We start from the raw sequence: 230,686 nt of genomic DNA, 5'->3' as shown, positions 1-230,686 counted from the left end.
TGGCCGGCAGGTCGAGCCCGAGCGCGGCGGAGAGCCGGCGCCGGTAGTCGACGGCGGTCATGGAGTCGAACCCGATGTCCTTGAACGCCCTGTCGGGCTCGACCTCGTCGCGGTCGTAGCCGAGGACCTTGGCGGCGTGTTCGGTGACGAGTTCCACCAAGGTCTGCTCCTGGTCGGCCACGGGCAGTGCGGCCAGCCGTTCGGCCGACAGGCGCTCCCCTCCCGCGCCTTCGTCCGTCCGCTCGTCCGGTACGGCTGTGCCGTCCCCGGCGGGGCCGGTGGCCTCGGGGAGGGCCCGCAGCAGCGGCCGGGTGCGCTCGAAGCCGTAGACGGCGGAGAAGCGGGGCCAGTCGAAGTCGCCGACGACAAGATGTGTCTCGTCGTCGTCCAGGGCCTGCCGGAGCACTTCGAGGGCGGGTTCGGGGTCCATCGGGGGGACTCCGGCCCGGCGCAGGGCGGCCTCGGCCTCGGCGTCGACCATGCCGCCTCGCCAGGGGCCCCAGGCGATGGCGGTGGCGGCGCGTCCCCGGGCACGGCGACGGTGGGCGAGCGCGTCCAGGTGGGCGTTGCCGGCGGCGTAGGCGGCCTGTCCCGCGCTGCCCCAGACGGCGGCCCCGGAGGAGTAGAGGACGAAGGCGTCCAGCGGCCGGTCACCGAGGACTTCGTCCAGGAGCCGGGCGCCCTCGGTCTTGGCGCGGCTGACGTCGGCGAAGGTCTCCGGTGCCATGTCGGTCAGGTCGACGGGCTCGGGCATGACGCCGGCGGCGTGCACCACGGCGGTCAGCGGGTGCTCGTCGGGTACGTGGTCCAGGAGGGCGACGACCGCCTCCCGGTCGGTGACGTCGCACGCCACGACGGTGACCTCGGCCCCCAGGGCGGTCAGCTCGTCGGCCAACTCGGCGGCGCCGGGGGCCTGAGGGCCGCGCCGGCTCGTGAGGAGGAGGTGACGGGCACCGTGCCGGACGAGCCAGCGGGCCGTGTGGGCGCCGAGGGCGCCGGTGCCCCCGGTGACGAGCACGGTCCCGCGGGGCCGCCACCCACTCGTGCCGGGCCGGGAACGAGGAGCACGGACCAGGCGCCGGCCGAAGACGCCGCCGGACCGTACGGCCAGCTGGTCCTCGCCGCCCGCGTCGGCGACCAGACCGACGATGCGGAGCGCCAGTTCGGGGGCGGCGACGGCCTCGGTCGGGGGCACGTCGATGAGGCCGCCCCAGGTGTCCGGATGGTCCAGGGCCAGGACGGTGCCGGTCCCCCACACCTGGGCCTGGTCGCACCGGACGTCCTCGCCGTCGTGGACGGCGACGGCGCCACTCGTGACACACCAGAGCGCGGCGGGTTCGGCCAGTGCGCGAACCGCCTTGACCAGCGCATGGGTGCCGGCCAACCCTCGGGTGAGACCCGCATGGCGGGCGTGCGGCCTGTCGTCCAGCGCCAGCAGGGAGAGCACTCCAGCCGGGGAACCGAGTCGTCCCCTCAGCACGTCCGGGACGGCTTCGGCGATGCCGGCCGCCGTGTCGTCCGCGCCCGTGCTCGTGACTGTGTCCGCGCCCGCCCCCGTGCTCGTGTCCGTGTCCGTGACGAGTACGGACGGCTTCCCGCCGCTCCGGGTGACGGCGTCCACCAGGGCCGGAACGAGGGGGTGGTCCCGGTGGGTCGCGGGGACCACGATGTTCCACGTCCCCTGGAGCCCGCGTCCCGCGTCCGACGGCACGATCGGGTGCCAGGCGACCCTGTAACGGAGGTGTTCGGGCCCGGCTGCCGCGTCTTGGTGGCCCGGCGTGACGTCGAGCCAGTAGCGCTTGCGCTGGAAGGCGTAGGTGGGCAGGGGCACCCGCTGCACGGGACCGGTGGCGGCGAACACGGCGTTCCAGTCCGGGGACAGGCCACTCGTGTGGAGTCGTCCGACGGCACGCAGCAGGGAGTCCGTCGCACCGCCTCGACTGCGGGCGGTGGCGATGTGCACGGCACCGTCCGTCTCCGGACGGTCGGCGGCGAGCGCGGTCAGCACGGGCGCGGGCCCCAGTTCGAGGAACCGGCGCACGCCCCGGGCCACGAGGCTGCCGATGCCGTCGTGATAGCGGACGGTTCCTCGGACGTGACGGACCCAGTACTCCGGGTCCTGGAGGTCGCCCGGCTCGGCGAGCCGGCCGGTCACATTCGACACCACCGGGAGAACCGGCTCGCGGTAGGTCAGCCCGGACGCCACCCGACGGAACTCATCGAGCATCGGCTCCATCAGAGACGAGTGGAAGGCATGCGACACCTTCAGCCGCGTGGTGCGCTCGAAGTGACCAGCCACCTCCGTGACCGCCTCAACAGCACCCGAAACAACCACAGACCGGGGGCCGTTCACAGCCGCGATGTCCACACCGTCGACGAGGTGCTTGCGGACGTCCTCTTCCGTGCCCTGTACGGCGATCATCGCCCCGCCGTCCGGCAGCGCCTCCATCAACCGCGCCCGAGCCGCCACCAGCGTCGCCGCATCCCCCAGCGACAGCACACCCGCCACGTGGGCAGCACTCAGCTCACCCACCGAATGCCCGGCCACCATGTCCGGCCGCACACCCCACGACTCCAACAGCCGATACAACGCCACCTCGTAGGCGAAGAGAGCCGGCTGCGTGAACCCCGTACGGTCCAGCCCCTCCCCCTCCCCCTCCCACATCACCTCACGAAGAGGAAGCCCAAGCGCCCCGACCACCTCGTCCAGCGCCCGCGCAAAAACCGGAAAGGCGTCACACAACTCCCGCCCCATACCCGCACGCTGACTCCCCTGCCCCGAGAAAACGAACGCCGTGCGACCGGTGACGGGTGAGTCCCCCGGCTGCTCTCCGGAGGCCACCTCGGCCAGTCCGCGCAGCAGTTCCTCACGATCGGAGCCGACGACCACGGCCCTGCGGTCCATCGCGGCGCGGGTGGTGAGTGTGTGGCCGACGTCCGCCGGCTCCAGGTACGGATGACCGGCCAAGTGCTCGGCCAGTCGGCCGGCCTGGGCGCGCAGGGCGGCGTCGGTGCGGCCGGACAGGACCCAAGGCACGGTCCTGCACCGTCCTGACGTCCGGTCGGTGTCCCGGCCGTCGTCCGCCGGAACGTCGGACGTGTCGTCGGGGGCCTCTTCGAGGATGACGTGGGCGTTGGTGCCGCTGATCCCGAAGGAGGAGACACCGGCGCGGCGGGGGTGGCCGGCTCGTTCCCAGGGCCGGGCCTCGGTGAGCAGTTCCACCGCTCCGGCCGACCAGTCGACGTGTGGCGACGGCTCCTCCACGTGCAGCGTCCGGGGCAGCACCCCGTGCCGCATCGCCATCACCATCTTGATCACGCCGGCCACACCCGCGGCCGCCTGGGTGTGCCCGATGTTCGACTTGACCGACCCCAGCCACAGGGGTGCGCGGTCGTGCGGCCGGTCCCGGCCGTAGGTGGCGAGCAGGGCGTCGGCCTCGATCGGGTCGCCGAGGACGGTGCCGGTGCCGTGGGCCTCGACGGCGTCGACTTCGTCGGGGCTCACGCGGGCGGCGAGCAGCGCGTCCTCCACGACGCGGCGTTGCGCCGGTCCGTTGGGTGCGGTCAGCCCGTTGGAGGCGCCGTCCTGGTTGACCGCCGACCCTCGCACGACGGCGAGCACCTCGTGCCCGTTGCGGCGGGCGTCGGAGAGGCGTTCGAGCAGGACCAGGCCCACTCCTTCGGACCAGCCGGTGCCGTCGGCCGCCGCCGAGAACGCCTTGCAGCGGCCGTCGGCGGACAGCGCGCCTTGCCGGCTGAACTCCACGAAGACGTCGGGGGCGCACATCACCGTGGCGCCGCCGGCGACGGCGAGGGTGCACTCTCCGCGCCGCAGGGCGGCGCACGCCAGGTGGATGGTGACCAGGGAGGAGGAACAGGTGGTGTCGATGGTGACGGCGGGCCCCTGGAAACCGAACGCGTACGCGACTCGGCCCGACAGTACGGCGGCCGAGTTGCCGATCATCAGGTAGCCCTCGACGTCCTCGGGCACCTGGATCGGGCGGGTGTTGTAGTCGTGGTACATGGCGCCGGCGAAGACGCCGGTGCGGGTGTCCCGCAGGGAGAGCGGGTCGATGCCCGCGCGTTCCAGGGACTCCCAGGTGAGTTCCAGCAGCAGTCGCTGCTGCGGGTCCATCGCCAGGGCCTCGCGCGGGTTGATGCCGAAGAGGGTCGCGTCGAAGTGGGCGATGTCGTCCAGGAAGCCCCCGGCGCGGGCCAGGCTGGCGCCGGGGGTGTCCGGGTCGGGGCCGTGGAGGCCGTCCAGGTCCCACCCCCGGTCGGTGGGGAACGGGGACATCGCGTCGCGGCCGTCGGCGATCAGCTCCCACAGTTCGTCGGGGGTGCGCACTCCTCCCGGCATGCGGCAGCCCATGCCGACGACGGCGATCGGCTCGTGCTGGAGTTCCTCGGCCTCGCGCAGGCGGCGTCGGGTCTCGCGCAGGTCCGTCGTGGCGCGTCGGAGATAGTCGCGCAGCTTCTCGTCGTTCGCCGTCTCGTTGGACATCGGTCCCACCGTTTCGTCAGGTACCACAGGTGCGTCAGAGCCCGAGCTCGCTGTCGAGGGCCTGGAACAGTTCCTCGTCCGTGGCGGCCGCGAGATCGTCGTCGTGCCGGTCGTCCGGCTGCGGGCGGTCGCCGAGGCGGCCCTGCCAGGTGCGGATCAGGGCTTCCAGCCGGCCGGTGATGCGGGTGGCGTCGCCGTCGGCGGGCGACAGGGCGGCCAAGGCGGCCTCCAGCCGGTCGACGTCGGCCAGCACCGAACGGGAGGCGTCCGCGTCGTCCACGGCGAGTTCCTCCGCGAGGTGGCGGGCCAGGGCGGCGGGGGTGGGCTGGTCGAAGACCACGGCGGCGGACAGGTGCAGTCCGGTGGCCGCCTTGAGCTGGTTGCGCAGTTCGATGCCCGCCAGGGAGTCGAAGCCGAGCTGCTGGAAGGTGACGTCGGGATCGATCGCGTCCGGACCGGTGTGGCCGAGGACGGCTCCGACATGGGCGCGCACCAGGTCGGCCACCGCGTGGGCCCGTTCCCCCGCCGGCAGGCCCGCGAGGTGTTCGGTCAGAGCGCGCGCACCTCCCGTGCCCGCGCCGGCACGGGTACGGGGGCGTCGGCCGTGGCCGGCGGGCACCAGGTCGAGGAGGAGCGCCTGGACGTCCGCTCCGGCGGCCCGCAGTGCCGCCGGATCCAGGGAGACCGGGAGCAGAACGGGCTCGTCGGTGCCCAGGGCCTGCGAGAAGAGCCGCAGCCCGTCCTCGACGGTCAGGGAGTCCACGCCGCCGCGCCGCATGCGGAGGCGGTCCGCCTCGCCCATGTCGCGCGCCATGCCCACTCCGCCCTGCCAGAGCCCCCACGCCAGCGACTGACCCGGCAGCCCCTGGTCGCGGCGGTGCCGGGCCAGGGCGTCGAGGAAGGCGTTGGCCGCCGCGTAGTTGCCCTGCCCGGCGGCGCCCAGCACTCCGGCCGCGGACGAGAACAGGACGAATCCGCCCAGTTCTTGGTCACGGGTCAGCTCGTGCAGGTGCCATGCCGTGTCGGCCTTGGGCCGCAGTACGGTGTCGATCTGCTCCTCGCTCAGACCGCCGATCAGGGCGTTGTCCATGACACCGGCGGCGTGGACGACGGCGGTGAGGGGCCGGTCCTCGGGAATGCCGGCCAGCAGCCGGGCGAGCGCCTCACGGTCGCCGGTGTCGCAGGCCGCGATCCGGACCCGGGCGCCGAGTTCCGTCAGGTCCGCGACCAGGGTGTCGGCCCCCGGGGCTTCGGTACCCCTGCGGCTGACCAGCAGCAGGTCCCGCCTGCCGTGGTCGGTGACCAGGTGCCGGGCGACGAGGCGCCCCAGGTCGCCCGTGCCACCGGTGACGAGTACGGTGCCGTCGGGCTTCCAGCCTTCGGTTCCGCCGATGCCGGCGGTCGCCCCGTCGGGCGCCCCTTCGACGCGGTGGAGCCGCGGCACGCGTGGTCCGCCGTCCCGCAGGGCGAGTTGGGGCTCACCGCGGACCGCGTACGCGGCCAGCACGGCGTGCGGGGTGTCCGGCGTCTCCTGATCGAGCAGGACGACCCGGCCGGGCTCCTCCTCCTGTGCGGAGCGCACGAGTCCCCACACCGCCGCCTGGGCGAGACCGCTCGCGTCGCCGGCCGCGTCCCCCGCGCCGGTGTCGACCGCGCGGTGCGTCACCACGGCGAGCACGGAACCGGCCAGCTTGTCCTCGCCGAGCAGGGCCCGCAGCCCGGTGAGGGCGTGCTGCACGGCCGCGCGGACCCGTGCGGGAACGTCCTCGGCCACGGCACCGGGCCCGGCCGGCGTGATCTCCGTCCGCGTCGCCGATACGGGGAGCAGCACGACGTCCGGCGCGCGCACCTCGCCCTCGCCGACCGCCTCGACCAGGGTCGCCCAGTCCGGGTAGCCGTTGTCGCCGGACGCCGCCCCGCCGACGACCGCCCAGCTGGGGGCGGAGTCCTGCTCGGCCGTCTCCGATACCGGGATCCAGTCCACCCGGTGGAGGGCGCCGCCGTCACCGAGTACCGCCGGAAGTCCGGGCCCCTGCGGGTCGGCGGGCAAGGGCCGGGTCGACAGGGACTCCACCGAGAGGACGGGTGAGCCCGTGGCATCGAACGCCTCCAGGCCGTCACCGGTGAGACGGACCCTCAGCACCGTGGCACCTGCGGAGTGGAGACGTACCCCGTTCCACGAGAACGGAATGGCCGGCCCGTCCGTGCCGTCCGTCCGGCTCCCGCCGTCGACGACTTCCGCCAGGTGAGCGTGGAGGGCGGCGTCGAGCAGAGCCGGGTGCAGTCCGTACGCGCCGCCGTCGATGAGGTGGTCCGGCAGGGTCACTTCGGCGAAGAGGGTGTCACCGTGCCGCCAGGCGGCGCGCAGTCCCTGGAAGGCGGGGCCGTAGCGCAGCCCGTGGTCGGTGAGCGCGTCGTAGAAGCCGTCCAGTTCCAGGGCCGTGGCTCCACGCGGCGGCCAGGTCCGCATGTCCGGTGCCCCGGCGGGCGGTACGGCATCGGTCTCCTCGGCCAGGGTCCCGCCGGCGTGCCGAGTCCACGCCGTCTCCGAGGTGTCGTCCTCGGACCGGGAGTGCACCGACACCGTTCGCCGTCCCGAATCATCGGCCTCACCCACGGTGACCTGCACCATGAGGGCGCCTCGCTCCGGCAGGACGAGCGGAGCCTCGATGGTCAGTTCCTCGACCACCGGGAAGCCCACCTCGTCGCCCGCACGGACGGCCATCTCGACGAAGGCGGTCCCGGGCAGCAGCACACTGCCCCTCACGGCGTGATCGGCGAGCCACGGCTGGGTCTCCCGGGAGACCCGCCCGGTGAGCGTGACGCCATCACCCTGGGGCGCCGACAACACGGCTCCCAAGAGGGGGTGCTGCGCCGATTCGAGGCCAGCGGCAGAGATGTCCGCCCCGGTGTCGAGGGAGTTGATCCAGTAGCGCTTGTGCTGGAAGGCGTAGGTGGGGAGGTCGACGGTGCGGGCACCGCGACCGGCGAAGAACGCCTCCCAGTCGACGGTGACACCACGGGTGTGCAGCTCGCCGAGAGTGGTGACCAGCTGGCCGGCTTCGGCACGCTCGCGGCGCTGGGCCGCAAGGAACACCGCGTCGTCGCCGCAGCCGAGTCCAGCGAGGACGGCCTGCGGGCCGACCTCGACGAAGGTGCGGACGCCTTCACCCTCCAGGGTGCGGATGCCGTCGTGGTAGCGGACGGTGCCACGGACGTGACGGACCCAGTACTCCGGGTCCTGGAGGTCGCCCGGCTCAGCGAGGCGGCCGGTCACGTTCGACACCACCGGGAGAACCGGGGCGTGATAGGTCAGCTCGGCGGCGATCTTCCCGAACTCCGCCAGCATCGGCTCCATCAGAGGCGAGTGGAAAGCGTGGGAGACCTTGAGCCGGGTGGTGCGCTCGAAGTGCGCCGCCACCTCCGTGACGGCCTCCACGGCACCGGAAATGACCACGGACTGGGGGCCGTTCACAGCCGCGATGTCCACACCGTCGACCAGACGCGCCCGCACGTCCTCTTCTGTGGCCTGTACGGCGATCATCGCCCCGCCGTCCGGCAGCGCCTCCATCAAGCGCGCCCGGGCGGCCACCAGAGTCGCCGCATCCTCCAGCGACAGCACACCCGCCACGTGGGCAGCACTCAGCTCGCCCACCGAATGCCCGGCCACCACGTCCGGCCGCACACCCCACGACTCCAGCAGTCGGTAGAGAGCCACCTCGTGGGCGAAGAGAGCCGGCTGCGTGAACCCCGTACGGTCCAGGCCCTCGCCGTCCCACATCACCTCACGCAACGGCAGCCCAAGCGCCTCGACCACATCGTCCAGCGCCCGCGCGAAGACCGGGAACGCGTCGTACAGCTCACGCCCCATCCCCGCACGCTGGCTGCCCTGCCCGGAGAACACAAACGCCGTCTTGCCCGCCACCGGTGTCCCACCGGAGACGACCGTGGCGAGCCCGCTCAGCAGTTCCTCGCGGTCCCGGCCCACGACGACAGCCCGGTGCTCAAACACACTACGGGCCATGGCCAGCGAGAACGCCACGTCCAGCGGGGACAGCTCCTCCCGCCCGGCCACGTACTCGGCCAGCCGCTCCGCCTGCGCCCGCAACGCACCCTCACCACGCCCGGACAGCACCCACGGAACCACCGGCAGCGGAGCAAGAGCCTCCTCCGCCGCCTCTTCCTGAACCGGCGGTGCTTCTTCCAAGACGACGTGCGCGTTCGTCCCACTGAAACCGAAGGACGACACACCCGCCCGGCGCGGACGCCCACCCTGAACCCAGGGCCGGGCCTCCGTCAGAAGCTCCACCGCCCCCGCCGACCAGTCCACGTGCGGGGAAGGCTCCTCCACGTGCAGCGTGCGCGGCAGCACACCATGCCGCATCGCCATCACCATCTTGATGACACCGCCCACACCCGCGGCGGCCTGCGCGTGCCCGATGTTCGACTTCAGCGACCCCAGCCACAACGGCGCACCGTCCTCGGGCCGCTCCTGCCCGTACGTGGCCAGCAGCGCCTGCGCCTCGATCGGGTCACCCAGCGTGGTGCCCGTGCCGTGCGCCTCCACCGCATCCACATCCGCAGCACTCAGCCCCGCGGCCGTCAACGCCTGTCGGATCACCCGCTGCTGCGACGGACCGTTCGGCGCCGTCAACCCGTTCGACGCACCGTCCTGGTTCACCGCCGAGCCCCGCACCACCGCCAGCACCCGGTGCCCGTTGCGCCGCGCATCCGACAGACGCTCCACCACCAGCACACCCACACCCTCGGACCAGCCCGTGCCGTCCGCACCCGCCGAGAACGCCCTGCACCGCCCGTCAGGAGACAGACCACGCTGGCGACTGAACTCCACGAAGCTGTCCGGCGTGGCCATGACCGCCACGCCACCCGCCAGGGCGAGGGAGCACTCGCCGTTGCGCAGCGCCTGGGCCGCCAGGTGAAGGCTGACCAGCGACGACGAGCACGCCGTGTCCACCGACATCGCGGGGCCCTCCAGGCCCAGCGCGTACGAGACACGGCCGGCGACGACACTGCCGGAGCTGCGACCGGTGAGGTAGTCGTGGTACATGACGCCGGCGAAGACGCCGGTGGCGCTGCCCTTCAGCGCGGAGGGCCGGATACCCGCGTGCTCCAGGGCCTCCCAGGCCGTCTCCAGCAGCACCCGCTGCTGCGGGTCCATGGTCAGGGCCTCACGCGGGCTGATACCGAAGAAGTCCGGGTCGAACTCGGCGGCATCGTGCAGGAATCCGCCGTGCTTGACGTAGCTGCTGTGGGGCGCGGCCATGTCCGGGTCATAGAGCCGCTCGACCTCCCAGCCGCGGTCGGCCGGGAACTCGGAGATGCCGTCGATGCCGTCGGCGACCATGCGCCACAGGTCGTCGGGGCCGGTGACGCCGCCCGGGTAGCGGCAGCCGATGCCGACGATGGCGATCGGTTCGTCGTCGGCGGTCGCCCCTCCCCCGGACGCCGGCGCCGTGGCGGGTGCGGCGGTGTCCTCGCGGTCGCCCAGCAGTTCCTCCATGAGGAGGTCGGCGAGGCTTCGGGCGCTGGGATAGTCGAAGACGACAGTGGTCGGCAGCGGGACTCCGCTGACTATCTTGAGTCGGTTCCTCAGTTCCAGCGCGGTCAGCGAGTCGTAGCCGAGTTCCAGGAAAGCCCGGTCGGGGTCGATGGGGTCGGCCGAGGCATGCCCGAGCACCCACGCGGCGTGGCTGCGGACGAGGTCGAGCAGGGTCTCGCGGGCCTTGGGCTCGGGCAGCCCGGCCAGTTGCCCCGCGAGACCTCCGGTGCCGGGGCCGCCCTCCCCCGCCGCCGCGGGGCCGCCGGCCACTGGACGCGCCGCGCGGTGCGCGGACTGGGTGGCCGGTCGCAACAGGGGCGGGAGTTCGGTGCCGCCGCCGATCCAGGCTCCCCGCCGCCGGGTGTGCAGGACGGCGGTGTTGAGGACGAGCGGTGCCAGGAGAGCGTGCTCGGTGGTCAGGGCCTGGTCGAACAGGGAGAAGGCCTGATGCGTCGCGATCGCGGGCACGCCCAGGGAACGGATGCGGTTGAGATCGACGTCGGTGAGCTGGGCGGTGAGGCCGACGGGCGGGTCCCAGGTGGCGTACGCGAGCGAGGTGGCGGGCAGTCCGGTGGCCCGGCGGTTCTGGGCGAGAGCGTCGAGGAAGACGTTGGCGGCGGCGTAGTCGCCCTGTCCCGCCGCCAGGATGAGTCCGCCGGACGAGGAGAACATCACGAACGCCGTCAGGTCCGCGTCCCGGGTGAGGACGTGCAGGTTCCAGGCCGCGTCGGCCTTGGGACGCATGACACGTTCCATGGATTCCGGGGTGAGGGTGGTCACCAGGCCGCCCTCGGCGATGCCCGCCGTGTGCACGACGCCTCTGAGGGGACGGTCGGCGGGAATCGCGGCGAGCACCTCGGCCAGCGCTTCGCGGTCCGCCACGTCGCACTGCTCCACGCTCACCTCGGCGCCCGACGCGGAAAGCTGCTCGACCAGGTCCGCGGCACCCTGTGCGGCCATGCCGCTCCGGCTGATCAGCAGCAGGTGGCGGACACCGTGCTCGGCGACCAGATGACGGGCGACGAGCGAGCCCAGCCCTCCGGTGCCGCCGGTGATGAGCACCGTACCGTCGGGGTCCCACGGCCCCTCCGTCGCGGCGTGCGCACCGGGGTCGATCGCGGAGAGGCGCGGCATCAGCATCCGGTCGCCGCGCAGGGCGAGTTCGCCCTGCCGGCTGCCGAGGGCCTCGGCCAGCGCTGTCGGGTCGGGCGCCTCCCCGTCCTGGCCGGGGTCGAGGTCCAGGAGGCCGAAGCGGCCGGGCATCTCTTCGGCGGCGGCCCGCACCAAACCCCACACCGGCGCCTGCGCCACGTCGACCGCCGCGGCGTCCGCCCCGGCCGCACCGCGCGTCACGACGACCAGACGGGTGGCCGCGAGGAGGTCGTGCTCCAGCCACTGCTGGAGCACCGGCAGGACCCGGCTGGTGAAGGAGCGCATCCGGTCCGGCAGGTACCGGGTGGACTCGGCCGTGTCACCGAGGTGATGGGCATCGAGGACGACCGCTTCGGGGAGCGGGGCTCCCTCGGCGACGGCGGCGACGAGCGCGGCCACGTCCGGGAAGACGGCAACGTCGTGGTCGCCGGCGAGAGGAGACTGTCCCAGAAGCGCCCAGGAGGTGTCCGGGGCGACCGGCCCCGGCACCTGCAGCCACTCCACCTGGTACAGGGCCTCGCGTTCCTCACCGGATCCGCCCCCGAGCCGGTCCGCCGAGACGGGGCGGGCGGTGATGTTCCGTACGTCGGCCACGGGAGCCCCGTGGGCGTCGGCGACCGTGACGGTGCCTCCGTCCGCCGAGACCCGCACGCGCAGTACGGCGGCACCGGTGGCGTGGAGCCGGACGCCGCTCCAGGAGAAGGGGATCGAAGGGCTCTCCTCGCCCTCCTGCTCCTCCAGGATGCTGACGTGCAGGGCGGCGTCCAGCAGCGCCGGGTGCAGTCCGAAGGCGGCCGCGTCATCCAGCGCGCTGTCGGGGAGCGCCACCTCGGCGAACAGTTCACCGTCGCGCCGCCAGGCGGCACGCAGTCCCTGGAAGACCGGCCCGTAGCCGAAACCGCGCTCGGTGAGCCGCTCGTAGAAGCCGTCCGCGGGCAGGGGGACCGCCCCCTGAGGAGGCCAGACCCGCAGATCGGCGGCGTGCGCGGCTCCGTCCGGGTCGGCGGCGGTCAGGACGCCGGTGGCGTTGCGTGCCCACGGCTCGTCCGACGGCGCCGACTCGAGCCGGGAGTGGATGAGCAGGTGCCGGGTGCCGGAGCCGTCGGGCCCTTCCACCACGACCTGCACGGCCACGCCCTCGTGCTCGGGCAGCACGAGCGGTGCCTCGATGGTCAGTTCGTCGAGGACGGGACAGCCGACTTGGTCACCGGCGTGGAGCGCGAGTTCCACGAAGGCGGTTCCGGGCAGCAGTGTGGTGCCGAGGACCGCGTGGTCGGCGAGCCAGGGGTGGGTCGACAAGGAGAGACGGCCGGTCAGCACCACGCCATCGCTGCCGGGCAACGACAACATGGCGCCGAGCAGCGGGTGTTCCGCGGACCGCTGCCCGAGGCCGGACGGATCACCGACGGTGAGGGCGGCATCGAGCCAGAAGCGTTCACGCTGGAAGGCGTAGGTGGGGAGGTCGACGGTGCGGGCACCGCGACCGACGAAGAACGCCTGCCAGTCGACGGTGACACCACGGGTGTGCAGCTCACCCAGCGCGGTGACCAGCTGAACCGCCTCAGCGCGGTCGCGGCGCTGGGCCGCCACGAACACGGCGTCCTCGCCGCAACCGAGTCCGGCCAGGACGGCCTGCGGGCCGACCTCGACGAAGGTGCGTACGCCTTCGCCCTCCAGGGTCCGGATGCCGTCGTGATAGCGGACGGTGCCACGGACGTGGCGGACCCAGTACTCCGGGTCCTGAAGATCACCCGGCTCGGCGAGCCGGCCGGTCACGTTCGACACCACCGGGACAGTCGGCGCGTGATAGGTCAGCCCGGACGCCACCCGACGGAACTCGTCCAGCATCGGCTCCATCAGCGGCGAGTGGAAAGCGTGGGACACCTTGAGCCGGGTGGTGCGCTCGAAGTGACCGGCCACCTCCGTGACGGCCTCCACAGCACCGGAAATGACCACGGACCGGGGGCCGTTCACAGCCGCGATGTCCACACCGTCGATGAGGTGCTTGCGGACGTCCTCTTCCGTGGCCTGCACGGCGATCATCGCGCCACCGTCCGGCAGCGCCTCCATCAACCGCGCCCGAGCCGCCACCAGCGTCGCCGCATCCTCCAGCGACAGCACACCCGCCACGTGGGCAGCACTCAGCTCACCCACCGAATGCCCGGCCACCATGTCCGGCCGCACACCCCACGACTCCAACAGCCGATACAACGCCACCTCGTGAGCGAAGAGAGCCGGCTGCGTGAACCCCGTACGGTCCAGCCCCTCCCCCTCCCCCTCCCCCTCCCACATCACCTCACGCAACGGCAGCCCAAGCGCCTCAACCACCTCATCCAACGCCCGCGCGAACACCGGGAACGCGTCATACAGCTCACGCCCCATACCCGCACGCTGGCTCCCCTGCCCGGAGAACACGAACGCCGTCCTGCCCTGCACCGGCGTCCCACCGGAAACCACCCCGGCGAGCCCGCTCAGCAGCTCCTCGCGGTCCCGGCCCACCATGACAACCCGGTGCTCCAGCACGCTCCGCGTCGTAGCCAGCGAGAACCCGACATCCAGCGGCGACAGGTCATCCCGCCCGGCCACGTACTCGGCCAGCCGCTCCGCCTGCGCCCGCAACGCACCCTCACCACGCCCCGACAACACCCACGGAACGACCGGCAGCGGCGCCGCAGCTTCCTCTTCTGCCTCTTCCTGAACCGGCGGTGCTTCCTCCAGGATGACGTGCGCGTTCGTCCCGCTGATACCGAAGGACGACACACCCGCCCGGCGCGGACGCCCACCCTGAACCCAGGGCCGGGCCTCCGTCAGAAGCTCCACCGCCCCCGCCGACCAGTCCACGTGCGGCGAAGGCTCCTCCACATGCAGGGTGCGAGGCAGCACCCCGTGCCGCATCGCCATCACCATCTTGATCACACCGGCGACACCCGCGGCCGCCTGCGCGTGCCCGATGTTCGACTTCAGCGACCCCAGCCACAACGGCGCACCGTCCTCGGGCCGCTCCTGCCCGTACGTGGCCAGCAGCGCCTGCGCCTCGATGGGGTCACCCAGCGTCGTCCCCGTACCGTGCGCCTCCACCGCGTCCACGTCCGCGGCGCTGAGCCCCGCGGCCGTCAACGCCTGCCGGATCACCCGCTGCTGCGACGGACCGTTCGGCGCCGTGAAGCCGCTGGAGGCGCCGTCCTGGTTCACGGCCGAGCCCCGCACCACCGCCAGCACCCGGTGCCCGTTGCGCCGTGCGTCCGACAGGCGCTCGACCACCAGCACGCCCACGCCCTCGGACCAGCCCGTGCCGTCCGCACCGGCCGAGAACGCCTTGCAGCGGCCGTCCGGGGAGAGCGCCCGCTGGCGGCTGTACTCGACGAACATGTTCGGCTGGGTCATGACGGTGACGCCGCCGACGAGGGCCAGGGAGCACTCGCCGCGCCGCAGCGCCTGAGCGGCCAGGTGCAGGCTTACCAGGGACGACGAGCAGGCGGTGTCGACCGACACGGCCGGGCCCTCCAGGCCCAGGGTGTAGGAGACGCGACCGGAGACGATGCTGGCGACGCTGCCCGCCGCGAGGTACGCCTCCAGGTCCTCGGGGACGGCCGTACCGCCGGAGCCGTAGTCGCAGTACATGACGCCGCCGAAGACGCCGGTGCGGCTGCCCCGGAGTGACGTGGGGTCGATGCCGGCGCGTTCCAGCGCCTCCCAGGAGGTCTCCAGCAGCAGCCGCTGTTGCGGGTCCATCGCCAGGGCCTCACGCGGGCTGATGCCGAAGAAGCCCGCGTCGAACTCGGCGGCGCCGTCGAGGAAGCCGCCGTCCCGCACATAGCTCTTGCCGGACTTGTCCGGGTCGGGGTCGTACAGGCCGTCGACGTCCCAGCCGCGCTCGCGCGGGAACGGGGTGATGCCGTCGCGGCCGTCGGCGACGAGTCGCCACAGTTCCTCGGGGGTGGTGACCCCGCCGGGCAGGCGGCAACTCATGCCGACGATGGCGATCGGTTCGCGTTCGGACTGTTCGGCTTCGCTCAGACGGCGACGGGCTTCGCGGAGGTCGGCCGTGGTCCGCTTGAGGTAATCGAGCAGCTTCTCTTCGTTCGACATCCGCACACCAGCCTCTTCAGTACATGGGTCGGCCAGGCGTCGCGGCGCCGGCCGGTCGTGGCGCGGCCGCCTCCGGCGGCCGGCGTTCCCGTCTTCTCAGTCCGTCGTGCTCGGGGCGCCGTCCGCGCAGCCGGTCTCCACGGCCCAGCGGATGATGCGGCAGACGCCGTCGATCTCCTCCTCGCCGATGACCTCGCCGGTCGGCAGTGCCAGTACCCGCTCGGCCAGTGCCTCGGAGCGCGGCAGCGGCAGGGGGGCGTGGGTCTCGGGCCGGTCGCTGTAGGGGGCGAGTTGGTGGCAGCAGGGGTGGAAGTAGCGGCGGGCGAGCACGTTGTGGCGTTCCAGTACGGCGTGCACCTGGTCGGCGTGGACGCCGGCCGCGGCCTGGTCGATCTCGATGACCAGGTACTGGTGGTTGGCCCGCTCCCCCGGCGCCTGTCCCCGGACGGAGATGCCGGGCAGTCCCGCCAGCCCTTCCTCGTAGAGGCGGTGGTTGCGGGTGTTCTGCTCGATCAGGGCGTCCACGCGTTCCAGGGAGACCAGTCCCATGGCCGCGCTGGCCTCGCTCATCTTGGCGTTGGTGCCGGAGGAGATCACCTCGCGGTCCTCGCCGATGCCGAAGTTGCGCATGGCGCGGGCGCGTTCGGCGACCCGGGGATCGTCCGTGACCAGGGCTCCGCCTTCGAAGCTGTTGATGAACTTCGTGGCGTGGAAGGAGAACACCTCGGCGCTGCCGAAGCCGCCGACGGGGCGTCCGCGGTGGGTGGAGCCGAGGGCGTGGGCGGCGTCGAACAGCAGCGGCAGTCCGTGGCGGTCGGCGAGTTCGGTGAGTTCGTCGATCGGGCAGGGGCGGCCGAAGGCGTGCACGCCCAGGATGGCGCCGGTGGCGGGTCCGACGAGTTTCTCGGCGTGCGCCGGGTCGATGCCGGCGGTCTCCTCGTCGACGTCGCAGAAGACGGGGGTGAGGCCGATCCAGTCGAGGGCGTGCGGGGTGGCCACCCAGGTGAAGGACGGGACGATCACCTCGGCGCCGGCCGGCACGCCGGTGGCGCGGGCCGCGAGCTGGAGGGCGACGGTCGCGTTGCACGTCGCGACGGCGTGGGCGGTGCCGGCCAGTGCGGCGACCCGCTCCTCGAGTTCGCGCACCAGCGGGCCGCTGCTCAGCCACCGGCGGTCCAGCGCATCGTCGATTTTTTCCCGGAGTTTTTCGCGGTCGCCTATATTGGGGCGGCCGACGTGCAGTGGCTCGCGGAATACGGGAAGTCGGAACACGGGGGGAGCATAAAGAGCGGGAACGTACGGTGTTAACCCCTAGCTCTTCGGGGCCACCCCTACGCCGTGCCGCCGTGGGACGTGGTGGGCGAGGTGGCCGCCGGTCGCCACCCCTATTCTTCGGGGGAACACGCTGACGGTGGCGGGGGACGTTATTTCCGGGGTTCTGGAGCATTCCCTGTGCTGTCTTTCCTTGAATAGGCTCGCCGACGAATGGGGAAAGGTACGACCGAAGGGGATCTCCCATGGCCGATGTATTTCCCGCGACGGCGCCGCCGCTCGGACCGCCGGACCGGCAGAGCGCGATGCGCACGGCCGCGCGGCTGGCCGAGTCGGCGCTCGCCGTGGAGGGGGTGGCCACCGGCGACCGGGAGTTCCGGGACTGGTACGCGGGGCGGGTGCGCGACGACGTCGCCGAGGTCCGCAGAATTGCGCTGGACCGGCTGTCCGGCTGGCGCGCCGAGCCGGGCACCGGCAACCTGGTGCACGACTCGGGCCGCTTCTTCTCGGTGGAGGGGCTGGCGGCCGAGGATGTCGACGGTGGCTCACCGGGGTGGGAGCAGCCGGTGATCCGGCAGCCGGAGATCGGCATCCTGGGGCTGGTCGCCAAGGAGTTCGGCGGGGTGCTGCACTTCCTGATGCAGGCCAAGAACGAGCCGGGCAACCACAACGGCGTCCAGTTGTCCCCCACCGTCCAGGCGACGCGCAGCAACTACAGCAGGGTCCACCGGGGTGCTTCGGTGCCGTACGTGGAGTTCTTCCAGCAGGCCGGGCGTCATCATGTGCTGGCCGACTCCCTCCAGTCGGAGCAGGGTTCGTGGTTCGTCGGGAAGCGGAACCGGAACATCGTGGTGGAGGTGGGGCGGGAGGTCGAGGTCGAGGCCGGGGAGAGCTTCCGGTGGCTCACCCTGGGCCAGATCCACCGGCTGCTGGCCGAGGACGACGTGATCAACATGGACGCCCGGTCGGTCCTGGCCTGCCTGCCCTTCGGCGGCGCCGGCGAGGGGGCGCCGGCTTCGACGGCCGTGCTGCGGTCCTGCGTGGAGGAGACGGGCGCCCTGCACCCCACCGGGGAGATCCTGAGCTGGCTGGCGGGTCTGCGGGCGGGCAGCGGCCTGGCGGTGCGGCGGGTGCCGCTGGACGAGGTGCGCGGGTGGAAGCGCACCGAGGAGAGCGTGGCCCACGAGGACGGGCGGTTCTTCCGCGTGATCGGGGTGGATGTGCGGGCCGCGGGCCGCGAGGTGCGGCAGTGGACGCAGCCCTTGATCGAGCCGGTGGCGCAGGGCGTGGTGGCCTTCCTGGTCGCCGAGATCGGCGGTGTGGTGCACGCCCTGGTCAACGCCCGTACCCAGGCGGGTCTGATCGACAAGGTGGAACTGGCGCCGACGGTGCAGTGCGTGCCGTCGAACTACCCGCGGGCGCCGTACCCGCCGCAGTTGCGCTTCCTGGACGAGGTGCTGGAAGCGCCGGCGGAGCGCGTCCGGTTCGACAGTCGTCTGTCGGAGGAGGGGGGCCGGTTCCACCACGCGGTCAACCGCTATCTGATCGTCGACTGGCACGGCGACCACCGGATCGAGGACGACACGTTCCGCTGGGTCGCCCTGCATCAGCTCGCCGGGCTTCTCCGGCACGGCCATTACCTGAACATCGAGGCCCGCAGTCTCGTCGCCTGCCTGCACAGTCTGGCCGGCGGGACCCGGGCGACCGGCACGGGCGAGGAGGTCCCGGCACGATGACGGCGGCACACGACGGTGACGCGGACACCATGGAGTACACCCGGCTGGGGCGTACGGCGCTGCAGGTGAGCAGGTTGTGCCTGGGCACCTTGAACCTGGGCGTCCGCACCACCCGCGCAGAGGCGTTCGCGCTGATGGACGAGGCGCTGGAGCGCGGTGTCAACTTCTTCGACACGGCCGACCAGTACGGCTGGCAGGAGCACAAGGGGTTCACCGAGGAGCTGATCGGCGACTGGTTCGCCCAGGGGGGCGGCCGGCGCGAACGGGTGGTGCTGGGCACCAAGGTGTTCAACCCGATGAGCGATCTGCCCAACGACCAGGGGCTGTCGGCCCGGCACATCATCGCGGGGTGCGAGAACTCGCTGCGGCGGCTGCGCACGGACTGGATCGACCTGTACCAGATGCACCACGTGGACCGCGCGGCCTCCTGGGAGGAGGTGTGGCAGGCCATGGAGGTGCTGGTCCAGCAGGGCAAGATCCGGTACGTGGGGTCGTCCAACTTCGCGGGCTGGCACCTGGCGGCGGCGCAGGAGGCGGCGAACCGGCGGCACTTCCTGGGCATCGTCTCCGAGCAGTGCGTGTACAACCTGGTGACCCGGTACGTGGAGCTGGAGCTGGTGCCGGCGGCGCAGGCGTACGGCATGGGCATCCTGGTCTGGTCCCCGCTGCACGGTGGTCTGCTCGGCGGGGCGCTGCGCAAACTCGCCGACGGCACCGCCGTGAAGACGGCGCAGGGCCGGGCGTCGGTGGCGCTGGAGCAGCATCGGGCCGCGGTGACCCGCTACGAGAAGCTGTGCGCCGAGGCGGGGCTGGATCCGGCGGAGGTCGCACTCGCGTGGGTGCTGAACCGGCCGGGGGTGACCTCGGTGGTGGTGGGCCCCCGCACCACCGCGCAGTTGGACGGGGCGCGGCGGGCGCTCGGCCTGCGGCTGGACGAGGGGCTGCTGGCCGAGCTGGAGGAACTGTTCCCGCCGCTCGGCAACGGTGGTCCGGGACCGGAGGCGTGGGCATGGTGAAACGGGTACTGGTGGCGGGAGGGGCCGGGTTCATCGGGTCGCACTACGTGCGCACCCTGCTCACCGGAGGGTTCCCCGCCTGGGCGGGCGCCGAGGTGACCGTCCTGGACAAACTGGCGTACGCCGGCAATCCGGCCAATCTCGAACCGGTGGCGGGCGGGTACACGTTCGTGAAGGGGGACATCTGCGACAGCGAGCTGCTGGCGTCGCTGGTCCCGGGCCACGACGTGGTGGTCAACTTCGCGGCCGAGACCCATGTGGACCGGTCGATCACGGCGGCGGACGTGTTCGCGCTGACCAACGCGGTGGGCGCGCACCGGCTGGCCGCGGCGTGCCTGGCGGCGGGAGCGCGGCTGGTGCACGTGTCCACGGACGAGGTGTACGGCTCCATCGACGCGGGCTCGTGGACGGAGGAGGCGCCGTTGTCGCCGAACTCCCCGTACGCGGCAGCGAAGGCCGGCGGGGACCTGCTGGTGCTGTCGTACGCGCGGACGCACGGGCTGGACGTGCGGGTCACCCGGTGCGGCAACAACTACGGGCCCTACCAGTACCCGGAGAAGGTCATCCCGCTGTTCGTGACCCGTCTGCTGGAGCGCCGTCCGGTGCCGCTGTACGGGGACGGACTGAACGTCCGGGACTGGATCCATGTGGACGACCACTGCCGGGGCATCCAGCTGGTGGCCGAGCGGGGTGTGCCGGGCGAGGTGCACCACATCGCGGGCGGGACGGAGCTGACCAACCTGGAGCTGACCGACCGTCTGCTGCGGGCCCTGGACGCCGGGCCGGAGATGGTGCGGCGGGTGCCGGACCGCAAGGGGCACGACCGGCGGTACTCACTGGACGACGGGAAGCTGCGGGCGCTGGGCTTCCGGCCGGGTGTCCCCTTCGACGCGGGCCTGGCCGACACGGTCCGCTGGTACGTCGACAACCCGGCGTGGTGGAAGCCGCTGTGCGAGGGGCTGCCGGCGGCCTGAGCGGGCCGAGCCGCACGTACGGACGAGAGCCGCGAACCAGTCGGTTCGCGGCTCTCCCATGTGGTGGCCCGCCCCTTCACGCCGTAGCAGCCGTAGCAGCCTGCCCAGCCGTACCAACCGTCCCGGTCGTACCAGGTACCAGCCATACCAGCCGGCCAGGTCGTACCGGCCGGCCCAGCCGGGTCGCCGCCGCACCGGTCGTCCCGGTCGTTCAGAAACGGGTCGGGTTCAGCAGCTCGGCCGCCCGCGCCCGCAGGGCCTTGCGGTCGGTCTTGCGGTTGGCGTTGAGGGGGAATGCGGGCACGTGGTGGAAGTGCCGTGGGATCATGCGCTCCGGAAGGTGGGCGCGCAGGGCACGGACCAGGACGGCCGGGGAGAGGCGTTCACCGGTGTAGAAGCCGACCAGCGCGTTCTGGCCGTCCGGCGTGGGCACCGCCACCGTGACGGCGTCCTGCACGCCGGCCACGTCCCGCATCCGCTGGTCGATCTCGGCGGGCTCGACCCGCCAGCCCTGTACCTGGACCTGGGCGTCGAGGCGGTCCACGTAGGCCAGCACCTCGCCGCGAACCCGGCGCACCCGGTCGCCCGTGCGGTACCAGCGGCGGCCGTCGCGCTCCAGGAAGCGGCCCCGGTCGTCCGCCGGGTCCAGGTAGCCGGGGGTCGTCTGCGGCCCGGTCACGACGAGTTCGCCCTCGTCGGCCGCGGGTTCGCCGTCCTCGCCGAGGAGCAGCCAGTCGTGTCCCTTGTGCACGGTGCCGATGGGCACCAGGCCGTTCCCGGCCGGGTCCGCCGCGTCCTGCGGTGACCAGCGGTGGCCGGTGACGGTGACGGTCAGCTCCGTGGGGCCGTAGAGGTTCTCCACGTGCGAGTGGGGTGCCGCCCGGTGCCAGTCCCCGGCGTCCCGGCAGGTGAGTGCCTCACCGGCGAAGAAGCTCCAGCGCAGGCCGGGCAGCGCGCCCTCCCCCAGTCCTCCGGTGCGGCGGGCCAGGGCGATGGCGCTGGGCGTGGAGAACCACACGGTGAGTCCGGCCGACGCGGCGAAACCGGGCAGGTCCCGGTAGGCGGCGGCCGGAAGCTGCTGGGCGGTGGCCCCCGCGCCCCAGGCGCAGAACAGGTCGAACAGGGAGCAGTCGAAGTTGAGGTCGAAGGTCTGGGAGAAGACGTCCTCGGGAGTGAAGGGGTAGCGGGTGTCCAGCACCTGGAAGTAGTGGTCGGTGGCGCCGTGCGTGACGCGCACGCCCTTGGGCCGGCCGGTGGATCCCGAGGTGAACAGGATGTAGGCGGTGTCCTCGGGGCGGACGGGGCGGGGCGCGGTGAGCGCGTGCGCGGCGTCGGCCCGGAGGGTGCCGCCCTCGGTGGCCAGCACCGGCGGGGTGCGGACGCCGGGCTCGGTGGCCGCGGCGAGCAGGGCCCGTCCGGTCTCGTCGGCGACGACCGCGGACACCTCGGCCGCGTCCAGCATCTGCCGGATGCGGGAGGCGGGGAAGGAGGTGCTCATCGGTACGACCGTCATGCCGCCGCACAGTGCCGCGAGGACGCCGGTGTAGGCGTCGGGCCCCTTGTCCGCCAGGACCGCGACGGTGCCGGGGCCGCCCCGGGCGTCGCCGTCGGCCGCGCGCAGCAGGGTCCCGGCCCAGGTGAGCGCGCGCTCGTGGAGTTCCCGGTAGGTCAGGGCCCAGCCGGGTCCGCGGACCGCGACCCGCTCGGGGGCCAGGGCGAGGCCGCTCAGGAACCGCGTGTGCAGGGCACCGCCGTACTCCTCGGACATGGATGCGCTCCTCGGGCGGTCGGTCACGCCTCGGCGTGGGGCCGGTTGCGGGGCTGGAGGGCCAGTCGCGGGTTGACGCGCACCACGTCGAAGTTGTCGGTGGTGCAGGCGACCCGGCCGAAGAGGTTGTCGGGTCCGGCGACGTGCACGGTCGCCACGTCGTTCCGGCGCAGCGCGGCCACGACCTCCGGCCAGCGCATGGGCCTCACGATGCCGTCCAGCAGCAGGGTGCGGATCTGGTCGCCCTCGGTCAGCAGGGTGCCGTCGTGGTCGGAGACGACGGGCATCCGGGGGTCGGTGAAGGGCAGCTTGCCCAGCACCTCGTCCTCGGCGCGACGGCGCAGGTCGGCGAATCGCGCCGAGTGCAGCGGCGGGCGCATCGTGTAGAGGGACAGCCCGCCGAGGGAGCGGATGCGCTTCTTGAACCGGTCGAGGCCCTGCTCGCGCAGCGAGACCATGTAGAGGTCGTGGTCGACGTAGCAGGAGATCTCGTACCACTCGTCGCGTGCCTCGAGTTCGGCGAGCATCTCGCGGAGCTTCGGCTCGGGCGTGCGGACGAAGGAGTGGGTGACCACGTCCGTGTGGTGCTCGGCGAAGTAGGCGTCCTGGCAGGCGGCCAGCCGCGTGGTCATCAGCACCGCGTCCGAGAAGGGCAGGGAGCCGGTGTAGGCCGCTGCGGCCTTCCCGCCGAAGCTGGGGCCGGCGCACAGGTCGGGGGCGACGCCGAGTTCCGCCTCCGCCCATTCCGCCAGGGCCAGGCAGTTGACCAGGAAGGCGACCTGGGCGGCTTCGCTGTAGTCGTGCTCGGACTGCCGGTATCCGTCGATCAGTGAATAGCCGAGGACCTCTTCGGCGATGGCCACCAACCGCCGTGCGTAAGGGTTGGCCACCATGAAACGTCCCACGTCCGCGAATGACATCGCCCCCATGCCGGGGAAGACGATCGCGGAGCGGGACGAGGGTGTGGTGCTCGAATCCATCTGCATGGCCGACCGCCTTTCGTTCCTGCCGCAGGCGTCAAAAGTAGGGAACGCCGATGGCCGCAAAAACCCCTACGTGCCCTTGGTGGCCCTAGGGGCAGGCCCCGGACGCTAGGGGTTGGGCGGCCCCGGCGGCCGGAATACGGTGACTGCGCACATGAGGGAAGCCGTGTGGTGCGTTCCCCGCTGATCGGAGATGGGAAAGAGCCGGCGCCGAAGCCCGGACTCGTCGCACCCGGCATTCCGTTCACCAGGGAGATGTCACATGCGTGTCCTCGTCACGACACTCGCGCTCGATTCGCACTTCTACAACACGGTGCCGATCGCCTGGGCGTTGCGCAGCGCCGGTCACGAGGTTCGGGTGGCCAGCCAGCCCGACCTCGTGCCCACGATCACCCGGGCCGGCCTGACGGCCGTCCCCGTGGGCCGGGAACTGAACCTGATGGAGCAGTCCCAGCAGGCCCCGGAGTCGGCGGAGGCCGGCTACGGCAGCGGCTTCAACATCGCGGAGACCGACCCGGCCAAGCTGACCTGGGAGTACGTCCGGGACACGCTCGCCGCCTACGCGCACATCGCGGAGCTGTCCACCAACACCGAGATGCTCACCGACCTGACCCGGTTCGCCCGGGCGTGGCAGCCGGACCTGGTGCTGTGGGACGCGATGAGCTATGTCGGCCCGGCCGTCGCCCGGGCCTGCGGTGCCGCGCACGCGCGGCTGCTGTTCGGTACCGACCACTGGGCCCGGATGCGGGAGCTGTACCTGCGTCTGGCCGCGGAGCAGCCCGAGGAGGCACGGGTGGACGCGCTCGGGGACTGGATCACCGGCCGGCTGGCCGGGCTGGGCTGTGCGCCGGAGGGCGACGGTCGGTTCGACGAGGAGCTGGTGGTCGGTCAGCGCACCATCGACCCGCTGCCGTCGTTCCTGCGGATCGAGGCGGGGCTCAACCGCATCCCGGTGCGTCCGGTGGCGTACAACGGTCCGTCGGTGGTCCCGGACTGGGTGACGCACGAGCGGCCGGAGCGGCCGCGGGTGGTGCTCACCCTCGGGCTGACCCTGCCCGAGGCCTACAACGACGGTTTCCCGATCACCGACCTGCTGGCGGCGGCGGCCGAGATGGACGTGGAGCTGATCGCCACGGTCGGCTCCGCGACGGCCGAGTCGCTGTCCGGGACCACCCTGCCCGAGAACGTGCGGCTGGTGGACTTCGTGCCGCTGAACGAGCTGCTGCCGACCTGCTCGGCGATCATCCACCACGGCGGCATGGGCACCCTGCAGAACACCCTGCGGCACGGTGTGCCCCAGGTGATCGTGCCGGGCTGGCTGTGGGACGAGCGGGCCACCGCGCTGGCGGTGCAGGCGCAGGGGGCGGGGCTGATGATCGAGCCCCGTGAGTTCCGGGCCGACACGTTGCAGGCCGCGGTGGAGCGGGTGCTGAACGAGCCCTCCTTCGCCGACAGCGCCGAGCGGCTGGCCAAGGAGCTGCTGTCCGCGCCGGCGCCGCGGGACATCGTGCCCGAGCTGGAGCGGCTGGCGGCCGAGCGGGCATGAAGGGCATCCTGCTGGCGGGCGGACACGGCTCCCGGCTGCATCCCCTGACGCTCGCCGTGTCCAAGCAGCTGCTGCCGGTCAACGACAAGCCGATGATCTACTACCCGCTGTCGGTGCTGATGCTGGCCGGCATCCGGGAGATCACGGTCATCTCCACGCCGCACGATCTGCCGCAGATCCGGCGGCTGCTGGGCGACGGCTCCGCGCTGGGGCTGCAGCTCGACTACGTGGAGCAGCCGGTGCCCGGTGGCCTGGCCGAGGCGTTCATCCTGGCCGCGGACAACATCGGCGACGATCCGGTGGCACTGGTGCTGGGGGACAACGTCTTCCACGGCAACAACTTCTACGAGATCCTGCAGAGCGCCGCGCACGAGGTCGACGGGTGCGTGCTGTTCGGGTATCCGGTCGAGGACCCGGAGCGGTACGGGGTCGGGGTCACCGACGCGGAGGGGCGGCTGGTCTCCATCGAGGAGAAGCCGGCCCGGCCCAGCTCCAACCGGGCCATCGTGGGGTTGTACTTCTACGACAACGACGTGATCGACATCGCGAAGAACCTGCGGCCCTCCCCGCGGGGCGAACTGGAGATCACCGATGTGAACCTGCACTACCTGCGGCGCGGGAAGGCCAGACTGGTCGACCTGGGCCGGGGGTTCGCGTGGCTGGACGCCGGCACGCCGTCCTCGCTGCTCGCGGCGGGCCAGTACGTGTCGGTGCTGGAGCAGCGCCAGGGTGTGCGCATCGCCTGCGTGGAGGAGGTGGCGCTGCGGATGGGCTTCATCGACGCGGAGGCGTGCGAGCGGCTCGGTGCGCGACTGCCGGCCTCGGCCTACGGCGCGTACGTGCGGTCCATCGCCGCCGAACTGGCCTAGCCGTACGCCCGTGAAGGCCCTCACGGGTCGCGCGCACCGCCCGGGAACCGGGCGGTGCGCGCGCGGTAAGCGCGCGGTGCTCGGGCGGTAAGCGGAGCACCGCAGTCTGGGAGCATGCCAACTCCAGTCAACGGACGCCTGCACAAGGGCCTCGTCCTGGCCATCGCCTGCGCGGCGGTGGTCCTGCTGACGGTGGACCTGACCGTCCTGCACCTCGCCATTCCCAAGCTGATCAGTGATCTCGATCCCTCGGCCACCCAGATCCTGTGGATCGCGGACATCTACGGGTTCGTCCTGGCGGGTCTGCTGATCACCATGGGTTCGGTCGGCGACCGCATCGGCCGCAAGAAGCTGCTGCTGATCGGTACGGTCGCGTTCGCCGGGGCTTCGTTGCTGACCGCTTACGCGCCCAACGCCGAGATCCTCATCGTGGCGAGGGTGCTGCTGGGGGCGGCCGGCGCGACCATCATGCCGTCCACGCTGTCCATCCTGCGCAACGTGTTCACCGACCCCAAGGAACGCACCGCGGCGATCGGTCTGTGGAGCGGCATGTCGGCCTCGGGCTTCGTCCTCGGGCCGATCATCGGCGGGGCGCTGCTGAACAACTTCTGGTGGGGCTCCGTCTTCCTGATCAACATCCCCATCCTGCTGGTGCTGTTCATCGCCGCTCTGCTGGTGCTGCCGGAGTCCCGCAACCCGCGTCCGGGCCGGCTGGACTGGCCGAGCGTGGTGCTGTCCACCGGTGGTGTCATCGGCCTGGTGTACGCGGTGAAGGAGGCCGCGCACGGCGGGGTGGACCAGCCGAAGGTGTGGGCGGCCGCCGCGGTGGGCGCCGTGGCGCTCGCGGTGTTCGTGGTGCGGCAGACGAAGCTGACGCATCCGCTGATCGACGTGCGGCTGTTCCGCAGGGCCGCGTTCAGCGGCGCGGTCTGCGCCAACCTCTTCGCGATGTTCGCCATGGTGGCGCAGTCGCTGATCTTCTCGCAGTACTTCCAGCTGGTCCTCGACTGGTCGCCCCTGAAGGCGGGACTGGCCGGTCTGCCCGGGGCGGCGGCCTCCGCGGTGGGCGGCGGCGCGCTGGCGGCGCCGCTGATCACGGCGATCGGCCGCGGCAGGACCGTCGGGCTGGGGCTCGGCCTGGGCGCGCTCGGCCTGGCGCTCTACACGACGGCGGGCATGGAGTCCAACTACCTGATGCTGGTCGTGGCGATGGTGCCGGTCGGCGTGGGCTTCGGCATGGCGTTCGCGGTCACCGGGGACACGGTGCTGGCCACCGTGCCCAAGGAGCGGGCCGGTTCCGGCGCGGCGATCTCCGAGACGGCGATGGAGGTGGGCGGCGCGCTGGGCATCGCGGTGCTCGGCAGCGCGCTGAACTCCGCCTACACCAGCGGCCTGGACATGCCGGAGGGGGTGCCCGACTCGGCCGTGCCGGCGATCGAGGACTCCATCGCCTCCGCCGTGCAGGTGGCGTCGTCCCTGCCGGCCGACCTCGCCGCGCAGGTCGTCGAGGCCGCACGGCACGCGTTCGTGGACGCCTTCCACCTCTCGGCGCTGGTCGCGGCCGGGGTGATGGCCATGGTCGCGGTGGTCTCGCTGGTGTCCCTGCGCAACGTTCCGAAGGTCATCGAGGAGGAGGAACCGGGCGACGAGCCCGCGGTGCCCCTCACCACGACCCGCTGAGCCCCCGACTCCGGTGCTCTCGACGAGCGCCGGACGCGGCGCCCGCCTTCCCGCGTACCCCCTGTCACGTGGAAGGCGGCCCGCACCGGGTGTCGCCGCCGCGGCCGTCCCCCGTTCCGCGCGCGGCGGCACCCGCTCGCCCCGGACCACTCCCCTGTGGTCCGGGGTTCGGCTCTGCTCCGGGGGGCGCGGGCGGTCAGGCGCGGCCGAGGAAGGCGAGGGCCTCCTCGCCGGTCATGGCACGTCCGCGGCGGTACGCCGCCTCGTAGGCGTCCGGGGAGAGCAGTTCCCGCGCGCGCCTCATGGTCCGTGCCACGTCGGGGTCCTGGTCCAGCGAGATGCCGCGCAGGCCCGCGCCCAGCCCCAGCAGCAGCGCCGCGCTCTCGGGGTCGCCCTCGAGCAGCACCACCCCGGCCAGGGCCTCCACGGCTCCGGCCGCGCCCGCGAGGTTGCGGCTGCCGATCATCACGTTCAGTGCCCGCTGGTGCCATTCCCGGGCCCGGGCCGTGTCGTCCTCGGCCTCGGCGATCCGGCCGAGCGCCACGAACACCCGGGCCCGCAGCTCCTCCACGGCGAACCATCCGGTGGCACAGCCCGCGAGCGCCGCCTCCATCAGCCGGCGTGCCTCGGTGAGGTCTCCGCTGAGCCGGGCGATCTCCCCCAGTCCCCACTCCACGGCGGCGGGCAGGGCGGGAGCCCCGGCCTCCCGGGCGGTGCGCGCCGCGCGCTCGTAGGCGGTGCGGGCCGCGGCGAAGTCCCCGGCCCTCACCAGTCCGTCGGCCTTGCGGCAGAGCAGGTCGGCCAGGTCCTCGACCGCGCCGAGTTGTCCGGCCGACTCCAGTGCCTCGTCGTACAGGGCCATGGAGCGCTGCCCCTCTCCCCGCCACCCGGCCAGCATGGCCAGTTCGGCGAGGCACAGCGCCATGCCCCAGCGGTCGCCGGTGGAGCGGAAACCGGCCAGGGAGTCCTCGAACTGGCGGGCCGCCTCGTCCACCTCGCCGCCGAACAGGGCCATGTGCCCCCTGCCGAGCCGGGTCAGCGCGTCGGACCACGGGTCGGGGCGCCGGGGGCCGCCGGTCAGGGCGGAGGGCCGCGGCGCGCCGGTGCCCATGCCCCACAGGACCGTCAGGAAGGGGTGGCGCGGCGGCCATTCCAGCTCCGCCATGATCTCCTCGGCGGGCTGCCAGTACGGCTGGAGGGTGAAGCCGCCGCCCGCGCCGTCCTCGCCGCCGGCCGCCGCGTTGAGGACGCACAGCACGTACTCCTCCTCCAGGCCCTGCGGCGGTGCGGTGCCGACCTTGCGCAGCAGTTCGGCGGCGGCCACCGCGCCGTGGCCGCGCAGGCCGCGCAGCCACCAGTAGCCGGTGAGGGCCGCGATGAGCCGGAATGCGGTGTCCTGGTCGGTGCGGACCGCCCGGTGCAGCGCGGCCTGGAGGTTGGCGTCCTCGGCGGCCAGCCGGGCGAGCCAGTCCAGCTGGTCGGCGCTGCGCAGGTACGGCTCCGCGGTGCGGGCCAGGTCCAGGAAGTACTCGGTGAACCGGCCGTGGACCTCTTCCTCCTCGCCGGCTTTGGCCAGCCGTTCGGCGCAGAAGGCGCGGACGGTGCCCAGCATCCGGTAGCGGCCTCCGTCGCCCTCGATCAGGGACTTGTCGGCGAGGCCGGTCAGCCGCTCGACGGCTTCGGCGTCGGACAGTTCGCAGACCCGGCCGGCCGCGTCGAGCGTGAAGCCGCCCGCGAAGACGGTGAGCCGGCGGGCGAGCCGCTGCTCGTCCTCCTCCAGCAGGTCCCAGCTCCAGCCGACCACGGCGCGCAGCGTCTGGTGCCGGGGCGAGGCGGTCCGGCTGCCTTGGCTGAGCAGCCGGAAACGGTCGTCGAGGCGGGCGGCGACCTCGTCCACGGGCAGGGACCGCAGCCGGGCGGCCGCCAGCTCGATGGCCAGGGGCAGGCCGTCCAGTGCGCGGCAGACCCGCACCACGGAGGCGACGGTGGCGGCGTCGACGGTGAAGTCGGGCCGTACGGCCGTGGCGCGGTCGGCGAAGAGCCGCACCGCGGGGTACTCCAGGGCCTCGGCCGCGCTGACCCCCTCCGGCGGGGCGGCCAGCGGCGGTACGGGGCACAGGACCTCTCCGGTGATGCCCAGCGCCTCGCGGCTGGTGGCCAGGACCCTGATCCGGGGGCAGGAGGTGAGCAGGCGGAAGACGAGGCGGGCCACCTCCTCCACCATGTGCTCGCAGTTGTCCAGCACCAGCAGGAGGTCGGTGTCGGACAGGGCGGCGACGAGGCGTTCGACGGTGTCCGGGGGCTGGCTCTGGCGGCCGCCGGCGTTGAGCACGCCCTCGCGGACGCCGAAGGCGTTGAGCACCTGGCGGGGCAGGTCCCCGCCGTCGCGCAGCCCGCCGAGGTCCACGAAGGCGACACCGCCGGGGTCGCGGCCGGCGGCCTCGATGGCGAGGCGGGTCTTCCCGGAGCCGCCGGAGCCGACGACGGTGACCAGGCGGGCGCCGCCACCGCGGTCCAGCGGGCCGAGGAGCCGGGAGACCCGTTCGAGTTCGTCGCGGCGGCCGACGAAGGTGGTGAGCTGGGCGGGCGGCCCGGTCCGCCCGACGGTGGCGGGCTCCGGCGCGGCGGGGGCGGGAGCGGGGGTGGCGCGGGTGGCGGGGGGCAGCTCGCCGCGGAGCACGGCCAGATGCACGGCGGCCAGTTCCTCGGAGGGGTCGTTGCCCAGCTCCTCGGCGAGGGTACGGCGGGCGTCCTCGTAGACGGCCAGGGCGTCGGCGCGGCGTCCGGAGCCGTAGAGCGCCCGCATCAGCTGGCCGCGGGGCCGTTCGCGCAGCGGGTGGGCGGCGACGAGCTGCTGGAGTTCGGCGACGAGTTCCCGGTGTCCGCCGAGGGCGAGTTCGGCCTCGGCCCGGTCCTCGGCGGCGGCGAGCCGGAGGTCCTGCAGACGGTGGGCGCGGGCGCGGGCGGTGGCGGCCTCGCCGAGTTCCACGGGCACGGGGCCCTGCCAGAGGTCGAGGGCCTGGCGGAGGGTGGCCGCGGCGGCGGCGTGGTCACCGGCGGCGAGCTGCCGGTGGCCCTCGGCGGCCAGGCGCTCGAAGCGGTGGGCGTCCACGCTGTCGGGGTCGACGGCCAGCCGGTATCCGAGCGGGTGGGACTCGACCAGTTCGTGCGGCGCCGCGCCCCGCAGGTCGCGGCGGAGCCGGGAGACCTGGGACTGCAGGGCGTTGAGGGCGTCGCCGGGCGGATGGTCGCCGTAGAGGCCCTCGATGAGGGAGTCGACGGTGACGGGCCGGCCGGCCTCCAGGGCGAGGAGGACCAGCAGGGACCGGGCTCGCGGGCCGCGGACGGCCACCGAGCTTCCGTCGTCACGACGCACCACGAACTCGCCCAGCACCCCGAACCACATGGCGTCAATTATGGCTTACCGGGGAGCCGCTTCCGCCCTCGGTGATCTCGGTGGACTCCGCTGCCGTGCGGGCCGCGGCGGGGAGCGCGCCGCCGGCCGTGTCGTAGCGGCGCTGCACGTGGTGCAGGTCGGCGAGGAGGCCGGCGGAGTCGACCCGGTGCCGGGCGGTCGAGCGGGTGGCGGAGCGGCCGAGCGGGAGCGCTCCGGTGTGGGCCCAGCGGAGCCGGCCGTCGCCGTCGATGAAGCTCCGGGTGCGGCCTCGGTTGTCCGGGTGCAGGCACCAGGGGACGTCGAGGTAGCCGCGCGCGAACGCCTTCGCCATGGCGACGCCGGGATCGGGGTGCAGGTCGAGCACGGCGTGCACCAGGGCGGCGGCCTCCTGGTAGGTCTCGCTGTCCGCGGCGGCCGTATCCGCCCGGGCGGGCGGCACGGACCCCGGCACGGTGGTCCGCGCGGAGCGGGCGGCGGCCTCCAGCGCGGCGACGTTCTCCTCGATGGTGGGGATGCGCCGGGACTCCGCGACCGTCTTGACGATCAGCCGCTCGGCGCCGGTGTCCACGGCCAGCCGGGCGGCGTCGGAGAGCAGGCCGTAGGCGCCGTGCTCGGTGACCGGGTACAGCCCCATGTAGGCGTAGATCACCACGTGCCAGGTGGGGACGGGCAGGAGTTCCCGGCACAGCCGCCGCAGCGCGGCCACCGCTTCCCGGTCCTGCGCCGGGTGGGTCTGCTGGGCGTAGCTGACGGAGACGTCGCGCACCCCGTGCCGGTGGAAGAACAGGGCCTCCAGCACCGACACCGCCACGAGCAGGCTCGGCGGGCACAACTGGCCGAGCAGGCACCCCCCGAAGGACTCCAGGTGGGGTTCGCCGCCCAGCTCGCGCAGGGCGGCGAAGCGGCGTACGCCCTCGGTCCAGTTGCGCACCGACTCGGCGAGGGGGGTGCGGCCGTAGGGCAGGCAGTAGGAGACCGGGCCTCCCTCGCTGGCGTCGAGCCGCTGGTCGATGAGGGTGGCGAAGATGTGCTGCGGGACGGCCGAGCCGTGGCGGACCTGCACCGGGAAGGTGTGGTCGCGGATGCCCGCCAGCATCCGGGCGGTGACGGCGGGGGCGTGGGCGGTGATCGGGTAGCCGTTGAGTTCGCGGCCCTCGGCGAGGGCTTCGGCGAGGGCCTCGCTCTCGCCGAGCCGGGTGTAGCTGTCCAGGGTCACGGTGCCCACGGTGACGGCGCGGGCCGCCTTGGTGGCGGCGAGACCGGCGCGCATCCGGCCGGGGTCGTCGAAGCCCATGCGGGGCTGGACGACGAGACGCCCGGCGCCGCCCTCCCGCCGTACGAAGCTCCCGAAGTCCGCGGCGTCCGTGGCACCGCCGGCCGGGTCCACGAGCGGGCCGGGGCGGGGCACGGGCCGGCCGTCGGGGGTCAAGGCGCGCCCGGGGCTCCGGACCGGGCGCCGGTGAGGGCGGGCGCGGGCCGGGCCGAGTCCAGGTAGCGGCGCAGGTCGTCCTCCTGGCCGTCGTCGAAGACGGCGTCGAAGCCGGCCTCCAGCAGGGCCGCGGCCTGGCGGCCGCGTTCGGCGGCGGAGGCGGAGACCCCGAGCTTGCCGCCGATGACCACCGGGACGGTGGCGAGGTCGGGGTGGCCGCGCAGGGTGCGGGCCAGCCGCAGCCCGTCGACGTGTCCGTGTCCGTTGACGCTGCTGACCACGACCAGTGCGGGGTCGTGGCGCAGGCACTCGGACAGCAGCAGCGAGTCGGGCACACAGGGCCCGAGGTTGATCACCCGGTAGCCGCGCTCCTCGAGGAGGAGTTGGAGGAAGACCAGGTTCCAGGTGTGGGAGTCGGAGGCCACGGTGGTGACGACGACGGTGCCCGCGGTGCCCGAGGTGCCCGACGGGTCGGAGGCGCTGCTCGGCTCGCCGGGGGCGGACCGGGGCCTGGGGAGGTGGGTCACGGGGTGGGCTCCTCGGCTGCGCGGCCGGCGGGGGCCGGGGCTCCGGCGGTGTCCGGGGCGTCGGCGGCCTCCAGCGGCACGCGCCGGTAGTCGATGCGGGTGGCCGAGACGATGTCCGGGCCGCGCAGGGCGACCTCGGCGGGCGCGGGCCTGCCGAGGAACGCCAGCAGGCTCGCCGTGGGGCCGTAGGCGCCGGTGTTGGGCACCGTGACCACGTCGTCGTCCCGCAGGGCGGGGACGGGCAGGTCGCGGCTGAGGACGTCGCCGGGCGTGCAGAGCGGTCCGACCAGGCGGGCGGGGGCCGTGGGGGCGTCGGCGGGGGCGGTGGTGGCGGCGGGCTCGACGTGGGTGGGCAGGAGCCGGCCCAGGCCGGACATGCCGCCGAAGACGTTGATGCCGCCGTCGAGGATCACGTGGGTGCGTCCGCGTCCCGTCTTGACGTTGGTGACGCCCAGCAGCAGGGTGCCGGCGCAGGCGGTGAGATAGCGGCCCGATTCGAAGGCGATCACGGGGCTGCCGGTGCGCCAGCGGGGCAGGGCGGCGTCGAGCATGGCCTCCAGCTCTCCGCGCAGGGCGGGGTAGCTGTCGCGGGTGCCGGGCGTCCCGTACGGGGCGGCGAAGCCGCCGCCGAGGTCGAGCAGTTCCAGCGGAAGGTCCAGGTCGTCGGCGAGGCGGACGGCGGCGGCCACGGTGTGCCGGAACTCGGCGACCAGGTTCTCCTCGTCCTTGGCGTTGCTGAGCGGGAAGAAGTGCAGGCCGGTGAGCCGGACGCCCTCGACACGGCGCAGTTCGGGCAGGTCGTCGGGCAGGCTCTCGGCGTCGAAGCCGAACTGGCTGGGCCGCCCGGTCATGCGGATGCCGGTGGTGGCACCGCCGGTGTCGGTGTTGACGGCGTTGACCCGCAGGACGCACGCGGCGGTCACCCGGCGCGCGGCGGCGGCCCGGCCGACCCGGCGTACGTCGCCGACGGAGTCGGTGGAGAAGGTGCGCACCCCGAGGTCGAGCGCGTGGCCGATCTCGGTGGTCGTCTTGCCGGGCCCGGTGTACAGGCAGTGGGCGGGGTCGAAGCCGGCGTCCAGGGCGGCGTGCAGCTCACCGGTGGAGCTGATCTCGGCGCGGCACCTGCCGTCGTCGCCGCGCAGGGTGCGGGCCACGTCGGGGTGCGGGTTGGCCTTGAGCGCGTAGTACAGGACGACCCCGTCGGGCAGGGCGTCCAGCAGTTCGGCGCGGGCGGCGGCGACCTCGTCGAGGTCGTACACGTAGAGCGGCGTGCCGTAGCGCTCGACGAGCGCGTCGTGCGGGGTCGGTGCCGTGCCGGTCATCGGGCTCCCTCCCGGACGAGCGCGGCCAGTTCGTGCCGGGCGTTCTTGCCGTGCCCGGTGAGCGGCATGCTGGCGACCACCCGGCACAGGGCGGGCACCTTGGCGGGCTCCAGCCGGCCGGCCAGGGCGCGCAGCACGGCGTGGCCCTCGAGGTCGTCGGCCTCCACCACGAGGGCCAGGTCGGTGCCGTCGGCGGGCGGGACCACGGCCGCGGCCCGCACCCCGGGGACGTCCATCGCGGCGGCCTCGATCTCGACGGTGCTCATCCGGATGCCCTTGCGCTTGAACATGTCGTCGCGGCGGCCCTCGAAGTAGAGGTAGCCGTCCTCGTCCCGGCTGCCGTAGTCGCCGGTGTGCAGGCGCAGTTCGCCGGTGTCCGGGTCCCGGCGGAAGGAGCGCGCGGTCTGCTCGGGGTCGCGCCAGTAGCCCGGCATCACGTGCGGTCCGCTGACCACGATCTCGCCGATGCCGCCCGGGGGCAGCTCGCGGCCGTCCTCGTCGAGGATCAGGACCCGGGTGCCGGGCAGGGGAAGCCCCACCGAGTCGGGCCTGCTGTCGTCCTGGGAGGGCGGCATGACGGAGATCCGCTTGCATTCGGTCTGCCCGAACTGGCGGACCACCCGCACGCCGGGGAACAGGTCCCGCAGGGCCCGGATGGTGGGGGCCGGCAGGGCGGCCCCGGTGTTGGTGAACATCCGCACCGGCGGCAGCGCGTCGGGGTCGCGGCGGGCCAGGGACACGATCATCTGGGCCAGGGAGGGGACGATGGGCACCACCGTGGCGCCGGTCTGCCGCATCCGGTTGAGCAGGGTCAGGTCCGACTCCTCGTCGGCGAGGACCAGTTCGCCCCGGCCCAGACAGGTCAGCAGCACCTTGTAGAGGCCGTAGTCCCAGGACAGGGGGAAGCGGCAGAAGACGACGTCGTCGGCGCGGTAGCCGAGCGCGTCCACGATGGCCCGGGAGGCGAAGGTCACCTGGGCGTGCGGGCAGATCACGGCCTTGGGCGCGGCGGTGGACCCCGAGGTGTAGATCAGTACGGCGAGGTCGTCGGGGCCGACGGTGACCGGCGGGGCGGCCTCGCCCCGTTCGGCGAGGTCGGTGACGGCGGGCCAGAGGTCGGCGAGGTCGTGGACCGGGGCGGGGGTCACCTCCCGCAGCCGCGGCGTGGTCGGCCCCGAGCCGATCACCAGCGCCGGATCGGCGTTGGCGAGGACGGACTGGAGGTGGAAGGGCTTCATGCCGGGGTTGAGCGGCACGAAGACCACGCCGCGGGAGACCGCGCCGTAGAACATGGCGACCAGGTCGCGCCGGCTGGGCGCCTGCACGACCAGGCGGTCGCCGGGACGCAGCCCCCGGGCGTCGAGCCAGGCGCCGAAGGCGCGGCTCGTGCGGTGCAGTTCCCGGTACGTCCAGCCGCCGGCCGCGTCGCGGACGGCGGGGCCGTCGGGCACGGCGCGCGCGGCCTCGTCCAGCAACTCGTGTACCAGAAACGGCTTCGTCGCCGGGGAATCCGGGGCGGTTCCTGAAACCGCGAGTTCCGTCATGGTCTCTCCGATTCGCATCCGCGCGTATTCGCACCGCATTGTTTCCGCTGCTCCGGAACAGTAAGGAAGGACAGGCGGCCGAAACACCCCTAGGCGACCCCTGAGGGCGGTGATAAGGGTTGTCACCGCCGGCGTTCGGGACTGCGATGGGAGCAAGCCATTTCTCGGATGCGGAGACACCATGTGGGACGAGAAGTTCGAAGCGATCGTGCGCCGTCATCTGCCGTTCCTGGGCCATGACGAGGAGCTGACGCCGGACACCGCGCTGCGGGACCTGGGTCTGGACTCGCTGGCCACGGTGGAGCTGCTGAGCGACCTGGAGGGCGCCTACGGCCTGCGGTTCGTCGACGAGGCGCTGACCCTGGCGACGTTCGCCACGCCCGAGCGGCTGTGGCTGACCCTCCACGAGCTCGACGCGTCGGCCGCCTGAGGCACGACCTGAACGAGAACCGGGCCGGGACCCCTGGGGTCCCGGCCCGGTTCTCGTTCAGGTCGTGGCGGTCATCGGTCCCCGTGCCGGGCCGGCGGCACCGAAACACTTTCCAGGAATTTCCCGAGTACGTCCCGGAAACGTTCGGGCTCCTCCAGGTGCGGCTGGTGACTGGACTCCTCGAACAATTCCCAGCGGACGTCGGGAATGTGCTCGGCGTAGGGGCGCACCGTCTCCGGTGTGGCCTCGTCGTGACGGCCCGAGATGAGCAGGGTGGGGGCCTGGATGGCGGAGCAGTATTCCACCACCGACCAGTCCTTGAGGGTGCCGATCACATGGAACTCGTTGGGCCCGTTCATGGTCTCGTAGACCGTGGGGTCGTTGGCGATCTCGTAGAACGAGGCCATGAACTCGCGCGGCCACGGCCGCAGCCGGCACACATGGCGGGAGTAGAAGACCTTGACGGCCTCCCGGTACTCCTCGCTGTCGGTGGTGCCGGCCTCCTCGTGGCGCCGCAGGGTCTCGTCGGTGCCGGGCGGGAGCTGGGCCCGCAGCACCTTCATCTCCCGCAGCCACAGCGGGTAGGAGGCCGGGGAGTTGGCGATGACCAGGCCCCGCAGCCCGGCGGGGCGCTCCGCGGCGTGCCGGGCGGACAGCAGTCCTCCCCAGGAGTGGCCGAAGAGCACGTAGTTCTCGGCGATGCCCAGGCCGTTCAGGAGGTTGGCCAGTTCGTCCCGGAAGAGCTGCACGGTCCAGAAGTCCGGGCCCTTGTCCGGCAGGTGGGTGGAGCCGCCGTTGCCGAGCTGGTCGTAGTGGACGACGGGCCAGCCGTCCTCGGCCAGTTCGGCGATCCGCAGCAGGTAGTCGTGGGTGGAGCCGGGGCCCCCGTGGACGACGACCAGGGCGGGGCGGCCGCTGCCCAGGTCGCCGGTGACCCGGTACCAGGTCTGCCACTCGCCGAAGGACAGCGTGCCCTTGGCGCTGGGGGCGGCGAGGCCGGGAGCGGTTGCCATGGTCGATCACCTCTGCAGTGGGTGGCTTGGCCGGGGCGTCGGACCGCGCGGCGGCGGCTCTTCCCGGGGCTCCTGGGACGCTACGCACCGGCCGGGGCGGCGGCCAACCCCTAACCGGCGCCCCGGCCCCCTACCCCGGCCGGCCGTGCGCCGGCGTGTCCGGTCAGGCGCCCGGCGCGCAGTGCTCGGGCACTCCCGCGCCGACCCCGGCCTTCGTGGCGAGGCAGGCCCGCAGGTCCGCGCGTCCGGACAGGCGGAGCTTGCGGTACACGCGGGTGAGGTGCTGTTCCACGGTGCTGACGGTGATGAACAGCTTTCCGGAGATCTCCCGGTTGGTCTCACCGGCCGCGGCGAGTTCCGCCACGCGCAGTTCCGCCTCGCTGAGCATGGCGGTGTTCAGCCGCTGGCGGGGCATCACCGGGGTCTCCTCGCCGGCGGTGACGGCGCTCTCCGGCAGCAGGGTCCGGGCCAGGCGCTCGGCGCCGCAGCGCACGGCGCTGTGCCAGGCCTGCTGACCGGTGACGCGTGCCCTCGCGGTGTCGTCGGCCTCCTGGTGGGCGCGGCTGAGGTCGGTGAGGATCAGGAAGTGCTCGTAGCGGTCGCGTCCGCCGGCGACCAGTTCGGCCGCGTCGGTGAGCACTTCGCGGCGGCGGCTGCGGTCCACCAGTCGCGCGTACACGCGCAGGTGCGCGGCGCGTACGTGGGAGTGACGGCCGCGGGCCTGGTTCAGCTCGCTCTCGGTCAGGCGGCGGGCCTCGCTCCGGTCGCCGAGGGCGAGGGCGGCCTCGGCCTGGCCCAGCCGCCAGGGGGCGAGGACGGGCGGGGCCAGGCCCCAGGCGCGCACGCGCTCCTCGCAGGACCGGAAGTCCCGCAGGGCCGCGGCGTACTGGCCGACGGCCAGGTGGTGACGGCCCCGGGCCTGCAGATAGTGCAGGCCGTAGAGCGTCTGGTACATCTCCGGGTGCACGCTCCAGGACAGGTGTTCCCCGGCGCGTTCGGTGTTGCCCCGGGCGGTGTGCACGGCGACGAGGACGCTCAGGGGCAGTCCGAGCGCGACTCCCCAGGCGCGCGGTGCCATGTGGGTGAGGGCGCGCTCGGCCAGTTGCTGCGCCGCCGGCAGGTCGCCGCGGCGCCGGGCGATCTCCGCGCAGACGGCCTGGTGCACACCGCGGGCCAGCGGGGTGGCCAGTTGCTCGGCGTCCTGGACGGCCCGGGCGGCCCAGCGCTCGGCGGTCACCAGTTCACCCGCGTAGAGGAGCGACTGGAGGACCGAGCCGGCGGTGTCGCCGGTCAGTCGCCGGTCGGCCAGCACCTCCTGGGCGGTGGCGGGGACGTTGGCGTGGCCCGTCTCGCACAGGGCGAGGGAGAGCGAGGTGAGGGGGCGCAGCGAGTCCGAGGAGGTTTCCAGGAGCCGGTTCAGCAGCTGTTCGTCGGCCCGGCGGATCCGGTCCAGCAGGCCGGGGTGGCTGAGCCGGGCCCAGTCCAGGAAGGTCTGGATCTCGGTGCGGAGGGGGCCGTCGGCGCAGCGGTCGGCGACGTCCAGCAGCATGGTCACGGCGTCCTCGACGTGCCCGTGCCACAGGAAGATCGTCAGCAGGGTGAGCGTCTCGGCGTCCGGGACGTGGCCCTTCTGCTGCAGCTCGAAGCACTCCTGGAAGTGCTTGGTGACCCGGGCCGGGTTCTGTCGCCATCCGACGCGCAGGAACTCGCTGACGACCAGGCCCCGCTCCTCGTCGGTGAGGGCGCCGCGCAGGGCCAGCCGGAGGCATTTGAGGGCGAAGTCCCAGTCGTTGTGGCCGGCCGCTTCCCGGGCCGACTCGCGCAGCACGGCGACGGTCCAGGGCTCGGCAACGATGTCGGCGGCGATCAGGTGGCGGGCCACCCGCAGGGCGCTGTGCCCGTCCGCGTCCAGCAGGGCGGCCGCCGCCAGGCGCAGTTCCCGCAGGTCGTGGAAGTCCGGGTCGGTGAGGAGGACCTGGGCGACGCCCGGGTGCCGGAAACGGAGTCCGTCCAGCACGCCGGCCGCCTCCAGGTCCTGCAGATGCCGGGTGACGTCCTCGGGGGTGCTGCGCAGCAGTTGGCACAGCAGGTCCAGACCGGCGGCGGGGCCGAGCAGGGCCATGCCGCGGGCCACGGCCATGGCCTGCGGGCCGCTGCGGTGCAGGGAGGTGAAGACGGCCAGCGCCGAGACCTTGCCGGGCGCGAGCGTGCCGCCCCTGGCCGTCTCGGGGCCGGCCTCGTCGGTGAACCGGGTGGAGGACCATTCCTGGATGAGGGCCCGCAGCGCCAGCGGATTTCCCCCGCTGTAGCGGTAGTAGTCGGCGGCGGACCGCTCGGCCACCTCGGAGCCCAGGCTGTCCGCCACGACCTCGGCGACGGCGAGGCGGGACAGCGGGCGCAGACGCACCCGCCGGTAGTGCGGAGCGCGCAGCAACTCCGCGTGGAACAGCGGCATTTGCTCGTAGGAACAGTCGGATGCCACGAGCACCATCATGATCCGGGCGGTGCGGCAGGCCCGGACCAGGTGGAGGATGCCGTCGAGCGAGTCGGCGTCGGCGTGGTGCAGGTCGTCGATCACGACGAGCAGGGGCTGCCGGTGCGCGTACCTGGCGATCTCCTCGGCGGCCCGCAGCGGGTTCTCCGCGGCGGTGCCGCCCGCGAGCGCATACGCGCCGTCGGGATTCTCGGGCTTTTCACCGGCGAATGTTCCGGCACTTCGCCCCGGTTCCCTCCGCAGGCTCTCGGCGAGCTGCTCGAATAATCCCCGGCGCCCCTGACCGCCGGGCACACACATGCGTGCTCGCAGGACTTCGAGATCGTCTTCTTCCGCAATCTCGGCGAGAGAATGCGTCAATTCTGTTTTGCCTACGGCGGCGGGTCCGGTGATGACGGCCACGCCACCCCGTCCGCTGTGGACACACCGTATGAGTTCACTCAGTTCGGAAATAGTGCGTGCACGTTCGACCAGCATTTCTCTCCCGTGGTCCCCCTGTTGACCGCGAGTTTCCCCTGTCGTGACACAACTCGCACTCGCGGTCAAACTACCCGGTCATCCGCGCTTATCGATTTACGCACGCGCCGGCACTCCGTGCCGACCGGCGATAAACACCCCCGCACTGCGATGACACATCGTGATGCTCTACCAATCGCAAGCGTTTCGTCAAGGATCTGCAAAGAGGATTAACGCGTCCGACATCGGTGTTCACCGGACTCCGCCCGCGGCCGGGCGCGCCTCTCCCACGGGCGGGCCCGGCGGCCGGGTCCGTCCGTCACGGAACGGGAGAAGGGCGGGTCAGCCGCTCCGCGTCCCGGTTCGGTCGACGGCCACGAAGACTCCGCGATCCGCCCTCCCGGCCGGCAGCAGCGACGCCTCGAAACCCGCCCGGGCGAAGGCGTCCAGGTACTCCTCCAGGGAGTACAGGGCGAGGTCCTGGTGGTCGACGAAGTGGCGCACACCGCCCGGTTCGGAGACCAGGTAGTGCATGTCCACGAGGGAGCGGTCGCCCTCGGTGCGCCACTGTCCCATCCGGGAAATGGTCACCCCCTCGTGCTCGACGGTGGCGTGCGCCAGAATCCCGCCGTTCCACTTCTCCCGGAGGATCCAGGGTTCGACGACGAGCACCCCGCCCGGAGCGACGTGGGCCGCCATGCGCGCGACCGCCGCCCGCAGTTCGTCGGGGCCGCCCAGATATCCGACCGAGCTGTACATGGAACACACGACGTCGAAAGTCCGGCCGAGGTCGAAATCACGCATGTCGGCCTGGTGAACCGCGATGTCACCGAGCTTTCGGCGGGCCACCCGGACCATGGATTCCGAGAGATCGACGCCGGTCACCGAGAACTGTTTGGCGAGGTATCTCAAATGCTCGCCCGTGCCACACCCCACGTCCAACAGACTCTCGGGGTTTTCTACATGCCGCCGGGCCAGATCCCCGATCAGTTCGGCATGGTCGGCATAGTCGTAGAGGGCACAGTAGACGCGATCGTACACATCGGCGAACTGGTCGTCATACAAGCTTGCTCACCCTGTCTCACTGAGAACACGGAGAAGCCCGCGCGTGCACCGGCCGTTTTCGCCAGCTTCCCCCGAAGCGCAACCGCCTAAGCTACTGGCGAGTTTCCTCACCTATAATAAGACTATCACGGGAGTCTCAAGCTGTCACATTGTCAACTTAATTTGAGTCAACAGTGCTTGGGGCGTCGTCGGCCACGGAACCGCCCCCGGCACCGCGCACCACGCGATAGCCGAGGTAGACGGCTTTTCGCCCGAAGGTGCGGGTCTCGACGAGTTCGAGGTCCACCCTCCGTTCGTCCCGGGGGAAGAAGGGGACGCCGCCGCCGACCAGCACCGGGTGGACCATGGTCCGGTACTCGTCGATCAGTCCTTCCGAGGCCGCCCGGGCGGCGAGGGTCGCGCCGCCGATCGCGATGTCGCCCTCCCCCGGTTCGGCCCGCGACCGCTCGATCTCCTCCGTCAGACTGCCGGAGGCCAGGCGGGTGTTGGTGCCCCTCACCTCCGTGAGCGTGGTGGAGAACACCACCTTCGGGAGCGCCTTCCAGAGCGCGGTCCACTCCCGCGTGTCCTCGTCGAGCGACGGGTCCTGGTCGGCGGTCTCCCAGTACAGCATCGTCTCGTACAGCCGTCGTCCCAGCAGGTGCACGCCCGCCCGCCGGATGTCGTCGATCCAGAACCGGAAGATCTCCTCGTCGGGCGCCGTCCAGTCGAACCGGCCGTCCGGACCGACGACGTATCCGTCGAGGGAGACGCTCATCGAGTAGGTGACACTGCGCATCGGGGATCGATCCTCCTCCATCGGCATGCGTCGACCGTACGTCGGCCGCGCGCCCCGGAGGCCGAGGGGCGCGCCGGACCCGCCCGGTTCACGAGCCGGGACGCCTCAGCTCCTCGGCGAGAAGGCCGACGGCCGCGGGGTTGCGCGGGCTCTCGACGAGGTCGACGTAGTCGAGGACGACGATCCGGCCGTTCCTGACGGCGGAGACGTTCGCGAGGGGCGGGTAGGACTCGAGGAACCTCCGCTTCTGTTCGGCGGTGGTGTCCCCGTAGTCGTTGATGACGATGACCTCGGGGTCCCGGGCGACGACCGTCTCCCATCCCACGGTGGTCCAGCTGTCCTCGAGGTCCTTCATGACGTGGTCGCCGCCGGCCTTGGTGATGATGTCGTGCGGGCCGGCGTAGGCGCCGGAGGTGAGCGGCTTGTCCTCGCCGCTGTCGTAGAGGAACACCCGGGGCCGGTCGGCGCCCCGCGGCGCCCTCGCCTGTGCCTCGGCCACCTGCTCGCGGAACGAGGTGACGAGAGCGTCGGCGCGGTCCTCGACGTCGAAGATCTTCCCCAGGTTCCGCAGGTCCGTGTAGAGGGCGTCGAGCGGGGCCATCACGCCGCGGGCCTTGCCCTGTCCGTTGCGGCAGGACTCGCTGAGCAGGTAGGAGTCGACACCCACCCGCCGCAGCGCGTCGGGGGTGAACCCCTCCCCCTCGCTGAAGCCGTAGTTCCAGCCCGCGAAGACCAGATCCGCCCGGGCGTCCAGCACCAGTTCCTTGTTGATGCGCCCCTTGGAGAGCCACTCGGTCTTGCGGTAACCGTCCTTCCACGGCACGCCGGTGAGGTCGCCCTTGTCGTCGGGCATGACGTAGCCGGCCATGTGGTCCTCCAGGCCGAGGGCGAACATGATCTCGGTGATGCCCACGTCGTTGGTGACCACGCGCCGCGGTGCGCTCTCGAAGGTCCTCCGCTCTCCGCAGTTCTCGACGGTGACCGGGTAGTGGCCGTCGGACGTGCGGGCGCCGCCGGCTCCCTCCCCCGTGTCCGGGGAGACCTCGGCCCCGCAGCCGGTGGCGGCGAGGGTGAGGACCAGGGTGAGGGCGAGGGCGGCGGGGCGTGCGGGGATCGGCATGGTGGGGTGACTCCTTGGTGGTCGGGCCGGGAGAACGGGGGTTGCCGGGGCGGAAGAACGGGGACTGCCGGGGCGGGAGAGCGGGGACTGCCGGGTCGGGGAAACGAGGGTTGCCGGGGCGGGAGAACCGGGCTGCCGGGCCGGGAGGGAGGCGCGGCCGGCCCGGCAGGCGAGGGCTTCGGCCGGGAAGGCGCGGGCTACCGGCCCGGAAGACGGTCGAAGAGCAGTTGGAGGGCGCCCGTCTCCGGGTGGCGGACGCGGTGGGCCCGGACGCCGAAGACCTCGGCCAGCAGGGCGGGCGTCAGGACGTCGTGCGGAGCGCCCGAGGCGACGATCCGGCCGCCGTCGACGACGTGGAGGAGGTCGCAGTGGAGCGCGGCGAGGTTGAGGTCGTGCAGCGCGGTGAGCACGGTCGGGCCGCCGGCCCGCACCAGGGCCAGGATGTCCAACTGCTGGGCGATGTCGAGGTGGTTGGTGGGTTCGTCCAGGACGAGGACCCGGGGCTGCTGGGCCAGGGCCCGGGCGAGCAGGACCCGCTGCCTCTCGCCGCCGGAGAGCGTGAGGAGGCCGCGGTCGGCGAGGTGGGCGGCGCCGACTCCCTCCAGCGCGGCGGCACAGGCGCGGCGGTCCTCGTCGGTCTCCCGCGCGACGGCTCGCTGGTGCGGCAGTCTGCCCATGGCCACGACCTCGGCCACCGTGAAGTCGAAATCGGCGGCCGCGTCCTGCGGAAGGGCCGCGAGACGGCGTGCGCCCTCGCGCGGGTGCAGGGCCCACAGGTCGTCGCCGCCCAGCCGTACCGCGCCGGCGGTGGGGCGCAGCGCCCGGTAGACGCACCGCAGCAGGGTCGACTTGCCGCTCCCGTTGGGGCCGACGAGTCCGACGAACTGGCCGCTGCCCGCCCGGAGCGACACGTCCTCCACCAGCCGCGTGCCCGAGATCTCCACCGTGACCGCGTCGAGTTCGACCCGCATCACACGCCTCCGAAGGTGTAGGTGCGGCGCCGCATGAGCAGGACGAAGCAGGGCACGCCGATCGCGGCCGTCAGTACGCCCAGCGGCAGTTCGGCGGGGGCGAGCACCACCCGCGACAGGATGTCCACCCAGATCAGCAGCACGGCTCCGGCCAGGGGCGCGACGGCCAGCACCTTGCGGTGGTCGGCTCCGACCAGCATCCGGGCGGCGTGCGGGACCATCAGGCCGACGAAGCCGATCGCCCCGCTGACCGCGACCACCGTCCCGGTGACGGCGGCGGCGGTGACGAAGAGTTCCTTGCGCAGCCGGCCGGCGTCCACCCCCAGCGCGGCGGCGGTCTCGTCGCCCATCGCGAGGGCGTTCAGTCGCCGCGCCGACCACCCGAGGTGGACGAGCCCGCCGAGCACCGCGCCCGCGGCGATCGGCACCGACGACCAGCTCGCCCCGCCCAGACTGCCGAGCAGCCACATCATGGCGGACCGGGCCGCCTCACCGTGCTCGGCGGCGAACACCATGAACGTGGTGACGGCCGAGAAGCCGTAGTACAGCGCGGTGCCGGTCAGCACGAGCCGCAGCGGGGTCAGCCCGCGCGGTGTCCGGGCGACGGCGTACACCAGCGCCATGGCCGCGAGGGCGGAGACGAACGCGGCGGTGGACAGCGCCCACAGCCCGAGTGCGCCGAAGGCGCCGAAGATGAGCACCGCGTTGGCTCCGACGGCCGCGCCGGAGGAGATGCCGAGGACGAAGGGGTCCGCGAGCGCGTTGCGGACCATGGCCTGGACCGCGACGCCGACGGAGGCCAGTCCCGCCCCGACGACCGCGGCGAGCACGGCCCGCGGGAAGCGGAGTTCCCAGACGATGACGTAGGAGGGGACCTCGTCCGGGGTCAGGGAGCCACCGGTCAGGCCCGCCCAGAGGTAGTGCAGCGTCTCGCCCCACGAGAGTCCCGACGCCCCGATGCCCGCCGCGCAGGCCAGAGAGACGGGGAGGGCGGCGCACAGGCCGGCCACCAGCAGGGGCAGGGGGACGCGCCGGGCGGGTGGGGGCCCGCTGTCGGTGCTGCGGCGCGGGGTGGTGGGCAAGGGGTCGCGGAGCGTGGCCACCGGCGGTTCACTTTCGCCTCGGGCCGTGCACCTACGGGAAGGAAGGAGCGGCTCCGGGCGCCGGGCGCCGGTAGCAGCACCCTCTCGCAGTCCACGGCGATCGACAGGAGCGTCACCACCGCGGGCGATCGGGCTCGCGGACCCCCGTACGGGACTCCGCCCACCGTTGCGGGTCAGCGCCGGATTTCGACCGGACTTCCCCCGCGGGGCGTTGGCAGCTTAACGCCTGACCGGTGCCCCGGTGCCTCCCGTCCGCCCCGTCGCGGGCACGTGAGACCGGTCACCCGCCTCCGTCCGGCCGGGCCCCGTGAGCAACGCGACATTGTAGGGTGAGGCCCGGTCGGACCCTGGCTCGGAGGAGCGCGCATGCCTCATCTCACGTCGCGGGCGATCCCGGCTCAGGCGCATCTGCGCGACCAGGTGGCCGACGCCGTCCGCGCCGCGCTCATCGCCGGCGAACTGCGTCCCGGCGTCGTCTACTCCGCCCCCCGCCTGGCGGCGGAACTCGGCGTCTCCGCGACCCCGGTGCGCGAGGCCATGCTCGACCTGGCCCGGGAGGGTCTGGTCGAGGCGGTCCGCAACAAGGGTTTCCGCATCACCGAGTTGACCGACCGTGACCTCGACGAGTACACGGACATCCGTACCCTGATCGAGGTCCCCACCGTGGGTCTGGTCGCCCGGACGGTGCCGGCCGAGCGCCTGGAGCGGCTGCGCCCCCTCGCGCGGCGGATCGTGACGTCGGCCCAGGAGCACGACGTCCTCCAGTACCTGGAGGCCGACCACCGTTTCCACCTGGAGCTGTTGTCGCTCGCCGGGAACCGGCGTCTGGTCGAGGTCGTGGCCGACCTGCGCAAGCGTTCGCGGCTGTACGGACTGGGCGACCTCGACGAGTCGGGCCGGCTGGTGGCCTCCGCCCGGGAGCACATCGAACTGCTCGACCTGGTCGTGGCCGGACGGGCACGGGAGGCGGAGGAGTGCATGCGCCGTCACCTCTCGCACATCCGCACCCTGTGGGCCGAGGGCCCGGCGGGTGCGGACGGCGGCGAAGGGGATGCCCCTCAGAGGGTGAAGCCCGCCGGGTAGGGGTCCGTCGGGTCGAGCAGGTACTGGGCGGTCCCGGTGATCCAGGCGCGTCCGGTGACCGACGGGAGGACGGCGGGGCGGTCCCCCACCGTGGTGGCGCCGAGGATCCGGCCCACGAAGCGGGAGCCGATGAACGACTCGTTGACGAAGTCCCGGCCGGCCGGCAGCAGGCCCCGGGCGTGCAGTTGGGCCATGCGCGCGCTGGTGCCCGTGCCGCACGGCGAACGGTCGAACCAGCCGGGGTGGATCGCCATGGCGTGCCGGGAGTGCTCCGCCGTCGACCCGGGTGCTTCCAGGTAGACGTGGTGGCACACGTCGATCTCGGGGTGCTCCGGGTGGGCCACCGGGTTCTGGGTGTTGACGGCGTCCATGACGGCCAGTCCGGCGTCGAGCATCCGCTGCTTGTGCGCCCGCGCGAAGGGGATGCCCAGGTCCTCCAGCCGGACGAAGGCGTAGAAGTTGCCGCCGTAGGCGATGTCGTAGCGCACCGGTCCGTAGCCGTCGACGTCGACGACCTGATCGAGGGCGTGGCAGTAGGAGGCGACGTTCTCCAGGGTCACCGACTCGGCGTGGCCGTCGCGTACGCGCACCCGGGCCGTGACCAGTCCGGCGGGGGTGTCGAGGCGTACCGTCGTCTCCGGTTCGACGGCCTCGACCATCCCCGTCTCGACGAGGACCGTGGCGACGCCGATCGTGCCGTGCCCGCACATCGGCAGGCAGCCGGACACCTCGATGTAGAGGACGCCGAAGTCGGCGTCCGGCCGGGTCGGTGGCTGGAGGATCGCGCCGGACATCGAGGCGTGTCCGCGGGGTTCGCACATGAGCAGGGTGCGCAGATGGTCGCGTTCCTCGACGAAGCGGCGGCGCCGTTCGGCCATCGTCGCCCCGGGGAGGGTCCCGATGCCGCCGGTGATCACGCGGGTCGGCATGCCCTCGGTGTGGGAGTCCACGGCGTGGTAGCAGACGGTGGAGCGCACGGTCAGTTCACCCCGGCGTCGACGAGCGCGCGGACGGTGGCGCGCAGGGCCTCCTCCGTCCGCGGGTCGAGCGGCTGCCGCGGCGGCCGGCAGACACCGCCGCGGCGTCCCGTCATGTCCTGGCCGAGTTTGATCGCCTGGACGAACTCCGTCCTGCTGTCCCAGCGCAGGATCGGGTGGAGCCGCCGGTAGAGGGGCAGGGCGGTGCCGAGGTCGCCGGCGAGCGACGCCTCGTACAGGGCGAGGCAGGCGCGGGGGAAGACCTGCGGGAAGCCGGCGACCCAGCCCTTGGCGCCCGCGGTGCCGACCTCCAGCACGGTGTCGTCGGTGCCGATGACGAGGTCCAGTCCCGGGGCCAGTTCGGAGATCTCGTAGCAGCGCCGCACGTCGCCGGAGAACTCCTTGACGCCGACGACGAAGCCCTCGGCGTGCAGTGTGGCGAGCAGTTCGGGGCGCAGGTCGACCTTGGTGTCGACGGGGTTGTTGTAGGCGACGACGGGGAGGCCGGCCGAGGCGACCAGCTCGAAGTGTTCGAGGACGGCGCGGTCGTCGGCCCGGTAGGAGTTGGGCGGCAGGCACATGACCGCCTGACAGCCCGCCTCCTTGGCGAACCGGGCGTGCCGCCTGGCCTCGACGCCGCCGTAGGCGCCGACGCCGGGCATGACGGTGAACCCGTCGGGGGCCGCGGCGAGGGCGGTCTCGACGACGCGGTCGCGCTCCTCGTACGTCAGTGTCTGGTACTCACCGAGCGAGCCGTTCGGCGCGACGCCGTGCACGCCGTCGGCGGCGAGCCGGGCGACGCTCTCGGCGTAGGCGCCGTGGTCGACGGTGAGGTCGGCGTTGAAGGGCAGGCTCGTGGCGACGACGACGCCGTGCCAGGGCTTGCGGTGCTCACTCATGGGCTGCTCCTCCTGTGTTCTCACGGGCGTGGTCCAGGTCGGCGAGGGCCCCGAGGGTGACGGGCGTCGCCACGAGCCGTTCGGTGGGTGTGTAGCTCCGGTGCGGTGCGACCAGGCAGTGCACGGCGGGACCGCAGACGCGGCCCTGGCACCACCCCATGCCGGCCCGGGTCAGTTGCTTGACCTGCCGGTGGTCGCGTGCCCCGCCGTCGGTGCGGGCGGCGCGGACGGCGCCCGCGGTCACCTCCTCGCACCGGCACACCACGGTGTCGTCGGTCAGCCACCGGGACCAGGCCGGCGGGACCGGGTGGGCGCGGGCCAGGGCGCGGGCGAAGGCCCGGTGCCGCTTCACCGTCGCGCGCACGGCGGCCCGGCGTCCGCGCCCGAGGAGGGGGGCGGCTCCGTGGTCGGCGAGGACCGACTCGGCGGCGAGGCGTCCCTCGGCGAGCGACAGGCGCGCCCCGCCCACCCCGCACACCTCGCCCGCCGCGTAGAGCCCGGGCACGGTGGTGCGTTGTCCCGGGTCGACGGCGACGACCGTGTTGCCGTCGTCGGAGTCGGCGAGGGCGCAGCCGAGCGGCACGAGCAGGTCGAGTTGGGGCACGAACCCCCACCCGACCCCGACCGTGTCGGCCTCGACGCGTCGTTCGGTGCCCGGGCGGGGGCTGCCGTCCGCCGCCAGGGAGGCGATCTCGACCGATGTCACGCGGTCGGTGCCCTCGGCCGCGACGATCGCCGTGCGCGGGCGGAACCGGACGCCGTGGCGGGCGAGCGTCAGCCCGTACCGCGCTCCCTCGGCCCCTTTGGCGGGGTTGCGCAGCAGGGGGCCGGGAGACCGCAGCCACGCCGACGGGCCGGCGGCCTCGCACACCGTGACCACTCGCGCGCCGCGGGCGGCGAGGGCGGCGGCGACCGGCAGCAGGAACGGTCCGGTGCCGCCCAGGGCCACCCGGTCGCCCGCCACGACTCCCCCGCCCTTGAGCAGTGCCTGGAGGCCGCCGAGGGTGAGCACTCCGGGCAGGTCCCAGCCGGGGAAGGGCAGTTGGCGGTCGTACGCCCCGGTCGCCACCAGCAGTCGTGGCGCCCGCAGCGTCCCGGCGGTCTCCTCGGGGGCCCTGCGCCGGTCGACGGTGTGCACCGTGAAACCGTCGTCGTCGCGGGTCACGGACCAGACGTGGTGGGCGAGGCGCAGGTCGAGCCGGCCCCGGTCACCGGCCGCCGCCAGCGCCTCGCGCAGGGCCCGGTACTCGCGCAGACCGTGGTGGAGGTCCGCGGTGGGGATCGCCGCTCGTGCGGTGTCCGGCGGGTGCCGCCAGTACTGGCCGCCGACGGTGCCGGCCGAGTCGACCAGCGCGACGCGCAGCCCTCCGGCGAGGGCCGTGACCGCCGCGGCCAGCCCGGCCGGTCCCGCTCCCACGACGACGAGGTCCGCCGTCTCACCCGTCGTCCCCATCGTCGTCCCCATCGTCGTCCTCCCGAGTCGTGACGGTCATGTCCGCGCGGGCCGGGAGCAGGCAGGCCCGCTGGCCCCGCACCCCGTCGACGGTCACCAGGCAGTCGAAGCAGACGCCGATCCCGCAGAAGACTCCGCGCGGGCGGCGTCCGACGCGGGTGGTGCGCCAGGCGACCCGGCCGGCGGCCACCAGGGCGGCGGCGACCGTCTGGCCCTCGGTGAAGTCCAGCGGTTCTCCGTCGACGGTCATCCGGGTCACCGGGAAGCACCTCCCCGGGTGACGAGGCGGTCGGGCAGCAGCGCGGTGTGCGCCGCCGGATCGGCTCCCCGCCAGGGCCGGCCGAGCAGATGGGCCGTCACCAGGGCACCGGTCGCGGGGGCGAGTCCGATGCCGGCGCCCTCGTGGCCGCAGGCGTGGACGACACCGGGGGCGCGCGGGTCCGGTCCGACGACCGGGAGGTGGTCCGGGCAGTACGGCCGAAAGCCCCGGTAGGTCCGGATGAGGTGGGTGCCGCGCAGGAAGGGGAAGAGCCGGCACGCCTGCGCGGCGAGGCGGGTGACGACGGCCGGGTTCAGCGTCGTGTCGAAGCCGACGCGTTCGCGGCTGGCGCCGATGAGGACGGTGCCGCCGCGGGTCCCCTCGACGACGCACGAGGTCTCCAGACCCGCGTCGGACGAGGCGACGCCCGCGACGTAGTCGGCGGAGTACACCTTGTGCCGGACCATCGGGGGCAGGGGCTCGGTCACCAGGACGAAGCCCCGGCGCGGCAGCACCTCGACGGGGGCGCCGAGCCGGCGGCCGACCTCGCCGCCCCAGGTGCCGGCGGCGTTGACGACGGCGTCGGCGGGCAGTACGTCACCGGCCGCCGTCCTGACTCCGGTGAGTGCGCCGTCGCGGCCGGTGACCGCCGCGGTGACCTCGGCCGTCCGGGTGCGGGCCCCGCGCCGCACGGCGGCGTCCAGCAGCGCCACCGCCGCCCGTACGGGCTGCACCTGGGCGTCCTGCGGATAGTGGACGCCGCCCGGGAGTCCCGGTGCGAGGTGGGGTTCGAGTTCCCGGACGCGGTCGACCGGTTCGACGCGGACGCCGGCCCGTGCCTGGCGGGCGGCGAACACGCCCAGTGCCGCGAGCCCTTCGTCCGTGCGCGCCACGACGAGCCCGCCCTTGGGTTCCAGCTCGAAGAGGTCCGCGCCGAGTTCGTCCCCGGCCTCGTCCCACAGCGCGCGGCTCAGCCGGGCCAGGTCGAGTTCGGGGCCCGGTTCCTTGTCGGACAGCAGGACATTGCCCTCGCCGCGGCTCGTGGTACCGGCACCGACGGGTCCGCGGTCGACGACCGTGACGTCCAGGCCCGCCGAGGCGGCGTGGAAGGCGCACGCGGCACCGACGACTCCCCCGCCCACGACGACGACCTTCAGGGTCATCGAGCCTCCTCGGTGCAATGTCACATGCCATCGGATGCCACCGCGCAGGCTATACACCGGCTCTCCCGGAGCACAACGGCCCGGTTCCGGCGGGTCCTCGCCGCGGCGGCACCCCCGGTCGGGGAACCTGATCCGCTCCGTGGCTCGTCCCGACGGGCAAGGACGAGCGGACGGAAGACGCATGGTGGAGCAGGCGGAGGAGCGGCGGCGACCGGAGGGTGCGGCGTGGGCGAGGGGGCTGACGGCACGGGTGACGCGCCCGTCGGGCGGGGGGCCGGACCGGCCGGTCCCGGGGGTCAGGCCGGTCCGGGGGCGCGGCCGCGTGATCACCGCGGCCGCGGTGCTGACGGCGGCCCTGTTGGTGCTGCACGGGGCGGTCCCCAACGCGGTGGGCCGGCTCGGCAGTCTGCTGGAGACGTTCCTGCCCTGGCTCGGCGCGGTGGTCGTGGTGCTGCTCGTCTGCGCGCTGGTACGCCGGTCGGTGCTCGCGCTGGTGGCCCTCCTGCTGCCGGTCGCGGCCTGGACGTACCTCTTCGGGCCCCTGCTGCTGCCCGCGCCGGAGCCCGGCGCGGACGAGCTGGTCGTGGTCCAGCACAACGTCAGCGACGAGAACGACGATCCCGCGGCCACCGCCCGCGCCCTGGCCGAGGCGGAACCCGACCTCATCGCCCTCCAGGAGCTGGTGTCCCCGGCGCTGGAGGTGTACGCCGGGACGCTCGCCGCCGACTACCCGTACCGGACGGTCCGGGGCACGGTCGGGCTCTGGTCGAAGCACCCCCTCACCGGCGCCCGGCCGCTGGACATCAAGCCGCGGGGCATCACGGAGGAGTGGAACCGGGGCCTGCGGGCGGTGGCCCGCACACCGCGCGGCGAGATCGCGGTGTACGTCGCGCACCTGCCCTCGGTCCGCGTCGGCGCGGGCGGCCTCGCGTCGGCCCGCCGGGACGAGAGCGCCGGGCTGCTGGGCGATGCCGTCGCGGCCGAGGAGGTGCCCCGGGTGATCCTGCTGGGCGACCTCAACGGGACGGTCGACGACCGCGCCCTCGATCCGCTGACCTCCCGGCTGGACGTCGCCGAACGCGGCGTGGCCCTGAGTTTCCCGGCCGCCTTCCCGGTGGCGCGGATCGATCAGGTGATGGCCCGCTCCGCGACCGTGCGCCACATCCGCGCCCTGCCCGCCACCGGAAGCGACCATCTTCCGGTCGCCGCGCGGATCCGGCTGGGCTGACGGCGGGCGCCGCCCGGGACGGGCCACCGGAGGTGACCGTCGCGGTGCGGCACGAGAGCAAGCCGTTTGCGGTGCTTGCGTTAGCCTTCCGCTGTGACGCGACGACTTGCTCAGGTGGCGAAGAAGGTTGGGGTCAGCGAGGCCACGGTCAGCCGGGTCCTCAACGGCAAGCCGGGGGTCTCGGAGGCGACCCGGCAGTCCGTGCTGAGCGCGCTGGACGTGCTGGGGTACGAGCGGCCGACCCAGCTGCGGGGCGAGCGGGCGCGTCTGGTCGGGCTGGTCCTGCCCGAGCTGCAGAACCCGATCTTCCCGGCCTTCGCCGAGGTCATCGGCGGCGCGCTGGCCCAGCAGGGACTGACGCCGGTGCTGTGCACCCAGACCAAGGGCGGCGTCTCCGAGGCCGACTACGTCGAGTTGCTGCTCCAGCAGCAGGTGTCCGGGGTCGTCTTCGCCGGCGGACTCTTCGCGCAGGCCGACGCCCCGCACGACCACTACCGGCTCCTCGCCGAACGCAACATCCCGGTCGTCCTGATCAACGCGTCGATCGAGAACCTCGACTTCCCGTGCATCGCCTGCGACGACGCGGTGGCCGTCGAGCAGTCCTGGCGGCACCTGGTCTCCCTCGGGCACCGGCGCATCGGCCTGGTCCTCGGTCCCTCCGACCACATCCCGTCGCGTCGGAAGCTGGCCGCCGCGCGGGAGGCGGCCGCCGCCATGGACGCCGAGCTGCCCGGCGAGTTCGTGGAGCGGTCGATGTTCTCCCTGGAGGGCGGCCAGGCAGCCGCCTCCCGCCTCATCGACCGCGGCGTCACCGGCATCATCTGCGCCAGCGACCCCCTCGCCCTCGGCGCCGTACGCGCCGCCCGCCGCCGCGGACTCGCCGTACCCCACGACGTATCCGTCGTCGGCTACGACGACTCCGCCTTCATGACCTGCACCGAACCCCCGCTCACCACCGTCCGCCAACCCATCGAAGCCATGGGACGCGCCGCCGTCGACCTCCTCTGCGCCCAGATCCAAGGCACCGAAGTCCCCCACGGAGAGCTGCTGTTCGAGCCGGAACTGGTCGTCCGCGGCTCCACCGCACAGGCCACCACCGAGTAACGGCCGCACCTCACACATCACCTTGCCCGCAAAAACTTGCGGGATATGAAAGCCGTGTGCGGCCGTCCGGCAGCGCGCACGAAAGCCCCTGATCCGAGGCCCGCCCCAGGCACCTCGCTGCCACCACGGGGCCCGCCACGGTCATTCACGGGCCAATTTCCGCTGCACCGGCCGTGGACGGCTCAACAATTCTCTGCAACTCTCTGAGCGCTCAGCGTAAATGCCAGAGAACCGAGGCGGAGATCGGGGACAGATGAGAAACCGGAACGGGAGATCACGTGCCCTGTGCACCGTGGTCGCGGCCAGTCTCCTGGCGTGGGGAGGTCCGCTGCTGTCGGCCACGGCAGCCGGTGGTCCCCACATCGCCGTGGGGGACCCCACGGCGGCGAGCAGCTCGCACGCCGAGTACGGCGCCGCCAACATCACCGACGGCAACCAGGCTTCGTACTGGCAGAGCGGCGGTGACGGGCTGCCCCAGTGGGTGCAGACCGACCTCGGTGCCACCGAGCGCATCGACGAGGTCGTCCTGAGACTGCCCGCCGGCTGGGAGCGCCGCGACCAGACGCTCTCCGTGCAGGGCAGCGCGGACGGCACCGGCTTCAGCACGCTGAAGAGCTCGGCCCGGTACACCTTCAGCCCGGGGTCGGGCAACACGGTCACCGTGAGCTTCCCCGCCACCGGGACGCGGTACGTACGGATCGCGATCACCGCGAACACCGGCTGGCCGGCGGCCCAGCTCTCCGAACTGGAGGTCCACGCGGCCGGGGAGTCGTCCGCGAACCTCGCCGCCGGACGGACCCTGACTGCGAGCGGTTCCACCGGGCAGTACATCCCCGGCAACGGCAACGACGGCGACCGGGCCACCTACTGGGAGAGCACCAACAACGCCCTGCCGCAGTGGCTGCGGGCCGATCTCGGCTCCTCCCGGCGTGTCGACCGCGTCGTGCTGCGGCTGCCGGACGGCTGGCCGAGCCGCAGCCAGACCCTGAAGATCCAGGCGAGCGACAACGGAACGGACTTCACCGACCTGACCGCCGCCCAGGCGTACCGCTTCGACGCGGCGGGCGGTCAGTCGGCCACGATCACCTTCGGCGCGACCACCACGCGCTACGTGCGCGTCCTGGTGACGGCCAACACCGGTCATCCGGCCGCCCAGGTATCCGAGTTGGAGGTCTACGGCCCGGCGACCGGCGACACACAGGCCCCGAGCGCACCGGCCGGCCTCGCCCTCACCGAGCCCGCCACCGACCGGATCAGACTGACCTGGAACGCGGCCACCGACGACCAGGGTGTCACCGGCTACGACATCTACGCCGACGGGAACCTGCTGACGTCGGTCGCGGGCGACGTCACCACGTACACCGACACCCGGCCGGCCGGCACGACCGTCACCTACTTCGTGCGGGCCAGGGACGCGGCCGGCAACCAGTCGGCCGACAGCAACTCCGTGACCCGACGGGCCGACACCGGCGACACCCAGGCACCCACCGCGCCCGCCGGCCTCGCCCTGACCGAGCCGTCCACCGGGCGGATCGAACTGACCTGGGACGCGTCGAGCGACGACAGGGGCGTCACCGCCTACGACGTCTACGCCGACAACCGGCTGCGCGCGAGCGTCCCCGGTGACGTGACCACCTACACCGACACCCAGCCCGTCTCCGCCCACGTGACGTACTTCGTGCGGGCGAAGGACGCGGCCGGCAACCAGTCGGCCGCCAGCAACTCCGTGACCCGCACCGGTACCGGGGGCGGCTCGAACATGGCCGTCGGCAAGCCGATCAGCGCCTCGTCGGTCATCCACACCTACGTCGCCGAGAACGCCAACGACAACAGCACCTCGACCTACTGGGAGGGCGCCGCGGGCAGTTACCCGAACACGCTCACCCTGAAGCTGGGCGCCGACGCGGACGTCGACCGCGTCGTCCTCAAGCTCGATCCCGGCACCAGCTGGTCGAAGCGCACCCAGCGGATCGAGGTGCTGGGCCGCGAGCAGGACGCCTCCGGCTTCACCGGCCTGGTCGGCGCCGAGGACTACGTCTTCGACCCGGCGAGCGGCGGCAACAGCGTGTCGATCCCCGTCGGCGACCGGGTCGCGGACGTCCAGCTCAGGTTCACCGCCAACAGCGGGGCGACGGCCGGGCAGATCGCCGAGTTCCAGGTGATCGGCACGCCCGCGCCCAACCCCGACCTCGAGGTGACGGGGCTGACCACCTCGCCCGCCTCGCCCGTGGAGTCCGACGAGATCACCGTGTCCGCCACCGTCCGCAACAGCGGCGCGGCCGACGCCCCGGCGGGCCGGGTGGCCCTGCGCCTGGGCGGCAGCAAGGTCGCCACCGCCGAGGTGGGTGCCCTCAAGGCGGGTGCCGAGGAGACGGTCAGCGCCTCCATCGGGGCCCGGGACGCCGGTTCGTACGAGCTGAGCGCGGTCGCCGACGAGGCGGACGCGATCATCGAGCAGAACGAGACCAACAACACCTACACCCGGTCCGAGCCGCTGGTGGTCAAGCCGGTCCAGAGCTCCGACCTGGTGGCCGCCGCGGTCACCACCTCGCCCTCCAGCCCGGCCGCGGGTGACGACGTGACCTTCAAGGTCGCGCTGCGCAACCAGGGCACCCGGGACACGGCGGGCGGCAGCCACCCGGTGACGGTCGCACTGGTCGACTCCGAGGGCGCCACCGTCAAGACCCTGACCGGCGCGCACGACGGTGTCATCGCCGCCGGCGCGACGACTCCCGCACTGAACCTCGGCACCTGGAAGGCGGCCGACGGCTCGTACACCCTGAAGGTCGAGGTCGCCGACGACGCGAACGAGCTGCCGGTCAAGCGGGAGAACAACACCTCCGAACAGCCGCTCTTCGTCGGGCGCGGCGCCGACATGCCGTACGACACGTACGAGGCGGAGGACGGCACGGTCGGCGGCGGCGCGCAGGTGGTCGGTCCCAACCGGACCATCGGCGACATCGCGGGCGAGGCGTCCGGCCGCAGGGCCGTGCACCTGGACGCGACCGGTGAGTACGTCGAGTTCACCACCCGCGCCGAGACCAACACACTGGTGACCCGCTTCTCGATACCGGACGCGCCGGGCGGCGGGGGCATCGACTCCACCATCAACGTCTACGTCGACGGCGTCCTGCGGAAGGCGCTGCCGCTCACCTCGAAGTACGCCTGGCTGTACGGCGCCGAGGCCGCGCCCGGCAACGCGCCGAGCGCGGGCGCGCCGCGACACATCTACGACGAGGCGCACATCATGCTGGGCGGGACCGTCCCGGCGGGAAGCAAGATCCGGTTGCAGAAGGACGCCGCCAACACCACCGACTACGCGATCGACTTCGTCGACCTGGAGCAGGTCGCCCCGGTGCCCAACCCGGACCCGGCGGCGTACGCCGTGCCCGCCGGCTTCACGCACCAGGACGTGCAGAACGCCCTCGACCGGGTGCGCATGGACTCCACGGGCAAGCTGGTCGGCGTGTACCTGCCGCCCGGCGACTACCAGACGTCCAGCAAGTTCCAGGTGTACGGCAAGGCGGTCAAGGTGGTCGGCGCGGGTCCGTGGTTCACGCGGTTCCACGCGCCCGCCACGCAGGACAACACCGACGTCGGCTTCCGGGCCGATGCGAGCGCCAAGGGTTCGTCGTTCGCGAACTTCGCGTACTTCGGCAACTACACCAGCCGCATCGACGGGCCGGGCAAGGTGTTCGACTTCTCCAACGTGTCGGACATCGTCATCGACAACATCTGGAACGAACACATGGTGTGCCTCTACTGGGGCGCCAACACGGACCGGGTCACGATCAAGAACTCCCGGATCCGCAACATGTTCGCCGACGGCGTCAACATGACCAACGGCTCGACCGACAACCTCGTCTCCAACAACGACGCCCGGGCCACCGGTGACGACAGCTTCGCGCTTTTCTCGGCGATCGACGCGGGCGGCGCGGACATGAAGAACAACGTCTACGAGAACCTGTCGACGACGCTGACCTGGCGCGCCGCGGGGCTGGCCGTCTACGGCGGCTACAACAACACCTTCCGCAACATCCACATCGCCGACACCCTGGTCTACTCCGGCATCACCATCAGCTCGCTGGACTTCGGCTACCCGATGAACGGTTTCGGCACCGATCCGACGACCTTCGAGAACATCTCGATCGTCCGGGCCGGCGGCCACTTCTGGGGCAACCAGACCTTCCCGGGCATCTGGGTGTTCTCGGCGTCCAAGGTCTTCCAGGGCATCAGGGTCACCGACGTGGACATCGTCGACCCGACCTACAGCGGCATCATGTTCCAGACGGACTACGTCGCAGGACAGCAGCAGTACCCGATCAAGGACACGATCTTCACCGACGTCACCGTCTCGGGCGCGCGCAAGAGCGGTGACGCGTTCGACGCCAAGTCCGGCTTCGGTCTGTGGGCGAACGAGATGCCGGAGGCCGGGGAGGGCCCGGCGGTCGGTGAGGTCGTCTTCAACAACCTGACGCTCGAGGACAACGCCGTGGACATCAGGAACACCACGTCCACCTTCAAGATCATCCGCAACCCCTAGACCCGTCCCTGCCTTGTCGGACGGATCGACGACTGGCGCAAGTCTCTTGCGGGGCTTGCGCTAGTCTTGCGTTCGTGACGCGACGACTTGCTCAAGTAGCGAAGAAGGTTGGGGTCAGCGAGGCCACGGTCAGCCGGGTCCTCAACGACAAGCCGGGGGTCTCGGAGGCGACCCGGCAGTCCGTGCTGAGCGCGCTGGACGTGCTCGGGTACGAGCGGCCGACCCAGCTGCGGGGCGAGCGGGCGCGTCTGGTCGGACTGGTCCTGCCCGAGCTGCAGAACCCGATCTTCCCGGCCTTCGCCGAGGTCATCGGCGGCGCCCTGGCCCAGCAGGGACTGACACCGGTGCTGTGCACCCAGACCAAAGGCGGCGTCTCCGAGGCCGACTACGTCGAACTGCTGCTCCAGCAGCAGGTGTCCGGGGTCGTCTTCGCCGGCGGGCTCTTCGCCCAGGCCGACGCCCCGCACGACCACTACCGGCTCCTCGCCGAACGCAACATCCCGGTCGTCCTGATCAACGCCTCCATCCCGGACCTCGACTTCCCGTGCATCGCCTGCGACGACGCGGTGGCCGTCGAGCAGTCCTGGCGGCACCTGGCCTCCCTCGGCCACGAGCACATCGGCCTGGTGCTGGGACCGGGCGACCACATCCCCTCCCTGCGCAGGCTCCAGGCAGCCGTACGGGCCGCGGGCGGCTCCATGCCCCAGGAGTACGTGGAGCGGTCGATGTTCTCCCTGGAGGGCGGCCAGGCAGCCGCCTCCCGCCTCATCGACCGCGGCGTCACCGGCATCATCTGCGCCAGCGACCCCCTCGCCCTCGGCGCCGTACGCGCCGCCCGCCGCCGCGGACTCGCCGTACCCCACGACGTATCCGTCGTCGGCTACGACGACTCCGCCTTCATGACCTGCACCGAACCCCCGCTCACCACCGTCCGCCAACCCATCGAAGCCATGGGACGCGCCGCCGTCGACCTCCTCTGCGCCCAGATCCAAGGCACCGAAGTCCCCCACCGGGAACTGCTCTTCGAGCCGGAACTGGTCGTCCGCGGCTCCACCGCACAAGCCGTCACCAAGTAACCGGCTCTCAACCGACTCTCAACATCTACGGGAGACTGTCGCGCAATTACGAAAACAGCGCGAGATATTGCGTTCACATGTTCACGGTGGTTGAGTGTGCGGCGCCCCACAACGCATCGGCGGTGGGGCGCCTTCCACGTTCATGCCCGAAGGGGACCACCCATGAGAAGTGCTCGGTTCCGCCGTACCCGTCGTACCGGCGCCATCACGCTCGTCTCCGCTCTCACCCTGACCGCTCTGGCCGCCTGCGGCACGAGCAGCAGCGACGACGGCGGCGGTTCCGAAGGCGGGAGCGGGTCCTCCGACCCGGCCGCTCCCCTGGACCCGAAGACCAAGGTGACCATCACCATCGACTGCATGCCCCCGGCGGCGAAGGCGGCCGAGCTGAAGGAGTGGAAGGAGGACGTCGCCGCGTTCAACAAGAAGTACCCCAACGTCACCATCGACGGCCGCTCCACCCCCGGCCAGTGCCTGGAACCCCCGCGCTTCACCGCGATGCTGAAGGCCAAGTCGCAGCCCGACGTCTTCTACACGTACTTCACCGATCTGCCCCAGGTGCTGGACAACGACGGCGCCGAGGACATCACCGCGTACGTCAACGACAGGACCGTGCCGGCCCTCGCGGACATCGATCCGAACGTCCTCGGCCAGCTCAAGCACGAGAACAAGCTGTACGGCCTGCCGACCAGCAACTACACGATGGGCCTGCTGATCAACCGCAAGCTCTTCGAAAAGGCCGGACTGGACCCGGACAACCCGCCGCGCACCTGGGACGAGGTCCGCACCGCCGCCAAGAAGATCTCCGACCTGGGCGACGGCATCGCCGGCTTCGGCGAGTACAGCGCGGGCAACACCGGCGGCTGGCACTTCACCGCCCAGATGTACAGCGTCGGCGGGGACGTGGTCGACGCGAGCGGCAAGAAGGCCGCCTTCAACGACGAGCTGGGCAAGCAGGTCGCCGAGAACCTCCACGCGATGCGCTGGGAGGACGGGAGCATGGGCAAGACCCAGCTGCTCAAGTGGGGCGACCTGCAGAAGCAGATCGCGACCGACAAGCTCGGCATGTTCCTCGCGGCGCCCGACGACATCACGTACATGGTCCAGCAACTCGGCGCCGACTACGAGAACTTCGGTATGGGGCCGATTCCGGGCGCCGAGAACACCCTGGCCGGCGGCAACAGCTACATGATCAAGAAGGGCATCTCCCCCGACAAGATCAAGGCCGCGGTCGCCTGGCTCGCCTTCCAGAACCTCACCGTCGGCGAGGGCCAGTTCAACTGGGAACGCAAGAAGAGGGACGACCTGCCGGTCGGTCTCCCCCAGCCCAACTTCTGGCTGAACGAGTCGAAGAAGAAGGACGACGCGGCCCGCGTCCAGCACGCCACCATGCCGGTCGAGAACTTCAAGACGTTCATGGACAACCCGGTCCCGGGCAAGGCCGAGCCGCCGAAGGCGCAGGAGGTCTACAAGGTCCTGGACAACGTGATGTCCGGCATCCTCACCAACGAGGACGCCGACATCGACAAGCTGCTCGACACGGCCGAGCAGCAGGTCGACCAGGTTCTGGCCACGCAGTGACCGGCTCTCCCGGGGGGCGGGCCGCACCGCTCCCCGGGGCCCATGAGATCAGTACCGAGGAGCGACGATGTCGGCCCCCAGCCTCACCCCGAGCAAGACGGCGAGAGCCCGCCACGCCCAGCCGCCGCCGGACGGCCCGCCCCCGCCCGGCGGCTCCTTCGCCCGCAGCCTGAAGCGCAACCTCACCGCGCACGGCTTCCTGATCGGCGCGGTCCTCTGCTTCGCGTTCTTCTCCTGGTACCCGATGGTCCGGGAGTTCCTCCTCGCCTTCCAGAAGACGGACCAGGGCGAGGTCTCCTGGGTCGGCCTGGACAACCTGCGCACGGTCTTCAACGACCCGGCCTTCTGGCAGGCCTGGCGCAACACCCTGCTCTTCACCGTGCTGGCCCTGGTCCTCGGCTTCGCGGTGCCGTTCGCCGTCGCGCTCGTCATCAACGAACTCAGGCACGGCAAGGGCTATCTGCGGCTGCTGGTCTACCTGCCGGTGATGCTGCCGCCGGTCGCCGCCGTCCTGCTCTTCAAATACCTGTACGACCCCGGTTACGGCCTGCTCAACGAACTGCTCGGCTCGGTGGGACTGCCCGAGCAGCAGTGGCTGCAGGATCCCGACCTGTCCATGCTCTCCGTGGTGATCGCGTCGACCTGGATGAACATGGGCGGCGCGGCCCTCATCTACCTGGCCGCGCTCCAGGGCATCCCCGGGGAGCTGTACGAGGCGGCGGAGCTGGACGGTGCCGGACTGTTCCGCAAGATCTGGCACGTGACGATCCCGCAGACGCGGCTGATCCTGTCGCTGCTGCTGCTGATGCAGATCATCGCCACCATGCAGGTCTTCGTGGAGCCCTTCCTGCTCACCGGCGGTGCCGGCCCCGAGGGTTCGACCACCACGGTCGTCTACCTGATCTACCAGTACGCCTTCAACTTCAACAACTACGGCGCCGCGGCGGCCCTCGGCCTGCTGCTCCTCGTACTGCTCGCCGGTTTCTCGGCGGCGTACGTGAAGCTCAACCGCGCCGAGAACGAGTAGGCCGGGGGAATCCACCGATGTCCACACGCACGCTCATCTCGCCGGCCCAGCTCGCCCGGCCGCGCGGCAAGCGCCTGTACTGGCTGACGTTCGGTCTGGTCGTCACGGTGTTCACCGTGGTCTTCCTCGGCCCGATGTACTGGATGGTCTCCAGCGGCTTCAAGGACACCCAGGAAGCGGTCGCGACCCCGCCGACGCTGGTCCCCGAGTCCTTCCAGCCCGACAACTACACGCAGGCCTGGAACGTCATGGACCTGGCCGGCCTGCTGGGGAACACGCTGTACTACGCGTTCGGCGCCCTCGCCTTCCAGCTGGTGCTGGACGTGGCGGCGGCCTACTCGCTGTCCAAGCTCCGCCCGGTCTTCGGCAAGGCCATCCTCGGCATGATGCTGGCCACGCTGATGATCCCGGCGACCGTGCTGGTCGTTCCGCAGTACCTGACGGTGCTGGACGTGCCGGTCTTCGAGCGCAATCTGCTGAACACGCCGTGGGCGATCTGGCTGCCCTCGGTGACCAACGCCTTCAACATCTTCCTGCTGAAGCGCTTCTTCGACTCGATCCCGAGGGAGCTGCTGGACGCCGCGTCCATGGACGGCGCCTCACCGATGCGCACGCTGTGGTCGATCGTCCTGCCCATCTCCCGGCCGATCCTCGGCGTGGTGTCCATCTTCGCGATCGTGGGCGTCTGGAAGGACTTCCTCTGGCCGATGCTCACGCTGCCCGACCCGGCCAGGCAGACGCTGAACGTCGGCATCTACTCCTTGTCCAACGGTGTGCCCGTCAACGTGCTGATCGCCGCGCTCACCATGGCCTCGCTGCCGACTCTGATCATCTTCCTGATCTTCCAGCGCAACATCATGAGCGGACTCACCGCCGGCGGACTCAAGGGCTGAGGCGCTCCGCGCCGCCCGCTCCCTGGGCCCGTCCCCGTCAACCTTCGCCGCCGGCCCGTCCGACGCCCCGCCCTGTCCGGGCCGGCGGCGAAGATCCGACCTGCCCGAAAGGACCGTCACGTGGCAGCCCCCAACCCGCACCGCACCGACGACTGGTGGCGCGACGCCGTCATCTACCAGGTGTACCCCCGCAGCTTCGCCGACGGCGACGGCGACGGCACCGGCGACCTCGCGGGCGTGAGGGCGAGACTGCCCTACCTCGCCGAACTCGGCGTGGACGCCGTCTGGTTCACCCCCTGGTACGTGTCGCCGCTCGTCGACGGCGGCTACGACGTCGCCGACTACCGCACCATCGACCCGGCCTTCGGCACCCTCGGCGAGGCCGAGAAGCTGATCGCCGAGGCGCGGGAGCTGGGCATCCGCACCCTCGTCGACATCGTCCCCAACCACGTCTCGGACCAGCACGCGTGGTTCCGGGCGGCGCTGGCCGCCGGCCCCGGCAGCGCGGAGCGCAAGCGTTTCCACTTCCGTCCCGGACGCGGGGAGAACGGCGAACTGCCGCCCAACAACTGGCCCTCGCAGTTCTCCGGCCGCACCTGGACGCGGGTCCCGGACGGCGAGTGGTACCTCCACCTGTTCACCCCGGAGCAGCCCGACCTGAACTGGGCCCACCCCGAGGTGCGCCGGGAACACGAGGACGTGCTGCGCTTCTGGTTCGAGCGCGGGGTCGCGGGCGTGCGCATCGACTCCGCCGCCCTGCTCGCCAAGGACCCCGCGCTCGCGGACTTCGAGGAGGGCGTCGACCCCCACCCCTACATCGACCAGGACGAGCTGCACGACATCTACCGCTCCTGGCGGGCCGTCGCCGACGAGTACGGCGGCGTCTTCGTGGGCGAGGTGTGGCTGCCGGACGCCGAGCGCTTCGCCCGCTATCTGCGGCCCGACGAGCTGCACACCGCGTTCAACTTCAACTTCCTGTCCTGTCCCTGGGACGCGGACCGGCTGCGCCGCACCATCGACGACACGCTCGCCGAACACGCCCCGGTGGGCGCCCCCGCGACCTGGGTGCTCTGCAACCACGACGTGACCCGTACCGTCACCCGCTACGGCCGCGAGGACACCGGCTTCGACTTCGCGAAGAAGACCTTCGGCACCCCGACCGACCTGGCGCTCGGGACGCGGCGCGCCCGGGCCGCCGCGCTGCTGACGCTGGCCCTGCCCGGGTCCGTCTACCTGTACCAGGGGGAGGAACTCGGTCTGCCCGAGGCCGACGTCCCGCTGGAACGCATTCAGGACCCGATGCACTTCCGTTCCGGGGGTGTCGATCCGGGCCGGGACGGCTGCCGGGTGCCGCTGCCGTGGACGGCCGACGCCCCGTACTGCGGCTTCGGCTCCGAGACGGCACCCTGGCTGCCGCAGCCCCCGGGCTGGTCGGCGTACGCGGCGGACCGCCAGAGCGCCGATCCGGAGTCGATGCTGAACCTCTACCGGCGGGCCCTGTCCCTGCGGCGCACCACGGAAGGTTTCGGCGACGGTCCGCTCGACTGGCTGCCCTCCCCGGACGGCGTCCTCTCCTTCCGCCGGCCCGGCGGGCCGACCTGCGTGGTCAACCTGTCCCCGGGGCCGGTCGGCCTGCCGGAACACGGCACCCTCCTGCTCCGCAGCGGGCCCCTCGACGCGGACGGGCGGCTGCCGCGTGACACGGCGGTGTGGCTGCGCGCCTGAGCCACGCCCCGGCGGCGCCGGGCCGGCGGGGCCCGTCGGTCACGACGCCGCCGGGCCGGCGGGGCCCCTCGATCACGGCGCCGCCGTCGCCGCCCGTCCCGAGGCGAGGCAGAATCGGGGCAGTAGGCGTGGGAGGAGGCGACGCGTGCGGGAGCGACCGTGGCGGCGCGAGGTGCGCCGTCCTGCGAATCCCCTGGTCGGCGGGCGCCGTGCGCTGCGGGGCGCGTTGCGGCCGATGACGGAGGCGCTGGGCGCGCGGCGCCGGCTGGCCTGGCTGAACGAGGCCGGAACGCGGATCGGCACCACGCTGGACCTGCGGCGCACCGCGGAGGAGCTGGCGGAGTTCACCGTCCCGGAGCTGGCCGACGGTTCCGCGGTGGACCTGCTGGACCGGGTGCTGCGCTTCCAGGAGGGCGACCGCGCCCGGGGCAGCGAACCCCCGCGGCTCAGGGCCATGGCGGTGTCGGAGATCGACGGCCTGGACCTGGCGCCGGACCCGGTCGGCGAACTGTCGGTGCACGGCGCCGACCGGCTGGGGCTGCGGTGCCTGACCACCCGCGAGCCGGTGCTGATACCGCGGATGACCCGGTCGGACTTCGCCGTCGTCGCCCCCACCCCCGAGTCGGCCGACATCATGCGCCGCGCGGGGGTGCACTCCTATCTGGTGGTCCCGCTGGTCGCCCGCGGGGTGCTGCTGGGGCTGGCCGACTTCGTCCGGGCCGGCAGCCGGGCGCCGTTCACCGAGGCCGACGTGGCGCTGGCCATGGAACTGGCTTCCAAGGCGGCCGTGTCCATCGACAACGCCCGGCTCTACGGGAGGGAGCGCGAGCACGTGGTCACGCTGCAGCGCGCCCTGCTCCCCCGGTCCAGTCCGAGCACGCCGGGGCTCGCGGTGTCCTCCTGCTACGACCCCGCGGCCGATCCGGGCGCCGTGGGCGGCGACTGGTTCGACGTGGTGGCGCTGCCCAGCGGGCGCACCGCGCTGATGGTGGGCGACGTGATGGGACGCGGGCTGGCCGCCGCCGCGACCATGGGCCGGTTGCGCACGGTGGCCCGCACGCTGATGGCGCTGGACATCGCGCCCGAGCGGCTGCTGGCCCGGCTGGACCTGGCCGCCCGCGACCTGGAGGAGGACCAGTACGCCACCTGCCTGTGCGCGGTCTACGACCCGTACGGCTCGTCCTTCCGCATCGCCAGCGCCGGTCATCCGCCCCCGCTGCTCACCGGCGCCGACGGCGACGCCGCCTATCTGGACGTGCCGGCCGGCGCCCCGCTGGGCGCCGGGGTGATCCCGTACGACCCGGTGGACTGTCCGGCACCCGAGGGGAGCCGGCTGACGCTGTACACGGACGGCCTGGTCAGGTCGCGCACCACCGGGCTCGCCGAGCGGATGGAGCGGCTGCGCGAGGCGGTCGGCGGCGCCGCGCCCGAGGACGGCACCGCCTGTCGTGCGGTCACCGAGCGGGTCGGTGGCGACCGGTCCGACGACGCCATCGTGCTGGTCGCCGGAGCGCGCCCGCTGGGTCCGGAGGGGGCCCTGTACGTACGGGCGCTGCCGCCCGACGGCAAGGCCGCCGGTCAGGCGCGGACGGCGGTGCGCGAGCAGTTGGCGAAGTGGGGGCTCCAGGAGCTGGTCGACACGACGGAGCTGGTCGTCAGCGAGTTGGTGGGCAACGCGCTGCGGTACGGGAACGCCCCGGGGGAACTGCGGCTGTTGCGGCACGAGCGGCTGTCCGTGGAGGTCTCCGACTCCGGGCCGGACCTGCCGCAGATCCAGCACGCGGACGTGAGCGACGAGAGCGGGCGCGGGCTCCAGCTGATCAACATGCTGTGCCGGCGCTGGGGTTCGTGCCGTACACCGACCGGCAAGGTCGTCTGGGCGGAGCAGGACCTGCCCGTGCGGACCCCTTCCGACGGCCCGCACGGGCGGTAGCGGCCCCTTCCCACCGTTTCCGGCCCGCCTACGCCGCCTTCTCCATCGCCCGCCGGCCGAACTGGGTGCGGTGCAGCTGGGCGTAGCGTCCGCCCGCACTGAGGAGTTCGTCGTGGGTGCCGCGTTCCACGATGCGGCCGGCCTCGACCACCAGGATCTGGTCGGCCGACCGGACGGTGGACAGCCGGTGCGCGATGACCACGGCGGTCCTGCCTTCCAGGGCCTCGGCCAGGGCCTCCTGGACGGCGGCCTCGGAGGTGTTGTCGAGGTGGGCGGTGGCCTCGTCGAGGATGACGACGCGCTGGCGCGCCAGCAGCAGCCGGGCGATGGTCATGCGCTGGCGCTCGCCGCCGGAGAGCCGGTAGCCGCGCTCGCCGACCACGGTGTCGAGGCCGTCGGGCAGGGACCGGACGAGGTCGGTCAGGCGGGCGCGGCGCAGGGCGTCCCACAGCTCGGTGTCGGAGGCGTCGGGCCGGGCCAGCAGCAGGTTGGCGCGGACGGTGTCGTGGAAGAGGTGGCCGTCCTGGGTGACCATGCCGACGGTGTCCCGCAGGGAGCGGGCACTCAGGTCGCGGACGTCGACGCCGCCGATCCGCACGGCGCCGCCGTCGGTGTCGTACAGGCGCGGCAGCAGCTGGGCGATGGTGGACTTGCCGGCACCGGAGGAGCCGACCAGGGCGACGGTCTGGCCGGGTTCGGCGCGGAAGGAGAGGCCGTGCAGGACCTCGTCGCCGCCCCGGGTGTCGAGGGAGGCGACCTCCTCCAGGGAGGCGAGGGAGACCTTGTCGGCGGACGGGTAACCGAAGCGGACGTCGTCGAACTCGACGGCGACCGGGCCCTCGGGGACCGGGCGGGCGTCGGGCTTCTCGTCGATGAGCGGGGTCAGGTCCAGCACCTCGAAGACCCGTTCGAAGCTGACGAGGGCGCTCATGACCTCCACGCGGGCCCCGGCGAGCGCGGTGAGCGGCGCGTACAGGCGGGTCAGCAGCAGCGCCAGCGCGACGACGGCGCCCGGGTCCAGGGTGCCGCGCAGGGCGAAGAAGCCGCCGAGGCCGTAGACGAGGGCCAGGGCGAGGGCGGAGACCAGGGTGAGGGCGGTGATGAAGGCGGCCTGGGCGGTGGCGGTGCGCACCCCGATGTCGGCGACGCGGCGGGCCCGGTCGGCGAACTCGGCCGACTCCTCCTCGGGGCGGCCGAAGAGCTTGATCAGCGTGGCGCCGGGTGCGGAGAAGCGCTCGGTCATGCGGGTGCCCATCGCGGCGTTCAGGGTGGCGGCCTCGCGCTGCATGCGGGCCATGCGGCGTCCCATGCGCCGGGCCGGGAGCACGAAGACGGGGAGCAGGACCAGGGCGAGCAGGGTGATCTGCCAGGACAGGGTGAGCATCACGGCGAGGGTGAGCACCAGTGTGACCAGGTTGGTCACCACGCCGGAGAGGGTGTTGCTGAAGGCGCGCTGGGCGCCGATGACGTCGTTGTTGAGACGGGAGACCAGGGCGCCCGTACGCGTACGTGTGAAGAACGCGACCGGCATGCGCTGCACATGATCGAACACAGCCGTGCGCAGATCGAGGATGAGTCCCTCCCCGAGCATCGCCGACAGCCTCCGGGAGAGGATGCCGAGTGCCGCCTCGGCGACCGCGATCAGCGCGATCAGCAGGGCGAGCCGGACGACGGTGCCCTCGTCGCCGCCCGACACGATCGTGTCCACGACGCGTCCGGCGAGTACGGGGGTGGCGACGGCGAGGAGCGCGGTCACCACCCCGAGCAGGACGAACCGTGCGATGCGGGTGCGGTGCGGGCGGGCGAAGGCGCCGATGCGGCGCAGCGTCGCGCGGGCGAGGGGACGGCGGTCCTGCTCGGCGTTCATGACGCTGTGCAGCTGGGTCCAGGCGGTGGTCTCCATGCTCATGAGGGCGACGGTAGAACCTCGACTTTCCTTGAGGTCAAGCGCGCGGGAGCGGTCCGGGCGCCCGCGGCCCGTAAGGCGTCGTCCGCGCGTCGGCCATCCGTAGTTGGCGCGGGTCGGGGAATCTCTTGTGGTGTGACAGCGGTAGGTATTCCCCAGGAGTCCGCCCCGGAGGGGTCCGTCGCCGGGACGCGGGTCGTCCGACCCGCGTCGGTCCGCGTCCGCCGTGCGGGCCGTGCCCGGCTGGTGCGTCGGGTGTGCTGCGTGCTTCCGCTGCTGCTGGTGACCGTGGTCGCGGTACGGCACCGGTCGGTGCTGGCCGAGGGGTTCGGCCATCTGACGACCGCCCGGTGGCCGTGGCTGCTGGCGGCGGCCTGTGCCACCTGCCTGACCTGGGTCGCGGCGGCCTGCACCCGGCAGGGCGCGGTGGTCCGGCGGCTGCCCCGGCGGCGGCTGCTCGCCACCCAGTTCGCGGCGGGCGCGGCCAACCACCTGCTGCCGACGGGGCTGGGCGCGAGCGCGGTCAACCTGCGGTTCATGACGGTGTGCGGGTTGCCGCTGGCCCGCGCCTCGGCGGCCCTCGCCCTGTACCTGCTGGCGGAGAGCGTCGGCCGCGTCGCACTGCTGGGCGCCCTGGTGCTCGCCTTTCCCGGCGCGCTGCGGCTCGGCACGCTGCTTCCCGAGGGCGCCGTGGGGCCGCTGCTGGTCGCCGCGGGCGCGGTGCCGGTCGTCGCGGCGGGCGTACTGGCACTGGCGCCGCGGCTGCGCGGGGCGGTGGAGTCCTTCCTGCGGACGGCGCTGGGCGAGGCACGCTCGGTGCACGCCCGTCCGGCGCGGGCGCTGGCCCTGTGGGGCGGGGCCCTGGCCTTCCCGGCGCTCCAGACCGCGGTCCTGGTCATGGTGGGCAAGTCGCTGGCGCTCGACGTGCCGGCCGGGCACATGGCGGTGGCGTACCTGGCGGCGACGGTCGCGGTCGCGCTGGTGCCGACGCCGGGCGGCATCGGTTCGGTCGAGGCGGCGCTGGTGGTGGCCCTGGTGGCGGCGGGCGGCCCGGCGGCCGTGGCCACCGCGGTGGTGCTGGCCTTCCGGCTGCTGACCGTCTGGCTGCCGCTGCTGCCGGGGGCGCTGACGCTGGCGGCGCTGGTGCGGCTGCGGGTGATCTGAGCCTCACCGCCGCGCACCGCCCCGCCCTGCCCGGCGACGCGGTACGGAGCACCACCCGGAACGGCGACGCGGTACGGAGCACCACCCGGACGGCGACGCGGTACGGAGCACCACCCGGAACGGCGACGCGGTACGGAGCACCACCCGGAATACGGCAGGATGAACGCTCGCGCCGGTCGAACTGCCTTGCGGACCGGCGCAGTCGTGCATCCCGAGATCCCGAGGTGACCGGTGACGGAAGACCTGACCATGGACCATCTGGTGCCCGCCGGCATCGCGCTGGCGGCCGGCCTGGTGGCGGCGTTCCTGCTGCGCGTGCTGCTGCGCTGGCTGGCCGGGCACGCCGGACGCACCCGCTGGAGCGGCGACGACGTGATCGTGGCCGCGCTGCGCACGGTGGTGCCCTGGGCGGCGGTCGCGGGCGGGGTGGCGGGGGCCGCGGCGGCGCTGCCGCTGACCCGGACCGTGCAGCACAACGTCAACCAGGCGCTGACGGTCCTGCTGATCTTCGTGACGACCGTCTCGGCGGCCCGGGTGATCGCCGGTCTGGTGCGCACGCTGACCACGTCCCGCTCCGGCGTCGCCGGGTCGGCCACGATCTTCGTCAACATCACCCGCGTCCTGGTGCTGGCCATCGGCTTCCTGGTGATGCTCCAGACGCTGGGCGTCTCCATAGCGCCGATGCTCACCGCCCTCGGCGTCGGCGGTCTGGCGGTCGCGCTGGCCCTCCAGGACACGCTGGCCAACCTCTTCGCCGGCATCCACATCCTGGCCTCGAAGACCGTGCAGCCGGGTGACTACATCCAGCTGGACAGCGGCGAGGAGGGCTACGTCGAGGACATCAACTGGCGGCAGACCACCGTCCGTGAGCTGTCCAACAACCTGATCGTGATCCCGAACGGGCAGCTCGCCAAGTCGAACATGACCAACTTCATGCGGCCCGAGCAGAAGCTGACCATCATGGTGCAGGCCGGGGTCGCCTACGACAGCGACCTGGACCACGTGGAGCGGGTCACGACGGAGGTGGTCGCGGAGGTGATGACGGAGATCACGGGCGCGGTGCCGGACCACGAGCCCGCCGTCCGCTTCCACACCTTCGGCGACTCCCGGATCGGCTTCACGATCATCCTGGGCGTGGGCGAGTTCAGTGACCAGTACCGGATCAAGCACGAGTTCATCAAGCGCCTGCACAAGCGGTACCGCGCGGAGGGCATCCGCATCCCGGCGCCCGCCCGGACGGTCGCCCTCCAGCAGGGCGGTGTGGCGTTCCCGCAGCAGCGCACGGGTGAGGACGCCGCCGCACACCTGTGATCGACTTCCTCCCCGACACGGGTCGCGCGGCCGGTTGTCCGGAATCTCCGTGCGACCCCTGTCGAGCCGAGGTCGATCACGAGATATCTTGATGTCGAGCAATGTTGCAGACGTGGAGCGGAGCACCCGGTGACTGACTCGACCATCATCTATACACACACTGACGAGGCCCCGGCCCTGGCGACGTACTCGTTCCTGCCGGTGGTCCGGGCGTACGCCTCGCAGGCGGGTGTCCCCGTCGAGACCCGCGACATCTCGCTGGCCGGCCGGATCATCGCCGTCTTCCCGGAGTACCTCACCGAGGACCAGCGCATCCCGGACGCCCTCGCGGAGCTCGGCGAGCTGGCCAAGACCCCCGCCGCCAACATCATCAAGCTGCCGAACATCTCGGCCTCCATCCCGCAGCTCAAGGCCGCCGTCGCCGAGCTGCAGGCCCAGGGCTACGCGCTGCCGGACTACCCGGACGACCCGAAGACCGACGAGGAGCGCGACATCCGCGCCCGCTACGACAAGGTCAAGGGCTCCGCCGTCAACCCGGTCCTGCGCGAGGGCAACTCCGACCGCCGCGCCCCGGCCTCGGTCAAGAACTACGCCAAGAACCACCCGCACCGCATGGGTGCCTGGAGCGCCGACTCCAAGACCGACGTCGCCACCATGGGCGAGAACGACTTCCGCTCCACCGAGAAGTCCGTGGTGATCGCCGAGGACGGCGCGCTGCGGATCGAGCTGGTCGGCGACGACGGCACCACCACGGTGCTGCGCGAGTCCGTGCCGGTGAAGAAGGGCGAGGTCGTCGACGCCTCCGTGCTGCGCGTCGCCGCGCTGCGCGAGTTCCTGACCGCGCAGGTCGCCCGCGCCAAGTCCGAGGGCATCCTGTACTCGGTGCACCTGAAGGCCACGATGATGAAGGTCTCCGACCCGATCATCTTCGGTCACGTGGTGCGCGCCTTCTTCCCGAAGACCTTCGCGAAGTACGGCGAGGCGCTCGCCGCGGCCGGCCTGACCCCGAACGACGGTCTGGGCGGCATCTACAAGGGCCTGGAGTCGCTGCCCGAGGGCGCCGAGATCAAGGCGTCCTTCGACGCCGAGCTGGCCGAGGGCCCGGAGCTGGCCATGGTCGACTCCGACAAGGGCATCACCAACCTGCACGTGCCCTCGGACGTCATCATCGACGCCTCGATGCCGGCCATGATCCGCACCTCCGGCCACATGTGGGGCCCGGACGGCCAGGAGCACGACGCCCTCGCCGTCATCCCGGACTCCTCCTACGCCGGCGTGTACCAGGCCGTCATCGACGACTGCAAGGCCAACGGCGCCTACGACCCGTCCACGATGGGTTCGGTCCCGAACGTCGGCCTCATGGCGCAGAAGGCCGAGGAGTACGGCAGCCACGACAAGACCTTCGAGATCCCCACCACGGGCACGGTCCGCCTGGTCGACGAGAAGGGCGCCGCCCTCATCGAGCAGGCCGTGTCCGCCGGTGACATCTTCCGCGCCTGCCAGACCAAGGACGACCCGATCCGCGACTGGGTCAAGCTGGCCGTCACCCGCGCCCGCGCCACCGGCGACCCGGCCGTCTTCTGGCTGGACGAGGGCCGCGCCCACGACGCCAACCTGATCGCCAAGGTCGAGCAGTACCTGCCGGAGCACGACACCGAGGGCCTGGACATCCGCATCCTGTCCCCGGTCGAGGCGACCAAGCTGTCGGTCGAGCGCATCCGCCGCGGCGAGAACACCATCTCCGTCACCGGCAACGTGCTCCGCGACTACCTGACCGACCTCTTCCCGATCCTGGAGCTGGGCACCAGCGCCAAGATGCTGTCGGTCGTCCCGCTGATGGCGGGCGGCGGCCTGTTCGAGACCGGCGCCGGCGGCTCCGCGCCCAAGCACGTGCAGCAGCTGGTCAAGGAGAACTACCTGCGCTGGGACTCCCTCGGCGAGTTCTTCGCCCTGGTCCCGTCCCTGGAGCAGTACGCGACGGCCACCGGCAACACCAAGGCCAAGGTGCTCGCCGACACCCTCGACCGCGCCACGGCGACCTTCCTCAACGAGGACAAGTCCCCGACCCGTCGCGTCGGCGGCATCGACAACCGCGGCAGCCACTTCTACCTGTCCCTGTACTGGGCGCAGGAGCTGGCGAAGCAGACCGACGACGCGGACCTGGCCAAGGCCTTCGCCCCGCTCGCCGAGAAGCTGACCGCCGACGAGCAGAAGATCGTCGACGAGCTGAACGCCGTCCAGGGCAAGCCCGCCGAGATCGGCGGCTACTACCAGCCCGACCCGGCCAAGGCCGCCGAGGTGATGCGCCCGTCGGCCACCTGGAACGAGGCGCTGGCGTCCTTCGCCTGATCCTCACCGGGGCCCGCGAAGGGCTCACGGCCGTGACACCCCGTCTCCGCGCACCGGAGGCGGGGTGTCCGTCTGTCCCCACCCCCGCTTTTCCGTACGCACCTTGCGAGGCACCCCATGAGCGACGCCCCGGCGTCCTTCGAGACCGTCCCCGGCGACCCCGCCTCCCCCGTGATCCTCCACGTGCCGCACTCCTCCCGGCACATCCCCGCCGACGTCCGGGCCGGCATCGTCCTGGACGACGCGGCGCTGGAGCGGGAGCTGGACCACATCACCGACGCGCACACGGCCGAGATCGCCCGGGCGGCGGCCGGGCTCGCCGGGCTCACCCCCTGGCGGTTCGTCAACCGGACGTCGCGCCTGGTCGTCGATCCGGAGCGGTTCCCGGACGAGCGGGAGGAGATGACGGCCGTCGGGATGGGCGCGGTGTACACGCGGACCACGCACCGCGAGGTCCTGCGGTCCGACGGCACCGACCCCGAGCCGCTGATCGAGCGCTGGTTCCGGCCCTACGCGCGGGCGATGACCGAGGCGGTCGCGGGCCGGCTCGCCGCCACCGGCCGGGCGGTGATCATCGACGTGCACTCCTACCCCACCGAACCGCTGCCCTACGAGCTGCACGGCCAGGGCCCGCGCCCGCCGGTCTGCCTGGGCACCGACGGCTTCCACACGTCGCCGAAGCTGCTGGCCGCGGCCCGGGAGGCGTTCGCGCCGTGCGGGGAGACCGGGCTGGACAGCCCGTTCGGCGGGACGTACGTGCCGCTGGACTTCTACGGAAAGCGGGCCGAGGTGGGCGCGCTGATGGTGGAGATCCGCCGGGACACCTACATGAGCGAGCCGGGCGGACCGGCCGGACCCGGTCTGTCCCGCCTCGCCGAGGCGCTGGCGACGCTGGTCGACGCCGTGTCCGGCTGATCCGGCGGGCCCGGAGCCCGCGCGCCCACCGGCTGGAGCACTCCCGCGCGACAGCCGCCGGGCGCGCGGCCAGGGTGGGTGCATGACGCAGGAGACCACCACGCTGACCGGTCAGTCCCCGCCCCCGGTACGGGACTGGCCCGCCCTCGACCTGGACGGACCGGAGTTCGACCCCGTCCTCGCCGACCTGATGCGCGAGGGGCCGCTGACCCGCGTACGGCTGCCGCACGGCGAGGGCTGGGCGTGGCTGGCCACCCGCTACGCGGACGTGAAGGCCATCACCAATGATCCGCGGTTCGGGCGCGCGGAGGTGACGAGACGTCAGGTGACGCGGCTCGCCCCGCACTTCAAGCCGCGCCCCGGCTCGCTCGCCTTCGCCGACCAGCCCGACCACAACCGGCTGCGGCGCGCGGTCGCGGGGGCGTTCACCGTGGGCAGGGCGAAGGCGCTGCGCCCCCGGGCGCAGGAGATCCTCGACTGCCTGGTGGACGGGGTGGTGGCGGACGGTCCGCCCGCGGATCTGGTCGAGCGGGTCCTGGAGCCCTTCCCGATCGCCGTCGTCAGCGAGGTGATGGGCGTTCCGCCCGCCGACCGGGAGCGGGTGCACGCCTGGACCCGGCAGATCATCTCCACCTCCGGCGGCGCCGAGGCCGCCGAGCGGGCCAAGCAGGGCCTGTACGGGTGGATCACCGAGACGGTGCGCGCCCGTGCCGGCAGCACCGGTGACGACGTGTACGCGATGCTCGGCGCCGCGGTGGGCCGGGGCGAGGTCGGCGAGACGGAGGCGGTCGGCCTGGCCGGACCGCTGCAGATCGGCGGCGAGGCCGTCACGCACAACGTCGGGCAGATGCTGTACGTGCTGCTCACCCGGCCGGAGCTGATGGCCAGGATGCGCGACGACCGCCCCGGGGTCCGGGGCGCCCTCCTGGACGAGCTGCTGCGCTGGATCCCGCACCGCACCTCGGTGGGGCTCGCCCGCATCGCCCTGGAGGACGTCGACCTGCACGGAACCCGCATCCGCGCCGGCGACCCCGTGTACGTCTCCTACCTCGCCGCCAACCGGGACCCGGAGGTCTTCCCCGACCCGGACCGGATCGACCCGGACCGCGACCCCAATCCGCACCTGTCCTTCGGCAACGGGCACCACTACTGCACGGGTGCCGTCCTCGCCCGGATGCAGACCGAACTGCTCGTCGACACGCTGCTGGAGCGGCTGCCGGGGCTGCGGCTCGCGGTCCGGCCCGAAGAGGTCCGGTGGCGACGCCGGACCATGATCCGCGGCCCGCGCACCCTGCCCTGCGCCTGGTGAGAGCGGCGGTTCAGGCCCGCAGCCACTCCGTGACCACCACGTCCCCACCGGTCCGCAGCCGCAGCGCGAACGGGCCGGAGGGCGGGGCCTCGCCGGTGAAGCGCCCCAGGTCGTCCGCCGTGAGCCGGGCGTGGGCCCGCGGACCGCTCAGCACCTCGACGTCGGCCGGGCCCGGCGGCAGCAGCTGACCGATCAGGCCGTCCTCCGTCACCTCGACGTCGACGGTCACGTCGTCCACGCGGAAGGTCAGCATCCGCGGCGGGTCCTCCGCTCCCCTGACCGGGATGGCGTCGACCAGCGAGTCGAAGGTCAGCTCGGCGACGCGGGCGTCCAGGTCGTGCAGCGCGAAGGCGTCGACGGCGATCCGCCGCAGCTCGGCCGGGACCGGGTCCAGGATGGCGGCGGCCTGCCGCAGCTCCTCCTCCAGCAGTCCGGTGTCGAGTGCGTCGTCCGTGAAGTGCGTGGAGTCAGTGGAGTCCGTGAGGTCCGTGAGGTCCGCGAATGCCTCGTCGGACCCGTCGTCCCCGAACGCCTCGTCGTGCGTGCCGCTCATGTCGTCGTCCCCCGTGCCTCTAGCCGGGCCCGCAGCCGGCGCAGACAGCGCTGGCGCATCGGCCCGATGCTGCCCACCGCGATTCCCAGCGCGGCGGACACCTCCTGGTAACTGGGCGGTGGCGAGGAGATCAGCACGCGCAGCAACTGGCGGCACCGCTCGCCCAGTTCCTCGAACTCCTGCCACAACCGCCGCACGCGCTCGGTCTGCGCCGCGGCCTCCTCGGAGTCGAGCACCGACTCCTCGGGCGTACGCTCCTCGCTCGGCCGGTCGAGCAGCTGCGGGTCGTCGGTCGGGGTCCACCGCTTCGACGCCCTCAGCAGCTTCAGGCACTCGTGCCGTGCCGTGCTCGCCAGCCAGGAACCGGTCTTCTCGGGCTCGCGGATGCGCCCCAGGTGCTGGGCGAACCGGAACCAGGCGGTCTGGTACACCTCGTGCGCGTCGGCGTCGGACAGCCCGTGCGAGCGCGCGACGGACCACACCAGCGGGCCCAGCCCGTCCACCAACTGCTTCCAGGCCGCCGCGTCCCCGTCGGCGGCCAACTGGACGAGCACCCCGACATCTGCACGGTCCACGGTCCCACCCCTCGTGTACGACAGGCCATCGTACGCCGTGGAGTGGGTGGTTCCGCCGGGCATCGGGCCGCTCACGCCCCGTCGGCCGGCACCTCGACGGTGACCGGGTGCCAGGTGGGCGGCAGCAGCGCGGGCACGTGCGCCCCGCGCACCTCCGCGTACTCGGTGTTGGCGGCGAGCAGGCGGCGGCGCGCCACGCGCGGGTCCCGCTCCTTCGTCTCCGTCATGTGCGAGGCGACCAGGCCCGCGACGACGGGGGTCGCGAAGGAGGTGCCGCTCCACTGCGCGTGCCCCTCGAACATCACCTGGTCCGGCTTGGCGGGCGCCTCGCCGGGTTCGCTGAGGACGCCGTTGTGCCGGGGGTACCGGCAGGTGCAGGCGTAGCCGAAGCCGTACCGGCAGGCGTCGTAGGTGGAGTGCTGGTAGACGTAGGGCACGGGTGATCCGAAGCCGGTGAGGGCGCTGGTGAGGCGCTCGCCCGGGGCGTACACCTTGACCCAGCCGCCGTGGTTGCTGAAGCAGGCGCCGAACTCGCCGTCGGCGCGCAGCGCGCCGACCGACAGCACCGAGCGCTCCCAGCCGGGGAGTTCCGCGTAGGCGGCGGGCCAGAAAGGGGTGGCGCTGCCGTTGTTGCCGGCGGCGGCGACCAGCAGGGTGCGCTGGTCGCGCAGCTCCTCCATGAAGGCGTGCACGCCGAGCAGGCCGTCGGTGCGGCCGTTGGAGGTGCCGGCGGAGAGGCTGAGGATCTCGGGCCAGCCGTCGCGGTCGACGGCCTCGAAGAGCTTCTCGCCCAGCTCGGACTCCAGGATGGCGCCCGCGTCGTTGAGCGTGTTGCGGACGGTCACGTGGGTGTTGGGGGCGACGGCGGCGACGAGTCCGGCGATGAAAGTGCCGTGGCCGACGTACTGCTGGAGGACGCCGTCCTCGTCGCACTCCCTGATCTGCGGGTCGCCCTCGGTGTGGGCGAGCATCGGGGAGGACCGGTAGTCGTGCATCAGGCCGGTGTCGATGACGAGGACGCCCACGGCGGTTCCCGCGTCGTACGGCGTGTCGGCGGGCGCCGGGTTCGGCGGTGCGCCCACCGGGACGGGCACGGGTTCGTCGCCGGGGCAGGCGTTCACGGCGATGGAGACGACATGGTTGCGGCTGATCAGCCGGCGGCCCGCGCGCCCCTCCATGGTTCTGAGGGAGCGCAGGGCGTGCGCGACGGTGGGGTCGCCGCTCCCGTCGCCCTCGCCCGGGTCACCGACCCGGATGCGGGTGATGCCCGTCCGGTTGGCCGCGGGGCTCGCCCGGCGCACCTGGTCCGGGGTCAGGCCGTCCGTCGCGGTGAAGTGGTCGCGCACGGCGTCCTCGACGAGGCGGGCCTCCTCGCCGTCGCGGGCCAGGACGACGCCCTTCTCGTAGAGGAACTCGGCGGAGTCGTCCGGCCCCATCACCAGCGGGACGTCCGGCATCGAGCGCTGGATCTGGTCGAACTGCTCACGGAATCGCTGTGGTGCCATGGCATGTCCTCCACTGAGGCGGCGGTGTGACGGCGGTCGTGGCCACGGTGGTGGCGACAGTCGTCAATCAGAGTCCGGGGGTGGCCGATTGATACAGACTCGGCCCTGTGGGGTGTGGTTCCGGACCACTACCATCCGTGGGGTGACAGCGGGAAACGACGCGGTGCTCCAGCTCCTGCCGATGGTGTTCGCCGCCCCCGGCGAAGCGCTGGCCCGCGCGGAGGAACTGCTCGGGGCCGATCCCTCACCGCTGCACGCCTCGGTCGCCCATCAGGTGATCGGCATCTGGCAGCGGGACTTCGGCGACACCCGGCGGGCGCTGGCCCATCTGCGGCGCGCCCGTGAACTCGCGGCCCGCGCGGACTCGGCCGAGCGGGAGGCGGACGTACTGGCCACCCTGGGCGTGGCGCTGGTGCACGCCGGCCGCACCCGGGACGGGCTGGCGGCGTTCGAGCGGGGCGTCGCGCGCGGCACCGGGCACACCCGGGCGCGGGTGCTGTACCGGCGGGCGTACGTCTGGTGGGTGCTGGGGCGGCACGGCGAGGCGCTGGAGGACGTACGCCGGGCGGTCCCGGTGCTGCGGCAGGCCGACGACGTGATCTGGACGGCGCGGGCGCTGACCCTGCGGGCGACCGTGCACCTGGCGCTCGGCGCGGTGGAGCGGGCGGACGCCGACTTCACGGCGGCGGAGGCGCTGTGGGACACCACCGGCCAGGAACACGACAAGGCCGACGCGGTGGAGAGCCGGGGGCTGGCGGCGTTCCGCTCGGGCGACGTGCCGGCGGCTCTGAGGCTCCTGGACGAGGCGGAGGAGCGGTACGCGAAGCTGGGCACGCCGACGTTCATGCTGTCCATCCGCCGCTGCGAGGTGCTGATGGCGGCGGGGCTGGCGACGGAGGCACTGGCCGAGGCGGACGGGGCGATCGCGGCGCTGGACGGGATCGGCGGGCAGTCCACCCGCAAGGCGGAGCTGCTGCTGGTGGCCGCGCGCGCGGCCCGGCTGGCGGGCGATCCGCAGACCTCGCTGGCGCGCGCGGCCCTGGCGGTGCGGCTGTTCGCCGGGCAGCGGCGCACCTGGTACGAGACGCACGCCCGGCTGGTGCTGATCGAGGCGCGGGTGGCGACGGGGCGCGCCTCGGGGCGGCTGGTGGCGGACGCGGCGGCGGTGGCGGAGCGGCTGGCCGCCTTCGGTGCGCCGGCCGCCCCGGAGGCGTCGCTGCTGGCGGGACGGATCGCGCTGGGGCTCGGCTGGACGGCGGACGCGGAGCGGCATCTGGCGGTCGCCGCGCGCAGCCGGCACGGCGGGCCGCCGTTGGCCCGGATGACGGGCTGGGCGGCGCAGGCGCTGCGGGCGCGGGCGGCCGGGTCGGCGCGCGGCGTGCTGGAGGCATGCCGACGGGGTCTGGACGTCCTCGACGACCACCGGATGACGCTGGGCGCCTCGGAGTTGCGGGCGCGGGCCACCGCCCAGGGCGCGGAGCTGGCGGCGCTGGCGCAGCGGGCGAGCCTGGTGTCGGGCGGGCCGCGGCGGCTGCTGGTGTGGAGCGAGCGGTGGCGGGCGACGGTGCTGTCGGCGCCGCCGACCCGGCCGCCGGCCGACCCGGTGCTGCTGAGCACCATGACGGCGTTCCGGGAGCTGGCCGCCCGGGCGGAGGAGGCGCGCACGGACGGCGGCCGTCCCGCGCCCGCCCTGGAGCGCGAACAGCGCCGCCTGGAGCGGGAGATCCGCTCCCGCACCCTGCACATGCGGGGCGAGGGGCGCGGTGACGGCGACGGCGGCCGGTTCGACGTCGGGCGTCTGCTGGACCGGCTCGGCGACGAGCTGCGCCTGGTGGAACTGGCCGTGCTCGACGGGCGCGTGCACGTGCTGCTGTGCGGGCAGGGGCGGGTACGGCGGTTCGAGGCGGGGTTGCTGGCGGAGGCGGAGCGGGAGGCCGAACACGTACAGGCCGGGCTGCGCCGGCTGGCCCATCCCGGGGCGGAGGCCCGGCTGCCCCTGGTGGAGGCGGCCGGCGCGCGCCTCCAGGAGCTTCTGCTCGGTCCCGCCGCCGCTCATCTCGGCAACGGCCCGGTCGTCGTGGTCCCGCCGGGCAGGCTGCACCGCGTGCCGTGGGCCCTGCTGCCCGTGCTGCGCGACCGGGTGCTGAGCGTCTCGCCGTCGGCGAGCAGCTGGCTGCGCGCGAAGGACACCGCCCCGCCGCCCGGCGGCCGCCGGGTGCTGGTGCGCGGCCCGGGGCTGGCCAGCGGCGGCGCCGAGGTACCGGAACTCGCGGACCGCCACGCGGGCCCCCCTCCCCCGGCGCGCTCCGGGGAGAGTCCCCGGCGGGTTACGGGGGCCCGGTCGGGCGGCGCGGGACCGCTCGACGGCCGTCCCGTGCTGCTGGAGGGGGACGAGGCGAGCGTGCCCCGGGTGCTGCGGGAGCTGGACGGGGCGGCGCTGGCGCACATCGCCGCGCACGGCGCCTTCCGCGCGGACAGCCCCTTGTTCTCGTCGCTGCGGATGGCGGACGGGCCGCTGATCGTGCACGACTTCGAGCGGCTGGACCGCAGCCCGTACCGGATCATCCTGTCCTGCTGCGACACCGCCCGTCTCGCCTCGGTCGGCGCGGACGAGCTGCTCGGGCTGGTCACCGCGCTGCTGCCGCTGGGCACGGCCGGGGTGGTGGCGTGCAGCGCGCCGGTCAACGACGCCGCGGTGGTGCCGTTGATGCTCGCGCTGCACAAGGGCCTGGACGCCGGGCTGTCCCTCGCGGAGGCGCTGCGCGACGCGCGGGCCGCGCTGCCGGGCGACGCCGTGCACCAGGCGACGGGGTGGGCGTTCTCCGCGTTCGGGGCGGCCTGACCGGCCGACCGGCCGCCGCTCTCAGGCCGGCTGCGGCTGGGGCGGCTCCACCAGCCAGGGCAGGGCGCCGCGGTCACCGGCACCGAGGCGGGTGTAGGCGCCGTAGAGGTGGTTGCCGACGGTGCGGACGGAGAGGGTGAGTCGCTCGGCGATCTGCCGGTTGCTGAGCCCGGCGGCGGCGAGCGTGACGACCTGCCGCTGGCGGGCGGTGAGTTCGCCGAGGACCAGGCCGGACAGGGCGGGGGTGCGGGCGCCCTCGCAGCGCCGGGCGAGGGCGACGGCACGGGTGCGGGCGGTGCGCGCGGCGCTCGGGTCGCGGTGGACCCGTACCGCCTGGGCGTGGGCCTCGGCCGCGAAGAGCAGGAAGCCGCGCCGTTCCAGTTCCCCGGCCACCTCGTCCAGCGCCGGTCCGTCGCCCCGCGCCAGGGCGTCGGCGTGCGCGGCGAAGACGCCGGTCAGCCGGCCGGCCGCGCGTTCGGGCGCGCCGAGCCGGACGGCGTCGTAGGGGTCGCCCGCGGCGGCCGACCGGACCGCCTCGTCGAGGTCGCCGCGGACGGCGGCGGCCCAGGCGGCGACCGTCCCGGCGCACCGCCGCGGCTCCCGGTCCCCCGCGGTAGCGTCGCCCGACTGCGCCGCTGCCAGGGCGAGTTCGTCGCGGCAGGAGGTGTCCCGCGGGTCGCTCCGCAGGCCCTCCCGGGCCCAGGCCGCCGCCTCGGCCAGCCGTCCGCCCAGGCGGGCGAACCGGGCGCGCAGCGCCGCGTGCCGGGCCGGCAGCGGGACCCCCTCGGCCGCCAGCCACTCCCCGACGGGCGCGGACGGCTCGCGTACGTCGGCCCGCTCGATGCGGCGGGCCAGGGCGGCCGTCTCGGCGTCCAGGGCAGGGCCGCAGCGCTCCGGAGCGCGCGCCAGGCGCCGTGCCCGCAGCCGGCCCGCGGCGGCCCGCAGCACCGGCCCGTGCAGGGGGTGCGCGAGGCGGGTGGCGCCGTGGTCGTCGACGGTGACCAGGCCCTTGCCCTCCAGGCCCTCCAGGACGGACACGTCCAGGGTGTCCAGGCCGAGGGGCAGGGGTTCGGCGAAGGCGAGGCGTTCGAGCGTCTCGCGTTCCTCGGGCCGGACACGGTCCAGTACCTGGGCGGTGCGCTCCCGCACGGCCGCGGTGACCGGCACCGGCCCCCGCCAGGCCCACCGGCCGGTCTCCGGGACCGCGGTGAGCAGCCCCCGTTCGCGCACGGCGGTGAACAGCTCGCGCAGCAGGCGCAGATCGCCCCGGCTCAGCCGGTGCAGCCGGCGTGCGGTGAGGGGGTCGGGGGCGACTCCCTCGGCGGCCGTGAGCAGGTCGGCGGTCTCGTCGCGGGACAGCGGCGGCAGGGAGAGGCGGGGCAGCAGCTCCCCGGACCACAGCCGGGACACGGCGCCCGGCACGGGCACGCCCTCCGCGGCGACGACCAGGAGCCGGGTGCGGCCGTGCACGGCGAGCTGGTGCACGAGGGCCGCGGAGGCGTCGTCGAGCAGGTGGGCGTCGTCGACCAGCAGCAGGCGTACGCCGGACAGGAGCTGTACCGCCCGGTGCAGGGTGACGGACCCGGGCAGGAGGTGGGCGAAGGCGGCGAAGGGGATGTCCCGGGTCGCGGGCGTCCCGGCCGCCCGGGCGCAGTCCGTGCCGCGGACCGCCTCGGTCACGAGCCGGGTCTTGCCGCAGCCGGCCGGGCCGGTCACCACGATGCCGCCGCGTCCGGCGGTCACCGACCGTCGTACCAGTTCCAGTTCGTCCGTCCGCCCGGTGAACGGCCAGGGCGTCCGCAGTGCTCTCACGTCCCGCTCAGAAGTCGTCACGGAAACATGAGTCGGCCTACTCGCCCCTGATACAGGGCGACTTGAGTAGACCCCGACTCAGGCGACCGCACCCGCCCGGACGGCATGCTGGGGGTCATGACCGTACGCTACTGCTCGCTGGCGCGGCACCCCGCTCCCGTGTTGCCACCGGGACTGGCCGCCGAGCGCGTCGCCGCGCTGGTCGGCGGGCAGCGGATGTGGGTCAACGGCACCGTGCTGCACTACTGCTTCCTCGGCGGGGACACCGACTCCTCCGTGGTGCCGATGCCGGGCACCGGCCGCCCGCGGCGGGGGTCGTGGGCGGGGACCGAGGAGCAGCGGGACGTGGTCCGGGACTGCTTCCGGCAGTGGCAGGACCTCGGCATCGGGCTGGTCCTCACCGAGGTGGGCGACCGGTCGGAGGCCGAGCTGCGGATCGGCTTCCAGCCCGGCGACGGCTCGTGGTCGGCGGTGGGCAAGGACGCGCTGCGGGTCGGTCTGAACGACCGCACGATGAACTTCGGCTGGGACCTGACCGCGCCCGGGGAGCGCGCGACGGCCCTGCACCAGATCGGGCACGCGCTCGGCATGCTGCACGAGCACCAGAGCCCGTACTCCGGCATCCTCTGGGACGACGAGGCCGTCTACGCCGAGCTGGCGGGCCCGCCGAACCACTGGAGCCGGGAGCGGACCTTCCACAACATCCTGCGCAAGCTCGACGGCGACGAGGCCAACGGTCCGGTCTGGGACCCGCAGTCGATCATGGAGTATCCCTTCCCGTCCGGGCTGATACTCGAGCCGGAGCACTACCGCTCGGGTCTGCACCCGCCCGGCACCCTCTCCGCCGCCGACAAGGAGTTCGCCCTGCGCTGGTACCCGCCCCTCGGCCGGCCGGGCCCGCTGGTGCCGTTCCGTTCGGTGCCGCTGGGGCTCGGGCCGGGCGAGCAGGCCGACTTCCGCGTGGACCCGCCGGAGACCCGCGAGTACACCGTGGGCACCTTCGGCGACAGCGACGCCGTCGTGGTCGTCTTCGAGGTGCGGGACGGCCGGCCCCGCTACCTGGCCGGGCACGACGACGGCGGCACACCCCGCAACGCCACGATCAGGGCCCGTTTCGTCAAGGGCCGCCGCTATGTCGTCCGGGTGCGCCTGTACTCCTCGTGGGGTGCGGGCGAGACGGCGGTCATGTACTGGTGACCGCACGGCTCCGAGGCACCCGGGCGCCGCGGCCACAGGCCGGCGCCGGGGGCGGCCGGGGAGGCCACCCGCGGGGGACGGTGTCGCCGCGACACCGGACACGGGTGGCACTCCGGCCGGCCGGGCCCCGCTTCTTCGGGGGAGGAAGCGGGGCCCGGCCGTGCGCCGTCGGGGCCTCGCCCGGGCGCGCCACGTCGGGAACCCCCATGGGCACGACGCGCGCAGGGCCCTCGCGGAGCTGCTGCCCGCGAAGGCCCTGTCACGTCCGTCGGGACGACAGGATTTGAACCTGCGACCCCTTGACCCCCAGTCAAGTGCGCTACCAAGCTGCGCCACGTCCCGGTGCGCGCCACCCGTCCCGGCGTGATCGCGCTGGTCAAGCCTACCTCATCGGCGGGCCCGGGTGCGGTCGCCCGCCGCCCCCTCCGATGGGGCCGGCCACGTGCGCAAGGCGTCCTGGACGGTCACCAGCGACGGAACGGCCGTTACCCGCCTTTTCCTTCCGACGCCACCCGATGATCACATCGCGAGACGGCGTTGCGCCGGGCCCACCACCGGGCGTTACCTCGCACGGTGCGAATCGAACGACCCGAACACCTCAGCGCCCCCGCCGGCGGTGACCGCTCCGCGCGGCGTGCCGTGACCGTCTTCCCGATCCTCGTCCTGCTGGCCGGCGCCCTCGGCCTGCTGCTCCCCGGGAGTTTCACCGGAGGGAGCGAGGCGGTTCCGTATCTGCTGGGCGTCGTGATGTTCTGCATGGGCATCACCATGACCCCCGAGGACTTCCGTGGGGTCGTGAAGCGTCCGTGGGCGGTGGCCCTCGGTCTCGTCGCGCACTACGTGATCATGCCGGGGCTCGGCTGGGCCGTCGCCCACCTGCTCGATCTCCCGCCGCAGCTCGCGGCCGGCGTCATCCTCGTCGGCTGCGCGCCCAGCGGCACCGCCTCCAACGTGGTGACGTACCTGGCCCGGGGCGACGTCGCCCTGTCGGTGTCCGTCGCGACGGTCTCCACCCTGGTCGCGCCGCTCGTCACGCCGCCCCTGACGCTGCTGCTGGCCGGTGAGTACCTTCCGGTCGACGCCGGGTCCATGGTCACCGACATCCTCAAGACGGTGCTGCTGCCGGTCCTCGCGGGGCTGGCCGTACGGCTGCTGGCGGGGCGGTACGTGGAGCGGGCGCTGCCGGTTCTGCCCTGGCTGTCGGCGGTCACCGTCTCGGTGATCGTGGCGGTCGTGGTGGCGGGCAGCGCCGAGGCCATCAAGTCGGCCGCGGCGATGGTGTTCCTCGCGGTGGTGCTGCACAACGGCCTGGGCCTGGCGCTGGGGTACGGGGCCGGACGCCTGGGCCGCCTGGGCGAGCCCGCGAGCCGTGCGATGGCCTTCGAGGTCGGCATGCAGAACTCCGGTCTGGCGGCTTCCCTGGCCACGGCGCACTTCAGCCCGCTCGCGGCCCTGCCGGCGGCGGTGTTCTCCGTCTGGCACAACGTCTCCGGCGCGGTGGCGGCGGCCTGGCTCTCGCGCCGGGGGCGGTGACGTGTCCCGCGGCGGGCCGAGCGGTGCGACGATCCACAGGGCCACGTAGGCGGAGAGGCCGCCGCCTGCATGGTGGGCGGTGTTCACGTCGCCGTGCCTCGCCGGAGGAGCGACGAAGTGTCCGCGCGCGCCCCCGGATACGCCACACCCTGTCGGCCCCGGAGCCGCCGCCGCCCCGGCTAGCGTCACGGCATGACCCACAGTTTCGTCGTACACGTCCCCGAGGCCGAGCTCGAACCCGAGCCCCTCTCCCCCGAGCAGATCGTCTCCGGCACCCCGAGGTGACCGGCAAGGTGGTCTGGGAGTCGGCGGACGGCCGCCGGGTGCGCGGGGTCTGGCAGATCACCCCGGGGGTGGTCACCGACACCGAGGCGGACGAGATGTTCGTGGTGCTCAGCGGCTCGGCCACCATCGAGGTGGCGGGCGGCCCGACGCTGACGGTCGGTCCGGGCGACCTGGCCGTGCTGCGCGAGGGCGACCGCACGACGTGGACGGTGCACGAGACGCTGCGCAAGGCGTACGCGATCGACCTGGGTTAGCCCGACGCCCGCCGGGCTTTGTCCTGTCAAAAGGTTGACATGATGCCGACGCTCCGCACAGGGTGGGCGGGACAGCGCAGGGACCGGTCCGAAGAAGGGCTCTCATGGTGGACGCACTCGGTGTCGCCGTCGTCGGTTTCGGCTGGATGGGCCGGGTGCACACCCAGGCGTACGCCCGGGTCCGCCACCACTATCCGCGGCTGGCCCTCCGTCCCGAGCTGATCACCGTCGCCGAGGAGGTGCCGGGACGGGCCGAGGAGGCCGCCGCGCAGTTCGGCTTCGTCTCCACGACCCGCGACTGGCGCGAGGTGGCCGCGGACCCGCGGGTCCGGGCGGTCAGCATCACCGCGCCGAACTTCCTGCACCGGGAGATCGCCGTCGCCATGGCCGAGGCGGGCAAGCACATCTGGATCGAGAAGCCGGTCGGTCTCTGCCTCGACGACGCGCGGGCCGTGGCGGACGCGGTCGCCGAGGCCGGGGTACAGGGCGCGGTCGGCTTCAACTACCGCAACGCGCCCGCCGTGGAGGCCGCCCGCGCGCTGATCGCCGACGGGGAGATCGGCACGGTCACCCATGTCCGCATCCGTCTCTTCAGCGACTACGCCGCCCATCCCGAGGGGGCGCTGACCTGGCGCTACGAGCGTGAGCGCGGCGGCAGCGGGGTGCTCGGCGACCTGGCCTCGCACGGCGCGGACCTGGCCCGTTTCCTGCTCGGCGACATCGCGTCGCTGACCGCCGACACGGCCGTGTTCGTGCCGCGACGGGCCCGCCCCACCGCCGCCACCGCCGGGCACGCGCGGGCCGCCGGCGGCGACATGGGGCCGGTCGAGAACGAGGACTACGTCAACTGCCTGCTGCGCTTCGCCTCCGGCGCCCGCGGCGTCCTGGAGGCCAGCCGGGTCTCGGTCGGCGAGCAGAACAACTACGGCTTCGAGGTGCACGGCACCACGGGGGCGGTGTTCTGGGACTTCCGGCGCATGAACGAACTGGGCGTCAGCCGCGGCACCGCGTACCAGGACCAGCCGGTCAGCACGGTATACGTCGGCCCGGCGCACGGCGAGTTCGCGGCCTTCCAGCCGGGTGCCGCCAACGCCATGGGCTACGACGACCTCAAGGTGGTGGAGGCCCACCGTTTCCTGCGCTCGATCGCCGAGTCGACCCCGTACGGCGCCACCCTGCCGGACGCCGTGCACAGCGCGGCCGTACTGGAGGCGATGGTCCGGTCGGCGGAGCACGGTACCTGGGTCAGCCCCGCGCTCGACGGGTGAGGGCGTCCCGGCGGGCCCGCGTCGCCGATCGGCCCAGCAGTCCCCGGACCGGGACCAGCACCAGCCGGCTCCACATGGCCGCCGGGCCGACCGCCAGGCCGAGCGGGGACAGGGTGATCACCTGGCCGTCGACCTGCTCCACGTAGCCGAAGACGGCGGTGCGCGTCACACGGTCGCGGTGTCGGGAGGCAGGTTGTGCGGGGTGACGACCTGGATCGCCGACGGCCGCGCGGGACCGGCGGGCGGCAGGGCGCCGTGTGCCCGCATCACGTGGCGGCACGCCTCGCGCAGGTCCTGGCGCAGGTCGTGGTGGAGGACGACGGACAGGCGCCGCTCGCGCAGCAGGCGGGTGTTGTCCTGGTCGAGGTCGTGGGCGACGAACACCTCGCAGACGCGGCCGAGGTCCTCGAAGGCGCGCAGGGTGGCGATGTTGCCGCCGCCGATCGAGTAGACCGCCCGGATGTCCGGGTCGCGTTCCAGCGCGGCCCGCACCAGGTCGTACTGGGTGGCGTCCAGGCCCTGCCCCTCGGCGATCTCGACGAGGGCCCGCCCGGGGTGGCGGGCCCGCATCAGGCCCCGGAAGCCCATCTCCCGCTCCTCCTCGTTGCGGAAGAAGCCGCTGCTGAGGCTGGTGAGGACGTTGCCGGGACGGTCGCCGAGCCACTGGCCCATGAGGTAGGCGGCGGTCGCGCCGGCCGCCCGGTCGTCGATGCCGACGTAGGCGACCCGGGGGGCGGCGGGCAGGTCCGTCGCCAGGGTGACGACGGGGACGCCGGCGGCGGTCAGCCGGGTCACGGCGGCGTTCACCTCGGGGACGTCCGGGGCCTTGAGGATCACCCCCTGGGAGCCGCGCCGGGCGATCCGGTCCAGGGTGGCGGTCAGCTCCCCGGCCGGGTCCGTCTCGCGGAAGTGGAAGCGGCAGCGCACCACCGCCGGGTGCAGCGCGGGCAGTTCGGCCTCCAAGGCGGCCCGCACGGCGGTGGTGAAGCGTTCCGGGGCCTGCATCACGATGTCGCACATGAACGTGCGGCCGACCAGCCGGACCTGGGTGCGCTGGCGGTCCAGGTCGGCGATGGCCCGGCGCACCTCGTACGCCGTGCTCTCGCGCACGCCGCCGCGGCCGTTGAGCACCCGGTCGACGGTGGCCTCGCTCAGGCCCGCCTGCCGGGCGATCTCCCGGATCGGGAAGGGGTGTCCCATGACCGGCTCCTCGGCTTCCTCCCGCGGCACGCTCTGAGGGGTTTTTGATGGCCGCCTGCTGGTTGTTCGACGCGTTTGTCAGGACAAGAATGACAGCACCGCGTCGCCCCTGTCAGCGAAAGGACGACGATGTCCGCCACGCCCCTGCCCGCCCCGCGCTCCCGGCTGTCCGAACGGGACTGCGACCTCGACGCCTTCCGCGCCCTGGTCGAGCAGTCGACCGACCCGGCCGCCCACCCGCGGGCCACGGCCGTCGAGCACAACGTCCCCCTGTACGACGCGGGGGAACTGCGCGACGACGAGGGGACGGCGGCCGAACTCGTCCACGCCCTCGCGGACGGCCCCGGCATCGTCGTCCTCAAGGGCGCCTTCCCGGACGCGTCGGTGGTCGACCGGGCCACCGCCGTCTTCGACGCGCTGATCGAAGAGCAGCGCGCCTCGGGCGCCACCGCCGGCGACCACTTCGCCGCGCCGGGCGCCAACGACCGGGTGTGGAACGCGCTGGAGAAGGCAGCCCTGCACGACCCCGACACCTTCGCCGACTACTACGCCAACGACGTCCTGGCCCTGGTCGCCCGGGCCTGGCTCGGTCCCGGCTACCAGGTCACCTCGCAGATCAACGTGGTCAATCCGGGCGGCGCGGCCCAGACGGCGCACCGCGACTACCATCTCGGCTTCCTGTCGTCCGAGGCGGCGGCGGCCTACCCGGCGCACGTGCACCGCCTCTCCCCCGTCCTCACGCTCCAGGGCGCGGTCGCCCACTGCGACATGCCCGTGGAGTCGGGGCCGACGATGTACCTGCCGCACTCCCAGAAGTACGAGCCGGGTTATCTGGCCTGGCGGCTCCCCGAGTTCCGGGCCTGCTTCGAGGAGCGCCACGTGCAGTTGCCCCTCGCCAAGGGCGACGCCGTCTTCTTCAACCCGGCGCTGTTCCACGCGGCGGGCACCAACCGCTCCGCCGGCATCCGCCGCATGGCCAACCTGCTGCAGATCTCGTCCGCGTTCGGCCGCGCGATGGAGAGCGTGGATCGGGAGGCGGTGGTGAACGCCGTCTTCCCGGTGCTGCTGAAGCGCCGGGCCGAGGGTGCGGGCGAACGGTGGCTGGAGAACGTGGTCGCGGCGAGCGCCGAGGGCTATCCGTTCCCCACCGATCTGGACAGCGATCCGCCGGTAGACGGTCTGGCTCCGCCCTCCCAGGCGGACGTCGTACGGCGCGCGTTGCGTGAGGAGTGGACGCCGGACGTGCTCCGTGCCGAGCTGCGCGTCGGGGCCCGGCGCCGGGAGAGCCGGGGGACGCGGTGAGCCTGCTCGACGGAAAGGTCGTCCTGGTCAACGGCGGCACCCAGGGCGTCGGCGCCGCGATCGCGCGGGCCGCCGTCCGGGAGGGGACGGTCCTGGCCGTCACCGGGCGGCGGCCGGAACCGGGCGAGGCCCTGGTCGCCGAGCTGAGGGCGGCGGGCGGCGAGGCGGTGTTCGTGCGGGCCGATCTGGCGGACGCCGGGCAGGCGAAGGCGTCCGTGGGCCGGGTGGTGGAGGCGTACGGCCGGATCGACTGCCTGGTCAACTCGGCGGGGCTGACGTCCCGGGGGACGCTGCTGGACACCACGCCCGAGCTGTTCGACCAGCACATCGCGATCAACCTCAGGGCGCCGTTCTTCGCGATGCAGGCGGCGGTCGCGGACATGGTGGGCCGGGGCGCGCCCGGCACCGTCGTCAACGTCATCACGTCGTCGGCGCACGGCGGGCAGCCGTTCCTGGCACCGTACGTCGCCGCCAAGGCCGGCCTGGTGGGCCTGACCCGCAACGCCGCGCACGCCCACCGCTTCGACCGGGTGCGGATCAACGGCCTGAACATCGGCTGGACGGCGACCGAGGGCGAGGACGCCACCCAGCGGGCCTTCCACGGCGCCGGGGACGACTGGCGCGAGCGGGCCGCCGCAAGGTTGCCGATGGGCAGGCTCGGGCAGCCGGACGAGATCGCCGACTTCGTGGTCCTGCTGCTGTCGGACCGGTCCGGCGTGGTCACGGGCTCGGTGATCGACTGGGACCAGAACGTCCTGGGCGGCCTGGACTGAGTACCCGGGCCCGGCCCGGCAGCCGCCCTCCGCACCCCCGGCACGGCCCGCGCACACCGCGCTGTCCGGCACGGCACCCCCACACCGCGTGTCCGGCACGGCACCCCCACACCGCGCGTCCGGCACCGTACGGCACCCACGCACAAGGAGCAACGAGAACCATGCGCATCGGAATCCTCGGCCTCGGCCGCATCGGCGCCTTCCACGCCGAGACCCTCCACACGCTGGAAACCGTCGACTCGCTCGTCGTCGCCGACCCGTACGCGGACGCGGCGAAGGCGGCGGCCGAGCGGTTCGGCGCCGAGATCGCGGACTCCCCCGAGGCGTTGCTGGCCGCCGGGGTGGACGGCGTGGTGGTCGCGGCGGCGACCGACGCCCACCCGGCCCTCATCGTGGCCGCCGTCGAGGCGGGCGTCCCCGTCTTCTGCGAGAAGCCCGTCGCCCGCACCATGACGGAGGGCGTCGAGGTGCTCAAGGCGGTCGCGGGCCGTGACGTGCCGGTGCAGATCGGCTTCAACCGCCGCTTCGACGCCGGCTTCGTCGCGGCACGGGAGGCCGTACGGGCAGGAGAGCTGGGCAAGCTGCACACGGTGCGGTCGACCACGCTGGACCCGGCGCCGCCGCCGGCGGCGTACATCGCGGCCTCGGGCGGCATCTTCCGCGACTGCTCGGTGCACGACTTCGACGTCATCCGCTGGGTGACGGGCCGTGAGGTGAGCGAGGTGTACGCCGTGGGCGGCAACCGGGGCGCCGACTTCATCCGGGAGGCGGGCGACGCGGACACCACCGGCGCGGTCCTCACCCTGGACGACGGCACGATCGCGGTGGTATCCAACAGCCGGCACAACGCCCGCGGCTACGACGTCCGCATGGAGATCCACGGCTTCGCCGACTCCATCGCGGTCGGTCTGGAGGACAAGCTGCCGCTGCGCTCGGTCGAGCCCGGCACGGCCTTCCCGGCCGGAGTGCCGCACGACTTCTTCATGGACCGCTTCGCCGCCGCCTACCGCACCGAGCTGACCGCCTTCACCGAGGTCGTCGCCGGTGCCCGGCCTTCCCCCTGCACCGTCGAGGACGCGCTGGAGGCGGGCTGGATCGCCGAGGCGTGCACCCTGTCGCTGCGGGAGCACCGCCCCGTGACGGTGGCGGAGGTCAAGCGGGGCTGAGCGCCGTCATAACGGGTCGGCGGGGTGCGCGGTCAGCCCGCCGGCTCACTGATGTTCACCATCCAGGGGACGCCGAAGCGGTCGGTGCACATGCCGAAGACGTCCCCCCACATCTGCTTCTCCAGCGGCACGGCCACGGTGCCGTCGGCGGACAGCTTCTCCCAGTAGCCGCGCAGCTCGCCGGCGTCGTCGCCGCTGAGGCTCACCGAGAAGTTGGTGCCCGGGGTGTACTCCATGCCGGGCGGCGTGTCGGAGGCCATCAGGGTGAAGCCGCTCGGCGTCTCCAGCAGGGCGTGCATGATCTTGTCGGTGTAGGCGCTGTCGGGCATGCCGGACTCGCCGAAGGTGTTCAGCGACAGGGTCCCGCCGAACACCTGCGCGTAGAATTCCATCGCCTCTCGGGCGTCGCCGTCGAAGCTCAGATAGGGATTGAGACGCGAGGTCATGACTGCCTCCCGGGACGGGACGAAGGGCCAGTGCTCCGCACGCTAGCGCGCGGCACCGGCGACGGCCCGCCGAGCGGCGCGCCGGCGGGACCCGTCCCCGCCGGCGCCGTCGGGATCAGGCTCCGCAGGAGCGCAGGAACTTCCTGGTGCGCACCGCGATCGGCAGGGGCCGGTCCGGTTCGCAGGGGTACATGTCCTGTTCGACGATGGCGAAGAGATCGACGTCGAGCCGCTGGGCCGCGGTGAGCACCGGTCCCAGCTCCGGTACCCCGGCGGGCGGCTCGCACATCACGCCGCGCTGCACGGCCGGTCCGAAGGGGACGCCGTTGGCGCGCACGTCGGCGAGGATCTCCGGGTCGACCTGCTTGAGGTGGAGGTAGCCGATGCGCTCGCCGTAGGTCTCGATCAGCTTGACGCTGTCGCCGCCGCAGTAGGCGTAGTGGCCGGTGTCCAGGCAGAGGCTCACCCGGTCGGAGTCGGTGGCGTCGAGGAAGCGCTCGACGTGCTCCTCGGTGTCGATGTGGGTGTCGGCGTGGGGGTGGACGACGATGTCCAGGCCGTAGCGCTCCTTCACCTCGTGGCCGAGGCGTTCCATGCCCTTGGTGAGGTGGGCCCACTGCTCGCCGGTCAGCTCGGGCGGCTCCAGGATCTCGGCGGTCTTGTCGTCGCGCCAGAAGGACGGGATGACGACGAGGTGCTTCGCGTCCATGGCCTGCGTGAGGGCCGCGACGCGGCTGACCTGTTCCCAGGTGCTCTCCCACTCGGAGGGGCCGCGGTGCAGCCCGCAGAAGATGGTGCCCGCCGAGACCTTGAGGCCGCGCCGGGCCACCTCCTCGGTGAGGCGGGCGGGGTCGGTGGGGAGATAGCCGTAGGGGCCGAGTTCGATCCACTCGTAGCCGGCCTCGGCGACCTCGTCCAGGAAGCGTTCCCAGGGGACCTGGCGCGGGTCGTCGGGGAACCAGACGCCCCAGGAGTCGGGGGCCGAGCCGACGCGGATGCGGTCCAGGGCAGCGGGCATGTCAGGCCTTCCCTTCGGCGGGTGCGGCGGTGTCGGACGCGGGGGTGTCGCCGGCCGGGTCGGATGCGCCGGCCGCGGGGGCTTCCGGCTCCTCGGGGAGGGCCGCCACGTCCACCCCGCCGACCTGCGCCAGCTCGTGCTTGAGGGCCGCGAGTTCGGCGCCGCCCGCCATGTGGTTGGTGAGTTCCTCCAGGGTGATGTCGGCGCGGGCCGCGCTCAGCTCGAGGGTGCCCAGGCGCAGCACGCTGAAGTGGTCGCCGACCAGGAAGGCGTGGTGCGGGTTGTGGGTGATGAAGATGACCCCGAGTCCGCGCTCGCGGGCGGCGGCGATGTACTTCAGGACGACGCCGGACTGCTTGACGCCGAGGGCGGCGGTGGGCTCGTCGAGGATGAGGACACGGGCGCCGAAGTAGACGGCGCGGGCGATGGCGACGCACTGGCGCTGCCCGCCGGACAGCGTGCCGATGGGCTGCTCCAGGTCGTCCAGGACGATGCCCATGTTGCGCAGTTCCTCGTCCGCGGTCCGCTTCATGCGGGCGATGTCGAGACGGCGGACCGGCCAGGGGCCCTTGGTCATCTCGGAGCCGAGGAAGAAGTTCCGCCACACCGGCATCAGCGGGATCGTGGCGAGGTCCTGGTAGACGGTGGCGATACCGCGGGCGAGGGCGTCGCGCGGGGTGTGGAAGCGCACCGGTTCGCCGTCCACCAGGAAGTCGCCCTCGGTGTGCTGGTGCAGCCCGGAGATGATCTTGATCAGGGTGGACTTGCCGGCACCGTTGTCACCGAGGACGCAGGTCACCCGTCCGGGGTGGACGGCGAGGTCGACGCCGTGCAGGGCGCGGATGTTGCCGTACGCCTTGCCGGCGCCGCGCAGTTCCACGATCGGGCGGCCCTCCCGCTCGGGTGCGGGGTCCGCGAGGACGGCGCCGTGGGTGCCGGGGGTCTCGCTGGTCATCGCTGTCACCTCCGGGTCGCCGCGCGGCGCACGTACAGGTTGATGAGGACGGCTCCGAGCAGCATCACGCCGAGGAACGCCTTGAACCAGTCGGGGTTCCAGCCGGCGTAGACGATGCCCTGGTTCACCATGCCGAACATGAAGGCGCCGAAGACGGGGCCGACGGCGGAGCCGTAGCCGCCGGTGAGCAGGCAGCCGCCGATGACGGCCGCGGCGATGTAGATCAGCTCCTGGCCGACGCCCTCGCCGGACTGCACCGTGTTGAAGGAGAAGAGCTGGTGCATGCCGACGAACCAGGCGCCGAAGCCGACCAGCATGAACAGCGTGATCTTTGTGAAGGTGACCGGGACGCCGACCGCGCGGGCGGACTCCTTGCTGCCGCCGACCGCGAAGACCCAGTTGCCGTACTTGGTGCGCAGCAGCACCCAGGTGGCGAGGGCCGCGAAGGCCAGCCACCACACCACCGTGATCTTCACCTGGACGCCGCCGACGTCGAAGGAGGAGGCGAAGAGGGCCTTGGCCTGGTCGAAGCCGTCCATGTCGCTGATGTCGTCGGTGGCGACGTTGCCGGTGACCAGCTTGGTGACGGCGAGGTTCACACCCTGGAGGATCAGGAAGGTGCCGAGGGTCACCAGGAAGCTGGGCAGGCCGGTCTTCACCAGTACCCAGCCGTTGAACGCGCCGACCGCGAGGGAGACCACGAGGGCGACGATCACGCCCATCCAGACGTTCATGGTCAGCTGGTAGCTGAGCATGCTCGCGGTGAGCGCGGAGGTGACCACGGCGACACCGGCGGACAGGTCGAACTCGCCGCCGATCATCAGCAGGGCCACCGGCAGCGCCATGATCCCGATGGTGGACGACTGGTACAGCACCGTCGCCATGGAGCCGCCCTCGCGGACCGAGGGCGCGGCGATCAGGAAGAAGACGAAGACGGCGACGGCGCCGAGGAAGACCCCGACCTCGGGGCGGGCGAGCAGGCGCAGTGCCACGGAGCGCTGCCGGGTGCGTCCGTCGGTCTCCTTCGGGCCGGGGGCCGGCGGTGTGGTCACCGCCGGCTCAGCCTGTCGGGTCATGCTCATCACCGGGTGCCCTTCGCGGCGAACTCGGCGACGGCCTTCACGTTGGACTTGTCGACGAAGGCCGGGCCGGTCAGCACCGGCTGCTCACCGCCGCCGCTGTAGTTGCCGTTGTTCTTGTAGAGCCACAGGCCGTCGACGGCGAGGTAGCCCTGGAGGTAGGGCTGCTGGTCGACGGCGAACTCGATGTCGCCCTTCTCGATGGCGCCGGTCAGCTCCTTGTTGAGGTCGAAGGTGGCGACCTTCGCCTCGCTGCCGGCCTCGTCCACGGACTGCACGGCGGTCATGGCGAACGGGGCGCCCAGGGTGACGAGGTGGTCGACGTCGCTCGACTGCTTGAGCTTGGCGGTGATCGTCGACTTCACCGAGGGCATGTCGGTGCCGTTGACGTAGAGGTTCTCGATGGAGCCCTCGAAGGTCTTCTTCACGCCGTCGCAGCGCTGGGTGAGGCCGACGTTGCCCTGTTCGTGGACGACGCACACTGCCTTCTTCGCGCCGTCCTCGTTCAGCCGCTTGCCGAGCGCCTCGCCGGCCACGGTCTCGTCCTGGCCGAAGAACTCCATCAGGCCGAGCTGCTTCCAGTCCGCGAGGCCGGAGTTGAGCCCGACGACGGGTATGCCGGCCTGCTCCGCCTTGCCGATGACACCGCGCAGGGCGTCCGGCTTGGCGAGGGTGACGGCGATGCCGTCGACCTTCTGGTCGATCGCGTTCTGGACCAGGTTGGCCTGGCTGCCCGCGTTCGGGTCGGCGGAGTAGACCAGCTTGATGTTGTCCTTGGCGGCGGCGGCCTCGGCGCCCTTGCGGACGATGTCCCAGAAGGTGTCGCCGGGCGCCTGATGGGTGACCAGGGCGACGGTCATGCGCGGGGTGTTCGCCTTGCCCGCGGACGCACCCGAGTCCCCCTCCTCGTCGGCCTTCTTCCCTCCGGAGCTGCTGGAGCAGCCGGCGAGGGTCAGGGCCGCGGCGGCGGCGAGGGCCACGGCGGGGGCGATTCTGCGGGAGCGGGCGTGCGAAGAGCGGTCCATCTTTCCTGCACCTCACTGTGCGACTGTGCGACGGGGAAGCCGTGTGCCAGACCGGAGAAGAACGGCTGTTGCTGCGCTGGGTCCGGATACAAGTCCTTGAGACGCCCGCTGTCAATACTTTGTCAAGACATCATTTCACTCACAGGTCCGAATGTAAGTACAAAGTATTGACATGGCCGTCCGGGAGTCATACACCTGGGAGGCGGCAGGCCCCCGCCCAGCCCGAGGAGCGTCGCACATGGCCGAGTCAGTCCCGCGTTTCGATCTGATCACGATGGGCCGCATCGGGGTCGATCTCTATCCCTTGCAGACCGGCGTGCCGCTGGCGGAGGTCGAGACCTTCGGCAAGTTCCTCGGCGGTTCGGCCGCCAACGTGGCGGTCGCCGCCGCCCGCCTCGGCCGCACCGCAGCCGTCATCACCCGCACCGGCGACGACGCCTTCGGCGGCTATCTGCACCGGGCGCTGAAGGAGTTCGGCGTCGACGACCGCTGGGTCACCCCGGTCGCCGCGTACCCGACCCCCGTCACCTTCTGCGAGATCTTCCCGCCGGACGACTTCCCGCTCTACTTCTACCGGCGCCCCAAGGCACCCGACCTGGAGATCCACCCGGAGGAGCTGGACCTCGACGCGATCCGTGCCGCCGCCGTCTTCTGGATCACCGGCACCGGACTGAGCGAGGAGCCGAGCCGCACGGCCACCCTCGCCGCCCTCGCCCACCGCGCCAAGTCCGGCACGACCGTCTTCGACCTGGACTGGCGCCCCATGTTCTGGTCCGACCCCGAACAGGCCCGTTCCCACTACGCCGAGGCGCTGCGGTACGCGACCGTCGCGGTCGGCAACCTCGACGAGTGCGAGATCGCCACGGGCGTGCGCGACCCGCGCGCCTGCGCCGAGGCGCTGCTGGCGGCCGGGGTCGAGCTGGCCGTCGTCAAGCAGGGCCCGAAGGGGGTGCTCGCCGTGCACCGCGACGGCCGCAGCGCCGAGGTGGAACCGGTGCCGGTCGAAGTCGTCAACGGGCTCGGCGCGGGCGACGCGTTCGGCGGCTCGCTCTGCCACGGTCTGCTCGCCGGCTGGGAGCTGGAGCGGACCATGCGGTACGCCAACGCGGCCGGCGCCCTCGTCGCCTCCCGTCTCGCCTGCTCCTCCGCGATGCCCACCGTCGCGGAGGTCGACGGCCTCCTCGCGCGAGCCACTCCCTGAACGGAGCAACGCCTTGTCCCTCAGCATCCCCGACCTCACCGCGGTCAGAGCCCGGCACCCGGAGGCCGTCGCCGAGGCGGCCGCCCGCCGCAGCCGCCGGCCGCTCATCGGCGACTCCGGCCGCCTGATGATCGTGGCCGCCGACCACCCGGCGCGCGGAGCGCTCGGCGTCGGAGACCGCGGGCTCGCCATGGCCAATCGGGCCGACCTGCTGGAACGCCTGTGCACCGCGCTGTCCCGGCCGGGCGTCGACGGGGTGCTCGCCACCGCCGACGTGCTGGAGGACCTGCTGCTGCTCGGGGTGCTGGACGACAAGGTCGTCATGGGCTCGATGAACCGCGGGGGCCTCGCGGGCGCCGCCTTCGAGATGGACGACCGCTTCACCGGCCACCGCGCCGAGGACATCGCCCGGCTGCGCTTCGACGCAGGCAAGCTGCTGCTGCGCATCGACTACGACGACCCCGGCTCGCTGTCCACCATGGAGGCGACCGCCCGCGCGATCGACGCGATGGCCGCCCGTGAACTGCCCGTCTTCGTCGAGCCGTTCATCTCCCGTCGCGTCGGGGGCCGGGTCCGCAACGACCTGTCCGCCGAGGCGGTCACCCGGTCCATCGCCATCGCCTCGGGCCTCGGCGGCACCTCGGCCTACACCTGGCTGAAACTGCCCGTCACGCAGGACCCGGACGACATGGGCGAGGTCCTGGAGACCTCGACGCTGCCCGCCGTGCTGCTGGGCGGCGACATAGGCGGCTCGCCCGCGGACCAGAGCGCCGCCTACGAACGCTGGCGCAAGGCGCTCCGGCTGCCCACCGTGCAGGGCATGGTCGTCGGCCGTTCGCTGCTCTACCCGGCCGAGGGCAGCGTGGAGCAGGCGGTGGACACCGCGGTCGGACTGCTGTGAGCGGCGTGGAGACGACGAGAGGGGAAGAGGAGATGACGTACCACCTCCCGGCGGGCAAGGCCGCGGACGGGGTCCTGGCCGTCGACGTGACGCCCGAGAAGGCCGGCTGGGGCTGGTCCAGCCTGCGCGTGCTCGACCTGCCGCCCGGCGGCACCCACACCTTCGACAGCGCCGACAGCGAGTGGATCGTCCTCCCGCTCAGCGGCGCCTGCACGGTCGCCACCGCCGACGACTCCGGCCGGGAGACCTTCGAACTCCACGGCCGCGCGGACGTGTTCAGCGGCGTCAGCGACTTCGCGTACGTGCCGCGCGACGCCCGTACGACCGTGACGACCGCCGGCGGGGGCCGCTTCGCCCTCACCGGCGCCCGCTGCACCCGCCGCCTGCCCGCCCGCTACGGACCGGCCTCGTCGGTGCCGGTGGAGCTGCGGGGCAGCGGGAACTGCTCGCGGCAGGTGAACAACTTCGGCGCGGCGGGGACGTTCGAGTGCGACAAGCTGATCGCGGTGGAGGTCATCACCCCCGGCGGCAACTGGTCGTCCTTCCCGCCGCACAAGCACGACGAGCACCGCCCCGGCGAGGAGTCCGCGCTGGAGGAGATCTACTACTTCGAGTTCGCGGCCCACGAGGGCACTCCCGGCCTCGGCTACCAGCGCGTCTCCCCCTCCGGGCGGGGGCGGGGCACGGACGTGCTGGCCGAAGTGCGCGACGGTGACGTGGTGCTGATCCCGGACGGCTGGCACGGCCCGTCGATGGCGGTCCCCGGCCACCACATGTACTACCTCAACGTCATGGCCGGTCCGGAGCCCGAACGCGCCTGGCTGATCTGCGACCACCCCGACCACGCCTGGGTCCGCGACACCTGGCCCGACCAGCCCGTCGACCCCCAACTCCCCCTCTACACCGCACCGGAGAGGTCCGCATGAGCGCCGCCGCCACCCGCCGACTGACCACCGCCCAGGCCCTGGTGCGCTTCCTGGCCGCCCAGTACACCGAACGCGACGGCGTGCGGCGCCGCCTGATCTCCGGCACCTGGGGCGTCTTCGGCCACGGCAACGTGGCCGGGATCGGCCAGGCCCTCGTCGAGTACGCCGACGTCATGCCGTACCACCAGGGCCGCAACGAACAGGCCATGGTGCACGCGGCCGTGGGCCACGCCCGTCATCTGAACCGCCTGTCCGCGCAGGCGGTGACGACGTCCATCGGCCCCGGCGCCACCAACCTGGTGACCGGCGCCGCGCTCGCCACGATCAACCGTCTCCCGGTCCTCCTGCTCCCCGGCGACTACTTCGCCTCGCACGCCGCCGATCCGCTGCTCCAGCAGCTGGAGCACCCGATCGAGGCCGACGTGTCGGTCAACGACACCCTGCGCCCCGTCTCCCGCTACTTCGACCGCGTCACCCGCCCCGAGGCCCTCGTCGCCTCCGCGCTCCAGGCGATGCGCGTGCTCACCGACCCGGCCGAGACCGGCGCCGTCACCCTGGCGCTCCCCCAGGACGTGCAGGCGGAGGCGTACGACTGGCCCGAGGAGTTCTTCGCCGACCGCGTCTGGCGGGTGCGGCGTCCGGCCCCCGACCCGGTGGAACTGGCCGAGGCGGTCCGCGCGGTCCGCGCCGCCGAACGCCCGCTGATCGTCGCGGGCGGCGGCGTCCACCACAGCGAGGCCGAGGAGGCGCTGCGGGCGCTGGTGGACGCCACGGGCATCCCGGTCGCCTCCACCCAGGCCGGCAAGGGCGCGCTGCGCCACGACCACCCGGCGGACCTCGGCGGCATCGGCCACACCGGCACCACCGTCGCCGACGACCTCGCCCGCACCGCGGACCTGGTGATCGGCGTCGGCACTCGCTACTCGGACTTCACCACCGCCTCCGGCACCCTCTTCCGGCACCCCGGCGTCCGCTTCCTCAACCTCAACATCACGGCCTTCGACGCCCACAAGCTGGCCGCCCGCACCCTGGTCTGCGACGCCCGGGCCGGGCTCACCGCGCTGGCCGAGTCGCTGTCCGGCCACCGGGTGGACGCGGCGTACGAGTCCGAGTACCGCACCGGCAAGTCCCGCTGGGAGGAGGTCGTGCGGACCGCCTACCGCGCCGAGGACGACAGCGCCGTCCCCACCCAGACGCAGGTGCTGGGCGCGCTGGACGCGGTGGTCGGCGACGAGGACGTGGTGATCAACGCGGCCGGCTCGCTCCCCGGCGATCTGCACAAGCTGTGGCGGGCCCGCTCCCCGCGCCAGTACCACCTGGAGTACGGGTACTCGTGCATGGGCTACGAGATCCCGGCCGCGCTCGGCGTCCAGCAGGCCGCGCCCGGCACCCCGGTGTGGGCCCTGGTGGGCGACGGCACGTACCTGATGAACCCGACCGAGATCGTCACCGCCGTCCAGGAGAAACTGCCGGTGAAGATGGTCCTGGTGCAGAACCACGGCTACGCCTCGATCGGCGGCCTGTCCGAGTCGGTGGGCGCCGAGCGCTTCGGCACGGCGTACCGCCATCGCGCCGCCGACGGCTCCTTCACCGGGGCTCCGCTGCCCGTCGACCTCGCCGCCAACGCGGCCAGCCTCGGCATGGAGGTGCTGCGCGCCAAGACCGTGGGGGAGCTGCGCGAGGCCCTGCGGACGGCTCGCGCGTCGGACCGGCCGACGTGCGTCTACGTCGAGACCGACCCGACGCCCACCGCTCCCCCCGCCGAGGCGTGGTGGGACGTGCCGGTGGCCGAGGTGTCCGCCCGCGAGGCCGCCGCCGACGCCCGCGCGCAGTACGAACGCGCGGTCGCCGACCGCCGCCGCCACCTCTGACAGATCGTCACCGACGCAACGGAGGTACGTCCATGGCCAGAACCGGCGACCGGGTACGTGCCGTGACCGCCCCCGCGATCGGCGGACCGGACTTCACCCTGGACCGCGGCAGCCCGGTCCCCCTCTACTACCAGCTCGCCCAGCAGCTGGAGGCGGCGATCGAGCACGGCGTCCTCGCCCCGGGCGACCTCCTGGGCAACGAGGTCGACCTCTCCGTCCGCCTCGGACTGTCCCGGCCGACCGTCCGCCAGGCCATCCAGTCCCTGGTCGACAAGGGGCTGCTGGTCCGCCGGCGCGGGGTGGGCACCCAGGTGGTGCACAGCCAGGTCCGGCGCCCGCTGGAGCTGAGCAGCCTCTACGACGACCTGGAGGCGGCCGGGCAGGAGCCGTCCACGCGGGTGGTGCGCAACGAGACCGTCCCGGCCCCCGCCGACGTGGCGGCGGCCCTCGGCATCGCGGAGGGCGGCGAGGTCACCGTCCTGGAACGGCTGCGCCTCACCCACGGCCGGCCGGTGGCGCTGCTGTGCAACTACCTGCCGACGGGACTGCTGGCCCTGGACGGGGCCCGCCTGGAGTCGACGGGCCTGTACCGCCTGATGCGGGCGTCCGGCATCACCCTGCACAGCGCCCGCCAGACCGTCGGGGCCCGCACCGCCGGCCGCGAGGAGGCCGCGCGCCTCGACGAACGGGAGGGCGCCGCCCTGCTGACCATGCGGCGCACGGCCTACGACGACACCGGACGGCCCGTCGAGTACGGCACCCACGTCTACCGCGCGTCCCGCTACGCCTTCGACTTCCAGCTGCTGGTCAGGGGGTGACGGGTACGGATCACGGGCGCCCCGCCGGCGCGGTCCCGTCGTCCTCGGCCCCGTCGCCCTCCTCGGCCCCGCGGCCGGGGAGGGCGAAGGGACCTTCCAGCGCCGCCCACTGGAGCAGCATGATGGTCTTCGCGTCAACGATCTCCCCGGTCCGGATCATCGCCAGGGCCCGGCGGAAGGGCAGTTCGAGGGTCTCGATGTCCTCGCCCTCCTCGTCCAGGCCGCCGCCCTCGTGGGTGCGGGTGGCGGGGCCGTAGGCGGCGGCGTAGAAGCTGACGCGTTCGGTGACCGAACCGGGGCTCATGTAGACGTCGAAGACGTGCCGTACCTCGCCGACGGTGTGCCCGGTCTCCTCCACCACCTCACGCCGTACGGCGATCTCGGGGTGTTCGTCCTCGTCGTCGAGGACTCCGCCGGGGGTCTCGATCAGCATGCCGTCGGGGTGGCCGTTGACGTAGACGGGGAGCCGGAACTGCCGGGTGAGCAGGACGGTCTCGCGCGCGGTGTCGTAGAGCAGCACGGTGGCGCCGTTGCCGCGGTCGTGGGTCTCGCGTTCCTGGGTGCTCCAGGTGCCGTCGGCGCGCCGGAAGTCGAAGGTCGTGGCGCGCTCGACGTACCAGTGGCTGGAGAGCAGCCGTACGTCGGTGATCCTGACCCGGGGATTGCCGGTCAGGTCCTGGCCGGCCCGGTCGAGTCCGGTGCGGCCCCGGCGGTCGGGGGTGTCGATGCCGGCGGTCACGGGCGGCCGTCCAGGAGCGCGGGGCGGGGCGAAGTGGTCATGTCCCGCTTCTACCACGGGGCGTACCGGCCCCCGCGTCCGCGCATGGCCCGCCGGACAGGCCCTAGGCTGGGCACCCGTGAACAGACGACGGAGGAAGAAGCTGTCGGAGCGACTCGTCACGGCCGTGCTGGTCGGCGACGTCGCCGGGGTGCGGACGTTGCTGCGTTCGGGCGCGCCGGCCGAGACGGCCGACGCCGCCGGCACCACGCCGCTGTACCAGGCGTCCGTGAACGGGGCCGCCGACCTCGTCCGCGTGCTGCTGGCGGCCGGCGCCTCCCCCGACACGGAGAGCGGGATCGGCTCGGAGGGGACACCGCTGTGCGGCGCCGCCTGCTGGGGTCACACGGAGGCCGTCCGCGCCCTCCTGGAGGCCGGCGCCGACCCGAACCTCAGGGAGGACCACGGCACGGGCTGGTCCCCGCTGGACTGGGCGGCCCACGGGTCGCACACCGAGACCGCCGACCTCCTGGTCGCCGCCGGGGCCCGGCCGCGGTCACGGCCGTAGGGCACGACGAAGGGGCCTTCGCGGGCGGTCGACCCGCGAAGGCCCCTTCGTCATGTCACCGTCGGGACGACAGGATTTGAACCTGCGACCCCTTGACCCCCAGTCAAGTGCGCTACCAAGCTGCGCCACGTCCCGGTGTGCTCACGCGCGGTGCACCGCGCGATCACGCGGACAGCACTTTACCTCACCTGCCGGGCCACGCCTAAGCGGGCACCGACGGGGGACAATCGGCTCATGGACAGCCCTGCCGACACTCCCCGGGACAGCACGACGACGGACCGCACGACGACGGACCCCACGGCCTCCGGCCGCCCGATGGGCGCGCGGGACCGCGACGAGGAGGGGCGGGCACGCAACTCCCGGCCCCGGGACGGGCTCGGCCGGCCCCTGCCGTACGGCGCGGCCGGTGTCCCCCGCCAGCCGGAGGGCGTCGTGCGGGAGCCGGAGCAGACCGTCGCCGAGGCGCAACGGCTGCTGGACGAGGGGAAGCCGTTCCACGCGCACGAGGTGTTCGAGGACGCCTGGAAGTCGGGGCCCGACGAGGAGCGGGAGCTGTGGCGGGGGATGGCCCAGCTGGCCGTCGGCCTCACCCACGCGGCCCGCGGCAATGTCACGGGCGGGGCCAGGCTGCTGCGGCGCGGGGCCGGGGCCGTGACGGAGTGGGCGGCGTCGGGGGCCGGGCGGGAGCGGCCGTACGGGATGGACCTGGGGGGAGTCGCCGAGTGGGCCCGCGCGCTGGCGGACGACGTCGACGGCGGCGCCTCCGTGGACGCGGCGGCCCGCGCGCCGCGGCTGCGGGGCTGAGGGCGGCCCGGCCGGGGAGGTGTTCGAGGCGTACGGCAGACTCGTGGCGTGCGGACAATTCATGTGATCGGTATCGGCGCGGGCGACCCCGACCAGCTCACCCTGCAGGCGGTCAGGGCGCTGCGCGACACGGACGTGTTCTTCGTCCTGGACAAGGGCGAGGTGAAGGCCGACCTGGTCCGGCTGCGCCGGGACATGCTGGAGACGCACGTACCGGAGGGGACGTACCGGATCGTCGAGGCCCGCGACCCCGAGCGGGACCGGAAGGCGGGCGGCGCGGACTACTCCCCCGCCGTCGGCGACTGGCGCAGCGCCCGCGCCGGCATCTACGAGCGGATGATCGCCGATGAGCTGGGCGAGGACGAGAGCGGCGCCTTCCTGGTGTGGGGGGACCCCGCGCTCTACGACAGCACGCTGGGCATCCTGGAGGAGATCCTGGAGCGCGGCACGGTGGCGTTCGAGTACGACGTCGTGCCGGGCGTCAGCAGCGTCTCCTCGCTCGTCGCCCGGCACCGCACCGGACTGAACCGGGTGGCGCGGCCCGTGCAGATCACCACCGGGCGGCGGCTCGCCGAAGGCTTCCCGGAGGGGGTGGACGACGTAGTGGTGATGCTCGACGCCCACCAGACCTTCCGGAAGTACGCGGACCAGGACATCCACATCTACTGGGGCGCCTACCTCGGCACCCCGGACGAGATCCTCGCCTCCGGTCCGATCGCCGAGGCCGCGCCCCGCATCGAGCGGCTGCGCGCCGAGGCCCGGGAGCGCAAGGGCTGGATCATGGACACGTACCTGCTGCGGCGCAACCCCGGCGACGGCTGACCGGACCCGCGGCCGCACCCGGGCGGACCGCCCCCGCATGCGTGGCCGGTGCACCGGTGTGATCGTGACGGTGTGACAGTCGCCGAGGAAACGCCCCGGACCGCCGCTCAGCCGCCCGTGCTGGACAAGCGCCGTCGCAACGTCGTCTTCGTCACGATCATGCTGGGCATGCTGCTCGCCGCCCTGGACCAGACGATCGTCGGCACCGCGCTGCCGACGATCGTGTCGGACCTGGGCGGCGGCGAGCACATGTCCTGGGTGGTGACCTCGTACCTGCTCGCGGAGACCGTGGCGACGGTGCTGGTCGGCAAGTTCGGCGACCTCTTCGGCCGCAAGGTCGTCTTCCAGGTCTCGGCGGTCGTGTTCATCACCGGCTCGTTCCTGTGCGGCCTGGCCACCGACATGATGCTGCTGATCGCCTGGCGCGCGATGCAGGGCATCGGCGCGGGCGGTCTGATGGTCACCTCCATGGCTCTGATCGCGGACGTCATCCCGCTCCGCGAGCGCGGCAAGTACCAGGGCGCCATCGGGGCCGTGTTCGGTGTCTCCACGGTCATCGGTCCGCTGCTGGGCGGCCTGTTCACGGACCACCTGTCATGGCGCTGGGCGTTCTACGTCAACGTCCCCATCGCGATCGTCGTGGTGATCGCCGCCGCCCGCACCATCCCGGTGGTCAAGTCGGCCGTGCGGCCCGTCATCGACTATCTGGGCATCGCCCTGGTGGCGGTGGGCGCCAGCGCGCTGATCCTGGCGACCAGCTGGGGCGGCAACGAGTACGCCTGGGGCTCGGGCGTGATCATCGGGCTGTTCGCGGGCGGCCTGATCGCCCTCGCGCTGTTCTGCCGGGTGGAGACCCGGGCGGCCCAGCCGATGCTGCCGATGCGGCTGTTCTCCAACCCGGTGTTCACGGTCTGCTCCGTCCTCAGCTTCATCGTCGGTTTCGCCATGCTCGGCGCGCTGACGTATCTGCCGACCTATCTGCAGTACGTGGACGGCGACTCGGCCACCGTCTCGGGCGTGCGGACGCTGCCGATGGTGATCGGCCTGCTGATCGCCTCGGTCTTCAGCGGCAGCGTGGTCAGCAGGACCGGCCGGTACCGGCTCTTCCCGATCGTGGGGACGCTGGTCATGGGCGTCGGCCTCTACCTGATGTCCCTCATGGGCCCTTCCACGGGTGCCCTGCTCGAGTCGCTGTACATGTTCGTGCTGGGCACGGGCATCGGCCTGTCCATGCAGGTGCTGACCATCGCCGTGCAGAACACGGTCGACTACGCCGACCTCGGCACCGCGACCTCCGGCGTGACCTTCTTCCGCACCCTGGGCAGTTCCTTCGGCACCGCCGTCTTCGGCACCATCTACGCCAACACCCTCACCCCCAACCTGCGGGACGGTGTCGCGGCCGCCGCGGGCACCGGCGTCGCCGATCCCTCGGTGATCGGGCGGGCGGCGACCAGCCCGGAGGGCGTGCACCGGCTGCCGCCCGAGGCGTCGGCACCGATCGTCGGCGCGTACGCGGACACCATCCAGACCGTGTTCCTGTGGACGGTGCCGGTCGCGGCGCTGGGCCTGCTCGTCGCCCTGTTCCTCAAGCAGGTGCAGTTGCGCGACAGCGCGCGGCTGGGCTCGACGGACATGGGCGAGGGATTCGCCTCACCGCACGACGCCGACAGCAGGCGGGCGCTGGAGGCCTCCGTCGGCAAGATCATCGGCAGCACCGAGCTGGACACCGCGCGGCGGATCATCGCGGACAGCGACACCCGGCTCGACGTCGCCGGGGCGTGGGCCGTGATGCAGGTGGAGCTGTTCACGCGGCTGGTCGGGCACGCCAGTCTCGGTCTGATCGCCGCCCGCCGCCGGCTGCCGCCCGAGGTGCTGCTGCCGGTCTTCGACCGCATGGTCGAGGAGGGCTTCCTGACCCGGCACGGCTCCCTGCTCTCGCACACCGAGGCGGGCGCCCGTGAGGCCCTGGTCATCGGCCGGGCGTGGGCGAGCTGGCTGGAGGACCGGGTGCAGCAGGACATCGGCCGGCCCTCCGGCACGGAGCTGCGGGCCGCCGTCGACGCCATCGCCAAGCGGCTGCTGGTCGAGGACCTGAGCAACGGCCTGCCGGACCACGCCCACCGGCCGGTCGCGGCGGGCTGAACGCGGGCGCGAGGGGGGTGCGGCCCCGGGGCCGTCACCGCGGACGCGGGCCCAGCCCGTCCAGCCCGTCCAGTCGGGCCAGCCGTTCCAGTGCCGTCGGCACGTCGGGCACCACGGGCACGCCGTCCGGCGCGGGGGGCCGGCGGACCACGACCACCGGCAGGCCGAGGTCCCGGGCCGCCGTGAGCTTGGCCGCGGTGGCCGCTCCCCCGCTGTCCTTGGTGACCAGTACGTCGACGCGGTGCTCGCGCAGGAGGGCCGTCTCGTCGGCGACCGTGAAGGGGCCGCGGTCCCTCAGGAGGCGGGTGTCCGGCGGCAGCGGTGGGTCGGGGGGCTCCACCGAGCGGACCAGGAAGTGGAGGCCGGACAGGTGCGCGAAGGCGGCGAGACCCAGACGGCCGGTGGTGAGGAAGACCCGGTCGCCGAGGCCCGGCAGCAGGGCGGCGGCCTCGGGGAGGGAGCCGACCGGGTGCCAGTCGTCGCCGGGGCCCGCCCGCCAGCCCGGCCGGCGCAGGAGGACGACCGGCGTGCCGGTGGCCGCGGCGGCGTGCGCGGCGTTCGCCGTGATGCGCGCGGCGAAGGGGTGGGTCGCGTCGACGAGGGCGTCCACCCGTCGTTCCCGCAGCCAGGCGGCCAGTCCCTCCGCCCCGCCGAACCCGCCGGTCCGCACGTCCCCGGCGAGCGGACCGGGGCGCCTGACGCGGCCGGCGAGGGAGGTGGTGACGCGGACGCCCGGCCGGGAGGCCAGGTCGGCGGCCAGGCGGCGGGCCTCGGTGGTGCCGCCGAGGATCAGCACGTGGGGGGAGGGAGGGGACATGGGCCGAGCGTACGGCCCCGGGCAGGTCCAGGACACGCCCCCTCAGGGCAGCAGCAGCTGGAGGCCGCCCACCACCGTCGCCGCGATGACCAGACGCTCGAACAGCCGTTGGTCGATGCGGGTCACGGCCCACTTGCCGAGGAGCGCGCCCGGCACCACGAACACCACGAGCACGGCGTCCAGGAGCAGCGACCGGCCGTCGATCAGGCCCAGGCCCGCGCTGAAGGGCAGCTTGGAGACGTTGACGATCAGGAAGAAGAAGGCCGACGTGCCCAGGAAGCCGAGCTTGCGGAAGCCCGCCGAGAGGAGATACATCGACATCACCGGGCCGCCGGCGTTGGCGACCATCGTGGTGAAGCCGCCCAGGACGCCGTAGGAACGGGCCTTCACGCGTCCGGCCCGCGTGCCGCCCGCCCCGGGCTGCCCGGCCGCGTCCGGCCGCCCCTCGCCGTCGGCCTGTCGGCGGCGCCACACGGTCACCCCGGCCATCAGCAGCAGGATCACGCCGATCGATGTCCGGACCACCGCGTCGTCGGCCCACACCAGGAACACGGTGCCCACGACCACACCGGCCCCTACCGCCGGGAACAGCCGCCACAGGGTGGGCCAGTGCGCGTGCCGCCGGTAGGTGAGGACGGCGAGGATGTCCCCGGCGATCAGCACCGGGAGCAGGATGCCGGTGGAGGCGCGGGCCGGCAGCACCGCCGCGAAGATGGCGAGGCTGACCGTGTTGGCACCGCTCACCGCCGTCTTGGAGAAGCCGACGAGCAGGGCGGCGAAGGCGAGGGCGGCGAATTCCCAGCCGGTGAGGTGCCACAGCGTCATGGTGTCCATTGCGGGCACCGATGCTATGCGCACCCGGCCGGCGGCGTGAGCACCGTCTCGCCGTACGGACCTGACACCCGTCAGCGGGGCGCGTACCGTGCCCGCAGCTCCCGCTTCAGCACCTTCATGCTCGGTCCGAGCGGCAGCTCCGGCGCGAACTCGACGCGGCGCGGGTACTTGTACCTGCCCAGGCGCTGCTTGGACCAGTCGACGATCTCGGCGGCGTCCGGCGCCGCGTCCGGAGCGGGGACCACGACGGCGCACACCTCCTCGCCGTGCAGTTCGTCCGGCAGGCCGATGACGGCGACCTGCGCGATGCCGGGGTGGCGCATCAGGACCTCCTCGACCTCTCGGGGGTAGACGTTGTAGCCGCCGCGGATGACGACGTCCTTCTTCCGGTCGACGATCCGCAGGAACCCCTCCTCGTCCTTGGTGCCGAGGTCCCCGGTGCGGAACCAGCCGTCGACCAGCGCCTCGGCGGTGGCCTCGGGGCGGCCGAGGTAGCCGGAGAAGACGTTGTGGCCGCGCACGACGACCTCGCCCAGCTCGCCCGGCGGCAGCAGCTCGACGCTGCCCTCGACCTCCGCGCGGGCGATCTCGACGTCCACGCCCCACAGCGGGTGGCCGATCGTGCCGGGCCTGGTGCCGAACACCGGCTGGTTCACGGCCGCCGCCGGGGAGGTCTCCGACAGCCCGTACCCCTCGTAGATCTCGGCGCCGAACGCCGCCTCGAACCGCTCCAGCACGGCGACGGGCAGGGAGGCGCCGCCGGAGACGCACACCCGCAGGTCGGGCAGGGCGTCCGCGTCGGCCGCCGCGGCGGCCAGGGCCACGAACATGGTCGGCACCCCGTGGAAGGTGTTCACCTTCTCCCTCACCATCAGCTCGATCGCGCGCGCCGCGTCGAAGCGGGGCAGGAGGACGAGGGTGGCGCCCGCGCGCCAGGTGGAGTTGAGGGAGACGGTCTGGCCGAAGGCGTGGAACAGCGGCAGGGCGCCCAGCGCGACGTCGTCGGGCCGGATGTCGTTGGCGTCGAAGGCGTTGACGGTCGCGTTCATGACCAGGTTGAAGTGGCTGAGCACGGCGCCCTTCGGCACGCCCGTGGTGCCGCTGGTGTAGAAGACGACGGCCGGGTCGTCGGCGTCGCGGGTGACGTAGGAGGGCAGCGGCTCGGCGTCGGCCGCGAGTTTGCCCAGCTCGTCGCCGAGAGTGATCATCCGTACGCCGGTCTCCCGCGCGGCGGCGGCCCCGGTCTCCGCCTGGGCCGGGTGGCACAGCAGCAGACTCGCGCCGCTGTCGCGCAGCACGTGCTCGACCTCGCCCGGCGACAGCAGCAGGTGGACCGGCACGACCACGCCGCCGGCGGCGGCGATCGCGTAGTACGCCTGCGGGAAGTCGGCGGTGTTCGGGGCCATCAGGGCGACCCGGTCCCCCGGTCGCACGCCCAGGCCGGTGAGGGCGCCGGCCTGCGCCCGGGCCCGCTGCCACACCTCGGCGAAGGTCAGCCGCAGGTCGCCCTCGACCAGTGCCTCCTTGTCGGGACGGCGCCGGGCGTTCTCGGCGAGGATGGCGGCGACGGAGAGGGTTGCCATGGGATGTTGCTCCGTTCCTTGCTGCGGCTCTGCTCAGGGTGGGTGGCGTCGTGGACGCGGCGGGGCCTGGCCGGCGGATCAGGGTCGCGGGAAGGGCCCTAGTGCCGCTCGACCAGCACCGCGCTGCCCTGCCCCACGCCGACGCACATCGTGGCGAGCCCGCGGGCGGCGCCGGTGCGGCGCATGCGGTGGAGCAGGGTGGTGAGGATGCGGGCGCCGGAGCAGCCGAGCGGGTGGCCCAGCGCGATGGCGCCGCCGGTCGGGTTGACCCGGTCGGGGTCGATGCCGAGCCGGTCGACGCAGGCGAGGGCCTGGGCGGCGAACGCCTCGTTGAACTCGGCCGTCGCGAGGTCGTCCACGCTCCAGCCGGCGCGGGCCAGGACCTTGCGGGTGGCGGGGACCGGGCCGATGCCCATGACGTCCGGGTGGACACCGGCCGAGCCTCCGGCCACGTACCGGCCCAGCGACTCGAGTCCCAGTTCGTTCAGTGCCTCCTCGCTGACCAGGAGGAGTCCGGCGGCGCCGTCGTTCATCGGGGAGGCGTTGCCCGCGGTGACCGTGCCGCCGGCGCGGAAGACCGGCTTGAGGCGGGAGAGCTTCTCGGCGGAGGTGTCCTCGCGGACGCACTCGTCGGTGTCGACCAGCACGCCGTCGGGGCGCTCGACGGGAAGGAGTTCGTCGTCGAAGTGGCCGTGTCTGCGGGCCTCGGCGGCCAGGCGGTGGCTGCGCAGGGCGAACTCGTCCTGCCGCTCGCGTCCGACGCCGTACCGCTCGGCGACCTCCTCGGCGGTCTCGCCCATGGCCAGCAGGCCGTGCAGTTCCTTCATCGCCGGGTTGACCAGGCGCCAGCCGAGCCGGGTGTCGGCGGTCTCGATGCGGTGCGGCAGGGCCTCGTCGGGGCGGGGCAGGACGAACGGGGCGCGGCTCATCGACTCCGAACCGCCGGCGAGCACGATGTCGGCCTCGCCCGCGGCGATGGCGCGGGCGGCGGTGGTGACCGCCTCCAGACCGGAGGCGCACAGGCGGTTGACGGTGGCGCCGGGGACGGAGTCGGGCAACCCGGCGAGCAGGGCGGCCATGCGGGCGACGTTGCGGTTGTCCTCGCCCGCCTGGTTGGCGGCGCCCCAGTAGACGTCGTCGACGCGGGCCGGGTCCAGGGCCGGGACGTCGGCGACCAGGCCCCGGATCACGGCGGCGGCGAGGTCGTCGGGGCGCACGGTGGACAGGGCGCCGCGGAGCTTGCCGATCGGCGTGCGGCGGGCGGCCGCGAAGTGGACGGGGCGCACGGGGACTCCTGACCGTCGCTGGGCCGCCGGTGGCGACCGACACGTAACCGACTTAATTAGCACTGCTAGTTTTGGACTATAGACCGCCGGGCGCCTCCCTGGGAAGATCCCCCGGTGACCTTCACCGAGGCAGCCGGAGGAGACATGACCGAGGCGCGCGAGCACCATCTGGCCGGGACGCGGGGGCGGCTCACCGCCTACGAGTGGCCCGCCGAGCGGCCCTCCTACGTGGCCCTGCTGGTGCACGGCTACGGCGAGCACATCGGCCGCTACGAGGAGGTGGCGGGCGTCCTGAGGCGGCACGGGGCGGCCGTCCACGGCGTCGACCACCTCGGCCACGGGCGCTCGGAGGGCGAACGGGTCCTGATCGAGGACTTCGAGGACGTGGTCACCGACGTGCACACCGCGGCGGAGCACGCCGTGGCCGCGCACCCGGGGCTGCCGGTGGTCATGATCGGCCACTCGATGGGCGGCCTGATCGCCTCCCGCTACGCCCAGCGCCACCCCGGGGAGCTGACCGCGCTGGTGCTGTCCGGCCCGGTCATCGGCGACTGGGAGCTGCCGCGCACGCTGCTCGCCCTGGACGAGATCCCGGACAAGCCGATCAGCCCGTCCTCGCTCTCCCGGGACCCGGCGGTCGGCGCGGCGTACGCGGCGGACCCACTGGTGTGGCACGGCCCGATGAAGCGGCCGACGGCTCAGGCCTTCGTACGGACCCTGGCCACCGTGGCCGAGGGCGGTGACGTGGGCCCGCTCCCGGTGCTGTGGGTGCACGGCGACGACGACCGGCTGGTGCCGCTGCCCGGCAGCCGCCCCGGCGTGGAGGCGCTCAGCGGCGGCGACCTCACCGAGCGGATCTACCCGGGCGCCCGGCACGAGCTGTTCAACGAGACCAACCGGGCGGAGGTGTTCGCGGACGTCACGGGCTTCCTGGACGGCGTGCTCGCCCGCTGACCGGCGGGGGCGTCCGCCCGGAGCACCGGCGGGGTGACCGGTCGCTGCACCGGAGCGTCGGCGGGGGGTCCGCCCCGAGCACCGGCGCGGGCGTTCGCCCGGAGCGTCGGCGAGGGTGTCCGCCCGGGCATCTGCGGGGGTGTCCGCCCGGGCGGACGCGGGGCGTTTGCCCGGGGAGCCCCGTGGGCACCCGCGCCCGCGTACACAGGCACGACGACCCGGAGAGGGGCACCTCATGGCCGACGCCCTCGAACTCGACGCGCTGTGGGAGGACTTCCACCGCGTGGTGAACATGACCTCCGCGGAGCTCGCGGACTGGCTCCGGGTGCGCGACTCCGGCGAACTGACCGAGCCGCTGCCCGACGACGCCGGGCCGCCGCTCGGGCAGCACGTCCTGGCGATCCTGCAGAAGCGGCGCACGGATCTGACCGAGGACGACCTCCGCGCGATGCGCAAGGTGGTCGACACCGTGACGTCCCAGGCCGACCTGGAGAACGAGCCGAAGGCCGAGGACAGCGGTCTCAGGCACCGCCTCATGACCGTCGGGCACGACCCGCTGAAGCCGTAGGCCGTGGGCCGGGACCAGGAGCGCGTCGTACGGGAACTCGTCGACGCGCACGGGCGGACGTACGCCGAGGAGGCGGGCATCGCGCTGAAGGACACCCCGCAACCGCTGTACCGGCTGCTGGTCCTCGCCCACCTGCTCAGCGCCCGCATCCGCGGCTCGGTCGCCGTGGCCACCGCCCGCGCCCTCCAGGACGCCGGCCTGAGCGACCCCCGCCGCATGGCGGACGCCGACCGGCAGGAGCGGGTCGACGCGCTCGGCCGGGGCGGCTACCGGCGCTACGACGAGCGCACCGCCACCCAGCTCGGCGAGGCCGCGGAACTGCTGAACGAGCGGTGGGGCGGGGATCTGCGGCGGCTGCGCGAGGAAGCGGACGGCGAGGTCGGCGAGGTGCGGCGGCTGCTCCAGGAGTTCCCCGGCATCGGTCCGACCGGCGCGGACATCTTCCTGCGCGAGGTCCAGCGGGTGTGGCCCGAGGTGGCCCCCTGTCTGGACCGCAAGGCCCTCCAGGGCGCGGAACGCCTCGGGCTCCCGAAGGACCCCGACCGGCTCGTGCGGCTCGCCGGCCGGACGGAACCCGCCGTCCTCGCGGCGGCGCTGGTGCGGGCCTCCGTGGACGAGGAGGTCGCCCGGGACACCCTCGACCGCAGCGCGTGAGCCACCGGGGTGATCTGCGGGAGCGGCCCGCGGGAACGGCCCGACCGGGGTGACCGGCGGCGGTGGCCCGCCCCTCGACGCCGGGTCACCCGAACAGTCACGTCCGCTGGTGGCGTGCCGGGGGCGGTGATGCGCTGAGGGTCACCGTGTCACGTCCCAGGAGGCATCCGCGATGAGCCGTCGTCCCGTCGTCCCCCCGTTCCGTCTCGTGGCCTCCGCCCTGGCCGCGGCCGCGCTGCTCACCACCGCGGCCTGCTCGGACGACGGCGCCGCGACGACGGCCGCGGACACCGCCGCCGACCAGGCACGTGCCGCCGAACGGGACATCGCCGAGCAGGCACCCACGGGTTCACCCACCGGTTCCGCGACCGCCTCCCCCTCCGCCCTCACGGAGTCCGGCGCCAAGGCGGCCCTGCTCACCGAGACCGATCTCGAGGGCGGCTGGAAGAAGGTGCGGGACGCCGGCAAGTGGCGTGACAGCATGCTGATCGGCCAGGTCGACGTGGCCCAGTTCCTCACCGGCAAGGCCGACGCCTCGGACTGCCAGGAACTGGTCGACGGACTCTACGGCGAGGACCTGCTCGGCAAGCCCTCGGGGGCGTCGGCGCTCACCGGCTTCCAGCAGGGCGACTCCCGCCTGCTGGAGCAGGTCGCCGCGTACGACCGCGCGGCCTTGGACGACCGGCTGAAGTGGATGGCCTCCCTGCCCCAGAAGTGCGACCAGTTCACCCTCGACGGTTCCGGGGGCGGCGAGCGCACCGTCCAGGTCACCGAGGTCTCGGTGCCCGAGGTGGGCGACGCCCGCCAGGGCTTGCACGTGACCGTGCGGGGGGACGCGGACGGCGGCCCCGCCACGCTCTCCCTCATGGTGACGGCCGTGCGCGTGGGCGACAGCGCCGTCACCGTCACCGGCGGCGGTCTGGACGGCGACCAGAAGGACTCCGTGGAACAGGCGACGCAGGCGGGAGCCGAGCGGCTGCGGACCGTCCTGGACGGCGGGACGCCGTCCCCGCAGCCCACCGACCTGGACTGAACCACCCGCTGGGCTCCGGGCGACTCGGGCGAAACCCGGACAGCGTGACCCCCGGACGGCACAATGGGGTGCGGCGGACGGCGCACGCGCGAAGGAGCCGACACGTGAGCGAGAGCGGCCCCGTTCCCGGCGGGCGTCCGGGTGAGGTCGAGCGGGCCACCGCGCTGAGCGCGGAGCTGTCCGCACAGGACGTGCACGGGGTGGTGCTGGCCTACGTCGACACGGCGGGCATCGGCCGGGTGAAGACCGTTCCCACCGCGAAGCTCGCCTCGGCGGCCGCGTGGGGCGTCGGCATGTCCCCGGTCTTCGACACCTTCCTGGCGAACGACGCGATCGTCACCACGGACGTCCTCGGCTCCCCCGACGGCGACCTGCGCCTGTACCCCGACCTCGACCGGGTGACCGTCCTGTCCGCGCAGCCCGGCTGGGCGTGGGCGCCGGTCGACCGGATCACCCAGGAGGGCGAGCCGCACCCGGCGTGCGGACGCACCGTGCTGCGCCGGGTCGTGGCCGAGGCCGCCCGGTCGTACGGGATCGGCTTCAAGGCCGCCGTGGAGATCGAGTGGGTGGTGGGCCGAGGCGACATGCCCGGCGACGGCTTCGTCCCGGCGGTGTCCGGACCGGCGTACGGCGCGACGCGGCAGATCGAGCTGAGCGACTGCGCCGCCGACACCCTGGCGGCGCTCGCCGCGCAGGGCGTGGACGTGGAGCAGCTGCACCCCGAGTACGCGGCGGGGCAGTTCGAGGTCTCGGTGGGCGCCCTCGACCCGGTGGCGGCGGCCGACCGCAGCGTACTGGTGCGGCAGACGATCCGGGCCGTGGCCCGGCGGCACGGGCTGCGGGTCTCCTTCGCGCCGGCGGTCCTCGGGCAGGGCGTCGGCAACGGCGGGCACCTCCACCTCTCCGCCTGGCGCGACGGACGCAATCTGCACGCGGGCGGCCCGGGCCGGTACGGGATGACGGCCGAGGCCGAGTCCTTCGTGGCCGGGGTGCTCGACCACCTCCCGGCGCTCACCGCGATGACCGCGCCGAGCCCCGCCAGTCGTCTGCGACTGCGCCCCTCGCAGTGGGCGGGCGTGTTCACCGCCTGGGGCCGGGAGACCCGCGAGGCCGCCCTGCGGGTCGTCACCGGCACGACCGGGGTGCGCGACCGGGCGGCCAACGTGGAGGTCAAGCCGGTCGACCTGGCCGCCAACCCCTATCTCGCCCTCGCCTCGGTGATCGCCGCCGGGCTGGACGGGATCGCGTCCGGCGCGTCGCTGCCGGCGGAGACCACCGGCGACCCGGCCCGGCTCGACACGGCACAGGCCGCGGCCCGCGGGGTGCGCCGCCTGCCGGTGTCGCTGGCGGAGTCGGTGGAGGCGTTCCGCGCGGACGGCGTGCTCAGAGCCGCGCTGGGGCCGGTCCTGGCCGACGCCGTGACCGCCGTGCGACGCGGCGAGATCGAGGCCGCCGCCGGACTGGACGACGACGGTGTGGCGGCGGCCTACCGCTGGAGGTACTGACGTGGCGGCCGGCCCCGTGCACGAGGCGCTCGCCGCCCTGGACCTCGTGGACCACCACTGCCACGGCGCGGTCACCCACGGGCTGAACCGGACGGGTTTCGAGTCCCTCCTGACCGAGGGCGAGGCATGGCCCGGCGTCTCCCCGTTCGACAGCCCCGTCGGCCTCGCCGTCCGCCGCCACTGCGCTCCCCTGCTGGACCTGCCGCGCCACGCGCCCGCCGACGTGTACCTGGCCCGGCGGGCCGAGCTGGGCGCCGAGGAGGTCAACCGGCGGTTCCTGCGCGCGGCGGGCACCGGCGTCTTCTGCGTCGACACCGGGTTCGCCCCGGACCGGGTGACGACACCGGCCGAGCTGGCCGGGGCCGCGGGCGCGACGGCGTACGAGGTGGTGCGGCTGGAGAGCGTCGCGGAGGCGGTGGCGGCCGACGGCGTCGAACCGGACGCGTACGGGGCGGCGTTCCGGTCGGCGGCGTGGGAGGCGGTGCGGCGTCCGGGCGTGGTGGGCGTCAAGTCGGTGGCCGCCTACCGCACCGGCTTCGGCCTGGACCCGGAGCGTCCCTCGCCGGCGGAGGTCACCGAGGCCGCCCGGCGCTGGCTGGCCCGCGGCGGCCGGCTCGACGATCCGGTGCTCGTGCGGCACCTGCTGTGGACCGCGGTGGACCTCGGGCGTCCGCTCCAGCTGCACACCGGTTTCGGCGACGGCGACCTCCGCCTGCACCGCGCGGACCCGTCCCTGTTGACCGACTGGCTGCGCCTGACCGCCGGCACCGTCCCGGTCGTGCTGCTGCACTGCTGGCCCTTCCAGCGCCAGGCGGCCTACCTGTCGGCGGTCTTCGAGCAGGTCCACCTCGACGTGGGCCTCGCCCTGCACCACGTCGGCCCCGCGCGGGCGGGCACGGTGCTCGCGGAGGCGCTGGAGATCACCCCCTTCCGCAAGCTGCTCCACAGCTCGGACGCCTACGGGGTGGCCGAGTTCCACCACCTGGGGGCGCTGGCCTTCCGGCAGGGGCTGGCCGGGCTGCTCGAGGAGCGGGTGGACGCCGACGAGATGGCCCTGGCGGACGCGCTGCGCATCGCGCGGTGGACGGGGCGCGACAACGCGCGCCGGGTCTACCGGCTGCCGGGCGGCCCGCTGGACGGGGCGCCGGACGACGGCTGAGCGGCGTGGCACCCATCACAGTCCCGGAGCGCCGCCCGGGAAGCAGGAACGGCTGAAAGTATGATCAAGCGATGTCTGACATGACCGAGACCACGCCGGGTTGGCTGACGACCGACGAGCTGGAGATGGCACGCGCCCGCATGCCGATCCTGTACGTCGAGGCGGTGCCCGTGCGCGTCGACGACAGCGGTGAAGTCACCAGCGTGGGCCTGCTCCTGCGCATCGGACCCGACGGGACGGTCAGCCGGACGCTGGTCTCCGGGCGGGTCCTGCACCACGAGCGGGTCAGGGACGCCCTGCTGCGTCATCTGGAGAAGGACCTCGGCCCGGTGGCGCTGCCCCGGGTGCCGGCCTCGCTCCAGCCGTTCACGGTGGCCGAGTACTTCCCGACGCACGGGGTCACCCCGTACCACGATCCCCGGCAGCACGCGGTCTCCCTGGCCTACGTGGTGCCCGTGACCGGTGACTGCCGGCCCCGGCAGGACGCGCTGGACCTGGTCTGGTTCGACCCGCGGGAGGCGCTGTCCGAGGCGGTGCAGAGCGAGATGCCCGGCGGACACGGGGTGCTGCTGAAGCAGGCGCTGGCCCACGTGGGCTGCGTGGGCTGACGGTCGAGCCGTTCCCCCGGCCGCGACCACTCCGCTGCTTCTCCCGCTGCTCCCTGTCTCTACTCCTCCCGCTGCTCCGGTCTCTACTCCTCCCGCTGCTCCATGTCGCTCAGCTGCGGGTCCAGGTCGTCCCGCAGCAGGCCCCGCGAACCCGTCTGCCCGGTGCGGTACGCGGAGCGGGCGACCAGGTGGGAGGCGACCGGGCTGGTCAGGAACTGGAAGAAGACGATGAGCGCGAGGGTGCCCACGTCGATGCCGTGCCGCAGCCGGAGCGCCACCCCGACCAGGACGAGGAGGGTCCCGAGGGTCTGCGGTTTGGTGGCGGCGTGGCTGCGGGAGAGCACATCGGGGAACCTGAGCATCCCGATCACGCCGAGCAGGCTCTGCAGGCAGCCCAGGAACAGCAGGACGGCGCCGGTCAGGTCGGCCGCCCGGGCCCAGGCGTTCACCGGTGGTCCTCCGTGCCGTCCGCCCGCACCGAGGGCCGGTCGCGCACGGCGATGAACCGGGCGATGCCCACCGAGCCCGTGAAGCCGAGGAAGGCGAGCACCAGCATCACGGGGAAGTAGAACCCGTCGCCGTCGTGGGCGGCCTTGACGCCGATGCCGGCGACGATGAGCGCCGCCGCCACGTCCAGGGCGACCGCCCGGTCCAGCATCGAGGGGCCGTACCAGATGCGGTACAGCAGCAGCGCGCCGGCGACGAGGATCATCACGAGCGAGGCGGTCAGCAGCGCCTCCTCGACGTCGTGCAGGGTGGTCACGGCGGGGTGTCCCCTTCCGGTACGGGGCGGGCGGCGTGGGCGATGTCCTCGGCGGTGCCGAAGGCGCGGGCGACGAGTTCCTCCATGCGCCACACCTGTCGCCGGGCGCTCTCGATCTCGCCGGGGTCGTCGGCGTCGAGGACGTGCAGGAACAGGGTGGCGGTCGAGCGGCGCACCTCGATCACGGAGCCGCCGGGGACGTTGGAGACGGCGACCGCGGTGGCCGTGAGCATCAGGTCGCTGCGCACCCGCAGCGGAACGGCGACGACCGCGGCGTGGTAGGGGCCCTTGGCGAAGATCTGCCGGGTGACCTCGACGCTGGACGAGAACATGTCGTAGAGCAGATAGACCGCCAGCCGCAGGATGCCCAGCGGACGCAGCCGCAGGCCGATGTCCACGGCGGGCAGCGGGAAGGCCAGGCACAGGCACACCGCGACGACGATCCCGTTGACGAGGTTGGCCCAGGACAGGGTGCCCCACAGCAGGATCCAGATGGCCGTGAGCCAGGCGACGAGCGGCAGGTCCAGCACGCGTCTGCCGCTGCCGATGCGGAAGGACCAGCTGTAGGGGGAACGGTCGCGGAAGAGGTTGCTCACCGGCCGAGCACCGCCTCGATGTAGGGGGTGCGGGCGAGGAGTTCGGCGGCGGCGGCCTCGGTGAAGGTGGTGAGGGGGCCGCCGAGCACGGTGTAGAGCAGGCCGAGGGCGACGGCGGCGCCGGTGGCCAGCAGCATCGGCCAGGGCAGCCGCTTGGTGGTGGTGATGGACTGGCCGAGCAGGCCGGCGGAGACCACGGCGCCCGCCGGGACCGGCCGGCCGCTCCCCGACCCCGCCGCCGGGGCCTCCTCGTCCTCGTCGTCGTCCTCGTCGTCCTCGTCGTCTCCGGGTTCGTCCCCGGCGGACTCCAGGACCACGCCCTCGCCCTCGGCACCGGGCGGCGCGTCCCGCCAGAAGGCCAGGTTCCAGACCTTCGCCATGACGTAGAGGGTGAGCAGGCTGGTGGCCGCGGACCCGGCGACCAGCGCCCAGGCCCAGCCGCCGCCGTTGTCGATGCCCGCCCGCATCAGACCGACCTTGCCGATGAACCCGGACAGCGGCGGGATGCCCGCGAGGTTCATGGCGGGCACGAAGAACAGCACCGCGACCAGCGGTGCGGACTTCGCCAGGCCGCCCAGGCGGGTCAGCTCCGTGGTGCCGTCGCGCCGTTCGACGAGCCCGGCGACGAGGAAGAGCGTGGTCTGCACGGTGATGTGGTGGGCCACGTACACGATGGCCCCGCTGATCGAGCCGCGCCCGGCCAGCGCGATGCCGAAGACCATGTAGCCGATGTGGCTGATGAGGGTGAAGGACAGCACCCGCTTCAGGTCGGTCTGGGCGACGGCGCCGAGGATGCCGACGACCATGGAGGCGAGGGCGGCGAGCATCAGCAGGTCGCCGAGGCGGTGGCCGGGGAAGAGCAGGGTCTGGGTGCGCAGCATCGAGTACACGCCGACCTTGGTCAGCAGGCCGGCGAAGACCGCGGTGACCGGCGCGGGGGCGGTCGGGTACGAGTCGGGCAGCCAGGCCGCGAGCGGGAACACGGCCGCCTTGATGGCGAAGACCGTCAGCAGCATCGCCTCCAGCAGGGTGCGCGCCCCGTCCGGCGCCTCCTGGAGCCGGCCCGCGAGCTGGGCGAAGTTCACGGTCCCGGCGAACGCGTAGGTCATGGCGATGGCGACGAGGAAGAGCACCGAGGAGAACAGCGAGATGATCACGTACGTCGATCCGGCCCGGATGCGGGTCGCGGTGCCGCCGATGGTGAGCAGGACGAAGCTCGCCACGAGCATGATCTCGAAGCCGACGTAGAGGTTGACGAGGTCGCCGGCCAGGAAGGTGCAGGAGACGCCCGCCACCAGGATCAGGTAGGCGGGGTGGAAGACGCCGACCGGCGTCTGGTCGTCGCGGTCGGCCATGCCCTGGCCCAGCGAGTACACGTGGACCAGCAGGGTGACGGCGCTGGAGACGGTGAGCATCAGGCCGGCGAGGCGGTCGGCGACGAGGGTGATGCCGATGGGCGGGGCGAAGTCCCCGAGGTGGACGCTGAGTGGGCCGTGGCGGTCGGCGGCGATCATGAGGAGCACGGAGAGCACCAGGACCGCGCCGAGCACGGCGAGGCTGATGAAGCGCTGGAACCGCTGGAGCCGGGGCCCGATGGCCAGTTTCAGGCCCGTGACGCACAGGGGCAGCAGGACGGGGAGCGGGACGAGGGCGTTCACCTGGTTCCTTCCGTGCCGGCGCCCCCGGGGTCGTCGGGCTGGTCGGGCGACGGGTGGCAGGAGTCCTCGCCGGGGCGGGAGTCGGGCTCGCGGCCGGTTTCCTCGGGGTCGTTGGAGGGACCGGCGACACGGGCCGGTGCCGGGCCCGGACGGCCCGTCGCGTCGGTGGTGCCCCGCTCCCGGCCCTCGCGGTAGTCCTCGGGGTCGGCGCCGAGGATGTCGTTCCAGAGGTTCCCGGAGACGTCGTTGGCGCGGGCCTGGTAGGCGCGCTCCTCGCGGACCCGCTTGCGCAGCCGTCGGCGGGCGTCCCGGTAGCGGGCGCGCTGTTCGGGGCTGGTGCCGCCGTCGGCGCGGTCCTCGCGGTAGCGGTCCCGCAGTTCGCCGCGCCGGTCGAGGAACTCGGCGCGCAGCGCGACCAGCCGGTCCTCGGTGTCGTCGCTGATCTCGTCGGAGCCGGTGACCTGGTGGCTGCGGTAGGCCATGGCGAGCAGGAACGCGGTGGTGGCGAGGGTGATGACGATCGCGGTGAGGGCGATGGCCTGGGGCAGCGGGTCGGTGACCCGGTTGCGGATGACGTGCGGGTAGAGCAGCGGCGCGTCGCCCGCGCTGCCCGTGGAGGCGAGGACCAGCAGGTTGACGCCGTTGCCGAGGACGACCGCGCCGAGCAGGATCCGGGTCAGGGAACGGGTGAGCAGCAGAGTGCCGCCGACGGCGGCGAGCACGGCGGCGGCCACCAGGAGGGAGAGGCTCACGGTCACGCGGGGCCCGCCTCTCCGCGGGCGCGCAGGGCGGCGGCACGTTCGATCTGGCGGTCGATGCGGGCACCGAGGGCGCGCACGATGTCCAGGACCACTCCGAGGACCAGGAGGTAGACCCCGCAGTCGAAGAGGACGGCGGTGGACAGGTGGGCGTCGCCCCAGACCGGCAGGTGACCGTGCCAGGTCCAGCCGTGCAGCACGGTGCCCTCGGCGAGGCCGCCCAGCGCGACCGAGGTGGACACGAACAGGCCGAGGCCGGTGAACAGGCCCGGTTTGAAGGGCACGGCGTCGGCGAGTTCGTGCCGTCCGCCCGCGAGGTAGCGGGTGATGAAGGCGACCCCGGCGGTCAGGCCCGCGACGAACCCGCCGCCCGGCAGGTTCTCCGCGCACATCAGCAGGTAGACGGAGAGGACGAGAACGGGGTGGAAGATGAGCCGGGCGACGACTTCCAGGACCAGGGAGCGGCGCTCGGGGGCCAGCGTGGAACTGGCCGCGAGCCAGGTCCGCTCCGGCGCCCCCTCGTCCCCCTCGGGCAGGCCCGCCAGTTCGTACCGGGTCGCCCGCCAGGCCGTGCGCAGGCCCGCGTGCGGATGGTCGCCGGGCAGCGGAAGCACGGGCTGCTCGGCGCCGTCGGTGCGGCGGTGCAGGTAGATGAGGCTGGTGACGCCGATCGCGGCGGCGGCGAGCACCGCGGACTCCCCCATCGTGTCCCAGGCACGCAGGTCGACGAGGATCGTCGCCACCACGTCCTTCAGACCGTGGTGGGCGGTCTCCTCGACCATCGCCGCACCGGCGCTGTCGGCCCGCCGGTGCCCCGCCATGATCCACAGCACGAAGGCGACGGCGGCGCCGCCGGCGAGCGCCACCGGCATCCGCAGGACCCGTCGCCGCCTGCTGTAGTTCTCCTCGAAGTGCACCGGCATCCGGCGCAGCACGAGCACGAAGACGATCATCGAGACGGTCTCCACGCAGAACTGGGTCAGCGCGAGGTCCGGCGCGCCCTGCGCGACGAAGAGCAGCGCGGTGCCGTACCCGGTGAGACCGGCGAGGACCACGGCCTTCATCCGGCGGCGCACCCACAGGCAGAGCAGGGCGGCGGCGCAGGTCAGCACCGCCACCGCGCCCTGGGCGGGGTGGTCCCACACCCGTGGGGCGGGGACGCCCGTCCAGGGTTCGTCCGCCAGCAGGACGGCGACCTGCCCGGCGAGGACCACGCTCATGGTCGTCACGAGGTACACCGAGAGCGAGCCGCGCTGCACGAAGCCGGTGCACTGCAGCGCGGTGCGCTCCAGGGCGAGCAGCGACCGTCCGAAGATCCGGTCGGCGGAACGCCAGGCGAGGGCCTGGCCGGCCCGCGCGACCGGGCCCGCCGCCAGGAACAGCAGGACGCCGCCGGCCCAGGCCGCGCAGGACAGGCCGAACGCCGGGCCCGCTCCGTGCCACAGGGCCAGGTGGTACGGGTGGGCGGGCGTGGGGAACTGCTCGGCGTAGGCGCCGAGGAGCCCTTGGAGCCAGGGGACGCCGGGGCCGAGGACCAGGCCGGCGAGGGCGAGCAGGGCGGGCGGCGCGAGGAAGGCCGGCGACACGTCGTGCGCCTCGGTGTCCGGGGCGCCGGGCTTGCGGGCGAAGGCGCCCCACAGGTAGCGCAGGGTGTAGGCGGTGGTCAGGGCGGAGCCGACGACGGTCGCGGCGAGGGCCCAGCGGTCGGCGGTGCTCCCGTCCAGGAGGGACTGGAAGGCGGCCTCCTTCGCGGTGAAACCCAGCAGGGGCGGTACGGCGGCCATGGACAGCGTCGCGAGCGCGGCGACGGCGCCGACCGCGGGCAGCCGGCTCCCGAGTCCGGAGAGTCTGCGCAGGTCGCGGGTGCCGGTGGCGTGGTCGATGATCCCGGTGACCAGGAAGAGCGGGGCCTTGAAGAGGGCGTGGCCCAGGAGCATGGCGGTGGCGGCGAGGCCGGTGTCGTGGCGGCCCGCCCCGGCGAGGACGGTGAGGAACCCGAGCTGGCTGACCGTGCCGTAGGCGAGGACGAGCTTCAGGTCGTTGAGGCGCAGCGCCCGCCAGCCGCCCAGCAGCATCGTCGCGGAGCCCAGGACGAGCAGCAGCGGCCGCCAGGGCGTGACCTCGGCGAAGGCGGGGGCGAGCCGGGCGATGAGGTAGACGCCCGCCTTGACCATGGCGGCGGCGTGCAGATAGGCGCTGACCGGGGTGGGGGCGGCCATGGCGTTGGGCAGCCACAGGCTGAACGGCCAGATCGCGGACTTCGAGAGGGCGCCGACGAGGATCAGCACGATCGCCGTGGACAGCGCCGCCGACGGGGGCGGCGGGTCGGCGAGGATCGCCGAGATCCGGTAGGTGCCCGCCTCGTGCCCCAGGGTGAGCAGGCCGACGAGCATGGTCAGCCCGCCGAGGGTGGTGATCGTCAGTGCCTGAAGGGCGCTGCGCCGGTTGCGCTTGTGGTCGCTGGTCTGGCCGATCAGCAGATAGGAGAAGACGGTCGTCAGTTCCCAGAAGATGTAGAGCAGGATCAGGTCGTCGGCGAGGACGAGGCCGAGCATCGCCCCGGCGAACGCGAGGAGGCTTCCGGCGAACCTGCCCAGGTGCCGCGAGCGGTCGTCGAAGTACGAGGCGCAGTAGACCAGGACCAGGGTGCCGACTCCCGCGGCGAGCAGGACCATGAGTTCGGCGAGCGCGTCCAGCCGCAGGGCCCAGTCCACGCGGTAGGCCGGCAGCCAGGCCCGGACGGCGGTGTCGGCGCCGCCCGCGGCCGTCGTGCTCCACCGGGTGGCCGCCCAGACGGCCGTCGCGGCGGGCGGCAGGGCCAGTACGAGGAAGGCACGGGTGCCGCACCACCTCACCAGCGGCGCGGCGAAGAGCGCGAGCGCGAAGTGGCAGAGGATGAGCGCGGACACCCGACAGTGATATATCGGGCATCTCGCCTGAGCGTCCAGGCACGCCGCAGGGAACGCGATCGAGGGGCGGTTTCGGATTCCTCCGAAACCGCCCCTCGATCAACGACCGTCTCCGGTCGGGACGACAGGATTTGAACCTGCGACCCCTTGACCCCCAGTCAAGTGCGCTACCAAGCTGCGCCACGTCCCGTTGCCCGCCTGACCTGGGGTTTCCCCCGGCCGAACGCGCAAGAAAACCATACCGCACTCGGACCGGTGGTCGCGCATCGCTTTTCGGGCCGGGACCGGCCGGTCAGCACTTCCGCGCGCGGGAGGGCCCCGGCGCGCGGACCGCCGGCTCCGAGGAGGCCGCCGCGCCGTCGACCCGCTCCAGCCCCCGGACCGCCGGGTTCAGCAGCAGGGCGGCGCACACGCCGAAACTCGTCACGCCGGCGACGAGCAGCACGTGGTCGGCGCCGAGGGCGGCGGCGGCCGGGCCGGCCAGGGCCTGGCCGACGGGCATCATCGCCAGCGAGCCCGCCACGTCGTAGGCGTGGACGCGGTTGAGCACGTCGGGCGGGACCTGGGTCTGCACGCTGGTCGCCCACATCACGCCCCAGAAGGACATCCCGGCCCCGGCGACCGCGGCACCGGCGGCCATGGCGGGTACGTCGAGCCCGGCGCCGACGCTCGCGGGGAACGCGGCGAAGCCGACCAGGGCGATCGCACCGGCGCGGAGCATGCGGCGGGGCCGCAGCCGCAGCGCCACGAGTCCGCCGACCACGGTGCCGGCCCCCAGGGCCGAATTGATCAAGCCGTAGGCGCGCGGTCCGTGGTCCCGCACCACCTCGGTCGCCACCAGGGGCACGGTCGGCCCCCAGACGGCGATCATGTACACGCACCAGACGGCGATGACGCCCCACAGCCACCGCCTGCCGCGGAACTCCCGCCAGCCCTCCGCCAGGTCGGCGCGGAACGCCCCGGCGCCTCGGCGGGCCGCGGCGCGCGCGCCCGGGGCGGGCGGGGGCAGCCGGAGCAGCAGCAGGCACAGGGCGCTGACGGCGTACGTGGCGGCGTGGGCGGCGAAGACCCCGCCGGGCGAGGCGAAGCCGACCAGGAGACCGGCGACGGCGGGGCCGGCGAGCTGGGCGGCGGATTCGGCGACGCGTATCGCGCCGTTGGCGCCCTGGACGTCGGAGGCGAGCCGGGGCACGGTGCCGGCGACGCCGGGCTGGAAGACCGCGCCCGCGACGCCGTTGACGAACCCGATGGCGCAGATCTGCCAGAGCACGACGTGGCCGGAGAAGAACAGGGCGGCGGCCAGGGCCTGGGTGCCCAGCCGCGCCAGATCGGCGCCGATCATCAGCTTGCGGGTGCTGAAGCGGTCGGCGAGGACTCCCCCGAAGACGACCAGTCCGGCGAAGGCGGCGGCGGTCGCGGCCATGGCGAGTCCGACCGCGCCCGCCCCGTACCCGTGCTGGAGCAGGCCGGCGGCGAGCGCGACCGGGAGCATGGTGTCTCCGAGCCGGGCGATCGCCCGCGCGGTGAAGAACAGTGCGAAGTCCCGCGACCAGACGCCCCGTGCCGCCTTTCCGCTCGCCGCCCGCTCCCGCCCGGCCTGCGACGACGTCCCCGCCATCCCGCGTCATCCCCTCCCCGGCCGGCTCCGCCGGCGTCCGCGCCCCGCTGCCTGTGCCCGTCCCCCGCGCGTCGTGCTCCTGGCAGCCGGAGCCCCCCTCCGGCCCCGGCTGCCACGCATGTCCCCGGATCATGCCACGGGGCACTGACAACGCCCGAGGGATTTTCAGCCCTCGAACTCCCCGGGCCCTCCGGCCGGCAGCCCCAGCCTCGGATGGGCTTCCAGCAGCCGGGTCGGCGCCGCCTGGCGCCAGGAGTCGGCGAGGATGTCGCGCAGCTCGTCCTCGCCCTCCAGCGCCGCGAGGCGGGCCCGCACCCACGCGAACTGCGCCTCGTGGCCGGCGATCCAGAACTTCTCCGGCTCGGCCAGCACCAGTTCGTCGCGCTCCTCCTTGGGGCAGCGCACCGCGAGGGAGGTCTCGTCCTCGGGCAGCGTGGCGAACATCTTCCCCGCCACCCGGAACGTGGGCATGCTCCAGGCGGTCTTCTCCGTCGTGTCCGGCAGGGACAGGGCGACACGGCGTACGTCTTCTGCGTCCGGCATGTCAGGCACCGTAGCCGCCGCCACTGACAATCACCCGGCGGCGGAGGGGACGCCGACCCGCTTGAAGTAGAGGGTCGTCGGCCGCAGCTCGCCCCCCGGGTCGGCGGCGTAGTCGGGGATCGTCCCGGCCCGGGTCCATCCCGCCGAGCGGTACAGGTGCTCGGCGGGGCTGCCGGTCTCGGTGTCGAGGTGGAGGAGGGTGAGTCCGGCCGCGGCGGCCGCCTCCTCGGCGGTGGCCAGGAGCCCGCGGCCCACTCCCCTGCCGCGCGCCTCGCGGGACACCATGAGCTTGACCAGCTCCGCGCGGTGGCGGCTGTTGGGCTTGTCGGGCAGCGCGAGGCTCACGGTCCCGGTCACCCGCTCGCCCTCCCGCGCCACCCACACGGCGAGTCGGCCGGCGGCCACGTCGGCGGCCCGTCCGCGCCACCACGCGGCGGCCTCCTCGTGGCCCAGCGGGGCGAGGAATCCGACGGAGGCGCCGCCGGCGACCGTGTCGGCCAGCAGACCGGCCAGCCCGTCCAAGCGCGCCGTCAGTTCCCGCTCGTCGACCCGGATCACCCTCACGGCAGCACCACCGCCAGCGCGTAGCGCACGTCCCCGGGGCCGGCGCACCGGAACCGCGTCGGCCCCCACACCCGCATCCGCAGGCAGTCCCCGGTGGCGAGGTGGTGGGCGTCGTCCTGGGCCGTGATCTCCAGGGCGCCGTCCAGAACCCACACGTGCTGTTCGAGCCCGGGCACGGGCGGCCGGTCGTAGGCGATGTCGGCACCCGCGGCGAGGCGCCCCTCGACCAGCTCGCCGCGCAGCCCGGCGTGCGGCGGGGACACCGAGCGGCGCACGAACCCGGCCGACCGGTCCTCCCACACGGGCTGTTCGGCGGCCCGCACCAGCAGCGCGGGTTCCGCCTCGACCTCGCTGAGCAGCCGGGACATGGTCCGGCCGTAGACCGCGCAGAGGCGGTTGAGGAGGGAGGCGGTGGGGCTGGACTCGGCCCGCTCGGTCCTCGACAGCGTGGACCGGCTCAGCCCGGTGCGCTCCGCCAGCTCCTCCAGGGACCAGCCGCGTTCGGCGCGCAGTTCGGCCAGCCTCGCGGCGAGGCGGGCGTCCACGGAATCGACGTCGTCTCTCACATCCGGGACGGTATCCCGCAGATGAGACGCCCGTGTTACGGAAGCCTCACGCCCGCGCCGCCTCGCCGAGCGCGTCGAGCACCGGGCGGATCAGCGGGTGCTCCTCGGCGCCCCGGCGTACGGCGGCGAAGACGCGGCGGGTGGGCGCCACTCCGTCGACGGGGCGGACCACGACACCGGTGAGGTCGGTGCCGTGCAGTGCCGAGCGCGGCACGAGCGCCACGCCCACGTCGGCGGAGGCCAGGGACACCACCGCGCGGAAGTCGTCCGAGGAGTGCTCCATACGAGGCTGGAAGCCGGCGTTCTCGCAGGCCAGGACGACGACGTCGTGGCACGGGTTGCCCGGGTAGGGGCCGATCCAGGGGTCCTTGGCCAGCTCGGCGAGCGGGACCTCGGCGGCGTCGGCGAGCCGGTGGGTGACCGGGACGACCGCGTCGAAGGGCTCGGCGTACAGGGGCACGTGGGTCAGGCGCGGGTCGTCGGCGGGCGGGGCCCCTCGGTACTCGACGGCGACCGCCACGTCGACCTGCCGGTCCAGGACCATCGGCAGGCTGGCGTCGCCCTCCGCGTCCTGGACGCGGATGCGGATACCGGGCGCCGACTCGGCGAGGCGGGCCAGGGCCGGTGCGACGACCAGGGCGATGCCGGTGGCGAAGGAGGCGACGGTCACCGTGCCGGCCTCGCCCGAGCCGTAGGCGGCCAGCTCGGCCTCGGCCCGTTCCAGCTGGGCGAGGACGGCGTTGGTGTGGCTGAGCAGGATCTCCCCGGCCGGGGTGAGCCGCACGCCCTTGGCGCCGCGCTCGACCAGGCGGTGCCCGGTCTCCTGTTCCAGGGCGGCGAGCTGCTGGGAGACCGCGGAGGGGGTGAGGTACAGCGCGGCGGCGGCCGCCGTCACGGTGCGGTGGTCCGCCACCGCTCGCAGGATGTGCAGCCGCCGCGCTTCGATCACGGGATCGATTCTCTCACCGGTGGGCCCGCGTCACGCACGCGTCAGGCGTCCAGCTCGGCCCGCGCGGCCACGAAGGCGTCCACCGCGCGGTTCACGTCCTCGGTGGAGTGGGCGGCGGACAGCTGTACGCGGATGCGTGCCTGGCCCTGGGGCACGACCGGGTAGGAGAAGCCGATCACGTAGACCCCGCGCTCCAGCAGGAGCTCCGCCATGCGGCCGGCCCGCGACGCGTCGCCGATCATGACGGGGGCGATGGCGTGGTCGCCGGGGAGGATGTCGAAGCCCTCCTCGGTCATCCGGCGCCGGAACAGGGCGGTGTTCTCGGCGAGCCGCACCCGCAGGTCGTCGGCCGACTCCAGCAGGTCGAGCACCTTGAGGGAGGCGGCGGCGATCACCGGGGCGAGGGTGTTGGAGAACAGGTACGGGCGGGACCGCTGGCGCAGCAGGGCGACGATCTCGGCGCGGGCGGCGACGTAGCCGCCGGAGGCGCCGCCGAGGGCCTTGCCGAGGGTGCCGGTGATGATGTCGACGCGGTCCATGACCCCGTGCAGTTCGGGGGTGCCGCGCCCGCCGGGGCCGACGAAGCCGACGGCGTGCGAGTCGTCGACCATGACCATGGCGTCGTAGCGGTCGGCCAGGTCGCAGATCTCGGCGAGCGGGGCGACGTAGCCGTCCATGGAGAAGACGCCGTCGGTGACGATCAGCTTGCGGCGGGCGTCGCCGGCGGCCTTGAGCTGGGTCTCCAGGTCGGCCAGGTCGCGGTTGGCGTACCGGAAGCGCTTGGCCTTGGACAGGCGGATGCCGTCGATGATGGAGGCGTGGTTGAGGGCGTCGGAGATCACCGCGTCCTCGGGTCCCAGGAGGGTCTCGAAGACGCCTCCGTTGGCGTCGAAGCAGGAGGAGTAGAGGATCGTGTCCTCCTGGCCGAGGAAGGCGGAGAGCCGGGCCTCCAGTTCCTTGTGGACCTCCTGGGTGCCGCAGATGAAGCGGACGGAGGCCATGCCGTAGCCCCAGCGGTCCAGCGCCTCGTGGGCCGCGGCGACGACCTCGGGGTGGTCGGCGAGGCCGAGGTAGTTGTTGGCGCAGAAGTTGAGCACCTCGCCGGGACGGCCGCCCGCGGTGACGTTCACGGTCGCGGACTGCGGGGTGTCGATGACCCGCTCGGGCTTGTGCAGGCCGGCGGCGCGGATCTCGTCGAGGGTGGCGCGCAGGTCGTCGCGCACGGAGTCGAACATCTCTCAGGCTCCTAGGAAGGCAGTTGGCTTACGCGGTGACGTACGCGGTGGCTCACGCGGTCCAGTCGAGGATGACCTTGCCGCCCTTGCCGCTGGCGGCGTCGGCGAAGGCGGCCTCGAAGTCGCGGTGGCCGTAGCGGCCGGTGATGACGGGGGCGAGGTCGAGGCCGCCCTCGAGCAGCACCGACATGGCGTACCAGGTCTCGAACATCTCGCGGCCGTAGATGCCCTTGACGGTGATCATCGAGGTGACGATCCGGGCCCAGTCGACGGGGAACTCCTCGGCGGGCAGGCCCAGCATCGCGATCCGGCCGCCGTGCGTCATGTTGGCGATCATGTCGCGCATGGCCTCGGGGCGGCCGGACATCTCCAGGCCGATGTCGAAGCCCTCCCGCAGGCCCAGCTCGCGCTGGCCGTCGGCGATGGACACCTTGGAGACGTCGAGGGCGAGGCTCACGCCGACCTTGAGGGCCAGGTCCAGCCGCTCCTGGCTGACGTCGGTGATCATGACGTTGCGCGCCCCGGCGTGCCGGGCGACGGCGGCGGCCATCAGACCGATCGGTCCGGCGCCGGTGATGAGGACGTCCTCGCCGACCAGCGGGAACGACAGGGCGGTGTGCACGGCGTTGCCGAACGGGTCGAAGATCGCGGCGACGTCGAGGTCGACGGGGACGCGGTGCACCCAGACGTTGGACGCGGGCAGGGCCACGTACTCGGCGAAGGCGCCGTCCCTTCCGACGCCGAGGCCGACGGTGGCGCGGCACAGGTGGCGCCGTCCGGCCAGGCAGTTGCGGCACTTGCCGCAGACGAGGTGTCCCTCGCCGCTGACGCGGTCGCCGGTCTTGATGTCGGTGACGTCGCGGCCGGTCTCGACGACCTCGCCGACGAACTCGTGGCCGACGACGAGCGGGGTGCGGATGGCCTGCTGCGCCCAGCCGTCCCAGGCCCGGATGTGCAGGTCGGTGCCGCAGATGCCGGTGCGCAGCACCTTGATGAGTACGTCACCGGGTCCGACGGCGGGCTCGGGCACGTCCGCGAGCCACAGCCCGGGCTCCGCCTTCTCCTTGACCAGCGCCTTCAACGCTACGGCTCCTGACGGGGGTGAGGTCCCGGCGCCGGGCACGCCGAGGCGGCCCGCGTCCGGGGAGGGGAGGGGAATCGCACAGCAATCTGCCGTACGAGACGGTCCCCGGTCCATCGAGCCTTTCTTAAGCCCGGCCGCAGCTTTCCTTCACGCCGGCCGCCCCCGGGGGCCGCCGGGCCTGCGATTCACAGTGGCAGCCCGTCCTCGGCGCTGCGTTCGATGCGCCGCACCAGATCCGCCGCCGTCGACTTGATCGTGGCCAGACCCGCCGTCCCCCAGGTGCGGGGCCGTACGTCGGACGCGGAGACCGTGCCCAGCACCGTGCCCGTGCTGTCGATGAGCGGGGCGCCGAGGTAGGAGCGGATGCCGAACGCGTCGACCACGGGGTTGCCGGCGAAGCGCGGGTAGTCGCGCACGTCCTCCAGGACCAGCGCCTTGCGCCGGACCACCACGTGGGGGCAGAAGCCGTGATCGCGGGGCTGGACGCGGCCGAACTCGGGGCTGGTGCCGTCCCCGTGCGTCACCGGCGGGACCTCGGGCACCCGCAGGCCCGCGAAGAACTGCCCGCCCTCCACGAGGAAGTTGACCATCGCGTACGGCGCCTCGGCGAGGTGGGCGAGGTGTGCCGCGAAGGTGTCGAGGGCCGGGTCCGGACGCTCCACCAGGCCGAGCCGGCGCAGCCGTCGCACCCGGGCCGGGGCCTCCCGGTCCTCGGGGGTGAGCAGCAGGCGTCCGACCGGGCGTGGCGGGTCGTAGCTCATGGGCGGGCTCCGGCGCCGTACCCCGTGGTGGGGGCCGGGGTGTGGTCGATGAGGTGGCGTACGAGGGTGAGCAGCGTCTGCACCCCGGAACTGGAGATCCGCGCGTCGCAGCGCACGATCGGGATCTCCGGGTGCAGGTCCATCGCGGCGCGCACCTCCTCGGGGTCGTAGCGGTGGGCGCCGTCGAACTCGTTGATCGCGACGATGAAGCCGAGGCCGCGTTCCTCGAAGAAGTCGACGGCGGCGAAGGACTCGTCCAGCCGGCGGGTGTCGGCGATGATCACGGCGCCGAGGGCACCCTCGCACAGTTCGTCCCACATGAACCAGAAGCGTTCCTGGCCGGGTGTCCCGAACAGGTACAGCACGTGTTCGGGGTCGAGGGTGATGCGGCCGAAGTCCATGGCCACGGTCGTCTCGAGTTTGTTCTCGATTCCGTCGAGGTTGTCGGTGGCGGCGCTGACCGTGGTGAGCAATTCCTCCGTGCTCAGCGGCGCGATCTCGCTGACCGCGCCGACGAAGGTCGTCTTGCCCACCCCGAACCCGCCCGCCACGAGGATCTTCAGCGCGGTGGGGAAGGGGTCGGTGGTGTCGTGGCCGGATCCTGGTCCGGATCCGCGGCCGTAGTCAGAGCTGTCGTCGTAGTCCATCGAGCACTGCCTCCAGAAGGGCCCGGTCCGTGGGGTCGTGGTGGAACGCGGCGGGGGGTTTGGTGGTCAGCGCGCCGCAGTCGACGAGGTCCGACAGCAGCACTTTGGTGACTGCCACGGGAAGCCTCAGATGGGCGGCGAGCTCGGCGACCGGGAGGGGCGCCCGGCACAGGTCGAGTGCCTGCGCGTGCTCGGGACCGAGGTAGCCGAGGGGGGTCGCCCCCGTGGCCATCACCTGGGACATCAGGTCGAGCGCGACGGTGGGCCGGGTACGGCCGTTGCTCACGGTGAAGGGGCGCACCAGCCGACCGGCCGCGTCGTCGAGCCAGGGCCCGTCGCCGGCCGCGGCCACCCTCAAGGCCTCATCGCCGGTGGTTCGACGGCGTGCTGCCGGGGAGCGGTGACGAGGTAGGGGCGGACGCTCTTGACGAGCATCGCCATCTCGTAGCCGAGTACGGCCGCGTCGGCCTCCCGGCCGGCGAGTACGGCGAGGCAGGTGCCGGAGCCGGCGGTCGTGACGAAGAGGAGGGTCGAGTCGAGTTCGACGACGACCTGCCGTACGTCGCCGCCGTCGCCGAAGCGGACGCCGGCGCTGCGGCCGAGGGAGTACAGGCCGGACGCCAGTGCCGCCATGTGGTCGGCGCTGTCCGCGTCGAGGCCGTGGACGGACTTCACCAGCCCGTCGCAGGACAGGAGCACCGCACTGCTCGTGTGCGGTACGCGCTGCACGAGGCCGCTCATCAGCCAGTCGAGGTCGGACACTTGGCTGGTCGGCGCATCGCTCGCCATGGTGGATCGACTCCTTGGGGTACGAAGGTCTGCGGGAGCGCTGGTCGTGGGGGTGGACGTGGGGAGTGGGCCGGTGGTGGGCGTGGGGCGGGTCGTCATCCGGCCGGGTCCCGGTGGGTGGGCTCCAGCGGGGCCGGTTCCTCGGGAGGCGGGTCCCTGTGCTGCTGGGCCTCCGCGAGGCCGACGCCACGCTGGAAGGCGGCCATCAGGCCGGGGTCGTGACCGGCGTACTGCTCGGGTTCCTGGCGGGGTGCGGGGCCGCCGCGCAGTTGCGGTGCGATGTGCTCCTGGGCGCGACGCCGGGGCAGTCGGGGCTTGCCCATGGTGCCGCGCACCGCGCTGTGGCGGGGGACGGGCGGAGTGGCCGCGTGTTCGGCGATGACACCCCGGTCGGCGGGCCGGACCCCGGGCACGGCGGCGGCCGGCGTCGGCCGGTCCCCACGGGCGCCGCGCACGGGCAGGGGAAGGGGCTCGCCCCGGCCCGTGGAGCGGGGCGCCTCGGGCCCGGACGCGCCGGGCTCGTGCGGGGCGTGGGGGGCGGGGGCGTGCGAGGTCGGCGCCGCGGTGACGGGCGCGTGGGTGACCGTCCCCGGCGGCGAGGGCTCCGAGGGGGCGGGCGCGACGGAGGCGGGGACGGTCCCCGGCCCGGAGGGGGCGGGGGCGTCGGGGAGCCGCTGCGCCACGGGGGTCAGGGACGCCGGGTGCGCCTCGGGCGCCGAGTGCCCGACGGGTGCCGAGTGCCCGACGGATGCCGGGGCCACCGGGGTTGCCGGGGACGGCGGGGACGTGACGGCTGCCGTGGACGGCTGGGGTGTGGCGGGGCGCGGGTGCTGCCGGGGCGGCGGGACGGGCACCGGCTCCGCGCCCGTGCCCTCCCCCGTCCGGGCCCCGCCTCCGGGCAGCGCGCCCGGTTCCCCGCCCAACAGGGCCTGCGGCACGACCAGTACGGCCTGGACACCGCCGTAGATGTTGGTCTGCAGGCGGACGGTGATGCCGTGCCGCTTGGCGAGCTGGGAGACGACGTACAGTCCGATGCGGCCGTCCGCGAGCAGACGCGCGACGTTGACCTGGTCGGGGTCGGCGAGCAGGGCGTTCATCCGGCTCTGCTCGGCGACGGGCATGCCGAGTCCGCGGTCCTCGACCTCCACGGCGAGCCCGGAGGTGACCAGGTTGGCCCGCATCAGCACCTGGGTCTGCGGGGCGGAGAACAGGGTGGCGTTCTCGACGAGTTCGGCGAGCAGGTGGATGACGTCGGCGACGGCGTGGCCGCGCAGGGTGCCGTCGATCGGGGGGACCAGCCGGACCCGTGAGTACTGCTCGACCTCGGCGATGGCCGAGCGCAGCACCTCGGTCATGTCCACCGGGTTGCTCCACTGCCGGCGGGAGACGGCGCCGCCGAGGACGGCGAGGTTCTCGGCGTGGCGACGGATGCGGGTGGCGAGGTGGTCGACGTGGAAGAGGCCCTTGAGGAGATCGGGGTCCTCGATCTCGTTCTCCAGCTCGTCCAGGATGGAGATCTCCCGGTGCACCAGGGACTGCAGGCGCCGGGCCAGGTTGACGAAGACCTCCAGCTTCTGCTCGCTGCCCGCCTGGCTGGAGAGCTGGGCCGCCCGCACGACGGCCTCGACGGCGCCGTCGTGGGCGCGGGACAGGTCGGCGGCGAGCAGTTCGAAGTCGTCGGCGTCGTCCGGCGGTCCGCCGCGCGGCTTGCGCGGTGACGGGGTCTCCCCGCGCCGCAGTGCCTCGACCACGGCGCGCAGATCGCCCTCCCCGCGCGCGGTACTGCGCCGCAGGGCCCCGACGCGCTCGTGGACGGACCGGGCGGCGCGGTCGGCGGCCACGGCGGCGATGACGACGGCGGCGACGGTCACCGAGACGGCTCCGGCGAGCACACCCCACAGGACCAGACCGGGCCGGACTCCCGTGGACCGGACGGTGAACAGGACGACCGCGCAGGAGCTGAGGGCGACCGCGACCGGCGGCAGCACGGCCAGACGCAGCAACTGGGGCCGTATGTGGGTCTCGTGCAGTGCGGGAGCGGTGCGGGAGGCCGGCCGGCCGTGCCGCCCGCCCTCGCGGCGGTCCGCTCGCGCGGCCGGGGCGCGGAGGTGAGACATCGGGGTCCTCGTACTGGTCCGTTGGTCCGTCGGGCCTGGGGTGCGCGCGTCGGACGGACGCCACGCGGACAGGCGACCTACGTCGCCCGACGGACACTGACAGTAGTCGCCCGAGCATCATGTGCGAGGGGCAGTTGCCAAAGTCCCTCGGACAACGTCCCGCTCTGGTATGAGGCCTCGTACGACAGCCCGATAACCCGGTGAAGCTTCCGCTCCGGAAGCGCTCCGGACCGGTCGGACTCGATCGGATTCGGTCACATGGAGTGACGGGTGACGGCGTCAACCGCCCGATACGAATGGGCTATTGACGCACCGATGCGGTCCGAGCGGCGCGGACGCGTGGTTCGACTGCTTCCGCGGCGAGGTCCGCGCCCAGCGACGCCGACGCGCCCCGGTCGGGACGTCTCCGCACCCTCCCCTCCCTAGTCCCCGCTCGCCCTCACCGCTCCCCCGCGAGGTCGAGATCACCCCTGCTCGTCCCGGCCGCACCCTCGGTGTTCCGGGGACGGCGCCACGGGTGCGCGATCGGGCCCGACACCGCCCGCCACCACGGCTCCACCGGCAGCTTCCCCGCCGGCTCGAACGGCTCCCCCGGCCGCGGGAACGCCACCGCCTGCCCGGCTTCCTCGGCCGCGTCCTTGGTCCACTCCCCCGGCTCCGCCCACGCGTGCGGCGCCAGGTTGAAGGTCCCCCAGTGGATCGGCAGCAGGACACCGCCCGGCCGGCCCTGCTGAAGGTCCAGGTGGGCGCGGACGCCTTCCTCGGGCGTCATGTGGATGTCCGGCCAGAACTCGGCGTACGCCCCCAGCTGGATCATCGTCGCGTCGAACGGGCCGTGCGCGGCGCCGATGTCCCGGAAGCCGTCGAAGTAGCCCGTGTCCCCGCTGTGGTAGACGCGGTGCTCCTCGCCGGCCACGACCCAGGACGCCCACAGGGTGTGCTGGGTGTTGCGCAGGCCGCGCCCGCAGAAGTGCCGGGCCGGGGTGGCGGTGAGGGTGAGGCCGCCGACGCGCGTCGACTCGTGCCAGTCCAGCTCGCGCAGCCGGTCGGCGGACACGCCCCAGTGTTCGAGGTGGGCGCCGACCCCGAGCGGCACCGCGAAGAGGGTGTCCGTGCCGGCCAGCGCCTTGATGGTGGGCAGGTCCAGGTGGTCGTAGTGGTCGTGGGAGATGACGACGACGTCGACCGGGCCCAGGGACGCCGACGGCACGGGGACCGGGTGCAGCCGCTTGGGGCCGGCGAACGGGAACGGGGAGCAGCGCTCGCCCCACACCGGGTCGAAGAGCACCCGCTGCCCGTCGATCTCGGCGAGCACGCTGGAGTGGCCCATCCAGGTCAGGCGCAGTCCGGTGGCGGGCGGCCGGGCGAGGTCGGCGAGCGTGGTGGCGTGCACGGGGACCGGGCCCCGCGGCGCACGGCTTCGCCGCGACTCCTTGTCGAAGTAGACCCTGGCGAAGTCACGGGCCGATCCGGAAGGCCGGGTCCGGGCGGTGCCGCCGGGGTTCTGGAAGACGCCGTCACGGAAGTGGGGCGAGCGGCGGATGCGCGCCATGCGGGCGCCGGTCGGGTCCGCGCCGAAGGCCGCGGGCAGGGGCAGGCGGAGCCCCTGCTTCGGGGAACGGGATGCGGCCACGGTGCCTCCAGGTGATGTGGTCGAGGTCTCCATTGTCGTCGTGTCCGACTCTCGTCCGACGTCACTCGAACGACCGATGTCACATCCGTGTTCCCCTCCTCCGTCCTATTGGTGAGGGCGCCCGGCCGGAGCGTCCGCAAGCACACCGCACGACCGACGGACAGGAAGGTGGCCCCCATGGCCCGCGTCTCGCTCACCCCGCCCCGGACGCTCTTCTTCCGCGCCGTGGAGTGGTACTCCCGGCGCACCTACGGAAAGGTCCTCGACCCCGGCAAGGCGCTCGCCCACAACCCGCGGGTGCTCTGGGGCGACCTGCGCTTCGAGCAGTCCGTGGCCGGGTGGAACAAGCTGGACTCCGACCTGAAGGCACTCGCCGTGATGGCCTCGGCCGCCTCGATCGGCTGCTCCTGGTGCATGGACTTCGGCTACTGGGAGAACGCCGAGCGCGGCATGGACCGTCGCAAGCTCCACGACGTGCCGGTGTGGCGGGACAGCGACGCCTACACCCCGCTGGAGCGGGACGTCATGGAGTACGCCGAGGCGATGACGGCGACACCGCCCCAGGTCGGCGACGACCTCGCCGGGCGGCTGCGGACGGCGCTGGGCGAGCCGGCCTTCGTGGAGCTGACGGCCATCGTCGCCGTCGAGAACCTGCGGTCCCGCATCAACGCGGCGCTGGATCTGACCAGCCAGGGGTTCAAGGATGCGTGCGAGGTGCCCGGCACCGGACGCACCGGACGCACCGAGGCGAGCACCGGCACGGGCACGGCCGCCGCGACGACCGACTGAGCGGCGGGGTGCCAGAGAGCCGCGGGCCGCCGTAGGCGCAGCTCACGACGGCTGCGGCGGCCCCGGCTCCGGGCGTCTGTATAGGGTGGCGGGCGTGGGGAGAGTCCGATTGAGTGTGGCGCAGCGGCGCGAGGAGCTGCTGCGCGCGGCCCTGGACCAGATATCGGCGCGGGGTGTGGCGGCGTTGCGGATCGCCGACGTGGCCGCCGCGCTCGGCGTCAGCAACGCGCTGGTGCTCTACCACTTCTCCACCAAGGAGAAGCTCGTCGCCGCCGCCTTCGCGCACGCCGCCCAGGACGATCTCGCCCACCTGCGCAAGCTGCTGGGCCGCCGCACCTCGGCACTGCGCCGGCTGCGGGCGGCGGTGCGGTGGTACGCCCCGACCGGGCAGGCCAAGGGCTGGCGACTGTGGATCGAGGGCTGGGCGGTGGCGCTGCGCGAGCCCGCGCTGCGCGACGTCGCGCGGGACCTGGACCGGCAGTGGAAGGCGGAGATCGCCGGAGTGATCGCCGAGGGTGTGGCGGCCGGCGAGTTCCGCTGCGCGGACCCCGACGGTGCCGCCCTGCGTCTGACGGCGTTCCTCGACGGACTGGCCGTGCAGCTCACCTCGTACGCGGGGACGGTGTCGAGGGCGCGGGCCCGGGAGTGGACGGACGAGGCGCTGGCCCGGGAGCTGGGTCTGGACCGCGAGGCGGTCTCCGCCCGGCCGGCACCGCGCGGCTGACCCGAATCCCCCCGGCCGGCACCGCCCGTCCGACCCGGGTCGCCCGCTCCACGGTGACCGCCCCGCGGTGACCGCCCCCGGCGACCGGGTCGACGGATCACGGCGGGTACGTCAGGCCACCGAGGCGATCCGCATCTTGATGTCGTCCGGCGACAGCGTCCCCTTGGCGATCACGTGGTCGCCGGAGGACTCGCCGCGCAGCCGGCGCCCGATCCACGGCACCAGATACTCCCGGGCCCAGTGCACGTCGTCCCGCCGGATGCCCAGAGTGCCGCGGGGCGGCAGCGGCGGCCAGGGCTGGTCGGGGTCGGCGGGGACGGGCAGGCCGAGGACCTGGCCCGCGCGCAGCGCCACGCGTGTGTGCCCCTCCGGTGACAGGTGCAGGCGGTCCGCGTCCCACGCCCTGCGGTCCTGGACGGTGCGCAGCGACCACAGGTCGAGCACGGGGCAGCCGTAGCGGTCGGCGATGGCGCGGACGTGTCCGTTGTAGGTGGCGATCTTGCCGCGCAGGTGCTTCAGGACGGGCACCCCACGGGTGTCGAACCCGGTCGTCACCAGCACCGTGCCCGCCGCGGCGGCCAGCGCGGCCACCGCCCGCTCGAAGCGCTCGGCCACCTCGTCGGGGTCGGTGCCGGGCCGGATGATGTCGTTGCCGCCCGCACAGAACGAGACCAGATCCGGCGCGAGTTCGACGGCCCGGGGCACCTGCTCCGCCACGATCTGGTCGAGCAGCCTGCCGCGCACGGCGAGGTTGGTGTACGTGAAGTCGCCCTCGGGGCGCCGGTCCGCGAGCAGTACGGCGAACCGGTCGGCCCAGCCGACGAACGCCCCGTCGGGGCCGGGGTCGCCGACGCCCTCGGTGAAGCTGTCCCCCACCGCCACGTACGACCCGATCACTGCTCTGCTGTCACTCTTCGAATCGTCTGCCACGTCGGCCCATCCTCCACCTTGGAATGTGACCTACGCGACCGTAGGAAAGGGTTGACGTGCGGTGAGAAACACCACGCCTAAAGTGTTCGCCAATTCAGGAATACGCCGGACACGTGCCGGACACCGCGAAATGGCCGAAGGCCGGACCCGGGGATCGGGGTCCGGCCTTCGGCGGCGCGCAGACCGCGCCGAGGCGTCGTCAGAGGGAGACGCCGTGCGAGCGCAGGTAGGCGATCGGGTCCACGTCCGAGCCGTAGTCCGGGGTGGTGCGGATCTCGAAGTGCAGGTGCGGGCCGGTCACGTTGCCGGTGGCACCGGAGAGGCCGACCTGCTGACCCGCCGTCACGGACTGGCCGGCCGAGACGGAGAGGGAGGACAGGTGGGCGTACTGGGCGTAGTGGCCGTCGGCGAGCTGGATGACGACCTGGTTGCCGTAGGCGCCGCCCCAGCCGGCGGAGACGACGGTGCCCGCGCCGACGGCCTTGAGGGAGGTGCCGGTCGGGACGACGAAGTCGGTGCCGGTGTGGTAGCCGCTGGACCACATGCTGCCGGTCTGGTGGTACGGGGTACCGACGGTGCCGCCCGGGACGGGGGAGGTGAAGCCGCTGGTGGTACCGGCGGACTGGGTGCTCTTGCCCGAGGACCCGGAGGACTCGGCGGAGTCGGTGGAGTCGGCGGAGTCGGCGGAGGACGCCTTCGCGGCCTTGGAGGACTTCTCCGCCTCGGCCGGCTCGGCCTTCTCGGCGGAGGACTGCGAGGCCGGCTTCTCCGCCTGGGCGGGCTTCTCGGCGGCGGGCTGCCCGGACTTGGCGGCCGGTCCGTCGATCGAGAGCTTCAGACCGGGGTGGATCAGGGACGGGTCGGCGCCGACGGCCTCGCGGTTGTCCGCGTAGAGCTTCTTCCAACCGCCGTCGACGTCCTGCTCGTCGGCGATCTTCGAGAGGTAGTCACCGCTCTTCACGGTGTACGTGCGCGAGTCGGCGTTCTTCTCGGCGGCGGCCTTCTTCGCCGACGCCGGAACTCCCTGCACGGCCTGCTCGGAGACCGGGTGCGCGGGGGCCGCCTGGGCTGCGGCGGCGCCCATCAGCGGGAGCGCGAGCGCGGCGCCGCCGGTGGAGGCGACGGCGATGGTGCGGGTCAGGCGCATGGCCCTGGTACGGCGGTGCTTACCCTTCGCGGGCATGTCGAATTCCTCTCCGGCGCCTACGAGGTGAGCTGTCGGGTTCGGGCTGGAGATGCCCGGCCGCGTCTGGACGCGGCTTCACCCCGAGCCGTTCCGGGAACCGGAACAGGCATTCGTACCTGTGGGTCCCCCGCTCCTGCCGTGTACGGGTGGTGGATGAGTGCGGGCTCCGGTCGGCGGCAGGATTAGGCGTCCGTCCGGATCGGTGGTGAACGTAAGGGACCAAGACGCACAGGGACAAGCGAGAGGTTGCGTTCACGGGTGTTCCGATTGATCCATTACCGGATTCCGCCGTCACCCTCCGTCGATTCCGGAAGCGTGTTTTCCCGTAAACAGCCATGAAAACCGCGTGAATTACGTGAACATGACGGGCAACGCACCGTCACGGGTATGACGCTGCTCACGCGCTTCCCCGCCAGTCACTCTCATTCCAGAGCGAGTTGGAATCAATGCTGCAATTCGGACAGAAAGCCCAGAAGCGGTGTACTCGGATTACTTCGCCCCCTTGAGGCCGGGGCACCGTGCCGTATCGTCGACTCGTGCCCGTCGGCGAGCGGCGTCGGCGGGGCGGAGTGGGAGGAGCCCCCGTGACGCAGCAGGTGCCGTCGACCGAACCCGAGCTGGCCGGGGTGCGCAACTTCCGGGACGTGGGCGGGCTGCCGACCGTGGACGGCCGGCGGGTCCGCCAGGGGGTGCTGTTCCGCAGCGGCCACCTCGCGCACGCCACCGGTGAGGACGCCGCGTTCCTGGCCTCGCTGGGCCTGCACACGATCTTCGACTTCCGCAACGCGGCCGACCAGAAGCTCGAGGGCCCGGACGTCGAGCTGCCGGGCGTGCGCAACGTGAACCTGCCGCTGAGCGACCCGGCCGACGGCGCCGAGTTCTGGAAGATGGTCCGCGACGGCGACCTCGACCAGCTCCGCTCGATCCTGGCGGACGGCAAGGGAGCCGACCGGATGATCGGCTCCTACCGCTTGATCATCAAGGAGCGCACGGCGGAGCACTCCCGGGTGCTGCACGCGCTCGCCGAGGACAGCGTCCCCGCCCTGATGCACTGCGCGGCCGGCAAGGACCGCGCGGGCCTGTCGATCGCGGTCACGCTGCTCGCCCTGGGCGTGGAGCGCGAGGCCGTCGTCGAGGACTACCTGAAGTCGAACGCCACCCACCGCCGGTACAAGGTGCGTCGCAGCGGCTCCGCCGCCTCGGCCTACTCCCCCGAGGTCATGGAGCTGCTCAGCCCGCTCTTCGACGCGCGCGCCGAGTACCTGGCGGCGGCCTTCGAGACGATCGACGAGACCTGGGGCGGGGTCGACGCCTACCTGGAGCAGGGTCTGCGGATCACTCCGGAGACCCGGGAGCGGCTGCGCGAGCGGCTGCTGGACTGAGCCCGGCGCTCACCGGCTGTTGGCGCCCACCTCGAAGAGCAGGTAGATGAAGCCAGCGAAGACGTGCCCCACGATGAGGTAGATGAACAGCCGCACCCACAGGGCGCGCGGAAACTTGTCCTGGAGGTTCATGGCGTCTCTCCCGAGGCGGGGTGGGTCGTCGTGGGGGCGGGGCCCAGGCACAGCGCGGCCGTCGGACTCTGCAGCAGGGTGTGGACGAAGAGCAGGTCGACCCCGTCGGGGTCCTGGGCGGCGATCCGGTGCGGGGTGAGCGAGTCGAAGTGCGCTCCGTCGCCCGGACCGAGCAGGTGCACGGTGTCCCCGAGCCGCAGGCGCAGCCGGCCCCGGAGCACATGGAGCCATTCCTCGCCCGGGTGGACCCGCACGATGTCGCCCTGGGAGCCGTGCGGCACGTGCACCCGCAGGGCCTGCATGCCGCGGCCGGCCCCGCCGGCCTGCCAGTACGTCCAGCCGCCGGCGTACGTCGGCTCCATGGCGTCGGCCCGGACGACCGCGTCCCGGTCCGGGGCCGTCTCGCCCAGCAGTTCCGAGACGGTCGTACCGTAGACACGGGCGAGCGCGAGCAGCATCGGCAGCGAGGGCTGGCGCTGCCCGGTCTCCAGCCGGGAGAGGTGGGCGGGCGACAGCCCGGCGGCGCGGGCCGCCGCCTCCAGGGTGAGGGCGGCCCTGCGCCGCAGGGACCGCAGCTGCGGTGCCACGACGGACACCGCGTCCGCCGCCGCCTCGGGCGCCGGGGGCCCGGTCTCGTGGGAGGTCATGGCTCCTATTCAGCCCGAACTTTGCCCCACAGGCAATTTTCTTGCCCGAGAGGCAAAATCCGAGGCCGGTGCCCCTCCGGCGACCGGTCGCCGCCTCTGCGGCTAGCGGTTGGCCACCGCCTGTCTCACCAGGGTCTTGCCGAAGTCCCACATCAGTCCGCCGCCGTTGTGCGCGTCGTCCATCACCTCCGTGAAGGCGTCGACGAAGCGGTCGGCGTCCGCCGTGTCGACGATCAGCGGCGGGATCAGCTTGATGACCTCCAGGTGGTCGCCGGAGACCTGGGTCAGGACGTGGTGGCGCTGGAGCAACGGCACCACGACCATCTGCGCGAAGAGTCCCTTGCGCGCCGTCTGGAGCATCGTCCAGCGACTGCGCAGCCCGAGGGACCGGGGCCGGCCGAACTCGATGCCGATCATCAGCCCCCGGCCGCGGACGTCGGCGAGCAGCTCGTAGCGGTCCACCAGCTCGGCGAGCCGGGTCTTCAGCCGCTCCCCCACCGCGGCGGCGTTCGCCACGATCTCCTCGTTCTCCATCACGGACAGCACCGCGAGCCCGGCGGCCATGGCCTGCGCGTTGGACCCGAAGCTCGCCGAGTGGACCTGCACCCGGTCCATCGAGGAGTACACCTTCTGGAAGATCCAGTCCTTGCCCAGCGTGGCCCCCACCGGCACGTAGCCGCCGGACAGCGCCTTGGCGACGCACACCAGGTCCGGCTCGACCCCGTCCTCGTGCTGGAAGGCGTAGAACTTCCCGGTCCGGCCCAGCCCGGTCTGCACCTCGTCGGCGATCAGCAGGGCCTTGTGGCGGTGCAGCAGTTCCTGCGCCGCGCGCAGGTAGCCGGGCGGGGCCTCGTGCACGCCCTTGCCCTGGATCGGCTCCACGATCAGCGCGGCCACGTCGCCCTTCCTCAGCTCCCGCGCCAGTGCGTCCACGTCGCCGAGCGGTACGGGGGTGTCGGGCAGCAGGGGGGCGAAGCCCTTGCGGAACCCCTCCTCGCCGTTGACGGAGAGCGAGCCGGTGGTCAGGCCATGGAAGGCGTGCGAGCAGTACAGGACCCTCGGTCTCCCGGTCGCGTACCGGGCGAACTTCAGCGCGGTCTCCACGGCCTCGGTGCCGCTGTTGCCGAAGAAGACCCGGTCCAGGTGAGGGCTGTAGGAGAGCAGCCTCTCGGCCAGCAGTCCGGGCAGCGGCGGGCAGTCGAAGCGGGTCAGGTCGGCCAGCGAGGCGTCGAGGACGTCGTGCAGGGCCTTGCGGACGACGGGGTGGTGGCGCCCCAGGCCCATGACGCCGAACCCGGCGAGCATGTCCAGGTAGTCGTTGCCGTCCGTGTCCCAGAAGTGCGCGCCCTCGGCCCGCTCGTAGACCTTGTCGAAGCCGATGGTGCGCAGCATCCGCGGCAGCTGGTGGTTGAGGTGCCTGGCGTGCAGCTCGTAGCGTTCGGCTCCGCGTTCGGCCAGGAGCGCGGCGAGGTCGAACTCCTTGGTCATTCAGTTCTCTCCTTGGACTGGCATGGCGGTCCGGCCGTCCCGGGCCTGATCGGCGACGGACAGGCTCGCGCCGATCCGGCCGGCGATCTCGACCGGGGTGAGACCGATGTCGGCGAGCACCTCGGAGCGCTTGGCGTGCGCGAGGAACTGCTCGGGGATGCCGAAGCGGCGCACCGGCACGTCGACCTCGGCGTCACCCAGCGCCAGCGCCACCGCCGAACCGACCCCGGCGGCACGGCTGTTGTCCTCGACGACGGCCACCAGGCGGTGCCGGGCGGCCAGGGGCGGGAGCGCCGGGTCGACGGGTTTGACCCAGCGCGGGTCCACCACGGTGCAGCGCAGGCCGCGGGCTTCGAGCAGTTCGGCGGCCCGGAGGCAGACGGGCGCCATCACCCCGACGGCCACGAGCAGCACGTCGGGATGGTCGCGGGCGTGCAGGACGTCCAGGCCGCCGATCCGGTCGACGGCGGGTACGGCCGGCCCGGCGGACTCCTTCGGGAAGCGCACCAGCGTCGGCGCGTCGTCGACGGCGACCGCCTCGCGCAGCTGGGCCCGCAACTGATCGGCGTCGCGGGGGGCCGCGATGCGCAGTCCGGGGACGACCTGGAGGACGGACATGTCCCACATGCCGTTGTGCGAGGGACCGTCGGGGCCGGTGACGCCGGCCCGGTCCAGGACGAAGGTGACACCGCAGCGGTGCAGGGCCACGTCCATCAGCAGTTGGTCGAAGGCGCGGTTGAGGAAGGTGGCGTAGACGGCGACGACCGGGTGGAGTCCGCCGGTGGCCAGGCCCGCCGCGCAGACGGCGGCGTGCTGCTCGGCGATGCCCACGTCCCAGACCCGGTCGGGGAACCGCTCGGCGAAGCGCCCGAGGCCGACCGGGTGCAGCATGGCCGCGGTGATCGCCACGACGTCCTCGCGCTCCTCGCCGATCCGCGCCATCTCCTCACCGAACACGGAGGTCCACGAGGGCCCGGCCGAGGGCCCGAGCGGCGCGCAGGTCAGCGGGTCCATCGCGCCGACGGTGTGGAAGTGGTCCGCCTCGTCGCGCCGGGCGGGCTCGTAGCCGCGGCCCTTCTCGGTGAGGCAGTGGACGAGCACGGGACCGTGGAAGCGCTTCGCGCGCCGCAGCGCCGACTCGACGGCCCCGATGTCATGTCCGTCGACGGGACCTACGTACTTCAGGCCCAGGTCCTCGAAGAGCCCCTGCGGGGCGAAGGCGTCCTTGAAGCCCTTCTTGGCGCCGTGCAGGGCCTCGTAGACGGTGGCGCCGACCACGGGGACGCGCTGGAGGACGCCTTTGCCCCAGGCCAGCATCCGCTCGTAGCCGTCCGTCGTCCGCAGCGTCGCCAGGTGGTCGGCGAGGCCGCCGATGGTCGGCGCGTAGGAGCGCTCGTTGTCGTTGACGACGATGATCAGCGGCCGGTCCCGGGCCGCCGCGATGTTGTTCAGCGCCTCCCAGGCCATGCCGCCGGTGAGCGCCCCGTCGCCGATGACGGCGACGACGTGTCCCCGCTCCCCCCGCACCCGGCGGGCCTTGGCGAGGCCGTCGGCCCAGCCGAGGACGGTGGAGGCGTGGCTGTTCTCGATGACGTCGTGCTCGGACTCCTCGCGCGAGGGATAGCCGGACAACCCGCCCTTGCCGCGCAGCTTGGAGAAGTCCTGACGCCCGGTCAGCAGCTTGTGCACATAGCTCTGGTGGCCGGTGTCCCACAGGATGCGGTCGGCCGGTGACTCGAAGACCCGGTGCAGGGCGACGGTGAGTTCGACCACCCCCAGGTTCGGGCCGAGGTGCCCGCCGGTACGGGCGACCGCGTGCACCAGGAAGTCCCGTATCTCGTCGGACAGTTCGCCGAGTTCCGCCTCGGACAGCGCCTTCAGGTCGCGTGGTCCCCGGATGTTCTCCAGAATCGTCACGCTCGGGCCCCCTTCGGTCCGTGCTGTTCAGCTCACGGTGACGGCCGGCTCCCCCGACGCGCCGTCCTGCTCCATCTGCTCGGCGATCTTCATCGCCTCCTCGATCAGCGTCTCCACGATCCTGGACTCCGGGACGGTCCTGACGACCTCGCCCTTGACGAAGATCTGGCCCTTGCCGTTGCCGGAGGCGACGCCGAGGTCGGCCTCGCGGGCCTCGCCCGGACCGTTGACGACACAGCCCATGACGGCGACGCGCAGCGGCACCTCCATGCCCTCCAGGCCGGCCGTCACCTCGTCGGCGAGCTTGTAGACGTCGACCTGGGCGCGGCCGCAGGACGGGCACGAGACGATCTCCAGCCGGCGCTGCCTGAGCCCCAGCGACTGGAGGATCTGGAGCCCGACCTTGACCTCCTCGGCGGGCGGCGCGCTCAGCGACACCCGGATGGTGTCGCCGATGCCCTGGGAGAGCAGCGCGCCGAAGGCGACGGCCGACTTGACGGTGCCCTGGAAGGCGGGGCCGGCCTCGGTGACGCCGAGGTGGAGGGGGTAGTCGCACTGGGCGGCGAGCCGGCGGTACGCCTCGACCATGACGACCGGGTCGTTGTGCTTGACGGAGATCTTGATGTCCCGGAAGTCATGCTCCTCGAAGAGCGACGCCTCCCACAGCGCCGACTCGACCAGCGCCTCCGGAGTCGCCCTCCCGTACTTCTCCAGCAGGCGGCGGTCCAGGGAGCCCGCGTTGACGCCGATGCGGATCGGCGTGCCGTGGTCCTTGGCCGCCTTGGCGATCTCCTTCACCTGGTCGTCGAACTTCTTGATGTTGCCCGGGTTGACGCGGACCGCAGCGCAGCCGGCCTCGATCGCGGCGAAGACGTACTTGGGCTGGAAGTGGATGTCGGCGATCACCGGGATCTGCGACTTCCTCGCGATCACCGGCAGGGCGTCCGCGTCGTCCTGCGTCGGGCAGGCCACCCGTACGATCTCGCAGCCGGACGCCGTCAGCTCGGCGATCTGCTGGAGGGTCGCGCCGACGTCGGCCGTACGAGTGGTGGTCATGGACTGCACCGACACCGGGGCCCCGCCCCCGACGGCCACCGGCCCGACCTGGATGCGCCGCGACACGCGCCGCTCGGCGATCGGCCGGACCGGGACCTCGGGCACGCCCAGGGGAATGGCGGTCACGCCGTCACTCCCGGTTCGAGGAGACGGTCTCGCGCATGGCGCGCAGGGACTCCTTGAGGGAGCCCATGGTGGCCAGCACGGCGGTGGGCTCGTAGCCGCAGTGCGCCATGCAGTTGGCGCAGCGCGGGTCCTTGCCGCGGCCGTACTTGTCCCAGTCGGTGTCCTCGATCAGCTCCCGGTACGTCGGAACGTAGCCGTCGCTCATCAGGTAGCAGGGGCGCTGCCAGCCGAAGAGGGAGTAGTTCGGGATGGCCCACGCCGTGCAGGGGAAGTCGACCTTGCCCTCGAGGAAGTCGAGGAAGAGCGGGGAGTGGTTGAGCCGCCAGCGGGCCCGGTTGCCGCCCGAGAACGCCTTCTTGAACAGCTCGCGGGTCTGCTCCACGCCCAGGAAGTGCTCCTGGTCGGGCGCCTTCTCGTAGGCGTAGGCGGGCGAGATCATCATCTCGTCGACCTTGAGGTCGTCGTTGAGGTAGTTGAGGACCTCCACGACGGTCTGGGGGGTGTCGGTGTTGAAGAAGGTCGAGTTGGTGGTGACCCGGAAGCCGCGCCGCTTGGCCTCCTTGATGGCCTCGACGGCCTCGTCGAACACGCCCTCCTTGGCCACCGACTCGTCGTGCCGCTCCCGCAGCCCGTCGATGTGCACCGCGAAGGCGAAGTAGGGCGAGGGCGTGAACTTGTCCATCTTCTTGCGCATGAGCAGGGCGTTGGTGCAGAGGAAGACGTACTTGCGCTTGGCCACCAACTGGCGCACGATCTCATCGATCTGAGGATGCATCAGGGGCTCGCCGCCGGCGATGGAGACCATCGGCGCGCCCGATTCGAGCACCGCCCCCACGGCCTGCGCGACCGGCATGCGCTGCTTGAGCACCCCGGCCGGGTGCTGGATCTTCCCGCAGCCCTCGCATTTCAGGTTGCAGGCGAAAAGCGGCTCCAACTCCACGATGAGCGGAAACTTGTCCCGTCGGCGGATCTTCTGTTCGGCCAGGTATGTAGCGACCTTGATGGACTGACGCAGCGGCATGGCCATCTGGGCTCACCTCCGGGGGAGCAGCAAAGAACGGTGCCATTCGAAGAATGCGGGAAGAACGGATCGAAGGACGCGGAAAGCCGATATTCCACCGCGCACCGTGCCGATCCGGACGAGTTCGTGTTCTGGAGCGTCCACGACCACCCGTACGGCGGCAACGGGGCGCGTGCCCGCGCGGGCGGCGCTCAGGAGCGTGGCCGCGGACTCCATGTCCACGGCGATCGCGCCGGTCGCGAGCAGGTCGGCGCGTTCGGGGCCGCGGACGACGTGGTCCGAGCCGGTCAGCGGTCCCCGGTGGACGGTGCGTCGGGGCAGGGCGCGGGCGAGTTCCTTCACCAGCCGGTCGGTGCCGACGCACCCGACCGTCCCGCGCGGGTCCCGGGTCTCCTCGGCGACGACGAGGTCGCCGGGGTGCATGCCGGGGGCGAGTCCCGCGCAGAAGCCCGTGGCCAGCACGGCGGCGCCGTCGAGCGCCGGGTCGGCCAGGACCCGGGAGACCGAGCGCTCGGCCGCCCTCGGTCCCATGCCGGTACGCAGGACGGTGACCGGCCCGCCGGCGCCGGCGCGGTCGCCGGTGCGCAGGGCGAGGTGCTCGATGCCGAGCGCGCAGGCGATCAGCAGCGGGGACGGGCCGGTCCGCGGGATCATCAGCTGCCCTTCACCTCGGCGGTGGACGTCTCGGTGGCAGGGCGCGCGGCGCCGGACTTCTGGGCGAAGGGCTCCCCGTGCACGTACCGGCCGAGCGCGGTGAGCGGGAAGACCTGCCGATAGAGGTGGTAGTTGATGGAGAAGTCCCAGGGGAAGCCGGTGCCGGTGAAGTACGGCTCGTCCCAGGAGCCGTCCTCCCGCTGGGTGGCGGCGAGCCAGGCGATGCCCCGCTCGACCGCCTTGGACTCCCGCTCCCCCGCCGCCAGCAGCGCCATCAGCGCCCACGCGGTCTGCGAGGCGGTGGAGGCGCCCCGGCCGCTCCACTCCCTCACGTACCGGTAGGAGCGCAGGTCCTCGCCCCAGCCTCCGTCGTCGTTCTGGACGGACTCCAGCCACGCCACCGCGCGGCGGACGGCGGGGTGCGAGGCGGGGACACCGGCGGCGATCAGGGCGGGGACGACGGATCCCGTGCCGTAGACGTAGTTGACGCCCCACCGGCCGAACCAGGACCCGTCGGCCTCCTGCTCGGTCAGCAGCCACTGGATGCCGCGCCGGGTGCGCGGGTCGTGGGTCAGGCCCTCGACCGCGAGCATCTCGACCACGTGCGCGGTGACGTCCGCGGACGGCGGGTCGATGACCTCGCCGAAGTCGCAGAACGGGAGGCGGTTGGGGAAGGAGCTGGTGTTGTCGACGTCGAACGCGCCCCAGGCGCCGTTCTTCGACTGCATGCCGAGGTTCCAGCGCACCCCGCGGCCGATGGCCTGCTCCACCCGCTCCGGGTCGTGGTGCTTGACGCGGCGCAGGGCGAGGACGACCTCGGCGGTGTCGTCGATGTCGGGGTAGTTGTCGTTGTGGAACTCGAACGCCCAGCCGCCGGGCGGGAGTCCGGGCCGCTTCACGGACCAGTCGCCGGGGCGGACGATCTGCTCGCCCAGCATCCAGTCGGCGGCCTTCACCAGCTGCGGGTGGTCGGCGGGCACGCCCGCGTCGGCCAGCGCGATGGTGGCCAGGCAGGTGTCCCACACCGGTGACTGACATGCCTCGATCATCCGGGCGCCGTCCTCGCGCCACACCGCGAAGCGGTCCAGCGACTCCAGACCGGCCCGCATCACGGGGTGTTCGAGGTCGTAGCCGAGCAGGTAGAGGGCGATGACCGAGTAGACGGCCGGCGGCTGGATGCCGCCCCAGCAGCCGTCGTTCTCCTGGCGCTCGATGATCCAGCGGGCTGCGGTGTTCATCGCGGCCCGGCGGAGCCGGCGCGGGGCGATCCGGCGGTAGGCGTGCAGGGCCTTGTCGATGCGCTGGAAGGCGCCGTCCCAGCTCGCCGCCGGGGCCAGGGGGCGCGGCGGGTTGGGCGCGGCCGGGTCGGTGTGCAGCTCGTCCAGCGGGAAGGGCGCGGGGCGCACCGGGCGCTTGGCCGAGACGATGGTGAGCGGCACGATGGTCTGCCGGGCCCAGCAGCCGAAGTCGTAGATGTTCAGCGGCACCCAGGTGGGGAAGTAGATGATCTCCGGCGGGAGTTCGGGGAGGTCGTCCCACTTCCACCAGCCGAAGAGGGCGAGCCAGATCCGGGTGAAGACGCGGGAGGCCGCGATGCCGCCCCGGGACCGGATCCACTCCGAGGCCCGTGCCATGTGCGGGGCGTCGGGCGCGTCGCCGGCCAGGCGGAGGGCGACGTAGGCCTCGATGGTGGTGGACAGCTCGCCGGGGCCGCCGTAGAAGGTGGCCCAGGTGCCGTCCTCGCGCTGCTCGCCCCGGATGAAGAGGGCGGCGGCGCGCGTCGTCTCCTCGTCCAGGATGCCCAGGAACTGGCGCAGCAGCAGGTCCTCGGCGTCCATCGTGACGTTGGTCTCGAGGTCGCCCTTCCACCAGCCCTGGGCGTCCTGCCGGGAGAGCAGGAAGTCCGTGGCGCGCCGGGTGGCGCGGGCGGCGGCTTCGGGTACCCCGGCCGCCGTGTCGGGGGTCGTGATCTCGTTTTCGCTGGCCGCGGCTGCCAGGGGCCTGAGGGTCGCCCCGGTGCTTCCGTCGGTCGTCGCTGTCATGGCTTCCCCTTCGTGCAGTCTGCAAGTGGTGCTTCTGCTGTGGGTCCGCCGTCGGCCGGTGCTGCGCTGCCCGCGACACCGGCCGGCGACTACGCGAGGGCTATTCGACCGATAGTGATCATCTCTTTCGTACGACGACGAAGTCCGCGAGCGCGACGAACATGTCCCGCACCCGGTCGGGCATGTCGACGGTGTCGAGGGCTTCGATGGCGATGGTGTGCTGGCGACGCGCCTCGTCGGCGGTCCACTCCCGCCCGCCCGCTTCCTCGATGAGGGCGGCGCGGGCCGCGAACTCCTCCTCGGAGAAGTTCGCGAAGTCGCTGGTCTTGGCGTCGGCGGCGAGGATCTCGCCGAGCCGTTCGGAGGCGGGGCCGCCGGCCGCGAGGGCGGCCACCACCGGGAGGGACTTCTTGCGCTGGCGCAGGTCGCTCCAGGTCTGCTTGCCGGTGGCGTCCGGGTCGCCCCAGATGCCGAGCAGGTCGTCGACGGCCTGGAAGGCGAGGCCCAGGTGGTAGCCGTACTTCTCCAGCGTGTCGGCGGTGTGCTCGTCGGCGCCGCCGAGGACCGCGCCGATGGAGCTGGCGGAGGCGAGCAGGGCGCCGGTCTTGTTGCCCTCCATCTCCAGGCACTCCTCGACGCTGACGCGGTCGCGGTGCTCGTAGGAGATGTCCTGGGCCTGACCGTCGATCAGGGCGCGGGACGCCTTGGTCAGACGGCGGGTGGCGCGGCCGGCCTCGACGGTGCCCAGTTCCAGCAGTACCTCGTTGGCGAGGGCGAACAGGGCGTCGCCGACCAGGATGGCCTGGGCGGGGCCGTGCACCTTCCAGACCGTGTCGCGGTGGCGGCGCTGCTCGTCACCGTCCATCAGGTCGTCGTGCAGCAGGGAGAAGTTGTGCACCAGCTCCACGGCCACCGCGCCGGGGACGCCGACCTCGGGCGCCGCACCGGTGACCTCGGCGGAGAGCACCGCGAGGGCGGGGCGGACGGCCTTGCCGCCGTCGCCGTCCGCGGGCCTGCCATGGGCGTCGATCCAGCCGAAGTGGTAGGCGGCGACGGTGTCCATGGGAGGCGCCAGACGGTCTACGGCCGCCCGCAGCACCGGCGTGGCCAGGGTCCGGCCGCGCTCCAGGAGCGCGGTCACGTCCACCGTGGTCCGTCGGTCGGCCGTCGGGGCCGGGGGCACAGTGGGCACAGTCTTTCCTCCAGTTGCGGTGCCGGGAGCGCGGGCTTCGGTGCCACGCGGATCCGTCTTCACGCCGCCTCCTCGAAGAAGTCGGGGAGGAGGCCGCGGGACCGGCCCAGGGCGCCGAGCGCGGCTCCCGCCGCCCCGACTCCGCTGCGAACCGCGCTCTCCATGGTCGCGGGCCACCCTGTGGCGGTCCACGCTCCGGCCAGGTACAGGCCGGGTGCCTTGGTGCGGGCGCCGGGCCTGAGACGGCCGACGCCGGGGGCGGGAGCGAAGGTCGCGGTGCGCTCCCTGGTCACGAAGAAGTCCCTCACCTCGGCGCCCCGGGCGCGGGGCAGCAGCCGCTCCAGCTCGGGCAGGTACCGCCCGCGCAACGTGGCCACGGACGCGTCGATCTCGTTCTGCGCGGTCGACTGCGACAGCGCCAGGTACTGGCCGTCCCGCAGCCCGGACGCCTCGGTGCGGTCGAAGACCCACTGCACGGGCGTGCCGAGCGCGGAGAGGAAGGGCGCGGCGAGCACCTTGCGGTCGTAGACGACGTGGATGTTGAGGATCGGCGCGGTGTCGATCTCCAGCAGCTTCTCCGGGGCGTCGAGGGCGCCCTGCGGCAGCAGGCCGTGGGCCTCGCGCTGCGGTACGGCAAGGACGACGGCGTCCGCCTCCAGCGTCTCGCCGGGAACCTGAACGCTCCAGCCGCCGTTGTCGTTCGTACGGACGGAGGTGACGCGTGTACGGACCTCGGTGCGGACGCCCGCGGAGTCGAGCTCCTTGCGGGCCAGCCGGTCGTGCAGTTCGCCCAGCGGGACGCGGGCCCAGCCGATGTCGGCCGCGCCCGGGTCGGACAGCAGACCGGTCTTGAACACCATCGCGGCCAGCGCGAGCGAGGCGTCGCCCGCGACCGCGTTGAGGGTGGCGACCCCGACCAGGTCCCACAGGGCCTCGACGGCGCGCGCCGACTGGCCGTGCGCGGCCAGCCAGCTGCCGAAGTCCTGGGTGTCGAGGGCGGGGTCGGCGAGGTCGAGGCCCTTGAGCGCCAGGGCAGCCCGCCCGACGCTCGCGCGCTCGGCCAGCGAGAGGTGGGGGTACGTGGCGAGGCTGCGCCCCAGGTGGAGGGGGACCGGCAGCGCGTCGCGCCGCAGCCTGCCGAGCCGCCGTCCCTCGGGCCGGGCGAGGTCGACCACGGGCACGTCGAGACGTTCCTGCACGGGGGCGAGTTCCGCGCCGCCGATGCGGTCGAGGAACCAGCGGTAGGCGGTGCAGCAGCGCAGGTACACGTGCTGGCCGTTGTCGACGGTGAGGTCGCCGCGTCGGAAGGAGAAGGCGAGCCCGCCCAGGCGCGGCCGGCCTTCGAGCAGGGTGACGCGCACCCCGGCGTCGGCGAGCGCGAGCGCGGCGGTGACGCCGGCGAGTCCGCCGCCGACCACGACGGCGTGTCCGCCGGGGCGGACGGCGGAGACGTCCGCGAGCCGCCCGTCCTCGCGCGTGCCCTTGCCCTGCGTCATGGTGCGCCCTTCCCTGTCCGGTCGCCGTGGTGCTTGAACGGCGTACGGCTGACCGTCTCAGTCTGGGACGCCGCCCGCCACCGGAGGGTTGCCCGCCGCTCTTCGCCGGCGGCCGCCCTGTACCGGTCCGGAGTGTCGAGTGTGCCCGGTGTCTCCATCAGGCGCGCCTCCTGACGGCCCGCCGGGTGACGTGCCGGGTGTCGAGACCCGACAGACCGCGCACGGCAACGTACGCCTTCTCGCGTCCGGGAAGCGAGACCCGGCCGCGCAGCACGGCCTCCGGGTCGCGCTCGATGCGGTCGAGGAGACGCCGGTAGATGCCGGCCATGGCGGCCACGCAGGCGCCGCTGCGCCGGTCGAGCATGGGCAGCAGCCGGTAGCCCTCGGCGAACAGGGCGCGGGCCCGACGCACTTCGAAGTGCACGAGACCCGCGAAGTCGGAGCCCTCGGGCGGTTTCGGCCCGCCGAACCCGGCCGAGCAGCCGAACTTGGCGAGGTCGTCGGCGGGCAGGTAGGTGCGCCCGTCCTCGGCGTCCTCGCGGACGTCGCGCAGGATGTTGGTGAGCTGGAGCGCGAGTCCGAGCGTGTCGGCGTACTCGGGCGCGCGCTCGGCGCCGCGCGCCCCCGGTTCGGTGCCGAAGACGCCGAGCGAGAGGCGGCCGATCGCACCGGCCACGCACCGGCAGTAGACCTTCAGGTCGTCCCAGGTCTCGTAGGTCTCGCCGCGCAGGTCCATCTGGACGCCGTCGATCAGTTCGTCGAGGCCGCCGAGCGGGATCGGGAACTGCCGGGCGGCGTGCGCGAGGGCGACGGCGACGGGGTCGGTGTCGTCCTCCTCGACCTTGCCTTCGTGGATCCGGGCGAGCGTCGCGCGGGTCTCCTCCAGCCGGGCGACCTTGACGTCGGCCGCCAGCTCGCCGTCGCCGATGTCGTCGACGCGGCGCGAGAACGCGTACAGCGCCGACATCGCCCGGCGCTTGGGTGCCGGAAGCAGCCGGATGCCGTAGGCGAAGTTGCGGGCCTGCTGTCCGGTGACGGTCTCGCAGTAGCCGTAGGCGGCCAGTACCGGTGCCGACGTGTGCGCTGAGGGCTCCACGGCCTGGGTCACCCCTCTCCTCGCAGGGTCGGGCCCACCTCGCGCAGCAAGTCGACCTTGCCGGGCTTGGGCGGGCCGGGAAGTACGTCGTGCTCGGCGGCGGCGATCGCCCGGAGGGCCGCCCTGCCACCCGCCACGAACCCCGCGAGCAGCAGCCGCAGCCGTCCGCGGACGCTGCCCACCAGGGGGGCGCCCTCGCGCAGCAGGTCGCGGGCGCGCTGGGCCTCGAAGGCGATCAGGGCGCGCACCGACGCGTTGGCGGTGGGTGCGGCGAGGTCCGCCTCCTGGACGTGGAAGCGCTTCATGTCCTCGGCCGGCAGGTAGACGCGGTCCCGGCCCAGGTCCTCGGCCACGTCCTGGAGGTGCTCGACGATCTGCAGGGCGGTGCAGACGGCGTCGGAGCGGCGGATCCGTTCGGGTGTCGCGGTGCCGGTGACGGCGAGGACGAGCCGACCCACCGGGTTGGCCGACAGCTCGCAGTAGGCGAGCAGGTCGTCGTAGGTCTCGTAGCGGCCGACCAGCTGGTCCTGGCGGTTGGCGGCGATCAGGCCGAGGAAGGGTTCGGGGGTGAGCGAACGGCGGCGCACGGTCGGCCGCAGACGGAGCAGCAGCGGGTGGCGCGGGGTGCCGTCGAAGACCCGGCGCAGGTCTTCCTCGAAGGCGTCCAGCATCAGCAGCCGGTCGTCGGCGCGGTCGGCGGGGACGCCGAGCAGGCGGGCGTCGGCGCCGCCGGGTGCCAGGTCGCCGTCGCCGATGTCGTCGACGAGACGGGCGAAGCCGTAGACGGCCATGAGGTCGGTGCGCCAGTCGCGGGGCAGGAAGAAGGGGGCGACGGGGAAGTTCTCGTCGGCGGCCTTGGCGAGGGTGCCGCGCTCCGGGTCGGTGACCGTCATCGCGGGCTGCCCGGGGCGGGGACGGCGCACGCTTCGCGGAGGTGGGGAGTTTCCGTAGCCATTGCCGTCACATCTCCCGTTCTACACTGCGGACCCAATTCACACTATTTCGGACACGCCGCCCGGCTGCCCGCGCGGCAGGCCCGGTCGAGGGTGTCGGGCATTATCGCCCCATGTGCCGCGTTTCGGGACCGGTCCAGCTTACGTTGTACAACGCGTGAAGGGCCGAGGGGGTCCTCCGCGCACCACCACAACACACCGATCCGCTTCAAGATTCCTGGGAACACCAGGAGTTGACGTTTCCTTTGCGGACGCGTGCCCCGCCGGGGCGGTTCCGGCGGGGCTCCGGCGCGCCGGGCTACTTGCCCGTGAACTTCTCGTACTCCTTGAGGACCTCGTCGGTCGGGCCGTCCATGCGCAGCTCGCCGCGCTCCAGCCACAGCACCCGGTTGCAGGTGTCGCGGATGGACTTGTTGTTGTGGCTCACCAGGAAGACGGTGCCGGCCTCCTTCTTCAGCTCCCGGATGCGCGCCTCCGAGCGCGTCTGGAACTTGCGGTCGCCGGTGGCCAGCGCCTCGTCGATCATCAGGACGTCGTGGTCCTTGGCGGCGGCGATGGAGAAGCGCAGGCGGGCGGCCATGCCGGAGGAGTAGGTGCGCATCGGCAGGGTGATGAAGTCGCCCTTCTCGTTGATCCCGGAGAAGTCGACGATGTCCTGGTAGCGCTCCTTGATCTGCTCGCGGGTCATACCCATGGCGAGACCGCCGAGGATGACGTTCCGCTCGCCGGTCAGGTCGTTCATGAGGGCCGCGTTCACACCGAGGAGCGAGGGCTGGCCGTCGGTGTAGACCTTGCCCCGCTCGGCGGGCAGCAGACCGGCGATGGCCCGCAGCAGGGTCGACTTGCCCGAGCCGTTCGAGCCGATCAGGCCGATGGCCTCGCCCCGGTAGGCGACGAAGGAGACCCCGCGCACGGCGTGCACCTTGCGCACGCCACGCTCCTCGCCCCGCCTGATCATCCGGCTGAGGGCCGCCGTCGCGCTGCCCTTGCCGGTCTTGGCGCCGTTGACGCGGTAGACGATGTGCAGTTCGTCCGCGATGACCGTCGGGACCCGCGCGTCCTGTCGCTGCTCAGCCACGGCCGTACCTCTCCTCCGCCTTCCAGAAGTACACGAAGCCGCCGACGGCGAGCACCACGGCCCAGCCGAGGGCGACCGCCCACACGTGCGGCGGCAGGTTCTCGGAGCCGTAGCCGTCGATCAGCGCGAAGCGGATCAGGTCCATGTACACGGCGGCCGGGTTCCACTGGAGCACGTCGGCCAGCCAGGCCGGCTTGTCCTCGAGCATGATCGGGATGGAGAACATCACGCCCGACGCGTACATCCAGGTCCGCATGATGAAGGGCATCAGCTGGGCCAGGTCGGGCGTCTTGGCGCCCATCCGGGCCACGATCAGCGCCAGCCCCGTGTTGAAGAGGAACTGCAGCACGAGCGCGGGGACCACCAGCAGCCAGGACAGGCTGGGATAGCTGCCGAAGCCCACCACGACCGCGAACAGCACGATCATCGAGGCCAGCAGCTGCTGGAGCTGCTGGAGCGCGAACGAGATGGGCAGCGAGGCGCGGGGGAAGTGCAGGGCCCGCACCAGGCCGAGGTTGCCGGAGATCGCGCGCACGCCCGCCATCGCCGAGGACTGGGTGAAGGTGAAGACGAAGACACCCGTCACCAGGAACGGGATGTACACGTCCTTCTCCATGCCGCGGCCCGCGTTCAGGATCAGGCCGAAGATCAGGAAGTAGACCAGCGCGTTGAGCAGCGGGGTGGCCACCTGCCACAGCTGGCCGAGCTTGGCCTGGCTGTACTGGGCGGTCAGCTTCGCCTGCGAGAAGGCGAGGATGAAGTGGCGCCGCCCCCAGAGCTGACGGACGTACTCCACGAGGGACGGTCGGGCACCGCTCACGGTCAGCCCGTGCTTGGCGGCGAGCTGGGCCGCCGTGAGGCCCTCGTCGGGCGACACGGGCCTGGTCGTGGCGACCATGCCGTCGTGCGTTGTCTCACTCACTAGTGGATACTTTCGTCTTCGTCCGTGCGCGCCCGGTGGGGGCCCGGCACGGTTCTGTCGGCCTCGGAGGGGTCCGGCCGGACCCGGTGGGGCCACAAGCCCTCGGGTACGAGCTTGTCAGATCACCGGAGGCCGGCCCAGCCGCGTCAGCCGCCACACCGTACGCCACCGCATGGGCCGGCGCGGACCGCAGGGGGTGGTCCAGCCCTCGCGGAAACCGCCGAACCACGCCTTCAGGGCCGGGCGCGAGGGGCGGCGCAGGAGCGTGAGCAGCATCCACACCCCCAGGTAGACCGGGACGAGGAGCGCGGGGAGGTTGCGGCGGGCGAGCCAGACGCGGTTGCGGGCGACCATGCGGTGGTAGACGGCGTGCCGGGAGGGCGCGGTCGTCGGGTGGTTCAGCACCATGTCGGACCGGTAGTCGATCATCCAGCCGGCGTCGAGGGCCCGCCAGGCGAGGTCGGTCTCCTCGTGGGCGTAGAAGAACGCGTCGGGCAGGCCGCCGACCTGGGCGAGGACACGGGTGCGCACGGCGTTGGCGCCGCCGAGGAAGGTGGTGACCCGGGAGGAGCGCATCGGGTCGGAGGCACGCAGCCTCGGCACGTGCCGGCGCTGGGTCTCGCCGGTGTCCGGGTCGGCGATGCGGAAGCTGATGATGCCGAGGTCGTCGTCGGCCGCGAACGCCTGCCGGCACAGCTCGGCGGTGTCGGTGCGGGCGAGCAGGCCGTCGTCGTCGAGGAAGAGCAGGATGTCGACGTCCTGTCCGCCCGGGCCGAAGGCCTCGATGCCGACGTTGCGGCCGCCGGGGATGCCCAGGTTCTCGGGCAGCTCGACGGTGCGGACACCGGCGGGCACCTCCGGGACGGGCGAGCCGTTGCCGACCACGACCACCTCGACCGGGTCGCCGTCCTGCTTGGCGACCGAGTCGAGGAGGGCACGCAGTTCGTCGGGGCGGTTGCCCATCGTGATGATCACCGCGCCGACCTTCATGGCGCCGTTCACCGCAGCCTGCTGGAGGCCAGGACGGACACCAGGTGCAGCAGGGTCTGCAGCAGGGCGATGCCCGCGAGTACGGCGGTGCCGAGCCGGGTGAAGAACAGGTCGCCGCGGCTCGCGTCGACTATGGCGAGCACCAGGATGAGCAGCGACGCCTCGATGCCGAGGATCAGCCGGTGGAACTTGAGCGCCCCGGCGGCGCGGCGGGCCAGTGCCATGCCGGAGGAGCGCGGCTCGGACGCGGCCTCCTTGACGGGCGGCATGCCGGCCTGGTGCCGGGCGACGCCCACCAGGTCGGTCTCGGCCTTGATCAGGATGGCGCCGAGGGCGGCCAGGGTGCCGAGGAAGGCCCACAGCCAGTCGATCCGGCCGGTGCCCCAGAGGTCGGCGGCGCGCAGGCCGAGGCCGACCAGGACCGCGGCGTCGGTGAGGTAGGCACCGACCCGGTCGAGGTAGACGCCGCCGAGGGAGTACTGCTTCTTCCAGCGCGCGACCTCGCCGTCGACGCAGTCCAGCAGCAGGTAGAGCTGGACCGCCACGACGCCGAGCACCGCGCCCGTGACGCCCGGCACCAGCAGGGCCGGGGCCGCGAGCACGCCGCAGACGGTCATCAGGTACGTGAGCTGGTTGGGCGTGATCCTGGTGTTCACCAGGTAGCGGTCGATCCGCAGCGAGACCTCGCGCATGTAGAGGCGTCCCGCCCAGTGCTCACCGCTGCGCCGGTCCTTGACCCCAGCGGGGTGGACGACCGGACGTAGTTCAGCTACCGATGGCCTTGACATAGTCGGCGTACAGGTCCTTGATCTGGTCGGTGGTGAGGTCGAGGTGCTCGAGGATCGTGTAGCGGCCCGGCCGCGTCTGCGGTGCGAACTCCACCGCGCGGAAGAACTCCTGCGGGGTGAACCCGATCTCCTCGGGCAGCACGGGCAGCCCGTGCCGGCGCAGCACCGAGGCCATGTGGGCGGACTCCTCGTGGGCCCCGCGCAGGTACATCGCGAAGGCCGCGCCCAGGCCGCACTGCTCGCCGTGGGCGGCGGCGCGGGTGGGGTAGAGCAGGTCGAAGGCGTGGTTGATCTCGTGGCAGGCGCCGGAGGCGGGCCGCGAGTCACCGGAGACCGACATGGCGATGCCGGTCAGGACCAGTCCCTCGGCGAGGACCTGGAGGAAGTCGTTGTCGCCGACGCCGCCGGGGTGCCGGAGCACGGCCTCGCCCGCCTGGCGGGCCATCGCGGCGGCCAGGCCGTCGATCCGCTCGCCCTTGACGCGGTTGGCCAGCTCCCAGTCCGCGATCGCGGAGACGTTGGAGACCGCGTCGCCGATGCCGGCGCGGACGAACCGCACCGGGGCGTCGCGGATGACGTCCAGGTCGATGACGACCGCGATCGGGTTCGGGACGCCGTAGGAGCCGCGGCCCGCGTCGTTGTCGAGGGTGGCGACCGGCGAGCACAGGCCGTCGTGCGCGAGGTTGGTCGGCACGGCGACCAGCGGGAGGCCGACGCGTGCGGCCGCGAACTTGGCACAGTCGATGATCTTGCCGCCGCCGAGGCCGACGACCGCGTCGTAGTGGCCGCCCTTCATGGCTCCGGCCAGCTTGATCGCGTCGTCGAGGGTGCCGCCGCCGACCTCGAACCAGTCGGCGCCGGGCAGCGACGGGGCGACACGCTCGCGCAGCCGGGCGCCCGAGCCGCCGCTGACGGCGACGGCGAGCTTGCCCGAGTGGGAGATGCGCTCGTCGGCGAGCACACATCCCAGGTCGTCGAGGGCACCCGCGCGGATGTCCACGACGACCGGCGACGGGATGAGCCTCGTCAGTACTGGCACGCGATCTCCCGGCCCTTGGCGAGGTCGTCGTGGTTGTCGATCTCGACCCACTTGACCTCGCCGATCGGCGCGACGTCGATCGTGAAGCCGCGGTTGACCAGCTCCTGGTAACCGTCCTCGTAGTAGAGCTGCGGGTCGCGCTCGAAGGTGGTCTTCAGGGCGTCGGCCAGGTCGGCGGCGGCCTCGCCCTCGATGAGGGTGACGCCGATGTACTCGCCGGTCGCCTCGGCGGGGTCCATGAGCTTGGTGATGCGCTGGACGCCCTTGTCGGGGTCGACGACGACCTTCATCTCCTCGTCGGCGAGGTTCTTCACCGTGTCGAGGGCGAGGATGATCTTCTTGCCGTCGCCGCGGGCGGCGAGCAGGGTCTTCTCGACGGAGACCGGGTGCACGGTGTCGCCGTTGGCGAGGATCACGCCGTCCTTGAGGGCGTCACGGCCGCACCACAGGGAGTAGGCGTTGTTCCACTCCTCGGCCTTGTCGTTGTCGATCAGGGTGAGCTTGACGCCGTACTTCTGCTCCAGCGCCTCCTTGCGCTCGTACACGGCCTCCTTGCGGTAGCCGACGATGATCCCGACCTCGGTCAGGCCGACCTCGGCGAAGTTCGCCAGGGTCAGGTCCAGCACCGTGATGCTGTCCTCCGCCCCCTCGGGACCGACCGGCACCAGCGCCTTGGGCAGGGTGTCGGTGTAGGGGCGCAGACGCCGGCCGGCGCCGGCCGCCAGCACGAGGCCGATCATGCGGGTTCTCCTTCGTCGTGTACGGCGGGTGCGCCGTCCTTGTGGGCGGCGACCCAGAAGCGGATGCTCTCGACGAGCACCACGAGTGCCACGGCCACGGCGAGGACCGTGAGCGCGAGCTTGAACTGTGTGGCGGTGAGCAGCACGGCGAGCGCGGTGATCACCAGCGTGCGGCCCTCGTGCCCCCCGATCGTCCGCACCAGCCACGCGGGCGGCGCGCCCGCACCGCCGCGGATGCGGTAGACCGTGTCGTAGTGATGGTAGGCGACCGCGGCCACCAGCCCGAAAGCCGCCGGAAGCGCCCCGTTCACGTCGGCTTTCGCCGCGAGCACCAGGACGGTGCCGTACTCGGCGGCGCGGAAGAAGGGCGGGACCAGCCAGTCGAGGGCGCCCTTGAGGGGGCGCGCGACGGCGAGGGCGGAGGTCAGGACGTAGGCGACCGCGGCGACGAGCGGCCAGGGGCCCCCGAAGTCGGTGAGCGCGGCCGTGGCGACGACGGCGAGGCCGCCGAGCAGGGCGACGGCCGGGGCGGTGAAGCCGGGCAGGCGGCGGGCCGGCTTGGCGAAGCCCTTGGCGGCGGCCTCGGCGAGCGGTCCCGAGTCCGCCAGGTCGGCCAGCGCCTTCGCGGCCCGGTCCGTCCTCGTCGCCTTCCGGGTCAGCGAGCGCAGCACCCGGCCCGCCGTGGTGTACGTCGCGGCGAAGGCGCAGCCGATCAGCAGCGCCCAGAAGGTGATCCGGGGGGTGGCGACGGCGGTCAGGACGGCGATCATGGCCCAGCGTTCACCGATGGGCAGGACGATCATGCGGCGCACCCAGACGGTCCAGCCGACGCTGTCGAGCCGGTCGGAGAGGGCGGCGGTGGGGCTGGTGTTGGCGGCGGCGTCGTGATTGGCCTCGTTGAAGGAGAAGTCGACGACGTGCCGGCAGGTCTGGAGGACCATCGCGCCGAGGGCGAGGGCCCACACGTCGTCGCCGCCGCGTGCGGCGCCGAGGGCGAGGCCCGCGTAGTAGGCGTACTCCTTGGCGCGGTCGAAGGTGGCGTCGAGCCAGGCGCCGAGCGTGGAGTACTGCAGGGAGTAGCGGGCGAGCTGCCCGTCGGTGCAGTCGAGGACGAAGGAGGCGATGAGCAGCACGCCGGCGGCGACGAAGCCGCCGCGGGTGCCGGTGGCGGCGCAGCCCGCCGCTATGAGCGCGGTGATCAGCGAGGCGGTGGTGACCTGGTTGGGGGTCAGTCCGCGGCGCGCGCACCAGCGGGCGATGTAGCGGGAGTACGGGCTGATGAAGAAGGTGGTGACGAAGCCGTCGCGGGCCTTGACGGCCGACTTCAGGCGTACGGCCTCGTCGTCGACGGCGGCGACGGCCTGCCGGGCCTCGTTGCGGGCCTGCGGGTCGGCGGGGACGGCGGCGACGAGGCTGCCCAGCTCGGGCCGGTGCACCTCGGCGCCGTCGGCGTCGAGGGCGGCGGTGATCCGGTCGGCGAGGCTGCCGGTGTCCCCGGCGCCCGGCTCGACGGGGGCGGCGCCGTGCGCGGTGCCGGCGGTCGCGGAGTGCTCCCGGGCCATGGCGCGGGTCAGGGCGCGGCGGGCGTCGGGCTGGGCGGTCACGGCACCCGGGATCGCGGCGAGCGGGAAGCGCGGGTCGGTGAGGCCCAGGCGCAGGGCGTGCGGGTGGCCGACGAAGCGGGCGTCGACCACGGCGACGCGTTCCGCGGCCGGTACCCGGGCGAGCAGCGTCTCGGTGTCGGCGGCACCCGAGGCGTACTCCACGGCGAAGCCCAGGGACCGCAGCTCGCTCTCGATCGACGAACCGGGGACCGGCTGACCGGTGAGGATGGCGGTCGGCAACCGAACTCACTCCCTGGAGCCGGCGCCTGGGCACCGGGCCTGTGCATGGTGGGGCGCCCGCGCCTGCGGCACCCGGACGGCATGTCGGCAGAGGTTATCGGATACCGGGAACGCCGTGTTCACCGCCCGTTTCACGGTCGGTCGACGCCCCGTGCACCCGCCTTCGCCGCGATCATCATCGTGGATGCGGGGCCCGCCCCACAAACCGCGCCCCCAGACCGGACATCGCGGACATCGCACTGGGTCGACGGGCGTTCGCACTGCGTCAGGGGCACCCGCCCGCCGCCGTCCGCCGGCGCCGCCCGTACGGGTCCTCCAGGGCACCTCCGCCGCCCTGACCTGCGCAACGTTTCCGCAGGTCACAGCAGATGACAACGGTGTTCAGTGCCGCGTTGCCCCATACCCCCTCCCCGTAGTTGACTGTGGCCCGGACGCCGGTACGACGGACGCACAGGGAGGCGGCACCTCATGGGGGCTGGGCACGATCACGGGCACGCTCACGGGGCGGGCGGCGGCGCGACGGCGAGCGCCGCGTACCGGGGCAGGCTCCGGGTGGCGCTGGCGATCACCGTCTTCGTCATGGTCGTGCAGATCGTCGGCGGCCTGCTCGCCGACTCGCTCGCCCTGGTCGCCGACGCGGCGCACATGGCCACGGACGCGCTGGGCCTCGGCATGGCGCTGCTGGCCATCCACTTCGCGAACCGGCCGCCGAGCGACCGGCGGACCTTCGGCTACGCCCGCGCGGAGATCCTGGCCGCCCTGGCCAACTGTCTGCTGCTGCTCGGGGTCGGGGGCTACATCCTGTTCGAGGCGATCGAGCGGTTCGTCACGCCCGCCGGTACCGACGGCGGGCTGGCCGTCGTCTTCGGTGTGATCGGCCTGGTCGCCAACATGGTGTCGCTCGGCCTGCTGATGCGGGGGCAGAAGGAGAGCCTCAACGTGCGCGGCGCCTTCCTGGAGGTGGCGGCGGACGCGCTGGGCTCGCTGACCGTGATCGTCTCCGCGCTGGTGATCCTGGCCACCGGCTGGCAGGCGGCCGACCCGATCGCCTCGCTGGTCATCGGGCTGATGATCGTGCCGCGCACGGTGCGGCTGCTGCGCGAGACGCTGGACGTGCTGCTGGAGGCGGCGCCCAAGGACGTCGACATCGCCGAGGTGCGCGCCCACATACTGGCGCTGGACGGCGTCGAGGACGTGCACGACCTGCACGCCTGGACGATCACCTCGGGCATGCCGGTGCTGTCGGCGCACGTGGTGGTCAGCGGCGAGGTGCTGAGCGCGATCGGCCACGAGAAGATGCTGCACGAGCTGCAGGGCTGCCTGGGCGACCACTTCGACGTGGAGCACTGCACCTTCCAGCTGGAGCCCGGCGGGCACGCGGAGCACGAGGCCAGGCTCTGCCACTGAGTCCCCGCCGCGCCGGGCGCTCCGCGTGCCGGCGCGGGCCCGCCACGCCGGTGAGCGGGCCGGGGGGCGCGTACGTCTGATCCGCGCGCCGGGGGGTGCGGCCGTCCGCCGGACGTGCGCGGCCCCGTCCTCCGCTCCACCCTTCCCGGTCACGTCCCCGACGGTTCCCGGTCCGCACCACCGGGAATGATCAACCCTCGGGCCCCTCCTCGGCGTCCCACCGGCCACACCCCCCGCCCGCGCCGCCGCGCGGGACATGCGGAGTGCCGGGAAGTGCCGAGAGTGCCGGATTCGTACGGCACACTTGGGGCGCGAGGACCGAGTTGAAGGATGGGTATGCCGATCACTCCTGCCACCGCGACGCACAGTTCGTCGAACGGCACCGCAGACGCGATCTTGCTGGAACTGGTCGACGAGAACGGTGTGACGATCGGCACCGCCGAGAAGCTCTCCGCGCACCAGCCGCCGGGGCGGCTGCACCGTGCCTTCTCCGTCTTCCTCTTCGACGAGCGGGGCCGGCTGCTGCTCCAGCAGCGGGCCCTGGGCAAGTACCACTCCCCCGGTGTGTGGTCCAACACCTGCTGCGGTCACCCCTACCCCGGCGAGGCACCGTTCGCGGCGGCGGCCCGGCGGACCCACGAGGAGCTGGGCGTCTCCCCCTCGCTGCTCGCCGAGGCGGGCACGGTGCGCTACAACCACCCCGACCCGGCCTCCGGGCTGGTGGAGCAGGAGTACAACCACCTCTTCGTCGGCCTGGTGCAGGCCGCGCCGCAGCCCGACCCGGAGGAGGTGGCCGAGACGGCCTTCGTGGACCCGGCCGAGCTGGCCGAGCGGCACGCGAAGGACACCTTCTCGGCGTGGTTCATGACGGTGCTGGACGCGGCCCGGCCCGCCGTGCGCGAGCTGACGGGTCCGTCGGCCGGGTGGTGAGCGGCCCTAGCTCGGGGCGTGCTTGAGCGGCAGGGCGGCCCAGATCACCTTGCCGCCGCTCGCCGTGTGGGCCACGTCGCACGCCCCGCCCGCCTCCCGGGTGATCTCCCGGACCAGGAGCAGCCCGCGTCCTCCCGTCCGCCCGTGGTCGGCCTCCAGGGCGGTCGGACGGTAGGGGTGGCTGTCCTCCACGGACACCCGCACCCACTCGGGTCCGACGGCGACCTCCACGGCGAGCACCGGGGACAGCACCGCCGCGTGCCGGACCGCGTTCGTGACCAGCTCGGAGACGATCAGGAGCAGTCCCTGCGCCACGTCGTCGGAGACCGGCACGCCCTGGCGCGCCAGCAGGTCCCGCACCGCGTGCCTCGCCTGCGGGACCGACGCCTCCACGGCGGGGGCGGTGAACCGCCAGACGCCTTCGTACGGCAGCGGCCCGGCGGGCCCGGTCTCGTCCATCGTCCGGTCGCCACCCCTGGGCTCGATTGTCACCACACCCCTGAGTGTTGGTAACGCGTCGCTCCCCTCCGCATCACTGAACACAAGTCAGCTGGTATCGAACGGTTCTGATCGTTGGCGTATGACACGGTCAGTTGAGGGATCGTTCCTGTCCCGCTCGCACCACCCGTACGGACCTGAGGGGCCGGCGGATAGCATCCGGCCCATGGAGCCCCAGCTGTCGCACCGGGTCGCCGACTCGGTCGCCACCGTCGTCATCCGCAACCCGGCCAAGCGCAACGCGATGACGGCGCGGATGTGGCGGGCGCTGCCGCCGCTGCTCGACGCGCTGGCCGGCGACCCGGCGGTGCGTGCGCTGGTGCTCACCGGTGAGGGCGGCACCTTCTGCGCCGGGGCGGACATCTCCACCTTGCGGGAGTCGGCGCCAGAGGCGCAGGGGCTCGCCGTGCGCGCCGAGGAGGCGCTGGCCGCCTTCCCCAAGCCGACGCTGGCGGCCGTGCGCGGGCACTGCGTGGGCGGCGGGGCACAACTGGCGGCCGCCTGCGACCTGCGGTTCGCCGAGGAGTCGGCGCTGTTCGGGGTGACCCCGGCGAAGCTGGGCGTGGTGTACCCGGCGTCCTCGACCCGGCGGCTGGTGGCGCTGACGGGGCCGGCCACCGCCAAGTACCTGCTGTTCTCCGGGGAGCTGATCGACGCCGCGCGGGCGCTGCGCACCGGCCTGGTCGACGAGGTGCTGCCGGAGGGCGAACTCGGCGCGCGGGTGGCGGAGTTCACCCGGGTCCTCGTCTCCCGCTCGCAGCTGACGCAGGCCGCGGCGAAGGAGTTCGCGGGCGGCCGCACCGACCGGGACGCCTACTGGACCGCCGAGGCGCGCCGCAGCGGCGACCTCGCGGAGGGGGTCGCCGCCTTCCTGGAGCGCCGGCAGCCCAGCTTCGGCTGGAGCGTGCCGGGGAGCGCGCCTACGTCAGGATGAACCGGCTCCGGCCGCGGAACTCCTCGACGAGGTGGGCCGGGGCCTTTTCGGGGGACCCCGCGTCGTAGGGCGGCTGCGGGTCGTACTCGGTCAGCAGCTGGACCGCGCGCGCGTGGTCGTCGCCGGCGATCCGGCCGAGCAGGGTCAGACCCATGTCGATGCCGGAGGAGACGCCGGCCGCGGTGACGTACTTGCCGTCGGTGACCACCCGCTCGCCCGTCGGTTCGGCGCCGAAGCGGCCGAGGACGTCCAGGGCCAGCCAGTGCGAGGTGGCGCGCCGGCCCTTCAGCAGCCCGGCGGCGGCGAGCAGCAGCGAGCCGGTGCACACGGAGGTGGTCCACGTGCTGGTGGCGTCCGCGGCGCGCAGCCAGTCCAGCAGGGCGGCGTTCTCCATCTGCGGGGTCTGGCCGGGGCCGCCCGGGACGACCACGATGTCCGGGGCCGGTACGTCGGCCAGGGACCGGTCGGCGGTCAGGGCGAGGTTCCCGGTGTCGGTGCGGACCGGGCCCGCCTGTTCGGCGACGAAGACGGTCTCCGCGTCGGGGAGACGGCCGAGGGTCTCGTACGGGCCCACGGCGTCCAGCGCGGTGAAGCGGTCGAAGAGGACGATGGCTATCTGCACGGGTTTCCTTCCGGTCGGTGTCGGGACGGGGTGGGACGCGGACGCCGGACTCACCGGACGGGCGCGGGACGGAACCGGCGGCGGTACTCGGCCGGTGAGGTGCCCAGTGCCTTGACGAAGGCGCGCCGCATGGCCTCAGGCGTGCCGTAGCCGCTGACGCGGGAGACCTCCTCGACGCCGTCGCCGGTGTCCTCCAGCAGCCGCCGGGCGTGCTCCAGCCGGACCCGGTCCACGTAGCGGCCCGGTGTCGTGCCGGTCTCCGCCTGGAACGCCCGGGCGAAGTGGCGCGGCGAGAAGCCCGCGCGGGCGGCGAGCGACTCGACGCTCAGATCGGCGCCGGGGTGCTCGCTGATCCACCGCTGGACCTCGCGCAGGGGCGCCCGCCGCGCGGTCTGGGCGGCGAGCTGGGCGCTGAACTGGGCCTGGTTGCCGGGCCTGCGCAGGAACACGACCAGATGGCGGGCGACGGTCAGGGCCGCGTCCCGGTCCAGGTCCTCCTCGACCAGGGCGAGGGCGAGGTCGATGCCGGCGGTGACGCCCGCCGAGGTGGCGACGCGGCCGTCGCGGACGAAGATCGGGTCGGGGTCGACGTCCACGGCCGGATGGTCGCGGGCGAGCCGGTCGCAGTAGGCCCAGTGGGTGGTGGCGCGGTGTCCGTCCAGCAGCCCCGCCCGGGCGAGCAGGATCGCCCCGGTGCACACGGAGACCAGGCGCCGGGCGCGGGGGCCGTGCTCGCGCAGCCAGTCGATCAGCCTCGGATCGGGGTGCCTGGAGCCCTCGCCGCCGGGGACGATCAGGGTGTCCGGGGCACGGGCGGCGGTGAGCGCCCGGTCCGGTACGAGGGTCAGACCGCTGGAGGTGCGCACGGGAGCGCCGTCCAGCGAGGCCGTCCGGACGCGGTACGTCCCCGGGGTGTGCTTCTCGGCGCCCGTGAAGACCTCCACGGGGCCCGTGACATCGAGGCTCTGGACGGCGTCGAAGAGGACGACCAGGACGGTTCGCTGCGCCATGCCCTCGATTCTTCGCCCGGCCCCGGACGGCCGCAATGACGAGTTCCCCACCTTTCCTGCCATGCCGCTCCTCCGTCGGACGCGGGTCTGGAGGACGTACTGAGCGGTTGGTAACGTGCCGGGCATGACCACTGCCGCCCTCGACGCGCGTGCCGGCCGCCGCTGCCACAACGCGCTCAACTCGCTGCACTCGACGCACTACTTCTCGCCCGACACGGGCCGGGAGCTGGCCACCCTCGGGGTCACCGACCCTCGGGCGGTCAATTTCGCGGTGCGCGCCGCCGCGCTCGGACCGGTCGGCGCGGGGGCGGTGACGGCGGCGTTCTACAACTACAAGCACACCCTCGTCGCCCAGCACGTGCCCGCCGTGTGGGAGACCGTCACGCCCGCCCAGGCGCTGGCCGCCCGCGAGCGCGCCGTCGACGCGACGCTGCGCCGGCTGCTCGGCGAGGAGACCGTCTCCTCGCCCGAGATGTCCGAGGCGGCCGGCCTGGCGCTGCGCGCCGCCGAGGGCTGCTCGCGCGGCGCGCGCCCGCTGTACTCGGCCCACGCCGACCTGCCCGTGCCCGAGGCGCCGCACCTGGCCCTGTGGCACGCGGCGACCCTGCTGCGCGAGCACCGCGGCGACGGTCATCTGATCGCGCTGGCGGCGGCGGAGCTGGACGGTCTCGAGGCGCTGGTGACGCACACCGCGACGGGCAGGGGCATGGCGCCGAAGTGGATCTTCAGCACCCGTGGCTGGAGCCGCGAGGAGTGGGACGCCGCGACGGACCGGCTACGCGGGCGCGGCCTCGTCGACGACGCCGGGGAGCTGACCGAGCGTGGCGTGGCCCTGCGCGACGACGTCGAGCGGGAGACGGACCGGCTGGACGCCGCCCCCTACGCGCGGCTGGGCGCGGAGGGCGTGGCGCGCCTGACGGAACTCGCGTCGGGCTTCGCCCGTACGGCACTCGGCGCGGGCGCCTTCCCCGCGGACCTCATCGGCAAGCGCTGAGACGGGATCGGCAAGCGCTGAGACGCGCAGGCATGCCGCGCCGATGCGGAGGTACCCGTACGTCACCCGGTCGGAGGGGCCGGGTGGACGAGAGGGGCTTTTCGTGTTCCGTGCCATCGCAGACGTACTGCGCCAGATCGGCGGCGCCGTCGCCACCGTCGTGACGCTCCCCTTCCGGGCCGTGGCCCGGCTCTTCGGCGGCGCGTCGTCCGCCACCCGCAGCCGCAGGGTCTGACGACGGCCGCGGTGCGCCCCGGCCGCGACGGGCCCGGGTGTCGCCCTGATCCCCGATTGTCGGCACCACCTGCCACAATTGCCGCGCAACCTCAGTGAGAAGGCGGTACGGGATCGTGACGACACCCGGGTCCAGCGCGTCCAGCGACGTGCGGTCCATCGAAGGCAGGATCGCCGAGGAGCTCGGCGTACGGGAGCGGCAGGTGAAGGCCGCCGTGGAGTTGCTCGACGGCGGCTCGACGGTGCCCTTCATCGCCCGCTACCGCAAGGAAGCGACCGAGATGCTCGACGACGCGCAGCTGCGCACCGTCGAGGAGCGGCTGCGCTATCTGCGGGAGCTGGAGGAGCGGCGGACGGCCATCCTCGACTCGGTGCGCGAGCAGGGCAAGCTCACCGAGGAGCTGGAGACCCGCATCCGCACGGCCGAGACCAAGGCCCGCCTGGAGGACATCTACCTGCCCTTCAAGCCCAAGCGGCGGACCAAGGCGCAGATCGCGCGCGAGGCCGGTCTGGAGCCGCTGGCCGAGGGCCTGCTCGCCGACCCGTCGGTGGACCCCCTGGCCGCGGCCGCCGCGTTCGTGGACGCCGGCAAGGGAGTGGCCGATCCGCAGGCGGCCCTGGACGGGGCCCGGTCGATCCTCACCGAGAAGTTCTCGGAGGACGCCGACCTGATCGGAGAGCTGCGGGAGCGGATGTGGGGGCGCGGGCGCCTCGCGGCCAAGGTGAAGGAGGGCAAGGAGGAGGCGGGCGCCAAGTTCGCCGACTACTTCGACTTCGCCGAGCCGTTCACCGAGCTGCCCTCGCACCGGATCCTCGCCATGCTGCGCGGCGAGAAGGAGGACGTGCTCGACCTCGTCCTGGAGCCCGAGGAGCCGACCGACGGCCCCTCCTCGTACGAGGGGATCGTCGCGAGCCGGTTCGGGATCGCCGACCGCGGCCGGCCCGGCGACAAGTGGCTGAAGGACACGGTCCGCTGGGCCTGGCGCACCCGCATCCTGGTCCACCTCGGCATCGACATCAGGCTGCGGCTGCGCACCGCCGCCGAGGACGAGGCGGTCGACGTCTTCGCCGCCAATCTGCGCGATCTGCTGCTGGCCGCCCCGGCGGGCACCCGCGCGACGCTCGGCCTGGACCCGGGCTTCCGCACGGGCGTGAAGGTCGCCGTGGTCGACGCGACCGGCAAGGTGGTGGCCACCGACGTCATCCACCCGCACGTCCCGGCCAACCGCTGGGACGAGGCGATCGCCAAGCTGGCGCGGCTCGCGAAGGAGCACGCGGTCGAGCTGGTGGCGATCGGCAACGGCACGGCGTCCCGGGAGACCGACAAGCTCGCCGGTGAACTCATCGCCAAGCACCCGGAGCTGAAGCTCACCAAGGTGATGGTCTCCGAGGCGGGTGCCTCCGTGTACTCGGCCTCCGCCTTCGCCTCCCAGGAGCTGCCCGACATGGACGTGTCGCTGCGCGGCGCGGTGTCGATCGCCCGGCGGCTCCAGGACCCGCTGGCCGAGCTGGTGAAGATCGACCCGAAGTCGATCGGCGTCGGCCAGTACCAGCACGACCTCTCCGAGGTGAAGCTGTCCCGTTCGCTGGACGCGGTCGTCGAGGACTGTGTGAACGGCGTGGGCGTGGACGTCAACACGGCCTCCGCACCGCTGCTCGCCCGCGTGTCCGGCATCACCTCCGGACTCGCCGAGAACATCGTGGCCCACCGCGACGCCAACGGGCCGTTCGCCTCCCGCACCGAGCTGAAGAAGGTGCCGCGGCTCGGCCCCAAGGCGTACGAGCAGTGCGCGGGCTTCCTGCGCATCCGGGGCGGCAGCGACCCGCTGGACGCCTCCAGCGTGCACCCCGAGGCCTATCCCGTGGTGCGCAGGATGGTGAAGACCGCGGGGCAGGAGGTGGCCGGGCTGATCGGCAACACCTCCGTGCTGCGGTCGCTGAGGCCGGCGGACTTCGTGGACGAGACGTTCGGTCTGCCGACGGTCACGGACATCCTGCGGGAGCTGGAGAAGCCGGGGCGCGACCCGCGGCCGGCCTTCCGGACGGCCACCTTCAAGGAGGGCGTGGAGAAGATCTCCGACCTGTCGTCCGGGATGGTGCTGGAGGGCGTCGTCACCAACGTGGCCGCCTTCGGGGCGTTCGTGGACGTCGGTGTGCACCAGGACGGGCTGGTGCACGTCTCCGCGATGTCGAAGACGTTCGTGAAGGACCCGCGGGACGTGGTGAAGCCCGGGGACATCGTGAAGGTGAAGGTGCTGGACGTCGACATTCCGCGGAAGCGGATCTCGCTGACGCTGCGGCTGGACGACGAGGCCGCCGGGCCGGGGGAGCCGAAGAAGGAGCGGAGTGGCAGGCCGCCCCGCCAGCGGCGGCAGCAGGGTGACTCCGGGGGCGGCAAGGGGCGGTCCTCTTCCGCGCCCGCTCCGTCCAACGGGGCGATGGCCGACGCGTTGCGGCGGGCCGGGCTGGCGTAGGCGCGGCAGGTCCCGGCTGACCGCGGGGGTGCGCGGCCCGGCGTGACGGGGTGCCGCTCCCGCTCTCGGCTCCGCTCGAGCGGGAGGCGCCCCCACCCCGTGTCGCGCCCCAGCCGCACGGCAGCCCCGCGGTTACGGGTGCTCCACCACCTTGCCGTCCGTGACCTCCAGGCGGCGGGTCACGCGCACCGCGTCCAGCATGCGGCGGTCGTGGGTGACGAGGAGGAGGGTGCCCTCGTAGGCGTCCAGGGCCGATTCGAGTTGTTCGATGGCCGGGAGGTCGAGGTGGTTGGTCGGCTCGTCCAGGACCAGGAGGTTGACGCCCCGGCCCTGGAGGAGGGCGAGTGCGGCCCTGGTGCGTTCACCCGGTGACAGGGTCGACGCGGGACGCATGACGTGGTCCGCCTTCAGGCCGAACTTGGCCAGGAGGGTGCGGACGTCCGCCGGTTCGGTGTCGGGGACGGCGCCGCGGAACGCGTCCAGCAGCGGCTCGGGGCCGTGGAACAGCTCACGGGCCTGGTCGACCTCGCCCAGCAGGACGCCGGAGCCGAGCGACGCGTGTCCGGCGTCGAGCGGGACCCGGCCCAGCAGGGCGCCGAGGAGCGTGGACTTGCCCGCGCCGTTGGCCCCTGTCACCGCGACCCGGTCGGCCCAGTCGATCTGGAGGGAGACCGGGCCGAGGACGAAGTCGCCGCGCCGGACCTCGGCGTCGCGCAGGGTGGCGACCACGGCGCCGGAACGGGGCGCGGAGGCGATCTCCATCCGCAGTTCCCACTCCTTGCGCGGTTCCTCGACGACCTCCAGGCGCTCGATCATGCGCTGGGTCTGGCGGGCCTTGGCGGCCTGCTTCTCGCTGGCCTCGCTGCGGAACTTGCGACCGATCTTGTCGTTGTCGCCGGCCTTGCGCCGGGCGTTCTTGACGCCCTTGTCCATCCAGCCGCGCTGCATCTGCGCCCGGTCCTGGAGGGCGGCCCGCTTGTCGGCGTACTCCTCGTACTCGTCGCGGGCGTGCCGACGGGCCACCTCGCGCTCCTCCAGGTAGCCCTGGTAGCCGCCGCCGTAGAGGTTGATCCGGCGCTGGGCGAGGTCGAGTTCGAGCACCTTGGTGACGGTGCGGGTGAGGAATTCGCGGTCGTGGCTGACGACGACGGTGCCGGCCCGCAGACCGGTGACGAAGCGTTCGAGGCGTTCCAGGCCGTCCAGGTCGAGGTCGTTGGTCGGCTCGTCGAGGAGGAAGACGTCGTAGCGGGACAGCAGCAGGGAGGCGAGTCCGGCGCGGGCCGCCTGGCCGCCGGACAGGGACGTCATCGGCTGGTCGAGGCCGACCGTGAGCCCCAGCGCGTCGGCGGTCTCCTCGGCGCGTTCGTCGAGGTCGGCGCCGCCGAGGGCGAGCCAGCGCTCCAGGCTCGTGGCGTAGGCGTCGTCGGCCCCGGGGGCCGCGTCGACCAGGGCCTGCGTGGCCTCGTCCATGGCGCGCTGGGCCTCGGTGACGCCGGTCCGGCGGGCCAGGAAGGCCCGGACGGTCTCGCCGGGCCGGCGTTCCGGCTCCTGCGGGAGGTGGCCCACGGTGGCGGTGGGCGGGGACAGGCGCAGCTCGCCGTGTTCCGGGGCGGTCAGCCCGGCGAGCATCCGCAGCAGCGTGGACTTGCCCGCGCCGTTGGCCCCGACGAGGCCGATCACGTCGCCGGGCGCGACGACGAGGTCGAGTCCGGTGAACAGGGAGCGGTCGCCGTGGCCGGCGGCGAGGTTCTTGGCGACGAGGGTGGCAGTCATCAGACCGTCGATCCTAGGCCCTGCCGTCACACTCCCGTCTGCCTCCCTCCGGGCGGACGACGGGAGTGTGACGACAGGACCTAGCCGCGGGCCGCCGCCCGCTCAGCCGGGTTCCCGGTGCCTCACGGCCACCGCCAGCACGCTCCCGGGGGCCCGGGCCACCAGGCAGGACCGGCCCTTCACCGCCCCGGCGTCCAGGGCGATCCGGTGGGCGCCCGGTTCGAGGACGCCGTCGAAGACGTCCTGGGCGCGGGTGCGGTGGAGCCGGTCGACGCGGTAGGCGGTGAGCCGCACCCGGCAGGCGGAGGTGACCTCGACCTCCGCGGCGGCGCCGGTCGCCGTCAGGCGGGCCAGCCGGCGCCGCCCGTCCGGTCCGCCGTCGAGGGCGTGTTCGATCTGGGCGACGAGGACCGGGACGATCGGGGCGAGTCCGTCGACGTGGGGCACGTCCACCCCGGCGTCCGCGAAGGAGCGGCGCACGGCCGACCGCTGCTCCTCGGTGACCGCGGTGCCGAAGACGACCGCGCCGTAGGCCCGCAGTTCGTCGGCCGGTACGGCGGCGGCGTCCTCGGCGATGTCGGCGCCGATGCCGATGGTGCGCAGCGCGGCGGCGAGCCTGGCGGGCAGGGCGACGCGGGCGCCGATGAGCAGTACCCGGCGGCGGGCGGGGGCGGTGCGGTCGCCGTCGAGCAGGGCGGCGAGGGCGGCCCGGTACTCGGCGCCGGCGAAGCGGTACGGGCCGATGCCGTGGTAGCCGTTGAACGCGAGGTCCGCGTGCTCGCCGGTCTGCCAGGCGAAGTCCCGCCAGACGAAGTCGTCGCCGTCGCGCTGGATCACCGCGGTCACCGCGCCGCAGGCGAGGTCGGCGCACTCGGGGCAGCCGTAGATGACGTACCGGCCGCCGGGCAGGGGTGCGTCGGACTCCAGCAGCAGGCCGCGGACCTGCTCGGTGAGGATCGCGGGCGGGATGTCGGAGGCGAGCGGGGAGACGGCGTCGAGGTCGGACAGGCGGAACAGCAGGGGGTGCCCGTCGACGACGAAGTCCATGAAGTCGCGGTGGACCTGGACGTCACCGTCGGCGAGGACCGCGCCGGCCCGGGTCGCCGGTGCCAGGCCGAAGGACGCGTACGGGGCTGCCATGCGGTGAGTATTCCCGCCGCGGAGGCGGTCTGCGCACGGCACGGCGGGTTCCGCTAACGTCCCCGGATGGAAACCGAACTGGGTGACGAGGTCGTCGTGGTCGGCGGCGGGGTGGTCGGTCTGACGACGGCCGTTGTGCTCGCCGAGCGCGGCGGGCGGGTGCGGCTGTGGGCGAGGGAGGCGGCCGGGCGGACCACCTCGGCGGTCGCGGGTGGCCTGTGGTGGCCGTACCGCGTCGAGCCGGTGGCGCTGGCGCGGAGGTGGGCGCTGGAGTCGCTGGACGTGTACGAGGAACTGGCGGCGCGGCCCGACGAGAGCGGCGTACGCATGGTCGAAGGGGTGCTGGGCGAGACCGCGCTGGACGAGGTGGACGCGTGGGCCGCGGCCCGGCTGCCCGGGCTGCGCGCGGCGAGGGCCGACGAGTACGGCGGGACCGGGGTGTGGGCGCGGCTGCCGCTGATCGACATGCCGGCCCATCTGGCGTGGCTGCGGGAGCGGTTCGCGGCGGCGGGCGGCGTGCTGGAGGAGCGCGCGGTGCACCGTCTCGAGGAGGTCGAGGCGCCGGTGGTGGTCAACTGCACGGGCCTGGGCGCCCGGGAGCTGGTTCCGGATCCGTCGGTGCGGCCGGTGCGCGGGCAGTTGGTCGTGGTGGAGAACCCCGGCGTCGACACCTGGCTGGTCTCCACCGACCCGGTCTCCGGCGAGATGGCGTACTTCCTGCCGCAGCCGGGCCGGCTGCTGCTCGGCGGCACGGCCGAGGAGGACGTCTGGGAGGCCGAGCCGGACCCGGCGGTCGCCGAGGCGATCGTGCGGCGGTGCGCGGCGCTGCGGCCGGAGATCGCGGGGGCCCGGGTGCTCGGCCATCGGGTGGGGCTCAGGCCGGCGCGGGACGCGGTGCGGCTGGAGCGGGTGGCGCTGCCGGACGGGCGGGTGCTGGTGCACAACTACGGCCACGGCGGCGGGGGCGTCACCGTGGCCTGGGGCTGCGCGCGGGAGGCGGCCGATCTGGCGTCCCGCTGACGGAGCGGGCGGGTGCCGCGAAGGGGAGGGGCCGGCACGCGGTGCGCGCCGGCCCCTTTCCGTCTCCCGTCACCGATCGGACCGGGTCCGCCCCGGTCAGTGGTGCTTGCCGATCGGGTCCCCCTCGACGTCGGGGCCGGTGCCCGGGCCGATGCGGATCTCGAAGTCGCCCTCGTACTGCTTGTGGCCCTCGATGACGGCCATCTCGACGGCCTCGGAGGCCATCTCGCCGCGCACGATGAGGGGGTCGCGGCGCAGGTCGCGCATGAGGGCGACGCACATGAAGATCATCACGATGACGAAGGGCGCCGCCGCGAGGATCGTGAGGTTCTGCAGGCCGGTGAGCGCGTCCCCTTCCCCGCTGCCGACCAGGAGCATGATGGCGGCGACCGCGCCGGTCACCACGCCCCAGAACACGACGACCCAGCGGCTGGGTTCCAGCGCGCCCTTCTGCGAGAGGGTGCCCATCACGATGGAGGCCGCGTCGGCGCCCGAGACGAAGAAGATGCCGACGAGGATCATCACCAGCAGGCTGGTGGCGGTGGCGATGGGGTACTCCTGGAGGACGGCGAAGAGCCGGCCCTCGGGCGTGGTCTCGTCCCCGAGCCGGTTCTGCTCCTGGAGCCGCATCGCCGAGCCGCCGAAGATGGCGAACCAGATCAGGCTGACCGTGCTGGGGACCAGGATGACGCCGCCGATGAACTGGCGGATGGTCCGGCCCCGGCTGATGCGGGCGATGAACATGCCGACGAACGGCGTCCAGGAGATCCACCACGCCCAGTAGAAGACGGTCCAGCTGCCCAGCCAGTCCGCGACGCCCTCGCCGCCGCTGATCTCGGTGCGGCCGGCCATCTCGGGCAGGTCGCCGAGGTAGGTGAAGACCGAGGTCGGCAGCAGGTCGAGGATGAGGATGGTCGGGCCGGCGACGAACACGAACACGGCCAGCAGCAGGGCCAGCACCATGTTGGTGTTGGACAGCCACTGGATGCCCTTCTCGACCCCGGAGATCGCCGAGGCGACGAACGCCACGGTCAGCACCGCGATGATGCCGACCAGCAGCCCGGTGCTCACCTTGTCCATCCAGTCGAGCTTCTCCACGCCGGAGCCGATCTGGAGGGCGCCGAGGCCGAGGGAGGCCGCGGAGCCGAAGACCGTCGCGATGATGGCGAGGATGTCGATGACCCGGCCGCCGGTTCCGTTGGCGTGCTTGGTGCCGATGAGCGGGGTGAACACCGCGCTGATGGTCTGCCGGCGGCGCCTGCGGAAGGTGCTGTAGGCGATGCCGAGGCCGACCACCGCGTAGATCGCCCACGGATGGAGCGTCCAGTGGAACAGGGTGGTGGCCATGGCCGTTTCCATGCGGTCGCCGGAGTCGGCCGGGGAGGTGCCGGGCGGGGCGGTGTCGAAGTGCGCCAGCGGCTCGCTGACGCCCCAGAACATCAGACCGATGCCCATGCCGGCGCTGAACATCATGGCGACCCACGACACCGTGCGGAACTCGGGCTCCTCGCCCTCGGCTCCGAGGTGGATGCGTCCGTAGCGGCTGGCCGCGAGCCAGAGGGCGAAGACGACGAATCCGGAGGCCGCCAGCACGAAGGCCCAGCCGCCGTTGTGCATCAGGCCGCTGAGCATCGTGCCGGAGGCGTCCTCCAGCGAGTCGGTGCCGATGGCGCCCCAGAGGACGAAGGCGAGGGTCAGGATCGCGGTGACGCCGAAGACGACGCGGTCGGTCCGCGGCTTGCGCTCCTGACCCGGCAGGCCGGCTTCCGACCCCGGCAGCGTGCCTCTGTCGTGGTGTTCCTTGTCGCTTGGTCGGTCCTGCGTCACAGGCGGCACCTTTCAAGTCGGTGAGGCTGAAAACAATCCTCCGCTATGCCCATACCACCTGCGACGCGGAACTCACCCTTCAGCAGTCGGTGTCGGGTTCACCCACCGTCAAGTGATACGTCGCCCGCTCGTCGAGGAGCAGCGGCACGAGGGCCCGCAGTGGCTGGCGCAGCGGCACGTAGGCGCCCTCCTCCCCCGCCCGGCGGGTCTGTACACCGTGCAGTTCCAGTTCGTCCCGAATATCCGTGTATTGGGCACCGGTCAGCCGGTATCCGCAGGGCGGGTCCTGGATGACCTCGGTGTTCTCGGCCGGGTCGTTGTCCGCCCCGCCGACGTACACGGGTCCGGTGTCGGCGAGTCCGGACCACCGGGCGGACGCGGTGGCCGCCTCGACGTGTCCGCGCCGCCGGTCCGCGTAGCGGAACATGCCGTCCAGGGCGGCGAGCTGCGACTCCACCCGGCGCCGGTTGTTCAGCGCCTCGTCCTCCCGCTCGGCCTCGGTCAGCGGGTCGACGCGGCTCTCGATGAGCAGGCCGACCGAGTGCTTCACGCCGGACATGTTCCGCAGGATGCGCTCCTGGCCGTCGCCGGCGGTCTGCTTGACGGGGTCGCCGGTGGCCGGGTCGGTCCAGATGCCGTAGGTGCCCGTGGAGTAGCCGGCCTTGCCGGCGGCGGGACGGACGTACTCCCCGGAGAGCGTCCGCGCCTCGTCGTGGACCCGGTCGTGGGTGTTGAGGTTGCGGGGCCAGAGGTCGAAGAGGTCCTTGTCGTAGTACGGGGGCGTGGCGCCGTACTCGTGCAGGTCGTAGAGGACGTCGGGGCGCCGGTCGCGGACGACGGCGGCCAGGGCGCGGGCCTCGGCGGTCCTCAGGGCGAGGTGGTCGCGGTTGATGTCCACGCCGTCGCTGTTGCCGCGGGTGTCCGCGGCCCGGCCGTCGGGGTTGGCGGTGGGCAGGACCAGCACGGTGGTGCGGTCGAGGAAGCGCCGGGTGCTCCGGTCCTCGGCCCAGGCCAGGTCCCGGACGGTGGACAGGCAGGCTTCGCGGCCGGAGGGTTCGTCGCCGTGCTGGCTGCACACGAGGAGCACCTTGTTCGGGGCCGAGGGCCTGCCGATCGTCACCAGTCGGAGGGGCCGGTTCTGCTTGGTGGTGCCGATGCGGTCGACGCTGACGCGGTCGCTCGCCCGGTCGGCGGCGGCGAGCAGCGCCTGCTCCTCGGGCTGGGTGGTCCAGCGGGCGCCGTGGGTCTTCTCGAAGCCGGTGCGGGGCGGCTCGTGACCGGTGGCGGCGGCGTGGGCCGGGGCGGTGAGGAGGGAGGCGGCGAGGGCCGCGGTGGCCGCCGCGGTGGTCACGGTGAGGGCGCGCGGGCGGCTCATCGGGCTCCCTTCGGGATGCGGTGCGTGGTGTGCGGGGCGTCCACGCCGTCGAGGGGCGCCGGCGCGGGCGCGGCGGTGGCCTTCCCGGCGGTGGCCTCGGCGAACGCGGCGGTGCCGCCGACGAACGGTACGCGGGCCGAGGTGCGGGAGAGGTCCAGCGTGAAGGTCGGCGTGTCGGCGGGCGGGTCGATGAGGTCCTTGTCGGTGCCCGCCACGATCAGCGCCAGACGGTGCCCGGCCGGGACGACGTGGTCCGTCGCCGCCAGGTCCAGGGTGATCGTGTACGCCTTGCCCGGGGTGAGCGGGCGGCCGTGCCACTGCGAGGCGTGGTTGCCGAGGTCGGCCCAGCCGCGACTGACGACCGTGTGGCCCACGTCGGTGGTCTTCGCCGCCGTCTCCAGGTAGCAGGAGCTGTCGCCCGGGGTGCTCGGGCCCCAGCAGGTGCGGTCGGTGCGGGTGGTGATGCCCTCGCCGCGGTCGGCGTAGTCGCGGATGGTCGCGGGGCCGAGGTCGACGAGTACGGCGGTCAGGTGGGCCGTCGGGGTGCTGGAGCGCGCGGTGACGGTGACCTCGGAGGTACCGGACAGCCGCAGGTCGCGGGTGAGCGGGCCGGTGACGAAGCCGGCCTTGGCCGGGGTGGGCTCGTCGATGTGCGCGGCCCAGTCGGTCTCGCCGAGCGCCGGGTCGTCGGTGAAGGTCTCGGTGCCGCGGTCGCCGCGCAGACCGAGGGTGCCGACGCCGTTCCGCGCGCCGTCGGCGGGGCGCAGGGTGGTGGCCGCGGCGGAGCGGGGCGGCCAGGTCCTCGAAGTCTCCCACTGGTCGGGCCGGCGTTCGATGTCGGCCATGGGCTCACGGTCGATGCCGTTGTCGTAGCCGAGGAGTTCGTGGTCGAACCAGCGGTGCAGGGTCTCGACCCACTCGGCGCGCCGGAAGTCGAAGGGGTCGACGTGGCCGGTCTGGGAGAGCCAGATCTTGCGGTCGACGCCGTTCTTCGCCAGGGCGTTCCACCACGGACCGACGTGCTGCATGCGGACGTTGAGGTCCTGCATGCCGTGGACGAGGAAGACGCTCGCCTTCACCTTGCTCGCGGCCTTCACGTAGTCGCGCTCGGACCACAGCCTCGTCCAGTCGCCGGAGCGCGGGGCCCCGTCGACGAGCTTCTGCTGCACGGCGTCGCACTTCGCGCGGGCCTCGGGGCTGTTGACGTAGTCGGAGAGCCAGTCGGGGCCCGAGCCGTAGAGCGGGGCGCCCTGGCTGAAGTAGTAGTCGTACCAGGAGGAGATGGCGGCGATCGGGACGATGGTCTCCAGGCCCTCCACGCCGGTGGCGGCGACGCCGTTGGCGATGGTGCCGTCCCAGCTCTTGCCGATCATGCCGGTCCTGCCGTTGGTCCAGTCGGCCTCGGCGCGCTCGCCGCCGGTGCGGCTGGTGTACGCCTTCGCGCGGCCGTTGAGCCAGTCGACGACGGCTTTGGCGGACTGGACGTCGGAGCGTCCGCCCACGTCGACGCAGCCGTCGGAGCGGTTGGTGCCGGCCAGGTCGACGCCGACGAAGGCGTAGCCGCGCGGCACGAAGTAGTTGTCGTAGTACAGCGGCATCCCGACGACGTTCCCGTCGGCGTCGTAGGTCTTCTTCTGGCTCTCGTTGCCGCGCCCGCAGCAGGAGTAGTACGGGCTGGCGTCCATGATGACGGGGATCTTGCGGCCCTGGGCGGCGGGTTCGCGGGGGCGGACGATGTCGACGGCGACGCGGTCGTCCTCGCCGTCGCCGTCCCCGTCGTGTCCGGTGTCCACCCAGACGGCCTCGCGGACGGCGTCCTCGTAGGAGTGGACCGGTTCGCTCTGTCGCGGGGCCGCGGGGTGTGCCGCCGCGACGGGGCTGAGGAAGGTTGCCATGAGTGCGGCCGTGGCCGCCGTCGCGAGCGGTCTCCAGGTCGTGAAGCGCGTGCGTATCGGCATGCGCGGGACGGTACATCGGTCAACTGCCGTACAGAAGAGGGCAACCGGTGGCTCATGACGGCCGCATGGCGATCGTGTGACAGCGGTGGCCGTGGACACCCCCGCACCCACAGGGGCTGAATAGGCTGCGAACAGACCCACCGGTCCTACGACTTGGAGCTTTCGTGCACCGCAGAATCATCGTGCCGGGCGCACTGGGCGCCGCTTCCGTCCTGCTGGCGATCCCGGCTTCGGCGGCGGCCCCCTCCCCCGGCGCTCCGGGCATCGGCGACCCCTACTACCCGGCCTACGGCAACGGCGGATACGACGTCTCCCATTACGACCTGCGTCTGACGTACCGGCCGGACAGCGACCGACTGGAGGGCACGGCGACGATCCTCGCCCGCACCACCGAGGACCTGTCCCGGTTCAACCTGGACTTCCTGCTGGACGTCGGCGAGGTACGGGTGAACGGCGCGAAGGCGTCGTTCACCACCTCCGGCGAGCACGAGCTGGAGATCACCCCGCAGCGGCCGCTGGCCAAGGGCACACCGGTCACCGTCGTCGTCCGCTACAGCGGAGTGCCCTCGTCGAAGGAGGCGTACGGCTTCACCGGCTGGCACCGCACCCCGGACGGGGGCGTCGCCGCGAACGAGCCCGAGGCCGCCTGGTGGTGGTTCCCGAGCAACGATCACCCGCTGGACAAGGCCACCTTCGACGTGTCGGTGCAGGTGCCGGACGGCACCCAGGCCATCTCCAACGGCACCCTGCGGTCGAAGAGCTCACGGCTCGGCTGGACCCGCTGGAACTGGCGGTCCGACAAGCCGCAGGCCACCTATCTGGCCACGCTGGCGGTCGGCCGGTTCGACCTCACCACCGGCACCACCGAGAGCGGCATCCCGGTCGTCAACGCCTACAGCGTGGACCTGGGCGCGAACGACGGCGCGGCGCGGGCCAGCGTGGAGCGGACCGGGGAGGTCGCCGACTGGCTGAGCGGATACTTCGGGCCCTACCCGTACAACGCGCTCGGCGGGTACGTGCCGAACACGGACACCGGGTACGCGCTGGAGACGCAGACCCGGCCGTTCTACAGCCCGCGGCAGTTCGCCAACGGTTCCAACGTGTCCGTCGTCGTGCACGAGCTGGCCCACCAGTGGTACGGGGACCTGGTCTCGGTGCGCGGCTGGAAGGACATCTGGATCAACGAGGGCTTCGCCCGGTACGCCCAGTGGCTGTGGTCCGAGCACGAGGGCGAGGGAACGGCGCGGGAACTGGCCGACTACACCTACGCCTCGCACCCGGCCGACGATCCGTTCTGGACGGTGAGGCCCGGTGACCCCGGTCCGGAGAACCAGTTCGACATCGCGGTCTACGACCGGGGCGCGCTGGCCGTGCACGCGTTGCGCGAGGCGGTCGGGGACGAGGACTTCTTCGCGATCCTGAAGGGCTGGCCCGCGAAGTACGCCCACGGCAACGCCTCGGTCGCCGACTTCCGCCGGTACGCCGAGGAGGTGTCGGGCGAGCCGCTGGCCGCGCTGTTCGACACCTGGCTGTTCCAGCCGTCGAAGCCGGAGGCTCCGGCGGCGCGCGCGGCGTCCCTCGCGAAGGCGGCGGACACGCCCGCGCAGCCCCGGTCGTGGCGGAAGATCGCCGCGACGAACGACGTGCACGCGCACTGACCGGCGGCGCCCGGACTCAGGCGGAGTCCCCGTGGTCGTAGACGGTGACGGGGATGCCGCGTCGTACGAGGCGCTCGTCGATCAGCGGCTCGATCCGGGACCACTTGCCGCCGGCCAGGCCGCAGCCTATGCGGGGCATGTGCACGGACGCGCCGAGTTCGGCCGCCTTGTCGGCCAGGCGGCCGAGCGCGGTGTCGATCGCCTCGTAGCGGACCGGGGCGCCCTTGCTGCCCGTCCGCATACCGCGCTGGCCGATCATGTTGGCCACCCAGACGTACGGCTCGACCTGGACGAACTGGGCCGCGCCGAGCCCGAAGTCGTTGGCGGCGCGGTCGCGGTGCCAGGCGCGGTAGGCGGCCTCCGGCTCCGGCCAGCGGCGGGACACGGCCAGGACGAAGCCCTTGCCCCAGCCACCCAGGTCGTTGCAGACGTGGGCGATCACCTTGACGCCCTTGACCGACGGAACGGTGGCGTCACCCCGGACATACCTGATCTCCGACATGCCACCACCGTAAGGGCGACCACCGACAGTGGCCCGGGACGCTACTCGCGCAGCGCCGACACGTCCCGCTCGGCGTTGTGCGCCACCCGTCGGCGGACGCCGAACCAGCCGGCGACCAGCATCACCGCGATCACCGGGACGAGGTAGAGGGTCTTGCGCCCCACCTCCGGGTCGTTCCACATCAGGACGAGCACGGAGAGCAGGAAGGCGATCGTGGCGATCTCCGTGACCGGGCTCCCCGGCAGGCGGAAGTGCGGTCGGGTGACCAGGCCCGCGCGCGCCCGGCGCACGAAGACCAGGTGGCAGATCATGATGATCACCCAGGTGCTGATGATGCCCAGGGAGGCGACGTTCAGCACGATCTCGAACGCCTTGCTCGGCACCAGGAAGTTGAGCCCGACACCGAGGACGCAGACCGCGCAGGTCAGCAGGATGCCGCCGTACGGGACCTGGGTGCGGCTCATCACGCCGGTGAACTTCGGCGCGGAGCCGGCCACCGCCATGGAGCGCAGGATGCGGCCGGTGGAGTACAGGCCGGAGTTCAGGGACGACATGGCGGCGGTGAGGACCACGAGGTTCATCACGTCGCCGGCCGCCGGGACACCGATCTTGGACAGGACGGTGACGAAGGGGCTCTCGTCGCCGGAGTAGAGCGAGCTGGGCAGCAGCAGGGCCAGCAGCAGGACGGAGCCGACGTAGAAGAGGGCGACCCGCCACATGATCGAGTTCACCGCGCGCGGGACGACCTTCTCCGGCTCGGCGGTCTCGCCGGCCGCGACACCGACCAGCTCCAGGGCCGCGTAGGCGAAGATCACGCCCTGCATGACGAGGACGACGGGCATCACGCCGTGCGGAAGGATGCCGCCGTGGTCGGTGATCATGCCGATGCCCGGCGTGTGACCGCCGACGTCGTGCTGGGTGACCAGCAGGAAGATACCGATCAGCATGAAGCCGACGAGGGTCGCGACCTTGACGATCGCGAACCAGAACTCCATCTCGCCGAAGATCTTCACCGAGATGAGGTTCACGGCCAGGACCACCGCCAGGGCGATCAGCGCGAGCACCCATTGGGGGATGCTCGTGAACATGCTCCAGTAGTGCGTGTACAGCGCGATCGCCGTGATGTCGGCGATGCCGGTGGTCGACCAGTTCAGGAAGTACATCCAGCCGGCGACGTAGGCGCCCTTCTCGCCGAGGAACTCGCGCGCGTACGACACGAAGGAGCCGGAGGAGGGCCGGTAGAGCACCAGCTCGCCCAGTGCCCTGACCACGAAGAAGGCGAAGACGCCGCAGACCAGGTAGGCGATCGCGAGCGCCGGTCCGGCGTCGCGCAGACGCCCGCCGGCGCCGAGGAAGAGGCCGGTGCCGATCGCGCCGCCGATGGCGATCATGTTGACGTGGCGGGCCTTGAGGTCCTTGCTGTAGCCGGCGTCGCCCGCGTCCGGGGGCTGCGCGGCCGCCTGGGGATGGGCGGCGGCCTGTGCCGTGTCGACGGCTTCCTTGCTCACGGGTGGTTCCACTCTCTGGTGCGCCCGGGCGGGATGGGCCCGGGTCGTCCGTACAGTGACAAGGCCCGCACCACCCTCGCGGCACAGACCAAGGCAGCACCTTCCCACGACGCTCCGTAGACATGCGGTGGCCCATGTCACAGAGCGTGACTTCTCACATGATCCGCCTAGGGTCTCCACCTGGTGCACAAGAGGTGTCACAGCACTGGTGAGACAGCGATACTGCTGCACATGACGACGAGCGACACCGAGGCGGCGGGCGCCGGGGGACACGGGGGGCACGAGGGGCACACCCTCACCATCGACGAGCTGGCCGCGCGGGCCGGCGTCACGGTGCGCACGGTCCGCTTCTACGGCACCAAGGGGCTGCTGCCGCCCCCGGTCATCGGCCCCCGCCGGGTGGGACGCTACGGCGGCGAGCACCTGGCTCGGCTGGCGCTGATCGAGGAGTTGCAGCACCAGGGCATGACGCTGGCCGCGATCGAGCGGTACCTGAGCCGGCTGCCGTCCGATCTGAGCGCCCACGACCTGGAGCTGCACCGCGCGGTGGTGGCCTCCTGGGCGCCGGAGACGGTGGAACGGGTGGGCCGCGAGGAGCTGGGCCGGCGGGCGGGCCGGCCGCTGACCGACGAGGAGGTGGACCGGCTCGCGGCCATGGACGTGGTGGTGCCCGACGGCGACGGCTACCGCGTCGACGCCGGGCTGCTCCGGCTCGGCGTCGAACTGCTCGACGTGCCCTTCTCCCCCGAGACGGTGCTCGCCGCCCGCACGGCCCTCCTCGAGCACTCCCGCGCCGCCGCGCGGGACCTGTCGCGGCTGCTGCGCGACGCGGTCGCCGAACGCGACGCGCGGGACGTGCGGTCGCTCTCCGCCCATATGCACCCCCTGGTGGTGCAGGCGCTGCTGACCACGTTCCAGCGGTCGCTGCGCCAGGAGCTGCGGGAGTGGCTCGACAAGGAGAGCGGTGAGTGATCGGGCGGCTCAGCGGCCGTCGGTGAAGACCTCCCCCTTCTCCGCCTTCTCCACCAGCAGCGCGGGCGGGTCGAAGCGCTCGCCGTAGCGGTCGGCCAGCTCGCGGGCGCGGGCGACGAAGCCGGGCAGTCCGCCCTCGTAGCCGTTGATGTACTGCAGGACACCGCCGGTCCAGCCCGGGAAGCCGATGCCGAAGACGGAGCCGATGTTGGCGTCGGCGACGGAGGTCAGCACGCCCTCCTCCAGGAGCCGCACCGTGTCCAGCGCCTCCGAGAAGAGCATGCGTTCCTGCATGTCCTCGAAGGGGATCTCGTGGCCCGGCCGGGTGAAGTGCTCGCGCAGCCCCGGCCACAGGGCGCCCCGCTTGCCGTCCTCGCCGTACTCGTAGAAGCCGGCGCCGCCGCTGCGGCCGGGGCGCTGGAACTCGTCGACCATGCGGTCGATGACGGCCTCGGCGGGGTGCGCGGTCCAGGTGCCGCCGGCCTCCTCCACGGCCCGCTTGGTCTCCTGGCGGATCCTGCGGGGCAGGGTGAGGGTCAGTTCGTCCATCAGGGACAGGACCTTGGCCGGGTAGCCGGCCTGGGCCGCGGCCTGCTCGACGGAGGCGGGCTCGATGCCCTCGCCGACCATCGCGACGCCCTCGTTGATGAAGTGGCCGATGACCCGGGAGGTGAAGAAGCCCCGCGAGTCGTTGACCACGATCGGCGTCTTGTTGATCTGGCGGACGAGGTCGAAGGCACGGGCCAGCGCCTCGTCACCGGTCCGCTCCCCCTTGATGATCTCCACCAGCGGCATCTTGTCGACCGGCGAGAAGAAGTGCAGGCCGATGAAGTCGCCCTGCCGCTCGACGCCCTCGGCCAGCGCGGTGATGGGAAGCGTGGAGGTGTTGGAGCACAGCAGCGCGTCCGGGGCGACGACGTGCTCGATCTCCTGGAACACCTTGTGCTTGAGGGAGGTGTCCTCGAAGACCGCCTCGATGACCGCGTCACAGCCCGCGAGGTCGGCCGCCTCGGCGGTCGGCGTGATCCGGGCCAGCAGCGCGTCGGCCTTCTCCTGGGTCGTACGGCCCTTGGCGACGGCCTTGGCGCACAGCTTCTCGGAGTAGCCCTTGCCCTTGAGGGCCGCCTCCAGGGAGACGTCCTTGAGGACGACGTCGATGCCCGCGCGGGCGCACGAGTAGGCGATGCCGGCCCCCATCATCCCGGCGCCGAGGACGGCGACCCTGCGGACCGTGCGCGGCTCGACGCCCTTGGGACGGTTGGCGCCGGAGTTGACGGCCTGGAGGTCGAAGAAGAACGCCTGGATCATGTTCTTCGCGGTCTGTCCGGCGGCCAGCTCGACGAAGTAGCGGGCCTCGATGACCTGGGCGGTCTCGAAGTCGACCTGGGAGCCCTCGACGGCGGCGGCCATGATGTTGCGCGGCGCGGGGTAGGGGGCGCCGTTGGTCTGCTTGCGCAGGTTGGCCGGGAAGGCGGGCAGGTTGGCCGCGAACTTGGGGTGCGACGGGGTGCCGCCGGGGATGCGGTAGCCGGGCCTGTCCCAGGGCTGGGCGGACTCCGGGTGGGCGTCGATGAAGGCGCGGGCCTTGGCGAGCATGTCCTCGCGGCTGTCGGCGACCTCGTCGACCAGGCCGTTCTCCAGGGCGCGGCGCGGGTTGTACTGGGTGCCCTGGAGGAGCACCTTGAGGAGGGCGTCGGTGATGCCGAGCATCCGGACGGTGCGGACCACGCCGCCGCCTCCGGGGAGCAGGCCGAGGGTGACCTCGGGGCAGCCGATCTTGGAGCCGGGGGCGTCCAGGGCGACGCGGTGGTGGCAGGCGAGGGCGATCTCGTAGCCGCCGCCGAGGGCCGCGCCGTTCATGGCGGCGACGACGGGCTTGCCGAGGGTCTCGATGCGGCGCAGGTTCCGCTTGATCGCCATGCCGCCGTCGAAGAGGTCCTGGGCGGTCTCGGGGGTGACCCGGATCAGGTCGCGCAGGTCGCCGCCGGCGAAGAAGGTCTTCTTGGCGGAGGTGAAAATGACGCCGCGGATCGAATCCTTCTCGGCCTCCAGGCGGTCGGTGATCACCGCCAGCGACTCGCGGAACGCCTGGTTCATGGTGTTGGCGGACTGGTCGGGGTCGTCGAGGACGAGGGTGACGATCCCCGTGTCGTCCTGTTCCCAGCGGATGGTGGTGGACTCGGTGGTCATGTGGATGTGCTCCTGGTGATCCGTCGGGAGTAGGGGTCAGACGCGCTCGACGACGGTGGCGATGCCCATACCGCCACCCACACACAACGTGGCAAGCCCGTACCGCTTGTCCTGGCGCTCCAACTCGTCCACGAGCGTGCCCAGGATCATCGCGCCGGTGGCACCCAGAGGATGGCCCAGCGCGATCGCACCGCCGTTGACATTGACCTTGTCCAACGACAGGCCCATGTCCTTCACGAACCGCAGGACGACCGCGGCGAACGCCTCGTTGATCTCCACCAGATCGATGTCCTCGATGCCCAGCCCCGCCTTCGCCAGCGCCTTGCGGGTCGCCGGAGCCGGCCCCGTCAGCATGATCGTCGGCTCGGAACCGGAGACGGCGGCGGACACGATCCGCGCACGGGGCCGCAGCCCGTAGCGCTCCCCGACCTCCTTGGAACCGATGGCGACCAGCGAGGCGCCGTCCACGATGCCGGAGGAGTTCCCGGCGTGATGGACGTGGTCGATCTTCTCCACCCAGTGGTACTTCTGCAGCGCCACCGCGTCGAAACCGCCCAGCTCGCCGATGTCGGCGAACGACGGCTTCAACGTCGCCAGCGAATCGGCCGTCGTACCCGGCCGCAGGTGTTCGTCGTGGTCCAGCACCGTGAGACCGGCACGGTCCCTCACCGGCACCACCGACCGCTCGAACCGGCCCTCCTTCCACGCGGCCGCCGCCCGCTCCTGCGACAGGGCCGCGTACTCGTCCACGTCGCGTCGCGAGAAGCCCTCGATGGTGGCGATGAGGTCGGCGCCGATGCCCTGCGGGACGAAGTTGGTGGCGAGGTTGGTCATCGGGTCGTTGAACCAGGCGCCGCCGTCCGAGGCCATGGGCACCCGGGACATCGACTCCACACCGCCCGCGAGGACCAGGTCCTCCCAGCCGGAGCGGACCTTGGCGGCGGCCAGGTTGACCGCCTCCAGGCCCGAGGCACAGAAGCGGTTCTCCTGGACTCCGGCCACGGTGTCCGGAAGACCGGCCGCGATGGCGGCGATACGCGCGATGTCCGACCCCTGGTCCCCGACCGGGCCGACCACACCGAGGACGATGTCGTCCACGGCCGCCGGGTCCAGGTCCGGGAAACGGGCGCGGATCTCGTGGATCAGACCGACGACCAGGTCGACGGGCTTCGTGCCGTGCAGGGCGCCGTTCGCCTTGCCGCGTCCGCGCGGGGTGCGGATCGCGTCGTACACGTACGCTTCGGTGGTCACGGGCAGACCTTTCACTGAGGGTTTCGGGACGGGGTCGAGAGCCGGGGCGCGTCCCAGTCGCGGGCCACCGCCTCGGTGTCGGTGCCCGGCAGGGCGGGCCCGGTGCGGACGGCGGTGGGGGTCGCGGAGAAGCGGGGAGCGGGGGCGGGCTGGGTGATGCCGCCGTGCTCGGTGAAGGTGGAGCGGGCGGCGAGGTGCGGGTGGTGGGGAGCCTCGCGCAAGGTCAGGACGGGGGCCACACAGGCGTCGGAGTCGGCGAAGACGGCCGTCCACTCGTCGCGGGTGCGGGACCTGAAACGGGCGGCGACGGCCTCGCGCAGCTCGGTCCAGCGGGTCAGGTCGTCGCGGGCCGGGGCCTGCTCGGGGATGCCCAGGAGTTCCATGAACTCGGCGTAGAACCGGGGCTCCAGGGCGCCGACCGCCATGTACCGGCCGTCGCCGGTCTCGTAGGTGCCGTAGAAGGGGCAACCGCCGTCGAGGAGGTTGGCGCCGCGCCGGTCCTGCCAGGTGCCGGCGGACAGCATGCCGTGGATCATCGCGGTCAGGTGGGCGGTGCCGTCCACGATGGCGGCGTCCACGACCTGCCCGGTGCCGGTCGCCCGGGCGTGGTGCAGGGCGGCGAGGATGCCCACGACCAGATAGAGGGAGCCACCCGCGTAGTCGCCGAGGAGGTTGGCCGGGGCGGCCGGCGGCGCGTCGGGGGCGCCGATCATGCCGAGGGCGCCGGTGAGCGCGATGTATCCGATGTCGTGCCCGGCGCGCCGGGCGAGCGGGCCGTCCTGGCCCCAGCCGGTCATGCGTCCGTAGACGAGGCGCGGGTTGCGGGCGTGGCAGTCGGCGGGGCCGACGCCGAGCCGTTCGGCGACGCCGGGGCGGTAGCCCTCGATCAGCACGTCGGCGCGCTCGGCCAGGTCCAGGACGCGGGCCGGGCCGTCCGCCGCCTTCAGGTCGACGACGACGGACCGCTTGTTGCGGTTGGTGACGTCATGCGCGGGGTCGATCGCGAGGCCGGGTCCGCCGGGGCGGTCCACGCGGACGACGTCGGCGCCCAGGTCGGCCAGGAGCATCGCGGCGAAGGGCCCGGGGCCGATGCCGGCCAGCTCCACCACGCGCACACCGGCGAGCGGGCCCTCGCCCGGTGTCCGCCCCGCGGTCCTCGCCTGCGACATGGAGCCCCCAGCTCTGTGACACAACTGATGTAACACCAGTGATGCTAGAAACGTGTTCCACTGGGCACAAGACCCGGGCGAGCAAGCGCTTAGCCAATTATGGGACAGGCTCCTCTCCGGACTCGCAGTGCTCACGCTAGCCTCGGCCACCGGCGACGGCGCGTACTGCGGGCCCAGAGGTCGCCGATGGGTGACGAAGGGGTGTCATGACCAGGCTGAACAGGGACGACCGGCCGTACGACATCGTGCTCTTCGGGGCGACGGGGTTCGTCGGCGAGCTGACCGCGGAGTACCTGGCCGCCCACGCGCCCGACGGGCTGCGCTGGGCGATCGCCGGCCGCAGCGAGCAGAAGCTGCGGCGGCTGCGGGAGCGGCTGTCCGGCGCCCCGGACGTCGGCGTGCTGCGCGCCGACGTGTCCGACCCGGCCTCGCTGCGCGAACTCGCCGAGCAGGCACGCGTGGTGGCCACGACCGTGGGCCCCTACGTCCGGTACGGCGACGCGCTGGTGGGCGCCTGCGCGGAGAGCGGGGCGGACTACCTGGACCTCACCGGCGAGCCCGAGTTCGTGGACCTGACGTACGTCCGGCACGACGCACGCGCGCGGGAGACCGGCGCGCGGCTGGTGCACGCCTGCGGTTTCGACTCCGTTCCGCACGACCTCGGCGTGTACTTCACGGTGCGGCAGCTGCCGGAGGGGGTGCCGCTGACCGTCGACGGGTTCGTGACCGCCGACGCCGCCTTCTCGGGCGGCACCTTCGCCTCCGCGCTGGGCCAGTTCGCCCGCGCCCGGCAGATGCGGAGCGCCGCCCGCGAACGCCGGCGCCACGAGCCCCGCCCGGTGGGCCGCCGGGCGGTGACGCCGACCGGCGCGCCCCGGTTCGCCGGTGAGGTCGGGGCCTGGGCGCTGCCGCTGCCGACCATCGACGCGCAGATCGTGCGACGCTCCGCGAAGGCCCTGGACCGCTACGGCCCCGACTTCCGCTACCGCCACTACGCCGCCGTCCGGCACCTGCCCGTGGCCGTGGGCGGCGTGGCGGGCGTCGGCGCGCTGGTGGCGGCGGCCCAGGTGCCCGCGGCCCGGCGCTGGCTGTCCGACCGGCTGAAGCCCGGGGACGGGCCGAGCCCCGAGAAGCGTGCGCGGAGCTGGTTCTCGGTCCGTTTCGTCGGCGAGGGCGGTGGCCGGAAGGTGTTCACCGAGGTCTCCGGCGGCGACCCGGGCTACGACGAGACCGCGAAGATGTTCGCCGAGGCGGCGCTGTCCCTCGCCCTCGACGACCTGCCGCCGGTGGCCGGGCAGGTCACGACGGCGGTGGCGATGGGGGACGCGCTGACGGAACGCCTGCGCCGGGCGGGCATCGGCTTCCGGGTGGCGGCCACCCGCTGACCGGCCGACCGCGTCCCGGGCGGGCGCGCGGGCCCTACCCCGACCATCCGACGATCGTGTAGATCATCCCGCCGACCCAGGCCACGCCCGCGCCCACGGCGAGCACCAGCCCGGCGACCACCGCCCGCTCGCTGTGCGGTGCGGGCCGGCGGGTGGACTGCTCGGGTGCGCGATGCGTCGTCATGCCCTTCAGCCTGCGCCCGCGCCGGGGCGGGCACATCCGTACGGATACTCAGCCCGCGGCTGAGCACCGGCGCGCACCGGTGCTCACCCCGGTCCGCACCGCGATTTGATACTTTTCCCCGCCGTCGGACCCCTCCACCTGCGACCGAGCGCGGCCAGGCCCCAAGAAGGATTTCAATGAAACCCTTGAAGGCATGAGATTCCTTCTCGAAGTCACCATGGACGAGGGCGCGCTCGCCGAGGACCCCACGGGCGAGCTGCAGCGGATCCTGCGCTACTGGGGCGGCAATCTGAAGCACTACGAACTGCGGGCCGGCGACGGCGCCGAGATCTACGACTCGGCGTACCGGGAGGTGGGCCGCTGGAGCATCGAGGGTCAGGCCGGGTAGGGGGTGGCCGCCCGCAGGGCCTCGCGGCACAGGGCGTCCGCCCTGCGGGTGGTCTCCGGCAGCCGGTAGGACTGGGCCAGCGCCAGGGTGTGGGCGCAGGCGTTGTCCAGGCTCACGCGGTGACCGACGGAGACGAAGACCGGCTTGACGCCGGCCCGGGTGCGCACGGCCCGCCCGACCTCCTCGGCGCCGTCCAGCAGCGGCGAGGTACTGCCGCGCCGCGCGTCCGGTTCGTCGTGGGTGAAGGTGAACGGGTTCTTGGCGACGCCGATGGTGGGCAGCCCGGTGAGCACCCCGAGGTGGCTGGCGAGGCCGAAGCGGCGCGGGTGGGCCAGGCCGTAGCCGTCGCAGACGACCGTGCCGGGCGGGCAGGGCAGCGCGTCCAGGGCGGCGAGGACGGCCGGGATCTCGCGGAAGGCGAGCAGGCCCGGGACGTAGGGGAAGGAGATCCGTCCGACGGCCGTGGCCTCGGCGACGACGTCGAGGGTCGGGGCGTCGAGCACCACGGCCGCCGCCGCGACGACGTCGCGTGCGTCGTCGTAGGCGACGTCCACGCCGGTCACCCGGCCCGTGCCGGGCGGCGGGCCCTGCTCGCCGAGCACCACACGCGTCCGCAGGTCGTCCTGGACGGCGCGGGCGTGCTCCTCGGTGGCGGGCCAGTCGGCGGGGGTGTGCGCTGCGACGGTCCTCATGGTGCCGGCAAGCCTACGGGAGCCGGCGTGCGCTCGCGATCATGTTCGTACCGGAGCTGTCCCGCACGCCCCGCCGCAAGCCGTGGGCGCCGTGCCGGCGGACACCGTGGCGTGGCCCAGCGAGCCGTACGCGCGGCGGGCCGGCGCCGCGTCCGTAGCGGGGGGCCGGGGCCTGGCGGTACGGCTCACTTGCCGAGCGCGCGCTGCAGCTCGCCCTTGTTCATGTGCGAACGGCCGCTGATGTCCCGGCGCTTGGCCTCCTGGTAGAGCTGGTCGTAGGTCTGCCCCTGAGGCCCCTGGCGGTTCCCGGACCGCTCGCCGCCGCGCTTGCTCGGCGACTTGTCCCGCGTGGACGTGCGGCTGGCGGTCTTGGACTCACCGGACTGCGCGCGTTCCTTGTTCACCGTCCGGGCCGCGATCTCCTTGGCGCGCTTGGTGCTCGCGCCCCGGTCCTCGGCACTGTCCTTGATGTGCTCGTACTGCCGCTCCCGCTTGGAGCTCGAACCGCGTGGCATCTGCGCTCACTCCTCTCACGTTCGGTGAGCGGGTACCCACGTCACGGACGAACACCCGCCCCGCGCGGCGTCAGCGCTCCAGCCGGGCGACCCTCCCCTGCTCGCCGGCCGCCCAACAGCCCCGGTCGGCGGTGCAGTCCACGGTGTCGTAGGAGCCCGTGTCGACCGTCCGCCAGGTGCGGCCGGCGTCCGTGGTGAGGTCCGTGCCGGTCGGTCCCACCGCGAGGGCGGCGGTGCGGCTGTGCGGGAGCCAGGCCACGCCGGACCGGTAGGCGTCGGGTGAGCGGTCGGCTGAGCGCCAGGTGCGGCCGGCGTCGGCGGTCCGCGCCGCCGCCCTCGGGGATGCCTGGCCGGGGCGGAAGTCGCCGCCGACCGCGAGGCCGTGGGCGCGGTCGCGGAAGGCGAGGGCGAAAACGCCCCGGGCCGGGTCGCCGGCCGGGACCGGGGCGTCGTCGCGGTCCAGGTGAGGCCGCGGTCGGCGGAGTGCAGGACGCGTGCGCGTGCCGCGCCGCCGGTGGCCAGCCAGACGTCCCCGGGTCCGGAGGCGACCAGGCACTGCCCACTGGCCGCGAACCCGGCCTCGCCGTCCTGCGCGGCCGGCATGCCCCGGTCGGGCAGCACCTTCCAGGAGCGTCCGCCGTCGCTGGTCGACAGGATGCGGAACTTCCCCTCCACCGGGTCGCTCATGGCGAGGCCGTGCCGGCGGTCGAAGAAGGTGAGGCAGTCGTAGAAGGCCCGCGGGTCGGTGTTGCGGAAGGACTCGGTCCAGGTCGCCCCGCCGTCGTCGGTGCGGTAGATCCGGGACGCCTCGCCCTCGCCGATGGCGAGCACCACGGCCCGGTGGGCGTCGAACGCCTCCACGTCCCGGAACTGCAGCTCGCCGGCGCCCGGCGGCGAGACGTTCCGCCAGGTGGCGCCGCCGTCGGTGGTGGTGAGGACGGTGCCCCGGGTGCCCGCCACCCAGGCGGTGTTGCGGCTGACGGCGGCGAGGCCCCGGAAGCGGACGTCGGACGCCCCGGCGGCGCCGGTGTCCTTCAGGTCCCAGTGCGGGCGCTGGTGCGCCTGCGCGGGTGCGGCCGTCAGCGCGGCGAGCGCCGCCGCGCACACCGCTCCCGCGACCGCCGTCCGGCCCGGGCGCCCACCGCCGCCCGTGCGGGCGGTGCCGTTCGCCGTGCGGACCGTACGTCGTCTGTTCCCCGAGCGCCTCATGGCGGGCGAAGCTAGCCCACCGCTCCCGTGCCGTCCAGAGGACCGGGAACGGCTCCCGCGCGGAGGCGGCGGTGGCCCAAGTGCCGTGCGTGGCACGCGAGGAGAGTCATGTCACTCCCGTGCATGAACGCGGTGACAGAGGTCACTCGCTCTGCGTGTGCACGGATTGGCTGATTCCGTCGTCTCTTCCAGTGCCCGGCCCCACCACCGTCCCCGCCCGTCCAGCCGTCACGAGGGAGCAAGGCGTTGTCCACCGTCATCGAACAGCCGGTCGAGGCGCGTCTCGTCGCCGCCGCGCCGCGTATGCCGAGCATTCCCGCCACGCTGCACTACGACCGCAGCGACCCGTTCGCCGTCCGCATGACCTTCCCGGCCCCGGCCACCCTCGAAGGCGTCGAGGTGTGCTGGACGTTCTCCCGCGAGCTGCTCATCTCGGGCATGGAGGAGCCGGACGGCCACGGTGACGTGCGGGTGCGCCCGTACGGGTACGACCGCACCGTCCTGGAGTTCCACGCTCCGGAGGGCACCGCCGTGGTCCACGTCCGCTCGGGCGAGCTGCGCCGCTTCCTCCAGGCGACCGGCGAGCTGGTGCCGGTCGGTCTCGAACACCTTCAGCTCGACCTGGACCACGACCTGGCCGAGCTGATGCGCGGCACCTGCTGAAACGCGCCCCGGGGCCGGCGGCGGGGCCGGCGGCGGGGCGTCCCCACCGCCGCCCGACGCCTCAGCCGCCCGACGGCGCCACGGCGTCCGTCGCCTCGGCGCGCAGCGCGCTCCGCACCTCGATGAGGATCCTCCGCGGGCCGGGCGCCGCCGCGGCGCGCGCGGTCAGCTCCGCGATCCGGGCCTCCCGGTCCGCACCCGTCCCGGTGGTGCCGAGGGCCCGGGGTTCGGCGGCGGCCGCCAGTACGGCCACGGCCGCGTCCCGCTCGGAGATCTCGTCGACCGGGACCGCGCCCTCCAGGACGGCACGCGTCCGCTCGCGCAGTGCCCGCGCCGCCGCCGGCCGCTCGAGGACGTACTCCACGGACGGGAAGAGGCCGAGGACCCGCTTCTTCTCGGCGCGCAGTTGGCCCTCGGCCACCAGTTGCTCCCGGACGGCGTCGAAGGTGACCCGGGCGTAGCGCCGCACCCACGTGCGCCACCGGTGCGGCATGGACTCGCGGACGAGGTCCAGCAGCCCGTCCAGGACGGCGTCCCCGGTGCGCGCGTCGGGGTCGGCCGGGACGGCCACGCCGTCGTCGTCGACGAGCAGGCCGCGCCGGGCCAGCTCGGTGAGCGCGCCCGCGCGGACCAGGTGGTGGACCCGGGCGCTGTCGGTCGCGCCGGGCCGCGCGGGGTCCCACGCCAGCAGGCAGAGCCGGGCCGGCGGTGAGAGCGGGCCGTTGGGCACGGGGCCTCCTCGGGGCCGTGGGACCGGGACCGTCCGTAAATCGCGTTGACAGTCCGAGTGGTCCCTCCTACGTTTTACATCGCTTCTGTTGCCGCCGATCGGAGAAGGACATTGCTCGTCTGAGGTCCTGAGACACCGCGTCACACACGTCCACGCAGGTCACGTGTGTACGCCGCGTGCGACCTCGGCGTTCGAGCCGTCCCTTGCGGAACAGGGCCTTCTGGGTGCCCGTGCCCCGCGCCTCCCGGGACCTCCTTCCCTCGCCCGACGGCGGTCGCCGCCCGCGGTGTCTCGATACGCGTTTGCCCCTGACCGCTTCGAGCAACCGCGGAGACCCGTATGTCACTTTCGATCACCTGTACGTCCCTCTCCTTCGCCTGGTCCGACGGCACCCCCGTCTTCGAAGGACTGGACACCTCCTTCGGCCCCGGCCGCACCGGCCTGGTCGGCGTCAACGGGTCGGGGAAGTCGACCCTGTTGAAGCTGATCGCCGGGCGGCTCTCCCCGGCCGACGGCACCGTCCGGGTGGCCGGCGAGGTCGGCTACCTGCCGCAGAACGTCACGCTCGACACCGCGCTCCGGGTCGACGAGGCGCTCGGCATCGCCGGCCGGCGGGCCGCGCTGCACGCCATCGAGGCCGGTGACGTGGCCGAGGAGCACTTCGAGACCGTCGGCGACGACTGGGACGTCGAGGAACGCGCCCTCGCCACGCTCGGCCAACTCGGCCTGGGCCACGTGGGTCTCGACCGCACCGTCGGCGAGGTCTCGGGCGGCGAGTCGGTGCTGCTGCGGCTGGCCGCGCTGCTGCTGCGCCGGCCCGACGTCCTGCTCCTGGACGAGCCGACCAACAACCTCGACCTGTACGCGCGCCGGCGGCTGTACACCGCCGTCGAGTCCTGGCCGGGGGTCCTGGTCGTGGTCAGCCACGACCGGGAGCTGCTGGACCTCGTCGACCAGATCGCCGACCTGCGCTCGGGACGGATCACCTGGTACGGCGGCAACTTCTCGGCGTACGAGGAGGCGCTGGCCGTCGAGCAGGAGGCGGCCGAGCGGATGGTGCGCGTCGCCGAGTCGGACCTGCGCAGACAGAAGCGCGAGCTGACCGAGGCCCAGGTCACGCTGGCCCGGCGCAAACGGTACGGGCAGAAGATGTACGACACCAAGCGCGAGCCGAGGGCGGTGATGAAGCTGCGCAAGCGCTCGGCGCAGGAGTCCGCCGGCAAGTACCGCGTCATGCACGAGGAGAAGCTGGCCGAGGCCAAGGAGCGGCTCGACGACGCGGTGGAGGCCGTGCGGGACGACGACGAGATCCGCGTCGACCTGCCGTACACGGCCGTCCCGCCGGGCCGGACCGTGCTCACCCTGCGGGACCTGGAGCTGCGGTACGGGGCCCGGGTGGGCGGTTTCGACCTGCACGGTCCCGAGCGGATCGCGCTGGTCGGCCGCAACGGCGCGGGCAAGACCACGCTGCTGCGGACGGTCGCCGGTGAGCTGGAGCCGGTCGCGGGCGAGGCGACGGCCCACGTGCCGCTGCGGTTCCTGCCGCAGCGCCTCGACGTCCTCGACGACGGGCTGACCGTCGCCGAGAACGTGGCCCGCTTCGCGCCGGGCGCCACCCGCAACCGGATCCGGGCGCGGCTGGCGCGCTTCCTGTTCCGGGGCGCCCGCGCCGACCAGCAGGCGGCGACGCTCTCCGGCGGCGAACGCTTCCGGGCGGCGCTGGCCGCGCTGATGCTGGCCGAGCCCGCGCCGCAGCTGCTGATGCTGGACGAGCCGACCAACAACCTGGACATGGCGAGCGTCCGGCAGCTCACCACCGCGCTGGAGTCGTACGAGGGGGCGCTGATCGTGGCCAGCCACGACATGCCGTTCCTGGAGTCGATCGGCATCACCCGGTGGCTGCTGCTGGAGGAGGGAGAACTGCGGGAAAACACGTCAGAACCTGTCGGGTATCCCGCCTAACGTCGCTCGCATGAGCGAGTTCATCACCCTCACCGGAGCCAGGGAGAACAACCTCCAGGACGTCACCCTCCGCATCCCGAAGGGCCGGCTGACCGTGTTCACCGGCGTTTCGGGGTCGGGGAAGTCGTCGGTCGTCTTCGACACGATCGCGGTCGAGTCGCAGCGCCAGCTGAACGAGACGTTCACCTGGTTCGTCCGCAACCGGCTGCCCAAGTACGAGCGACCGCACGCGGACGCCCTGGAGGACCTCTCCCCCGCCATCGTCGTCGACCAGCGCCCGGTCGGCGGCCACTCCCGTTCCACCGTCGGCACGATGACCGACATCCACTCGGTGCTGCGGGTGCTGTTCTCCCGGCACGGCACCCCCAGCGCCGGGTCGGCGACCGCGTACTCGTTCAACGACCCGTCGGGGATGTGCCCCGGCTGCGACGGCCTGGGCCGCACGGTGCGCCCCGACTGGGACCGCATCCTCGACCCGGGCAGGTCCCTGGCGGACGGCGCGGTCCGCTTCCCGCCGTTCGCCGCGGGGACCTGGCAGGGGCAGGCGTACACCAACACCGACGAACTGGACCCGGACAAGCCCGTCGGCGACTTCACCGACGACGAGCGGGCCTTCCTGATGCGCGGGCGGCCCGGCAGCAAGGTCACCGTCAACGGCACGGGCGGCACCTGGACGACCGAGTACGAGGGGCTCGCCGACCGCTTCGAGCGGCTGTACCTGAAGCGGGACCTGTCGGCGATGAGCGAGAAGACCCGGAATCTGGTGCGGGAGTTCCTGGTCGAGGGCGAGTGCCCCGACTGCGGCGGCGCCCGGCTCAACGCGGCGGCGCTCGCGACGCGCGTGAACGGGCACTCGATCGCCGACTGCTCCCGCATGCAGGTCACCGACCTCATCGCCGTGCTGAAGGAGATCGACGACCCGGTGGCCCGGCCCGTCGCCGGTGCCGCCGTCACCGCGCTGGAGCGCATCGAGGCGATCGGCCTCGGCTACCTCAGCCTCGACCGGGAGACCGCCACCCTCTCCGGCGGCGAGGGCCAGCGGCTGAAGACCGTGCGGCACCTGGGCTCCAGCCTGACCGGGATGACGTACATCTTCGACGAGCCCAGCGTCGGGCTGCACCCGCGCGACGTCGGGCGCCTCGGCGACCTGCTGCTGCGGCTGCGCGACAAGGGGAACACCGTGCTGGTCGTCGAGCACGACCCGGACGTCATCGCGCTGGCCGACCACGTGGTCGACATGGGCCCGCGGGCGGGCGCCGGGGGCGGCCGGGTGGTCTTCGAGGGGACGCCGGCCGGACTGGCCGCGGCGGACACCCTCACCGGCCGCTGCCTCGGACGCCGTACGACGGTGAAGGCGGAGCCGCGGACGCCGACCGGTGAGCTGTGGGTGAAGGGCGCCGACCGGCACAACCTGCGGGACGTGACGGTCGCCTTCCCGGCCGGGGTGCTGACGGCGGTCACCGGGGTCGCCGGGTCCGGCAAGAGCACCCTGGTCGCGGAACTCGTCGCCGGTCACCCGGAGGCCGTGGTCGTCGACCAGTCGGCGATCGGCGTCTCCGCGCGCTCCACCCCGGCGACCTACCTCGGGATCATGGACACGGTGCGCAGGATCTTCGCGCGGGAGACGGGCGCCGAGGCGGGCCTCTTCAGCTTCAACTCGGCGGGCGCGTGCGGCACCTGCGAGGGACGCGGGATCATCTACACCGACCTGGCCTTCATGGACCCGGTGACGACCGTCTGCGGCGACTGCGAGGGCCGGCGCTTCCGGGAGGAGGTGCTGCGGCTGACCGTCGGCGGCAGTTCCGTCGCCGACGTGCTGGCGATGACCGCCGAGCAGGCCCTGGACTTCTTCACGGACACCGGCGTACGGCGGCGGCTGAGCGCCCTGCGCGACGTCGGCCTCACCTACCTCACCCTCGGACAGCCGCTGTCGACGCTCTCGGGCGGCGAGCGCCAGCGGATCAAGCTGGCGACCCGGCTGCACCGCACCGGTGCCGTGTACGTCCTGGACGAGCCGACCACCGGGCTGCACATGTCGGACGTCCAGGGGCTGCTCGCCCTGCTGGACCGGCTGGTCGACACCGGCAACACGGTCGTGGTCGTCGAGCACAACCTGGACGTGGTGGCACACGCCGACCACGTGATCGACCTCGGCCCGGACGGGGGCCGCGACGGCGGGCGGGTGCTCTTCGAGGGCACCCCGCGCGCGCTGCTCGCCGCCCGCGACTCCAGCACGGCGGAGCACCTCAGGAGGGCCACGGGACACTGACGGGGGTTTCGCCCGCGCGGGCCCGCCCTGCATGATGGCCGACCGGCGCCGCTTTCGGGCGCCGGAGCAGCCAGCACCGATTCGGAGATCCCGGAGACCCCCTCGTGCCCAGCAAGAAGGCCCTCGTCCGCCGTCCGAGCCCCCGCCTCGCCGAGGGGCTGGTCACCCACATCGCCCGCGAGCGGGTCGATCACGGCCTCGCCGTCGAGCAGTGGGAGGCGTACGTCGAGGCGCTGGACGCGCACGGCTGGGAGACGCTGGAGGTGGACCCGGCCGACGACTGTCCGGACTCGGTCTTCGTCGAGGACACGGTCGTCATGTACCGGAACGTCGCCCTGATCACGCGGCCCGGAGCCGAGTCGCGGCGGGCCGAGACCCCGGGCGTCGAGGAGGCGGTCGCGCGGCTGGGCTGCTCGGTCAACTGGATCTGGGAGCCGGGCACCCTGGACGGCGGCGACGTCCTGAAGATCGGCGACACGATCTACGTCGGGCGCGGCGGACGCACCAACGCGGCCGGGGTCCAGCAGCTGCGGGCGGCGTTCGAGCCGCTGGGCGCCCGGGTGGTCGCCGTGCCCGTGAGCAAGGTGCTGCACCTGAAGTCGGCGGTCACCGCGCTGCCGGACGGGACGGTGATCGGGCACATCCCGATGACCGACGTGCCGTCGCTCTTCCCCCGGTTCCTTCCGGTGCCGGAGGAGTCCGGGGCGCACGTGGTGCACCTCGGCGGCGCCAAGCTGCTGATGGCGGCGAGCGCCCCGAAGACCGCCGACCTGCTCGCCGACCTCGGCCACGAGCCGGTGGTCGTGGACATCGGCGAGTTCGAGAAGCTCGAAGGCTGTGTGACCTGCCTCTCGGTCCGGCTGCGGGAACTGTACGTCTGAGGGGCGCTCAGGGCATGCGTCCGGCCCCGGGACCTGCGGTCCCGGGGCTTTCGCGTGTCCGCGGGGACGGTGCTGATCAGCGGCCTTTACGGCGTGTTTAACCTACGCTCTCGTAACCTACGGTTTCGTAGCCTACGATTCCGTAGGTTCGATCCGCCGGCCCGCTCGCCGGTCGCTTTCCGCTCTGTCGCACGTCCCCTGGAGTTATTCGTGACGATCGTCTCCCCGCACCTCGGCAGTTCCGCCGAATGGACCGACGCCCGGCTGCTGTACGCGCTCGAGGAAGTCGTCGAGAAGGAACTGAACCGGCATCTCAAGGTCGCCAAGGACTGGATGCCGCACGAGTACGTGCCGTGGACCGACGGCCGCAACTTCCCGGGCCTCTTCGAGGACGGCGAGGCATGGGAGAAGGACCAGTCGAAGGTCACCGAGATCGGGCGCATCGCCCTCGTGGTGAACCTGCTGACCGAGGACAACCTCCCCAGCTACCACCACGAGATCGCCAGCCTCTTCGGCCGCGACGGCGCCTGGGGCACCTGGGTGCACCGCTGGACCGCCGAGGAGGGCCGGCACGGCATCGTCATGCGCGACTACCTGCTCACCTCCCGGGCCGTCGACCCGGACAAGCTGGAGCAGTTCCGCATGTCCCACATGAGCGAGGGCTTCGAGTCGGACAACCGGCACTCGATGCTGCACTCGGTGGCGTACGTCGCCTTCCAGGAGCTGGCCACCCGCATCTCGCACCGCAACACCGGCCACCAGTCCGGCGACCCGGTCTGCGACCGCATGCTGGCCCGCATCGCGACCGACGAGAACCTGCACATGGTCTTCTACCGGAACCTGCTCAAGGCCGCCTTCGAGCTCGCTCCCGACCTCACCATGCAGGCGGTGCGGGACGTGGTCGTGAACTTCCGGATGCCCGGACACGGCATCCCGGGCTTCGAGCGGGCCGCCGCGCAGATGGCGATCGGCGAGGTCTACAACCTGCGTATCCACCACGACGACGTGATCCAGCCGGTACTGCGCTTCCTGAAGATCATGGAGATCGACGGGCTCGGCCCCGAGGGGCAGAAGGCGCAGGAGGAGCTGGGTCTGTACATGGGCGGACTGGACGCGGAGGCCGCCAAGTTCGACGAGAAGCTGGCGGCCCGCAAGGCCCGGATGGCGGCCCGGGCGGCGGGCTGAGCGCGGCGCGTCAGCCGCGCCGCAGGGCCAGCCGCTCCTTCTCGGACAGCCCACCCCAGACGCCGAAGCGCTCGTCGTTGCTGAGGGCGTACTCCAGGCAGGCCGAGCGGATCGGGCACAGCGCGCAGATCCGCTTGGCGTCCCGCACGGAACTGCCGGGTTCGGGGAAGAAGAAGTCCGCTCCGGTCTGCGCGCACAGCGCCTCCTCCTGCCAGGCGAGGTCGGGCGGCGCGATGGTTTCGGTGTGCATGGCAGCAGCGTGCCGGGCGGTGAAAAACGTTCGATCAACGCGGGATCAACGCCGCGCCGCCGGGCCGCCTAATGGTCCCAGCGGACCGCGCCCGGAGGCACGGCGGCGCGCGGAAGCGGTCGCGTGCCCTGCCGGGCTCCCCGGGCCCACGCCCGGCCCCGGCCCGCGTGAGTGCGCCGTGCGGGCCTCAGGCGCTCGCGCGGCGCACCAGGGTGGTCGGCAGGATCGTCCCCGACGGCGCCTCGGCCGGGGCGCCCGCGTCCCGGCCGGGCCGGGCATCACGCTCCAGACCGCGCAGCAGCAGACGGGCCATCAGCCGGCCCATCCCCTCGATGTCCTGGCGGACCGTGGTCAGCGGCGGGTCGGTCTCCTCGGCGACCGGCAGCATGTCGTCGAAGCCGACCACGGCCACGTCGTCCGGCACCCGCCGTCCGCGCTCGCGCAGCACCCGGAGGGCGCCCGCCGCGGTGAGGTCGTTCGCGGCGAAGACGGCGTCGAGGTCGGGGCGGCGGTCGAGCAGTTCGCGCATCGCCCGCTCGCCGCCGCCCGAGGTGAAGTCCCCGCCCGCCACCAGCCCCGCGTCGGCGTCCGGCCGGACGTCGTGGAAGCCCGCCAGCCGGTCCGCGGCCGAGGTCTGGTCGAGGGGGCCGGTGATGTGGGCGACGCGGGTGCGGCCGAGGCCGACCAGGTGGCGCACGGCGTCGCGGGCGCCGCCGCGGTTGTCGCTGTCGACGTAGACCACGTCGTCGCGGCCGTCGTCCCAGCCGGGCCGTCCGCCGAAGACGGTGGGCAGACCGGCGCCGCGCACCAGGCCGGGCAGCGGGTCGTCGAGGTGCAGGGAGAAGACCAGCGCGCCGTCCACGTGACCGCCGGCCAGATAGCGGCCGACGCGGGCGTGGTCCTCGCGGCCCTCGGTGAGCAGCAGCACCAGCTGGCTGTCGTGGGCGGTCAGCTCCTTGCTGATGCCGCGCAACTGCTGGGCGAAGTACGGGTCGGCGAAGACCCGGGTCTCCGGCTCGGCGGCCACGACGGCGACGGCGTCGTGGCGCCTGGTCACCAGGGAGCGGGCGGCCTGGTTGGGCACGTACCCGAGTTCCTCCACCGCGCGCCGCACCCGCTCGGCCAGCGCGTCCCGCACGCCCTGCGCGCCGTTCACCACCCGGGAGACGGTCGCCCGGGACACCCCGGCGCGCTCGGCCACCGCTTCCAGCGTGGGACGCGGCGCTGTGTCGGTCACTTCGGGGCTCCTCGTCGGCGGCTGCCGCCAGGATAGCGGCAGCCCCAGGACGGGAGAGAGCGCTCTCGCCACCGTCCGCCGAGCCCGTCAGTGCTGGTGCGCGGGCGCGTCCGCGGTCGGTTCGCCGCCGCCGTGCGCGTGCTCGTGCGGGTCGTAGCCGGGGATCGTGCCGTCCGGCTTCTTCACCAGGAACAGGCCCACCATCCCCATGTCGGAGTGGCTCTGCACATGGCAGTGGTACATCCACGCCCCGGCGCCCACCCCCTCCCCCGCGATGATCTGGAAGCCGAAGGAGTCCGCCGGCCCGGTGATCTTGTTGTCGATGACCTGGCTCGGGTCGTCCGGGCCGGTGAGCATGCCGGTGCGGTTGTCGGCCCAGCGGTGACCGTGCATGTGGAAGGTGTGGTAGTACTCGCCGTGCGTGATCATGACGATCTCGACGCGGTCGCCCACGGTGGCCTCGAAGTTCGGCCCGGTGTGCGGGGCGCGGTTGTTGATGAGCATGTCGTTGAAGACGATGGTGTGCGTCGCGTCCGGCAGCACGTCGCCCTTGCGGCGCACGATCACCGGGCCGTACAGGCCCTTGCGGATGCCGCCGGTGCCGTGCTCGGTGCCGACGACGTGGTCGTGGTAGTGCCAGTAACCGGCGCTGCCCGCCCGCCAGGTGCCGTCCGCGCGGCGGCCGGGCTTGTGGGTGCGCCAGGTGTAGGTGCGGGTGCCGCCGGGCTCCACGTCGCTCTTGTTCATCGCCGTGCCGTCGCTGGAGATCTCGTAGTCCAGGCCGTGGACGTGCAGGCTGGCGCGCACGTCCATGGTGTTCGTGAACTCGATGTGCAGCGTGTCGCCCTCGTTCAGCTCGATCAGCGGGCCGGGAACGGACGCCTTGCCCTTCTCGAGGCCGTAGCCCATCTGGCCGTCGGGCAGCTTCTCGGCGTACATCTTGATGTGTCTCACCTCGCCGCCGGCGGGTGCCGTCCGCGCGGTGACCCCCTTGGCGTCACCGGCCGCGCCCGCGGTCTCCGGTGCGATGGACAACGATGTCGCGACGGCCGCGCCGCCCAGCAGTACCCGTCGGTTGAAGCCTCGCCTGTCCATGCCGAACTCCCCACGCTCAAACGGAATTTGCGGAGACCTAGCCAAGGGGATCGCCCTGATTGGCTGTGATGAACCTGTGGGACGGTACCGGTTGCCGACTGGTTTATCCACACTCAGGACAAAGTTCGTTCCATCCCGGTCATACCTATTGGCGAACCGCGCAAAGAGGTCTAGCTTCCTTGGCGCTGCTGCCGTGACCAAGGAGGTGCCCATGCCCTTAAGAGGGTCGAGCGCGAGAAGGAGAGGCTGGGCGGCGTTCGCCACCGCCGGTTTCGTCGCCGCGGGACTGCTGGCCGGCCCTGCCGCCAGTGCGCGTCCGGCGCCGGATCCGTCCCTGACAACGATGTCGATCAAGTCGCCGCCAGGCGGCGCGAACGTACGGGTGCTGATCTTCTACGGTTCCGCCGCGTCCGGGGACGAGTCCCCGGTCGTGAACGCCGGGATCGCGGCCATCGAACGGATCGGGCTGTCCGGCCCGGCGAAGGAACGCTTCACGGTCGAGGCCACGGACAACGCCAACGTCTTCACCAACGAGAAGCGGCTGGGCCGCTTCAACGCGGTGGTGTTCCTGACCGGCGGCGGAGACGTGCTGACGCCGGCACAGGAGGCGGGCCTGGAGGCGTACATGGAGGCCGGCGGCGGGTTCGTCGGCATCCACGACGCGGCCCGCGCCGAGCCGTACTCGGACTGGTTCACCGGTCTGGTCGGCGCCCGCCCGGCCGCCTCCAGTCCGACCAAGGTCCAGCGGGCCACCGTCGAGGTCGGTGACCGGCGCCATCCGGCCACCAAGGACCTGCCGATGGAGTGGAAGCGGCCCGACGCATGGCTGAACTGGCAGAAGAACCCGTCCGGTGAGGTCCACACCGTGGCCCGGGTGCGCGAGTCGACCTACGCGCCGGGCGCGAGCGCCAACGGCGCGGACCACCCGGTCAGCTGGTGCCGTGACTACGACGGCGGCCGGTCCTTCTACACCGGCATGGGCGGCACGGTGTCGTCGTACGACGAGACCGACTTCCGCGCCCATCTGCGCGGCGCCCTGCTGTGGACCACGCGGCTGGCGCAGGCCGACTGCAAGGCCACCATCACCGGCAACTACAAGGCCGAGCGCCTGACCAAGCCCAACCAGCCGGGCCAGAACGACCAGATCGGCGAACCGCACGGCCTGGTCACCGCCCCCGACGGCCGCGTCTTCTACATCGGCCGCGGCGGCGCCGACTCCTCCCGGCCCGTGATCACCGACTGGAACAACCCGGACGTCGGCAAGGGCAAGGGCGAGGTCCACGTCTGGGACCCGAAGACCAAGGAGGTCACTCTTGCCGGTGAACTGACCGTCTTCGGCAACAAGGGCGGCGGCGACGAGCTGACCAAGGTCGAGGAGGGCCTGCTCGGCATCGAGCTGGACCCGCGGTTCACGGAGAACGGCTGGGTGTACCTGCACTACACGCCGCACTCCGGGATCAACCGCGAGACCCGCATGGCCGAGCGGCGCGTCTCCCGCTTCACACTGGACCGGGCCACGAACAAGCTGGACCTGGGCAGCGAGAAGGTGCTGCTGAAGTGGCCGGTGCAGATCCACAGCTGCTGCCACGCGGGCGGCGGGATGGCCTGGGACTCCAAGGGCAACCTGTACATCGCCACCGGTGACAACAACTCCAGCGGCTTCAGCGACGGTTACTCGGGCAACAACCCGGAGCCCAACTACAAGGGCGTGTCCTTCGCCGACGCCCGCCGCACCGCCGGCAACACCAACAACCTCAACGGCAAGATCCTGCGCATCCACCCGGAGCCGGACGGGACGTACACGCTCCCCGAGGGCAACCTCTTCACCGGGAAGGAGACCGCCGAGGGCGGCGGCAAGACGCGCGGCGAGATCTATGTGATGGGCGTCCGCAACCCGGCGCGCATCTCCGTCGACAAGCAGACCGACACCCTCTACGCGGGCTGGGTGGGGCCGGACGCCGGCGCCCCGTCGCCGACGTGGGGTCCGGCCAAGTACGACACCTTCGCCGTGATCACCGAGGCGAGCAACCGCGGGTGGCCGTACTGCATGGGCAACAAGCAGCCCTACCGGGACCGGAACCTGCCGGACCCGTCGAAGCCGCTGGGCTGGTACGACTGCGACGCCCCGAAGAACGAGTCGCCCAACAACGACGGCCTGGTCAACCTGCCGCCGGTGACGGGCAACAACATCTGGTACTCGCCGCAGGGCGGCGGCCCCGACTTCCCGCGCGACGAGAACGGCGTCCCGTCGTACAAGCAGGAGGAGGGCACGTACAAGCTGCCCTGGCTCAAGGGCGGCGGCCAGGCCGCGATGAACGGCCCGGTCTACCGCTACGACGCGGACAGCACCAGCGGGACCAAGTGGCCCGCGTACTGGGACGGCAAGTGGTTCGTCGGCGACTTCTACGACGCCGACCAGCCGCGCAACGCGGTGCTGATGGACCCGAGGACGCAGGGTGACGGCGGCCTGCCGGTGCACTCGGAGTCGCTGAAGAAGATCGTGCCGGTCGGCAACGACGGCATCAAGAACCTGATGGGCTGGAAGTTCGGTCCGGACGGCGCGCTGTACGTCCTCGACTACGGCCGCGGCTTCTTCACCTCGGACTCCAAGTCGGCCCTGTGGCGGGTCACCTACGAGGGCGGCGGCCCGACGCCGGCCGCCGGACAGCTGGCGAGGGGGACCGAGTGATACGTGGACGAAGAATGTGGGCCGCGCTGCTGGCCGGCCTGCTGATGATGCTCGGACTGCAGGCGACGTCCGCCTCCGGGCAGACCGGGACCGAGGCGAAGGCCGCCGCGGCGGACCAGGTCCTCACCTGGACCGCCGGGAACGACATCACCAAGTACACGTCGGCGCCGGAGACGGCGGTGGCGGGTCCGGCCACGATCGTCTTCGAGAACAGCGAGGCGACCGGCAACACCACCGGCATGCCGCACACGCTGACGTTCGTGACCAGCGACCCCGAGTACAACCAGGACGTCCAGCTGAACATCCTGGCCAACCCCTTCGACGACCAGGGCGGCAAGCACACCGCCGAGGTCACCCTCTCCCCCGGCCGCTACCTCTACCACTGCACCATCCCCGGCCACGGGGAGATGAAGGGCGTGCTCGTGGTGACCGAGGGAAGCGGTGGCGAGGACACCACGGCCCCCGCGACGTCGGCGGAGGTCGGCGGCGTGCAGAACGCCGACGGCGCCTACGTCGGCTCGGCCACCGTGACGCTCGCCGCCACCGACGAGGGCGGCTCCGGCGTCGAACGGATCGAGTACGCCATCGGCGCCGACGGCGCCTGGCAGCCGTACACCACGCCGGTCGTGGTCGACCAGGTCGGCGAGCACACGGTGCGCTACCGGGCGTTCGACAAGGCGGGCAACGCCGCCGAGGAGAAGAGCGTCACCTTCGCCGTGGCCGCCCCTGACACCGACGACACGACCGCGCCGGAGACCTCGGCGACGGTCAGCGGCGAGAAGAACCCGGACGGTGCCTACATCGACATGGCGACGGTGACCGTCACCGCCTCCGACACCGGTTCCGGCGTCAACACCATCGAGTACGCCGTCGGCGCCGACGGCGCCTGGCAGCCGTACACCGCGCCGGTCATGGTGCACGCGGTCGGTGAGCACACCGTGCGTTACCGCGCCACCGACAAGGCGGGCAACGTCGCGGCGGAGAAGAGCGTCACCTTCACCGTCGTCGCCGCTCCCCCGCAGGACACCGTGGCGCCGGTGACCGGCGCGACCGTGGAGGGCACCAAGGACTCCGACGGCGCGTACGTCGGCAGCGCCAAGGTGACCGTCAGCGCCACCGACGAGGGCGGTTCCGGCGTGGCCGGCATCGAGTACTCCCTGGACGCCGGGCCCTACCTGGCGTACACCGGGCCGGTCGTCGTCGACCGGGTGGGCCGGCACACCGTGAGCTACCGGGCGAGCGACAAGGCGGGCAACACCTCGGCGCCGCTGACCGTCAGCTTCACGGTGGTGTCGGGCCAGGTGCCGCCGCCGCCCTGCCCGGAGTACGACGAACGGCTCACGGTGATCGTGGGCACGGTCGACACGGGTGTGCCGAACCGGGTCACGAACAACCGGTGCCGGATCAACGAGCTGATCGAGGACGAGAAGGACTGGTCGTCGCAGCAGCTCTTCCTCAAGCACGTCCGCGAGGTCACGGACGCGCTGCTGGACGAGGGCGTCATCGACCGACGGGAGTACCGGGCGATCAACAAGGCCGCCCGCCAGTCGAAGATCGGCGTGCCCGGCCAGACCGAGGGCTACCGCGCGATCCTGGACGGCTCCCAGGAGTCCTTCGCCAAGTGGCAGCAGGTGGGTGGCGGTTCGTTCGCGCTGAACGAGGACGGCTCGATCACCTCCAGCACCAGCACGCCCGGCATGGGCATGCTGTGGTTCCCGGAGCGCAAATACGGGGACTTCTCGCTGAAGCTCCAGTGGCGGGACGACGCGCCCGGCACGGCGAACACCAACGGCGGTGTCTTCGTGCGGTTCCCGCAGGCCCACGACCACCCGGAGGAGTCCCGGCCGGAGTGGGTCGCCATCAAGTACGGGCACGAGGTGCAGGTGTTCGACAGCCCGACCGGCGACATGTACAAGTCGGGGTCGATCTACGGCTTCGACCGGGTGGGCCTGGCCGGCGCCGGGGTGACGGAGAAGGGCACCTGGAACGACTACGAGATCCGCGTGGTCGACCAGCACTACTCGATCTACCGCAACGGCGTGCTGATCAACGAGTTCGACAACACCGGCGGCCAGGACTTCTACCCGCCGCGCTCGGACGACCCGGGCACGGACGGGCGGCGGTACGCCTCCGGCTACATCGGGCTCCAGGTCCACGGCACCACGGACGTGGTCTCGTACCGGGACGTGAGGATCAGGGAGTTGTAGGTCAGTTCTTGCGAGGGCGCGGCTTCTTCGCGCGGCTCGGCTGTACCCGGCTGGGTTCCCCCGGCATCTTCGGATACTCGGGCGGGTACGGCAGATCACCGAGCCCGTGGTCGTGCTCGTCCTTCGTCGCCAGCTCCAGCAGGGCGTCGAGGGAGTAGGAACGGTCGTCCATGCCCGCGTGCACGTCGCCGAGTTCGGCGAAGCGCGCGGGCATGGTCGTGATGTCGAAGTCCTGCGGGTGGGCGACGCCCACCTCGTCCCAGGTCAGCGGCGCGGAGACCGGGGCGTGCGGGCGGGGGCGCACCGAGTAGGCGGAGGCGATGGTGCGGTCCCGGGCGGTCTGGTTGTAGTCGATGAAGATGCGCTCGCCGCGCTCCTCCTTCCACCACTTGATGGTGACCTGCTCGGGCATCCGGCGTTCCATCTCGCGTCCGACGGCGATGGCGGCGCGCCGCACCTGGGTGAAGGTCCAGCGGGGCTCGATCGGTACGAAGACGTGGATGCCGCGTCCGCCGGAGGTCTTGGGCCAGCCGCGCAGCCCGCCGAACTCCTCCAGCACGGCACGGAGTTCGTGGGCGGCGCGGGCGGCGTCGTCGTAGTCGGTGCCGGGCTGCGGGTCGAGGTCGATGCGCAGCTCGTCGGGGTGGTCGACGTCGTCGCGGCGCACCGGCCAGGGGTGGAAGGTGAGGGTGCCGTACTGGGCGGCCCACAGGACGGCGGCCTCCTCGGTGGGGCACATCTCGTCGGCGCTGCGACCGCTCGGGAAGGTGATGTGCGCGGTGGGGATCCAGTCGGGCATGCCCTTGGGGGCGCGCTTCTGGTAGAACCACTCGCCGGTGATGCCGTCGGGGTAGCGCTGCAGGGTGGTGGGCCGGTCGCGCAGGGCGCGCAGGATGCCGGGGGCGACGGCCTGGTAGTAGCGGGCCAGGTCGAGCTTGGTGTAGCCGCGCTCGGGGAAGAAGACCTTGCCCGGGCTGGACAGCCGCACGGTGCGTCCGCCCGCTTCCAGTTCCACCGCTTCCGCCATGCGAGCCACGGTAGGCGCACCCGGGCGACCTCGCACATCAGACGACGGGCCGCCCGGGGCCGTCCCGGCGGACGTCCCCGGGCGGCGCCGCGCGCTACCCGGTCAGGGTCCCGCCGCTCATCCTGACCCGGCGGCCGGTGAACCGCCGGGCGACCATGCGGTCGTGCGAGACGATCACCAGGGCGCCGCGGTAGTGGCGCAGGGCGTCCTCGAAGTCCTCCACCAGGGCGGGTGAGAGGTGATTGGTGGGTTCGTCCAGGAGCAGCAGGTCCACCGGGTCGCGCAGCAGCCGGGCCAGGGCCAGCCGGCGCAGCTGTCCGGTGGACAGGTCGCCGACCGCCGTCCTCAGGTCGGGGAGCCGGAACAGGCCGAGACCCAGCAGGGCCTCGCGGTGCTCGGCCGGGGCGCCGGGCAGTCCGGCCGCGTAGGCGTCCAGCAGGGTGCGCCGCGGGTGAGTGACCGCGGTCTCCTGGGGCAGCCAGCCGATGCGCCGGGGGCGTGTGCACGTGCCCCGGTCGGGAGGCAGGTCCCCGGCGAGGACCCGCAGCAGGGTGCTCTTGCCGGCGCCGTTGGCGCCGGTGACCAGGATGCGTTCGCCCGGGTCGACGGTGAAGTCGTGGACGTCCAGCCGGTCGCCGACGCCGACCCGGTGCAGGTCGGCCAACGGTCCCTGGTGATCCGCCCCGCCGCCCTCGACCCGGACCCGGAAGCGCAGGGGAGCCGGGGGCGGCGGCACCGGGCTCTCCTCCAGGCGCCGCACCCGCTCCTTGGCCTGCCGGACGCGCGCGGAGATCTGCTTCTCCACGCTGCGCTGGTGGCGCTGGCCCTCGCGGTCGGCGTTGGCCCGGCGCCGGGGGCCCGCGGCCATGGTGTCGGCGGCGCGGCGGACCAGGGCGCGCTGCTCGGCCAACTCGCGCTGATAGTCGGCGTAGTCCTGTTCCCAGCGGCGCCGGGCGCTCTCCTTGGCGCGCAGGTAGCCCGCGTAGCCGCCGCCGTGCCGGTGCACGGTGCGGCGCTCGCCGTCCACCTCCCACAGGGCGGTGGCGACGCGTTCCAGGAAGACGCGGTCGTGGGAGACGGCCAGGACGCTGCCGCGGTGCGCGCGCAGGTGCTCCTCCAGCCACTCCACGGCCGGTACGTCGAGGTGGTTGGTCGGTTCGTCGAGCAGCAGGAGCTGGGGTGCGGCCGCCAGCAGGCACGCCAGGCCCAGGCGGGCCTGCTCACCGCCCGAGAGGCTGCCCAGGCGCCGGTCGGGGGTGATGTGGCGCAGGCCCAGTCCGTGCAGGGCGGCTTCGACGCGGGCGTCGGCCGCGTAGCCGTCGCGGGCCTCGAACGCCTCCAGCAGCTCGCCGTAGGCGGCGAGCCGGGCGTCGAGTTCGCCGGGGCCCGCCTCGGCCAGCGCCCGTTCGGCCCGGCGCAGTTCGGCCTCCAGGGCCCGCAGGTCGGCGAGGGCGTGGTCGACGGCGTCCTGGACGGTGTCGTCCGGGGGGAGGTCGGGGGTCTGCGGGAGGTATCCGGCGCCGCCGGGCGCGTGGACCCGCATGTGTCCGGCGTCGGGCAGGTCGGCGCCGGCGAGGAGCCGGAGCAGGGTCGACTTGCCGGTGCCGTTCTCGCCGATGACGCCGATGCGCTCGCCGAGGGACACCGACTGGTGGACGCCGTCCAGGAGGAGCCGGCCGCCGGGGGCGCGCACGACGTCGTCCAGGACGACCTGGAAGGCGCCCGAGCCGGGCGTGGACATGGTGGTGGGGGTGGTGGGGCAGGTGGGCGCGTCAGAGGTACGCCGATGCATGGGTGATCCGCCATATCGGAAGACGTGAACAGGTGGCCGATACGGAGGGAGGGGTCACCGGCGGGCGGTCGAACGGTGCGAGAGCGGCACGACGGCCGGCCCGGGGACCCTGACGGGGCAGCCGGAATCACGCCGCTTGCGCGCGGCGGCATCGGCGCCCGGTCTCCCGGGGCGGTATCAGATGTAGAAGTAGTAGAACCTGATCACCCGGCAAGCTTAACAGGCGAGGCGCACGGGCCGCTCATACAGTCGGACCATGGATCTGCCCGTCATGCCGCCCGTGAAGCCGATGCTCGCCAAGTCCGTGGCGAAGATCCCGCCGGGCATGCACTACGAGGCCAAGTGGGACGGGTTCCGGTCGATCGTTTTCCGCGACGGCGCCGAGGTCGAGCTGGGCAGTCGTACGGGCAAGCCGCTGACCAGGTACTTCCCGGAGCTGGTGGCGGCGGTGCGGGAGCGGTTGCCCGAGCGGTGCGTAGTGGACGGCGAGATCGTGATCGCCCGGGAGGGGCACCTCGACTTCGACGCGCTCACCGAGCGGATCCACCCGGCCGACTCCCGGGTGCGGACGCTGGCGGAGCGGACGCCCGCCTCCCTGGTCGTCTTCGACCTGCTGGCCCTGGACGACGAGTCCCTGCTGGACGTGCCGCTGGCCGACCGGCGGGCGCGGCTGGTCCGGTCGCTGTCCGGCGTCACCGCGCCGGTGCACGTGGCACCGGCGACGGACGACATCGAGGTGGCCCGGCGCTGGTTCGAGCAGTACGAGGGCGCGGGGCTGGACGGGATCGTCGCCAAGCCGCTCGACCTGCGCTACCGGCAGGACGAGCGGGCGATGTACAAGATCAAGCACGAGCGGACGGCGGACGTGGTGGTGGCCGGCTACCGCCTGCACAAGAGCGGCCCGGTGGTCGGCTCGCTGCTGCTCGGGCTGTACGACGACAAGGGCGTCCTCCAACACGTGGGCGTGAGCGCCGCGTTCACCATGAAGCGGCGCGCCGAGCTGGTGGAGGAGCTGGAGCCGCTGCGGATGGACGATGTCCGGGGTCACCCGTGGGCGGCGTGGGCCGAGGAGTCGGCGCACGAGTCGGCGCGGCTGCCCGGCGCCCCCAGCCGCTGGTCGGGCAAGAAGGACCTGTCCTGGGTGCCGCTGCGGCCCGAGCGGGTGGTCGAGGTGGCGTACGACCACATGGAGAACGGGGCGCGCTTCCGGCACACGGCCCGGTTCCGCCGGTGGCGCCCGGACCGGACGCCGGAGAGCTGCACCTACGCCCAGTTGGAGGAACCGGTCCGCTACGACCTGGCGGAGATCCTCGGCGGCCCGTGAGGCCGCCGGTTCACGGCCTCACGGGAACCCACGTGAACCGGCGTCCTCACGGCTTCATCAGCACCTTGACCGCGCCGTCCTGCTTCTTCTGGAACATCTCGTACGCGCGCGGCGCCTCGGTGAGCGGCACCCGGTGGGTGGCGAAGTCGTCGACGCCCAGCGGGTCGTCGTCCGTCAGGTACGGGATGATCTCGTCGCTCCAGCGGCGCACGTTAGCCTGCCCCATCCGCATCTGGATCTGCTTGTCGAACAGGGTGAGCATCGGCATCGGGTCGGCCATGCCGCCGTACACGCCGGACAGCGAGATGGTGCCGCCGCGCCGCACCAGGTCGATGGCGGTGTAGAGGGCGGCGAGCCGGTCGATGCTGAACCGCTCCGCGAGCGGGCCGCCGATGGACCGGGGCATCACCGCGGCGGCCTGCTGCACCAGCTTGGCGGCGGCGCTGCCGTGCGCCTCGGTGCCGACGGCGTCGATCACGGCGTCCGGGCCCCGGCCGCCGGTCTCGTCCTGGATCGCCGCGACCAGTTCCTTCTCGTTGTCGAAGGAGCGCAGGTCGTACGTCTCGACGCCGCGTTCGCGGGCCCGCCGCAGCCGCTCCGGCACCAGATCGATGCCGAACACCCGCCCGGCGCCCTTGGCGCGGGCCACCCGGCAGGCCATGTCACCGATGGGACCGAGACCGAGCACGGCCACGCTGCCGCCCTCGGGGACGGCGGCGTACTCGACCGCCTGCCAGGCGGTCGGCAGGACGTCGGAGAGGTAGACGAAGCGGTCGTCGGCCGGCCCCTCCGGAACCTTGATCGGACCGAACTGGGCCTGCGGCACGCGCAGGTACTCGGCCTGGCCGCCGGGGACGGCGCCGTACAGGCGGGTGTAGCCGAACAGCGGGGCGCCCATCCCCTCGCCGGTGACCTGGGTGGTCTCGCACTGGGTGGGCAGTCCGGTGCCGCACATGTAGCAGTGCCCGCACGCGATCTGGAACGGCACCACGACCCGGTCGCCGGGCTTCAGACCGGTCACCTCGGGACCGACCTCCTCGACGATGCCCATGGGCTCGTGCCCGAGGATGTCGCCCGGCGTCATGAACGGCGTGAGCACCTCGTACAGATGCAGGTCGGAGCCGCAGAGTCCGGTGGACGTGACGCGGATGACGGCGTCCGTCGGTTCCTGGATCCTCGGGTCGGGCACCTCCTCCACCCGCACGTCCCGCTTGCCCTGCCACGTCACTGCCTTCATCGCCTCGCGCTCCCTCCGTCGCCCGTGCGCGTCGGTGTCGGGTCCTGCGTGACGCCCGGGTACCCGGGGCTTCCGCCGCCGAACCGCGACCGGATTCGTCCGAACAGCGGATCATCTGCCCCACTCCGCGTGCCGTATCAGATTCGGTCAGGTATCGCACTAAAAGCTTCTAGAAGCGCACAATCAATGACAGAGGATGGGTGGCGGGTGGTCGGAATGCGACGAGGGACGCGGGGGACGACGTACGGGCGGCGGGGTGGCGCGCTGCTTGCGGCGGCGGTCGCGGCCGCACTGGCGGCAGGCTGCACCAGCGGTCCCGGGGCCCGGGAGGACGGGCGGTCGCCCGAGTCGACCGCCTCCCCCGCGACGCCGAGCGGCCACCCGGGGTCCGTGCTCGCCGTGAAGGTCGACAATGTGCGCGCGGCCCGCCCGCAGACGGGTCTGGAGGCGGCGGACGTCGTCTACGTCGAACCGGTGGAGGCCGGCCTGAGCCGCCTGATGGCCGTGTACGCGACCGGGTTCCCGGAGTCGGTCGGGCCGGTGCGCAGCGCCCGCGAGTCGGACCTCGACCTGCTGCGCCAGTTCGACCGGCCCACGCTGGCCTTCTCCGGCGCCCAGAGCAAGCTGCTGCCCCTGATCGACAGGGCGCCGCTGCGCGCGGCACCGCCGGACCAGGACTCCGACGCCTACGTCCGCGACGAGGACCGGCCCGCTCCCCACAACCTGTACGTGCGCCCCGGTCGCCTGATGGCCGAGCCGCCCGGCGCCGACGCCCTGACCACCGGCTTCCGCTACGGCGAGGCCCCCGAGGGCGGGCGGGCCGTGTCGTCCCGCACGGTGCGCTATCCGTCGGCGTCCTTCACCTTCACCTGGTCGGAGAGCCGTGACCGCTGGCTGGTCGGCATGGACGGCGACCCCGCCCGCACGGCCGACGGCGGGCGCCTGGCTCCGGCGACGGTGGTCGTGCAGCACGTCGACGTGCGCGAGTCCGAGTTCCACGACTTCCGGGGCAACTACTCGCCCTATGTCGAGTCGATCGGCTCGGGAGAGGCGGAGGTGCTGCGCGACGGGCGCGTGTACGAGGCGACCTGGAAGCGCGGCGGCGCCACGGACGGCACCGACTTCACCGCCCGCGACGGCGAGCGGCTGGACTTCGCCGAGGGCCAGGTGTGGGTGGTGTTCGTCGACTCGGCGAACTAGACGAAGACGGCCAACACTGCGAACACGACGGCGAACCCCTGATCAGCCCTGCGCGGTCGCGGGCTCGGCCGGGTTGCGGAGCCCTTCGGCGGCGTCCGCGACCCGGCGGATCAGGTCGAAGAAGAGAGCCTGCTCGTCGCCGGAGAGGGGGGCGAGGAAGACCTGGTTCATGCGGGCCGTCCGCACGGTCAGCTTGCGGTGGACGCGCAGGCCCTCCTCGGTCGGGCGCAGCAGGAAGCGGCGGCCGTCCTGCGGGTCGCGGACCTTGTCCAGCAGCCCGCGGCGGCCGAGCCGGGTGACCACCTCGGCGATGGTGGACCGGTCCAGACCCACCCGCTCCCCCGCGGTGCGCTGGTCCAGGCCCGGCTCGGCGACCAGGGCGTTGAGGACCGCGAACTGCGGCGAGGTGATCTCCTCCGAGACCATCGTGTTCCACAGCAGGTAGTGCGCCTGCTGCAGCCGCCGGGCCAGATGCCCGGGATGGGTGGTCAGGTCGACCGCGGCCATGTGCGCTCCTGAGGGTCACTTTCGCGGGTGTTTTCGTCGGTGCACTGACGATACATCGGCGAGGCGCCGATCGTCCGGCGTCTTGCCATGGCCCTCACCTCGGGTTTTCCGGGGTCTTGACGACCCGGCCGTCCGGTGGCAGCGTGTGGGACACCTCGCTGAAATACTCAGTGCCCTGATTAATTTGCAGAGATGGGGCTTCTCGGATGGACAAGGTGGTGGCCACGGCCGCCGAGGCGGTGGCCGACATACCGGACGGTGCGTCGCTCGCCGTGGGCGGCTTCGGCCTCAGTGGTGTGCCCGATGTGCTGATCCAGGCGCTGTACGAGCGCGGCACCGGCGGACTGTCGGTCGTCTCCAACAACTGCGGGGCGATGGAGTCCGGGCTGGCGGTCCTGCTGGCCGCGGGACGGATCGCCCGGGTGACCGGCTCCTACATCGGGGCGAACAAGGAGTTCGCCCGTCAGTACCTCGGCGGTGAGCTGGAGGTGGAGATGATCCCGCAGGGCACGCTGGCCGAGCGGCTGCGCGCCGGCGGGGCCGGCATCCCCGCCTTCTACACCCCGGCCGGCGTGGGCACCCAGGTCGCCGACGGCGGGCTGCCGTGGCGCTACGACGGTGCCGGCGGGGTCGCGCTGGCGTCACCGCCGAAGGAGGTGCGCGAGTTCGACGGCACCGAGTACGTGCTGGAGCGCGGCATCCGCACCGACTTCGCGCTGGTGCGGGCGGCCAAGGGCGACCGGCACGGGAACCTGGTGTTCGCGAAGTCGTCGAGGAACTTCAACCCGCTGGCGGCGATGGCGGGCCGGGTGACTCTCGCCGAGGTGGAGGAGCTGGTCGAGCCCGGCGAGATCGACCCGGACGCGGTGCACCTGCCGGGGATCTTCGTGCAGCGGGTGGTCGCGCTGACGTCCGAGCAGGCGGCGGACAAGAAGATCGAGCGGCGGACGGTGAGTTCCTGATGGCCTGGACGCGTGAACAGATGGCCGCGCGGGCGGCCCGGGAACTGCGGGACGGTCAGTACGTCAACCTGGGCATCGGCCTGCCGACGCTGATCCCGAACTACCTCCCCGAGGGCGTGGAGGTGACCCTGGAGTCGGAGAACGGCATCCTGGGCACCGGCAGGTACCCCACCGAGGACGAGGTGGACCCGGACCTGATCAACGCCGGCAAGGAGACCGTCACCGTCCTGCCGGGCGCCTCCTTCTTCGACTCGGCGCTCTCCTTCGGCATGATCCGGGGCGGGCACATCGACGTCGCCGTCCTGGGCGCCATGCAGGTCTCCGCCGGCGGCGACCTGGCGAACTGGGCCATCCCCGGCAAGATGATCACCGGCATCGGCGGCGCGATGGATCTGGTCCACGGCGCCCGCACCGTGATCGTGGTGATGACCCACACGGCCAAGGACGGCTCCCCCAAGATCCTCCGGGAGTGCGCGCTGCCCCTCACGGGCAAGGCGTGCGTGAACCGGATCATCACCGACCTCGGCGTCCTCGACGTCACCGACGACGGCCTGGTCCTGGTCGAGACCGCACCGGGCGTGAGCGTCGACGAGATCATCGCCGGGACCGATGCCGAGCTGACCCTTGCGGAGGACCTGAAGTGAAGGACGTCTACGTCGTCGACGCGGTCCGCACCCCGTTCGGCAAGTACAACGGCTCCCTGGCGGGCGTACGCCCGGACGACCTGGCCGCGCACGCCGTCCGTGAACTCCTCGCCCGGACGCCCGCCCTGGACCCGTCCCGCATCGAGGACGTGTACTTCGGCAACGCCAACGGCGCCGGCGAGGAGAACCGCAACGTCGCCCGGATGGCCGCCCTGCTGGCCGGTCTGCCCACCACCGTCCCCGGCGTCACCGTGAACCGGCTGTGCGCCTCCGGCCTCGAAGCGGTGATCCAGGCCGCCCGCGCCGTCGCCGTCGGCGACGCCTCGATCGTGCTGGCGGGCGGCGTGGAGTCGATGACCCGCGCCCCCTACGTGCTGCCCAAGTCGGACCGGCCCTTCCCCGCCGGGCACACCGAGCTGTACTCGACCACCCTCGGCTGGCGCATGGTCAACCCGAGGATGGACCCGCAGTGGACGATTCCGCTCGGGGAGTCGGCGGAGCTGATCGCCGACAAGCACGGGATCTCGCGCGAGCGGCAGGACGAGTTCGCCCTCGCCTCCCACCACAAGGCGGCCCGCGCGCAGGCCGACGGCCTGTTCGACGCGGAACTCGCGCCGGTCCCGGTGCCGCAGCGCAAGGGCGACCCGGTCGACTTCGCCGCCGACGAGTGCGTACGCCCCACCGCGTCCCTGGAGGCGATGGCCAAGCTCAAGCCCTCCTTCCGGAAGACCGACGGCACGGTCACCGCCGGGAACGCCTCGCCGCTCAACGACGGCGCCGCCGCGCTCCTCCTCGTCGACGAGGAGGGCCTGAAGGCCACCGGGCGCGAACCCCTCGCCCGGATCTCCGCCACCGGCGTCTCGGCGACCGACCCGCACTGGTTCGGGCTCGCCCCCGTCGAGGCCGTCAACCGCGCCCTCGCCAAGGCCGGCCGCACCTTCGCCGACCTGGACGTCCTCGAACTCAACGAGGCGTTCGCCGCCCAGGCGCTGGGCTGCGTGGCCGAGTGGCCCGAGTTCGACCCCGCGATCCTCAACCCCCAGGGCGGAGCCATCGCGCTGGGCCACCCGCTGGGCGCCTCCGGTGCCCGTCTCGCCGGCACCGTCGCCCACCAGCTCGCCCGCAAGGGAAGCGGAACCGGCGTCGCCACCCTCTGCATCGGTGTCGGCCAGGGCCTCGCCCTGGTCCTCGACCGCTAGTCACCCACGGGAAACCTCATGACTCTCACCCAGCAGGACATCGACGCGGAGATCGCGGCCGAGCACGCCGCGTACGAGAAGCGGGTCGCGGGCGGCGGGCCCGTCGAGCACCACCCGCGCCGCGACTACGCCCCGTACCGCTCCTCGGTGCTGCGCCACCCCAAGCAGCCGCCGATCGCCATCGACGTCACCAAGGACCCGGAGCTGGTGGAGCTGTCCTCCCCCGCCTTCGGGGAGCGGGACATCACCGAGATCGACAACGACCTCACCCGGCAGCACACCGGGGAGCCGGTCGGCGAGCGCATCACCGTCTCCGGCCGCCTCCTCGACCGCGACGGCCGGCCCGTGCGCGGTCAGCTCGTGGAGATCTGGCAGGCCAACTCGGCCGGCCGCTACGCCCACCAGCGCGAGCAGCACGACGCCCCGCTGGACCCGAACTTCACCGGCGTGGGCCGCACGCTCTCCGACGACGACGGTTTCTACCGCTTCACCACCGTCCAGCCGGGCCCCTACCCGTGGCGCAACCACGTCAACGCCTGGCGCCCCGCCCACATCCACTTCTCGGTCTTCGGCTCGGCGTTCACGCAGCGGCTCGTGACCCAGATGTACTTCCCGAACGACCCGCTGTTCCCGTACGACCCGATCCTGCAGTCCGTGACCGACGACGCCGCCCGGCAGCGGCTGATAGCGACGTACGACCACAGCCTGTCCGTGCCAGAGTTCTCGCTCGGCTACCACTGGGACATCGTGCTCGACGGCCCGAACGCCACCTGGATCGAAGAAGGACGCTGACCGCCATGACGAAGATCGACACCAGCAGCCCGGAACACGTGCTGCCCACGCCGTCGCACACGGTCGGCCCGTTCTACGGGTACGCGCTGCCCTTCCGCGGCGGCGAGGACATCGCGCCCGCCGGCCATCCGGACACGATCACCGTGCACGGGTACGTGTACGACGGCGCGGGCGCCCCGCTGCCGGACGCGCTGCTGGAGGTCTGGGGACCCGGTCCGGACGGCGAGCTGCCGACCGTCGACGGCTCGATGCGGCGCGACCCCGCCTCCGGCGGCTTCCTCGGCCGCAACGGCGTGGAGTTCACCGGCTTCGGCCGCATCCAGACCGACGCGAACGGCCACTGGTACGCGCGGACGCTGCGACCCGGCGCGCGGGGGAACAGCGCGCCGTACCTCAGCGTGTGCGTGTTCGCGCGCGGACTGCTGGTGCACCTGTTCACCCGGATCTACCTGCCGGGCGACGAGGCGGCGCTCACCGCCGACCCGCTGCTGTCCCGGGTGGACGCCGGGCGCCGCGACACGCTGATCGCCGTGGACGAGGGCAACGGAACGTACCGTTTCGACATCCGCCTTCAGGGCGAAGGCGAGACGGTCTTCCTGGAGTTCCAGTGACAACAGCTCCCGACGCGGGTCTGCTCGCCCCCGGGTGGGCGGGCTCACCGGCCGCCGACGCGACCGACGACCGTGCCCTGGTGCGGGCGCTGCTCGACGCGGAGGCGGCCCTGACCCGGGCTCAGGCCGGACTGGGGCTCGCCCCCGAGGAAGCGGCGAGCGCGGTGACCGAGGCCGCCGACCCGGCCCGGTTCGACGCGTCCTCCCTCGCCGAACGCGCCCGCGGCGGCGGAAACCCCGTGATCCCACTGGTGGCCGACCTGACGAAGGCGGTCGGCGAGGAGCACGGGCCGTACGTGCACCGGGGCGCGACCAGCCAGGACATCCTGGACTCGGCGCTGATGCTGGTCGCCGCCCGGGCCCTGGAGCCGCTGCTCGCCGACCTCGGCCGCGCGGAGCGGGCGCTGGCGCGGCTGGCGGCCGAGCACCGGGACACCGCGATGCCGGGCCGGACCCTCACCCAGCACGCCGTGCCGACGACGTTCGGGCTGAAGGCGGCCGGCTGGCGGGCGCTGGTCCTCGACGCCCGGGACCGGACCGCCGCCGTGCGGGACGCGCTGCCCGCCCAGCTCGGCGGTGCGGCGGGCACCCTGGCCGCCTTCGGCGCGTACGGCGCCCCGGACCCGCTCGCGCTGCCGGCCGCGTACGCCCGCGAACTGGGCCTGAGCGCACCGCTGTTGCCCTGGCACACCCTGCGTACCCCGGTCGCAGACCTGGCCGGCTGTCTGGCCTTCGCCGCCGGGGCGCTCGGGAAGATCGCCGCGGACGTGCTGACCCTGTCCCGCACCGAGATCGGCGAGCTGGCCGAAGGCAGCGGCGGCGGCTCGTCGGCGATGCCGCACAAGGCCAACCCCGTACGGTCCACGCTGATCGCGGCGGCCGCCCGGCGCGCGCCGCAGCTGGCGGCCACCCTGTACGGTTCGCTGGCCGCCGAGGACGAGCGGCCGGCCGGGGCCTGGCACGCCGAGTGGGAGCCGCTGCGGGACCTGCTGCGGCTGACCGGCGGCGCGGCCCGGGACGCGGCCGAGCTGACCGAAGGTCTCCAGGTGCGCCCGGAGACCATGAGGGAGCACCTGGCCCTCACCCACGGGCTCCTCGTGTCCGAGCGGCTCTCCGCGGAACTGGCGCCGGTGCTGGGGCGGGCCCGCGCCAAGGCGCTGCTGACGGAGCTGGCCGGCCGGACGTACACCGAGGATCGCTCGCTGGCCGAACTGCTCGCCGAAGTACCGGAGCTGAAGGGCCTCGACCTCACCGCCCTGACCGACCCCGCCCGCTACACGGGCTCCGCCGGAGCCCTGACCGACCGTGCGCTGGAGCGACGTTGACCCTTGTGCTGAACCACCTGACCGAAGGCCCCGCCACCGCTCCCCCGCTGCTGCTCGGGCCCTCGCTGGGCACCTCGTACGCCCTGTGGGACCAGGTGGCGCCCGAGTTGTCCATCGGGCACCGGGTGGTCCGCTGGGACCTGCCCGGACACGGTGGTTCGCCGGCCGAGCTGATCGGGCCGGGCGCCACCGTCGGCGACCTGGCCGGCCTGGTGCTCGCGCTCGCCGACTCGCTGGGGGTGGAGCGGTTCGCCTACGCGGGCGTGTCGCTCGGCGGCGCGGTGGGCCTGCATCTGGCCGTGCACCACCCTGAGCGGGTGTCGTCGCTGGCGGTCATCTGCTCGTCGGCGCACTTCAACGGGGCGAAGGCGTGGGAGGAACGGGCCGCGACGGTGCGCGCCGAGGGGCTGGCGAAGCTCGCCGACGGCGCGGACGGGCGGTGGTTCACCCCCGGGTTCACCGTGCCGAGGCTGGTCCAGGACCACCGGGACGCCGACCCGGGGGCGTACGCCGCCTGCTGTGACGCGCTGGCCTCCTTCGACCTGCGGGACCGGCTCGGTGGGATCGGCGTGCCGACCCTGCTGATCGCGGGCCGCGAGGACCCGGCGACACCGCCCGCGCATCTGCGGGAGATCGCCGACGCGGTGCCGGGGTCGACGTTGACCGAGTTGCCGGGCGCCTCGCACCTGGCGCCGGCGGAGCGGCCCGAGGCGGTGCTGACGGCGCTGCGGGCGCACTTCGACGGGGGCGCCCGGCGGGGCATGGCGGTACGGCGCGAGGTGCTGGGCGACGCGCACGTGGACCGGGCGCAGGGGCGGCAGACCCCCTTCACCGCCCGGTTCCAGGACTTCATCTCGCGCTACGCCTGGGGCGAGATCTGGACCGACGAGACGCTGTCGCGCCGCGAGCGCAGCATGATCACGATGACGGCGCTGGTGGCGCACGGCCACTACGAGGAGCTGGCCATGCATGTGCGGGCGGCGCGGCGCAACGGGCTGACGCCGGACGAGATCGGCGCGGTGCTGCTGCAGACGGCGGTGTACTGCGGTGTGCCGGCGGCGAACTCGGCGTTCGCGGCGGCGCAGCGGGTGCTGGCCGAGGAGGACGGCGCCACCGGCTGACTCAGCCCGCGTGCCTCGCGGGCCCGCGCCACCAGCCCGTCGGCGCCGCAGGAGTCCGCGAGGGCCAGGCCGCGGCGCAGCTCGGCCTCCGAGCGGGCCGCGATGCCGTACTCGACGCGGGCGGCGGCGTGCTCGTACTGGCAGGGCGAGGCCTCCAGATAGGTGACGGCCTGGGCGGCGAGCCGCACGGCGCGCTGGCCGGTCTCCAGCGCGGCGGCGCAGCGCAGGGCCTCCCCTATCGCGGTGTCCGTGCCGAAGCGCTCGGCGTGGCGGCGGGCTTCGGTGGCCAGCCGGGCGGCGCGGCCGGGGTCCTCCGTGGCGAGGGCGCGGGCCAGTTCGGTCGTCCAGGGGTGCACCACCGGGTTGTGCCGGCCGCGGGCCGCGGCCGCCTTCTCGGCGGTCTCCAGCTCGTTGACGCCCTCTTCGGTGCGGCCGGTCGCGAGCAGCAGCCGGGCCCGCACGGGACGCGGGTCGGGCAGCACGATCGTGGACGGGTAGGGCGGGTCGAATCCGTACCGGTCGGCGACGGACCGGGCCTCCTCGACGTGGCCGCGGGCGAGCAGCGTGTCGATCAGATTGCAGGTCGCCGACCAGTACAGCGGCAGTCCGCGACCCACCCGTTCGGCGATCCGCAGCGATTCGCGCAGGGACTTCTCGGCCTCCCGGAGCCGGCCGCGCCTGCGGTGGCCGAGGCCGACGTAGGCGTGTGCGAGGGCCAGGTGGCCGCCGCTCCAGCCGGCGGTCTCGTAGGTGTTCAGGGCCTCGGTGAACAACGCCTCCGCGCGGTCGAGCCGGTCGGTGTAGGCGTAGGAGGTGGCCAGCATCATCGGCAGTTCGAGGCCCCACTCGGTGTCGGTCCAGCCGAGACCGGGGGCGAGGCGGCCGTTGACGAGGGCCCGGTCGCACAGCTCGACGACCTCCTCGGCGTTCTCGCCGCGGGTCATGGCGTCGAAGCCGCGCAGGATGAGCAGGGCGCGCTCGGCGTTGTCGCGGCCGGTGCAGGTGGCGGCGAGTTCGGCGAGGCGTCGGGACCGTCCCGGTGAGGAGGGCTCGCCGGGGTGGATGCCCTCCCACATGTACTGGACGGCCTGGAGCCGCAGCCGGACGGACGGGTCCGGGTTGCGGGCGGCCTCCGCCTGGACGGTGCGGACGGCCTCTTCCAGCTGGTCGTTGTGGAGCAGGGCCTCGGACAGCCGGAAGACGGCGTTCACCCGCTGCTCGCCGTCGAGACCGGGCATGGCGAGGGCGGTGCGCAGGTGACCGATGGTCGTGGCGGGCGCGGTGAGCAGGGTGGCGCAGCCGAGTTCGTAGAGCACCCGGGCGTGCATCTCGGGCAGGGGCGGTTCCTGCAGCGCCCGTTCGAGACAGCGGCGGGCGGCTTCGGGAGCGCCGACGGCGAGGTGTTCGCGGGCGGCGTCGCGCAGTTGCTCCACGACTTCCGGGTCGTCGTCGGGGTGCACCTGGAGGAGGTGGCGGGAGGCGGCCGCCGCGCCGAGGCCGGAGTCGGTGACGAGCTGGGCCGCTATGCCGTGCATCGCCGTGCGCAGGGCGTCCGGGATGGAGTTGTAGACGGCGGTGGCGATCAGGGGGTGGACGAACTCCAGGCGGTCCGCGTCCGACGGTCCCGGCGCGGGGTCGGGAGCGGTGAGGATGCGGGCGTTGCACAGCAGTTCGGCGCAGCGGGCGGCGTCGGCGCGGTCGAGGGTGGCGAGCCTGGCCACCATGTCGACGGTGATGCCGTCGCCGAGGATGGCGGCGGCCCAGGCGAACCGGGTGGAGTCGACGCCGAGCTGTTCCAGACGGGCCACGAGGCCGCCGCCCCGGGCCGAGCGGTTGAGGGCGCGCAGTTCGGCGGCCTCCGCCTCGACCGGTTGCAGTTCGCTGTCCTGGACCTTGGCGAGGAGTTCGACGGTCTCGTAGGGGTTCCCGCCGGTGACGGCCCACACCTCGCGGCAGAACGCGGCGTCGGCGTGGTCGCCGAGGGTGGCCCGGGTGAGGCCGGCGGTCGCGTCGGGGCTGAGCACGTTCAGCGGGAGGAGGGGCCGACCCGCGGCGGCGGCCGCGTCCAGGTACCGGGCGCTGTCCCCGCTGACGTCGCCGGGGCGGCGGGCGACGACGATCAGGACGGAGGTCTCGTCGAGCCGTTCGGCGAGCGCGGCGAGCCAGCGCAGGGTCTCCTGGTCGGCCCAGTGGGCGTCGTCGACGAGCAGGACCAGGGGCCACTCCCGGCGGGCGAGCCGGCGCACGGCGGCCACCAGGCCGTCGCACACGCCCTGCGGGTCGGCCTGCCGCTCACCGGGGTCGGCTATGCCGAGGGCGGGCCCGGCGATGCCGTACCAGTCGCCGAGGTACTCGCGCGCCTCCTCGGGGAGCATGGACACCAGGGCGGGCTGGAGCAGTTGGCGTACGACGTTGAAGGGGACGGACCTCAGGGTCTCGCCGCCGCGCGCCGACCAGACGGTGCAGCCCCTGGCCTCGGCGATGCGGCGGGTCTCGGCGAGCAACGCGGTCTTGCCGAGTCCGGCCTCGCCCCGGGCCACCAGCAGGGTGCCGGGGGAGGTCCGGTCCGCGCACAGGGTGTCGACCGCCCGCGTGAGGGTGGCGATCTCCTCGTCGCGCTCCCAGAGGGAGGCCGAGGGGCCGGCCGTCCGCCCTGCCTCCGTCATCCCGCTACCTCCCCAAGTCGCCCGAACGACGTACAGGGCTCGAGCCTATCCGGCCGGGAGCCCGTGTGGTGGCCGGTCCGCAGACCGGTTGCCGTGACGGGTGACATGCGGTAAAGCACGGACGACGCGCCGGGTCCGTCATCAGGCGCGGTGCCGCTGAGCCCCCGTCAACCCGTCACGGCGGAGCGGCCGGCCGGGGTGCGGCACGTCGTGCCGCGTCCGGTCACGACCGGGCCTCTCATCCGGCTTTCACCGACGCCTCATACGGTGGGCCCATGACGCAGGTGACTCCTCCCGGGTGGTACCCGGACCCCGGACAGAAGCAGGACGGTCCCGCCACCGAGCGCTGGTGGGACGGCAGGGCGTGGACGGACCGGGTCCGCCCCGCGGGGCCGGCCGCCGCGTGGGCACCGCCTGCGCAGCCTTCCGCCCCCTCCCCCGCGCAGCCGGCGGCCCCGGACTCCGCTCAGGACTCGGCCCCGGACTCCGCTCAACCGGCGGCCCCGGACTCCGCTCAGCCGGCGGCCCCGGACTCCGCTCAGCCCTCGGCTTCTGATTCCGCGCAGTCTCCGGTCCCGGGTGCCCCGCAGTTCCAGGCGGCCCCAGGGCCCGCGCAGCCCCCGGCCCCGGGGTCCGCTCAGCCGGCGGCGTACGGCTCGGCGCCCGGCGCGTATCCCGTGCACCCCGGTTATCCCGGATATCCCGTCCAGCCCCCGTCCGCGCGGCGGCGCCGGTTGCGGACCGGCATAGCCGTCGCGGCGGCCGTCGCCGTGCTGGCCGGGATCGGTGCCGGCGTGTACGTGCTGACCGACGACGGTTCCGGCGGCGGCAGCGCGTCGTCGCAGCAGGACCGGCGCGGCCCCGGCGGCCAGGACAGCCCCTTCGGCGGCGAAGGGGGCGGGGGCGGCGAGGGAGGCGAGTCGCCGGCGCCGGACTCCCCGGGCGAGTCGGAGCCGCCCACCATCGACAGCGGGTCGGTGACGGACCGGGTCAGCGGGATCAGCCTGCCCATCCCGGACGGCTGGTCGGGTCAGCAGTTCCCGGTCGGCGCGACGGTGACCTCCGACGACAGCTACGAGTGTCCCGCCGCCCCCTCCGAGAGCTGCACCAAGGGGGGCGCGTACTCGGCGCCCCAGGAGGCGCTGGAGACCGAGGGCGGTACCGCCGAGGAGGTCGCGAAGGCCGACATCCGGGCGAACGCCGAGGAGTCCTACGGAGACGCCTACGGCGGGCTGGCCTCGCACGAGGAACTGGCGTCGAAGGCGGTCACGGTCGCCGGGCAGAAGGGGTGGCTGGTCCGCTGGAAGGCGGTCACCAAGGAGGGCTCCGACGGCTACGTCGAGTCCCTGGCCTTCCCCGCCCCCGCCGACCCCGAGCGCATCGTCGTGGTCCGCTTCGGCGTCGACGTGGAGGAGGGGCAGGCGGTCATCGACGAGATCACCGAGGGGATCGAGGCGGACACCTCGGGCGGCGGGGGCGGCACCGGCCAGGACGTCTGACCGGCTCCGGAGAATGGTCGGCCGGGCGGGGCGCCCCTCCGCTCAAAGGGGCCCCGCCCGGCCGGGGGTGCGCGCCGCCCCCGTCCCCACGGTGCGGCGCGGGCAGACCACCGTCCAGTCATCCCGTGGACGGCGGCCTGGGTCTCAGGGGAGTCCGAGCGCCGGCAGCACCACGGCCTCCACGAACCGGACCAGGTACTCCGCGTCGGCCTGCTCGCCCTCCAGGACGGGCCGCATCCGCAGCATGCCGAAGAGCTGCGCCGGCACGTACTCCAGAGCGGGGTGACCGGCCGGTACCTCGCCCCGGGCGACACCCCGGTCGAGGATCGCGCGGAGGGTGGCGATCTCCGGTTCGACGAGCGCCTCGCGCAGGGCGCACTTCAGCTCCGGGTCCTCCATCACGGCGTGGCCGAGCGCCTGGAGGAGTCCCGTGTCCTTGCCCGCCTCCTCGCCGGCGGCGGCGGCCGCCTGACGCAGGTCCTCGGCGAGCGAGCCGGTGTCGATGTCGGCGAAGCGCACCCGGCGGCGGGAGCGCAGCGCGGCGGCCACGAACTGGGGCTTGGTCTTCCACTGCCGGTAGAGCGTGGACTTGCTGCAACGGGTGCTGGCGGCGATGCCCTCCATGGTGACGGCGTCGTAGCCGCAGGACCGGATCTGCTCGAGCACGGCGTCGAAGAACTCCTGCTCACGCTCGGGCGTGATCTTGGAGCGGCGCGAGGTGCCGACCGGGTCCGGTCGGTCCGCGTCGTGCGACGTCATCGGCTCTGCTCCTCACCTGGTTCGAGCGGTCCTACAGCGGATCTCGAGCGTGCCGTAGTCCCATGTCGTGCCGTAGACGACTGTGTCGAATGTCTACCGATACGCCAGTGTACCGGTACACCACCGTATCGGTACACTGGCGTATCGGAACGGGGTCGTATCGATGAAAACCGTCACACGGCCCCCGCCTGTGAGCCACACGCACCACCGTCAGTGAAGGGGCCGGGGGATGAACGCCCGTACCGAGCCTGGACAAGCGGGGCCGGACGCGCCCGCGCGCCCGCCGCTCGTCCGTGAGCTCCTGCTCGTCGCAGGGCTCTTCCTCGTGTACAAGTTCGGCCGGCAGCTGGCGACGGGACACACCGCCGAGGCCTTCCGCAACGCCCACCGCGTGTGGGACTGGGAACGGGCGCTGCGCCTGCCCGACGAGAGCACGGTGCAGTCGCTGCTGCTGCACGGCGAAGCCGTGGTCCACACGGCGAACACCTACTACGCCGTCGTCCACTTCCCGGCCACGGTGGCCTTCCTGGTCTGGCTCTACCTGCGGCGCCCGGCGCACTACCTCTGGGCCCGCCGGGCGCTGGCCGTGGTGACCGGCGCCGCGTTGGTGCTGCACCTGGTCTTCCCGCTCGCCCCGCCGCGCATGCTGGGCGCCACCGGTCTGATCGACACGGCCCGGGTCTTCGGCCCCTCGGTGTACGGCCCGCCGCGCACGGACGCCTTGTCGAACCAGTTCGCGGCGATGCCCTCCCTGCACTTCGGCTGGGCCCTGATGGTGGCGGTCGGCCTGGTCGTCGCGTGCCGCCCCCGGTGGCGGTGGCTGTGGCTGCTGCATCCGCTGCTGACGCTGCTGGTGATCGTGGGCACCGCCAACCACTACTGGCTCGACGTGATGGTGGCGGCCGCCCTGCTCGGCGTCGCCCTGGCCGTCTTCCGCCCGCCGCACCCGTCGGGGCGCGCGCTGCCCCGCCACCGCCCGGCACTGCGGCGCCGGACGGCGGAGCGGCGCGAGCTGGTGGGGGCGGGCCGATGAGCGCCGCCCTGCTCGCGGTCCTGCTGTCCCTGGTCTCCGCGTGCGCGTACGCCGCCGCGGCCGTCGCCCAGGAGCGGCTGGCCGCCCGCAGCCCAGGATCGGGCGCGCTGCGGCTGCTGGCCTCGGGCGCGTGGTGGTGGTCGGTCGCGCTGAACGCCTCGGCCGCGCTCCTGCACGTCGTGGCCCTCAAGTACGGGCCGCTCACCGTGGTCCAGCCGCTCGGCGCGCTCACGCTGGTCGCGGCGGTACCGCTCGGGGCGCGGCTGGCGGGCCGGCGGGTCAGCGCGGTCGAGTGGCGGGGCACCGGGCTGACGCTGCTGGGCCTGGGCGCGCTGCTGCTCACCGCGTCGGGCCCCACCCCCGACGACGTGCTGAGCGTGACGGAGGCGGTGGCGGTCTCCGGGGCGACGGCGGTGCTGATCGGCCTGCTGTGCCGGCCCGGCGCACGGCCCGGGCTGCGGCACGCGACGGCGTCGGGGATCGCCTCGGGGGTGGCCTCGGCGCTCACCCAGACCGTGACGGTGGCCGCGACGGACCCGTCGGGCCCGCTGCTGAGCGCGCACGTGATCGGTGTGGCGGTGCTGGTGGCGGCCTTCGCGGCGGGCGGGTTGCTGCTGTCGCAGACGGCCTACCGAGGCGGGCTGGGCGCCCCGCTGGCCGTGGTGACCCTGGCCAATCCGGTGGCCGCCGCGGCGATCGGCCTCTCCCTGCTCGGCGAGCGGCTGCGCGGCGGCGCGGGCGGCGTGCTGCTCGCGCTGACGGGCGCGGCGCTGGCCGCCTGGGGCGTGCTCCAGCTGAGCCGGGCGACACCGCGACCGCCCGACGACACCCGCCCGGCCGCCCCCGGACCGTCGTCCGTCCCCGCCCCGTCCGGACCGGGCCCGGCGGAGCCGGAACCCGTACGGGGGTCGGCACCGGAACCCGTACGGGGGACGGCACTCGTCCCGCACCCGCCCGGACGGCGGCAGCCCACGCGGCTGTGAGCACCGCCCGGAGCACCACCGCCGGCACCCGCCCTCGCTCCGCGGCGGTCACCCGACCGCCCCACGCCTCCACATCGGCGGCACCGGCCGCACCAACCGCATCAACCGCACCGACCGCACCGGCCGCACCGGCCGCACCGGCCGCACCGGCCGCACCAAGGACGGTACGGCGGCCGGCCGCCCCCTGACCGATGGCGGGCGGGACCGGTAGCGGGCGGGACCGGTCTCTCTCCCCCCTCCCCGGTCCGGATGCGGGCGGCCCGTCCGGGCGCGGGGCCACGGCCGGTCGGGCGACGCCGGGTGCCCGTCAGTCCGTGGCGATCGCCGGGTCGCTCACCCCCGG

The 230,686-nt window shown here is 73.0% G+C and carries 184 protein-coding genes, 3 tRNA genes, 3 pseudogenes and 2 riboswitches (2 of these 192 cut by a window edge); of the genes and pseudogenes, 79 read left to right on the top strand and 111 right to left on the bottom strand.

From position 1 onward, the window contains the following. The 3 genes from ACFZP7_RS30000 to ACFZP7_RS29990 all read right to left on the bottom strand — a co-directional run. Positions 1–4,504, bottom strand: the 5' portion of a protein-coding gene (locus ACFZP7_RS30000; protein ID WP_385637011.1) for an SDR family NAD(P)-dependent oxidoreductase. Its footprint begins 335 nt before the window's first position; only the first 4,504 of its 4,839 coding nucleotides appear in the window; the start codon lies at positions 4,502–4,504; the stop codon falls past the left edge of the window. Positions 4,505–4,538: 34 nt separating this feature from the next. Then, entirely contained in the window at positions 4,539–15,305 is a 10,767-nt protein-coding gene (locus ACFZP7_RS29995) for an SDR family NAD(P)-dependent oxidoreductase (protein WP_385637008.1), read from the bottom strand. Between the two features lie 96 nt (positions 15,306–15,401). Beyond that, on the bottom strand, positions 15,402–16,577 hold the full coding sequence (locus ACFZP7_RS29990; protein ID WP_031022113.1) for a DegT/DnrJ/EryC1/StrS aminotransferase family protein: 1,176 nt from the start codon (positions 16,575–16,577) through the stop codon (positions 15,402–15,404). A 245-nt stretch (positions 16,578–16,822) separates the two neighbouring features. Between ACFZP7_RS29990 and ACFZP7_RS29985 the strand changes: the two genes are divergently transcribed. From ACFZP7_RS29985 to rfbB, 3 genes are read left to right on the top strand one after another with little or no spacing between them, the layout of a single operon-like run. Further along, complete coding sequence (locus ACFZP7_RS29985) at positions 16,823–18,313, top strand: NDP-hexose 2,3-dehydratase family protein (RefSeq protein ID WP_385637005.1); 1,491 nt, start codon at positions 16,823–16,825, stop codon at positions 18,311–18,313. After that, entirely contained in the window at positions 18,310–19,329 is a 1,020-nt protein-coding gene (locus tag ACFZP7_RS29980) for an aldo/keto reductase (protein WP_234310990.1), read from the top strand. The genes ACFZP7_RS29985 and ACFZP7_RS29980 overlap by 4 nt, the downstream gene beginning before the upstream one ends. Beyond that, positions 19,323–20,303 (top strand): dTDP-glucose 4,6-dehydratase, encoded by a 981-nt coding sequence (gene rfbB / locus ACFZP7_RS29975; RefSeq protein WP_385637002.1) that lies wholly within the window; start codon positions 19,323–19,325, stop codon positions 20,301–20,303. The genes ACFZP7_RS29980 and rfbB overlap by 7 nt, the downstream gene beginning before the upstream one ends. A gap of 211 nt (positions 20,304–20,514) precedes the next feature. Here the strand turns inward: rfbB and ACFZP7_RS29970 are convergent, their stop codons facing one another. After that, positions 20,515–22,071 (bottom strand): AMP-binding protein, encoded by a 1,557-nt coding sequence (locus tag ACFZP7_RS29970; RefSeq protein ID WP_385636999.1) that lies wholly within the window; start codon positions 22,069–22,071, stop codon positions 20,515–20,517. Positions 22,072–22,094: 23 nt separating this feature from the next. Beyond that, complete coding sequence (locus ACFZP7_RS29965) at positions 22,095–23,057, bottom strand: ACP S-malonyltransferase (RefSeq protein ID WP_019330872.1); 963 nt, start codon at positions 23,055–23,057, stop codon at positions 22,095–22,097. 259 nt (positions 23,058–23,316) lie between these two features. Here ACFZP7_RS29965 and ACFZP7_RS29960 point away from each other — a divergent pair, with 259 nt between their 5' ends. The 3 genes from ACFZP7_RS29960 (at position 23,317) to ACFZP7_RS29950 (ending at position 27,149) form a co-directional block, all read left to right on the top strand. Beyond that, positions 23,317–24,600 (top strand): activator-dependent family glycosyltransferase, encoded by a 1,284-nt coding sequence (locus tag ACFZP7_RS29960; protein WP_019330873.1) that lies wholly within the window; start codon positions 23,317–23,319, stop codon positions 24,598–24,600. Further along, complete coding sequence (gene rfbA / locus ACFZP7_RS29955) at positions 24,597–25,469, top strand: glucose-1-phosphate thymidylyltransferase RfbA (protein WP_019330874.1); 873 nt, start codon at positions 24,597–24,599, stop codon at positions 25,467–25,469. The genes ACFZP7_RS29960 and rfbA overlap by 4 nt, the downstream gene beginning before the upstream one ends. Before the next feature lie 114 nt (positions 25,470–25,583). Further along, on the top strand, positions 25,584–27,149 hold the full coding sequence (locus ACFZP7_RS29950) for an MFS transporter (RefSeq protein WP_046250349.1): 1,566 nt from the start codon (positions 25,584–25,586) through the stop codon (positions 27,147–27,149). Positions 27,150–27,345: 196 nt separating this feature from the next. Here the strand turns inward: ACFZP7_RS29950 and ACFZP7_RS29945 are convergent, their stop codons facing one another. Genes ACFZP7_RS29945 through ACFZP7_RS29925 form a run of 5 tightly spaced genes read right to left on the bottom strand, consistent with a single transcriptional unit; the run spans position 27,346 to position 35,368 of the window. Then, positions 27,346–30,555, bottom strand: a complete 3,210-nt coding sequence (locus ACFZP7_RS29945; RefSeq protein ID WP_385636997.1) for a BTAD domain-containing putative transcriptional regulator — start codon at positions 30,553–30,555, stop codon at positions 27,346–27,348. Between the two features lie 4 nt (positions 30,556–30,559). Continuing rightward, positions 30,560–31,975: a methylaspartate mutase gene (locus tag ACFZP7_RS29940; protein ID WP_136236616.1), complete on the bottom strand. Its 1,416-nt coding sequence runs from the start codon at positions 31,973–31,975 to the stop codon at positions 30,560–30,562. Continuing rightward, positions 31,972–32,502: a cobalamin B12-binding domain-containing protein gene (locus ACFZP7_RS29935; RefSeq protein WP_385636994.1), complete on the bottom strand. Its 531-nt coding sequence runs from the start codon at positions 32,500–32,502 to the stop codon at positions 31,972–31,974. Before ACFZP7_RS29935 ends, ACFZP7_RS29940 begins: the two co-directional genes overlap by 4 nt. Next, a complete protein-coding gene (locus tag ACFZP7_RS29930) occupies positions 32,499–33,824 on the bottom strand; it encodes a type III PLP-dependent enzyme (RefSeq protein ID WP_385636991.1) in 1,326 nt (441 codons plus the stop codon). The genes ACFZP7_RS29935 and ACFZP7_RS29930 overlap by 4 nt, the downstream gene beginning before the upstream one ends. Beyond that, entirely contained in the window at positions 33,821–35,368 is a 1,548-nt protein-coding gene (locus ACFZP7_RS29925) for an AMP-binding protein (protein ID WP_385636989.1), read from the bottom strand. The genes ACFZP7_RS29930 and ACFZP7_RS29925 overlap by 4 nt, the downstream gene beginning before the upstream one ends. A 181-nt stretch (positions 35,369–35,549) precedes the next feature. Here ACFZP7_RS29925 and ACFZP7_RS29920 point away from each other — a divergent pair, with 181 nt between their 5' ends. Next, positions 35,550–35,798, top strand: coding sequence for an acyl carrier protein (locus ACFZP7_RS29920; RefSeq protein WP_355513549.1), 249 nt, complete (start codon positions 35,550–35,552; stop codon positions 35,796–35,798). Between the two features lie 71 nt (positions 35,799–35,869). On the opposite strand, the gene ACFZP7_RS29915 is transcribed toward ACFZP7_RS29920, so the two are convergent. From ACFZP7_RS29915 to ACFZP7_RS29885, 7 genes are all read right to left on the bottom strand, one after another. Next, positions 35,870–36,811: a proline iminopeptidase-family hydrolase gene (locus tag ACFZP7_RS29915; protein ID WP_127432170.1), complete on the bottom strand. Its 942-nt coding sequence runs from the start codon at positions 36,809–36,811 to the stop codon at positions 35,870–35,872. 163 nt (positions 36,812–36,974) lie between these two features. After that, positions 36,975–39,782 (bottom strand): AAA family ATPase, encoded by a 2,808-nt coding sequence (locus tag ACFZP7_RS29910; RefSeq protein WP_385636986.1) that lies wholly within the window; start codon positions 39,780–39,782, stop codon positions 36,975–36,977. A gap of 321 nt (positions 39,783–40,103) precedes the next feature. Further along, a complete protein-coding gene (locus ACFZP7_RS29905; protein WP_385636983.1) occupies positions 40,104–40,826 on the bottom strand; it encodes a class I SAM-dependent methyltransferase in 723 nt (240 codons plus the stop codon). Positions 40,827–40,983: 157 nt separating this feature from the next. After that, positions 40,984–41,604: a dihydrofolate reductase family protein gene (locus tag ACFZP7_RS29900; RefSeq protein WP_385636981.1), complete on the bottom strand. Its 621-nt coding sequence runs from the start codon at positions 41,602–41,604 to the stop codon at positions 40,984–40,986. A gap of 88 nt (positions 41,605–41,692) precedes the next feature. Then, entirely contained in the window at positions 41,693–42,724 is a 1,032-nt protein-coding gene (locus ACFZP7_RS29895; RefSeq protein ID WP_385636978.1) for an ABC transporter substrate-binding protein, read from the bottom strand. 197 nt (positions 42,725–42,921) lie between these two features. Beyond that, positions 42,922–43,695, bottom strand: coding sequence for an ABC transporter ATP-binding protein (locus ACFZP7_RS29890; protein ID WP_175438139.1), 774 nt, complete (start codon positions 43,693–43,695; stop codon positions 42,922–42,924). Next, positions 43,695–44,798 carry an iron ABC transporter permease gene (locus ACFZP7_RS29885; protein WP_062133154.1) on the bottom strand — a complete coding sequence of 368 codons (1,104 nt, stop codon included), beginning with the start codon at positions 44,796–44,798 and terminating at the stop codon, positions 43,695–43,697. The genes ACFZP7_RS29890 and ACFZP7_RS29885 overlap by 1 nt, the downstream gene beginning before the upstream one ends. A 122-nt stretch (positions 44,799–44,920) precedes the next feature. After that, a riboswitch (cobalamin riboswitch) is annotated at positions 44,921–45,000 on the bottom strand. Positions 45,001–45,164: 164 nt separating this feature from the next. Here ACFZP7_RS29885 and ACFZP7_RS29880 point away from each other — a divergent pair. Beyond that, the gene (locus ACFZP7_RS29880; RefSeq protein WP_385636975.1) at positions 45,165–45,881 is read left to right on the top strand and encodes a GntR family transcriptional regulator; all 717 of its coding nucleotides are present in this window, start codon (positions 45,165–45,167) and stop codon (positions 45,879–45,881) included. Here the strand turns inward: ACFZP7_RS29880 and ACFZP7_RS29875 are convergent. The 5 genes from ACFZP7_RS29875 to ACFZP7_RS29855 are packed head-to-tail and all read right to left on the bottom strand — an operon-like array spanning position 45,857 to position 50,632. Further along, positions 45,857–46,858 (bottom strand): proline racemase family protein, encoded by a 1,002-nt coding sequence (locus ACFZP7_RS29875; protein ID WP_385636972.1) that lies wholly within the window; start codon positions 46,856–46,858, stop codon positions 45,857–45,859. The genes ACFZP7_RS29880 and ACFZP7_RS29875 overlap by 25 nt on opposite strands. Positions 46,859–46,860: 2 nt before the next feature. Then, positions 46,861–47,757: a dihydrodipicolinate synthase family protein gene (locus ACFZP7_RS29870; RefSeq protein ID WP_385636968.1), complete on the bottom strand. Its 897-nt coding sequence runs from the start codon at positions 47,755–47,757 to the stop codon at positions 46,861–46,863. Beyond that, positions 47,750–49,222 (bottom strand): NAD(P)/FAD-dependent oxidoreductase, encoded by a 1,473-nt coding sequence (locus tag ACFZP7_RS29865; protein WP_385636966.1) that lies wholly within the window; start codon positions 49,220–49,222, stop codon positions 47,750–47,752. The genes ACFZP7_RS29870 and ACFZP7_RS29865 overlap by 8 nt, the downstream gene beginning before the upstream one ends. Continuing rightward, positions 49,194–49,460, bottom strand: coding sequence for a (2Fe-2S)-binding protein (locus tag ACFZP7_RS29860; RefSeq protein WP_371321411.1), 267 nt, complete (start codon positions 49,458–49,460; stop codon positions 49,194–49,196). The genes ACFZP7_RS29865 and ACFZP7_RS29860 overlap by 29 nt, the downstream gene beginning before the upstream one ends. A gap of 5 nt (positions 49,461–49,465) precedes the next feature. Beyond that, the gene (locus ACFZP7_RS29855) at positions 49,466–50,632 is read right to left on the bottom strand and encodes an FAD-binding oxidoreductase (RefSeq protein WP_192340057.1); all 1,167 of its coding nucleotides are present in this window, start codon (positions 50,630–50,632) and stop codon (positions 49,466–49,468) included. A 181-nt stretch (positions 50,633–50,813) separates the two neighbouring features. Between ACFZP7_RS29855 and ACFZP7_RS29850 the strand changes: the two genes are divergently transcribed. From ACFZP7_RS29850 to ACFZP7_RS29810, 9 genes are all read left to right on the top strand, one after another. Continuing rightward, positions 50,814–51,860, top strand: coding sequence for an endonuclease/exonuclease/phosphatase family protein (locus ACFZP7_RS29850; RefSeq protein ID WP_385636964.1), 1,047 nt, complete (start codon positions 50,814–50,816; stop codon positions 51,858–51,860). Positions 51,861–51,953: 93 nt separating this feature from the next. Next, a complete protein-coding gene (locus ACFZP7_RS29845; RefSeq protein WP_210901062.1) occupies positions 51,954–52,964 on the top strand; it encodes a LacI family DNA-binding transcriptional regulator in 1,011 nt (336 codons plus the stop codon). 253 nt (positions 52,965–53,217) lie between these two features. Then, on the top strand, positions 53,218–57,507 hold the full coding sequence (locus tag ACFZP7_RS29840; protein WP_385636961.1) for a discoidin domain-containing protein: 4,290 nt from the start codon (positions 53,218–53,220) through the stop codon (positions 57,505–57,507). A 74-nt stretch (positions 57,508–57,581) separates the two neighbouring features. Continuing rightward, the gene (locus ACFZP7_RS29835) at positions 57,582–58,583 is read left to right on the top strand and encodes a LacI family DNA-binding transcriptional regulator (RefSeq protein ID WP_385636959.1); all 1,002 of its coding nucleotides are present in this window, start codon (positions 57,582–57,584) and stop codon (positions 58,581–58,583) included. A gap of 162 nt (positions 58,584–58,745) precedes the next feature. Next, positions 58,746–60,161, top strand: coding sequence for an extracellular solute-binding protein (locus tag ACFZP7_RS29830; RefSeq protein ID WP_385636957.1), 1,416 nt, complete (start codon positions 58,746–58,748; stop codon positions 60,159–60,161). A 67-nt stretch (positions 60,162–60,228) separates the two neighbouring features. After that, positions 60,229–61,188, top strand: coding sequence for a carbohydrate ABC transporter permease (locus ACFZP7_RS29825; RefSeq protein WP_019330552.1), 960 nt, complete (start codon positions 60,229–60,231; stop codon positions 61,186–61,188). A gap of 17 nt (positions 61,189–61,205) precedes the next feature. Beyond that, positions 61,206–62,081, top strand: coding sequence for a carbohydrate ABC transporter permease (locus ACFZP7_RS29820; protein ID WP_019330551.1), 876 nt, complete (start codon positions 61,206–61,208; stop codon positions 62,079–62,081). Between the two features lie 120 nt (positions 62,082–62,201). Beyond that, positions 62,202–63,806, top strand: a complete 1,605-nt coding sequence (locus ACFZP7_RS29815) for a glycoside hydrolase family 13 protein (protein WP_385636955.1) — start codon at positions 62,202–62,204, stop codon at positions 63,804–63,806. 145 nt (positions 63,807–63,951) lie between these two features. Beyond that, entirely contained in the window at positions 63,952–65,739 is a 1,788-nt protein-coding gene (locus tag ACFZP7_RS29810; RefSeq protein WP_385636953.1) for a SpoIIE family protein phosphatase, read from the top strand. Positions 65,740–65,767: 28 nt separating this feature from the next. On the opposite strand, the gene ACFZP7_RS29805 is transcribed toward ACFZP7_RS29810, so the two are convergent. Next, positions 65,768–67,642, bottom strand: coding sequence for an ABC transporter ATP-binding protein (locus ACFZP7_RS29805; protein WP_109204019.1), 1,875 nt, complete (start codon positions 67,640–67,642; stop codon positions 65,768–65,770). A 267-nt stretch (positions 67,643–67,909) separates the two neighbouring features. On the opposite strand from ACFZP7_RS29805, the gene ACFZP7_RS29800 reads away from it, so the two are divergent. From ACFZP7_RS29800 to ACFZP7_RS29780, 5 genes are all read left to right on the top strand, one after another. Further along, complete coding sequence (locus ACFZP7_RS29800; protein WP_019330547.1) at positions 67,910–68,809, top strand: lysylphosphatidylglycerol synthase domain-containing protein; 900 nt, start codon at positions 67,910–67,912, stop codon at positions 68,807–68,809. 249 nt (positions 68,810–69,058) lie between these two features. Then, entirely contained in the window at positions 69,059–70,120 is a 1,062-nt protein-coding gene (locus ACFZP7_RS29795; RefSeq protein ID WP_078912151.1) for a mechanosensitive ion channel family protein, read from the top strand. Between the two features lie 129 nt (positions 70,121–70,249). Then, positions 70,250–72,469 carry an NADP-dependent isocitrate dehydrogenase gene (locus tag ACFZP7_RS29790; RefSeq protein WP_109204020.1) on the top strand — a complete coding sequence of 740 codons (2,220 nt, stop codon included), beginning with the start codon at positions 70,250–70,252 and terminating at the stop codon, positions 72,467–72,469. A 117-nt stretch (positions 72,470–72,586) separates the two neighbouring features. Further along, on the top strand, positions 72,587–73,384 hold the full coding sequence (locus tag ACFZP7_RS29785; RefSeq protein WP_127436361.1) for an N-formylglutamate amidohydrolase: 798 nt from the start codon (positions 72,587–72,589) through the stop codon (positions 73,382–73,384). A gap of 82 nt (positions 73,385–73,466) precedes the next feature. Then, positions 73,467–74,693, top strand: coding sequence for a cytochrome P450 (locus ACFZP7_RS29780; RefSeq protein ID WP_385636950.1), 1,227 nt, complete (start codon positions 73,467–73,469; stop codon positions 74,691–74,693). Positions 74,694–74,703: 10 nt separating this feature from the next. On the opposite strand, the gene ACFZP7_RS29775 is transcribed toward ACFZP7_RS29780, so the two are convergent. Genes ACFZP7_RS29775 through ACFZP7_RS29765 form a run of 3 tightly spaced genes read right to left on the bottom strand, consistent with a single transcriptional unit; the run spans position 74,704 to position 77,326 of the window. Then, positions 74,704–75,246, bottom strand: a complete 543-nt coding sequence (locus tag ACFZP7_RS29775; RefSeq protein ID WP_385636947.1) for a hypothetical protein — start codon at positions 75,244–75,246, stop codon at positions 74,704–74,706. Continuing rightward, on the bottom strand, positions 75,243–75,884 hold the full coding sequence (locus ACFZP7_RS29770; protein ID WP_019330541.1) for an RNA polymerase sigma factor: 642 nt from the start codon (positions 75,882–75,884) through the stop codon (positions 75,243–75,245). The genes ACFZP7_RS29775 and ACFZP7_RS29770 overlap by 4 nt, the downstream gene beginning before the upstream one ends. A gap of 8 nt (positions 75,885–75,892) precedes the next feature. Beyond that, entirely contained in the window at positions 75,893–77,326 is a 1,434-nt protein-coding gene (locus tag ACFZP7_RS29765; protein WP_385636944.1) for a S8/S53 family peptidase, read from the bottom strand. 181 nt (positions 77,327–77,507) lie between these two features. Between ACFZP7_RS29765 and ACFZP7_RS29760 the strand changes: the two genes are divergently transcribed. Further along, on the top strand, positions 77,508–80,168 hold the full coding sequence (locus ACFZP7_RS29760) for a CHAT domain-containing protein (RefSeq protein ID WP_175438215.1): 2,661 nt from the start codon (positions 77,508–77,510) through the stop codon (positions 80,166–80,168). A gap of 21 nt (positions 80,169–80,189) precedes the next feature. Here ACFZP7_RS29760 and ACFZP7_RS29755 read toward each other — a convergent pair whose 3' ends face one another. Beyond that, complete coding sequence (locus ACFZP7_RS29755) at positions 80,190–82,001, bottom strand: LuxR C-terminal-related transcriptional regulator (RefSeq protein ID WP_385636941.1); 1,812 nt, start codon at positions 81,999–82,001, stop codon at positions 80,190–80,192. Positions 82,002–82,097: 96 nt separating this feature from the next. Between ACFZP7_RS29755 and ACFZP7_RS29750 the strand changes: the two genes are divergently transcribed. Next, on the top strand, positions 82,098–83,177 hold the full coding sequence (locus ACFZP7_RS29750) for a hypothetical protein (RefSeq protein ID WP_385636939.1): 1,080 nt from the start codon (positions 82,098–82,100) through the stop codon (positions 83,175–83,177). Between the two features lie 268 nt (positions 83,178–83,445). Here ACFZP7_RS29750 and ACFZP7_RS29745 read toward each other — a convergent pair. Beyond that, positions 83,446–83,519: transfer RNA gene (locus tag ACFZP7_RS29745), tRNA-Pro, on the bottom strand. 231 nt (positions 83,520–83,750) lie between these two features. On the opposite strand from ACFZP7_RS29745, the gene ACFZP7_RS29740 reads away from it, so the two are divergent. The 3 genes and pseudogenes from ACFZP7_RS29740 (at position 83,751) to ACFZP7_RS29730 (ending at position 86,517) form a co-directional block, all read left to right on the top strand. Continuing rightward, complete coding sequence (locus tag ACFZP7_RS29740) at positions 83,751–84,710, top strand: bile acid:sodium symporter family protein (RefSeq protein WP_385636937.1); 960 nt, start codon at positions 83,751–83,753, stop codon at positions 84,708–84,710. Between the two features lie 192 nt (positions 84,711–84,902). Continuing rightward, a pseudogene (locus ACFZP7_RS29735) lies at positions 84,903–85,249 on the top strand (cupin domain-containing protein). A gap of 104 nt (positions 85,250–85,353) precedes the next feature. Further along, positions 85,354–86,517: a Gfo/Idh/MocA family protein gene (locus ACFZP7_RS29730; protein ID WP_031021472.1), complete on the top strand. Its 1,164-nt coding sequence runs from the start codon at positions 85,354–85,356 to the stop codon at positions 86,515–86,517. Here the strand turns inward: ACFZP7_RS29730 and ACFZP7_RS29725 are convergent. Together ACFZP7_RS29725 and ACFZP7_RS29720 are read right to left on the bottom strand one after the other, a co-directional pair. Then, positions 86,495–86,686, bottom strand: coding sequence for a hypothetical protein (locus ACFZP7_RS29725; RefSeq protein WP_385636934.1), 192 nt, complete (start codon positions 86,684–86,686; stop codon positions 86,495–86,497). The genes ACFZP7_RS29730 and ACFZP7_RS29725 overlap by 23 nt on opposite strands. After that, positions 86,683–87,717, bottom strand: coding sequence for a LacI family DNA-binding transcriptional regulator (locus ACFZP7_RS29720; protein ID WP_019330531.1), 1,035 nt, complete (start codon positions 87,715–87,717; stop codon positions 86,683–86,685). The genes ACFZP7_RS29725 and ACFZP7_RS29720 overlap by 4 nt, the downstream gene beginning before the upstream one ends. 129 nt (positions 87,718–87,846) lie before the next feature. Here ACFZP7_RS29720 and ACFZP7_RS29715 point away from each other — a divergent pair, with 129 nt between their 5' ends. From ACFZP7_RS29715 to ACFZP7_RS29705, 3 genes are all read left to right on the top strand, one after another. Beyond that, positions 87,847–89,019: a phytanoyl-CoA dioxygenase family protein gene (locus tag ACFZP7_RS29715; RefSeq protein ID WP_385636931.1), complete on the top strand. Its 1,173-nt coding sequence runs from the start codon at positions 87,847–87,849 to the stop codon at positions 89,017–89,019. After that, entirely contained in the window at positions 89,016–89,792 is a 777-nt protein-coding gene (locus ACFZP7_RS29710; RefSeq protein ID WP_385636930.1) for an SDR family oxidoreductase, read from the top strand. The genes ACFZP7_RS29715 and ACFZP7_RS29710 overlap by 4 nt, the downstream gene beginning before the upstream one ends. Positions 89,793–89,953: 161 nt before the next feature. Further along, entirely contained in the window at positions 89,954–90,958 is a 1,005-nt protein-coding gene (locus ACFZP7_RS29705; RefSeq protein ID WP_046252012.1) for a Gfo/Idh/MocA family oxidoreductase, read from the top strand. Between the two features lie 32 nt (positions 90,959–90,990). Here ACFZP7_RS29705 and ACFZP7_RS29700 read toward each other — a convergent pair whose 3' ends face one another. From ACFZP7_RS29700 to ACFZP7_RS29680, 5 genes are all read right to left on the bottom strand, one after another. Then, positions 90,991–91,404 carry a VOC family protein gene (locus ACFZP7_RS29700; protein ID WP_019330527.1) on the bottom strand — a complete coding sequence of 138 codons (414 nt, stop codon included), beginning with the start codon at positions 91,402–91,404 and terminating at the stop codon, positions 90,991–90,993. A gap of 115 nt (positions 91,405–91,519) precedes the next feature. Next, the gene (locus tag ACFZP7_RS29695) at positions 91,520–92,422 is read right to left on the bottom strand and encodes a sugar phosphate isomerase/epimerase (RefSeq protein WP_030971791.1); all 903 of its coding nucleotides are present in this window, start codon (positions 92,420–92,422) and stop codon (positions 91,520–91,522) included. A 1-nt stretch (position 92,423) separates the two neighbouring features. Continuing rightward, positions 92,424–93,377, bottom strand: coding sequence for an ATP-binding cassette domain-containing protein (locus ACFZP7_RS29690; protein WP_385636927.1), 954 nt, complete (start codon positions 93,375–93,377; stop codon positions 92,424–92,426). Between the two features lie 5 nt (positions 93,378–93,382). Then, a complete protein-coding gene (locus ACFZP7_RS29685) occupies positions 93,383–94,459 on the bottom strand; it encodes an ABC transporter permease (RefSeq protein WP_029394518.1) in 1,077 nt (358 codons plus the stop codon). Then, positions 94,459–95,481 (bottom strand): sugar ABC transporter substrate-binding protein, encoded by a 1,023-nt coding sequence (locus ACFZP7_RS29680; RefSeq protein WP_019330523.1) that lies wholly within the window; start codon positions 95,479–95,481, stop codon positions 94,459–94,461. Before ACFZP7_RS29680 ends, ACFZP7_RS29685 begins: the two co-directional genes overlap by 1 nt. 238 nt (positions 95,482–95,719) lie before the next feature. Here ACFZP7_RS29680 and iolC point away from each other — a divergent pair, with 238 nt between their 5' ends. Genes iolC through ACFZP7_RS29655 form a run of 5 tightly spaced genes read left to right on the top strand, consistent with a single transcriptional unit; the run spans position 95,720 to position 101,198 of the window. Beyond that, on the top strand, positions 95,720–96,682 hold the full coding sequence (gene iolC / locus ACFZP7_RS29675; RefSeq protein ID WP_385636925.1) for a 5-dehydro-2-deoxygluconokinase: 963 nt from the start codon (positions 95,720–95,722) through the stop codon (positions 96,680–96,682). 13 nt (positions 96,683–96,695) lie between these two features. Then, positions 96,696–97,583, top strand: a complete 888-nt coding sequence (locus ACFZP7_RS29670; protein WP_031021495.1) for a deoxyribose-phosphate aldolase — start codon at positions 96,696–96,698, stop codon at positions 97,581–97,583. Between the two features lie 32 nt (positions 97,584–97,615). Further along, a complete protein-coding gene (gene iolB / locus ACFZP7_RS29665) occupies positions 97,616–98,509 on the top strand; it encodes a 5-deoxy-glucuronate isomerase (RefSeq protein ID WP_385636923.1) in 894 nt (297 codons plus the stop codon). Further along, entirely contained in the window at positions 98,506–100,380 is a 1,875-nt protein-coding gene (gene iolD, locus ACFZP7_RS29660) for a 3D-(3,5/4)-trihydroxycyclohexane-1,2-dione acylhydrolase (decyclizing) (protein WP_385636920.1), read from the top strand. The genes iolB and iolD overlap by 4 nt, the downstream gene beginning before the upstream one ends. Before the next feature lie 32 nt (positions 100,381–100,412). Further along, a complete protein-coding gene (locus ACFZP7_RS29655) occupies positions 100,413–101,198 on the top strand; it encodes a GntR family transcriptional regulator (RefSeq protein ID WP_019330518.1) in 786 nt (261 codons plus the stop codon). 10 nt (positions 101,199–101,208) lie between these two features. Here the strand turns inward: ACFZP7_RS29655 and ACFZP7_RS29650 are convergent, their stop codons facing one another. Beyond that, complete coding sequence (locus ACFZP7_RS29650) at positions 101,209–101,937, bottom strand: NUDIX domain-containing protein (RefSeq protein WP_385636917.1); 729 nt, start codon at positions 101,935–101,937, stop codon at positions 101,209–101,211. Between the two features lie 118 nt (positions 101,938–102,055). Here ACFZP7_RS29650 and ACFZP7_RS29645 point away from each other — a divergent pair, with 118 nt between their 5' ends. After that, positions 102,056–102,484 carry an ankyrin repeat domain-containing protein gene (locus tag ACFZP7_RS29645; RefSeq protein ID WP_029394516.1) on the top strand — a complete coding sequence of 143 codons (429 nt, stop codon included), beginning with the start codon at positions 102,056–102,058 and terminating at the stop codon, positions 102,482–102,484. A gap of 61 nt (positions 102,485–102,545) precedes the next feature. Here ACFZP7_RS29645 and ACFZP7_RS29640 read toward each other — a convergent pair. After that, positions 102,546–102,619, bottom strand: a tRNA-Pro gene (locus tag ACFZP7_RS29640). A gap of 99 nt (positions 102,620–102,718) precedes the next feature. Between ACFZP7_RS29640 and ACFZP7_RS29635 the strand changes: the two genes are divergently transcribed. The 3 genes from ACFZP7_RS29635 (at position 102,719) to ACFZP7_RS29625 (ending at position 106,252) form a co-directional block, all read left to right on the top strand. Further along, positions 102,719–103,288, top strand: a complete 570-nt coding sequence (locus ACFZP7_RS29635) for a DUF309 domain-containing protein (protein ID WP_385636914.1) — start codon at positions 102,719–102,721, stop codon at positions 103,286–103,288. Positions 103,289–103,336: 48 nt separating this feature from the next. Further along, positions 103,337–104,110, top strand: a complete 774-nt coding sequence (gene cobF / locus ACFZP7_RS29630) for a precorrin-6A synthase (deacetylating) (RefSeq protein ID WP_164287436.1) — start codon at positions 103,337–103,339, stop codon at positions 104,108–104,110. Between the two features lie 72 nt (positions 104,111–104,182). Next, positions 104,183–106,252, top strand: a complete 2,070-nt coding sequence (locus ACFZP7_RS29625) for an MDR family MFS transporter (protein WP_385636912.1) — start codon at positions 104,183–104,185, stop codon at positions 106,250–106,252. Between the two features lie 34 nt (positions 106,253–106,286). On the opposite strand, the gene ACFZP7_RS29620 is transcribed toward ACFZP7_RS29625, so the two are convergent. From ACFZP7_RS29620 to ACFZP7_RS29605, 4 genes are all read right to left on the bottom strand, one after another. Next, the gene (locus tag ACFZP7_RS29620) at positions 106,287–107,069 is read right to left on the bottom strand and encodes a cobalt-precorrin-6A reductase (protein WP_385636910.1); all 783 of its coding nucleotides are present in this window, start codon (positions 107,067–107,069) and stop codon (positions 106,287–106,289) included. A 42-nt stretch (positions 107,070–107,111) separates the two neighbouring features. After that, positions 107,112–107,903: a sulfite exporter TauE/SafE family protein gene (locus ACFZP7_RS29615; RefSeq protein WP_019330511.1), complete on the bottom strand. Its 792-nt coding sequence runs from the start codon at positions 107,901–107,903 to the stop codon at positions 107,112–107,114. A gap of 71 nt (positions 107,904–107,974) precedes the next feature. Next, positions 107,975–109,486, bottom strand: a complete 1,512-nt coding sequence (locus ACFZP7_RS29610) for a long-chain fatty acid--CoA ligase (protein ID WP_137961914.1) — start codon at positions 109,484–109,486, stop codon at positions 107,975–107,977. A gap of 98 nt (positions 109,487–109,584) precedes the next feature. Further along, positions 109,585–110,772, bottom strand: a complete 1,188-nt coding sequence (locus tag ACFZP7_RS29605; RefSeq protein ID WP_358898332.1) for a thiolase family protein — start codon at positions 110,770–110,772, stop codon at positions 109,585–109,587. Positions 110,773–110,916: 144 nt separating this feature from the next. Between ACFZP7_RS29605 and ACFZP7_RS29600 the strand changes: the two genes are divergently transcribed. From ACFZP7_RS29600 to ACFZP7_RS29570, 7 genes are all read left to right on the top strand, one after another. Next, positions 110,917–111,726, top strand: coding sequence for an alpha/beta hydrolase (locus ACFZP7_RS29600; protein WP_385636906.1), 810 nt, complete (start codon positions 110,917–110,919; stop codon positions 111,724–111,726). A 235-nt stretch (positions 111,727–111,961) separates the two neighbouring features. Next, positions 111,962–112,294: a DUF3140 domain-containing protein gene (locus ACFZP7_RS29595; RefSeq protein ID WP_019330507.1), complete on the top strand. Its 333-nt coding sequence runs from the start codon at positions 111,962–111,964 to the stop codon at positions 112,292–112,294. A 3-nt stretch (positions 112,295–112,297) separates the two neighbouring features. Next, a complete protein-coding gene (locus ACFZP7_RS29590) occupies positions 112,298–112,948 on the top strand; it encodes an endonuclease (protein WP_385636904.1) in 651 nt (216 codons plus the stop codon). Between the two features lie 172 nt (positions 112,949–113,120). Beyond that, the gene (locus ACFZP7_RS29585) at positions 113,121–113,981 is read left to right on the top strand and encodes a hypothetical protein (RefSeq protein ID WP_385636902.1); all 861 of its coding nucleotides are present in this window, start codon (positions 113,121–113,123) and stop codon (positions 113,979–113,981) included. Positions 113,982–114,085: 104 nt separating this feature from the next. Then, positions 114,086–115,486 carry a glutamine synthetase family protein gene (locus ACFZP7_RS29580; protein ID WP_385636900.1) on the top strand — a complete coding sequence of 467 codons (1,401 nt, stop codon included), beginning with the start codon at positions 114,086–114,088 and terminating at the stop codon, positions 115,484–115,486. Between the two features lies 1 nt (position 115,487). Beyond that, positions 115,488–116,645, top strand: a complete 1,158-nt coding sequence (locus ACFZP7_RS29575; protein ID WP_385636897.1) for an amidohydrolase family protein — start codon at positions 115,488–115,490, stop codon at positions 116,643–116,645. Between the two features lie 80 nt (positions 116,646–116,725). Then, positions 116,726–117,253: an NUDIX hydrolase family protein gene (locus ACFZP7_RS29570; protein WP_019330502.1), complete on the top strand. Its 528-nt coding sequence runs from the start codon at positions 116,726–116,728 to the stop codon at positions 117,251–117,253. A gap of 83 nt (positions 117,254–117,336) precedes the next feature. Here ACFZP7_RS29570 and mnhG read toward each other — a convergent pair whose 3' ends face one another. From mnhG to ACFZP7_RS29470, 20 genes are all read right to left on the bottom strand, one after another. Then, positions 117,337–117,702 carry a monovalent cation/H(+) antiporter subunit G gene (gene mnhG / locus ACFZP7_RS29565; RefSeq protein WP_019330501.1) on the bottom strand — a complete coding sequence of 122 codons (366 nt, stop codon included), beginning with the start codon at positions 117,700–117,702 and terminating at the stop codon, positions 117,337–117,339. After that, on the bottom strand, positions 117,699–117,965 hold the full coding sequence (locus tag ACFZP7_RS29560; RefSeq protein WP_062133103.1) for a monovalent cation/H+ antiporter complex subunit F: 267 nt from the start codon (positions 117,963–117,965) through the stop codon (positions 117,699–117,701). The genes mnhG and ACFZP7_RS29560 overlap by 4 nt, the downstream gene beginning before the upstream one ends. Positions 117,966–118,012: 47 nt before the next feature. Then, the gene (locus tag ACFZP7_RS29555) at positions 118,013–118,612 is read right to left on the bottom strand and encodes a Na+/H+ antiporter subunit E (protein WP_019330499.1); all 600 of its coding nucleotides are present in this window, start codon (positions 118,610–118,612) and stop codon (positions 118,013–118,015) included. After that, positions 118,609–120,270 (bottom strand): Na+/H+ antiporter subunit D, encoded by a 1,662-nt coding sequence (locus ACFZP7_RS29550; RefSeq protein ID WP_385636894.1) that lies wholly within the window; start codon positions 120,268–120,270, stop codon positions 118,609–118,611. Before ACFZP7_RS29550 ends, ACFZP7_RS29555 begins: the two co-directional genes overlap by 4 nt. Continuing rightward, complete coding sequence (locus ACFZP7_RS29545) at positions 120,267–121,028, bottom strand: Na(+)/H(+) antiporter subunit C (protein ID WP_019330496.1); 762 nt, start codon at positions 121,026–121,028, stop codon at positions 120,267–120,269. Before ACFZP7_RS29545 ends, ACFZP7_RS29550 begins: the two co-directional genes overlap by 4 nt. Continuing rightward, positions 121,025–123,937, bottom strand: coding sequence for a Na+/H+ antiporter subunit A (locus ACFZP7_RS29540; RefSeq protein ID WP_385636891.1), 2,913 nt, complete (start codon positions 123,935–123,937; stop codon positions 121,025–121,027). Before ACFZP7_RS29540 ends, ACFZP7_RS29545 begins: the two co-directional genes overlap by 4 nt. Positions 123,938–124,053: 116 nt before the next feature. Further along, positions 124,054–124,127, bottom strand: a tRNA-Pro gene (locus ACFZP7_RS29535). A gap of 102 nt (positions 124,128–124,229) precedes the next feature. Then, positions 124,230–125,555 carry an MFS transporter gene (locus tag ACFZP7_RS29530; protein ID WP_385636888.1) on the bottom strand — a complete coding sequence of 442 codons (1,326 nt, stop codon included), beginning with the start codon at positions 125,553–125,555 and terminating at the stop codon, positions 124,230–124,232. A gap of 165 nt (positions 125,556–125,720) precedes the next feature. Then, a complete protein-coding gene (locus tag ACFZP7_RS29525) occupies positions 125,721–126,098 on the bottom strand; it encodes an MmcQ/YjbR family DNA-binding protein (protein ID WP_385636885.1) in 378 nt (125 codons plus the stop codon). 30 nt (positions 126,099–126,128) lie between these two features. Further along, on the bottom strand, positions 126,129–126,662 hold the full coding sequence (locus ACFZP7_RS29520) for a GNAT family N-acetyltransferase (RefSeq protein WP_046251968.1): 534 nt from the start codon (positions 126,660–126,662) through the stop codon (positions 126,129–126,131). Next, complete coding sequence (locus tag ACFZP7_RS29515; RefSeq protein ID WP_385636882.1) at positions 126,659–127,228, bottom strand: helix-turn-helix domain-containing protein; 570 nt, start codon at positions 127,226–127,228, stop codon at positions 126,659–126,661. Before ACFZP7_RS29515 ends, ACFZP7_RS29520 begins: the two co-directional genes overlap by 4 nt. A gap of 46 nt (positions 127,229–127,274) precedes the next feature. Then, positions 127,275–128,177: a LysR family transcriptional regulator gene (locus tag ACFZP7_RS29510; protein WP_019330490.1), complete on the bottom strand. Its 903-nt coding sequence runs from the start codon at positions 128,175–128,177 to the stop codon at positions 127,275–127,277. Positions 128,178–128,218: 41 nt separating this feature from the next. After that, positions 128,219–129,412 (bottom strand): glycine C-acetyltransferase, encoded by a 1,194-nt coding sequence (locus tag ACFZP7_RS29505; RefSeq protein WP_385636879.1) that lies wholly within the window; start codon positions 129,410–129,412, stop codon positions 128,219–128,221. Between the two features lie 52 nt (positions 129,413–129,464). Then, the gene (gene tdh / locus ACFZP7_RS29500; protein ID WP_019330488.1) at positions 129,465–130,493 is read right to left on the bottom strand and encodes an L-threonine 3-dehydrogenase; all 1,029 of its coding nucleotides are present in this window, start codon (positions 130,491–130,493) and stop codon (positions 129,465–129,467) included. Between the two features lie 188 nt (positions 130,494–130,681). Next, positions 130,682–131,257 carry a GAF domain-containing protein gene (locus ACFZP7_RS29495; RefSeq protein ID WP_030971732.1) on the bottom strand — a complete coding sequence of 192 codons (576 nt, stop codon included), beginning with the start codon at positions 131,255–131,257 and terminating at the stop codon, positions 130,682–130,684. After that, complete coding sequence (locus ACFZP7_RS29490) at positions 131,254–131,904, bottom strand: ATP/GTP-binding protein (protein ID WP_019330486.1); 651 nt, start codon at positions 131,902–131,904, stop codon at positions 131,254–131,256. Before ACFZP7_RS29490 ends, ACFZP7_RS29495 begins: the two co-directional genes overlap by 4 nt. Next, a complete protein-coding gene (locus tag ACFZP7_RS29485; RefSeq protein ID WP_019330485.1) occupies positions 131,882–132,256 on the bottom strand; it encodes a DUF742 domain-containing protein in 375 nt (124 codons plus the stop codon). The genes ACFZP7_RS29490 and ACFZP7_RS29485 overlap by 23 nt, the downstream gene beginning before the upstream one ends. Positions 132,257–132,258: 2 nt before the next feature. Continuing rightward, on the bottom strand, positions 132,259–132,693 hold the full coding sequence (locus ACFZP7_RS29480) for a roadblock/LC7 domain-containing protein (protein ID WP_029394514.1): 435 nt from the start codon (positions 132,691–132,693) through the stop codon (positions 132,259–132,261). Between the two features lie 95 nt (positions 132,694–132,788). Then, positions 132,789–134,810, bottom strand: coding sequence for an ATP-binding protein (locus ACFZP7_RS29475; protein WP_385636876.1), 2,022 nt, complete (start codon positions 134,808–134,810; stop codon positions 132,789–132,791). A gap of 439 nt (positions 134,811–135,249) precedes the next feature. Then, positions 135,250–136,443, bottom strand: a complete 1,194-nt coding sequence (locus ACFZP7_RS29470; protein WP_385636873.1) for an MBL fold metallo-hydrolase — start codon at positions 136,441–136,443, stop codon at positions 135,250–135,252. 177 nt (positions 136,444–136,620) lie between these two features. Between ACFZP7_RS29470 and ACFZP7_RS29465 the strand changes: the two genes are divergently transcribed. Both ACFZP7_RS29465 and ACFZP7_RS29460 read left to right on the top strand, forming a co-directional pair. After that, on the top strand, positions 136,621–137,232 hold the full coding sequence (locus ACFZP7_RS29465; protein ID WP_385636871.1) for a carboxymuconolactone decarboxylase family protein: 612 nt from the start codon (positions 136,621–136,623) through the stop codon (positions 137,230–137,232). 94 nt (positions 137,233–137,326) lie between these two features. After that, positions 137,327–137,956 (top strand): TetR/AcrR family transcriptional regulator, encoded by a 630-nt coding sequence (locus tag ACFZP7_RS29460; protein WP_385636869.1) that lies wholly within the window; start codon positions 137,327–137,329, stop codon positions 137,954–137,956. A gap of 111 nt (positions 137,957–138,067) precedes the next feature. Here ACFZP7_RS29460 and ACFZP7_RS29455 read toward each other — a convergent pair whose 3' ends face one another. Both ACFZP7_RS29455 and ACFZP7_RS29450 read right to left on the bottom strand, forming a co-directional pair. Then, positions 138,068–138,853 (bottom strand): SGNH/GDSL hydrolase family protein, encoded by a 786-nt coding sequence (locus ACFZP7_RS29455; protein WP_019330478.1) that lies wholly within the window; start codon positions 138,851–138,853, stop codon positions 138,068–138,070. Positions 138,854–139,085: 232 nt separating this feature from the next. Further along, a complete protein-coding gene (locus ACFZP7_RS29450; protein WP_385636867.1) occupies positions 139,086–140,069 on the bottom strand; it encodes a peptidoglycan DD-metalloendopeptidase family protein in 984 nt (327 codons plus the stop codon). A 4-nt stretch (positions 140,070–140,073) separates the two neighbouring features. Beyond that, positions 140,074–140,231: riboswitch (cyclic di-AMP (ydaO/yuaA leader) on the bottom strand. A gap of 425 nt (positions 140,232–140,656) precedes the next feature. On the opposite strand from ACFZP7_RS29450, the gene ACFZP7_RS29445 reads away from it, so the two are divergent. Further along, positions 140,657–141,454 (top strand): tyrosine-protein phosphatase, encoded by a 798-nt coding sequence (locus ACFZP7_RS29445; RefSeq protein ID WP_282549042.1) that lies wholly within the window; start codon positions 140,657–140,659, stop codon positions 141,452–141,454. A gap of 9 nt (positions 141,455–141,463) precedes the next feature. Here the strand turns inward: ACFZP7_RS29445 and ACFZP7_RS29440 are convergent, their stop codons facing one another. From ACFZP7_RS29440 to ACFZP7_RS29345, 20 genes are all read right to left on the bottom strand, one after another. Beyond that, entirely contained in the window at positions 141,464–141,586 is a 123-nt protein-coding gene (locus ACFZP7_RS29440) for a DUF6126 family protein (protein WP_037822100.1), read from the bottom strand. Then, positions 141,583–142,233 carry a helix-turn-helix domain-containing protein gene (locus ACFZP7_RS29435; RefSeq protein ID WP_031020295.1) on the bottom strand — a complete coding sequence of 217 codons (651 nt, stop codon included), beginning with the start codon at positions 142,231–142,233 and terminating at the stop codon, positions 141,583–141,585. The genes ACFZP7_RS29440 and ACFZP7_RS29435 overlap by 4 nt, the downstream gene beginning before the upstream one ends. A gap of 102 nt (positions 142,234–142,335) precedes the next feature. Continuing rightward, complete coding sequence (locus tag ACFZP7_RS29430; RefSeq protein WP_385636863.1) at positions 142,336–143,721, bottom strand: aspartate aminotransferase family protein; 1,386 nt, start codon at positions 143,719–143,721, stop codon at positions 142,336–142,338. Further along, entirely contained in the window at positions 143,722–145,638 is a 1,917-nt protein-coding gene (dxs, locus tag ACFZP7_RS29425) for a 1-deoxy-D-xylulose-5-phosphate synthase (RefSeq protein ID WP_385636861.1), read from the bottom strand. Positions 145,639–145,665: 27 nt separating this feature from the next. Further along, complete coding sequence (gene ispG, locus ACFZP7_RS29420; protein ID WP_385636858.1) at positions 145,666–146,820, bottom strand: flavodoxin-dependent (E)-4-hydroxy-3-methylbut-2-enyl-diphosphate synthase; 1,155 nt, start codon at positions 146,818–146,820, stop codon at positions 145,666–145,668. Positions 146,821–146,824: 4 nt separating this feature from the next. Beyond that, entirely contained in the window at positions 146,825–147,847 is a 1,023-nt protein-coding gene (gene hpnH / locus ACFZP7_RS29415) for an adenosyl-hopene transferase HpnH (protein WP_019330385.1), read from the bottom strand. Positions 147,848–147,853: 6 nt separating this feature from the next. Continuing rightward, the gene (locus ACFZP7_RS29410) at positions 147,854–148,495 is read right to left on the bottom strand and encodes a 1-hydroxy-2-methyl-2-butenyl 4-diphosphate reductase (protein ID WP_199577608.1); all 642 of its coding nucleotides are present in this window, start codon (positions 148,493–148,495) and stop codon (positions 147,854–147,856) included. Then, positions 148,495–150,537 carry a squalene--hopene cyclase gene (shc, locus tag ACFZP7_RS29405; RefSeq protein ID WP_385636855.1) on the bottom strand — a complete coding sequence of 681 codons (2,043 nt, stop codon included), beginning with the start codon at positions 150,535–150,537 and terminating at the stop codon, positions 148,495–148,497. The genes ACFZP7_RS29410 and shc overlap by 1 nt, the downstream gene beginning before the upstream one ends. A 118-nt stretch (positions 150,538–150,655) precedes the next feature. Next, positions 150,656–151,720 carry a polyprenyl synthetase family protein gene (locus ACFZP7_RS29400; RefSeq protein ID WP_031020305.1) on the bottom strand — a complete coding sequence of 355 codons (1,065 nt, stop codon included), beginning with the start codon at positions 151,718–151,720 and terminating at the stop codon, positions 150,656–150,658. A 68-nt stretch (positions 151,721–151,788) separates the two neighbouring features. Further along, entirely contained in the window at positions 151,789–153,225 is a 1,437-nt protein-coding gene (gene hpnE / locus ACFZP7_RS29395; RefSeq protein WP_385636852.1) for a hydroxysqualene dehydroxylase HpnE, read from the bottom strand. Next, entirely contained in the window at positions 153,222–153,383 is a 162-nt protein-coding gene (locus ACFZP7_RS29390) for a DUF6380 family protein (protein WP_078495204.1), read from the bottom strand. The genes hpnE and ACFZP7_RS29390 overlap by 4 nt, the downstream gene beginning before the upstream one ends. After that, entirely contained in the window at positions 153,383–154,333 is a 951-nt protein-coding gene (gene hpnD / locus ACFZP7_RS29385; RefSeq protein WP_019330380.1) for a presqualene diphosphate synthase HpnD, read from the bottom strand. Before hpnD ends, ACFZP7_RS29390 begins: the two co-directional genes overlap by 1 nt. After that, positions 154,330–155,214 (bottom strand): squalene synthase HpnC, encoded by an 885-nt coding sequence (gene hpnC / locus ACFZP7_RS29380; RefSeq protein ID WP_031020309.1) that lies wholly within the window; start codon positions 155,212–155,214, stop codon positions 154,330–154,332. The genes hpnD and hpnC overlap by 4 nt, the downstream gene beginning before the upstream one ends. A 358-nt stretch (positions 155,215–155,572) precedes the next feature. Then, on the bottom strand, positions 155,573–156,352 hold the full coding sequence (locus tag ACFZP7_RS29375; RefSeq protein ID WP_031020311.1) for an ABC transporter ATP-binding protein: 780 nt from the start codon (positions 156,350–156,352) through the stop codon (positions 155,573–155,575). Then, a complete protein-coding gene (locus ACFZP7_RS29370) occupies positions 156,345–157,274 on the bottom strand; it encodes an ABC transporter permease (RefSeq protein WP_029394486.1) in 930 nt (309 codons plus the stop codon). The genes ACFZP7_RS29375 and ACFZP7_RS29370 overlap by 8 nt, the downstream gene beginning before the upstream one ends. Before the next feature lie 117 nt (positions 157,275–157,391). Continuing rightward, positions 157,392–158,264 (bottom strand): glycosyltransferase family 2 protein, encoded by an 873-nt coding sequence (locus ACFZP7_RS29365; RefSeq protein ID WP_029394484.1) that lies wholly within the window; start codon positions 158,262–158,264, stop codon positions 157,392–157,394. Positions 158,265–158,272: 8 nt separating this feature from the next. Further along, a complete protein-coding gene (locus tag ACFZP7_RS29360) occupies positions 158,273–159,052 on the bottom strand; it encodes a CDP-alcohol phosphatidyltransferase family protein (RefSeq protein ID WP_086024829.1) in 780 nt (259 codons plus the stop codon). Beyond that, positions 159,030–160,091 (bottom strand): iron-containing alcohol dehydrogenase family protein, encoded by a 1,062-nt coding sequence (locus ACFZP7_RS29355; RefSeq protein WP_029394483.1) that lies wholly within the window; start codon positions 160,089–160,091, stop codon positions 159,030–159,032. Before ACFZP7_RS29355 ends, ACFZP7_RS29360 begins: the two co-directional genes overlap by 23 nt. Then, a complete protein-coding gene (locus tag ACFZP7_RS29350; protein ID WP_220670474.1) occupies positions 160,079–160,831 on the bottom strand; it encodes a sugar phosphate nucleotidyltransferase in 753 nt (250 codons plus the stop codon). Before ACFZP7_RS29350 ends, ACFZP7_RS29355 begins: the two co-directional genes overlap by 13 nt. Then, positions 160,828–162,675 carry a DUF5941 domain-containing protein gene (locus tag ACFZP7_RS29345; protein ID WP_385636847.1) on the bottom strand — a complete coding sequence of 616 codons (1,848 nt, stop codon included), beginning with the start codon at positions 162,673–162,675 and terminating at the stop codon, positions 160,828–160,830. The genes ACFZP7_RS29350 and ACFZP7_RS29345 overlap by 4 nt, the downstream gene beginning before the upstream one ends. Before the next feature lie 468 nt (positions 162,676–163,143). On the opposite strand from ACFZP7_RS29345, the gene ACFZP7_RS29340 reads away from it, so the two are divergent. Continuing rightward, positions 163,144–164,082 (top strand): cation diffusion facilitator family transporter, encoded by a 939-nt coding sequence (locus tag ACFZP7_RS29340; protein WP_029394482.1) that lies wholly within the window; start codon positions 163,144–163,146, stop codon positions 164,080–164,082. A gap of 336 nt (positions 164,083–164,418) precedes the next feature. Next, positions 164,419–165,012 (top strand): isopentenyl-diphosphate Delta-isomerase, encoded by a 594-nt coding sequence (gene idi, locus ACFZP7_RS29335; RefSeq protein ID WP_385636845.1) that lies wholly within the window; start codon positions 164,419–164,421, stop codon positions 165,010–165,012. A 6-nt stretch (positions 165,013–165,018) separates the two neighbouring features. Here the strand turns inward: idi and ACFZP7_RS29330 are convergent, their stop codons facing one another. After that, complete coding sequence (locus tag ACFZP7_RS29330) at positions 165,019–165,471, bottom strand: ATP-binding protein (RefSeq protein WP_031020316.1); 453 nt, start codon at positions 165,469–165,471, stop codon at positions 165,019–165,021. A gap of 205 nt (positions 165,472–165,676) precedes the next feature. Between ACFZP7_RS29330 and ACFZP7_RS29325 the strand changes: the two genes are divergently transcribed. Continuing rightward, positions 165,677–166,444 carry an enoyl-CoA hydratase/isomerase family protein gene (locus ACFZP7_RS29325; RefSeq protein WP_385636842.1) on the top strand — a complete coding sequence of 256 codons (768 nt, stop codon included), beginning with the start codon at positions 165,677–165,679 and terminating at the stop codon, positions 166,442–166,444. On the opposite strand, the gene ACFZP7_RS29320 is transcribed toward ACFZP7_RS29325, so the two are convergent. Continuing rightward, a complete protein-coding gene (locus ACFZP7_RS29320; RefSeq protein ID WP_355513695.1) occupies positions 166,431–167,066 on the bottom strand; it encodes a DJ-1/PfpI family protein in 636 nt (211 codons plus the stop codon). The genes ACFZP7_RS29325 and ACFZP7_RS29320 overlap by 14 nt on opposite strands. A gap of 50 nt (positions 167,067–167,116) precedes the next feature. Next, the gene (locus ACFZP7_RS29315; protein ID WP_385636839.1) at positions 167,117–168,076 is read right to left on the bottom strand and encodes a GlxA family transcriptional regulator; all 960 of its coding nucleotides are present in this window, start codon (positions 168,074–168,076) and stop codon (positions 167,117–167,119) included. Positions 168,077–168,200: 124 nt separating this feature from the next. Here ACFZP7_RS29315 and ACFZP7_RS29310 point away from each other — a divergent pair, with 124 nt between their 5' ends. From ACFZP7_RS29310 to ACFZP7_RS29300, 3 genes are all read left to right on the top strand, one after another. Continuing rightward, positions 168,201–169,070, top strand: coding sequence for an SCO6745 family protein (locus ACFZP7_RS29310; RefSeq protein ID WP_385636836.1), 870 nt, complete (start codon positions 168,201–168,203; stop codon positions 169,068–169,070). Between the two features lie 103 nt (positions 169,071–169,173). After that, complete coding sequence (locus tag ACFZP7_RS29305; protein ID WP_019330364.1) at positions 169,174–169,305, top strand: LPFR motif small protein; 132 nt, start codon at positions 169,174–169,176, stop codon at positions 169,303–169,305. A 115-nt stretch (positions 169,306–169,420) separates the two neighbouring features. Continuing rightward, the gene (locus tag ACFZP7_RS29300) at positions 169,421–171,778 is read left to right on the top strand and encodes a Tex family protein (RefSeq protein WP_385636833.1); all 2,358 of its coding nucleotides are present in this window, start codon (positions 169,421–169,423) and stop codon (positions 171,776–171,778) included. A 132-nt stretch (positions 171,779–171,910) separates the two neighbouring features. Here ACFZP7_RS29300 and ACFZP7_RS29295 read toward each other — a convergent pair whose 3' ends face one another. Together ACFZP7_RS29295 and ACFZP7_RS29290 are read right to left on the bottom strand one after the other, a co-directional pair. After that, positions 171,911–173,551: an ABC-F family ATP-binding cassette domain-containing protein gene (locus ACFZP7_RS29295; RefSeq protein WP_385636831.1), complete on the bottom strand. Its 1,641-nt coding sequence runs from the start codon at positions 173,549–173,551 to the stop codon at positions 171,911–171,913. Between the two features lie 102 nt (positions 173,552–173,653). Then, entirely contained in the window at positions 173,654–174,691 is a 1,038-nt protein-coding gene (locus ACFZP7_RS29290; RefSeq protein ID WP_046248635.1) for a hypothetical protein, read from the bottom strand. Positions 174,692–174,757: 66 nt separating this feature from the next. On the opposite strand from ACFZP7_RS29290, the gene ACFZP7_RS29285 reads away from it, so the two are divergent. Then, positions 174,758–175,711 carry an FAD-dependent oxidoreductase gene (locus ACFZP7_RS29285; RefSeq protein ID WP_031020329.1) on the top strand — a complete coding sequence of 318 codons (954 nt, stop codon included), beginning with the start codon at positions 174,758–174,760 and terminating at the stop codon, positions 175,709–175,711. A gap of 96 nt (positions 175,712–175,807) precedes the next feature. Here the strand turns inward: ACFZP7_RS29285 and ACFZP7_RS29280 are convergent, their stop codons facing one another. From ACFZP7_RS29280 to ACFZP7_RS29270, 3 genes are all read right to left on the bottom strand, one after another. Then, positions 175,808–177,538, bottom strand: a complete 1,731-nt coding sequence (locus ACFZP7_RS29280) for a BCCT family transporter (RefSeq protein ID WP_086875247.1) — start codon at positions 177,536–177,538, stop codon at positions 175,808–175,810. A gap of 79 nt (positions 177,539–177,617) precedes the next feature. Further along, positions 177,618–178,913 carry a M14 family metallocarboxypeptidase gene (locus ACFZP7_RS29275; RefSeq protein ID WP_385636826.1) on the bottom strand — a complete coding sequence of 432 codons (1,296 nt, stop codon included), beginning with the start codon at positions 178,911–178,913 and terminating at the stop codon, positions 177,618–177,620. Continuing rightward, positions 178,910–180,871: a Xaa-Pro dipeptidyl-peptidase gene (locus ACFZP7_RS29270; RefSeq protein WP_385636824.1), complete on the bottom strand. Its 1,962-nt coding sequence runs from the start codon at positions 180,869–180,871 to the stop codon at positions 178,910–178,912. The genes ACFZP7_RS29275 and ACFZP7_RS29270 overlap by 4 nt, the downstream gene beginning before the upstream one ends. A 164-nt stretch (positions 180,872–181,035) precedes the next feature. On the opposite strand from ACFZP7_RS29270, the gene ACFZP7_RS29265 reads away from it, so the two are divergent. After that, positions 181,036–182,529, top strand: coding sequence for a M1 family metallopeptidase (locus ACFZP7_RS29265; RefSeq protein WP_385636822.1), 1,494 nt, complete (start codon positions 181,036–181,038; stop codon positions 182,527–182,529). A gap of 16 nt (positions 182,530–182,545) precedes the next feature. Here ACFZP7_RS29265 and ACFZP7_RS29260 read toward each other — a convergent pair whose 3' ends face one another. Both ACFZP7_RS29260 and ACFZP7_RS29255 read right to left on the bottom strand, forming a co-directional pair. Continuing rightward, positions 182,546–183,031, bottom strand: a complete 486-nt coding sequence (locus ACFZP7_RS29260; RefSeq protein WP_019330355.1) for a macro domain-containing protein — start codon at positions 183,029–183,031, stop codon at positions 182,546–182,548. 41 nt (positions 183,032–183,072) lie between these two features. Further along, complete coding sequence (locus tag ACFZP7_RS29255; RefSeq protein WP_030974439.1) at positions 183,073–184,539, bottom strand: amino acid permease; 1,467 nt, start codon at positions 184,537–184,539, stop codon at positions 183,073–183,075. 231 nt (positions 184,540–184,770) lie between these two features. On the opposite strand from ACFZP7_RS29255, the gene ACFZP7_RS29250 reads away from it, so the two are divergent. After that, the gene (locus tag ACFZP7_RS29250; protein ID WP_355163345.1) at positions 184,771–185,511 is read left to right on the top strand and encodes a MerR family transcriptional regulator; all 741 of its coding nucleotides are present in this window, start codon (positions 184,771–184,773) and stop codon (positions 185,509–185,511) included. 9 nt (positions 185,512–185,520) lie between these two features. On the opposite strand, the gene ACFZP7_RS29245 is transcribed toward ACFZP7_RS29250, so the two are convergent. The 3 genes from ACFZP7_RS29245 to ACFZP7_RS29235 are packed head-to-tail and all read right to left on the bottom strand — an operon-like array spanning position 185,521 to position 190,121. Next, positions 185,521–187,701, bottom strand: a complete 2,181-nt coding sequence (locus tag ACFZP7_RS29245; RefSeq protein WP_385636820.1) for a 3-hydroxyacyl-CoA dehydrogenase NAD-binding domain-containing protein — start codon at positions 187,699–187,701, stop codon at positions 185,521–185,523. Positions 187,702–187,737: 36 nt separating this feature from the next. Then, positions 187,738–188,952 carry an acetyl-CoA C-acetyltransferase gene (locus ACFZP7_RS29240; protein WP_030974445.1) on the bottom strand — a complete coding sequence of 405 codons (1,215 nt, stop codon included), beginning with the start codon at positions 188,950–188,952 and terminating at the stop codon, positions 187,738–187,740. 11 nt (positions 188,953–188,963) lie between these two features. Further along, complete coding sequence (locus ACFZP7_RS29235) at positions 188,964–190,121, bottom strand: CaiB/BaiF CoA-transferase family protein (protein ID WP_029394476.1); 1,158 nt, start codon at positions 190,119–190,121, stop codon at positions 188,964–188,966. A 206-nt stretch (positions 190,122–190,327) separates the two neighbouring features. Here ACFZP7_RS29235 and ACFZP7_RS29230 point away from each other — a divergent pair, with 206 nt between their 5' ends. Then, positions 190,328–191,506: a saccharopine dehydrogenase family protein gene (locus ACFZP7_RS29230; RefSeq protein ID WP_385636819.1), complete on the top strand. Its 1,179-nt coding sequence runs from the start codon at positions 190,328–190,330 to the stop codon at positions 191,504–191,506. 34 nt (positions 191,507–191,540) lie between these two features. On the opposite strand, the gene mmpA is transcribed toward ACFZP7_RS29230, so the two are convergent. After that, positions 191,541–191,690: a morphogenic membrane protein MmpA gene (gene mmpA, locus ACFZP7_RS29225; RefSeq protein ID WP_175438131.1), complete on the bottom strand. Its 150-nt coding sequence runs from the start codon at positions 191,688–191,690 to the stop codon at positions 191,541–191,543. A 193-nt stretch (positions 191,691–191,883) separates the two neighbouring features. Here mmpA and ACFZP7_RS29220 point away from each other — a divergent pair, with 193 nt between their 5' ends. Beyond that, complete coding sequence (locus ACFZP7_RS29220) at positions 191,884–192,078, top strand: hypothetical protein (RefSeq protein ID WP_030974452.1); 195 nt, start codon at positions 191,884–191,886, stop codon at positions 192,076–192,078. Here the strand turns inward: ACFZP7_RS29220 and ACFZP7_RS29215 are convergent. The 3 genes and pseudogenes from ACFZP7_RS29215 to ACFZP7_RS29205 all read right to left on the bottom strand — a co-directional run bounded on the left by ACFZP7_RS29215 (position 192,066) and on the right by ACFZP7_RS29205 (position 194,392). Then, positions 192,066–192,770, bottom strand: coding sequence for an endonuclease V (locus tag ACFZP7_RS29215; RefSeq protein ID WP_385636815.1), 705 nt, complete (start codon positions 192,768–192,770; stop codon positions 192,066–192,068). The two genes, ACFZP7_RS29220 and ACFZP7_RS29215, sit on opposite strands and share 13 nt — an antisense overlap. A 185-nt stretch (positions 192,771–192,955) precedes the next feature. Next, positions 192,956–193,285 (bottom strand): hypothetical protein, encoded by a 330-nt coding sequence (locus tag ACFZP7_RS29210; RefSeq protein ID WP_030974457.1) that lies wholly within the window; start codon positions 193,283–193,285, stop codon positions 192,956–192,958. 70 nt (positions 193,286–193,355) lie between these two features. Further along, positions 193,356–194,392: pseudogene (locus ACFZP7_RS29205) on the bottom strand (WD40/YVTN/BNR-like repeat-containing protein). A 348-nt stretch (positions 194,393–194,740) separates the two neighbouring features. Here ACFZP7_RS29205 and ACFZP7_RS29200 point away from each other — a divergent pair. Then, positions 194,741–195,157, top strand: coding sequence for an SsgA family sporulation/cell division regulator (locus tag ACFZP7_RS29200; RefSeq protein ID WP_385636814.1), 417 nt, complete (start codon positions 194,741–194,743; stop codon positions 195,155–195,157). 61 nt (positions 195,158–195,218) lie between these two features. Here the strand turns inward: ACFZP7_RS29200 and ACFZP7_RS29195 are convergent, their stop codons facing one another. Continuing rightward, positions 195,219–195,887 (bottom strand): GPP34 family phosphoprotein, encoded by a 669-nt coding sequence (locus ACFZP7_RS29195; protein WP_385636812.1) that lies wholly within the window; start codon positions 195,885–195,887, stop codon positions 195,219–195,221. Positions 195,888–196,226: 339 nt separating this feature from the next. Here ACFZP7_RS29195 and ACFZP7_RS29190 point away from each other — a divergent pair, with 339 nt between their 5' ends. From ACFZP7_RS29190 to ACFZP7_RS29175, 4 genes are all read left to right on the top strand, one after another. Next, entirely contained in the window at positions 196,227–197,849 is a 1,623-nt protein-coding gene (locus tag ACFZP7_RS29190; protein WP_385636810.1) for an ABC-F family ATP-binding cassette domain-containing protein, read from the top strand. A 10-nt stretch (positions 197,850–197,859) separates the two neighbouring features. Beyond that, positions 197,860–200,118 carry an ATP-binding cassette domain-containing protein gene (locus ACFZP7_RS29185; RefSeq protein ID WP_385636807.1) on the top strand — a complete coding sequence of 753 codons (2,259 nt, stop codon included), beginning with the start codon at positions 197,860–197,862 and terminating at the stop codon, positions 200,116–200,118. A gap of 104 nt (positions 200,119–200,222) precedes the next feature. Beyond that, entirely contained in the window at positions 200,223–200,999 is a 777-nt protein-coding gene (gene ddaH / locus ACFZP7_RS29180; RefSeq protein ID WP_019330339.1) for a dimethylargininase, read from the top strand. 210 nt (positions 201,000–201,209) lie between these two features. Further along, positions 201,210–202,184 carry an acyl-ACP desaturase gene (locus tag ACFZP7_RS29175; protein ID WP_019330338.1) on the top strand — a complete coding sequence of 325 codons (975 nt, stop codon included), beginning with the start codon at positions 201,210–201,212 and terminating at the stop codon, positions 202,182–202,184. 10 nt (positions 202,185–202,194) lie between these two features. On the opposite strand, the gene ACFZP7_RS29170 is transcribed toward ACFZP7_RS29175, so the two are convergent. From ACFZP7_RS29170 to ACFZP7_RS29160, 3 genes are all read right to left on the bottom strand, one after another. Then, positions 202,195–202,434: a WhiB family transcriptional regulator gene (locus ACFZP7_RS29170; RefSeq protein WP_019330337.1), complete on the bottom strand. Its 240-nt coding sequence runs from the start codon at positions 202,432–202,434 to the stop codon at positions 202,195–202,197. A 187-nt stretch (positions 202,435–202,621) separates the two neighbouring features. Beyond that, positions 202,622–203,671 (bottom strand): LacI family DNA-binding transcriptional regulator, encoded by a 1,050-nt coding sequence (locus ACFZP7_RS29165; RefSeq protein ID WP_127445209.1) that lies wholly within the window; start codon positions 203,669–203,671, stop codon positions 202,622–202,624. Positions 203,672–203,758: 87 nt separating this feature from the next. Further along, the gene (locus ACFZP7_RS29160) at positions 203,759–204,766 is read right to left on the bottom strand and encodes a multicopper oxidase domain-containing protein (RefSeq protein WP_019330335.1); all 1,008 of its coding nucleotides are present in this window, start codon (positions 204,764–204,766) and stop codon (positions 203,759–203,761) included. Positions 204,767–204,977: 211 nt separating this feature from the next. Here ACFZP7_RS29160 and ACFZP7_RS29155 point away from each other — a divergent pair, with 211 nt between their 5' ends. Next, positions 204,978–207,455, top strand: coding sequence for a ThuA domain-containing protein (locus tag ACFZP7_RS29155; RefSeq protein WP_385636804.1), 2,478 nt, complete (start codon positions 204,978–204,980; stop codon positions 207,453–207,455). Between the two features lie 14 nt (positions 207,456–207,469). Then, a complete protein-coding gene (locus ACFZP7_RS29150; protein ID WP_385636802.1) occupies positions 207,470–209,662 on the top strand; it encodes an OmpL47-type beta-barrel domain-containing protein in 2,193 nt (730 codons plus the stop codon). Between the two features lies 1 nt (position 209,663). On the opposite strand, the gene ligD is transcribed toward ACFZP7_RS29150, so the two are convergent. Together ligD and ACFZP7_RS29140 are read right to left on the bottom strand one after the other, a co-directional pair. Further along, positions 209,664–210,689 (bottom strand): non-homologous end-joining DNA ligase, encoded by a 1,026-nt coding sequence (ligD, locus tag ACFZP7_RS29145; protein ID WP_385636799.1) that lies wholly within the window; start codon positions 210,687–210,689, stop codon positions 209,664–209,666. A gap of 94 nt (positions 210,690–210,783) precedes the next feature. Continuing rightward, the gene (locus ACFZP7_RS29140; protein ID WP_385638539.1) at positions 210,784–212,430 is read right to left on the bottom strand and encodes a TlrC/CarA/OleB/SrmB family ABC-F type ribosomal protection protein; all 1,647 of its coding nucleotides are present in this window, start codon (positions 212,428–212,430) and stop codon (positions 210,784–210,786) included. A 307-nt stretch (positions 212,431–212,737) separates the two neighbouring features. Here ACFZP7_RS29140 and ACFZP7_RS29135 point away from each other — a divergent pair, with 307 nt between their 5' ends. Next, on the top strand, positions 212,738–213,805 hold the full coding sequence (locus ACFZP7_RS29135) for an ATP-dependent DNA ligase (protein ID WP_031020365.1): 1,068 nt from the start codon (positions 212,738–212,740) through the stop codon (positions 213,803–213,805). Between the two features lie 46 nt (positions 213,806–213,851). Here ACFZP7_RS29135 and ACFZP7_RS29130 read toward each other — a convergent pair whose 3' ends face one another. Beyond that, positions 213,852–215,042, bottom strand: coding sequence for a zinc-dependent alcohol dehydrogenase (locus ACFZP7_RS29130; RefSeq protein ID WP_019330329.1), 1,191 nt, complete (start codon positions 215,040–215,042; stop codon positions 213,852–213,854). A 216-nt stretch (positions 215,043–215,258) separates the two neighbouring features. Here ACFZP7_RS29130 and ACFZP7_RS29125 point away from each other — a divergent pair, with 216 nt between their 5' ends. Further along, positions 215,259–216,242: a DUF3048 domain-containing protein gene (locus ACFZP7_RS29125; RefSeq protein ID WP_385636797.1), complete on the top strand. Its 984-nt coding sequence runs from the start codon at positions 215,259–215,261 to the stop codon at positions 216,240–216,242. 42 nt (positions 216,243–216,284) lie between these two features. On the opposite strand, the gene ACFZP7_RS29120 is transcribed toward ACFZP7_RS29125, so the two are convergent. Beyond that, complete coding sequence (locus ACFZP7_RS29120) at positions 216,285–216,749, bottom strand: MarR family winged helix-turn-helix transcriptional regulator (RefSeq protein WP_062135401.1); 465 nt, start codon at positions 216,747–216,749, stop codon at positions 216,285–216,287. Between the two features lie 206 nt (positions 216,750–216,955). Here ACFZP7_RS29120 and ACFZP7_RS29115 point away from each other — a divergent pair, with 206 nt between their 5' ends. From ACFZP7_RS29115 to pcaD, 7 genes and pseudogenes are all read left to right on the top strand, one after another. Next, positions 216,956–217,711 (top strand): CoA transferase subunit A, encoded by a 756-nt coding sequence (locus tag ACFZP7_RS29115; protein ID WP_385636794.1) that lies wholly within the window; start codon positions 216,956–216,958, stop codon positions 217,709–217,711. Beyond that, on the top strand, positions 217,711–218,355 hold the full coding sequence (locus tag ACFZP7_RS29110; RefSeq protein ID WP_019330325.1) for a CoA transferase subunit B: 645 nt from the start codon (positions 217,711–217,713) through the stop codon (positions 218,353–218,355). Before ACFZP7_RS29115 ends, ACFZP7_RS29110 begins: the two co-directional genes overlap by 1 nt. Next, a complete protein-coding gene (locus ACFZP7_RS29105) occupies positions 218,352–219,554 on the top strand; it encodes a thiolase family protein (RefSeq protein ID WP_031020373.1) in 1,203 nt (400 codons plus the stop codon). The genes ACFZP7_RS29110 and ACFZP7_RS29105 overlap by 4 nt, the downstream gene beginning before the upstream one ends. An 18-nt stretch (positions 219,555–219,572) precedes the next feature. After that, positions 219,573–220,346: a protocatechuate 3,4-dioxygenase subunit beta gene (pcaH, locus tag ACFZP7_RS29100; protein WP_019330323.1), complete on the top strand. Its 774-nt coding sequence runs from the start codon at positions 219,573–219,575 to the stop codon at positions 220,344–220,346. A 5-nt stretch (positions 220,347–220,351) separates the two neighbouring features. Then, on the top strand, positions 220,352–220,957 hold the full coding sequence (gene pcaG, locus ACFZP7_RS29095; protein WP_031020374.1) for a protocatechuate 3,4-dioxygenase subunit alpha: 606 nt from the start codon (positions 220,352–220,354) through the stop codon (positions 220,955–220,957). Further along, positions 220,954–222,282 carry a 3-carboxy-cis,cis-muconate cycloisomerase gene (gene pcaB / locus ACFZP7_RS29090; RefSeq protein WP_385636791.1) on the top strand — a complete coding sequence of 443 codons (1,329 nt, stop codon included), beginning with the start codon at positions 220,954–220,956 and terminating at the stop codon, positions 222,280–222,282. Before pcaG ends, pcaB begins: the two co-directional genes overlap by 4 nt. A gap of 5 nt (positions 222,283–222,287) precedes the next feature. Next, positions 222,288–223,325 (top strand): annotated as a pseudogene (pcaD, locus tag ACFZP7_RS29085) (3-oxoadipate enol-lactonase); the annotation flags it as partial. Here the strand turns inward: pcaD and ACFZP7_RS29080 are convergent. Continuing rightward, positions 223,232–226,069 (bottom strand): ATP-binding protein, encoded by a 2,838-nt coding sequence (locus tag ACFZP7_RS29080; RefSeq protein WP_385636789.1) that lies wholly within the window; start codon positions 226,067–226,069, stop codon positions 223,232–223,234. The pseudogene pcaD and the gene ACFZP7_RS29080 sit on opposite strands and share 94 nt — an antisense overlap. Before the next feature lie 275 nt (positions 226,070–226,344). On the opposite strand from ACFZP7_RS29080, the gene ACFZP7_RS29075 reads away from it, so the two are divergent. Next, positions 226,345–227,568 (top strand): DUF2510 domain-containing protein, encoded by a 1,224-nt coding sequence (locus ACFZP7_RS29075; protein ID WP_385636787.1) that lies wholly within the window; start codon positions 226,345–226,347, stop codon positions 227,566–227,568. Positions 227,569–227,712: 144 nt separating this feature from the next. On the opposite strand, the gene ACFZP7_RS29070 is transcribed toward ACFZP7_RS29075, so the two are convergent. Beyond that, the gene (locus tag ACFZP7_RS29070; RefSeq protein ID WP_019330317.1) at positions 227,713–228,327 is read right to left on the bottom strand and encodes a TetR/AcrR family transcriptional regulator; all 615 of its coding nucleotides are present in this window, start codon (positions 228,325–228,327) and stop codon (positions 227,713–227,715) included. Positions 228,328–228,556: 229 nt separating this feature from the next. On the opposite strand from ACFZP7_RS29070, the gene ACFZP7_RS29065 reads away from it, so the two are divergent. Beyond that, positions 228,557–229,360, top strand: a complete 804-nt coding sequence (locus ACFZP7_RS29065; protein ID WP_385636784.1) for a phosphatase PAP2 family protein — start codon at positions 228,557–228,559, stop codon at positions 229,358–229,360. After that, entirely contained in the window at positions 229,357–230,343 is a 987-nt protein-coding gene (locus ACFZP7_RS29060; protein WP_385636781.1) for a hypothetical protein, read from the top strand. The genes ACFZP7_RS29065 and ACFZP7_RS29060 overlap by 4 nt, the downstream gene beginning before the upstream one ends. Positions 230,344–230,650: 307 nt before the next feature. Here ACFZP7_RS29060 and ACFZP7_RS29055 read toward each other — a convergent pair whose 3' ends face one another. After that, on the bottom strand, positions 230,651–230,686 hold the end of the coding sequence (locus ACFZP7_RS29055) for a phosphocholine-specific phospholipase C (protein WP_385636779.1). 2,019 nt of this gene lie beyond the right edge of the window; 36 of the gene's 2,055 nt are visible here — the last part of the coding sequence; the start codon falls outside the window, past its right edge; the stop codon is at positions 230,651–230,653.

It is taken from the genome of Streptomyces sp. SudanB5_2050, from assembly GCF_964272335.1.
Lineage (GTDB): Bacteria > Actinomycetota > Actinomycetes > Streptomycetales > Streptomycetaceae > Streptomyces > Streptomyces rochei.
The sequence above is the reverse complement of the archived record's forward strand: the minus strand, read 5'-3'. Positions and strand labels throughout refer to the sequence as shown.

Excerpts from the sequence above, each read along its gene's own strand:
- ACFZP7_RS29635 (WP_385636914.1), top strand. The coding sequence starts at position 102,719 with ATGGACAGCCCTGCCGACACTCCCCGGGACAGCACGACGACGGACCGC.
- ACFZP7_RS29995 (WP_385637008.1), bottom strand. The coding sequence starts at position 15,305 with ATGTCGAACGAAGAGAAGCTGCTCGATTACCTCAAGCGGACCACGGCC.
- ACFZP7_RS29210 (WP_030974457.1), bottom strand. The coding sequence starts at position 193,285 with ATGCCACGCGGTTCGAGCTCCAAGCGGGAGCGGCAGTACGAGCACATC.
- ACFZP7_RS29480 (WP_029394514.1), bottom strand. The coding sequence starts at position 132,693 with ATGGCGAGCGATGCGCCGACCAGCCAAGTGTCCGACCTCGACTGGCTG.
- ACFZP7_RS29950 (WP_046250349.1), top strand. The coding sequence starts at position 25,584 with ATGCCAACTCCAGTCAACGGACGCCTGCACAAGGGCCTCGTCCTGGCC.
- ACFZP7_RS29850 (WP_385636964.1), top strand. The coding sequence starts at position 50,814 with ATGGTGGAGCAGGCGGAGGAGCGGCGGCGACCGGAGGGTGCGGCGTGG.
- ACFZP7_RS29980 (WP_234310990.1), top strand. The coding sequence starts at position 18,310 with ATGACGGCGGCACACGACGGTGACGCGGACACCATGGAGTACACCCGG.
- ACFZP7_RS29620 (WP_385636910.1), bottom strand. The coding sequence starts at position 107,069 with ATGTCCCCTCCCTCCCCCCACGTGCTGATCCTCGGCGGCACCACCGAG.
- ACFZP7_RS29310 (WP_385636836.1), top strand. The coding sequence starts at position 168,201 with ATGACCACTGCCGCCCTCGACGCGCGTGCCGGCCGCCGCTGCCACAAC.
- ACFZP7_RS29120 (WP_062135401.1), bottom strand. The coding sequence starts at position 216,749 with ATGGCCGCGGTCGACCTGACCACCCATCCCGGGCATCTGGCCCGGCGG.
- ACFZP7_RS29945 (WP_385636997.1), bottom strand. The coding sequence starts at position 30,555 with ATGTGGTTCGGGGTGCTGGGCGAGTTCGTGGTGCGTCGTGACGACGGA.
- ACFZP7_RS29960 (WP_019330873.1), top strand. The coding sequence starts at position 23,317 with ATGCGTGTCCTCGTCACGACACTCGCGCTCGATTCGCACTTCTACAAC.
- mmpA (WP_175438131.1), bottom strand. The coding sequence starts at position 191,690 with ATGACGACGCATCGCGCACCCGAGCAGTCCACCCGCCGGCCCGCACCG.
- ACFZP7_RS29970 (WP_385636999.1), bottom strand. The coding sequence starts at position 22,071 with ATGTCCGAGGAGTACGGCGGTGCCCTGCACACGCGGTTCCTGAGCGGC.
- ACFZP7_RS29190 (WP_385636810.1), top strand. The coding sequence starts at position 196,227 with ATGTCACTTTCGATCACCTGTACGTCCCTCTCCTTCGCCTGGTCCGAC.
- ACFZP7_RS29350 (WP_220670474.1), bottom strand. The coding sequence starts at position 160,831 with ATGATCGGCCTCGTGCTGGCGGCCGGCGCCGGCCGGCGTCTGCGCCCC.
- ACFZP7_RS29140 (WP_385638539.1), bottom strand. The coding sequence starts at position 212,430 with ATGTCCACGCCCGGCTCGGGCGCCTTCCAGGTCGTCCTGGACGACGTC.
- ACFZP7_RS29390 (WP_078495204.1), bottom strand. The coding sequence starts at position 153,383 with ATGGAGACACCGGGCACACTCGACACTCCGGACCGGTACAGGGCGGCC.
- ACFZP7_RS29730 (WP_031021472.1), top strand. The coding sequence starts at position 85,354 with ATGGTGGACGCACTCGGTGTCGCCGTCGTCGGTTTCGGCTGGATGGGC.
- ACFZP7_RS29705 (WP_046252012.1), top strand. The coding sequence starts at position 89,954 with ATGCGCATCGGAATCCTCGGCCTCGGCCGCATCGGCGCCTTCCACGCC.
- ACFZP7_RS29285 (WP_031020329.1), top strand. The coding sequence starts at position 174,758 with ATGGAAACCGAACTGGGTGACGAGGTCGTCGTGGTCGGCGGCGGGGTG.
- ACFZP7_RS29115 (WP_385636794.1), top strand. The coding sequence starts at position 216,956 with ATGGACAAGGTGGTGGCCACGGCCGCCGAGGCGGTGGCCGACATACCG.
- ACFZP7_RS29920 (WP_355513549.1), top strand. The coding sequence starts at position 35,550 with ATGTGGGACGAGAAGTTCGAAGCGATCGTGCGCCGTCATCTGCCGTTC.
- ACFZP7_RS29795 (WP_078912151.1), top strand. The coding sequence starts at position 69,059 with ATGGACCATCTGGTGCCCGCCGGCATCGCGCTGGCGGCCGGCCTGGTG.
- ligD (WP_385636799.1), bottom strand. The coding sequence starts at position 210,689 with ATGGCGGAAGCGGTGGAACTGGAAGCGGGCGGACGCACCGTGCGGCTG.
- ACFZP7_RS29820 (WP_019330551.1), top strand. The coding sequence starts at position 61,206 with ATGTCCACACGCACGCTCATCTCGCCGGCCCAGCTCGCCCGGCCGCGC.
- shc (WP_385636855.1), bottom strand. The coding sequence starts at position 150,537 with ATGACAGCGACGACCGACGGAAGCACCGGGGCGACCCTCAGGCCCCTG.
- idi (WP_385636845.1), top strand. The coding sequence starts at position 164,419 with ATGCCGATCACTCCTGCCACCGCGACGCACAGTTCGTCGAACGGCACC.
- ACFZP7_RS29260 (WP_019330355.1), bottom strand. The coding sequence starts at position 183,031 with ATGTCGGAGATCAGGTATGTCCGGGGTGACGCCACCGTTCCGTCGGTC.
- ACFZP7_RS29690 (WP_385636927.1), bottom strand. The coding sequence starts at position 93,377 with ATGACCAGCGAGACCCCCGGCACCCACGGCGCCGTCCTCGCGGACCCC.
- ACFZP7_RS29065 (WP_385636784.1), top strand. The coding sequence starts at position 228,557 with ATGAACGCCCGTACCGAGCCTGGACAAGCGGGGCCGGACGCGCCCGCG.
- ACFZP7_RS29900 (WP_385636981.1), bottom strand. The coding sequence starts at position 41,604 with ATGCGCAGTGTCACCTACTCGATGAGCGTCTCCCTCGACGGATACGTC.
- hpnE (WP_385636852.1), bottom strand. The coding sequence starts at position 153,225 with ATGACGCAGGGCAAGGGCACGCGCGAGGACGGGCGGCTCGCGGACGTC.
- ACFZP7_RS29475 (WP_385636876.1), bottom strand. The coding sequence starts at position 134,810 with ATGTCTCACCTCCGCGCCCCGGCCGCGCGAGCGGACCGCCGCGAGGGC.
- rfbB (WP_385637002.1), top strand. The coding sequence starts at position 19,323 with ATGGTGAAACGGGTACTGGTGGCGGGAGGGGCCGGGTTCATCGGGTCG.
- ACFZP7_RS29135 (WP_031020365.1), top strand. The coding sequence starts at position 212,738 with ATGGATCTGCCCGTCATGCCGCCCGTGAAGCCGATGCTCGCCAAGTCC.
- ACFZP7_RS29235 (WP_029394476.1), bottom strand. The coding sequence starts at position 190,121 with ATGTCGCAGGCGAGGACCGCGGGGCGGACACCGGGCGAGGGCCCGCTC.
- ACFZP7_RS29465 (WP_385636871.1), top strand. The coding sequence starts at position 136,621 with ATGGCCCGCGTCTCGCTCACCCCGCCCCGGACGCTCTTCTTCCGCGCC.
- ACFZP7_RS29805 (WP_109204019.1), bottom strand. The coding sequence starts at position 67,642 with ATGGAGACCACCGCCTGGACCCAGCTGCACAGCGTCATGAACGCCGAG.
- ACFZP7_RS29250 (WP_355163345.1), top strand. The coding sequence starts at position 184,771 with ATGACGACGAGCGACACCGAGGCGGCGGGCGCCGGGGGACACGGGGGG.
- pcaH (WP_019330323.1), top strand. The coding sequence starts at position 219,573 with ATGACTCTCACCCAGCAGGACATCGACGCGGAGATCGCGGCCGAGCAC.
- ACFZP7_RS29170 (WP_019330337.1), bottom strand. The coding sequence starts at position 202,434 with ATGCACACCGAAACCATCGCGCCGCCCGACCTCGCCTGGCAGGAGGAG.
- ACFZP7_RS29785 (WP_127436361.1), top strand. The coding sequence starts at position 72,587 with ATGAGCGACGCCCCGGCGTCCTTCGAGACCGTCCCCGGCGACCCCGCC.
- ACFZP7_RS29495 (WP_030971732.1), bottom strand. The coding sequence starts at position 131,257 with ATGAGCTACGACCCGCCACGCCCGGTCGGACGCCTGCTGCTCACCCCC.
- ACFZP7_RS29060 (WP_385636781.1), top strand. The coding sequence starts at position 229,357 with ATGAGCGCCGCCCTGCTCGCGGTCCTGCTGTCCCTGGTCTCCGCGTGC.
- ACFZP7_RS29490 (WP_019330486.1), bottom strand. The coding sequence starts at position 131,904 with ATGGACTACGACGACAGCTCTGACTACGGCCGCGGATCCGGACCAGGA.
- ACFZP7_RS29680 (WP_019330523.1), bottom strand. The coding sequence starts at position 95,481 with ATGGACCGCTCTTCGCACGCCCGCTCCCGCAGAATCGCCCCCGCCGTG.
- ACFZP7_RS29910 (WP_385636986.1), bottom strand. The coding sequence starts at position 39,782 with ATGCTGGTCGAACGTGCACGCACTATTTCCGAACTGAGTGAACTCATA.
- ACFZP7_RS29360 (WP_086024829.1), bottom strand. The coding sequence starts at position 159,052 with ATGTCAAGGCCATCGGTAGCTGAACTACGTCCGGTCGTCCACCCCGCT.
- ACFZP7_RS29220 (WP_030974452.1), top strand. The coding sequence starts at position 191,884 with ATGAGATTCCTTCTCGAAGTCACCATGGACGAGGGCGCGCTCGCCGAG.
- ACFZP7_RS29840 (WP_385636961.1), top strand. The coding sequence starts at position 53,218 with ATGAGAAACCGGAACGGGAGATCACGTGCCCTGTGCACCGTGGTCGCG.
- ACFZP7_RS29760 (WP_175438215.1), top strand. The coding sequence starts at position 77,508 with ATGGTGTTCGCCGCCCCCGGCGAAGCGCTGGCCCGCGCGGAGGAACTG.
- ACFZP7_RS29560 (WP_062133103.1), bottom strand. The coding sequence starts at position 117,965 with ATGATCCTCGTCGCCGGCGCGCTGCTGCTGTACCGCATCTGGTACGGC.
- ACFZP7_RS29695 (WP_030971791.1), bottom strand. The coding sequence starts at position 92,422 with ATGCCCGCTGCCCTGGACCGCATCCGCGTCGGCTCGGCCCCCGACTCC.
- ACFZP7_RS29150 (WP_385636802.1), top strand. The coding sequence starts at position 207,470 with ATGTGGGCCGCGCTGCTGGCCGGCCTGCTGATGATGCTCGGACTGCAG.
- hpnC (WP_031020309.1), bottom strand. The coding sequence starts at position 155,214 with ATGACGGTCACCGACCCGGAGCGCGGCACCCTCGCCAAGGCCGCCGAC.
- ACFZP7_RS29430 (WP_385636863.1), bottom strand. The coding sequence starts at position 143,721 with ATGACCAAGGAGTTCGACCTCGCCGCGCTCCTGGCCGAACGCGGAGCC.
- ACFZP7_RS29770 (WP_019330541.1), bottom strand. The coding sequence starts at position 75,884 with ATGCCCGGCGGAACCACCCACTCCACGGCGTACGATGGCCTGTCGTAC.
- ACFZP7_RS29125 (WP_385636797.1), top strand. The coding sequence starts at position 215,259 with ATGCGACGAGGGACGCGGGGGACGACGTACGGGCGGCGGGGTGGCGCG.
- ACFZP7_RS29825 (WP_019330552.1), top strand. The coding sequence starts at position 60,229 with ATGTCGGCCCCCAGCCTCACCCCGAGCAAGACGGCGAGAGCCCGCCAC.
- pcaG (WP_031020374.1), top strand. The coding sequence starts at position 220,352 with ATGACGAAGATCGACACCAGCAGCCCGGAACACGTGCTGCCCACGCCG.
- ACFZP7_RS29110 (WP_019330325.1), top strand. The coding sequence starts at position 217,711 with ATGGCCTGGACGCGTGAACAGATGGCCGCGCGGGCGGCCCGGGAACTG.
- ACFZP7_RS29880 (WP_385636975.1), top strand. The coding sequence starts at position 45,165 with ATGCCTCATCTCACGTCGCGGGCGATCCCGGCTCAGGCGCATCTGCGC.
- ACFZP7_RS29985 (WP_385637005.1), top strand. The coding sequence starts at position 16,823 with ATGGCCGATGTATTTCCCGCGACGGCGCCGCCGCTCGGACCGCCGGAC.
- ACFZP7_RS29830 (WP_385636957.1), top strand. The coding sequence starts at position 58,746 with ATGAGAAGTGCTCGGTTCCGCCGTACCCGTCGTACCGGCGCCATCACG.
- ACFZP7_RS29700 (WP_019330527.1), bottom strand. The coding sequence starts at position 91,404 with ATGACCTCGCGTCTCAATCCCTATCTGAGCTTCGACGGCGACGCCCGA.
- ACFZP7_RS29915 (WP_127432170.1), bottom strand. The coding sequence starts at position 36,811 with ATGGCAACCGCTCCCGGCCTCGCCGCCCCCAGCGCCAAGGGCACGCTG.
- ACFZP7_RS29080 (WP_385636789.1), bottom strand. The coding sequence starts at position 226,069 with ATGACGGAGGCAGGGCGGACGGCCGGCCCCTCGGCCTCCCTCTGGGAG.
- ACFZP7_RS29715 (WP_385636931.1), top strand. The coding sequence starts at position 87,847 with ATGTCCGCCACGCCCCTGCCCGCCCCGCGCTCCCGGCTGTCCGAACGG.
- ACFZP7_RS29610 (WP_137961914.1), bottom strand. The coding sequence starts at position 109,486 with ATGGCAACCCTCTCCGTCGCCGCCATCCTCGCCGAGAACGCCCGGCGC.
- ACFZP7_RS29750 (WP_385636939.1), top strand. The coding sequence starts at position 82,098 with ATGACCGTACGCTACTGCTCGCTGGCGCGGCACCCCGCTCCCGTGTTG.
- ACFZP7_RS29315 (WP_385636839.1), bottom strand. The coding sequence starts at position 168,076 with ATGGCGCAGCGAACCGTCCTGGTCGTCCTCTTCGACGCCGTCCAGAGC.
- ACFZP7_RS29775 (WP_385636947.1), bottom strand. The coding sequence starts at position 75,246 with ATGAGCGGCACGCACGACGAGGCGTTCGGGGACGACGGGTCCGACGAG.
- ACFZP7_RS29895 (WP_385636978.1), bottom strand. The coding sequence starts at position 42,724 with ATGCCGATCCCCGCACGCCCCGCCGCCCTCGCCCTCACCCTGGTCCTC.
- iolC (WP_385636925.1), top strand. The coding sequence starts at position 95,720 with ATGGCCGAGTCAGTCCCGCGTTTCGATCTGATCACGATGGGCCGCATC.
- ACFZP7_RS29365 (WP_029394484.1), bottom strand. The coding sequence starts at position 158,264 with ATGAAGGTCGGCGCGGTGATCATCACGATGGGCAACCGCCCCGACGAA.
- ACFZP7_RS29655 (WP_019330518.1), top strand. The coding sequence starts at position 100,413 with ATGGCCAGAACCGGCGACCGGGTACGTGCCGTGACCGCCCCCGCGATC.
- ACFZP7_RS29925 (WP_385636989.1), bottom strand. The coding sequence starts at position 35,368 with ATGACGGAACTCGCGGTTTCAGGAACCGCCCCGGATTCCCCGGCGACG.
- ACFZP7_RS29570 (WP_019330502.1), top strand. The coding sequence starts at position 116,726 with ATGACCGAGACCACGCCGGGTTGGCTGACGACCGACGAGCTGGAGATG.
- ACFZP7_RS29585 (WP_385636902.1), top strand. The coding sequence starts at position 113,121 with ATGAGCCGTCGTCCCGTCGTCCCCCCGTTCCGTCTCGTGGCCTCCGCC.
- ACFZP7_RS29070 (WP_019330317.1), bottom strand. The coding sequence starts at position 228,327 with ATGACGTCGCACGACGCGGACCGACCGGACCCGGTCGGCACCTCGCGC.
- ACFZP7_RS29215 (WP_385636815.1), bottom strand. The coding sequence starts at position 192,770 with ATGAGGACCGTCGCAGCGCACACCCCCGCCGACTGGCCCGCCACCGAG.
- ACFZP7_RS29440 (WP_037822100.1), bottom strand. The coding sequence starts at position 141,586 with ATGAACCTCCAGGACAAGTTTCCGCGCGCCCTGTGGGTGCGGCTGTTC.
- rfbA (WP_019330874.1), top strand. The coding sequence starts at position 24,597 with ATGAAGGGCATCCTGCTGGCGGGCGGACACGGCTCCCGGCTGCATCCC.
- ACFZP7_RS29245 (WP_385636820.1), bottom strand. The coding sequence starts at position 187,701 with ATGACCACCGAGTCCACCACCATCCGCTGGGAACAGGACGACACGGGG.
- ACFZP7_RS29855 (WP_192340057.1), bottom strand. The coding sequence starts at position 50,632 with ATGACCCTGAAGGTCGTCGTCGTGGGCGGGGGAGTCGTCGGTGCCGCG.
- ACFZP7_RS29230 (WP_385636819.1), top strand. The coding sequence starts at position 190,328 with ATGACCAGGCTGAACAGGGACGACCGGCCGTACGACATCGTGCTCTTC.
- ACFZP7_RS29130 (WP_019330329.1), bottom strand. The coding sequence starts at position 215,042 with ATGAAGGCAGTGACGTGGCAGGGCAAGCGGGACGTGCGGGTGGAGGAG.
- ACFZP7_RS29600 (WP_385636906.1), top strand. The coding sequence starts at position 110,917 with ATGACCGAGGCGCGCGAGCACCATCTGGCCGGGACGCGGGGGCGGCTC.
- ACFZP7_RS29270 (WP_385636824.1), bottom strand. The coding sequence starts at position 180,871 with ATGCCGATACGCACGCGCTTCACGACCTGGAGACCGCTCGCGACGGCG.
- hpnH (WP_019330385.1), bottom strand. The coding sequence starts at position 147,847 with ATGGCCATGCCGCTGCGTCAGTCCATCAAGGTCGCTACATACCTGGCC.
- ACFZP7_RS29595 (WP_019330507.1), top strand. The coding sequence starts at position 111,962 with ATGGCCGACGCCCTCGAACTCGACGCGCTGTGGGAGGACTTCCACCGC.
- ACFZP7_RS29155 (WP_385636804.1), top strand. The coding sequence starts at position 204,978 with ATGCCCTTAAGAGGGTCGAGCGCGAGAAGGAGAGGCTGGGCGGCGTTC.
- ACFZP7_RS29435 (WP_031020295.1), bottom strand. The coding sequence starts at position 142,233 with ATGACCTCCCACGAGACCGGGCCCCCGGCGCCCGAGGCGGCGGCGGAC.
- ACFZP7_RS29965 (WP_019330872.1), bottom strand. The coding sequence starts at position 23,057 with ATGCAGATGGATTCGAGCACCACACCCTCGTCCCGCTCCGCGATCGTC.
- ACFZP7_RS29720 (WP_019330531.1), bottom strand. The coding sequence starts at position 87,717 with ATGGGACACCCCTTCCCGATCCGGGAGATCGCCCGGCAGGCGGGCCTG.
- ACFZP7_RS29890 (WP_175438139.1), bottom strand. The coding sequence starts at position 43,695 with ATGCGGGTCGAACTCGACGCGGTCACGGTGGAGATCTCGGGCACGCGG.
- ACFZP7_RS29295 (WP_385636831.1), bottom strand. The coding sequence starts at position 173,551 with ATGACTGCCACCCTCGTCGCCAAGAACCTCGCCGCCGGCCACGGCGAC.
- ACFZP7_RS29275 (WP_385636826.1), bottom strand. The coding sequence starts at position 178,913 with ATGAGCCGCCCGCGCGCCCTCACCGTGACCACCGCGGCGGCCACCGCG.
- iolB (WP_385636923.1), top strand. The coding sequence starts at position 97,616 with ATGACGTACCACCTCCCGGCGGGCAAGGCCGCGGACGGGGTCCTGGCC.
- ACFZP7_RS29160 (WP_019330335.1), bottom strand. The coding sequence starts at position 204,766 with ATGGACAGGCGAGGCTTCAACCGACGGGTACTGCTGGGCGGCGCGGCC.
- ACFZP7_RS29290 (WP_046248635.1), bottom strand. The coding sequence starts at position 174,691 with ATGGCAGCCCCGTACGCGTCCTTCGGCCTGGCACCGGCGACCCGGGCC.
- ACFZP7_RS29615 (WP_019330511.1), bottom strand. The coding sequence starts at position 107,903 with ATGGACACCATGACGCTGTGGCACCTCACCGGCTGGGAATTCGCCGCC.
- ACFZP7_RS29530 (WP_385636888.1), bottom strand. The coding sequence starts at position 125,555 with ATGGCGGGGACGTCGTCGCAGGCCGGGCGGGAGCGGGCGGCGAGCGGA.
- ACFZP7_RS29865 (WP_385636966.1), bottom strand. The coding sequence starts at position 49,222 with ATGGGGACGACGATGGGGACGACGGGTGAGACGGCGGACCTCGTCGTC.
- ACFZP7_RS29870 (WP_385636968.1), bottom strand. The coding sequence starts at position 47,757 with ATGAGTGAGCACCGCAAGCCCTGGCACGGCGTCGTCGTCGCCACGAGC.
- ACFZP7_RS29505 (WP_385636879.1), bottom strand. The coding sequence starts at position 129,412 with ATGTTCGACTCCGTGCGCGACGACCTGCGCGCCACCCTCGACGAGATC.
- ACFZP7_RS29860 (WP_371321411.1), bottom strand. The coding sequence starts at position 49,460 with ATGACCGTCGACGGAGAACCGCTGGACTTCACCGAGGGCCAGACGGTC.
- ACFZP7_RS29780 (WP_385636950.1), top strand. The coding sequence starts at position 73,467 with ATGACGCAGGAGACCACCACGCTGACCGGTCAGTCCCCGCCCCCGGTA.
- ACFZP7_RS29185 (WP_385636807.1), top strand. The coding sequence starts at position 197,860 with ATGAGCGAGTTCATCACCCTCACCGGAGCCAGGGAGAACAACCTCCAG.
- ACFZP7_RS29685 (WP_029394518.1), bottom strand. The coding sequence starts at position 94,459 with ATGAGCATGACCCGACAGGCTGAGCCGGCGGTGACCACACCGCCGGCC.
- ACFZP7_RS29340 (WP_029394482.1), top strand. The coding sequence starts at position 163,144 with ATGGGGGCTGGGCACGATCACGGGCACGCTCACGGGGCGGGCGGCGGC.
- ACFZP7_RS29325 (WP_385636842.1), top strand. The coding sequence starts at position 165,677 with ATGGAGCCCCAGCTGTCGCACCGGGTCGCCGACTCGGTCGCCACCGTC.
- ACFZP7_RS29450 (WP_385636867.1), bottom strand. The coding sequence starts at position 140,069 with ATGCCCGCGAAGGGTAAGCACCGCCGTACCAGGGCCATGCGCCTGACC.
- ACFZP7_RS29525 (WP_385636885.1), bottom strand. The coding sequence starts at position 126,098 with ATGCCGGACGCAGAAGACGTACGCCGTGTCGCCCTGTCCCTGCCGGAC.
- ACFZP7_RS29330 (WP_031020316.1), bottom strand. The coding sequence starts at position 165,471 with ATGGACGAGACCGGGCCCGCCGGGCCGCTGCCGTACGAAGGCGTCTGG.
- iolD (WP_385636920.1), top strand. The coding sequence starts at position 98,506 with ATGAGCGCCGCCGCCACCCGCCGACTGACCACCGCCCAGGCCCTGGTG.
- ACFZP7_RS29930 (WP_385636991.1), bottom strand. The coding sequence starts at position 33,824 with ATGACCGGCACGGCACCGACCCCGCACGACGCGCTCGTCGAGCGCTAC.
- ACFZP7_RS29075 (WP_385636787.1), top strand. The coding sequence starts at position 226,345 with ATGACGCAGGTGACTCCTCCCGGGTGGTACCCGGACCCCGGACAGAAG.
- ACFZP7_RS29410 (WP_199577608.1), bottom strand. The coding sequence starts at position 148,495 with ATGATCCCGCGGACCGGCCCGTCCCCGCTGCTGATCGCCTGCGCGCTC.
- ACFZP7_RS29765 (WP_385636944.1), bottom strand. The coding sequence starts at position 77,326 with ATGGCACCACAGCGATTCCGTGAGCAGTTCGACCAGATCCAGCGCTCG.